This window comes from Mycolicibacterium moriokaense (assembly GCF_010726085.1).
GTDB lineage: Bacteria > Actinomycetota > Actinomycetes > Mycobacteriales > Mycobacteriaceae > Mycobacterium > Mycobacterium moriokaense.
Genome location: NZ_AP022560.1, coordinates 1,252,441 through 1,475,489, shown reverse-complemented (window position 1 = coordinate 1,475,489; position 223,049 = coordinate 1,252,441). Strand labels below are relative to the sequence as shown.

240 protein-coding genes, 5 tRNA genes, 1 pseudogene and 1 riboswitch (2 of these 247 only partly in view) are annotated in these 223,049 nt (G+C 66.4%); of the genes and pseudogenes, 112 read left to right on the top strand and 134 right to left on the bottom strand.

Annotated elements, in window-relative coordinates; genetic code table 11:
- Window positions 1-595: the beginning of an FAD-dependent oxidoreductase gene (locus G6N43_RS07245; protein ID WP_083149160.1), read on the bottom strand. Its footprint begins 1,091 nt before the window's first position; the window shows 595 of its 1,686 coding nt (coding positions 1-595); it begins with the start codon at window positions 593-595; the stop codon falls past the left edge of the window.
- Window positions 596-605: 10 nt separating this feature from the next.
- On the bottom strand, window positions 606-1,631 hold the full coding sequence (locus tag G6N43_RS07240) for an AurF N-oxygenase family protein (protein ID WP_083149161.1): 1,026 nt from the start codon (window positions 1,629-1,631) through the stop codon (window positions 606-608).
- Window positions 1,632-1,764: 133 nt separating this feature from the next.
- On the opposite strand from G6N43_RS07240, the gene map reads away from it, so the two are divergent.
- Complete coding sequence (gene map / locus G6N43_RS07235) at window positions 1,765-2,529, top strand: type I methionyl aminopeptidase (protein WP_083149221.1); 765 nt, start codon at window positions 1,765-1,767, stop codon at window positions 2,527-2,529.
- Here the strand turns inward: map and G6N43_RS07230 are convergent.
- Entirely contained in the window at window positions 2,526-3,011 is a 486-nt protein-coding gene (locus G6N43_RS07230) for a CAP domain-containing protein (protein WP_083149162.1), read from the bottom strand. The genes map and G6N43_RS07230 overlap by 4 nt on opposite strands.
- A 155-nt stretch (window positions 3,012-3,166) precedes the next feature.
- On the opposite strand from G6N43_RS07230, the gene serC reads away from it, so the two are divergent.
- Complete coding sequence (gene serC, locus G6N43_RS07225; protein ID WP_083149163.1) at window positions 3,167-4,279, top strand: phosphoserine transaminase; 1,113 nt, start codon at window positions 3,167-3,169, stop codon at window positions 4,277-4,279.
- A gap of 86 nt (window positions 4,280-4,365) precedes the next feature.
- A complete protein-coding gene (gene sepH, locus G6N43_RS07220; protein ID WP_083149164.1) occupies window positions 4,366-5,145 on the top strand; it encodes a septation protein SepH in 780 nt (259 codons plus the stop codon).
- A 5-nt stretch (window positions 5,146-5,150) separates the two neighbouring features.
- Here sepH and G6N43_RS07215 read toward each other — a convergent pair whose 3' ends face one another.
- Genes G6N43_RS07215 through G6N43_RS07205 form a run of 3 tightly spaced genes read right to left on the bottom strand, consistent with a single transcriptional unit; the run spans window position 5,151 to window position 6,679 of the window.
- Complete coding sequence (locus tag G6N43_RS07215) at window positions 5,151-5,423, bottom strand: DUF2537 domain-containing protein (RefSeq protein ID WP_083149165.1); 273 nt, start codon at window positions 5,421-5,423, stop codon at window positions 5,151-5,153.
- 9 nt (window positions 5,424-5,432) lie between these two features.
- On the bottom strand, window positions 5,433-6,251 hold the full coding sequence (locus tag G6N43_RS07210; RefSeq protein WP_083149166.1) for a TrmH family RNA methyltransferase: 819 nt from the start codon (window positions 6,249-6,251) through the stop codon (window positions 5,433-5,435).
- Window positions 6,248-6,679, bottom strand: a complete 432-nt coding sequence (locus G6N43_RS07205) for an Rv0880 family HTH-type transcriptional regulator (protein WP_083149167.1) — start codon at window positions 6,677-6,679, stop codon at window positions 6,248-6,250. Before G6N43_RS07205 ends, G6N43_RS07210 begins: the two co-directional genes overlap by 4 nt.
- A gap of 60 nt (window positions 6,680-6,739) precedes the next feature.
- Between G6N43_RS07205 and G6N43_RS07200 the strand changes: the two genes are divergently transcribed.
- The gene (locus tag G6N43_RS07200; RefSeq protein WP_083149168.1) at window positions 6,740-6,979 is read left to right on the top strand and encodes a DUF2530 domain-containing protein; all 240 of its coding nucleotides are present in this window, start codon (window positions 6,740-6,742) and stop codon (window positions 6,977-6,979) included.
- A 28-nt stretch (window positions 6,980-7,007) separates the two neighbouring features.
- The gene (locus tag G6N43_RS07195) at window positions 7,008-7,463 is read left to right on the top strand and encodes an SRPBCC family protein (protein ID WP_083149169.1); all 456 of its coding nucleotides are present in this window, start codon (window positions 7,008-7,010) and stop codon (window positions 7,461-7,463) included.
- Here G6N43_RS07195 and G6N43_RS07190 read toward each other — a convergent pair.
- Entirely contained in the window at window positions 7,460-8,257 is a 798-nt protein-coding gene (locus tag G6N43_RS07190) for a DUF3027 domain-containing protein (protein WP_083149170.1), read from the bottom strand. The genes G6N43_RS07195 and G6N43_RS07190 overlap by 4 nt on opposite strands.
- Window positions 8,258-8,346: 89 nt before the next feature.
- Here G6N43_RS07190 and G6N43_RS07185 point away from each other — a divergent pair, with 89 nt between their 5' ends.
- Window positions 8,347-10,044: an MFS transporter gene (locus G6N43_RS07185; RefSeq protein WP_083149171.1), complete on the top strand. Its 1,698-nt coding sequence runs from the start codon at window positions 8,347-8,349 to the stop codon at window positions 10,042-10,044.
- Entirely contained in the window at window positions 10,041-10,535 is a 495-nt protein-coding gene (locus G6N43_RS07180) for a DUF2771 domain-containing protein (RefSeq protein ID WP_083149172.1), read from the top strand. The genes G6N43_RS07185 and G6N43_RS07180 overlap by 4 nt, the downstream gene beginning before the upstream one ends.
- Here G6N43_RS07180 and G6N43_RS07175 read toward each other — a convergent pair.
- Window positions 10,520-11,524: a glutathione S-transferase family protein gene (locus G6N43_RS07175; RefSeq protein ID WP_083149173.1), complete on the bottom strand. Its 1,005-nt coding sequence runs from the start codon at window positions 11,522-11,524 to the stop codon at window positions 10,520-10,522. The genes G6N43_RS07180 and G6N43_RS07175 overlap by 16 nt on opposite strands.
- Window positions 11,525-11,774: 250 nt before the next feature.
- Window positions 11,775-12,185, bottom strand: a complete 411-nt coding sequence (locus G6N43_RS07170) for a cold-shock protein (RefSeq protein ID WP_083149174.1) — start codon at window positions 12,183-12,185, stop codon at window positions 11,775-11,777.
- A gap of 153 nt (window positions 12,186-12,338) precedes the next feature.
- Between G6N43_RS07170 and G6N43_RS07165 the strand changes: the two genes are divergently transcribed.
- The 4 genes from G6N43_RS07165 (at window position 12,339) to G6N43_RS07150 (ending at window position 15,896) form a co-directional block, all read left to right on the top strand.
- Window positions 12,339-12,752, top strand: a complete 414-nt coding sequence (locus G6N43_RS07165) for a YccF domain-containing protein (protein WP_083149175.1) — start codon at window positions 12,339-12,341, stop codon at window positions 12,750-12,752.
- Window positions 12,749-13,798 carry a GTP 3',8-cyclase MoaA gene (moaA, locus tag G6N43_RS07160; protein ID WP_083149176.1) on the top strand — a complete coding sequence of 350 codons (1,050 nt, stop codon included), beginning with the start codon at window positions 12,749-12,751 and terminating at the stop codon, window positions 13,796-13,798. Before G6N43_RS07165 ends, moaA begins: the two co-directional genes overlap by 4 nt.
- An 18-nt stretch (window positions 13,799-13,816) precedes the next feature.
- On the top strand, window positions 13,817-14,083 hold the full coding sequence (locus G6N43_RS07155) for a MoaD/ThiS family protein (RefSeq protein ID WP_083149177.1): 267 nt from the start codon (window positions 13,817-13,819) through the stop codon (window positions 14,081-14,083).
- Window positions 14,084-14,331: 248 nt separating this feature from the next.
- A riboswitch (cyclic di-AMP (ydaO/yuaA leader) is annotated at window positions 14,332-14,515 on the top strand.
- A 10-nt stretch (window positions 14,516-14,525) separates the two neighbouring features.
- Entirely contained in the window at window positions 14,526-15,896 is a 1,371-nt protein-coding gene (locus tag G6N43_RS07150) for a transglycosylase family protein (RefSeq protein WP_163658040.1), read from the top strand.
- Between the two features lie 11 nt (window positions 15,897-15,907).
- Here the strand turns inward: G6N43_RS07150 and G6N43_RS07145 are convergent, their stop codons facing one another.
- The 4 genes from G6N43_RS07145 to G6N43_RS07130 are packed head-to-tail and all read right to left on the bottom strand — an operon-like array spanning window position 15,908 to window position 17,497.
- Entirely contained in the window at window positions 15,908-16,333 is a 426-nt protein-coding gene (locus tag G6N43_RS07145) for a molybdenum cofactor biosynthesis protein MoaE (protein ID WP_083149179.1), read from the bottom strand.
- A complete protein-coding gene (locus tag G6N43_RS07140) occupies window positions 16,330-16,806 on the bottom strand; it encodes a MogA/MoaB family molybdenum cofactor biosynthesis protein (RefSeq protein ID WP_083149222.1) in 477 nt (158 codons plus the stop codon). Before G6N43_RS07140 ends, G6N43_RS07145 begins: the two co-directional genes overlap by 4 nt.
- Window positions 16,803-17,309 carry a cyclic pyranopterin monophosphate synthase MoaC gene (moaC, locus tag G6N43_RS07135; protein WP_083149180.1) on the bottom strand — a complete coding sequence of 169 codons (507 nt, stop codon included), beginning with the start codon at window positions 17,307-17,309 and terminating at the stop codon, window positions 16,803-16,805. The genes G6N43_RS07140 and moaC overlap by 4 nt, the downstream gene beginning before the upstream one ends.
- Window positions 17,309-17,497: a hypothetical protein gene (locus G6N43_RS07130; protein WP_179967981.1), complete on the bottom strand. Its 189-nt coding sequence runs from the start codon at window positions 17,495-17,497 to the stop codon at window positions 17,309-17,311. The genes moaC and G6N43_RS07130 overlap by 1 nt, the downstream gene beginning before the upstream one ends.
- 63 nt (window positions 17,498-17,560) lie before the next feature.
- Here G6N43_RS07130 and G6N43_RS07125 point away from each other — a divergent pair, with 63 nt between their 5' ends.
- The 3 genes from G6N43_RS07125 to G6N43_RS07115 are packed head-to-tail and all read left to right on the top strand — an operon-like array spanning window position 17,561 to window position 22,221.
- Window positions 17,561-19,807 (top strand): helicase-associated domain-containing protein, encoded by a 2,247-nt coding sequence (locus G6N43_RS07125; RefSeq protein ID WP_083149182.1) that lies wholly within the window; start codon window positions 17,561-17,563, stop codon window positions 19,805-19,807.
- 31 nt (window positions 19,808-19,838) lie between these two features.
- Entirely contained in the window at window positions 19,839-20,534 is a 696-nt protein-coding gene (locus tag G6N43_RS07120) for an SDR family oxidoreductase (RefSeq protein ID WP_083149183.1), read from the top strand.
- Between the two features lie 37 nt (window positions 20,535-20,571).
- Window positions 20,572-22,221 carry a DNA repair helicase XPB gene (locus G6N43_RS07115; protein ID WP_163658038.1) on the top strand — a complete coding sequence of 550 codons (1,650 nt, stop codon included), beginning with the start codon at window positions 20,572-20,574 and terminating at the stop codon, window positions 22,219-22,221.
- Here G6N43_RS07115 and G6N43_RS07110 read toward each other — a convergent pair.
- A complete protein-coding gene (locus G6N43_RS07110; protein WP_083157815.1) occupies window positions 22,218-22,562 on the bottom strand; it encodes a cupin domain-containing protein in 345 nt (114 codons plus the stop codon). The genes G6N43_RS07115 and G6N43_RS07110 overlap by 4 nt on opposite strands.
- Window positions 22,563-22,806: 244 nt before the next feature.
- Between G6N43_RS07110 and G6N43_RS07105 the strand changes: the two genes are divergently transcribed.
- The gene (locus G6N43_RS07105) at window positions 22,807-23,412 is read left to right on the top strand and encodes a hypothetical protein (protein WP_083157816.1); all 606 of its coding nucleotides are present in this window, start codon (window positions 22,807-22,809) and stop codon (window positions 23,410-23,412) included.
- Window positions 23,413-23,419: 7 nt separating this feature from the next.
- On the opposite strand, the gene G6N43_RS07100 is transcribed toward G6N43_RS07105, so the two are convergent.
- Window positions 23,420-24,412 (bottom strand): LLM class F420-dependent oxidoreductase, encoded by a 993-nt coding sequence (locus G6N43_RS07100; protein WP_083157817.1) that lies wholly within the window; start codon window positions 24,410-24,412, stop codon window positions 23,420-23,422.
- A gap of 11 nt (window positions 24,413-24,423) precedes the next feature.
- Window positions 24,424-25,827 (bottom strand): amidase, encoded by a 1,404-nt coding sequence (locus G6N43_RS07095; RefSeq protein WP_083157818.1) that lies wholly within the window; start codon window positions 25,825-25,827, stop codon window positions 24,424-24,426.
- A gap of 164 nt (window positions 25,828-25,991) precedes the next feature.
- On the opposite strand from G6N43_RS07095, the gene G6N43_RS07090 reads away from it, so the two are divergent.
- The 3 genes from G6N43_RS07090 to biuH all read left to right on the top strand — a co-directional run bounded on the left by G6N43_RS07090 (window position 25,992) and on the right by biuH (window position 27,543).
- Window positions 25,992-26,222, top strand: a complete 231-nt coding sequence (locus G6N43_RS07090) for a hypothetical protein (RefSeq protein WP_133056613.1) — start codon at window positions 25,992-25,994, stop codon at window positions 26,220-26,222.
- Window positions 26,223-26,266: 44 nt separating this feature from the next.
- Window positions 26,267-26,692, top strand: a complete 426-nt coding sequence (locus G6N43_RS07085; RefSeq protein WP_083157819.1) for a pyridoxamine 5'-phosphate oxidase family protein — start codon at window positions 26,267-26,269, stop codon at window positions 26,690-26,692.
- A gap of 119 nt (window positions 26,693-26,811) precedes the next feature.
- Window positions 26,812-27,543, top strand: a complete 732-nt coding sequence (gene biuH, locus G6N43_RS07080) for a biuret amidohydrolase (protein ID WP_083157820.1) — start codon at window positions 26,812-26,814, stop codon at window positions 27,541-27,543.
- Window positions 27,544-27,606: 63 nt separating this feature from the next.
- On the opposite strand, the gene G6N43_RS07075 is transcribed toward biuH, so the two are convergent.
- Together G6N43_RS07075 and G6N43_RS07070 are read right to left on the bottom strand one after the other, a co-directional pair.
- Complete coding sequence (locus tag G6N43_RS07075) at window positions 27,607-29,751, bottom strand: 3-hydroxyacyl-CoA dehydrogenase NAD-binding domain-containing protein (protein WP_083157821.1); 2,145 nt, start codon at window positions 29,749-29,751, stop codon at window positions 27,607-27,609.
- A gap of 30 nt (window positions 29,752-29,781) precedes the next feature.
- On the bottom strand, window positions 29,782-30,993 hold the full coding sequence (locus G6N43_RS07070) for an acetyl-CoA C-acetyltransferase (RefSeq protein ID WP_163658036.1): 1,212 nt from the start codon (window positions 30,991-30,993) through the stop codon (window positions 29,782-29,784).
- Between the two features lie 188 nt (window positions 30,994-31,181).
- On the opposite strand from G6N43_RS07070, the gene G6N43_RS07065 reads away from it, so the two are divergent.
- The gene (locus G6N43_RS07065; RefSeq protein WP_083153820.1) at window positions 31,182-32,366 is read left to right on the top strand and encodes a pyridoxal phosphate-dependent aminotransferase; all 1,185 of its coding nucleotides are present in this window, start codon (window positions 31,182-31,184) and stop codon (window positions 32,364-32,366) included.
- Window positions 32,367-32,399: 33 nt separating this feature from the next.
- On the opposite strand, the gene G6N43_RS07060 is transcribed toward G6N43_RS07065, so the two are convergent.
- From G6N43_RS07060 to G6N43_RS07045, 4 genes are all read right to left on the bottom strand, one after another.
- The gene (locus tag G6N43_RS07060; protein ID WP_083153783.1) at window positions 32,400-33,323 is read right to left on the bottom strand and encodes a TIGR03564 family F420-dependent LLM class oxidoreductase; all 924 of its coding nucleotides are present in this window, start codon (window positions 33,321-33,323) and stop codon (window positions 32,400-32,402) included.
- Window positions 33,324-33,391: 68 nt separating this feature from the next.
- Window positions 33,392-33,835: an SRPBCC family protein gene (locus G6N43_RS07055; RefSeq protein WP_083153781.1), complete on the bottom strand. Its 444-nt coding sequence runs from the start codon at window positions 33,833-33,835 to the stop codon at window positions 33,392-33,394.
- Between the two features lie 56 nt (window positions 33,836-33,891).
- Window positions 33,892-34,971: a CaiB/BaiF CoA transferase family protein gene (locus G6N43_RS07050; RefSeq protein ID WP_083153779.1), complete on the bottom strand. Its 1,080-nt coding sequence runs from the start codon at window positions 34,969-34,971 to the stop codon at window positions 33,892-33,894.
- A gap of 8 nt (window positions 34,972-34,979) precedes the next feature.
- On the bottom strand, window positions 34,980-35,423 hold the full coding sequence (locus G6N43_RS07045; RefSeq protein WP_083153777.1) for an SRPBCC family protein: 444 nt from the start codon (window positions 35,421-35,423) through the stop codon (window positions 34,980-34,982).
- Window positions 35,424-35,454: 31 nt separating this feature from the next.
- Here G6N43_RS07045 and G6N43_RS07040 point away from each other — a divergent pair, with 31 nt between their 5' ends.
- Window positions 35,455-35,898, top strand: coding sequence for a nuclear transport factor 2 family protein (locus G6N43_RS07040; protein ID WP_083153775.1), 444 nt, complete (start codon window positions 35,455-35,457; stop codon window positions 35,896-35,898).
- Here G6N43_RS07040 and G6N43_RS07035 read toward each other — a convergent pair.
- The 8 genes from G6N43_RS07035 to G6N43_RS07000 are packed head-to-tail and all read right to left on the bottom strand — an operon-like array spanning window position 35,895 to window position 45,177.
- The gene (locus G6N43_RS07035) at window positions 35,895-37,376 is read right to left on the bottom strand and encodes an MCE family protein (RefSeq protein ID WP_083153773.1); all 1,482 of its coding nucleotides are present in this window, start codon (window positions 37,374-37,376) and stop codon (window positions 35,895-35,897) included. The two genes, G6N43_RS07040 and G6N43_RS07035, sit on opposite strands and share 4 nt — an antisense overlap.
- A 1-nt stretch (window position 37,377) precedes the next feature.
- Window positions 37,378-38,499 carry an MCE family protein gene (locus G6N43_RS07030; RefSeq protein WP_083153771.1) on the bottom strand — a complete coding sequence of 374 codons (1,122 nt, stop codon included), beginning with the start codon at window positions 38,497-38,499 and terminating at the stop codon, window positions 37,378-37,380.
- Entirely contained in the window at window positions 38,496-39,809 is a 1,314-nt protein-coding gene (locus G6N43_RS07025; RefSeq protein WP_083153769.1) for an MCE family protein, read from the bottom strand. Before G6N43_RS07025 ends, G6N43_RS07030 begins: the two co-directional genes overlap by 4 nt.
- Entirely contained in the window at window positions 39,806-41,164 is a 1,359-nt protein-coding gene (locus G6N43_RS07020) for an MCE family protein (protein WP_083153818.1), read from the bottom strand. The genes G6N43_RS07025 and G6N43_RS07020 overlap by 4 nt, the downstream gene beginning before the upstream one ends.
- A complete protein-coding gene (locus G6N43_RS07015) occupies window positions 41,161-42,186 on the bottom strand; it encodes an MCE family protein (RefSeq protein ID WP_083153767.1) in 1,026 nt (341 codons plus the stop codon). Before G6N43_RS07015 ends, G6N43_RS07020 begins: the two co-directional genes overlap by 4 nt.
- Window positions 42,183-43,583 (bottom strand): MCE family protein, encoded by a 1,401-nt coding sequence (locus G6N43_RS07010; RefSeq protein ID WP_083153765.1) that lies wholly within the window; start codon window positions 43,581-43,583, stop codon window positions 42,183-42,185. The genes G6N43_RS07015 and G6N43_RS07010 overlap by 4 nt, the downstream gene beginning before the upstream one ends.
- 2 nt (window positions 43,584-43,585) lie before the next feature.
- Window positions 43,586-44,416 carry an ABC transporter permease gene (locus G6N43_RS07005; RefSeq protein WP_083153763.1) on the bottom strand — a complete coding sequence of 277 codons (831 nt, stop codon included), beginning with the start codon at window positions 44,414-44,416 and terminating at the stop codon, window positions 43,586-43,588.
- On the bottom strand, window positions 44,413-45,177 hold the full coding sequence (locus G6N43_RS07000) for an MlaE family ABC transporter permease (protein WP_083153761.1): 765 nt from the start codon (window positions 45,175-45,177) through the stop codon (window positions 44,413-44,415). The genes G6N43_RS07005 and G6N43_RS07000 overlap by 4 nt, the downstream gene beginning before the upstream one ends.
- Before the next feature lie 320 nt (window positions 45,178-45,497).
- Here G6N43_RS07000 and G6N43_RS06995 point away from each other — a divergent pair, with 320 nt between their 5' ends.
- Together G6N43_RS06995 and G6N43_RS30395 are read left to right on the top strand one after the other, a co-directional pair.
- Window positions 45,498-45,851: a UBP-type zinc finger domain-containing protein gene (locus G6N43_RS06995; RefSeq protein WP_083153759.1), complete on the top strand. Its 354-nt coding sequence runs from the start codon at window positions 45,498-45,500 to the stop codon at window positions 45,849-45,851.
- A 20-nt stretch (window positions 45,852-45,871) separates the two neighbouring features.
- Window positions 45,872-46,027: a hypothetical protein gene (locus G6N43_RS30395; protein ID WP_165761885.1), complete on the top strand. Its 156-nt coding sequence runs from the start codon at window positions 45,872-45,874 to the stop codon at window positions 46,025-46,027.
- Between the two features lie 56 nt (window positions 46,028-46,083).
- On the opposite strand, the gene G6N43_RS06990 is transcribed toward G6N43_RS30395, so the two are convergent.
- Genes G6N43_RS06990 through G6N43_RS06980 form a run of 3 tightly spaced genes read right to left on the bottom strand, consistent with a single transcriptional unit; the run spans window position 46,084 to window position 49,318 of the window.
- Entirely contained in the window at window positions 46,084-47,067 is a 984-nt protein-coding gene (locus tag G6N43_RS06990) for an NAD-dependent epimerase/dehydratase family protein (protein ID WP_083153757.1), read from the bottom strand.
- 45 nt (window positions 47,068-47,112) lie between these two features.
- Entirely contained in the window at window positions 47,113-48,675 is a 1,563-nt protein-coding gene (locus tag G6N43_RS06985) for a phytoene desaturase family protein (RefSeq protein ID WP_083153755.1), read from the bottom strand.
- A gap of 49 nt (window positions 48,676-48,724) precedes the next feature.
- On the bottom strand, window positions 48,725-49,318 hold the full coding sequence (locus G6N43_RS06980) for a TetR/AcrR family transcriptional regulator (RefSeq protein ID WP_083153753.1): 594 nt from the start codon (window positions 49,316-49,318) through the stop codon (window positions 48,725-48,727).
- 70 nt (window positions 49,319-49,388) lie between these two features.
- Between G6N43_RS06980 and G6N43_RS06975 the strand changes: the two genes are divergently transcribed.
- From G6N43_RS06975 to G6N43_RS06960, 4 genes are read left to right on the top strand one after another with little or no spacing between them, the layout of a single operon-like run.
- Window positions 49,389-49,880 (top strand): DUF2834 domain-containing protein, encoded by a 492-nt coding sequence (locus G6N43_RS06975; RefSeq protein WP_083153752.1) that lies wholly within the window; start codon window positions 49,389-49,391, stop codon window positions 49,878-49,880.
- Window positions 49,881-49,908: 28 nt separating this feature from the next.
- Entirely contained in the window at window positions 49,909-50,364 is a 456-nt protein-coding gene (locus G6N43_RS06970; protein ID WP_083153750.1) for an ester cyclase, read from the top strand.
- The gene (locus G6N43_RS06965; protein ID WP_083153748.1) at window positions 50,361-51,146 is read left to right on the top strand and encodes an MBL fold metallo-hydrolase; all 786 of its coding nucleotides are present in this window, start codon (window positions 50,361-50,363) and stop codon (window positions 51,144-51,146) included. The genes G6N43_RS06970 and G6N43_RS06965 overlap by 4 nt, the downstream gene beginning before the upstream one ends.
- A 2-nt stretch (window positions 51,147-51,148) precedes the next feature.
- Window positions 51,149-52,153, top strand: coding sequence for a synaptic vesicle VAT-1 family membrane protein (locus G6N43_RS06960; RefSeq protein WP_083153746.1), 1,005 nt, complete (start codon window positions 51,149-51,151; stop codon window positions 52,151-52,153).
- 234 nt (window positions 52,154-52,387) lie between these two features.
- Here G6N43_RS06960 and G6N43_RS06955 read toward each other — a convergent pair whose 3' ends face one another.
- The 8 genes from G6N43_RS06955 to G6N43_RS06920 all read right to left on the bottom strand — a co-directional run bounded on the left by G6N43_RS06955 (window position 52,388) and on the right by G6N43_RS06920 (window position 57,967).
- A complete protein-coding gene (locus G6N43_RS06955) occupies window positions 52,388-52,873 on the bottom strand; it encodes a hypothetical protein (protein ID WP_133056562.1) in 486 nt (161 codons plus the stop codon).
- A gap of 427 nt (window positions 52,874-53,300) precedes the next feature.
- Window positions 53,301-53,453, bottom strand: coding sequence for a hypothetical protein (locus G6N43_RS06950; RefSeq protein WP_163658034.1), 153 nt, complete (start codon window positions 53,451-53,453; stop codon window positions 53,301-53,303).
- Window positions 53,450-54,583 (bottom strand): hypothetical protein, encoded by a 1,134-nt coding sequence (locus G6N43_RS06945; protein ID WP_083153742.1) that lies wholly within the window; start codon window positions 54,581-54,583, stop codon window positions 53,450-53,452. Before G6N43_RS06945 ends, G6N43_RS06950 begins: the two co-directional genes overlap by 4 nt.
- Window positions 54,584-54,771: 188 nt before the next feature.
- Window positions 54,772-54,990, bottom strand: a complete 219-nt coding sequence (locus G6N43_RS06940) for a hypothetical protein (RefSeq protein WP_083153740.1) — start codon at window positions 54,988-54,990, stop codon at window positions 54,772-54,774.
- Complete coding sequence (locus G6N43_RS06935; RefSeq protein WP_083153816.1) at window positions 54,987-56,768, bottom strand: hypothetical protein; 1,782 nt, start codon at window positions 56,766-56,768, stop codon at window positions 54,987-54,989. The genes G6N43_RS06940 and G6N43_RS06935 overlap by 4 nt, the downstream gene beginning before the upstream one ends.
- Before the next feature lie 2 nt (window positions 56,769-56,770).
- Complete coding sequence (locus G6N43_RS06930) at window positions 56,771-57,136, bottom strand: DUF2742 domain-containing protein (RefSeq protein ID WP_083153738.1); 366 nt, start codon at window positions 57,134-57,136, stop codon at window positions 56,771-56,773.
- Between the two features lie 253 nt (window positions 57,137-57,389).
- Window positions 57,390-57,605 carry a hypothetical protein gene (locus tag G6N43_RS06925; protein ID WP_083153736.1) on the bottom strand — a complete coding sequence of 72 codons (216 nt, stop codon included), beginning with the start codon at window positions 57,603-57,605 and terminating at the stop codon, window positions 57,390-57,392.
- Between the two features lie 149 nt (window positions 57,606-57,754).
- Window positions 57,755-57,967 carry a helix-turn-helix domain-containing protein gene (locus G6N43_RS06920; protein WP_083153734.1) on the bottom strand — a complete coding sequence of 71 codons (213 nt, stop codon included), beginning with the start codon at window positions 57,965-57,967 and terminating at the stop codon, window positions 57,755-57,757.
- 110 nt (window positions 57,968-58,077) lie between these two features.
- On the opposite strand from G6N43_RS06920, the gene G6N43_RS06915 reads away from it, so the two are divergent.
- Both G6N43_RS06915 and G6N43_RS06910 read left to right on the top strand, forming a co-directional pair.
- Complete coding sequence (locus G6N43_RS06915; RefSeq protein WP_083153732.1) at window positions 58,078-58,563, top strand: hypothetical protein; 486 nt, start codon at window positions 58,078-58,080, stop codon at window positions 58,561-58,563.
- Between the two features lie 118 nt (window positions 58,564-58,681).
- The gene (locus G6N43_RS06910) at window positions 58,682-59,740 is read left to right on the top strand and encodes a tyrosine-type recombinase/integrase (protein WP_234810154.1); all 1,059 of its coding nucleotides are present in this window, start codon (window positions 58,682-58,684) and stop codon (window positions 59,738-59,740) included.
- 44 nt (window positions 59,741-59,784) lie between these two features.
- On the opposite strand, the gene G6N43_RS06905 is transcribed toward G6N43_RS06910, so the two are convergent.
- The 3 genes from G6N43_RS06905 to G6N43_RS06895 all read right to left on the bottom strand — a co-directional run bounded on the left by G6N43_RS06905 (window position 59,785) and on the right by G6N43_RS06895 (window position 60,086).
- A tRNA-Phe gene (locus G6N43_RS06905) sits at window positions 59,785-59,858 on the bottom strand.
- Window positions 59,859-59,903: 45 nt separating this feature from the next.
- Window positions 59,904-59,980 (bottom strand) — tRNA-Asp (locus G6N43_RS06900).
- A 33-nt stretch (window positions 59,981-60,013) separates the two neighbouring features.
- Window positions 60,014-60,086: transfer RNA gene (locus tag G6N43_RS06895), tRNA-Glu, on the bottom strand.
- A gap of 207 nt (window positions 60,087-60,293) precedes the next feature.
- Here G6N43_RS06895 and G6N43_RS06890 point away from each other — a divergent pair.
- The 3 genes from G6N43_RS06890 (at window position 60,294) to G6N43_RS06880 (ending at window position 61,862) form a co-directional block, all read left to right on the top strand.
- Window positions 60,294-61,061, top strand: a complete 768-nt coding sequence (locus G6N43_RS06890; protein WP_083153728.1) for a hypothetical protein — start codon at window positions 60,294-60,296, stop codon at window positions 61,059-61,061.
- A gap of 14 nt (window positions 61,062-61,075) precedes the next feature.
- Window positions 61,076-61,672, top strand: coding sequence for an RNA-guided endonuclease InsQ/TnpB family protein (locus tag G6N43_RS06885; protein WP_163658032.1), 597 nt, complete (start codon window positions 61,076-61,078; stop codon window positions 61,670-61,672).
- 114 nt (window positions 61,673-61,786) lie between these two features.
- Window positions 61,787-61,862 (top strand) — tRNA-Lys (locus G6N43_RS06880).
- A 20-nt stretch (window positions 61,863-61,882) separates the two neighbouring features.
- On the opposite strand, the gene G6N43_RS06875 is transcribed toward G6N43_RS06880, so the two are convergent.
- Complete coding sequence (locus tag G6N43_RS06875) at window positions 61,883-62,947, bottom strand: amidohydrolase family protein (RefSeq protein WP_083153724.1); 1,065 nt, start codon at window positions 62,945-62,947, stop codon at window positions 61,883-61,885.
- A 110-nt stretch (window positions 62,948-63,057) separates the two neighbouring features.
- Here G6N43_RS06875 and G6N43_RS06870 point away from each other — a divergent pair, with 110 nt between their 5' ends.
- Entirely contained in the window at window positions 63,058-63,414 is a 357-nt protein-coding gene (locus tag G6N43_RS06870) for a DUF2510 domain-containing protein (RefSeq protein WP_083153722.1), read from the top strand.
- 3 nt (window positions 63,415-63,417) lie between these two features.
- Here the strand turns inward: G6N43_RS06870 and G6N43_RS06865 are convergent, their stop codons facing one another.
- A complete protein-coding gene (locus G6N43_RS06865; RefSeq protein ID WP_083153720.1) occupies window positions 63,418-64,425 on the bottom strand; it encodes an oxygenase MpaB family protein in 1,008 nt (335 codons plus the stop codon).
- Between the two features lie 71 nt (window positions 64,426-64,496).
- On the opposite strand from G6N43_RS06865, the gene G6N43_RS06860 reads away from it, so the two are divergent.
- Window positions 64,497-65,081: a TetR/AcrR family transcriptional regulator gene (locus G6N43_RS06860; protein WP_083153718.1), complete on the top strand. Its 585-nt coding sequence runs from the start codon at window positions 64,497-64,499 to the stop codon at window positions 65,079-65,081.
- A gap of 3 nt (window positions 65,082-65,084) precedes the next feature.
- Here G6N43_RS06860 and G6N43_RS06855 read toward each other — a convergent pair whose 3' ends face one another.
- Window positions 65,085-65,507 (bottom strand): PASTA domain-containing protein, encoded by a 423-nt coding sequence (locus tag G6N43_RS06855; protein WP_083153716.1) that lies wholly within the window; start codon window positions 65,505-65,507, stop codon window positions 65,085-65,087.
- A 493-nt stretch (window positions 65,508-66,000) separates the two neighbouring features.
- On the opposite strand from G6N43_RS06855, the gene G6N43_RS06850 reads away from it, so the two are divergent.
- The 4 genes from G6N43_RS06850 (at window position 66,001) to phoU (ending at window position 71,199) form a co-directional block, all read left to right on the top strand.
- Window positions 66,001-67,008 carry an acyl-ACP desaturase gene (locus tag G6N43_RS06850; protein ID WP_083153714.1) on the top strand — a complete coding sequence of 336 codons (1,008 nt, stop codon included), beginning with the start codon at window positions 66,001-66,003 and terminating at the stop codon, window positions 67,006-67,008.
- Window positions 67,009-67,076: 68 nt separating this feature from the next.
- Window positions 67,077-68,162, top strand: a complete 1,086-nt coding sequence (gene dusB / locus G6N43_RS06845) for a tRNA dihydrouridine synthase DusB (RefSeq protein ID WP_234810157.1) — start codon at window positions 67,077-67,079, stop codon at window positions 68,160-68,162.
- 206 nt (window positions 68,163-68,368) lie between these two features.
- Window positions 68,369-70,432, top strand: a complete 2,064-nt coding sequence (locus tag G6N43_RS06840; RefSeq protein ID WP_083153709.1) for an LCP family protein — start codon at window positions 68,369-68,371, stop codon at window positions 70,430-70,432.
- 101 nt (window positions 70,433-70,533) lie between these two features.
- Window positions 70,534-71,199, top strand: coding sequence for a phosphate signaling complex protein PhoU (phoU, locus tag G6N43_RS06835; RefSeq protein ID WP_083153707.1), 666 nt, complete (start codon window positions 70,534-70,536; stop codon window positions 71,197-71,199).
- 89 nt (window positions 71,200-71,288) lie between these two features.
- Here phoU and pstB read toward each other — a convergent pair whose 3' ends face one another.
- The 6 genes from pstB to G6N43_RS06805 all read right to left on the bottom strand — a co-directional run bounded on the left by pstB (window position 71,289) and on the right by G6N43_RS06805 (window position 76,993).
- On the bottom strand, window positions 71,289-72,065 hold the full coding sequence (pstB, locus tag G6N43_RS06830) for a phosphate ABC transporter ATP-binding protein PstB (protein ID WP_083153705.1): 777 nt from the start codon (window positions 72,063-72,065) through the stop codon (window positions 71,289-71,291).
- Between the two features lie 11 nt (window positions 72,066-72,076).
- Window positions 72,077-72,991 (bottom strand): phosphate ABC transporter permease PstA, encoded by a 915-nt coding sequence (gene pstA, locus G6N43_RS06825; protein ID WP_083153703.1) that lies wholly within the window; start codon window positions 72,989-72,991, stop codon window positions 72,077-72,079.
- On the bottom strand, window positions 72,988-74,037 hold the full coding sequence (gene pstC / locus G6N43_RS06820; RefSeq protein ID WP_083153701.1) for a phosphate ABC transporter permease subunit PstC: 1,050 nt from the start codon (window positions 74,035-74,037) through the stop codon (window positions 72,988-72,990). The genes pstA and pstC overlap by 4 nt, the downstream gene beginning before the upstream one ends.
- Window positions 74,038-74,092: 55 nt before the next feature.
- Entirely contained in the window at window positions 74,093-75,178 is a 1,086-nt protein-coding gene (pstS, locus tag G6N43_RS06815) for a phosphate ABC transporter substrate-binding protein PstS (RefSeq protein ID WP_110810454.1), read from the bottom strand.
- 133 nt (window positions 75,179-75,311) lie between these two features.
- Complete coding sequence (mshD, locus tag G6N43_RS06810; RefSeq protein WP_083153697.1) at window positions 75,312-76,217, bottom strand: mycothiol synthase; 906 nt, start codon at window positions 76,215-76,217, stop codon at window positions 75,312-75,314.
- The gene (locus G6N43_RS06805) at window positions 76,214-76,993 is read right to left on the bottom strand and encodes a winged helix-turn-helix transcriptional regulator (protein WP_083153695.1); all 780 of its coding nucleotides are present in this window, start codon (window positions 76,991-76,993) and stop codon (window positions 76,214-76,216) included. Before G6N43_RS06805 ends, mshD begins: the two co-directional genes overlap by 4 nt.
- A gap of 178 nt (window positions 76,994-77,171) precedes the next feature.
- Here G6N43_RS06805 and lmeA point away from each other — a divergent pair, with 178 nt between their 5' ends.
- From lmeA to G6N43_RS06770, 8 genes are all read left to right on the top strand, one after another.
- Window positions 77,172-77,969 carry a mannan chain length control protein LmeA gene (gene lmeA, locus G6N43_RS06800; protein ID WP_083153813.1) on the top strand — a complete coding sequence of 266 codons (798 nt, stop codon included), beginning with the start codon at window positions 77,172-77,174 and terminating at the stop codon, window positions 77,967-77,969.
- Complete coding sequence (locus G6N43_RS06795) at window positions 77,966-78,388, top strand: thioredoxin family protein (protein ID WP_083153693.1); 423 nt, start codon at window positions 77,966-77,968, stop codon at window positions 78,386-78,388. The genes lmeA and G6N43_RS06795 overlap by 4 nt, the downstream gene beginning before the upstream one ends.
- A gap of 50 nt (window positions 78,389-78,438) precedes the next feature.
- Window positions 78,439-78,513 (top strand): putative leader peptide, encoded by a 75-nt coding sequence (locus tag G6N43_RS31030; protein WP_407664905.1) that lies wholly within the window; start codon window positions 78,439-78,441, stop codon window positions 78,511-78,513.
- 95 nt (window positions 78,514-78,608) lie between these two features.
- Window positions 78,609-79,094, top strand: a complete 486-nt coding sequence (locus G6N43_RS06790; RefSeq protein ID WP_083153691.1) for a DUF4395 domain-containing protein — start codon at window positions 78,609-78,611, stop codon at window positions 79,092-79,094.
- 36 nt (window positions 79,095-79,130) lie between these two features.
- Complete coding sequence (locus G6N43_RS06785; RefSeq protein WP_083153689.1) at window positions 79,131-79,964, top strand: sulfurtransferase; 834 nt, start codon at window positions 79,131-79,133, stop codon at window positions 79,962-79,964.
- A 1-nt stretch (window position 79,965) separates the two neighbouring features.
- Complete coding sequence (locus G6N43_RS06780) at window positions 79,966-80,268, top strand: DUF1416 domain-containing protein (RefSeq protein ID WP_083153688.1); 303 nt, start codon at window positions 79,966-79,968, stop codon at window positions 80,266-80,268.
- Between the two features lie 140 nt (window positions 80,269-80,408).
- The gene (locus G6N43_RS06775) at window positions 80,409-81,038 is read left to right on the top strand and encodes a heme-binding beta-barrel domain-containing protein (RefSeq protein WP_083153686.1); all 630 of its coding nucleotides are present in this window, start codon (window positions 80,409-80,411) and stop codon (window positions 81,036-81,038) included.
- On the top strand, window positions 81,038-81,319 hold the full coding sequence (locus G6N43_RS06770; protein WP_083153684.1) for a hypothetical protein: 282 nt from the start codon (window positions 81,038-81,040) through the stop codon (window positions 81,317-81,319). The genes G6N43_RS06775 and G6N43_RS06770 overlap by 1 nt, the downstream gene beginning before the upstream one ends.
- Here G6N43_RS06770 and G6N43_RS06765 read toward each other — a convergent pair.
- Window positions 81,316-82,170, bottom strand: coding sequence for an ABC transporter substrate-binding protein (locus G6N43_RS06765; protein WP_234810153.1), 855 nt, complete (start codon window positions 82,168-82,170; stop codon window positions 81,316-81,318). The genes G6N43_RS06770 and G6N43_RS06765 overlap by 4 nt on opposite strands.
- A gap of 328 nt (window positions 82,171-82,498) precedes the next feature.
- Entirely contained in the window at window positions 82,499-83,389 is an 891-nt protein-coding gene (locus G6N43_RS06760) for an aminodeoxychorismate lyase (protein ID WP_083153678.1), read from the bottom strand.
- A gap of 32 nt (window positions 83,390-83,421) precedes the next feature.
- On the opposite strand from G6N43_RS06760, the gene ygfZ reads away from it, so the two are divergent.
- Both ygfZ and G6N43_RS06750 read left to right on the top strand, forming a co-directional pair.
- Window positions 83,422-84,495 (top strand): CAF17-like 4Fe-4S cluster assembly/insertion protein YgfZ, encoded by a 1,074-nt coding sequence (gene ygfZ / locus G6N43_RS06755; RefSeq protein ID WP_083153676.1) that lies wholly within the window; start codon window positions 83,422-83,424, stop codon window positions 84,493-84,495.
- 151 nt (window positions 84,496-84,646) lie between these two features.
- Window positions 84,647-84,823, top strand: coding sequence for a DUF3073 domain-containing protein (locus G6N43_RS06750; protein ID WP_083153673.1), 177 nt, complete (start codon window positions 84,647-84,649; stop codon window positions 84,821-84,823).
- Window positions 84,824-84,828: 5 nt separating this feature from the next.
- Here G6N43_RS06750 and purM read toward each other — a convergent pair whose 3' ends face one another.
- On the bottom strand, window positions 84,829-85,899 hold the full coding sequence (purM, locus tag G6N43_RS06745; RefSeq protein ID WP_083153671.1) for a phosphoribosylformylglycinamidine cyclo-ligase: 1,071 nt from the start codon (window positions 85,897-85,899) through the stop codon (window positions 84,829-84,831).
- 106 nt (window positions 85,900-86,005) lie between these two features.
- Here purM and G6N43_RS06740 point away from each other — a divergent pair, with 106 nt between their 5' ends.
- Both G6N43_RS06740 and G6N43_RS06735 read left to right on the top strand, forming a co-directional pair.
- Window positions 86,006-86,443, top strand: a complete 438-nt coding sequence (locus tag G6N43_RS06740) for a cupin domain-containing protein (protein WP_083153668.1) — start codon at window positions 86,006-86,008, stop codon at window positions 86,441-86,443.
- Between the two features lie 35 nt (window positions 86,444-86,478).
- Entirely contained in the window at window positions 86,479-87,438 is a 960-nt protein-coding gene (locus G6N43_RS06735; protein WP_083153666.1) for an NAD(P)H-binding protein, read from the top strand.
- A gap of 1 nt (window position 87,439) precedes the next feature.
- Here G6N43_RS06735 and G6N43_RS06730 read toward each other — a convergent pair whose 3' ends face one another.
- The 5 genes from G6N43_RS06730 to G6N43_RS06710 are packed head-to-tail and all read right to left on the bottom strand — an operon-like array spanning window position 87,440 to window position 91,984.
- Window positions 87,440-88,189, bottom strand: coding sequence for an SDR family NAD(P)-dependent oxidoreductase (locus G6N43_RS06730; RefSeq protein WP_083153811.1), 750 nt, complete (start codon window positions 88,187-88,189; stop codon window positions 87,440-87,442).
- A 4-nt stretch (window positions 88,190-88,193) separates the two neighbouring features.
- Window positions 88,194-88,802 carry a TetR/AcrR family transcriptional regulator gene (locus G6N43_RS06725; RefSeq protein WP_163658030.1) on the bottom strand — a complete coding sequence of 203 codons (609 nt, stop codon included), beginning with the start codon at window positions 88,800-88,802 and terminating at the stop codon, window positions 88,194-88,196.
- The gene (locus G6N43_RS06720) at window positions 88,802-89,668 is read right to left on the bottom strand and encodes an SDR family NAD(P)-dependent oxidoreductase (RefSeq protein WP_083153662.1); all 867 of its coding nucleotides are present in this window, start codon (window positions 89,666-89,668) and stop codon (window positions 88,802-88,804) included. The genes G6N43_RS06725 and G6N43_RS06720 overlap by 1 nt, the downstream gene beginning before the upstream one ends.
- A gap of 1 nt (window position 89,669) precedes the next feature.
- Window positions 89,670-90,689, bottom strand: a complete 1,020-nt coding sequence (locus tag G6N43_RS06715) for a phosphotransferase family protein (RefSeq protein ID WP_083153660.1) — start codon at window positions 90,687-90,689, stop codon at window positions 89,670-89,672.
- On the bottom strand, window positions 90,686-91,984 hold the full coding sequence (locus G6N43_RS06710; RefSeq protein WP_083153658.1) for an acyl-CoA dehydrogenase family protein: 1,299 nt from the start codon (window positions 91,982-91,984) through the stop codon (window positions 90,686-90,688). The genes G6N43_RS06715 and G6N43_RS06710 overlap by 4 nt, the downstream gene beginning before the upstream one ends.
- Window positions 91,985-92,079: 95 nt before the next feature.
- Here G6N43_RS06710 and G6N43_RS06705 point away from each other — a divergent pair, with 95 nt between their 5' ends.
- Entirely contained in the window at window positions 92,080-93,060 is a 981-nt protein-coding gene (locus tag G6N43_RS06705) for an NADPH:quinone oxidoreductase family protein (protein WP_163658029.1), read from the top strand.
- Here G6N43_RS06705 and purF read toward each other — a convergent pair.
- Together purF and G6N43_RS06695 are read right to left on the bottom strand one after the other, a co-directional pair.
- Window positions 93,057-94,589 carry an amidophosphoribosyltransferase gene (purF, locus tag G6N43_RS06700; RefSeq protein ID WP_083153654.1) on the bottom strand — a complete coding sequence of 511 codons (1,533 nt, stop codon included), beginning with the start codon at window positions 94,587-94,589 and terminating at the stop codon, window positions 93,057-93,059. The two genes, G6N43_RS06705 and purF, sit on opposite strands and share 4 nt — an antisense overlap.
- Window positions 94,590-94,807: 218 nt before the next feature.
- The gene (locus G6N43_RS06695; protein ID WP_083153652.1) at window positions 94,808-95,200 is read right to left on the bottom strand and encodes a sterol carrier family protein; all 393 of its coding nucleotides are present in this window, start codon (window positions 95,198-95,200) and stop codon (window positions 94,808-94,810) included.
- A 16-nt stretch (window positions 95,201-95,216) separates the two neighbouring features.
- Here G6N43_RS06695 and G6N43_RS06690 point away from each other — a divergent pair, with 16 nt between their 5' ends.
- Window positions 95,217-96,422, top strand: coding sequence for an MCE family protein (locus G6N43_RS06690; RefSeq protein WP_083153650.1), 1,206 nt, complete (start codon window positions 95,217-95,219; stop codon window positions 96,420-96,422).
- A 14-nt stretch (window positions 96,423-96,436) separates the two neighbouring features.
- Here the strand turns inward: G6N43_RS06690 and G6N43_RS06685 are convergent, their stop codons facing one another.
- The 6 genes from G6N43_RS06685 to G6N43_RS06660 form a co-directional block, all read right to left on the bottom strand.
- Window positions 96,437-97,228 (bottom strand): SDR family NAD(P)-dependent oxidoreductase, encoded by a 792-nt coding sequence (locus G6N43_RS06685; protein ID WP_083153648.1) that lies wholly within the window; start codon window positions 97,226-97,228, stop codon window positions 96,437-96,439.
- Window positions 97,215-97,844, bottom strand: a complete 630-nt coding sequence (locus G6N43_RS06680) for an Rv0804 family intramembrane glutamic endopeptidase (RefSeq protein ID WP_083153646.1) — start codon at window positions 97,842-97,844, stop codon at window positions 97,215-97,217. The genes G6N43_RS06685 and G6N43_RS06680 overlap by 14 nt, the downstream gene beginning before the upstream one ends.
- Entirely contained in the window at window positions 97,844-99,565 is a 1,722-nt protein-coding gene (locus G6N43_RS06675) for an alpha/beta hydrolase (RefSeq protein WP_179967980.1), read from the bottom strand. Before G6N43_RS06675 ends, G6N43_RS06680 begins: the two co-directional genes overlap by 1 nt.
- Window positions 99,562-101,880, bottom strand: coding sequence for a phosphoribosylformylglycinamidine synthase subunit PurL (gene purL, locus G6N43_RS06670; protein WP_083153644.1), 2,319 nt, complete (start codon window positions 101,878-101,880; stop codon window positions 99,562-99,564). The genes G6N43_RS06675 and purL overlap by 4 nt, the downstream gene beginning before the upstream one ends.
- A complete protein-coding gene (locus tag G6N43_RS06665; protein ID WP_083153642.1) occupies window positions 101,877-103,085 on the bottom strand; it encodes a cation:proton antiporter in 1,209 nt (402 codons plus the stop codon). The genes purL and G6N43_RS06665 overlap by 4 nt, the downstream gene beginning before the upstream one ends.
- A gap of 63 nt (window positions 103,086-103,148) precedes the next feature.
- The gene (locus G6N43_RS06660; protein ID WP_083153640.1) at window positions 103,149-103,496 is read right to left on the bottom strand and encodes a VOC family protein; all 348 of its coding nucleotides are present in this window, start codon (window positions 103,494-103,496) and stop codon (window positions 103,149-103,151) included.
- An 86-nt stretch (window positions 103,497-103,582) separates the two neighbouring features.
- Between G6N43_RS06660 and G6N43_RS06655 the strand changes: the two genes are divergently transcribed.
- Window positions 103,583-103,972 (top strand): nuclear transport factor 2 family protein, encoded by a 390-nt coding sequence (locus G6N43_RS06655; protein WP_083153638.1) that lies wholly within the window; start codon window positions 103,583-103,585, stop codon window positions 103,970-103,972.
- 1 nt (window position 103,973) lies between these two features.
- Here the strand turns inward: G6N43_RS06655 and G6N43_RS06650 are convergent, their stop codons facing one another.
- Window positions 103,974-105,227: a M18 family aminopeptidase gene (locus G6N43_RS06650; protein WP_083153636.1), complete on the bottom strand. Its 1,254-nt coding sequence runs from the start codon at window positions 105,225-105,227 to the stop codon at window positions 103,974-103,976.
- 52 nt (window positions 105,228-105,279) lie between these two features.
- On the opposite strand from G6N43_RS06650, the gene G6N43_RS06645 reads away from it, so the two are divergent.
- From G6N43_RS06645 to G6N43_RS06635, 3 genes are read left to right on the top strand one after another with little or no spacing between them, the layout of a single operon-like run.
- Complete coding sequence (locus G6N43_RS06645) at window positions 105,280-106,308, top strand: Dyp-type peroxidase (RefSeq protein WP_083153634.1); 1,029 nt, start codon at window positions 105,280-105,282, stop codon at window positions 106,306-106,308.
- The gene (locus G6N43_RS06640; RefSeq protein ID WP_083153632.1) at window positions 106,308-107,105 is read left to right on the top strand and encodes a family 1 encapsulin nanocompartment shell protein; all 798 of its coding nucleotides are present in this window, start codon (window positions 106,308-106,310) and stop codon (window positions 107,103-107,105) included. The genes G6N43_RS06645 and G6N43_RS06640 overlap by 1 nt, the downstream gene beginning before the upstream one ends.
- Before the next feature lie 42 nt (window positions 107,106-107,147).
- Window positions 107,148-107,894, top strand: a complete 747-nt coding sequence (locus tag G6N43_RS06635) for an SDR family NAD(P)-dependent oxidoreductase (protein ID WP_083153630.1) — start codon at window positions 107,148-107,150, stop codon at window positions 107,892-107,894.
- Here G6N43_RS06635 and purQ read toward each other — a convergent pair.
- The 3 genes from purQ to G6N43_RS06620 are packed head-to-tail and all read right to left on the bottom strand — an operon-like array spanning window position 107,891 to window position 109,515.
- A complete protein-coding gene (gene purQ, locus G6N43_RS06630; RefSeq protein WP_083153628.1) occupies window positions 107,891-108,565 on the bottom strand; it encodes a phosphoribosylformylglycinamidine synthase subunit PurQ in 675 nt (224 codons plus the stop codon). The genes G6N43_RS06635 and purQ overlap by 4 nt on opposite strands.
- Window positions 108,562-108,813 (bottom strand): phosphoribosylformylglycinamidine synthase subunit PurS, encoded by a 252-nt coding sequence (gene purS / locus G6N43_RS06625; RefSeq protein WP_083153808.1) that lies wholly within the window; start codon window positions 108,811-108,813, stop codon window positions 108,562-108,564. The genes purQ and purS overlap by 4 nt, the downstream gene beginning before the upstream one ends.
- 36 nt (window positions 108,814-108,849) lie before the next feature.
- Complete coding sequence (locus G6N43_RS06620) at window positions 108,850-109,515, bottom strand: ATPase (RefSeq protein WP_083153626.1); 666 nt, start codon at window positions 109,513-109,515, stop codon at window positions 108,850-108,852.
- Between the two features lie 44 nt (window positions 109,516-109,559).
- Between G6N43_RS06620 and G6N43_RS06615 the strand changes: the two genes are divergently transcribed.
- Window positions 109,560-110,213, top strand: coding sequence for an MBL fold metallo-hydrolase (locus tag G6N43_RS06615; protein WP_083153623.1), 654 nt, complete (start codon window positions 109,560-109,562; stop codon window positions 110,211-110,213).
- A gap of 70 nt (window positions 110,214-110,283) precedes the next feature.
- Here the strand turns inward: G6N43_RS06615 and G6N43_RS06610 are convergent, their stop codons facing one another.
- The 4 genes from G6N43_RS06610 to G6N43_RS06595 form a co-directional block, all read right to left on the bottom strand.
- Window positions 110,284-111,927 carry an FAD-binding dehydrogenase gene (locus G6N43_RS06610; protein WP_083153806.1) on the bottom strand — a complete coding sequence of 548 codons (1,644 nt, stop codon included), beginning with the start codon at window positions 111,925-111,927 and terminating at the stop codon, window positions 110,284-110,286.
- Between the two features lie 24 nt (window positions 111,928-111,951).
- A complete protein-coding gene (locus tag G6N43_RS06605; RefSeq protein ID WP_083153621.1) occupies window positions 111,952-112,656 on the bottom strand; it encodes a DUF2334 domain-containing protein in 705 nt (234 codons plus the stop codon).
- 67 nt (window positions 112,657-112,723) lie between these two features.
- The gene (locus G6N43_RS06600) at window positions 112,724-113,221 is read right to left on the bottom strand and encodes a glutathione peroxidase (RefSeq protein ID WP_083153619.1); all 498 of its coding nucleotides are present in this window, start codon (window positions 113,219-113,221) and stop codon (window positions 112,724-112,726) included.
- Window positions 113,222-113,231: 10 nt separating this feature from the next.
- Window positions 113,232-113,789, bottom strand: a complete 558-nt coding sequence (locus G6N43_RS06595; RefSeq protein WP_083153804.1) for a TetR/AcrR family transcriptional regulator — start codon at window positions 113,787-113,789, stop codon at window positions 113,232-113,234.
- An 83-nt stretch (window positions 113,790-113,872) separates the two neighbouring features.
- On the opposite strand from G6N43_RS06595, the gene G6N43_RS06590 reads away from it, so the two are divergent.
- Entirely contained in the window at window positions 113,873-114,325 is a 453-nt protein-coding gene (locus G6N43_RS06590; protein WP_083153618.1) for a DoxX family protein, read from the top strand.
- Here G6N43_RS06590 and G6N43_RS06585 read toward each other — a convergent pair.
- Both G6N43_RS06585 and G6N43_RS06580 read right to left on the bottom strand, forming a co-directional pair.
- Window positions 114,281-116,398, bottom strand: a complete 2,118-nt coding sequence (locus G6N43_RS06585; RefSeq protein WP_083153616.1) for a S9 family peptidase — start codon at window positions 116,396-116,398, stop codon at window positions 114,281-114,283. The two genes, G6N43_RS06590 and G6N43_RS06585, sit on opposite strands and share 45 nt — an antisense overlap.
- Window positions 116,395-117,288, bottom strand: coding sequence for a phosphoribosylaminoimidazolesuccinocarboxamide synthase (locus tag G6N43_RS06580; RefSeq protein ID WP_083153614.1), 894 nt, complete (start codon window positions 117,286-117,288; stop codon window positions 116,395-116,397). The genes G6N43_RS06585 and G6N43_RS06580 overlap by 4 nt, the downstream gene beginning before the upstream one ends.
- A gap of 30 nt (window positions 117,289-117,318) precedes the next feature.
- Here G6N43_RS06580 and G6N43_RS06575 point away from each other — a divergent pair, with 30 nt between their 5' ends.
- Window positions 117,319-117,951 carry a hypothetical protein gene (locus G6N43_RS06575; protein ID WP_083153612.1) on the top strand — a complete coding sequence of 211 codons (633 nt, stop codon included), beginning with the start codon at window positions 117,319-117,321 and terminating at the stop codon, window positions 117,949-117,951.
- A gap of 66 nt (window positions 117,952-118,017) precedes the next feature.
- Window positions 118,018-118,878, top strand: a complete 861-nt coding sequence (locus tag G6N43_RS06570; RefSeq protein WP_083153610.1) for a PDDEXK-like endonuclease domain-containing protein — start codon at window positions 118,018-118,020, stop codon at window positions 118,876-118,878.
- Window position 118,879: 1 nt separating this feature from the next.
- Here G6N43_RS06570 and G6N43_RS30845 read toward each other — a convergent pair whose 3' ends face one another.
- The 4 genes and pseudogenes from G6N43_RS30845 to purB form a co-directional block, all read right to left on the bottom strand.
- Complete coding sequence (locus G6N43_RS30845) at window positions 118,880-119,131, bottom strand: hypothetical protein (protein WP_263991949.1); 252 nt, start codon at window positions 119,129-119,131, stop codon at window positions 118,880-118,882.
- Window positions 119,125-119,760 (bottom strand): annotated as a pseudogene (locus G6N43_RS06565) (SLAC1 family transporter); the annotation flags it as partial. The pseudogene G6N43_RS06565 and the gene G6N43_RS30845, both read right to left, overlap by 7 nt.
- A gap of 23 nt (window positions 119,761-119,783) precedes the next feature.
- Entirely contained in the window at window positions 119,784-121,034 is a 1,251-nt protein-coding gene (locus G6N43_RS06560; protein WP_083153608.1) for a cytochrome P450, read from the bottom strand.
- The gene (gene purB / locus G6N43_RS06555) at window positions 121,031-122,449 is read right to left on the bottom strand and encodes an adenylosuccinate lyase (RefSeq protein WP_083153606.1); all 1,419 of its coding nucleotides are present in this window, start codon (window positions 122,447-122,449) and stop codon (window positions 121,031-121,033) included. Before purB ends, G6N43_RS06560 begins: the two co-directional genes overlap by 4 nt.
- A gap of 80 nt (window positions 122,450-122,529) precedes the next feature.
- Between purB and relZ the strand changes: the two genes are divergently transcribed.
- On the top strand, window positions 122,530-124,269 hold the full coding sequence (gene relZ / locus G6N43_RS06550) for a bifunctional ribonuclease/(p)ppGpp synthase (RefSeq protein ID WP_083153604.1): 1,740 nt from the start codon (window positions 122,530-122,532) through the stop codon (window positions 124,267-124,269).
- On the opposite strand, the gene G6N43_RS06545 is transcribed toward relZ, so the two are convergent.
- Window positions 124,266-125,693 carry an APC family permease gene (locus tag G6N43_RS06545; RefSeq protein ID WP_083153603.1) on the bottom strand — a complete coding sequence of 476 codons (1,428 nt, stop codon included), beginning with the start codon at window positions 125,691-125,693 and terminating at the stop codon, window positions 124,266-124,268. The two genes, relZ and G6N43_RS06545, sit on opposite strands and share 4 nt — an antisense overlap.
- A gap of 144 nt (window positions 125,694-125,837) precedes the next feature.
- Window positions 125,838-126,467: a TetR/AcrR family transcriptional regulator gene (locus G6N43_RS06540; RefSeq protein WP_083153601.1), complete on the bottom strand. Its 630-nt coding sequence runs from the start codon at window positions 126,465-126,467 to the stop codon at window positions 125,838-125,840.
- A gap of 119 nt (window positions 126,468-126,586) precedes the next feature.
- On the opposite strand from G6N43_RS06540, the gene G6N43_RS06535 reads away from it, so the two are divergent.
- Window positions 126,587-127,399: an alpha/beta hydrolase gene (locus G6N43_RS06535; protein ID WP_083153801.1), complete on the top strand. Its 813-nt coding sequence runs from the start codon at window positions 126,587-126,589 to the stop codon at window positions 127,397-127,399.
- 77 nt (window positions 127,400-127,476) lie between these two features.
- On the opposite strand, the gene purD is transcribed toward G6N43_RS06535, so the two are convergent.
- Window positions 127,477-128,745, bottom strand: a complete 1,269-nt coding sequence (gene purD / locus G6N43_RS06530) for a phosphoribosylamine--glycine ligase (RefSeq protein ID WP_083153599.1) — start codon at window positions 128,743-128,745, stop codon at window positions 127,477-127,479.
- Window positions 128,746-128,838: 93 nt separating this feature from the next.
- Here purD and G6N43_RS06525 point away from each other — a divergent pair, with 93 nt between their 5' ends.
- Entirely contained in the window at window positions 128,839-130,068 is a 1,230-nt protein-coding gene (locus G6N43_RS06525; protein WP_083153597.1) for a cytochrome P450, read from the top strand.
- Window positions 130,069-130,081: 13 nt separating this feature from the next.
- Complete coding sequence (locus G6N43_RS06520; RefSeq protein ID WP_083153595.1) at window positions 130,082-130,804, top strand: TetR/AcrR family transcriptional regulator; 723 nt, start codon at window positions 130,082-130,084, stop codon at window positions 130,802-130,804.
- On the opposite strand, the gene G6N43_RS06515 is transcribed toward G6N43_RS06520, so the two are convergent.
- Genes G6N43_RS06515 through G6N43_RS06495 form a run of 5 tightly spaced genes read right to left on the bottom strand, consistent with a single transcriptional unit; the run spans window position 130,743 to window position 135,509 of the window.
- Complete coding sequence (locus G6N43_RS06515; RefSeq protein ID WP_083153593.1) at window positions 130,743-131,969, bottom strand: hypothetical protein; 1,227 nt, start codon at window positions 131,967-131,969, stop codon at window positions 130,743-130,745. The genes G6N43_RS06520 and G6N43_RS06515 overlap by 62 nt on opposite strands.
- Entirely contained in the window at window positions 131,959-132,411 is a 453-nt protein-coding gene (locus G6N43_RS06510; protein WP_083153591.1) for a carboxymuconolactone decarboxylase family protein, read from the bottom strand. Before G6N43_RS06510 ends, G6N43_RS06515 begins: the two co-directional genes overlap by 11 nt.
- Before the next feature lie 2 nt (window positions 132,412-132,413).
- Complete coding sequence (locus tag G6N43_RS06505) at window positions 132,414-133,268, bottom strand: NAD(P)-dependent oxidoreductase (RefSeq protein ID WP_083153589.1); 855 nt, start codon at window positions 133,266-133,268, stop codon at window positions 132,414-132,416.
- On the bottom strand, window positions 133,265-134,029 hold the full coding sequence (locus tag G6N43_RS06500) for an SDR family oxidoreductase (protein ID WP_083153587.1): 765 nt from the start codon (window positions 134,027-134,029) through the stop codon (window positions 133,265-133,267). The genes G6N43_RS06505 and G6N43_RS06500 overlap by 4 nt, the downstream gene beginning before the upstream one ends.
- A gap of 10 nt (window positions 134,030-134,039) precedes the next feature.
- The gene (locus tag G6N43_RS06495) at window positions 134,040-135,509 is read right to left on the bottom strand and encodes an aldehyde dehydrogenase (protein WP_083153585.1); all 1,470 of its coding nucleotides are present in this window, start codon (window positions 135,507-135,509) and stop codon (window positions 134,040-134,042) included.
- 172 nt (window positions 135,510-135,681) lie between these two features.
- On the opposite strand from G6N43_RS06495, the gene G6N43_RS06490 reads away from it, so the two are divergent.
- The 11 genes from G6N43_RS06490 (at window position 135,682) to G6N43_RS06440 (ending at window position 145,378) form a co-directional block, all read left to right on the top strand.
- A complete protein-coding gene (locus tag G6N43_RS06490; RefSeq protein WP_083153583.1) occupies window positions 135,682-136,278 on the top strand; it encodes a TetR/AcrR family transcriptional regulator in 597 nt (198 codons plus the stop codon).
- The gene (locus G6N43_RS06485; RefSeq protein WP_083153581.1) at window positions 136,275-137,483 is read left to right on the top strand and encodes a cytochrome P450; all 1,209 of its coding nucleotides are present in this window, start codon (window positions 136,275-136,277) and stop codon (window positions 137,481-137,483) included. Before G6N43_RS06490 ends, G6N43_RS06485 begins: the two co-directional genes overlap by 4 nt.
- Before the next feature lie 29 nt (window positions 137,484-137,512).
- Window positions 137,513-138,337, top strand: coding sequence for an SDR family oxidoreductase (locus tag G6N43_RS06480; protein WP_083153579.1), 825 nt, complete (start codon window positions 137,513-137,515; stop codon window positions 138,335-138,337).
- Entirely contained in the window at window positions 138,334-139,689 is a 1,356-nt protein-coding gene (locus G6N43_RS06475; protein ID WP_083153577.1) for a lanosterol 14-alpha demethylase, read from the top strand. The genes G6N43_RS06480 and G6N43_RS06475 overlap by 4 nt, the downstream gene beginning before the upstream one ends.
- Before the next feature lie 3 nt (window positions 139,690-139,692).
- Window positions 139,693-139,902, top strand: coding sequence for a ferredoxin (locus G6N43_RS06470; protein ID WP_083153575.1), 210 nt, complete (start codon window positions 139,693-139,695; stop codon window positions 139,900-139,902).
- A 1-nt stretch (window position 139,903) separates the two neighbouring features.
- Complete coding sequence (locus tag G6N43_RS06465) at window positions 139,904-140,443, top strand: nuclear transport factor 2 family protein (RefSeq protein ID WP_083153574.1); 540 nt, start codon at window positions 139,904-139,906, stop codon at window positions 140,441-140,443.
- Window positions 140,444-140,539: 96 nt separating this feature from the next.
- The gene (locus G6N43_RS06460) at window positions 140,540-141,670 is read left to right on the top strand and encodes an NDMA-dependent alcohol dehydrogenase (protein WP_083153572.1); all 1,131 of its coding nucleotides are present in this window, start codon (window positions 140,540-140,542) and stop codon (window positions 141,668-141,670) included.
- 51 nt (window positions 141,671-141,721) lie between these two features.
- Entirely contained in the window at window positions 141,722-143,626 is a 1,905-nt protein-coding gene (locus G6N43_RS06455; RefSeq protein ID WP_234810152.1) for an FAD-dependent oxidoreductase, read from the top strand.
- Window positions 143,627-143,643: 17 nt separating this feature from the next.
- Entirely contained in the window at window positions 143,644-144,087 is a 444-nt protein-coding gene (locus tag G6N43_RS06450; RefSeq protein WP_083153568.1) for a nuclear transport factor 2 family protein, read from the top strand.
- 25 nt (window positions 144,088-144,112) lie between these two features.
- Window positions 144,113-144,937: an SDR family NAD(P)-dependent oxidoreductase gene (locus G6N43_RS06445; RefSeq protein ID WP_083153566.1), complete on the top strand. Its 825-nt coding sequence runs from the start codon at window positions 144,113-144,115 to the stop codon at window positions 144,935-144,937.
- Between the two features lie 36 nt (window positions 144,938-144,973).
- Window positions 144,974-145,378: an HIT family protein gene (locus G6N43_RS06440; protein WP_083153798.1), complete on the top strand. Its 405-nt coding sequence runs from the start codon at window positions 144,974-144,976 to the stop codon at window positions 145,376-145,378.
- A gap of 3 nt (window positions 145,379-145,381) precedes the next feature.
- On the opposite strand, the gene G6N43_RS06435 is transcribed toward G6N43_RS06440, so the two are convergent.
- Both G6N43_RS06435 and G6N43_RS06430 read right to left on the bottom strand, forming a co-directional pair.
- Window positions 145,382-146,815, bottom strand: coding sequence for a sensor histidine kinase (locus G6N43_RS06435; protein WP_083153564.1), 1,434 nt, complete (start codon window positions 146,813-146,815; stop codon window positions 145,382-145,384).
- Window positions 146,816-146,875: 60 nt separating this feature from the next.
- Window positions 146,876-147,598, bottom strand: coding sequence for a response regulator transcription factor (locus tag G6N43_RS06430; protein WP_083153562.1), 723 nt, complete (start codon window positions 147,596-147,598; stop codon window positions 146,876-146,878).
- Between the two features lie 94 nt (window positions 147,599-147,692).
- Here G6N43_RS06430 and G6N43_RS06425 point away from each other — a divergent pair, with 94 nt between their 5' ends.
- Window positions 147,693-148,523 carry a hypothetical protein gene (locus G6N43_RS06425; protein ID WP_083153560.1) on the top strand — a complete coding sequence of 277 codons (831 nt, stop codon included), beginning with the start codon at window positions 147,693-147,695 and terminating at the stop codon, window positions 148,521-148,523.
- A 2-nt stretch (window positions 148,524-148,525) separates the two neighbouring features.
- Here the strand turns inward: G6N43_RS06425 and G6N43_RS06420 are convergent, their stop codons facing one another.
- A complete protein-coding gene (locus tag G6N43_RS06420; protein WP_083153558.1) occupies window positions 148,526-148,846 on the bottom strand; it encodes a hypothetical protein in 321 nt (106 codons plus the stop codon).
- A gap of 50 nt (window positions 148,847-148,896) precedes the next feature.
- Between G6N43_RS06420 and G6N43_RS06415 the strand changes: the two genes are divergently transcribed.
- Window positions 148,897-148,971, top strand: a tRNA-Thr gene (locus G6N43_RS06415).
- A 14-nt stretch (window positions 148,972-148,985) separates the two neighbouring features.
- Window positions 148,986-149,390 carry an HNH endonuclease family protein gene (locus tag G6N43_RS06410; protein WP_083153556.1) on the top strand — a complete coding sequence of 135 codons (405 nt, stop codon included), beginning with the start codon at window positions 148,986-148,988 and terminating at the stop codon, window positions 149,388-149,390.
- On the opposite strand, the gene G6N43_RS06405 is transcribed toward G6N43_RS06410, so the two are convergent.
- A complete protein-coding gene (locus G6N43_RS06405) occupies window positions 149,387-150,082 on the bottom strand; it encodes a cupin domain-containing protein (RefSeq protein WP_083153554.1) in 696 nt (231 codons plus the stop codon). The genes G6N43_RS06410 and G6N43_RS06405 overlap by 4 nt on opposite strands.
- Window positions 150,083-150,290: 208 nt before the next feature.
- Here G6N43_RS06405 and G6N43_RS06400 point away from each other — a divergent pair, with 208 nt between their 5' ends.
- Complete coding sequence (locus G6N43_RS06400) at window positions 150,291-150,698, top strand: hypothetical protein (protein WP_244960513.1); 408 nt, start codon at window positions 150,291-150,293, stop codon at window positions 150,696-150,698.
- A gap of 72 nt (window positions 150,699-150,770) precedes the next feature.
- Here the strand turns inward: G6N43_RS06400 and G6N43_RS06395 are convergent, their stop codons facing one another.
- Window positions 150,771-151,034 (bottom strand): hypothetical protein, encoded by a 264-nt coding sequence (locus G6N43_RS06395; protein ID WP_234810150.1) that lies wholly within the window; start codon window positions 151,032-151,034, stop codon window positions 150,771-150,773.
- Between the two features lie 84 nt (window positions 151,035-151,118).
- Window positions 151,119-151,718 carry a TetR/AcrR family transcriptional regulator gene (locus G6N43_RS06390; protein WP_083153552.1) on the bottom strand — a complete coding sequence of 200 codons (600 nt, stop codon included), beginning with the start codon at window positions 151,716-151,718 and terminating at the stop codon, window positions 151,119-151,121.
- Between the two features lie 106 nt (window positions 151,719-151,824).
- Here G6N43_RS06390 and G6N43_RS06385 point away from each other — a divergent pair, with 106 nt between their 5' ends.
- The 3 genes from G6N43_RS06385 (at window position 151,825) to G6N43_RS06375 (ending at window position 154,797) form a co-directional block, all read left to right on the top strand.
- Window positions 151,825-153,387, top strand: a complete 1,563-nt coding sequence (locus G6N43_RS06385) for a phytoene desaturase family protein (protein WP_083153550.1) — start codon at window positions 151,825-151,827, stop codon at window positions 153,385-153,387.
- A 69-nt stretch (window positions 153,388-153,456) separates the two neighbouring features.
- On the top strand, window positions 153,457-153,885 hold the full coding sequence (locus tag G6N43_RS06380) for a cupin domain-containing protein (protein ID WP_083153548.1): 429 nt from the start codon (window positions 153,457-153,459) through the stop codon (window positions 153,883-153,885).
- A gap of 18 nt (window positions 153,886-153,903) precedes the next feature.
- Window positions 153,904-154,797 (top strand): hypothetical protein, encoded by an 894-nt coding sequence (locus G6N43_RS06375; protein ID WP_083153546.1) that lies wholly within the window; start codon window positions 153,904-153,906, stop codon window positions 154,795-154,797.
- Here G6N43_RS06375 and G6N43_RS06370 read toward each other — a convergent pair.
- A complete protein-coding gene (locus G6N43_RS06370; RefSeq protein WP_083153544.1) occupies window positions 154,775-155,659 on the bottom strand; it encodes an NAD(P)-dependent oxidoreductase in 885 nt (294 codons plus the stop codon). The two genes, G6N43_RS06375 and G6N43_RS06370, sit on opposite strands and share 23 nt — an antisense overlap.
- An 8-nt stretch (window positions 155,660-155,667) precedes the next feature.
- The gene (locus G6N43_RS06365; RefSeq protein WP_083153542.1) at window positions 155,668-156,048 is read right to left on the bottom strand and encodes a carboxymuconolactone decarboxylase family protein; all 381 of its coding nucleotides are present in this window, start codon (window positions 156,046-156,048) and stop codon (window positions 155,668-155,670) included.
- Window positions 156,049-156,193: 145 nt separating this feature from the next.
- Here G6N43_RS06365 and G6N43_RS06360 point away from each other — a divergent pair, with 145 nt between their 5' ends.
- Window positions 156,194-156,895 carry a cutinase family protein gene (locus tag G6N43_RS06360; RefSeq protein ID WP_083153540.1) on the top strand — a complete coding sequence of 234 codons (702 nt, stop codon included), beginning with the start codon at window positions 156,194-156,196 and terminating at the stop codon, window positions 156,893-156,895.
- Here the strand turns inward: G6N43_RS06360 and G6N43_RS06355 are convergent.
- Entirely contained in the window at window positions 156,892-157,518 is a 627-nt protein-coding gene (locus tag G6N43_RS06355) for a TetR/AcrR family transcriptional regulator (protein ID WP_083153538.1), read from the bottom strand. The two genes, G6N43_RS06360 and G6N43_RS06355, sit on opposite strands and share 4 nt — an antisense overlap.
- Window positions 157,519-157,609: 91 nt before the next feature.
- Here G6N43_RS06355 and G6N43_RS06350 point away from each other — a divergent pair, with 91 nt between their 5' ends.
- Window positions 157,610-158,827: a cytochrome P450 gene (locus G6N43_RS06350; protein WP_083153536.1), complete on the top strand. Its 1,218-nt coding sequence runs from the start codon at window positions 157,610-157,612 to the stop codon at window positions 158,825-158,827.
- 6 nt (window positions 158,828-158,833) lie between these two features.
- Here G6N43_RS06350 and G6N43_RS06345 read toward each other — a convergent pair whose 3' ends face one another.
- From G6N43_RS06345 to G6N43_RS06335, 3 genes are read right to left on the bottom strand one after another with little or no spacing between them, the layout of a single operon-like run.
- A complete protein-coding gene (locus tag G6N43_RS06345) occupies window positions 158,834-159,538 on the bottom strand; it encodes a cutinase family protein (protein WP_163658026.1) in 705 nt (234 codons plus the stop codon).
- Between the two features lie 32 nt (window positions 159,539-159,570).
- A complete protein-coding gene (locus G6N43_RS06340) occupies window positions 159,571-160,587 on the bottom strand; it encodes an NADP-dependent oxidoreductase (RefSeq protein ID WP_083153533.1) in 1,017 nt (338 codons plus the stop codon).
- A gap of 21 nt (window positions 160,588-160,608) precedes the next feature.
- Window positions 160,609-161,877 carry a spinster family MFS transporter gene (locus tag G6N43_RS06335; RefSeq protein WP_083153790.1) on the bottom strand — a complete coding sequence of 423 codons (1,269 nt, stop codon included), beginning with the start codon at window positions 161,875-161,877 and terminating at the stop codon, window positions 160,609-160,611.
- Window positions 161,878-161,950: 73 nt separating this feature from the next.
- Here G6N43_RS06335 and G6N43_RS06330 point away from each other — a divergent pair, with 73 nt between their 5' ends.
- From G6N43_RS06330 to G6N43_RS06320, 3 genes are all read left to right on the top strand, one after another.
- A complete protein-coding gene (locus G6N43_RS06330) occupies window positions 161,951-162,319 on the top strand; it encodes a hypothetical protein (RefSeq protein ID WP_083153531.1) in 369 nt (122 codons plus the stop codon).
- A 166-nt stretch (window positions 162,320-162,485) separates the two neighbouring features.
- Window positions 162,486-164,789, top strand: a complete 2,304-nt coding sequence (locus tag G6N43_RS06325) for a glycoside hydrolase family 183 protein (protein ID WP_083153529.1) — start codon at window positions 162,486-162,488, stop codon at window positions 164,787-164,789.
- A gap of 2 nt (window positions 164,790-164,791) precedes the next feature.
- On the top strand, window positions 164,792-165,256 hold the full coding sequence (locus G6N43_RS06320) for a hypothetical protein (RefSeq protein WP_083153527.1): 465 nt from the start codon (window positions 164,792-164,794) through the stop codon (window positions 165,254-165,256).
- Window positions 165,257-165,531: 275 nt separating this feature from the next.
- Here the strand turns inward: G6N43_RS06320 and G6N43_RS06315 are convergent, their stop codons facing one another.
- Window positions 165,532-166,194: a M15 family metallopeptidase gene (locus G6N43_RS06315; RefSeq protein WP_083153525.1), complete on the bottom strand. Its 663-nt coding sequence runs from the start codon at window positions 166,192-166,194 to the stop codon at window positions 165,532-165,534.
- 99 nt (window positions 166,195-166,293) lie between these two features.
- Between G6N43_RS06315 and G6N43_RS06310 the strand changes: the two genes are divergently transcribed.
- From G6N43_RS06310 to G6N43_RS06280, 7 genes are all read left to right on the top strand, one after another.
- The gene (locus G6N43_RS06310; protein WP_083153523.1) at window positions 166,294-167,508 is read left to right on the top strand and encodes a cytochrome P450; all 1,215 of its coding nucleotides are present in this window, start codon (window positions 166,294-166,296) and stop codon (window positions 167,506-167,508) included.
- A gap of 43 nt (window positions 167,509-167,551) precedes the next feature.
- A complete protein-coding gene (locus G6N43_RS06305) occupies window positions 167,552-168,673 on the top strand; it encodes an XdhC family protein (protein ID WP_083153521.1) in 1,122 nt (373 codons plus the stop codon).
- Between the two features lie 108 nt (window positions 168,674-168,781).
- On the top strand, window positions 168,782-171,082 hold the full coding sequence (locus G6N43_RS06300; protein ID WP_179967977.1) for a xanthine dehydrogenase family protein molybdopterin-binding subunit: 2,301 nt from the start codon (window positions 168,782-168,784) through the stop codon (window positions 171,080-171,082).
- Entirely contained in the window at window positions 171,082-171,795 is a 714-nt protein-coding gene (locus tag G6N43_RS06295) for an SRPBCC family protein (protein ID WP_083153517.1), read from the top strand. Before G6N43_RS06300 ends, G6N43_RS06295 begins: the two co-directional genes overlap by 1 nt.
- Window positions 171,792-172,667, top strand: coding sequence for an FAD binding domain-containing protein (locus G6N43_RS06290; RefSeq protein ID WP_083153514.1), 876 nt, complete (start codon window positions 171,792-171,794; stop codon window positions 172,665-172,667). The genes G6N43_RS06295 and G6N43_RS06290 overlap by 4 nt, the downstream gene beginning before the upstream one ends.
- Entirely contained in the window at window positions 172,660-173,130 is a 471-nt protein-coding gene (locus G6N43_RS06285) for a (2Fe-2S)-binding protein (RefSeq protein ID WP_083153512.1), read from the top strand. Before G6N43_RS06290 ends, G6N43_RS06285 begins: the two co-directional genes overlap by 8 nt.
- 34 nt (window positions 173,131-173,164) lie before the next feature.
- Window positions 173,165-174,091: an NAD(P)-dependent oxidoreductase gene (locus G6N43_RS06280; protein ID WP_083153785.1), complete on the top strand. Its 927-nt coding sequence runs from the start codon at window positions 173,165-173,167 to the stop codon at window positions 174,089-174,091.
- 459 nt (window positions 174,092-174,550) lie between these two features.
- Here the strand turns inward: G6N43_RS06280 and G6N43_RS31025 are convergent, their stop codons facing one another.
- The 4 genes from G6N43_RS31025 to G6N43_RS06265 form a co-directional block, all read right to left on the bottom strand.
- Window positions 174,551-175,168, bottom strand: a complete 618-nt coding sequence (locus G6N43_RS31025) for a DUF222 domain-containing protein (RefSeq protein WP_407664904.1) — start codon at window positions 175,166-175,168, stop codon at window positions 174,551-174,553.
- Window positions 175,081-175,650 (bottom strand): DUF222 domain-containing protein, encoded by a 570-nt coding sequence (locus G6N43_RS31020; protein ID WP_407664892.1) that lies wholly within the window; start codon window positions 175,648-175,650, stop codon window positions 175,081-175,083. The genes G6N43_RS31025 and G6N43_RS31020 overlap by 88 nt, the downstream gene beginning before the upstream one ends.
- Before the next feature lie 114 nt (window positions 175,651-175,764).
- Window positions 175,765-176,601, bottom strand: a complete 837-nt coding sequence (locus tag G6N43_RS06270) for an SDR family oxidoreductase (RefSeq protein WP_083157832.1) — start codon at window positions 176,599-176,601, stop codon at window positions 175,765-175,767.
- 45 nt (window positions 176,602-176,646) lie between these two features.
- Complete coding sequence (locus G6N43_RS06265) at window positions 176,647-177,579, bottom strand: enoyl-CoA hydratase (protein WP_083157831.1); 933 nt, start codon at window positions 177,577-177,579, stop codon at window positions 176,647-176,649.
- Between the two features lie 490 nt (window positions 177,580-178,069).
- Between G6N43_RS06265 and G6N43_RS06260 the strand changes: the two genes are divergently transcribed.
- The 4 genes from G6N43_RS06260 (at window position 178,070) to G6N43_RS06250 (ending at window position 180,588) form a co-directional block, all read left to right on the top strand.
- Window positions 178,070-178,420, top strand: coding sequence for an intersectin-EH binding protein Ibp1 (locus tag G6N43_RS06260; RefSeq protein WP_083157830.1), 351 nt, complete (start codon window positions 178,070-178,072; stop codon window positions 178,418-178,420).
- A 93-nt stretch (window positions 178,421-178,513) separates the two neighbouring features.
- Window positions 178,514-178,903, top strand: coding sequence for an intersectin-EH binding protein Ibp1 (locus G6N43_RS06255; RefSeq protein ID WP_083157829.1), 390 nt, complete (start codon window positions 178,514-178,516; stop codon window positions 178,901-178,903).
- A gap of 53 nt (window positions 178,904-178,956) precedes the next feature.
- On the top strand, window positions 178,957-179,121 hold the full coding sequence (locus tag G6N43_RS30390) for a hypothetical protein (RefSeq protein WP_110810588.1): 165 nt from the start codon (window positions 178,957-178,959) through the stop codon (window positions 179,119-179,121).
- Window positions 179,122-180,588 carry an alpha,alpha-trehalose-phosphate synthase (UDP-forming) gene (locus G6N43_RS06250; protein WP_083157828.1) on the top strand — a complete coding sequence of 489 codons (1,467 nt, stop codon included), beginning with the start codon at window positions 179,122-179,124 and terminating at the stop codon, window positions 180,586-180,588.
- Here G6N43_RS06250 and G6N43_RS06245 read toward each other — a convergent pair.
- The 12 genes from G6N43_RS06245 to G6N43_RS06190 all read right to left on the bottom strand — a co-directional run bounded on the left by G6N43_RS06245 (window position 180,575) and on the right by G6N43_RS06190 (window position 192,426).
- Window positions 180,575-181,063: a mammalian cell entry protein gene (locus tag G6N43_RS06245; protein ID WP_083157827.1), complete on the bottom strand. Its 489-nt coding sequence runs from the start codon at window positions 181,061-181,063 to the stop codon at window positions 180,575-180,577. The two genes, G6N43_RS06250 and G6N43_RS06245, sit on opposite strands and share 14 nt — an antisense overlap.
- Complete coding sequence (locus G6N43_RS06240; RefSeq protein ID WP_083157826.1) at window positions 181,063-181,758, bottom strand: Rv1363c family protein; 696 nt, start codon at window positions 181,756-181,758, stop codon at window positions 181,063-181,065. The genes G6N43_RS06245 and G6N43_RS06240 overlap by 1 nt, the downstream gene beginning before the upstream one ends.
- Window positions 181,759-183,543, bottom strand: coding sequence for an MCE family protein (locus G6N43_RS06235; RefSeq protein WP_083157825.1), 1,785 nt, complete (start codon window positions 183,541-183,543; stop codon window positions 181,759-181,761).
- Window positions 183,543-184,748, bottom strand: coding sequence for an MCE family protein (locus tag G6N43_RS06230; protein ID WP_083157824.1), 1,206 nt, complete (start codon window positions 184,746-184,748; stop codon window positions 183,543-183,545). Before G6N43_RS06230 ends, G6N43_RS06235 begins: the two co-directional genes overlap by 1 nt.
- The gene (locus G6N43_RS06225) at window positions 184,745-186,160 is read right to left on the bottom strand and encodes an MCE family protein (RefSeq protein ID WP_163658024.1); all 1,416 of its coding nucleotides are present in this window, start codon (window positions 186,158-186,160) and stop codon (window positions 184,745-184,747) included. Before G6N43_RS06225 ends, G6N43_RS06230 begins: the two co-directional genes overlap by 4 nt.
- Window positions 186,157-187,203 carry an MCE family protein gene (locus tag G6N43_RS06220; protein ID WP_083156636.1) on the bottom strand — a complete coding sequence of 349 codons (1,047 nt, stop codon included), beginning with the start codon at window positions 187,201-187,203 and terminating at the stop codon, window positions 186,157-186,159. Before G6N43_RS06220 ends, G6N43_RS06225 begins: the two co-directional genes overlap by 4 nt.
- Entirely contained in the window at window positions 187,196-188,230 is a 1,035-nt protein-coding gene (locus G6N43_RS06215) for an MCE family protein (protein ID WP_083156638.1), read from the bottom strand. The genes G6N43_RS06220 and G6N43_RS06215 overlap by 8 nt, the downstream gene beginning before the upstream one ends.
- The gene (locus G6N43_RS06210) at window positions 188,230-189,420 is read right to left on the bottom strand and encodes an MCE family protein (RefSeq protein ID WP_083156639.1); all 1,191 of its coding nucleotides are present in this window, start codon (window positions 189,418-189,420) and stop codon (window positions 188,230-188,232) included. The genes G6N43_RS06215 and G6N43_RS06210 overlap by 1 nt, the downstream gene beginning before the upstream one ends.
- Before the next feature lie 11 nt (window positions 189,421-189,431).
- On the bottom strand, window positions 189,432-190,286 hold the full coding sequence (locus G6N43_RS06205) for an MlaE family ABC transporter permease (RefSeq protein ID WP_083156641.1): 855 nt from the start codon (window positions 190,284-190,286) through the stop codon (window positions 189,432-189,434).
- A complete protein-coding gene (locus G6N43_RS06200; RefSeq protein ID WP_083156642.1) occupies window positions 190,283-191,044 on the bottom strand; it encodes an MlaE family ABC transporter permease in 762 nt (253 codons plus the stop codon). Before G6N43_RS06200 ends, G6N43_RS06205 begins: the two co-directional genes overlap by 4 nt.
- Before the next feature lie 269 nt (window positions 191,045-191,313).
- Window positions 191,314-192,222, bottom strand: a complete 909-nt coding sequence (locus G6N43_RS06195) for a 3-oxoacyl-ACP reductase (RefSeq protein WP_083156644.1) — start codon at window positions 192,220-192,222, stop codon at window positions 191,314-191,316.
- Window positions 192,223-192,234: 12 nt separating this feature from the next.
- Window positions 192,235-192,426, bottom strand: coding sequence for a ferredoxin (locus tag G6N43_RS06190; RefSeq protein ID WP_083156720.1), 192 nt, complete (start codon window positions 192,424-192,426; stop codon window positions 192,235-192,237).
- A 162-nt stretch (window positions 192,427-192,588) separates the two neighbouring features.
- On the opposite strand from G6N43_RS06190, the gene G6N43_RS06185 reads away from it, so the two are divergent.
- From G6N43_RS06185 to G6N43_RS06170, 4 genes are read left to right on the top strand one after another with little or no spacing between them, the layout of a single operon-like run.
- Entirely contained in the window at window positions 192,589-193,770 is a 1,182-nt protein-coding gene (locus tag G6N43_RS06185; RefSeq protein WP_083156646.1) for an acyl-CoA dehydrogenase family protein, read from the top strand.
- 13 nt (window positions 193,771-193,783) lie between these two features.
- The gene (locus G6N43_RS06180) at window positions 193,784-194,881 is read left to right on the top strand and encodes an acyl-CoA dehydrogenase family protein (RefSeq protein ID WP_083156648.1); all 1,098 of its coding nucleotides are present in this window, start codon (window positions 193,784-193,786) and stop codon (window positions 194,879-194,881) included.
- Window positions 194,878-196,416, top strand: coding sequence for a long-chain-fatty-acid--CoA ligase FadD17 (gene fadD17 / locus G6N43_RS06175; RefSeq protein ID WP_083156649.1), 1,539 nt, complete (start codon window positions 194,878-194,880; stop codon window positions 196,414-196,416). Before G6N43_RS06180 ends, fadD17 begins: the two co-directional genes overlap by 4 nt.
- Window positions 196,410-197,405, top strand: coding sequence for an NAD-dependent epimerase/dehydratase family protein (locus G6N43_RS06170; RefSeq protein WP_083156651.1), 996 nt, complete (start codon window positions 196,410-196,412; stop codon window positions 197,403-197,405). The genes fadD17 and G6N43_RS06170 overlap by 7 nt, the downstream gene beginning before the upstream one ends.
- 82 nt (window positions 197,406-197,487) lie before the next feature.
- On the opposite strand, the gene G6N43_RS06165 is transcribed toward G6N43_RS06170, so the two are convergent.
- From G6N43_RS06165 to G6N43_RS06155, 3 genes are all read right to left on the bottom strand, one after another.
- Complete coding sequence (locus tag G6N43_RS06165) at window positions 197,488-197,958, bottom strand: GreA/GreB family elongation factor (protein ID WP_083156653.1); 471 nt, start codon at window positions 197,956-197,958, stop codon at window positions 197,488-197,490.
- A gap of 97 nt (window positions 197,959-198,055) precedes the next feature.
- Window positions 198,056-199,321: an NAD(P)/FAD-dependent oxidoreductase gene (locus G6N43_RS06160; protein WP_083156654.1), complete on the bottom strand. Its 1,266-nt coding sequence runs from the start codon at window positions 199,319-199,321 to the stop codon at window positions 198,056-198,058.
- Window positions 199,322-199,444: 123 nt separating this feature from the next.
- Window positions 199,445-200,971, bottom strand: a complete 1,527-nt coding sequence (locus tag G6N43_RS06155; protein ID WP_083156656.1) for a PucR family transcriptional regulator — start codon at window positions 200,969-200,971, stop codon at window positions 199,445-199,447.
- A 146-nt stretch (window positions 200,972-201,117) separates the two neighbouring features.
- Here G6N43_RS06155 and G6N43_RS06150 point away from each other — a divergent pair, with 146 nt between their 5' ends.
- The gene (locus tag G6N43_RS06150) at window positions 201,118-201,834 is read left to right on the top strand and encodes an envelope biogenesis lipoprotein LpqN (RefSeq protein WP_083156658.1); all 717 of its coding nucleotides are present in this window, start codon (window positions 201,118-201,120) and stop codon (window positions 201,832-201,834) included.
- Here the strand turns inward: G6N43_RS06150 and G6N43_RS06145 are convergent, their stop codons facing one another.
- Both G6N43_RS06145 and G6N43_RS06140 read right to left on the bottom strand, forming a co-directional pair.
- Window positions 201,835-202,956: an NAD(P)H-dependent flavin oxidoreductase gene (locus G6N43_RS06145; RefSeq protein WP_083156660.1), complete on the bottom strand. Its 1,122-nt coding sequence runs from the start codon at window positions 202,954-202,956 to the stop codon at window positions 201,835-201,837.
- Window positions 202,956-204,617: a medium/long-chain-fatty-acid--CoA/3-oxocholest-4-en-26-oate--CoA ligase gene (locus G6N43_RS06140; RefSeq protein WP_083156662.1), complete on the bottom strand. Its 1,662-nt coding sequence runs from the start codon at window positions 204,615-204,617 to the stop codon at window positions 202,956-202,958. Before G6N43_RS06140 ends, G6N43_RS06145 begins: the two co-directional genes overlap by 1 nt.
- A 71-nt stretch (window positions 204,618-204,688) precedes the next feature.
- Between G6N43_RS06140 and G6N43_RS06135 the strand changes: the two genes are divergently transcribed.
- Window positions 204,689-205,498, top strand: a complete 810-nt coding sequence (locus G6N43_RS06135; protein ID WP_083156663.1) for a crotonase/enoyl-CoA hydratase family protein — start codon at window positions 204,689-204,691, stop codon at window positions 205,496-205,498.
- 97 nt (window positions 205,499-205,595) lie between these two features.
- Here the strand turns inward: G6N43_RS06135 and G6N43_RS06130 are convergent, their stop codons facing one another.
- Genes G6N43_RS06130 through G6N43_RS06120 form a run of 3 tightly spaced genes read right to left on the bottom strand, consistent with a single transcriptional unit; the run spans window position 205,596 to window position 208,609 of the window.
- Window positions 205,596-206,801 carry a cytochrome P450 gene (locus G6N43_RS06130; protein WP_083156664.1) on the bottom strand — a complete coding sequence of 402 codons (1,206 nt, stop codon included), beginning with the start codon at window positions 206,799-206,801 and terminating at the stop codon, window positions 205,596-205,598.
- 1 nt (window position 206,802) lies between these two features.
- A complete protein-coding gene (locus G6N43_RS06125) occupies window positions 206,803-207,522 on the bottom strand; it encodes an acetoacetate decarboxylase family protein (RefSeq protein ID WP_083156666.1) in 720 nt (239 codons plus the stop codon).
- Window positions 207,523-207,577: 55 nt separating this feature from the next.
- A complete protein-coding gene (locus G6N43_RS06120; protein WP_083156667.1) occupies window positions 207,578-208,609 on the bottom strand; it encodes an LLM class F420-dependent oxidoreductase in 1,032 nt (343 codons plus the stop codon).
- 58 nt (window positions 208,610-208,667) lie between these two features.
- Between G6N43_RS06120 and G6N43_RS06115 the strand changes: the two genes are divergently transcribed.
- The 5 genes from G6N43_RS06115 to G6N43_RS06095 are packed head-to-tail and all read left to right on the top strand — an operon-like array spanning window position 208,668 to window position 213,221.
- Entirely contained in the window at window positions 208,668-209,660 is a 993-nt protein-coding gene (locus G6N43_RS06115) for a Zn-ribbon domain-containing OB-fold protein (protein ID WP_083156669.1), read from the top strand.
- A 12-nt stretch (window positions 209,661-209,672) separates the two neighbouring features.
- A complete protein-coding gene (locus G6N43_RS06110; RefSeq protein ID WP_083156671.1) occupies window positions 209,673-210,737 on the top strand; it encodes a thiolase family protein in 1,065 nt (354 codons plus the stop codon).
- A complete protein-coding gene (locus G6N43_RS06105; RefSeq protein ID WP_083156672.1) occupies window positions 210,737-211,918 on the top strand; it encodes a thiolase family protein in 1,182 nt (393 codons plus the stop codon). Before G6N43_RS06110 ends, G6N43_RS06105 begins: the two co-directional genes overlap by 1 nt.
- Window positions 211,915-212,802, top strand: coding sequence for a TIGR03619 family F420-dependent LLM class oxidoreductase (locus G6N43_RS06100; protein ID WP_179967976.1), 888 nt, complete (start codon window positions 211,915-211,917; stop codon window positions 212,800-212,802). Before G6N43_RS06105 ends, G6N43_RS06100 begins: the two co-directional genes overlap by 4 nt.
- A 2-nt stretch (window positions 212,803-212,804) precedes the next feature.
- Entirely contained in the window at window positions 212,805-213,221 is a 417-nt protein-coding gene (locus G6N43_RS06095; protein WP_083156721.1) for a nuclear transport factor 2 family protein, read from the top strand.
- Here G6N43_RS06095 and G6N43_RS06090 read toward each other — a convergent pair.
- Entirely contained in the window at window positions 213,218-214,198 is a 981-nt protein-coding gene (locus G6N43_RS06090) for an MOSC domain-containing protein (RefSeq protein ID WP_179967975.1), read from the bottom strand. The two genes, G6N43_RS06095 and G6N43_RS06090, sit on opposite strands and share 4 nt — an antisense overlap.
- A gap of 131 nt (window positions 214,199-214,329) precedes the next feature.
- On the opposite strand from G6N43_RS06090, the gene G6N43_RS06085 reads away from it, so the two are divergent.
- Window positions 214,330-214,950, top strand: coding sequence for a hypothetical protein (locus tag G6N43_RS06085; protein WP_179967974.1), 621 nt, complete (start codon window positions 214,330-214,332; stop codon window positions 214,948-214,950).
- A 2-nt stretch (window positions 214,951-214,952) separates the two neighbouring features.
- Here G6N43_RS06085 and G6N43_RS06080 read toward each other — a convergent pair whose 3' ends face one another.
- A complete protein-coding gene (locus tag G6N43_RS06080) occupies window positions 214,953-215,486 on the bottom strand; it encodes a gamma carbonic anhydrase family protein (RefSeq protein ID WP_083156723.1) in 534 nt (177 codons plus the stop codon).
- Window positions 215,487-215,614: 128 nt separating this feature from the next.
- Here G6N43_RS06080 and G6N43_RS06075 point away from each other — a divergent pair, with 128 nt between their 5' ends.
- Genes G6N43_RS06075 through G6N43_RS06065 form a run of 3 tightly spaced genes read left to right on the top strand, consistent with a single transcriptional unit; the run spans window position 215,615 to window position 217,892 of the window.
- Window positions 215,615-216,772 carry a 3-ketosteroid-9-alpha-monooxygenase, oxygenase component gene (locus G6N43_RS06075; protein ID WP_083156676.1) on the top strand — a complete coding sequence of 386 codons (1,158 nt, stop codon included), beginning with the start codon at window positions 215,615-215,617 and terminating at the stop codon, window positions 216,770-216,772.
- Window positions 216,769-217,233 (top strand): hypothetical protein, encoded by a 465-nt coding sequence (locus G6N43_RS06070; RefSeq protein ID WP_083156677.1) that lies wholly within the window; start codon window positions 216,769-216,771, stop codon window positions 217,231-217,233. Before G6N43_RS06075 ends, G6N43_RS06070 begins: the two co-directional genes overlap by 4 nt.
- 17 nt (window positions 217,234-217,250) lie before the next feature.
- A complete protein-coding gene (locus G6N43_RS06065; protein ID WP_083156678.1) occupies window positions 217,251-217,892 on the top strand; it encodes a sensor domain-containing protein in 642 nt (213 codons plus the stop codon).
- 8 nt (window positions 217,893-217,900) lie between these two features.
- On the opposite strand, the gene G6N43_RS06060 is transcribed toward G6N43_RS06065, so the two are convergent.
- The 4 genes from G6N43_RS06060 to G6N43_RS06045 form a co-directional block, all read right to left on the bottom strand.
- Window positions 217,901-220,135, bottom strand: coding sequence for an acyltransferase family protein (locus G6N43_RS06060; RefSeq protein WP_275989907.1), 2,235 nt, complete (start codon window positions 220,133-220,135; stop codon window positions 217,901-217,903).
- A 123-nt stretch (window positions 220,136-220,258) separates the two neighbouring features.
- Window positions 220,259-221,404, bottom strand: coding sequence for a sulfotransferase family protein (locus tag G6N43_RS06055; RefSeq protein ID WP_083156679.1), 1,146 nt, complete (start codon window positions 221,402-221,404; stop codon window positions 220,259-220,261).
- The gene (locus G6N43_RS06050; RefSeq protein WP_163658022.1) at window positions 221,404-222,177 is read right to left on the bottom strand and encodes an SDR family oxidoreductase; all 774 of its coding nucleotides are present in this window, start codon (window positions 222,175-222,177) and stop codon (window positions 221,404-221,406) included. The genes G6N43_RS06055 and G6N43_RS06050 overlap by 1 nt, the downstream gene beginning before the upstream one ends.
- Window positions 222,178-222,179: 2 nt before the next feature.
- Window positions 222,180-223,049: the 3' portion of a hypothetical protein gene (locus tag G6N43_RS06045; RefSeq protein ID WP_083156680.1), read on the bottom strand. The gene runs 258 nt beyond the window's last position; only the last 870 of its 1,128 coding nucleotides appear in the window; its start codon lies beyond the right edge, outside the window; its stop codon occupies window positions 222,180-222,182.

Below are 223,049 nucleotides of genomic sequence, written 5' to 3'. Positions count from 1 at the left end.
CCAACAGTTCGGCGTGGGTCAGGTCCGAACCCACATCGACATTGAGATAGAACGTGAACCCGGGCAACCGCGTCACCTTGTCGAACAGGTTGGTCACCCGCTTGGTGCTCTGGTGGTCGGGAGCAACCCCGGCGCGCACCAATCCGTAAGGCGTCGGCAGCTTTTCGAAGACGTTGACGCGTACCCCGCGCTGGGTCAGCAGTTCATCCGCCGCGTACATCGCCGCCGGTCCCGACCCGACGATCGCCACCGTCAACGGCCCGCTCGACCGCGGACGCACCAGCGGCGCGTCGAGTACCGGCGCCAGTTTTGATGTGGGAGGCAACTTTTCGCCCGGTGCCCGCTTCGGGTAGAACGCCGCATTCAGTTCGACGAACGGAAGCTGCGAAGGCTCCAGCCGAGTGTCGGGGGCGATCGCACCGACGGGGCACGCCGACACGCAAGCGCCGCAGTCAACGCACGCCGCCGGATCGATGTAGAGCATCTCGGCGGTGGCGAAGCCCGGCTCGTCCGGCGACGGGTGAATGCAGTTCACCGGACAGGCGTAGACACAGGACCCGTCGCTGCAACACGACTGGGTGATCACATGGGGCACGAAAGCAGTCCTAAGCGGCGACCACGTGCTGGCGGGCGGGCTCGCTGCGGTAACGGCTCGGGCGGCCGTCGATCTTGCAGATCCGCCAGATGAGCTTGGCGACCGGATTCATCAAACCGGTGTCACTGCACAGCATCCGGACGTCACCGAACATGTCGCGCAGCATCTGCTTGGACTCCGGCGACCGGAAGAAGACCTCCTTGCGCACCGAGCGCGGAATGTCGAATTCCTTCCAGAACGCGCGCGGGGGAACAATGATCGCCGAGCACAGCACGCGCATCGTCACCGGGACGGTGAGCGACAACCAGAACCTCTTGCGTCGCGGCAGGCGCGGAACGCGCTTGCGCAGATACTCGTGCGCGAACGAGATGTGGCGGGCCTCCTCGGCGACGTGAATCGCCATGACGCGCTCCATGATCGGGTGCAGCGTCTTGCCCTCGCGCAACACGTTCTTCTGCGTGTGGTCGATCGGCTCCTCACCCGCGAGGATGCCGAACCAGAACGGGATGGGCAGCGGGCCTGCGACCAGCGGGATGACCGGCTGGATCCACTTCAGCAGCCGCGGCATGCCGGGCACATCGGCGCCGATACGGTTCACCATCTCCTGGAACATCATGGTGTGGTTGCACTCTTCGACGGCCTCGTGCAGGCAGTACCGGTACTCCGGCGAGCCGTTGGGTGTCCAGAAGGCGTACTCCAGCAGGCCGCGGATCAGAATCGACTCGAAGTGCAGGCCGACCTTCGCGACATTGGCCTGACGCCACATCCCGATCTCGATCTGACGTTCCCGCGGCTGCGCCTGGTACCAGGGGTGCCTGCCGAACGGATCGGTCGCCGGAAGAATCCAGCGCTCGTCGTTCTCGATGACCGCGAACTCCGGGGAATCCCAATCGATGTCGGTGTACGGATTGAAGTTGCGTCGCACCGACCCCTCGGACAGTGTGGTGAGCATGTCCACGTATGCGGTGTCGTCACTGACATCCATGTTCCGGCGCCAGCGCCTGACGATGCGTGTCTTGGCTTCTTTGACAGCCATTCGGCGCTCCCTACGTGAGGTTTACATTGACCTGGCTGGCGTACACAGTACCGCCGGTACCGCATAATGAACAGACCCGATCCCGGGATGTGGCCCAGCCCGGTGTCGGATACCCGATGTGATGGAGCACACAGTGGTTGAGCTGAAGACGTGCGCCGAGATCGACGCGATGGCCGAGGCGGGAGCCGTCGTCGCGGAGGCCTTGCGGGCGGTGGCCGAGGCCGCGAAACCCGGTATGACCACTGCAGATCTCGACCGCATCGCCGCAGACGTGCTCGCGCGTCATGGCGCGTCGTCGCCCTTTCTGAACTACCACCCGCGCTGGGCACCGACCCCGTTTCCGGCGGTGCTGTGCGTCAGCGTCAACGACGCCGTCGTGCACGGCATCCCCAACGACTATGTGCTCGCGGACGGCGACCTGGTCTCGATCGACTTCGGCGCGACCCTGCGCGGCTGGACCGGTGACGCGGCGCGCAGCTTCGTCGTCGGCACGCCGCGTCCGGAGGACATCGCACTGATCGAGGCCGCCGACGCCGCATTGGCCGCGGCCATCGCGGCGGTGCGGCCGGGCAATCGGCTCGGCGACGTCGGCCATGCGATCTCGTCAACGGTGCACGAGGCGGGCTTCGGTCTGCTCGCCGATCACGGCGGCCACGGCATCGGACGCACCATGCACGAGGATCCGGATGTGCCCAACGAGGGCAGGCCCGGCAAGGGTATGAAGCTGCGTCCGGGTCTGGTCATCGCGATTGAGCCGATGGTGATCGGCGACGGCACCGAGGACTACCGACACGATCCCGACGGGTGGACGCTGCGAACGCTGTCGGGTGCGCGCGCCGCGCACAGCGAGCACACCGTCGCCGTCACCCCCGACGGCGCCCGGATTCTGACGAACTAGCGCGTCCCGAAGTCGACCGCCGCGGTCATCTTGCCGCCGTTGCTCACCGCGGCGAAGCCCGCTTCGGTCAATCCGCAGTTGGTGATGATCGCGCGGTGACCGGGACTGTTCATCCACCAGTTGACGGCCGCTGCCGGATTGCTCGCCAACCCGGTGCCCCAGAAGACGACCTCGCCGAGGTCGGCGTAACCGGAGTAGCCGGCGTCCGCGACACGCTGCGCCAGCGTGGAGCCATCCGACCCCGTGTGGGCGGCCACGCCGGTGCGCAGCATGTCGTTGGCTTGTCGCGCTGCGGACGCGGTCAACTGTGGATTCGGCGCGACGGGTCCACAGCCGTTCGCCGCGCGCGTGGCATTGATCTCGTTGAGCAGTTGGCCGCCATCGTCGGCCTGCGCCGGCGCAACGGTGAGCATCGGCATCAATACCGTCACCGCCGCTGCGCACAGCGGCGCGAGCGTGCAGACTTTCCCAAGACTGATCATGTGCACCCCAAGGTCAGTCCCCGACAGATCACATTATGGATACAAATTGGTTCCAGCGTGGGTCGTATACCCACATTTCCTGAAATTTGTGCTCCAAGTCTCGCCCGAGCACTCCCGACAAAAGCCCCACGAGCCCGGTCACTAGGCTTGCCCCCATGGCCGACTTCACCATCCCCGCCGACCTCAAGCCCCGTGACGGCCGGTTTGGCTGCGGACCCTCCAAAGTGCGTCCTGAGCAGCTGCAAGCCCTGGCCGCCGCGGGCGATCTGTTCGGGACTTCGCACCGGCAGGCACCGGTCAAAAACCTGGTCGGCCGGGTCCGCGACGGGCTGCGCCAGCTGTTCTCGCTGCCCGACGGCTACGAGGTCATCCTCGGCAACGGCGGCGCGACCGCGTTCTGGGACGCCGCGGCGTTCGGGCTGATCGACAAGCGCTCGCTGCACCTCACCTACGGGGAGTTCAGCAGCAAGTTCGCCTCGGCCGTGACCAAGAACCCCTTCGTCGGCGACCCGGTCGTCGTCAAGGCCGATCCCGGCAGCGCCCCCGAGCCGCAGTCGGATCCGTCCGTCGATCTCATCGGGTGGGCGCACAACGAGACGTCCACGGGTGTCGCCGTTCCCGTGCAGCGGCCCGAGGGCTCCGACGGCGCGCTGATCGCCATCGACGCCACCTCAGCGGCCGGCGGTCTGCCCGTCGACATCACCAATGCCGACGCCTACTACTTCGCTCCGCAGAAGAACTTCGCCAGTGACGGCGGCCTGTGGATCGCGATCTTCTCCCCCGCCGCGCTCGCCAGGGTCGAGGCCATCGCGGGGTCGGGGCGCTGGGTGCCCGAGTTCCTGTCGCTGCCGATCGCGATCGAGAACAGCCTCAAGAACCAGACCTACAACACGCCCGCGATCGGCACGCTGATCATGTTGGCCGACCAGATCGAATGGATGCTCGGCAACGGCGGTCTGGAGTGGGCGGTCAAGCGCACCGCGGACTCGTCGCAGCGGCTGTACGGCTGGGCGGAGGCAGCGCAGTTCGCCACCCCGTTCGTCGCCGATCCGGAATTGCGGTCGCAGGTGGTCGGCACCATCGATTTCGCCGACGAGATCGACGCGGCGGCGGTGGCCAAGACGCTCCGAGCCAACGGAATCGTCGACACCGAGCCCTACCGCAAACTCGGTCGCAACCAGTTGCGCGTCGGCATGTTCCCCGCCGTCGACCCCGACGACGTCAGCGCGCTGACCGCATGCATCGACTGGGTCGTAGAACGCCTCTGACCTGCCCGCGTGTCTACCTGGTAACAGGCAGATAACGCAGTAGGGTCGCTCTGATCGGGCATCGTGGACGCCCGGAGGAGGTCGACATGCGGAAACTCAAAGTCGTTGGGCTCGACGTCGACGGCAAACAAATCATCTGCGAAGCCGACGACTCCGGCGAGAAGTTCCTCTTGCTGCCCGACGACCGGTTGCGCGCCGCCGCGCGCGGCGACAAGTCCGCTCTTCAGGATCCTTCCAAGACCGAGGAGGCGCCGAGCACGCTGCGCCCCAAGGAGATTCAGGCCAAGATTCGCGCCGGCGCATCCGTCGAACAGGTCGCCGCGGCCTCCGGAGTCGACGTGTCACGGGTCGAGCGCTTCGCTCATCCGGTACTGCTGGAGCGTTCGCGCGCAGCCGAGCTGGCTACTGCGGCGCACCCCGTGCTGGCCGACGGCCCCTCGGTGCTGACGCTGTTGGAGACGGTGACGACGTCACTGATCGCGCGCGGACTCGGCGCCGAGGCCACCAACTGGGACGCCTGGCGCAACGAGGACGGGCGCTGGACCGTACAGATGGCGTGGAAAGCGGGACTCTCCGACAACGTGGCGCACTTCCGGTTCACCCCCGGCGCGCACGGCGGCACGGTGACCGCGCTCGACGATGCGGGGGCCGAGCTCATCGACCCGAACTTCGCGCGTCCGTTGCGACCGGTCGCCGCGGTCCCGCAGCTGGAAGCCGAGCCGCAGCCAGAACCGCTCCCGGAGCCCGAACTGGACCTCGAGCCCGAACCGGAACCGGCCCCGAAGCCGCGAGCGCGCAAGGGGAAGCCGCCGGTGCCTGCGTGGGAGGACGTGCTGCTGGGCGTGCGGTCCGGCGGACAGCGCTGAGCTGGCTACTGCCCGATCGCGATCGCGAACACCGCGATCCACGCGCCCACCACGCCGACGGCGGCACCAAGCACGAACCAACGCCAGACCAGTCGCTTGCGCCACTCCCACACGGTCGGAGCGAGGCCGCCGACGGCGACCAGGTTGAGGCCGATGGCCAGCAGCGGATGCACCTTAAGTAGCCCCAGGCTCAACACGATGATGGCTGCCGCGATGACGGCGGCGACGAAGGCCGCGACCGTCAGGCCCATCGCCCACGGGGTCGAGTCGTCGGTCACCGGTTCAATCTAGCTTGCGAGCCTGGACCGTTCGTAGAACGCGAGGGCAGCGGCGGTCGCGACGTTGAGCGAGTCGGTGCCCCGCGACATGGGGATGCGCACCCGCATGTCACTGGCGCGCATGGCACGTTCGGACAGCCCCGGCCCCTCGGCGCCGACGAGCACCGCCACCCGTTTGTCGACGACGTCGGACATCGCGTCGGCCAGTGTGCGGGCAGCCGGGTCCGGGGTCATCGCCAACAGGCGAAATCCGTTGTCCCGCAGCATCTCCAGGTCCTGCGGCCAATCCGGCGCCCACGCGTAGGGCACCAGCAGGGCGTGACCCATCGACACTCGAACGGCGCGGCGGTACAACGGGTCCGCGCATCCGCTGCCGAACACGATCGCGTCGACATCGAGGCCGGCGGCGTTGCGGAAGATCGAGCCGAGGTTCTCGTGATCGTTGACCCCTTCAAGGACGGCGATCGTGCGTGCGCCGTCAAGTACCTCTGGTACGGAAAGCTCGGGTGGACGCGACGCCGACGCCAGCACACCGCGGTTCAGGTGAAACCCCACGACGTCTGCCATCACGTCGGCGGTCACGCGATAGTACGGCGCCGCAACGCCATCCAGGTCGCCGGCCAACTCGTTGAGCCGCCGGTCGGTGCCCAGCATGGCGCGCGGCGTGAACCGCGACATCAGCATCCGCTGCACCACAAGGACGCCCTCCGCTATGACCAAGCCCTTGCCAGTGGGCAGGTCGGGTCTGCGGTCGACACTGTTGAGGTCGCGGAAGTCGTCCAGCCGCGGGTCTGCGGGGTCTGCGACGTCGATTACGTTGACGCTCACGCGCTTTCGTCGACTATGGCCGTCATCAGGTCGGCGGCGGTCAACAGCGCCTCCCGTTGTTCGTCGTCGAGTTTGGCCAGCCGTTGCGTCAGCCACTCCTGGCTCGCGCGGCGCTCCGCCTCGATCAGCTCAGAACCGGCCTGCGACAGAGACACCAGGATCTGACGTCGGTCGACCGGATGTGCCGTGCGCGCAACAAGACCCAGTTCACACAGCGAGGCGATGACACGCGTCATCGACGGCGGCCGAACCCGCTCGCGCTCGGCTAATGCACCCGGCGTCATCGCGCCCTCTTTGGCAAGCGTGGAGAGCGCCGACAGTTGCGAAAGCGAAACGTGGGAATCCGGACGCTGGAAGCGCAATTGACGAGCCAGCCGGATGACGGCCAGCGAAAGATCGTTCGCCAGGCGGCCGTCGGGCTCATTCACGACGCAAAGAGTACCTAGTGGGCCTCGGGAACGAGCCGTAATGGACTACGTTCGAAGGCGATGACGCCACAACCCCCGCCCCTGCCGCCCGCCCTGCTCAAGCAGTGGCCGGTGATCGTCGTGATCACTGCGGGCTGGTTGATCGCCACGGTGCTGGCGTTCACGGTGCCGGCATTTAACGAGTACCGGCCGTTCACGGTGGCCGGGCTGGGCGTCGGCGTGCTTGGCACATCGATCTTTCTGTGGCAACGTCGGGCCGTGCGGCGCGGATCACGCGGCGCGCAGACAGGACTCGACTGAATTCGCTTGATGCACCGAGGAGGTAGCGATGGCAGAGCCGCTGTTGCAGGCGCAGATCGAAATCAACGCCCCCGTCGAGAAGGTCTGGTCGCTGATCTCCGATCTACGACTGATGCCGCAGTGGAGCCCGCAGTGCCGGTTGATGAAGGCACTGGGCGGTCCGTTGCGGCAGGGCAGCAGGACGCTGAATTTCAATCGCCGTAACCTCCTGTTCTGGCCGACGACGAGTCGTATCACGGAGTTCATCCCCGAAAAGAAGTTGGCGTTTCGCGTCGACCAGAACGGGACGGTCTGGTCCTACGAACTGGAGCCGACGGAGAACGGAACACGGGTCATCGAGAGTCGCCACGCCGAGAACGGGGTGTCGGCCTTCTCCAACCTTTCGGTCAACGCATTGATGGGCGGTGTGCCCAACTTCGAACGCGAACTCGTCGACGGGATGAACGAATCGCTGTCGCGGATCAAGGCCGCGGCCGAAAACTAGTCGACGGGTTCGGTCAGGTCGAGCACGCCGTCGTCGTAGGGGTCGAAGAGCGGCGAACCGCTGCCCTGCGGCGGCGGTGTATCCGAATGCGCGCCGCAACCGTATTCGGAGTCGACCACATGACCGTCGGCGGACATCTCGTTCGCGCACACACCGAACATCAGCCCAAGCGACCCTGACAGCGGGACATAGAAGCCGCAGTCGCGGCACACGCGACGCGTCGACCGCGCCATCGCCGAACCGGGACCGAACTCACCGTCGTGCCAGCGCTGGGCGGCGTCGGCGCGACCCCACGGGCTGAGTACCTGCTTGCGGCCGAAGCCGACCTCCGCGGCGACCTCGTCGATGGCCGGGTCCCCGCTGGCCATGTAACCGGGCACGAGTCGGGGGTCATCGATCGGCGGTGCCAGCAGATCGCCGGGGCTCAGGTCGCCGGGCCTGACCCGGTCCTGCCAGGGCACCCACTTCGGGGCGAGCAATGCCGTCGGACCAGGGACGAGGACGACCTCGCTGATCGTGGCGTGATCCGCGCCGGGACACGCGGCCACGACGACGGCCCACTGCCAGCCGCGGTAGCCGGGCATATCGGCGAGGAACCGGTGGGTGGCAGCGGTCGGATCTTCGAAGCTGGCGCCGAGGTACTCCCCGACGGTGTCCTCACCACTGAATTCGACGATGGCCGCGCGCGCGAGGTCGACGGCGCCGAGCAGCACCGTCTCCAGGTCCGGGCGGGGCGCCGGGTCCTCCGTCGGAGACCCCGCGCCCTGCTCGGCAGATTCCGTCACGCTGTCCATTGCGCCCAATTTTGCCCCACGTGCGGTGCGGCTAGCCACACCGGTCGGCTGCACGCCCACTGTCGCCCCGATAGGGGAGAATCTTCACTGTGACCGGACCGCGCCGAGATGACAGGGACCCGGCTGGTCGGCGTGACGCTCGCTATTACCCTCCGCGGCCGCCGTCCGACGCGCGCGAGCACCCGGGGATGGCCAACTACCCCAGTGACCCCATCGACGGTGGCTACCGCCGGTCGCGCCGGTCCGACCCCACGCCAAGTGCCAACCGGTGGCTACCGCCGCTGGACGAACCGGCGCGGCCACACACGTCCGCGCCGCCGCCGCATACGGTCGGGGCCGGGGCGGGCCACCGGGTGACCGTCACGCGCGCCGCGGCGCAGCGCAGCCGTGAGATGGGGTCCAAGATGTACGGCCTGGTGCATCGCGCGGCCACCGCCGACGGAGCCGACAAGTCCGGGCTGACCGCGCTGACGTGGCCGGTCGTCGCGAACTTCGCCGTCGACGCCGCCATGGCCATCGCCCTGGCCGACACCCTGTTCTTCGCCGCGGCCTCCGGCGAGAGCAAGGGCAGGGTCGCGCTGTATCTGCTCATCACCATCGCGCCGTTCGCCGTCGTCGCCCCGCTGATCGGCCCGGCGCTGGACCGGCTGCAGCACGGCCGCCGCGTCGCACTCGCCACGTCGTTCATGCTGCGCACCGTGCTCGTGCTGGTGCTGATCGGCAACTTCGACGGCGCCACCGGCAGCTTCCCGTCGTGGGTGCTCTACCCGTGTGCCCTGGGAATGATGGTGCTGTCCAAGTCATTCAGCGTCTTGCGCAGCGCGATGACGCCGCGTGTGCTGCCGCCGACGATCGACCTGGTGCGGGTGAACTCCCGGCTGACGACGTTCGGACTCCTCGGCGGGACCATGGTCGGCGGCGCCGTCGCCGCGGCCGCGCAGTACCTGTTCCGCGTGTTCGAGCTGCCGGGGGCGTTGTACGTCGTCGTCGCCGTCTCGGTTGCCGGCGCGGCGCTGTCGATGCGGATACCGAAGTGGGTCGAGGTCACCGCAGGGGAAGTGCCCGCGACGCTGAGCTACCACGGTCGCACCGGTGAGCTGCGCCGCCATCCCGAACCGCACAAGGGTTCGTCGTCGGCACGACAACCGTTGGGCCGCAACATCATCACCGCGCTGTGGGGTAACTGCACCATCAAGGTGATGGTGGGCTTCCTCTTCCTCTACCCGGCCTTCGTGGCCAAGGCGCACGACGCCAGCGGCTGGGAGCAGCTGCGCATCCTCGGCCTCATCGGCGCGGCCGCCGCGATCGGCAACTTCGCGGGCAACTTCACCAGCGCACGCCTGAAGCTCGGCCACCCGGCGCAGGTGGTCGTCCGCTGCACCATCGCAGTCACCGCGAGCGCGCTGGCCACCGCCGTCAGCGGCAACCTCCTGGTGGCCGCCGTGGCCACCCTGATCACCTCCGGGGCAAGCGCCATCGCCAAAGCGTCTCTCGATGCGTCCCTGCAGGACGACCTGCCCGAACGATCACGGGCATCGGCCTTCGGGCGTTCGGAGTCGTTGCTGCAGTTGGCCTGGGTGGCCGGCGGCGCGATCGGCGTGCTGATCTACACCCAGCTGTGGGTCGGGTTCACCGGTGTCAGCGCGGTCCTGATCGTCGGCCTCGCGCAGACGGTGGTGAGCTACCGCGGCGATTCGTTGATACCCGGCCTCGGCGGTAACCGTCCGGTGGTCGCCGAACAGGAGGGCGGGCGGCGCCCCGACGGTGCGGCGGTGACGCAGGAGTGAAGCGCGTCGTAGCCGCGCTGGCGGCCGTGGTGATCGTGGCGTCCTCTGCGAGCGGGGTGCTGATCTGGCGGCTCGCACAGCATCCGCCGCCGCAGCATCCCGAGATCAGCGCCTACACCGATGGCCAACTCGTGCGGGTCGGGCCCTACAGCTATTGCAACGTCGTCGATCTCAACGACTGCGAAAACCCGGAAACCGTAGGCGAACTCGCTGTCGACGCGAAGCATCCCGTGCAGTTGTCCGTGCCGTCAGAGATATCGAGAGCGCCCTGGCTACTCGGGCGCAAGTACGAAGGATCCGACGTGCTCGAGGAGTTCGCGCCGGACACCAAACTGGCGGTGACCATTCCGACCGTGGATCCGCATCGCGGCAAGCTGGAGGGCTTCGTCGTGCAGCTGCCCACCATTGTCGTCGACGAGGAGGGCAACGAACATCCGTCGTGGCACGCGGAGTGGTCGGTACGGACCGTCTGGCCTCAGCCCGCGGAGTGACCGGCGGGCACCCGCTCGCCCTCGCGCGTCGGCCCAGGCGGAGTGCCATCGCCAAACGGCCTGCCGCCCAACGCCTCCCGGCCGTGCGGGGTGAGCCAATTCGACAGATCCGGACCCTTCGGCACGATCTGCGTCGGATTGATGTCGGAGTGCACGATGTAGTAGTGCTGTTTGATCTGCACGAAATCGATGGTGTCGCCGAAACCCGGGGTCTGGAACAGGTCGCGGGCGTAGGCCCACAGCACCGGTAGCTCGGAGAGCTTGTTGCGGTTGCACTTGAAGTGGCCGTGGTAGACGGGGTCGAACCGGGCCAGCGTGGTGAACAACCGCACATCGGCCTCGGTGATGGTGTCGCCCACCAGGTATCGCTGATTCCCCAGCCGATCGGACAGCCAGTCGAGCGCGGTGAACAACCGGTCGTAGGCCTTTTCGTACGCGTCCTGAGAACCGGCGAACCCGCATCGATACACGCCGTTGTTGACCTCGGTGTAGATGCGCTGGGCGACTTCGTTGATATCGTCGCGCAGCGGTTCGGGGTACAGATGGGGCGCGCCGTCGCGGTGGAATTCGGTCCACTCGGTGGAGAAGTCCAGCGTCATCTGGGCGAAGTCGTTGGTCACCACCTCACCGGTCGGCACGTCGACGATCGCCGGCACCGTGATGCCCTTCTCATAGTTCGGGAAACGCTTGAGGTAGGCGTCCTTCAGCCGCGGGATCTTCAGGACCGGGTCCACGCCGCCGGGGTCGAGGTCGAATGTCCAGCTGTCCTGGTCATGCGTGGGTCCGCAAAAGCCAATGGAGAGAGCGTCTTCCAGGCCCAGCAGCCGACGCACGATGATCGCCCGGTTGGCCCACGGGCAGGCGCGCGCGACCACCAGCCGGTATCGGCCGGACTCGACGGGATACCCGTCGCGACCGTCGGCGGTGATTCGCGTGGTGATGTAGTTCGTGTCGCGGTTGAACTCGCCTCCGCTGGCGACATAGCTCATGCCTCCAGCATGCCTGGCTGCGCCGAATCTGAACATACATAGGAGATAAGGGCGAATCTGGCCGCACAACCTCAGTTTCGCGGGCGGGAACGCAGGCCATGACGCCGTCCAATCAACGTGGACTGGCCATTTGCGGGTATCGAAGCCATGACGCGCGAAGCTCTGCACGCGTCTGGCCGAACCTGAACTTGTGCAGCCCGAAGCGACGAGTTTCCGCGCATAGGTTCAGATTCGGCGGAGGGGCCGGGGATCAGGCGTCGAGTTCGCGCGCGACGGCGCGGACCACCTCGGACACCCGTCGCGCGACCTTGCGGTCGGGGTAGCGGCCCTTGCGCAGCTCGGGCTGCACGGCGCTTTCCAACAGCGTGATCATGTCCTCGACCATGCCGTGCAGCTCGTCGGGTGTGTGCTTGTGCTCCGCGGCGGCGGCCTCTCGGCGGGTGCGCGTCAAGCTCGGTGGCGATTCGATGATCTTCACGCTCAACGCCTGCGGCCCACGCCGGCCTGCGGCCATGCCGAACTCGACCTTCTGTCCGGCCTTGAGCCCCTCGACACCGGCAGGCAGCGCGGAGGAGCGGACGTAGACGTCCTCGCCCTCTTCCTGCGACAGAAAGCCGAAACCCTTTTCGGCGTCATACCACTTAACCCGGCCGGTCGGCACTGGTCCTCACCTGCTTGTCTTCTAAAGCCCTGACACCACTGAACATAAGGAAAGCGTCCCGTGCGCCGGGACGCGTCGATCGTGATCTTACTCGGCCCTCCACCCTGCCTCACCCCCTTTACTCGGTACCCTGGAACCACCGCTGGAGGAAAGATGCGTCTGATCCTGAACGTCATATGGTTGCTCTTCGGCGGTCTCTGGCTGGCCCTGGGCTACCTGCTGGCGGCCCTGATCTGCTTCGTCCTGATCATCACGATTCCGTTCGGGTTCGCGTCCCTGCGGATCGCGTCCTATGCATTGTGGCCATTCGGTCGTACCGTCATCGAGAAACCCGGCACCCGTCCGGGCGCGCTGATCGGAAACGTCATCTGGGTCATCCTGTTCGGCATCTGGCTGGCCGTCGGCCACATCGTCTCGGCGGTGGCGATGGCGGTCACGATCGTCGGCATCCCGCTGGCGCTGGCCAACCTGAAAATGGTGCCTATCTCGTTGGTGCCGTTGGGTAAGGAGATCGTTCCGGTGGACGCAATCGGCGCCGCCAACCGCCCGCTCGGGGCCGCCGCATGACGGTCATCGACCTGGGTGTGCCGTCGCTGCGCCCGGCGGTTGAGGCGCCCGCGGACGGCCCGCTCGTCGACACCTTCGGCCGCATCGCCACCGACCTGCGGGTGTCGCTGACCGACCGCTGCAACCTGCGCTGCACCTATTGCATGCCCGCCGACGGTCTGGACTGGCTGCCGGGCGAGCAACTGCTGAAACCGGACGAATTGATCCGGCTGCTGCGCATCGCGGTGACACGACTCGGGATCACCAGCGTGCGCTTCACCGGCGGCGAGCCGTTGGTCGCCAAGAACCTGGAGGGCATCGTCGCGGCCACTGCCGCGCTACGGCCGCGCCCCGAGATCACCCTGACCACGAACGGGATCGGGCTCGCCAAACGCGCCGCGGCGTTGAAGCAGGCGGGGCTGGACCGGATCAACGTCTCGCTGGACACGGTCGACGCCGCGCGGTTCAGCCGCATCACCCGTCGCGACCGCCTGCACGACGTCCTCGCCGGGCTGGAGGCCGCCAAGGCCGCCGGACTGAATCCGGTCAAGGTGAATGCGGTGCTGGATCCCGACACCGGTCTCGATGACGCCGTCGAACTGCTGCGGTTCTGCGTCGACCACGGGTACCAGCTGCGCATCATCGAGCAGATGCCGCTCGACGCGGGCCACCAGTGGCAGCGCGGTAAGGCGATCGCCGCCGACGACGTCCTCGCGGCGCTGCGCAGACACTTCGACCTCACGCCGGATACGGCGCCGCGGGGATCGGCGCCAGCGGAACTGTGGCGGGTCGACGGTGATCGCGGTTCGGTCGGCATCATCGCGTCGGTCTCGCACGCCTTCTGCTCGGCGTGCGACCGGACCCGCTTGACCGCGGACGGCCAGGTCCGCAACTGCCTGTTCGCCCGGGAGGAAACGGACCTGCGCCGACTGATGCGAACCGGCGCCGACGACGACGCCCTGGAGGCGGGGTGGCGCGCCGCGATGTGGACCAAGGCCGCCGGGCACGGCATCAATGACCCCGGCTTCGTGCAACCCGACCGCCCGATGAGCGCCATCGGCGGGTAGGGGCAAGGACACGTAGGTATGACGACAACCACCACCGTCGAGGTGACCGTGCGGTTTTACGCCGCGGCGAGAGCGGCAGCGGGTAACGAAGCGGAGACGATCCGGATTCGGCCGGGAACGACGCTCGCCGGACTCGTCGATCAACTCAGCGATCGCGACGCGAAACTCGCGAAAGTGTTGATGCGCTGCTCGTTTCTGTGCGACGGCGTGGCCGTCCGCGACACGGATGTGGCGCTGAACAACGCGCAGACGATCGACGTTCTTCCGCCTTTCGCTGGCGGTTAATCGTGATATACATCACATAACGGAATGGTCACAAACTGGCTACGGCGCGGAGGCCTGCCGGAGACACCTGCGAGAACGGCGAAAACTCCTGCGGGTTTAGAGCTTCTTTAGGATTTGCCGCAGCCGGAAACGCCGTTATCGGCAAAAGATGACGCTCGCGGGCACAGCCGTTACGGTCACCCCAAGCCCCTCGACCCCAATCGAGTGGCCCGCTGTGCCCCGATCGCGCCGAGCTCCGTCCAGTCGGGACCCAGCCAACGACGAACAACTTTGGACGGAGGCGGGGGACCCACCGGTCCACCGAACGGAAGGACCTGGAGCCGGATTTTCGGCTCCTTGGGGTGAAGCCGGCATCGTTTCGACGCCGCCGGCCGGGCAACCTCTCCAGCCCGAACCCGACAGCTGACCTCGCGGGCGCCGAAGAGAGGACATCAGCGCACCTATGAGTGGACGGCACCGTAAGCCCACTGCATCGGCCGTAAACGTCGCGAAGGTCGCCTTCACCGGGGCGGTCATCGGCACCGGAGGCCTCGCCCTCGCCGGCCAGGCCAACGCAGCCACCGACAGCGAATGGGATCAGGTCGCCCGCTGTGAATCCGGCGGCAACTGGGCCATCAACACCGGCAACGGCTACCACGGTGGACTCCAGTTCTCCCCGAGCACCTGGACCAGCAACGGCGGCGGCGAGTTCGCGCCCGCCGCGTATCTGGCCTCCAAGGAAGAACAGATCGTTGTCGCCGAGCGCGTGCTCGCGAGCCAGGGCAAGGGCGCCTGGCCGTCCTGCGGCCGTCCACTTTCCGGGCCGACCCCGCGCAGCATCGCCAACGATGCGCCCGAGGCTTTGAACAACGTCCCGCCGCCGCCGGTCGACCCCTTCGCTCCGCCGCCACCCGCGCCGTTCGATGCGCTGGCCGCACCGGTTCCACCGCCGCCCGCGCCGGTCGACCCCCTGGCTCCGCCGCCACCCCCGGCACCGATCGAGGCGTTGGCCGCACCGGTTCCGCCGCCGCCCGCGCCCGTCGATCCGGTGGCTCCGCCGCCTGCCGATGCGTTGGCCGCACCGCTGCCGCCGCCACCTCCGGCGCCGGCACCGCCGCCTGTCCAGTCGATGGCCGCAGCAGCGATCAACGAGGCGGTTGCCCCGCCGCTCGCTCCGCCGCCGCCCCCGCCGCCTCCCGCGGTTCCTGAAGTGGACGCGCTGGCCGCACCGCTGCCCGAGGCGCCCGCGGCTCCAGCGCCGGCCCCGGCGCCCGAACCGCCGATCGATGCGCTGGCCGCTCCCGTTCCGCCGCCGCCTCCTGTCGACGTGCAGACCGTCGCGAATTGGGATGTCGCAACGCCGAATGAGCAGGCACCGCTGTGGGCTTTGCACGCCGATGTGCCGCTCGAGCCGGCCCCGGCGCTGCCGCCCGTGCCCCCGGCCGCTCCCCCGGCTCCCGCGCCCGCCCCGCTGGCAGTGCTCAACGACGTCGACGTCCCGCAGGCGGCGTTCGATGCGGCGAATCAGGCCGCTTCCGGTGAGCTTCCCGTGCCCGCCGAGGTCCCGCACCTGGTGAGCCCGGAGAACCTGAATCCGGGGACGACGACCGACCGCGCCGCCGTCACGTCCGATACGCCGAATGTCTCGTACCTCAAGGAGATCTGGCACGCGATCCAGACCCAGGAGATCACCGGCAAGGATGCGCTGCTGGCGCTGACGCAGCGGCCGCTCACGACTCCGGACCGAGCCGGCCAGGCACCGCTGGCGCCGGGGCAGCTCCCCGCGGATCCTGCACTCCCGCCGCCTGCGCCCGCACCTCTGCCCCCGGCCTGAGCCTGCGCGTTCTAGGCGGAGCCGACCCACTCCTCGGTGCCGTCTGAGAAGAACTGGTGCTTCCACACCGGTAGCCGTTCCTTGACGGTGTCCACGAGCCGTTGACAGGTCTCGAACGCCGCGCCTCGATGGTCTGCGGACACGGCCGCCACCAGCGCGGCGTCGCCGATGGTCAATTCGCCGATGCGGTGGCTGACGGCGATAGCCCGCACTCCCTGACAGTCGGCGGCGATCTCGGCCGCCACATCGGCCAGCGTCTGCTGCGCCGTGGGATGTGCCGAGTACTCGAGCCTCGTCACCCCGCGACCGCCGTCGTGGTCACGGACGACGCCCGCGAAACCCACGACCGCTCCCGCGGCCTCGTGCGCGACGAGCGCCTCGTGCTCAACGAGTTCGATCGGCAGTTCGGTGAGCTCGGCGCGCAACACGACGGTCATCGTGGATGGTCCCCTCCGGCAAGCTGATCCAGCGCATGCTCGAGCACCTTCTCCAGCACCGCCAGACCGTCTTTGACGCCCCCTGGGGAGCCGGGCAGGTTGACGATCAGGGTCCGCCCGCTGACGCCGCACACGCCACGTGACAGCACGGAGGTGGGCACCTTGTCCTCACCCGCCCGGCGGATGGCGTCGGCCAGGCCGGGAATCTGGTAGTCGACGATGTTGGCGGTCGCCTCGGCGGTCCCGTCGGTCGGCGATATGCCGGTGCCTCCGGAGGTGATCACGACGTCGACCTTGTCGCCGACGGCGGCGGTCAACGCCTGGCCGACGTCGGCGCCGTCGGCCACGACCGTCGGCGCGGGCGTGGCGATGCCGCGCTGATTGAGCCAGTCGACGATGATCGGACCGCAGCGGTCCTCATATACCCCTGCCGCGGCGCGCGTGGAGGCGATGACGACCCGGCCGGAACTCATCTCACCCATGTGCCGGTCTTACCGCCCTCTTTGCGCAGCACCCGGATGTCGTCGATACGTGCGGCGGGGTCCACCGCCTTGATCATGTCGTAAAGGGTCAGTGCGGCGACGCTCACCGCGGTCAATGCCTCCATCTCCACGCCCGTGCGGTCGGTGGTCCGCACCGTCGCGGCGATGGTCACCTGGGCGCCGTCGACGATGAAGTCGATATCGACGCCGGTCAACGCCAGCTGGTGGCACAGCGGAATCAGGTCGCTGGTGCGTTTGGCCGCCAGGATCCCGGCCACCCGCGCGGTGGCCAACGCGTCGCCCTTGGGCAGCCCACCCGCCGCGATCATCTCCACCACTTCGGTGGTGGTGTGCAGGGCACCTGCCGCGACGGCAATGCGCGTGGTCGGGTCCTTTTCGGTGACGTCGACCATGTGCGCCGCGCCTGCTTCGTCGATGTGCGAAAGCGCGGGCCTGGCGGGGCGCTGCGATGCGGCCCCAGCCGATTCGGTCACTACCTGTTGACGACCGTGACCGGATGTACGTACGGGACGTCGTCCGCCGGAAGCGGGAACGTCAGGTCACCGAACGGCGACAGCGCGCCGGTGCGGTCGGCGGCGAGCTCGCTGACGGCGTGGTCGTCCTCGCCGTCGGTCGCGGGCCACCCCGGGTCGACATAATGATTCTTCTTGTTGTCAGCCACGCAGACATTGTGGCAGGCACCGTGAACAGTGGCGACACCGCTCAGCGCTTACCCTGGTCAGCAATGACCGAAAACGCCCCGGGCATCCCTCTGGGCGCCTGGCTGGCCGAACTCAGCGATGAGCGGCTGATCCGGCTGCTGGAGTTGCGGCCCGACCTGACCCAGCCCCCGCCCGGCAGTATCGCGGCCCTGGCTGCGCGTGCCCAGGCACGCCAATCGGTCAAGGCCGCCACCGATGACCTGGACTTTCGTCACCTCGCCGTGATCGATGCGCTGCTGGTGCTGCACGCCGACACCACCGCGGTCCCGCTGTCGAAGCTCCTCGAGCTCATCGACGATCCCTCTGCGGAGGTGGTGGTCACCGCGGCGCTCGAGGATCTCCGCGAGCGCGCGCTCGTGTGGGGCGACGCGTCGGTCCGGGTGACCGCCGAGGCCGCGGCGGGCCTGCCGTGGTATCCGGGGCAGGCCACCGTCGAAGACGCCGAGCAGGCGGATATCAGCGAACGGCTCGCCGGTCTCGACGAGGCACAGTCCGACCTGCTGCACAAGCTGCTGGAGGGCTCCCCCGTCGGACGCACCCGCGATGCCGCCCCCGGCACCCCGCCGGACCGCCCGGTGCAGCGGCTGCTGGCCGCCGGGCTGCTGCGTCAGGTGGACGACGAGACGGTGATCCTGCCGAGGCTGGTCGGGCAGGCGCTGCGCGGGGAAGTCCCCGGGCCCGTCCGGCTGGTGCCGCCCGACCCCGTGGTGTCGACCACGACCGCTGCCGACGTGGACGCGGTGGCGGCAGGCGCAGCGATCGACCTGCTGCGCGAGGTCGATGTCGTCCTCGAAACTCTGGGCGCCACACCGGTTCCCGAGCTCCGCAGCGGTGGGCTGGGTGTGCGCGACGTCAAGCGGCTGACGAAGGTGACCGGCATCGACGAGGGTCGGCTCGGGCTGATCCTCGAGGTGGCCGCGGGGGCCGGGCTGATCGCGACGGGCATGCCGGAACCGGAACCGCAGGACGGCTCGGGGCCGTATTGGGCGCCGACGGTGGCCGCCGACCGGTTCCTCGAATCCACCACGGCGCATAAATGGCATCTGCTGGCGTCGACGTGGCTTGACCTGCCGGGCCGCCCAAGCCTTGTCGGTAGCCGGGGTCCGGACGGCAAACCCTATGCGGCACTGTCGGATTCGTTGTACTCAACCGCCGCCCCACTGGACCGCCGGCTGCTGCTGGAAATGCTCGCCGACCTCCCGCCGGGCGCGGGCGTGGACGCGACCCAGGCCTCGCGGGCGATGATCTGGCGTCGGCCCCGCTGGGCGGTTCGGCTGCAGCCCGGCCCCGTGGGCGCGCTGCTCACGGAGGCACACGCGATCGGCGTCGTCGGCCGCGGTGCGATCACCACACCGGCCCGGGCCCTGCTCGCGGGGGCCGACGGCGACGACGTCGTCAAGGCGATGGACAGGGTGTTGCCGCAGCCGATCGACCACTTCCTGCTGCAAGCCGACCTGACCGTCGTCGTACCCGGCCCGCTGGAACGCGACCTGGCCGAGCAGCTGGGCGCCGTGGCGAGCGTCGAGTCGGCCGGTGCGGCGATGGTCTACCGCGTCAGCGAGGCGTCGATCCGCCGCGCCCTCGACACCGGGCGCACCGCGGGCGAGCTGCATGCCTTCTTTGCGCGGCACTCCAAAACGCCTGTGCCACAAGGACTCACCTATCTCATCGACGACGTGGCGCGTCGGCACGGACAGTTGCGCGTCGGCATGGCCGCGTCCTTCGTGCGTTGCGAGGACCCCGCACTGCTGGCCCAGGCGATCGCCGCACCAGCGATGGAGCAGTGGGAGATGCGGTTGCTCGCCCCGACCGTCGCGGTGTCGCAGGCGCCGATCGGCGAAGTGCTCGCCGCGCTGCGGGAGGCCGGCTTCGCGCCTGCGGCCGAGGACTCGACGGGCACGATCGTCGATCTGCGGGCCCGCGGCGCCAGGGTGCCCGCACTGCCGCGGCGCCGCGCATATCGGACGCAGAGCCCGACCAGCCAGACGCTCGGCGCGATCGTCGCGGTGCTGCGCAAGGTGGCCGCGGCGCCGTCCAGCGGCATGCGACTGGATCCGACCGTCGCCATCACACAGCTCCAGGAAGCCGCTCACACTCAGGCGTCCGTCGTGATCGGCTATGTCGACCCGGCGGGCGTGGCCACCCAGCGGGTCGTCGCGCCGATCAACGTCCGCGGTGGGCAGTTGACCGCCTTCGATCCCGCGTCCGGCCGGGTGCGCGAGTTCGCGATCCATCGGGTCACGTCGGTGGTGGCCGCGGATTCGGCCTGATAATTCGCGGCCGACGGTGCACACTTCGAGGATGCAGATCCGAGGAGCGGTCGCCTTTGTCACCGGAGCCAACCGAGGCCTCGGACGCCAGTTCGCCGAACTGTTGGTCGCCCGCGGCGCGGCCAAGGTATACGCGGCGGCCCGTCGACCGGAGACCATCGAGGGGCCCGACGTGGTTCCGGTGCGGATCGACATCACCGATCCGGAATCGGTGGCGGCCGCCGCGGACATCGCAGCCGACACCACGCTGCTGATCAACAACGCGGGCATCGCGTCGTTCAACTCCCTGCTCGAGGCGCCGATGGAGGACGTCAGCGCGCAGATGGAGTCCCACTTCTTCGGCACGCTGTCGGTGACGAGGGCGTTCGCCCCGCACCTCATCGCCAACGCCCCCGCCGCGGTGTTGAACGTGCTGTCGGTGCTGTCGTGGCTCCATCCGCCGAGCGCGGGTTCATACAGTGCGGCGAAGGCCGCCCTGTGGGCGCAGACAGACACCGTGCGCGACGAGCTCGCACCACGCGGGGTGGCCGTCACCGCACTGCACGTCGGTTTCATGGACACCGACATGGTCGCCAGCGTCGACGCGCCCAAGAGCGACCCCGCGACGGTTGCCGCGGCGGCGCTCGACGGTGTGGAAGCCGGCCTGGTCGAGGTCCTCGGCGACGAGCTGACGCGCCAGGTCAAGGCCGGTCTGTCGGCGGACCGGGGCACCGTGGCCGCCCGCTGAAGCCGCTTGTGTCCGCGACTTCTGGATAATGGACAAAATGACCGACGGCCCCCTGATCGTGCAGTCCGACAAGACCGTGCTGCTCGAAGTCGACCATCCGCAGGCCGGTGCGGCCCGGGCCGCGATTGCCCCGTTCGCCGAACTCGAGCGTGCCCCCGAGCACGTCCACACCTACCGCATCACCCCGCTGGCGCTGTGGAACGCCCGGGCCGCGGGTCACGACGCCGAGCAGGTGGTCGACGCCCTGGTGACGTTCTCTCGGTACGCGGTGCCGCAGCCGCTGCTGGTCGACATCGTCGACACCATGGCGCGCTACGGGCGCCTGCAGCTCGTCAAGCATCCGGCGCACGGCCTGACGCTGGTGAGCCTCGACCGCGCGGTGCTCGAGGAGGTGCTGCGCAACAAGAAGATCGCCCCCATGCTCGGCGCGCGCATCGATGACGACACGGTCATCGTGCACAACAGCGAGCGCGGCCGCGTCAAGCAGATGCTGCTCAAAATCGGTTGGCCCGCAGAGGATCTCGCAGGTTATGTCGACGGCGAGGCGCATCCCATCAGCCTCGCGCAGGACGGTTGGCACCTGCGCGACTACCAGGAGATGGCCACCGAGTCGTTCTGGGAGGGCGGATCCGGGGTCGTGGTGTTGCCGTGCGGTGCGGGCAAGACGCTCGTCGGCGCCGCGGCGATGGCCAAGGCGTCCGCGACCACGCTGATCCTGGTGACCAACACGGTCGCAGGCAGGCAGTGGAAACGGGAGCTGATCAACCGCACCTCGTTGACCGAGGACGAGATCGGCGAGTACTCGGGCGAGAAGAAGGAGATCCGCCCGGTCACCATCGCCACCTACCAGGTCATCACGCGCCGCACCAAGGGCGAATACAAGCACCTCGAACTGTTCGACAGCCGCGACTGGGGGCTGATCATCTACGACGAGGTGCATCTGCTGCCCGCGCCCGTGTTCCGGATGACCGCCGACCTGCAGTCGCGACGGCGGCTGGGCCTGACCGCCACGCTGATCCGCGAGGACGGCCGCGAAGGCGACGTGTTCAGCCTGATCGGGCCGAAGCGTTACGACGCCCCGTGGAAGGACATCGAGGCCCAGGGCTGGATCGCGCCTGCCGAGTGCGTCGAGGTGCGGGTCACGATGACCGACAACGAACGGATGCTCTACGCCGTCGCCGAACCCGACGAGCGGTACAAGCTGTGCTCGACGGTGCACTCCAAGATCGCGGTGGTGAAGTCGATCCTGGACAAGCACCCCGATGATCAGACCCTGGTGATCGGTGCATACCTCGACCAACTCGACGAGTTGGGACAGGAACTCAACGCGCCGGTGATCCAGGGGTCGACCAAGACCGCCGAGCGTGAGGCGTTGTTCGATCAGTTCCGGCGGGGCGAAATCCCAACCCTGGTGGTGTCCAAGGTCGCGAACTTCTCCATCGACCTACCGGAAGCCAATGTGGCCGTGCAGGTTTCGGGTACCTTCGGGTCCCGTCAGGAAGAGGCGCAGCGGCTGGGCCGGCTGCTGAGACCCAAGGCTGACGGCGGCGGTGCGATCTTCTATTCGGTGGTCTCGCGTGACAGCCTGGATGCCGAGTACGCCGCACACCGTCAGCGGTTCCTGGCCGAACAGGGGTACGGCTACATCATCAAGGACGCCGACGATCTGCTCGGCCCGGCGATCTAGGTGTGCGGCCCAACCGGTTTCGCGACGGTCAGTAGCACCACCGAATCTTCGATCGCGCTCAGTCCGTGGCGTTCGCGGGGCAGGATGATGTGGTCACCGGGTGAACCGTCCCATCCCGACGACGAGTTGGTCACTCGAACCCTGCCCTGCAAGACCTGAAGCGTGGCTTCGCCCGGGCTCTCGTGGTCGTCGAGCTTGCTGCCTGCCGTCAATGCCATCAGGGTCTGGCGCAACGAGTGCTCGTGGCCGCCGTACACCGTGTGCGCGCTGCGGCCGCTGCTGGCCGCTCGAGCGGTTTCCAGATGCTCGCGAGCGAGTGCGGTCAATGAGATCTTCTCCATCGTCGACGCACCTTTCAGGCGATCGGATATGTAGTAGAGCGTGGCCGCCGGGATTCGGGCTGGCGAATACGCGGCTCGACCAATGCATCCTCCACCATTGTCGTCATCGACGGCACCGGCAAGGACCGATGGTGAATCACCCTGAAATCGCCCTGACGACGCGCGAGCCGCGCAAACGCGTTAGCCTCATCCCGGGTCGGCACCAGCCCTCGCGGGCGTTGAGCAGGAAGCGCAAACGGCACACATGAGCGGATACACCTCCTCACTTCGGCGGGTCGCCGGGATCGCGGCAACCGCAGCCGTGATCGGGATGGGCGCCCTCGTCGCGGCCACCCAGGCCGGCGCGCAGCCGGCCGCACCGTCCGTGCCAGGGCAAACACCGGCGCCGGGCCAGCCCGTCATGGAAGTTCCCGGCGCCGAGCCGGTGGCTGCCCCCGCGCCTCCTCCGGTCGGGCCGCCGCCCGTTCCGGAGATCGCCAACCCGCAGTACGGGCAGGGGAACACCGGCGGCCCGCTGGGCTTTCTGCGCGATGCCTGGCACATGGCCCAGGACCCGTACAGCTTCACCGGCCCCATGCAGCCCGGCGACATCAAGCCGAGCGTGCCCCCGCCGGGAGCCGGTCCAGCCCCGCAGCTGCCCCCTGGATACCAGTCGCTGACCGACCCCGCGTCCAACGGACCGGCGCCGACGAAGGTCTACGAAGGCGGTCCGCCGCTGCCGGAGGGGTACTACCCGCTCACCGGACCACCGCCACCCGGGTACTTCGATCCGCCGCCGGACCCGAGCGTGCAACAGCCCGTCGACCCGAACGCTCTGCCGGCCAACGGTCCCATCGCACCGCGTCCCTGACCGCTGGCTAGCTCAGCGCGGGGATGACCTCGCGCTCGAACATCTCGATACCGGAGCGGTCATATGCGGCCTCCGGGAAGTACATGATCGCGTACTCACAGCCCAGGTCGCGCAGGCGTGTCAGCTTCTCGATGGCCTGTTCCGTTGTGCCACTTGCGGAGTCGGGTGACTTCACATTGTCGAGCATCGCGTCGACCGCCTGCTCGTTGGCCACGGTGACCTGTCTGGCGCGCAGCCGGGCGATGCGTTCGTCGACATCGCGTTCCGATGTGCCGATCACGGCGTTGAAGTTGGCCGAGCGGACGATCGCGTCGTAGTCGGTGCCGACGTCTCGGCAATGATCCGCGAGCACCTGAGACTTGTGCGCGAAACCCTCGGGCTCCGAGGTGAAGTTCGTGTACTGCGCATACTTCGCCGCGATCTTCAGCGTGACCTTCTCACCGCCGCCCGCGATCCACATCGGCAAGCCGCCCTCCTGCAACGGCTTCGGGGCGACGATCGCGCCGTCGACCTGATAGTGCTTGCCGTGGAAGGTGACTCGGCCGTCGCGCCAGGCGTCGCGCATGATCTGCACGCCCTCGTCGAGCATCTTCAACCGCGTACCGGCGGAGGGGAATCCGTAGCCGTAGGCCTCCCACTCGTGCTGATACCAGCCGCCGCCGATGCCCATCTGCACCCGGCCGCCGGAGATGATGTCCGCGGTGGCGGCGACCTTGGCCAGATAGACCGGGTTGCGATAGCCCATGGCCGTGCACATCTGGCCGAGCTTGATGCGCGACGTGACCGCGGCGTAGGCCGACATCAACGACCACGCCTCGTGCGTCGCCTCATCGGTCGGCACCGGGACGGTGTGGAAGTGGTCATACACCCATAGCGAGTCCCACGCGTCGCTGCCGTCGGCGTACGTGGCGAGGTCACGCATCACCGACCACTGCTGATCCGGGGGAATGTCAACGAGATCGAGTCGCCAGCCCTGTGGGATGAACAGTCCGAAGCGCATGGTTCCCGACTCTATGCAACCAGCGGCGGCGGACGCCATCCTCCCAGCGCGGTTTCCAGCAGGCCCGCCACCGCGAGCGCCGTCACGTCCTCCCACGGCCTGGCCACGATCTGCACACCGACGGGCAATCCCTCCTTCGACGTGCCGCAGCGGACGACGACTGCCGGCCAGCCGGTGAGGTTGTGCGCCATCAGGTGGGAGAAGTCGGAGATCTCGACGAGGCCGTGGTGGTGCGGCTTGGCGGCGGTCGGCATCGCAGGCCCGATGATCACGTCGTAGTCCGCCATGAACTCGAGCATCTCGATGCGGTAGGCGTCGATCTCGGTGAGCCGCCGCCGCGCCTCCGACAGCGAGAAGTCGACCAGTCGTGCCTGCCTGAGGAACTCGGCGAGTTCGTCGGAGGGGTCGGTCGCCCCGATAGCCGCCAGGTCGGCTTCGAACCCTTCGCCGCGGTCTCCGCCGAGAAACACGGACTCCCACAGCAATTCCAAAGTGCGGCGCAGGCACAGCGGCGCGTTGTGCTCGACGACGCCGACCGCGTCCGACAGCACCCGCACCGCATCGCCGACCACGGCGGCGACATCGTCCGACGGAGGCGAGATCCCGTCGTCGAGGTAGGTGGCGACCCGAAGGCCGGTGAGGTCGACGTCGCCGGGGTCGCCGAGCGGCGCGGGCACCGCGTAGGGATCGCGCAGATCCGGGCCGTTCATGATCGACAGGCCCAGGTGCAGATCCGCGACGGACCTCGCCAGCGGGCCGTAGCAGTTGAACGGTCCGAACATGCCGAGCGCATCGCCGAAGACGCTGCCGGTCCGCGGGATTCGCCCGTGGGTGGGCTTGAGGCCGGCGATTCCGGTGTTGTGCGACGGCTGTCGGATGCTGCCGCCGCCGTCCGACCCGACACTCAACGCGGCACCGCCCGCACTGACCAGCGCCGCCGAACCCCCGCTGCTGCCGCCCGGCGTCCTCGACAGGTCGAACGGGTTGTTGGTGCGGCCGTAGACGTTGTTGTTCGACTCACCGCCGCGGCCCATCTCGGGGACGTTCGTCAGACCGAGCACGATCGCGCCTTCGTTGCGCAGCCGCGTCACCACCGTCGCGTCCTCGGAGGCGACAGCGCGCAGCGCCGGGCTGCCGCCGGAGCATTCGAGGCCGGCGACCTTCATGACGTCCTTGATCACGATGGGCAGGCCGTGGGCGCGGCCGAGCGGGGCGCCGCGCGCGACGCGGTCGTCGGCTTCCGCGGCGGCCGCCAGGCACTGCTGCGGATCCGTGGCCGACACGAGCGCATTGAGCGCCGGGTTGACCGCGTCGATGCGTCCGAGATGGGCCTGGACGACCTCGCGGCACGAGACCGTCCCGCTAGCCATCAACCGGACCAGCTCATGGGCAGGCAGCTGGCACAGATCGGTCATTTGTTAGCTCATCTCTCAAATTGACGCCGGCTCATACTGCCGATTTCACCATAAAAGCGGTGGTAGGGCCGTTATCAGTCTGCAACGGCGACATCTTTCAATCGGCGTATGCGTTCGCCGCAAGGTGTTGTATGGTGTGGCTCACAGGCAAGCATTCATGTGACGTGAGCCACAAGGAGGCGGATGTGGTCCGTGACCCGATGACGGGGTTGGAATCGCACCGTGTGCGCACCGACGCGCACCACCACGTTCGATGGTTCTACGTACTCCTGCTCGCTGTCATCGCGATTGCCGCGATCGCAGGCGTCGCGAGCACCTTGGCCATGGGTCAACCACAGGTCGCCTTCGTCATCGGCCTCGTCGCCGTGGCGTTCTTCTCGCGCGTCGGCTGCTGACGTGAGCCCACCGACCTGACGGACGTCAGGTCTAGCGTTGCCTCATGGCCCTTTCCAAAGAAGAACGCGAACAGTTTCTGGCCGAGCCGCATATCGGGGCGCTCTCGGTGAGCGCAGGCGACAAACGCGGACCCCTGACCGTGCCCATCTGGTACCAGTACAGTCCCGGCGGCGAACTGTGGGTGCACACCGGCAACGGTTCGCGTAAGCACCGGCTGATCGAGTCGCAGGGTGAGTTCACGTTGATGGCCCAGCGCCTCGAACCGACGGTGCGATACGTGTCGGTCGACGGTCCGGTCAGCCGCATCGAACCGGCCACCGACTACCAACTCGTCGAGATGGTCAAGCGCTACCTGCCGCCCGAAAAGGTCGACGGCTACCTGGAGTTCGCGCGCCGCGAGCACGGCGAGGGGGTGGCCATTTTCATGAAGCCCGCGCACTGGCTCTCCGCCGACCTCGGGGCGATCTGACCGAAACGGACTGTCCACGTAACGAAATCTTCACGCGGCGCTAACCACGAGCGACGGCGTCGGCGGCCGACGGACTGTATACAAGTGACAATTCGACGGCCCTCAGTGGAGATACCCGTATGACGATCCCGGTGAGCATCGACGCCAAACCTTATGTGTGGCCTTACGACGGCGACATCGTCCCCGCGCATACCGCGTTGATCAACATCGACTGGCAGGTCGACTTCTGCGGTGAGGGCGGCTACGTCGACCGGATGGGCTATGACCTCTCGCTGGTCCGTATGCCGCTCGGCCCGGCCCAGCGGGTGCTCAACGCGGCACGCGACGCCGGGCTGTTCATCATCCACACCCGCGAGGGTCACCGGCCGGACCTGTCGGATCTGCCGCCGAACAAGAGATGGCGCTCAGCGCAGATCGGTGCCGAGATCGGATCAGTCGGTCCGTGCGGACGCATCCTCACCCGGGGCGAGCCGGGGTGGGAACTGGTGCCCGAAATGGCGCCGCTGCCAGGCGAAGTGGTGATCGACAAGCCCGGCAAAGGCAGCTTCTACGCGACGGATCTTGATCTGATCCTGCGAACGAATCAGATCACCCACATCATCTTCACCGGGATCACCACCGACGTCTGCGTGCACACCACGATGCGCGACGCCAACGACCGCGGCTACGAGTGCCTGGTGGTGTCCGACGCGACCGGGGCAACCGACTACGCCAATCACCTTGCCGCACTGAAGATGATCACGATGCAGGGCGGCGTGTTCGGGGCGCACGCGACGAGTTCGGATGTGCTGGCCGCCCTGGAGACGCTGTGGGCGCGAATGGCCTCCGAACCGATAGCCGCGGTGGGGTGATCACACCGTCTCGAACGCGAAAACCCCGGAACCGCAGTGGTTCCGGGGTCTTCGCGTATCGGTTTAGAGCAGCGACTGCGGCGGGTTGAACCGGTCGCCGTAGCGTGCGGCCAGCTCCTTGGCGCGGGCGACGAACGCTTCCTTGCCCACACCTGCAGGACCCTCATAGCCGACGATGAACTGCGCCGAACCACCCGTGTACGGCGGGTAGCCGATGCCCATGATCGAGCCGATGTTCGCGTCGGCGGTCGACGTGAGAACGCCCTCGTCGAGGCACTTCTGGGTCTCCAGCGCCTCGGCGAACAGCATGCGGTCGATCATGTCCTGCAGCGGGATATCCGTGCTTCCGGAGTTGAACGTCTCCTTCAGACCCGGCCACAGACCGACGCGTTTACCGTCGACGTACTCGTAGAAGCCGGCACCCTTCAGCCTCGACGGGCGACCGATCTCGATCATCTTCTCGACGACCGCCTCCGCGGGATGCGGCTCGTGCGTCTTGCCGTCGGCCTCTGCGGCCTTGCGGGTGGCGACGGCGATCTTGTGCATCAGCTCGAGGTTGAGCTCGTCGGACAGCTGCAGCGGCGGCGCCGGGTAGCCGGCCTGCGAACCCGCCTGCTCGATGCTGGCCGGTGCGACACCCTCGCCGAGCATCGCCAGCGCCTCGTTGACGAAGGTGCCGATGACGCGGCTGGTGAAGAAGCCGCGGCTGTCGTTGACCACGATCGGGGTCTTGCCGATGGCCAGCGTGTAGTCGAACACCCGGGCCAGCGCCTCGTCAGAAGTCTTCTCGCCCTTGATGATCTCCACCAGCGGCATCTTGTCGACGGGTGAGAAGAAGTGGATTCCGATGAAGTCCTCCTGGCGCTTCACGCCGGTCGCCAGACCGGTGATCGGCAGCGTGGAGGTGTTCGACCCGAGCAGCGCGTTGGGCTCGACGATGTCCTCGATCTCCTGGAACACCTTGTGCTTGAGGTCCTGATCCTCGAACACCGCCTCGATCACGAAGTCGACACCCTTGAGGTCGGCGGCGTCGGCCGTCGGCGTGATCCGGGCCAGCAGCGCGTCGCTGCGCTCCTTGGTCGTGCGGCCCCGCTCGAGCGCCTTGGCCTCCAGCTTCTCGGAGTACCCCTTGCCCTTCTGCGCGGCTTCCAGGCTGACGTCCTTGAGGACGACGTCGAAGCCGGCCTTGGCTGACACATAGGCGATACCGGCGCCCATCATGCCTGCACCCAGCACGCCGATCTTCTTGATCTCCTGCTTGGCGATGCCTTCGGGGCGCGAACCGCCACCGTTGATGTACTGCAGGTCGAAGAAGAACGCCTGAATCATGTTCTTGGCGACCTGGCCGGTGGCCAGCGAGGTGAAGTAGCGGCTCTCGATGCGGCACGCGGTCTCGAAGTCGACCTGCGCACCCTCCACCGCGGCGTCCAGGATCGCCCGCGGAGCGGGCATCGGCGCACCCTTGAGCTGCTTCTTCAGCAGCGCGGGGAACGACGGCAGGATGGCCGCCAACGCCGGACTGGACGGGGTGCCGCCCGGCATCTTGTAGCCCTTTTGGTCCCACGGCTGGGTGTGAGCGTCCGGGTTGGCCTTGATCCACGCCTTGGCGGCGGGCACCAGTTCGTCGACCGAGCCGACCACCTCGTCGACCAGACCGACGTCCTTGGCTTTGCCCGGCTTGAACCGAGTGCCCTGCGAGAGCACCTCCATGAACGCCTTCTGGATACCGAACATCCGCACCGAGCGGGCGACACCGCCTGCCCCAGGCAGCAGGCCGAGCGTCACCTCGGGGAAGCCCACGACGGCGCCGGGTACGTCGGCGATGATGCGACGGTGGGTGGACAGGCAGATCTCCAGCCCGCCGCCGAGCGCGGCGCCGTTGATGGCGGCCACCACCGGCTTGCCCAGCGTTTCGAGCGCACGTAGATCGCGCTTGATTCCCTCGACCTCGTCGAAGAACTCGCCTGCGTTCTCGGGCTGCGCCTGGATGATCGAGTTGAGGTCACCGCCGGCGAAGAAGGTCTTCTTCGCACTGGTGATGACCACACCGGTGATCGAATCCTTCTCGGCGACAAGGCGTTCGACCGTCTTGTGCATGGACTCGCGGTAGTGCTCGTTCATCACGTTGGCCGAACCGGTCGGGTCGTCCAGCGTCAGGGTGACGATGCCGTCGGCATCCTTGTCCCACTTGATGGTGTTCTCTGCCATGGTCTTTCGTTTCCTCTGTTCCGACGCGGCTCAGACGCGCTCGATGATGGTGGCCACACCCATGCCGCCGCCGATGCACAGCGTGATCAGCGCACGCTTGGCGCCGCGCCGCTCGAGCTCGTCGACCATGGTTCCGGTGATCATGGCGCCGGTGGCGCCCAGCGGATGACCCATCGCGATGGCGCCACCGTTGACGTTGAGCTTCTCGTCGGGGATGTTCAGATCCTTCTGGAACTTCAGCACCACCGAGGCGAACGCCTCGTTCAGCTCGAACAGGTCGATGTCGTCGACCGTCAGGCCCGCACGGTCGAGCACCTTCTTCGTGGCAGGCGTCGGGCCGGTCAGCATGATGACCGGATCCGCACCGCTGGTGGCGGTCGCCACGACGCGGGCGCGCGGGGTCAGGCCCTGCGACTTGCCTGCCTGTTCACTGCCGATGAGCACCAGCGCGGCGCCGTCGACGATGCCCGAGCTGTTGCCGCCGGTGTGGACGTGGTCGATCTTCTCGACGAAGTGGTACTTCTGCAGCGCCACGTCGTCGAAGCCGCCCATCGCGCCGAGGTCGGCGAACGCCGGCTTCAGCTTGGCCAGGCTCTCCAGTGTGGTGTCCGGGCGCATGTGCTCGTCGTGGTCGAGGATGACCAGACCGTTCTGGTCGCGGACCGGCACGACGGACTTCGCGAAGTAGCCGCCCGACCACGCCGCGGCCGCCTTCTCCTGGCTGCGCAGCGCGTAGCGGTCGACGTCCTCGCGGGAGAAGCCCTCGAAGGTCGCGATCAGGTCGGCGCCGATGCCCTGCGGCACGAAGCCGATGCGGTAGTTGGTCTCGGGGTCACCGGCCCAGGCGCCACCGTCGGAGCCCATCGGAACGCGGCTCATCGACTCGACGCCACCGGCGATCACCAGGTCGTCCCAGCCGGAGCGGACCTTCTGCGCGGCGAGGTTCACGGCCTCCAGGCCCGAGGCGCAGAAGCGGTTGAGCTGGAATCCGCCGGTGGTCTCCGGCAGGTTGGCCACCAGCCCCGCGGTGCGGGCGATGTCGCCGCCCTGGTCGCCGACGGGGGACACGCACCCTAGGATCAGATCGCTGATCAGCGTCTCGTCCAGGTCGGGGAAGCGGCTGCGCAGTTCGTCGATCAGGCCGACAACCAGGTTGACCGGCTTGACCTCGTTGAGGGCGCCGCCCCGGTTCTTGCCGCGAGGTGTACGGATGGCCTCGTAGATGAAGGCTTCTTCAGACATGAAGATTTTTCCTGTTCAGATGGGATTGTTGGGAGCCTGCCCACATGGGCGGTAGTCCTCTTGTCGCAGCCTAACAGCCCCACCCAACCGGCTGGTTGGGCGGCTGGTTCTTCCGCGGAGCAGACGCGAAGTGCCCATTTCTCGCGGCGTGTTGGGGCGGTTTGCGCCTGCTCGGCATGATGGTGGCCGTGACAGTCAGACGTCTGCAGCCATATGCGGTGACGATCTTCGCCGAGATGTCTGCGCTGGCGGCGCGCATCGGCGCCGTGAACCTGGGTCAGGGCTTCCCCGACGAGGACGGTCCGCCGGCGATGCTGAAGATCGCGGAGAACGCGATCGCCGAGGGCGTCAACCAGTACCCGCCGGGTCTCGGCATCGCACCGCTACGCGAGGCGATCGCCGCGCAGCGCAAACGGAACTTCGGAACCGACTACGACCCGGACACCGAGGTGCTGGTGACGGTCGGCGCCACCGAAGCCATCGCCGCGTCGATCCTCGGCCTCGTGGAGCCGGGCTCGGAGGTGCTGCTGATCGAGCCGTTCTACGACTCCTATTCCCCCGTGCTCGCGATGGCGGGCTGCGAGCGGCGCGCGGTACCGATGGTGGCCGACGGGCGCGGCTTCGCGATCGACGTGGACGGCCTGCGCCGCGCCGTGACGCCGAAGACGAAGGCGCTGATCGTCAACACTCCGCACAACCCGACGGGGATGGTCGCCAGCGACGCCGAACTGAAAGCGCTGGCCGAACTCGCCGTCGAGGCAGATCTCCTCGTGATCACCGACGAGGTCTACGAGCACCTGGTGTTCGACGGTCGCAGCCACCTCCCGCTCGCGAACTATCCGGGCATGGCCGAGCGCACGATCACCATCTCCAGCGCGGCGAAGATGTTCAACGTCACCGGCTGGAAGATCGGATGGGCCTGCGGCCCCGCCGAACTCATCGCCGGGGTGCGCGCGGCCAAGCAGTACCTCTCCTACGTCGGCGGGGCGCCGTTCCAGCCCGCCGTCGCCCACGCGCTCAACACCGAGGACATCTGGGTGGCCGCCTTGCGGGACTCGCTGCAGACCAAGCGCGACCGACTCGGGTCCGCGCTGTCCGACATCGGCTTCGAGGTCCACGACAGCCTGGGCACCTATTTCCTGTGTGCCGACCCTCGGCCGCTGGGCTATGACGACAGCACGGCGTTCTGCGCCGAACTGCCCGAGAAGACGGGTGTGGCGGCCATTCCGATGGCGGCGTTCTGCGACCCGGACGGTGCGGACTTCGAGAAGTGGAACCACCTGGTGCGCTTCGCGTTCTGCAAGCGCGACGACACCCTCGACGAGGCCATCCGCCGACTGTCGTCCATACGACGTGGCAGCCGCCAGCTGTGACGATGGACCCTCAACGCCGGCGACCTGGGCCAGCTATGTTGCGTCGATGCTGCGGGCGACGGCCCAAAGCGCTTCGAGGTCAGCCTCTTCCGTCCGCAGCGGGTTCACCACCACGTCGGTGGCGCCCGCCGCCAGATACGCGTGCAACCGTTCGGTGACCTGCTCCGCCGACCCGATAGCCGCGAGGTCGACCACGGACTCGAGACCTTCCCTGGCGATCACCTTCTGATACGACAGGATCGACGCGTAGAAGCTCAACCGCTCCGCCGCCACTTCTCGCGCGGCACCGATGTCGCCGGATACGAGCACCGGCACGGCGGCGATGATCCGTGGCGTGGGCCTGCCGGAGTCCGCGGCGGCCTTGTCGATCGTCGGCTTGATGAACTCGGCGATCGTTCGCGGGCCGGCCAGGTTAGGCAGTGTGCCGTCGGCGAGTTCACCCGCGACCCGCAGCGCCTTCGGTCCCATCGCGGCGACGTAGATCGGAATCGGCGTGCCACCTGGAACGTGCACGGGCAGGTTGGGCGCGGCAGTGATCTCGTCGCCGTGATGCTCCACGGCACCGCTGTCCAGCACCGAGCGCAGCACCACCAGATGCTCTCGTAGCCGCTGCAGCGTATTGGCCGCCGAGATGCCGAACGCCTGGCGTTCCAGCTCATGCCCACCGAGCGCGAGCCCGAGGCTGAAGTTGCCGTGCGCCGCGGCCTGCGCGGTCTGCGCCAACGACGCGATGATCAGCGGATGGCGCGGGTTGATCGGTACCGCATAGGTCCCGACGCCGAGACCCGGCACCGCGGCGCCGATCAGCGCGGACAGCGCCAGCGAGTCGGCGTCGAGCCGTTGCCCCAACCAGATCTGTCTGACACCGGCCGCGAAGGCACGTTTGGCCTCCGCGATGGCGGCGTCGACGAGGTTCTCGGCTTGTGGATCGGGGGCGAGGACGACTCCGGTAGGCATATCGCGCGTAACCAAGCGACGGTGGCGGCCTATTCCGAACCACTTACGCCGATCGAAAGCCTTGCGCGTTATGCGGTACTGCCTGCCATCACGCGTTCACGCAGCGCCTCAGTCGCGATGTCGAGCACCATCTGCTTCCCCCGCCGGACCAGGAACCGGGGCACCGGAGTCGCCAGATCGAGGATGATGTCGAACCGCACCCGCGTCTTCCCCTCGCCCTCGCGGACGAGGTTGTACTCGGCATGCTGACCCCGCTGCTGACCGGTTGCGGTCGCATCCCAGACCATCCAGTCGTCACCCCAGTGGTACTCGAGGAGCTCCTTGTCGGTGATCCCCATGATCCGGAACGTCGCCTTGACGTGGTGTGGCCGACCGTCGGGATGACGGTCGACGACTTCGGTGTGCTTGTGCAACGGCGACCACGAGGGCACGGCTTCGATGTCGGCGAGCGCGTCCATGATCGCCTCAGGCGAGGCGTCGAAGACCACCTCTCTGGATGCTCGGACAGTCATAGTGGCAAATGATAGCTACCTTGTCTTCCACATGTAATGGAATTTGCAGCTAATTTTCACCAGTTGATTTCGGAGATCGGGGTGGTCTCTTTGGGTGGCGTTCCGACCGGTCCCGCCGGGGTGCGGGAGAACCGTGGCGCCGGAGCAGCCTGCTCGACACCGTGGGGTGAGATCACCGTCGAACGCGCCAGCAGATGCTCGTTGTCCGCGGCCTCGGTCCAGGTCAGCACCGGGGTGACGCAGGCATCCGTGCCGGCGAAGACGGCGCTCCACTCGTCGCGCGTCCGACTCTTGAACCGGTCGGTGAAGATCGCACGCATCCGGTCGTACGCGCCGGTGTCCGACTGGCTGGGCACCTCATCGGGTGACAGCCCGAGGCCCTCGAGGAGTTGCGCGAAGAACTGCGGTTCGATGGCGCCCACCGCCATGTACTTACCGTCGGACGTTTCGTACGTCCGGTAGTACGGGGCGCCGCCGTCGAGCAGCCACGACTCGCGTTGGTCTTTCACCGCACCGTTCGCCTTCATCGTCCACATCATCTGCGCCAGGGTGCTGACGCCGTCGACCATGGCGGCGTCGATCACCTGGCCCCTGCCCGACCGCTCGCGTTCGTAGAGCGCGGTGACGATGCCGAGCAGCACGAGCATGGACCCACCGCCGAAGTCGGCCACGAGGTTGAGCGGCGCGACGGGCGGCCGGTCACGAAAACCGATGGCCGACAACGCCCCCGTCTGGGACAGGTAGTTGATGTCGTGGCCTGCGGTCATCGCCAGCGGGCCGTCCTGTCCCCACCCGGTGATCCGCGCGAAGATCAGCCGCGGGTTGACGGCGGCACAGTCGTCCGGCCCGATGCCGAGGCGTTCGCACGTACCCGGACGAAAGCAGTCGAGCAGCACGTCCGCCTTGGCAGCGAGGTCGAGCAGGGTCTGCGGCTCCTTCTTGACATCGAGGTCGACGGTGCGCTTCCCGCGGTGCATCAGATCCAGGTGCTCAGGCGGCATCGCGAGGCCACCGGGCCGCCGCACCCGAACGACGTCTGCGCCCAGGTCGGCGAGCACCATCCCGGCGTGCGGCCCCGGACCGATGCCGCCGAGTTCGATGACCTTCACCCCGGCGAGGGGTCCCGAATTCGTCACGCGCCGACTCAGCTTCCCCTCTTCACCTTCAGCACCTGCTTGCGCAGTCCGTCGGTCGCGGTTTCCATCGCCCCCTTCATCGCCCGCTTGAGGACGAACCCGGGTAGCGGCACCGACAGGTCGATGGAGATGTCGAAGCGCACCTTGGTCTTGTCGCCGTCGGGCGTCAACGTGTAGGACGCATCCTGCGATTTGAGCGCACTCGCGCTGATCAACGTCCAGCTCGCGCTGTCGTCGGTCCAGCTGTACTCGACGACCTGCTCATCGGTGATACCCGCCGACTTCACCTTCATCTTGACGCGGCGCGGCCGTCCGTCGTCATAGGACTCCAGCACCTCGGCGCTCTGATACTGCGACGACCAGGTCGGCGTGGCCTCGACATCGGCGATGACGTCGAGGATCTCCTCCGGGCTCGCCTCGATTACGACCTCGCGGGAATCGCTGGTAGCCATCTCGCGACGATAGCCCGATACGGTTGGCCACATGGAACTTTGGGAGCTTTCGGCGCGCGAGCGGATCAGGGACACGCTGGCCCGCTACAACTGGTCCGGCGACGCGATGCGACTGACCGAGCTCGCCGAATCCTTCTGCGAGGACGGTGCACTCGAGTTGCGCGGCGGCAAGTCCGTGCGGGGCCGTGACGCCATCCTCGAGTTCCTCGGCGGCGCAGTCGCTTCGCCGAATGCGACGGCCCAGCAGTCGGGGGTGCGGCGCATCGTCCGCCACAACGTGACGAACATCCGCTTCACCGCGCTGACGCCGCAGCGCGCCGAGGTGGCGTGCTACTTCACCGTCGTCACCGAGATCGGCCTCGACCACTACGGCCGGTATCGCGATGTGTTCGTGCCCGTCGGCGACGAGTGGCTGATACAGCACCGCTTCGTCTCGACCGACTGGCATGCGCCGAACTCGACGATGGCCGGTTAACCGGGCGGGATCAGCATCGACTGCCAGGTCTGGTTGCCCGCGTGCGCCAGGTTCGCCTGCGTGTGACGCTGGCCGTCCGGTCCGACGTACTCACCGGTCGCGGGGTCGTAGGGCACGGCGACCACCGGCGGCGGGGGCGCCGCCGCAGGCGGGATCGCGGTGCCGGTGCCCGCCGGCGGGGGCAGCCGGGGATCGAGACCCGGTGCGTACTGCGGCACTCCCTGTCCGGACAGTGTGGCGTTGGGGTCTCCCTTCCAGTTGTAGCCGTCGTTGAGCGGCACGTACTGCTCGTCACTTTCGCAGATCTCGACCGACGGGGCTCGCTTACCAGGCACCGTCTCGCACGGAATGTTGCGCACCCCACGGACATTGAGGCCGGAGTCCTGCGGCACCCGGCAGTACAGCTCGCCTGCCGGGCGCTCGGGCGCATCCTGCAGGGACGGCGAACGCTGTTGGCGCACAGGCAAAAACCCGGTGTTGCACGGTGGCGGCAGGTTGAGGTTGAGGTTGAAGTCGAGGTAGACGCCCTTGTAATCCTGCTTGGTGCCCGAGTTGGGCAGGATGATCGCCGACATGACGGCGGTGCCCTGCGGGAACAGCACCAACAACTGCTCGATGTCGCTGCGGTAGGCCACGGCGATGTCGCCGAGACTGACCATGTCGGCCAGCAGTATCGGCAGCGCGGGCGCCATCCGGTCGAACAGTGCCCGGCCCTCCTCCAGGGCTGGACCCCCTTGGGTGAGCAACCCGGCGAAGGCGGTGTCCTGTGCCTTGAGCTGGCCGGTGATCGAAGCCATCCGGTTGGCCCAGGTCTCGATCGAATCCGCCGTCTGCACTTGGGAATTCAGCACAGGTGGTGACTGGTCGATCAGCTTCGTGATCGGGTCGACGGTTCGGCCGGCCTCGATCGCCAGTGCCGTCGATCCGTCGACGATGCGGGACAGTTCCGGACCGAGTCCGGCGACCGCCGTGGCGGCCTCGTCGACGACGGTGCGCAGATTGTCCTGCGGGATCGCCTGTAGCGCCTGGTTGGTAGCGTCGAGCAGGCTGCCGATCTCCGGCGGCACCTGGACCCGGTCCACTCCGATCACGTCGCCTGCACGCAGGAAATTCGCGTCGGAGTCGTCTGTCGAGGGAATCAACTGGACGAACTGCTCACCGACGGCGGAGCGGCTGTGCACCTCCGCGGTGACGTCGGACGGGATCTTGGTCGACGAGTCCAGTTTCAGAACGGCCTGCACACCGTCGCGGGTTACCTCGACGGACGTGACCCTGCCGACCTCGGACCCGCGGTAGGTGACGACCGATGTCGGATACAGCCCGCCGGACGACGGCAACTCGAGAATCACGTTGTACCGGCCGATGCCGATCAGCGCAGGCACGTTCACGAAGCCGAAAGCCATGATGCCGCCTGCGATCACCGTGACCGCGGCGAGGATCGCAAGCTGAATCCACACCGTGCGGGGCAGACGCACCATGTCAGTAGGCCCCCCATCGATATGGCGCGATCAACGGGTTGCCCGCGGTGTACGGACTGGGCTTCTGGCCGATGGTGCGGCCCCACTGCAATTCGAGCTCGGTGAGATCACCCTCCCACCGCGTCCCGGTGAACAGGCCCGCGTCCAACCTGCTCAGCGTGAGATCGATGATGAGCGTGATGTTGGCGAAGTCGCCCCGAAACCAGTTGGGGACGGTGCTTTTCACCCACGGATAGGTCGACAGAAAGTCCAGCCCTCTGGTCAGCGCCGGTCCGGCATTAGCGAGCTCGCGGAAGACGGGTGCGATGTTGCGCAGGTTCGCGATCAGCGACTCCTTGGTCTGATTGACCGTCGAGGTGGCGATGGCGCTGAACTTACCGAGTGCGTCGATGGCGTCGGCCAGCTTCTCCCGCGAGTCGGCGAGCACTGCGATCGCCTGCGGGATGGTCGTGAGCGCCCTGTCGACGGCCGCGTCGTTGTCCGCAACCTGTTGCGCCAGAGAGTCGAGACTCTCGGTGGCAGAGATGATGTCGTCGGTCTGCTCGTTGAGCGCCTTGATGAAGATGTCCAGCTGGGTCAGCAGGCTGCGCATCTGGTCCTCGCGGCCGGCCAGTGCCTTGGCGAACGTCTGGTTGATCTCCTGGAGCTGGCCGAGCCCGCCGCCGTTGAGCAGGATCGAGACCGAGGCCAGCGTCTGTTCGGTGGTCGGATACGTGCCGGTCGACGACAGCGGGATCACCGACCCGTCCTTCAGTTCTCCCTCGGGAGGCACGTCGGTGGGCGGCGCCAGTTCGATGTGCATGGACCCGAGCAGGCTGGTGGTGCCGACCTTGGCGGTGGCGTTCGCGGGCAGATGCACGTCGTCGTTGATCCGCATGGTCACCAGCGCGTGCCAGTCCTGCACCTCGATCTTGGTGACGTTGCCGACGTTGACGTCGGCGACACGGACGCGGGTGTTCTCTTGGATGACAACGACATCCGGTAGCTGGGCCTGGATCGTGTACGACCCGCCCTCGTCGCCCTCGGTGCCCGGCAGGCTCAGCGAGTTGAGGCCCCGCCAGCCGCATCCCGCCGACACCGACGTGCACGCGACGACGAGCGTCGCCGCCACCATCCGCCTCACGGCGTCCCCCCGGGAACCATCAGCCCTGCCAAGCCCTGGTTCGGATCGGTCGGCGTGGCCGCGGGCAGCGGTGCGAGCGGCAGCGTCGCCTCGGCGGGCAGCGGCGGAGGGACATCGATGAGTGGCGGGGGCGGCAGGTTCGGATTCAGCCGGTTCTCGCTGTAGGTGATCTCGTTGGGCCGCGCCGACGCGCCCGCGAACGGGTTGATGCCCAGCGGAGGGAAGTTGTACTGGCGGTTCTTGATGATGGGAGCCAGGTACTGCATGCACAGCTTGGCAGACTTCTCGAAGCCCTGGCGCGACGCCGCTTCGATTGCGCTGCAGATGAACTGGACCGTGTTGGCGAAGTTCACCGGCGCCAGGATGCCGGTAACGGAGCTCTGCGCAGGCTGGTAGATGTTCATGAAGTTCTGGAACACCGTCGGCGTGATGTGGAGGACCTGCTTGATGTCTCCACGGCTGTCGTTCAGCGCCGTCGTGATGGACGCGAGCCGATCGAGCGTGACGCCCAGACCTTCACGGTTCTCGGCGACGAAACCGCGGAGGTCGGTGACGGCACCGTCCAACTGCCGAGTCGCGTCGGCCACCTCGTTGGGCGTGTTCGTCAACACCGTGCTGATGTCGGCCAGATTGGTGTTGAAATCCGCGAGTAGATCACTGCTCGACGACAGGGCCGACACCAGCAACTGCAGATTGCGCACGGTGCTGAAGATGTCGGTGCTGTGGTCGCCAAGCGCCGAAACCGCCTGGGAGAGTTTGATGACGGTGTCGCGCGCGGTTACACCGTTGCCTCGCAGGTTGTCCGCCGCGGTGTTGATGAACTCCCCGACCGGGCTGACACCGCCAGGCGTCGTCGGCTGCAGCGACTCGGTGAGCTTCTCCAACTGCTGGCGGAAGTCGTCCCACTCGACGGGCACAGCCGTCCGCTCCAGCGGAATCGTCGCTCCCGGAGCAAGTTTCGGACCGCCGGAGTAGGCGGGAACGAGCTGAATCGCCCGAGCGGTGACCAGCGAGGGTGACAGGATCGCGGCGCGGGCGTCGGCGGGCACCGGGTACTCGCGGTCCACCGAGAAAGTGACCTTCGTCCGCGTCGGCTGCGGGTCGATCGCGTCGACGGTGCCGACGGCGACACCCAGGATGCGCACTTCGTCCCCGGCGTAAAGGCCGTTGGCGTTGGCGAAGTACGCCACGAACGTGTCCTTGGTAACGCGGTCCCACCACGGCGTCGCCACCGCTGTGACCCCCACGGCCAGGATGACGACGAGGACTGCCGCCAGCGCGATCCGCGCGTTGCGTCGAGACATGTTCACTGCCCTCCGTTCGCGGGCGCAGGTACCGGCGGCCCGATCGTCGGCGGCGGTAACTCACCCGGCGCGGGTCCGAGCGCAGGCGGCCCTGGCGACGGGTCGCCCGGCGGGGGGGCCGGCAGCGGTTGGTGGTAGGGGTAGCAACCCGTCGGACCGGGCAGCGGCAGTCCTGGTGGACCGCATCCTTGATCGCCGGGATTGCCGGTGATGGCGTCGGGCAGATTCAGGTGTGGTTCGCCGCCCTGGCCGGTCCGCGGGAAGGGGACGGGCAGCGCCGGCGTGCCTGGCTGGCCGACACCGGGGTCGACGAGTTGCGACGGCAGCAGCACGTTGGGGTCGAGCCCCAGATCGGAGAACGCCGCGTCGATGAAGGGCTGCGCGAACTGTCCCGGCAAGAGGTTGACCAACGACGCCTTGAAGAACGGGCCGGATCCGAGCACCTCACCGAACGACATGGCGTACCGCCGCAGGAGGTACAGCGTGCGTTGGAGCTCCTGCTTGCGGTTGTCCAGGATCGTCAGCACACCGTTGACCTTGTCGAGTGCCGGCCGCAGCTGGGTCCTGTTGTCCTCGACCAGTCCGGAGATCTGCGCGGCCGCCGCGGTGAGGTTGTTCATCAGGGCGTCGACGGAATCACGTTGCGACAGAATCTCACTCAGCAGGGCATTGGTGTTGACGACCAGGCTGGCGATCTGGTCGCTGCGCTTGCCGAGCACAGCCGTCACCTTGTTGGCGTCCGCGAGCAGGCTGCGCAGCTGCGCGTCCCGTGCGTTCAGGGTGTCGGAGAACCGCGCGACGCCTTCGAGGGCGATCCGCAGATCGGGCGGGGTGTCCTTGAAGGTGTCCGCCAACGTCGTCAGCGCCGACGACAGCTGGGTGGTGTCCAACGCGCTGATGGTGGTGGTCAGATCGCCCAGTGCGGTGGGCAGGTCGTAGGGCGACGTGGTGCGTTCCAGCGGAATGGTGCCTTCGAGTCGACCGTCTCCGCGTGGGGTGATCTCGAGCATCTTGTTGCCGAGCACCGTTTCGGTCTTGATCGCGGCCTCGGTGCGGTCACCGAGCTCGACACCGTTGCGAACGGTGAAGTCCACCAACACCTTTGTGCCTTCGAGCTTAACACTGGACACCCGGCCCACCGACATGCCCGACACCCGCACGTCACTTCCGGGCTTGATACCGCCGGCCTCGGCGAAGTAGGCCGAGTAGTCGGTGGTGCCCTTGATGAACGGAATCCGGTCGTAGGAGAAGGCGGCGATGACCGCGAGCACCACGACGAGAATCCCGACGATGCCGACCGCAAGCCGGTTGCGTTCGGCCAGCGGCTTGAAGGTTGGCCGCTTCAACGTGAATCGGGTCATCTGGCTGCGCACCGTCCCGTGTCCTGGCCGACGACCTTGACGAAGGTCGGCTGGCCACCCTTGCCGTTGAGTTTCAGCACGGCGTCACACAGGTAGAAGCCGAAGTAGTCGCCGTAAAGGCCCTGCCGCGCCAGGACCTGATACGCGTCGGGAAGCGTCTTGAGGAGATCGTCGACGTACTCGTGGTCGGCCATGATCTGACCCGACACCCGATCGGCCTGAGTCACGGTGTCGTTGATGGGTTGGCGCGCATCGGTCAACAGGTCGGCGACGGAGCCGGCCGCGGCGTTGATGTGGGCGGTCGCGGTCGCGATGTCGGTCCGGCGCTCGGCCAGTCCCTGCGCGAGCTGCGACAGTTTGTCCAGCCCTTCGGAGAATTGAGCGTCGCGGGCGGCGAAGGTCGCCAGCACGGTGTGCAGATTCTTGATCACGTCACCGATGAGCTGGTCGCGGCCGGCGAGCGTCGACGTCAGTGCCGAGGTGTGGGACAGCACCGACGCGATCGTGCCGCCCTGCCCCTGGAAGACCCGCAGTAGCTCGCTCGACAGAGCGTTCACCTGGTCGGGGTCCAGTGCGCGGAACAGCGGGCGAAACCCGCCGAGCAGCGCGTCGATGTCGAGTGCGGGTGAGGTCCGTTCGAGCGGAATGGTCTGTCCCGGTTGGAGTTTGTGCACCGAACCCGCGCCCTCTTCGAGGGACAGATACCGATCGCCGATGAGGTTCTCATAGCGCACCGCCGCCTTGGTGCCCTGGGTCAACGTCAGGTTCTTGTCGATGGCGAATTCGACCGTGACCGTCCCGTCCCTGTTCAGGGTCATGTGTCGGACCTTGCCGACCTCGACTCCGGCGATGCGAACGAAGTTGCCGCCCTTCAGCCCCGACACATTCGAGAACACCGCGCTGTAGGTGGTCCTCGGATCGAAACGGAACTGGCCGAACACGGTGACGAGCACGAACATGAAGACGAGGCACATCGCGGTGAACAGCACCACCCGCGTCAGTGCGCGCCCGGTGCCCCTCATGGTTGTCCCCCTGGTATCGGCGTCCCCGGCATGACCTGGGGCGGTACCCCGGGAGGCGGCGGCGGGTAGAGCGGGGTCCCGTCCGGTGCGTACAGCGCTGCGCCGTACGGAGGCGCGCCGGGATAGGTGGGCAGCGGGCCCGGCGCCGGACCACCGGGATAGCGGATCCTCGGCGGTTCGGGATTGGCCTTGGTGACCGGGAAGTAGTTCGCGATGCCGGGGAAGCCGATACCCGGATTCGGTCGCAGATCGAGACCGGTGCCGAAGCCGGTGTCGGTGACGAGGTATTTCACCGGATAGTTCTTGCTGATGTCGGGCAGCGAACCGCAGCTGGGCTTGCCGCCCGGTCCACCTGTCGCGTTCACCTTCGGCAGATGGTCGGGATAGCGGTACGGGTCGTCACCCATCAGCAGGGCGGCATCCATGATGACGGATTTACCATTGCCGCCCAACGCATCCCGACCACCGTTCTCCAGGAACCACTGCGCACCCAGGAACAGACACGTGTAGGTCGGCGAGTACTTGTTTAGCAGGCCCGTCGTGGGCTCCACGGTGTTGATGGCACGCACGAGGTTGGGCTGGTTGCCGCCGATCGTGTTGATGCCCGACTGTGAGAACCCGACAGCCGAGAGCAGCAGCGAGTCCAGTGCCTTCGCGTTGGCGGAGATCGTGGTGCTGGTGGTCGAGAAGGAATCCAGTATCGACAGGATGTCCTGTGCCGCATCGGAATACGCCGCGGCGGTCTGGCCGAACAGCTGCCAGTCCTTGCGAACCGTGTCCATCCGTGGGTTGACCGCGAGCAGTACGTTGTTGCCGCTGGTGATGGCCTCTCCGATGAGATCGCCCTTGCCGCGCAGTGATTCGGCGACGGCCGTCAGCACCGAGTTCAGCTTCGCAGGATCGATGGCCTGCACCACGGCCTGCAGGTTCTCGAAGACGGTGTTGACCTCGACGGTCACATTGCGCGACCGCAGCACCGCACCCGGCTTGAGCGGCTCGGGACTGGCGCCGCCGGGCGGAACGATGAGATCGACGTACTTGGCGCCGAATGCCGTGCTGGACTTGATCTCCGCTTCGACATTGCTCGGCAGATAACGGAAGGGACCCGGGTCGATCTTGAGGGTGAGCTTGGAAACCTCACCGTCGGCGCCGGATTGGGTGCCGATCGATCGGACCTCGCCGATCTGCACGCCGCGCAACTTCACCTTGGCGCCGTCCTCCATCACCAGGCCCGCCCGGTCGGAGACCAGCGTCAGCGGAACAGTCTTGGACAGCGTCCCGGAGAACAGCATCGCGGTGAGCGCGATCAGCGCCGCGGCCACCAGAAACAGCACCGGCGCCCACCAGATGGGGTCGATGCCACCCCGCCGCGGCGAGTTGAGCGGACTCTGACTCATCGTCACCCCGAGAGGTGGAAATTGCCGGACTGACCGTAGACGGACAGCGTGATGGTCAACAGGATGAAGACGCCCGCGGTGATCGACATGCGCACGGCACGGCCGACCGCGTCACCGACACCGGCGGGGCCACCGGTCACGGTGTAGCCGTAGTAGGTGTGGACCGCCATGACAGCGGCGGCCATCGCCAACGCCTCCACGAAGGACCACAGCAGATCCGTCGGATGCAGGAACGACGAGAAGTAGTGGTCATAGACGCCCGCCGACTGCCCGTACACGACCGTCGTACCGAAGCGCGTGGCCAGAAACGACATCAGCACCGCGACGGTGTAGATCGGGATGACCGCCACCACCCCGGCGACGATGCGGGTCGACGCCAGATAGGTGATGACCCGGATGCCCATCACCTCGAGCGCGTCGATCTCCTCGTTGATGCGCATCGCGCCGATCTGCGCGGTGGCGCCCGCGCCGATGGTGGCGGCCAGCGCGACGCCCGCGGTGGCGGGGGCGATGAACCTGACGTTGAGGAAGGCGCCGAGGAAACCGGTGAGCGCTTCGATGCCGACGTTGGACAGCGTGTTGTAGCCCTGCACGGCGATCAGCGCCCCGGTGGAGAGCGTCAGGAACCCGACGATGACCACCGTGCCACCGATCACGGCCAGCGCGCCGGTGCCGATCCCCATGCCCGCGATCTGGCGCAGCACCATCGTCGGATAGCGCCGGATCGCATCCGGCGTGGACGCCAGCGCCTGGCCGTAGAACGCGGTCTGCTCCCCCAGCCTGCGGATAGCGCCGACGAGCCGAGACGAGGACCCGTGCGCAAGCTCGGTCACGGCGCGACCTTCACACCGAACGCGGTGGCCAGAATATTGATGAGGAACAGCGCCATGAAGGCGAAGACGACGGTCTCGTTGACCGCTGTGCCCACCGCGGTCGGACCGCCGCCGACGTGCAGGCCCTTGTAGCAGGCGATCAGGCCGGCCGACAGCCCGAACAGCAGCGCCTTGACCAACGAGACGATCACCTGGGGCAGGCCGGTCAACAACGTCAACCCCGCGACGAAGGCACCCGGTGTGACGTCCTGGACGAAGACGACGAAGAAGTAGCTGCCCGTCAGCCCGACGACCGCGACCACCGAATAGAGCATCAGCGCAACGAAAGTCGCCGCGATCACCCGCGGCACCACCAGCGCCTGTACGGGATTGACGCCGATGACCTTCATGGCGTCGATCTCCTCGCGAATGGTCCTTGCGCCCAGATCGGCACACATCGCGGTCGCCCCCGCGCCGGACACGACGATCGCAGTGACCACGGGACCGACCTGTGTGACCGACGCCAGCGCCGCACCGGCCCCGGACAGGTCACCGGCACCGACCTCGATCAGCACGATGTTCAACGTGAACACGATCAGCACGGTGTAGGGAATCGACAGCACCAGCGTGGGGACGATGGACACCCGCGCGACGAACCAGATCTGCTCGATCAGCTCACGCCAGGCGAACGGCCTGCGGAACATCGCGGCGAAGGTCTCGCCGGACAGCACGACGAAATCGCCCACCGCGAGCGCGGGCTTCGACCAGGCCACCTCCGTCATGGCCGGCAACCCAGAGATTGCGGCACGGGGCTACCTTTTTCGCCGAGCGGCACACACGCACCACGACGACGGCGGCGACATCGCCGCGATGCGCGAGCACTTCCCTGCGGACCCCACCTGCATTCCCATCGTCGTCAGCTTTCGGCGAACGGTAGGAGAGCACTGATTAGCTGTCAACGCATGCCCGTGCACGAACATCGCCGTCAATTCCGGCAATTCGCAGGCTGACTCAACACATTTGGTTTCGCTCACCAAGATCGAATCTTGCTGAATTTAATGCTTGCCCGCGAAAGCCGCCGAAATCGGTAGGCTCAACGGCTATGAGCGACGCCGTCGACCCGACCGTTCCGCCGAGCGGCACCGGGTGCGTGGAGTGCGATGAGGTCGGCGGCTGGTGGGTGCATCTGCGCCGCTGCGCCGCGTGTGGGCATATCGGTTGCTGTGACGACTCGTTGGCGCGCCACGCCACGGCACACTGGCGCAGCACCGGGCATCCCGTCATCCGCTCGTTCGAACCGGGCGAAGACTGGTTCTGGAACTACGACACCAACTCCTATTACGACGGCCCGAAGCTCGCGCCGCCCGACAATCATCCCGAGGACCAGCCCGCCCCAGGCCCGGCGAATCGGGTGCCCAAGGACTGGATGGTTCAGCTTCGGAGTCGACGCGACTGAGTTTGGGTACTCGGGCGGGCATGACGAAAAGCAACGCGGACAAGCCCGAAACCGCCGAAACGGATATCGGCTCCTCGAAGGCAGGCGACGACGTCGAAAGCGACCCGGCTCGGGGCGGCGAAGGCGTCGACTGGTCCGACGAGGGCGGCGCGACGCCGAGCGGTCCCGCGACCTAGCGTCTGTGCTCCGCTGACGGGTTGATCCCACGCACCACGTGCAGGCGATCAACCCGTCAGTGAAGGCTGTTCGCGAGCGCCGACAGCGTCTCGGCCGCAGTGTGTTTCGGTGTCCACCCCAGTTGTGCTTTCGCCTTGGATGTGTCCATGACAACCGACGTGCGACTGGCATGCAGCCATTCCAGCGCCGATGGAACGAACGGAAGCCTGGCCATGACCTCCGACGCGACCGTTGCGGCGGCCTTCGGCACCGGAACCGGTCGGGCCCCGAGTTCGTCCGCGATCTCAGAGATCGACACCACTCCATCCCCGGCCAAGTTGTAGGCGCCAGGAGGAGCTGAGGTCGTCGCGGCCAAGGCGATCGCCAAGGCGACATCGTCGTGATGCACCAATTGCAGCGGGATCCCCGGATCCGGCAGCAGCGGCTTGAACAGTGGCAGTGCATTCGTCACGCGCTTCACAGGTCTAGGCAGCTGAGTCCACGGCATCGCGTCCGCGAGGGCGTGCGCCTTGGGCCCGGCGACGATGCACGGGCGCAGCACGTAGACCTCCAGCGACGAGCCCCCGACGATGTCCTTCAGCGCGGCTTCGCACGCGGCCTTCTGCTCGGAGTAGTAGTGCTCGGGCGAGCCACGCGGTGGCACGTCCTCGGTGATCGGCACGGGATTGTCGGAGTGATAGCCGTAGGCGGCCACCGACGACGTGTAGACCAGCCGGCGGGGCCGTTGGGCAGCCACGGTCGCCTCGAAGACGTTGCGGGTGCCCGCGAGATTGATGCGACTGCTCTCCTCGCGCGATCCCATGATGATGAACGCGAGGTGGACGACGACGTCGGCCTCGGCGACCAGTTCGTCGACCTGATCGCGCACGGTGATGTCACCCTGCCGGTACTCGGTCTTGGTCCAGCCCTGCGCCGCAGGGTCGAACGGCCGGCGCGCCATGCCGATGATGCGGTCGACGCCGGGATCACGTTCCAGTGCGGTGACCGCCGAGATGCCGATCTCGCCCGTTGGACCGGTGACCGCGACGGTGAGCCCCATGTCGCTTGGATGCCCGTCCGCGGCGGATCGAAAACGCGCCTGTCCCTACGACGCGTCGGCCAGCGCCTGCTTCGCCGCGTTGTAACCGGGGACGAACGTGATACCGGGGCCGCCGTGGCATCCGGCGCTGCCGAGGTACAGTCCGTCGATCGGGATCGGTTGATCGACATAGCCTTTCGGACCCGGCCGATTGGGCCCGATCTGATCCGGGTGGATGAGCCCGTGGCAGTAGTCTCCGCCGGGCGCCCCGAACATGGTGCCCATGTGCTTGGGGGTGAACGTGGTGTGCTTGAGGATCAGGCTCTCGAAGTTCGGGGCGAGTCGAGTGATCTTGTCGATCACCCGCTGCCCCATCTCGGCCTTCATCTCGCCGTAGCTCTTGTCCGATTCCTCGATCGGGAACCAGAGTGAGAACGCCGACGCCGCATGCTTGCCCGCCGGCGCCAGACCAGGGTCGTTGACCGACGGAATCTGCAGGGCGATCGACGGGTCGGCGGGCACGACGCCGCGCCTGCAGTCCTCCCACTGCTGCTGCAATTCCTCAGGAGTGGAGAAGATTCCGATGTTCGACTGCATCGCGGGGTCGTTGAGCAGTTCGTAGGGCGCCGCGAATTCCGGGATGCCGTCGAGCGCGAAGTGCATCTGCAGGTAGCTGCCGCGGTGGTCCTGGCGCGAGAAGCGTTCCCGGATATCGGCGGGCACCGCGGCGGGGTCGACCATCCCGTTGATCGTGAGATCCGGTGCGATACCGGAGATCACGATCGGTGCGGTGATGACGGAGCCGTCCTCCAGCCGGACTCCGCCCACGCGGCCGTCAACGACCTGAATCTCCTCGACCTTGGCGCGCAGCCGCAACTCACCGCCGTTGGACGTGAACACGTCGCACAGATGTGAGGTCAGCGCACCGATGCCGCCCTTGAGCTTCTTGACCAGCAGCGCGTTCTCGTCGGGGACGGCGAATCCGTAGGCCAGCGCCGCCGCGGTGCCGGGTGTCGCGGGCCCACGGTAGGTGGTGTTGCACGCCAGCAGCGAGAGCATGCCGCGCAGTGCGCCGTGCTTCTCCTTGTCCGGCAGATACCGGTCGATCACGTCGGTGACCGAGCCGAAGAGCAGATCGGTGATGGTCGAGCGTTCGAATTCGTTTGTCGCACAGGCGTACATCTCGTCAAGTGTCTTCGGCGGCTGGCCCGCGTCGAACCGCCCGAGCGCGCGGGTCGGCGCCTGACACCACGCCATCAGACCCGCCATCCCGTTGACGGCCTCGGCGCCGTGCACCTCGTTGATGTGGGTCATCAGCTTCATCGGGTCGGTGTAGTAGACGAGCGGTTCGTCGCCGACACCACGCAGGGACACCGACATCACGTCGAGGTCGACCGTCGGCAACTCGTCGAGCCCGAGCTCGCGGCTGACGACCGCCGACGTCGGGATCTGCACCGACCCGGCGATCTCGAAGTGAAAGCCGTCGAACAACTCGACGGTGGAGGCCATCCCACCGGCGTAGAGCTTGAAGTCGAGGCAGAGCGTGCGCAGCCCCGCCTTCTGCAGCAGTGCGGCGGCGGTCAGTCCGTTGTGTCCCGCGCCGACGACGATCGCATCGAAGTCCGTCATGGGCTGAGGCTGGCATGCGGCCAACGTTTTGTCAATATTGACAAAACTTTCAGCTGATCCCCTTGGCGAGCGTGTCCAGCGCCTCCCGGGTCAGCCGCGACAACTCGGGCAGCGAGCGCTCCTGACCGAGCATCCACACCTCCATCGCGCCGAACACCGCCGCCGCGATGCACCGTGCGGTGACCGCGATCCGCATGCGTTCGTCGGTGCCCGGCGCGGGCGGGTCGACCTCGGTGAGGTGCTGCTCGATGGCCTGGGCGAAATCGGCCTCGACCTGCCGGATGTGCCGGACGATCCGGTCGGGTTCGATTTCCTGGGCGCGCAGCGCGGCCGTCTGCGCGACGGCCCAGTCGTCGTACGGCCGCGCCATGATCGCCGAATGCACCGCATCGATGATCGACTCGTCGGGATTGCGTTCGGCCAGCGCAGACCGAAACCATTGCAGGCCAGCGTAATCGGCGAACAGCAGGTCGTGTTTGGACGCGAAGTGCCGGTAGAACGTGCGCAGCGAGACTCCGGCGTCGGCGGCGATCTGCTCGGCCGACGTCTCCTCGAAACCCTGGGCCAGAAACCGCACCACGGCGGCCTGGCGCAGCGCCTCGCGGGTGCGCTCACTTCGTGCCGTCTGGGCGGGCCGGACCATGGTGAGAAACTACCGCACACAGTTATGTCATTATTGACAAAACTTCGGATGCCGGTGGGACACTGCTCCCATGGTTTCGCTGATCGTCCACCTTGTCCTCGCATTCGCGACGATGGCCGTCATCGTCAAGACCAACACCGCGATCTTCGGGCGCTACTCCTCCGGACCGCAGGTGACCGGCCTCGAACTCTTCTACTACGTCGCAGGTATCGCGACGGTCGTGCTCGGCTACTACTTCAACCATCAGTACGTGGCCGACTACGCGCCGCACGGCGGCCTGCACAACTTCATCTGGGGCCCCGGCAGCTGGTGGGAGTTCATCACGCTCGGATATGCGAACTCCGCCGCCAGCTCGGCAAGCCAGGACTACACCGTCATGAGCGTCCTGCTGTTCCCGGTGTGGTCGATCATCGACGGGCGCAGGCGCGGCATCAAACACCCCTGGCTCTTCTGCGGGTTCATCCTGTTCGCGAGCTCGGCGTTCGCGTGGGCGGCCTACCTCGCCGCAGCTGAGCGCCAGCACCGGCACCAACAGCTCGGGGCACTTCAATCCGCGGTCTGACACCTACGCGGCGGCATACAGTTCACGGATGATCTCCGACGATCTGCGTGACCGCCGCCTCGCGGTGATCCGAGAACACATGGACACCGAGGTGACCAAGGAGTTCGACCGCACCCTGGCCACTTTTAACGGCCATCCGCACTACGAGATCATGGCCACGGGCCAGGTGTTCGACGGCGACGACGAGGTCATGGGCTACTACCTGACCACCCGAACCGCCTTCCCGGACCAGCGCCACGACAACGTCCGCTGCCATGTCGCCGACGACGCCGTCATCGTCGAATTCGACTTGCTGGGAACGAATCTCGGTGAGTTCTACGGACTGCCGCCGACAGGCAAGGCCTTCCGGGTGCCGATCATCGCGGTGTTCACCTTCGAGGGCGACCGCATCACCAACGAGCGCATCTACTTCGATTCGGCCAGCCTGGTCACGCAGATCGGACGCGGTGAGCTGCTGGCCATGGTGGGAACGGGTGAGCTGTGAAGGTCCACCATCTCAACTGCGGGACGATGAACCCCTACGGCGCCCCGAGGATCGTCTGCCACGTCCTGCTCGTCGAGACCGACAACGGTTTGGTCCTCGTCGACACCGGATTCGGCTCGCAGGACTGCGACCACCACGCCCGGATCGGGCCGACGCGCCACGTCTTCAACCCGACGTTCGACCACGACGAAACTGCCATGCGCCAGGTGGAGCGCCTCGGGTTCACGCGAGACGACGTGCGCCACATCGTCGTCACGCATTTCGACATGGACCACATCGGCGGAATCTCCGACTTTCCCGATGCGCAGATTCACGTGACCGCCGCCGAGGTGCTCGGCGCGGTGCGCGAACCAACCTTCCGGGAGAAGACCCGCTTCCGCGCCGCTCAATGGGCACACGGTCCCAAGCTCGTCGAGCACGATCCCGCCGGGGAGAAGTGGCGGGGCTTTGCCGCCGCCAAGGAACTCGACGAGATCGCACCGGGAATCGTGCTGATATCGCTGCCCGGCCACACGCGGGGCCACGCGTGCATCGCCGTCGACGCCGGACACCGCTGGGTGCTGCACTGCGGCGACTCCTTCTACCACCACGGCACCCTCGACGGGCATGCGAAGGTCCCGCGCCCGATCAAAATCATCGAGCCTCTGCTTGCCTTCGACCGAAAGAAGGTGGCGGACAACCACGCTCGCCTCACCGAGCTGTACCGGCGCCAGGAGCCCGACCTGTTGATGGTCTGCGCCCACGACGCGACGCTGCTCGAGCAGGCGAAGGCGACGGCGTAGCCGTGCGTGCGGTCGTCATCACCAAGCACGGCGATCTCTCGGTGCTCAAGGTGCAGGAACGGCCCGATCCCCCGCCGCCGGCGTCCGGCGAGGTGCGTGTCGCCGTCCGCGCGGCGGGCGTGAACTTCGCCGACCATCTCGCCCGGGTCGGCCTGTACCCCGACGCCCCGAAGACGCCGTGCGTCGTCGGCTACGAGGTGTCGGGCACCATCGAGGCAGTCGGTGCGGGAGTCGATGCCGCGCGCGTCGGCGAACGGGTCTTGGCGGGAACGCGTTTCGGCGGCTACGCCGAGATCGTCAACGTCAAGGCCGCCGATACGGTGCCGCTGCCGCAGACCCTCTCGTTCGAGCAGGGTGCGGCCGTGCCGGTCAATTACGCCACCGCATGGGCGGCGCTCTACGGGTACGGATCGCTGCGTACCGGTGAACGGATCCTCATCCACGCGGCGGCGGGCGGGGTCGGTATCGCGGCGATCCAGCTGGCCAAACCGGCGGGAGTCGAGATCCATGGCACGGCATCGCCGGGGAAGCATCAAAAGCTGGCCGAGATGGGCGTCGACCGGACCATCGACTACCGGCGCGACGGATGGTGGAAGGACCTTCCGCCGTACGACATCGTGCTCGACGCGATCGGCGGCGCGTCACTGCGCCGGTCGTACAACCTGCTCCGGCCCGGCGGCAGGTTGGTGGCGTACGGCATCTCGGCGTTGCAGCAGGGCGAAAAGCGGTCCCTGCGTACCGCGCTACCGCAGCTGTTGCCGATGTTGCGCGGGTTCAACCTGACCAAACAGCTCTCGGAGTCCAAGGCGGTCATCGGGCTGAACATGCTGGCGCTATGGGATGACCGCGGCACCCTCGAACCGTGGATCGGCCCGCTGAAGGAGGCGCTGGCCGACGGTGTGGTGTCTCCGGTGGTGCACGCCGCGGTGCCGTTCGACAACGCGGCCGAGGCCCATCGCATCCTCGCCGCACGCGAGAACGTCGGCAAGGTCGTGCTGGTCCCCTGACTTCTGGTACGTCGCCGTACCAATATGGAGGGGTGAAGAGAAGTGCGGCGGAAACCGCCTTGAGGTGGCCAGGGCCGGGATCGAACCGGCGACCTTCCGCTTTTAGGTCGACGATTCTCGACACGCCGCAAGGATTGTGAATACGTCTGTGTGTCTACATGATTCGCAACTTCAACGTTCCGATTGGTTGTCGACGATTCTCGGCGTGTCGCGGGTATATCAGACGAATAAGCGTCAGATGTGCGCGGCGAGCACCGCCTGGATCAGGTTCTCCAGGTCCAGTCGGACGTGAGCGCTGATGCTGCCCGTCGAATCAAGAACCGTGGGGTCCTCGGGCGTGGCGGACCAATGAATCGTGATCTTCAGCTTCACTTCAATGTGCGAACCCATCACAGGATGGGCAACGACCTCTGTCTCGATGTCGATCTGTTCAATCGACGACAACGGTCGCACCCAGCCCGACACAGGGACGGTCGAACTGCTGTCGGCGGGACGGTCCACCTGAACGCACCCGAACATGCTGTCCCTCACCCAATACACATCGTGAAGACGAAGCCCACCGTCTCGGCGAAGACTCACCGAAGCGTCCGGGCGGCCATTGATCACCGTCGCGATGGCATGTGTGATCTGAGCCTGTTGTGGGCGTGTAACCCCCCCGTGATCGAGTTCTAGAGACCTACTGAGGGCTTCCAAGACGTCATTCAGCGGCTGTGGATTCATGATCAAAACGCTATCGGAGAAGTCGGAGTAAGTGGTGTCGATTCTTTTGAGTGGCACAGGCATCTGTCGCGGTGTATACGGGGTACAAATGTTTGCTGCGGGGTGGTGGTTGTGGAAAAACTTCGGGGATATATGCCTGACTGTGGCACAAGGGTCAGGCGTCCTCCACCCTAAAAACGCTGGTCAGTGGCTTATCGCGCTTCGGACTGAAAGAGGCATCCCTTTGACCTGCGGTTATTGGGCTTCTGGCTCCATGGGTGCGAGTTATGGCGTCGCGGTCATACGATGTTTGCTGGATGAGTTCGGGGGCGGGGGCGCAGGTCGCAGCTCGCGCACGTTGTGTGCGGTCGTGGCTACGCCTTGGCCCGAAGAGGTTGCACCATGCAAGCGGAAGGCTTTGACGCCCCGCGCTCCCGATCTCGGTCTGTTAGTCGCCTCCCAGCCAGCGCTTCATGTGCTGGGCGATCGCGGCCGTCCACGATTGGGATCGGTGGTCGAGGTCTTCGGCGTGGCCGTCGGGTGCGGGCAACCCGTCCTCGACGGGGAGCCCGCGCCCGTAACGGACGTGATCGTGGGTCAAGACTCGTCGACCACTTCGACGGCCTGCGCGGACCCGGTGAGTCCCTGTCCGGCGCCGGTGGAGTGCAGCCAGCTGCCGAAGCTGTTCGACCCGTCTTTGGGGTCGATCGTGCTCGCGCTTTGCAGCTGCGACATGAAGACCAAGAATGCGCTCGGGGCGAAGATGGTCACCTGACCGGCGTTGGCTTCGCCTGTGGCGTACATGCGGGCTCCGTTGAACCGCACGGCGACTGATCCGACGTCGGGTCCGTTGGCCGGTGTGGTGTCGCCCAGTAACGCGATGTCGGCGGGGGTGCCGACGATGACGAGGTGTTCGGGTGTGGCGAGCACGTTCGCCGCGACGGTGAGCAAGCTCTCGCGCACGTTTCCGGCGATGTCGGCGGCATAGGCGACTGGGGCGCCCGCGGCGGTCTGGATATCGCCGATGACCTTCTTGTCGAGGTCTTTGGCGATGCCGACCGAATGCAGGTTGGCGATGCCGTTGAGGTTGTCGAACTGGGATGCAGCCGCTGAGACGGAGGTCCAGCGGCCGTACCGCAGCGCCGTTAGGGGCAGATCCACGACGGTGTCGTACTCGCCGTGCGCGGTGGACTCGTTCACGCCTGCGGTGCTGGCCGGCAGGGTGAAGGTGGGCATCACCGCGGCCACACCGGTCAAAGTCTGCACGGGGATCCCGGCGAATCTGATCAGATGCATGGGTTCACGGGGACCGACCTGCGCCCACGCCTGCGGTCCACCCAATGCGCTGGAGGCGGCCGGGTTGACCTGCACCAGGGCGCGGGCCTCTTCGACAACGCCGAATACGCGGCCTTCGTGCAGCGCTTCGGCGTGCTTGGTGATGTTGTCGCGGGACACCAGCAGCGACGGGCATCCGGCGGCGGTGGGCTGCCCTGGGTATGCCCCGGTGACCGATCGGAACGATTCGTCGAGTTCGTGGGCGGCCTTTTCGCCGTCGGAGATGGCTTTGGCGCGGGCCTCGAGTTCGTTGGCCTGGGCAACGAGGCCGTCGAACGCGGTCTGTTCGCCCTCGGTCAGGTCACGCTTTTCGTCAACGCCGTTCTGGGCGATGCTGCGGGCCTGGATGATGAGCGCGGCGCGGCGCTCGATGAGTTCTGTCGCGAGAGATTTCATTGTGGCTTCCCTTTCGGAGTCCGTAAATGGTGTGAATTACGTTGACGTACACAGCGTTTAACCCTGTGTCGCTGACTCCGGCGGGTGTCGCCCTACCGGCAATATTCGGTTTGCGTTTCGCCCATGCGCGCCGTGGGTGTCGCCCTCCGATCGCGCCGCTACTCCGATTCGGTTGTCACATAATCATATCAGTCGTCAAGCTGCCCGAGATCCTCCGAAACGATCGGGTTGTCGAGTTCCTCAGCGGCGTCGGCCATCGCGCGGGCAATATCGCGCTCGGCGGCGAAGTGCACAGCCTCGGCGTGGACGACGTCGGCGGCCTCGGTGCGGCCCTTCAACCGCAGCATCTCCGCGACGTCCCACAGCATGCGGGTGAAAGCGTGCAGGCGTTCAGATTCACTGGTCATGATGCGTCCTCTTGGTCGGTGGTGTAGTTGACGATGTGCCAGATGGTCGTCGAGCCGGTACCGGGCACGGATTCGATGCGTTCGGATTCGGTAGCGGCGTGGCGGGCCGAGGTCCACGAATACCCCGCAGCGGTGGCTGCAGCGCGGAACTTCTCTTTGTCGACGACACCGATGCCGTCACGGGCGAGCGCCTCGATGTAGTTTGCTGTCCACGCCACCGCGCCTTGGTGCTTGTCCTTGTCCGCCCCGGTGATGTCCCAGATCGCGATCTTGCCTTTACGCCCGACCACGGTCACGTCGGGGCTGTCGCTTGCGGCGACCCGGATCGTCTGGCGTGCGAATCCAGCGGCCTCCCCAGCATCGAGCACAGCAAATGATTGAGCGGTGGTATGGCCAGCGGCTCGCAGCTCGGCAAGATGTTGGGCAAGCCACTCGCGGCCCGTCAGCTTCGGACGCTCCGAATCCTGCGACCTGCGGGTATCCAGCTCGGTGACGGTGGCAGAGTGGTCACGGGTGACCTCCCAGGTCACCCCATCTGAGCTGCTGTTTTGAGGGGTGACCCGATTAGTCACGGGTGACCCGATGCGATACCGCACGCTGTTGTGCTCTCCGGGTCGCACGGACACCAAACCCTCGGTCTCCAGCAAAGCAATGGCTTGATCGAACAAGTCACGCTTCTCCCGCTTGCCGAGACGGCGACGAAGGTCACCCCCGGCCTGTTCGCCGTCGCGTTCCAGCATTCGTATAAGGCTGCGCTTGACGGTTTCCAGACGGCTGGCGTCGTAGTACTCCTCGCCGACAGCGCGGGCGATCGCACGGTCGCGGACCTTTGCCCTGGCGGCCCGGCGTGCGGCTTCAAGGAGCCATTCGCGGGTCTGATCCGACATCGCCATCACGGTGGCGGAAAGCTGCCAGTCCATTGTGGAGACGACGCTGCGATGGTGCAGGATCGCAAGGACAGCGGCCACCTTGACCCGCGTCAGCAGCCGGTGCCCATCGAGGGCATCGGCGTCACCACGCTGGCGTGCCAGGTGAGCGTTGATCACCGTCTGGGCGATCTCGTCGGGGCCGTAGGCGATCTCCACAACACCGTCAGCTCCTGGCTTCCAGTGCGGCAGCGCGGTGTTCAAGGGGTCGGGGTCGGCTGCCCGATCAGCGGGCATATCGGGGTCGGTCGTCGGGAACCACAGAAACCGTTGCGGGGTACCGCCACTGGTGTCGTCGAAAAGGACGCCGGTGTGGCCCGGTTGGGCGCCCACCGACAGGCAGCAACGGTACGAGTGCGCCGGCACGATCCGGGTGGTCGCGTCGCTGGCGTTGGACTGGCCTAGCAGTTCACCCATCGCCATACTCTTGAGCTGAGCGAGCAGGATAGAACCCTGCCTTGACGCCAATCCGGCCAAGGTGTCGATCTCGGGGACGTTGAAGATCGCCGAGATGATCGGCTGCTGGCCTTCCTTTTTCGGCGGCATGAAGGTGGCAGCGATGCCCTCCCCAGAGCCGATCGGGCGTTCCACGATCGGCGTAGGCCACGCCAGGCGGGACACCTTGTCGCTGATACCCTTGCCGCCCCCGGACGGGGACACGAACGCGGCCAACAGATTCAGACTTGCGCGGCCACCGATCAAGCCGGGGAGCTGCACGTCGGGGCCGGTGCTGGCGGCCACCCTCAGCAGGACGGCACCAAACACCGCCCAGGGTGCGGCATACCTTGCCCTGGCCCACGCCCGGATCGTCGCCAATTCCGGGGTTGCGTTGAAGAATTCGTCGTCGGACACCTTCACGAAGCCTTTCTCGGAATATAGGCGCCGCCGCGACCCGATCGGATACGCCCCGCGAGCGCCGACCATTGCCCGGCGCATCGTATTTCGCGGGCAGCATCAGCACGACGCTCTTGTTCGACGTCGTGGTTCAACGCTTCTCGGACCCCGCCGAGGATCAGGGCCAGCAGCTTGCGGGCATCATCGTCGGACAACCCGCACCACTGCGCTGTACCAGCGATCGGTAAGACCGAATCTAGCGATACACCCTGTTGTGCAGCGATATTCGATGCGTAGATGTACGTCTCGTACCAGCTCACCTGTTGGCTCGCGGGATAACCCGCCCCCGACTGGGAGCGGGTTACCGCGTCGATGTTGCCGGTCATAGTTTTCGCGCCGTATATATATCGGCGAAGCTAGGGAAGTCGACACCGCAGTGCGGACAGAGCGTGCAGCCGTAGTTGTCGCGCTGCCAGGTCCGAAAGTGGTGCCCGCACAGGGTTCCTCGCATGCAGCCGTGGATGTCGAGGAACCACCGGGCTGCGCGTCGGCAAGGCCTACCCGAATCGGTTTCCCACACGCATGGAATTTGGTCGTCCCATCCGGCTACGGCTTCGTCGAATTTTGTCGCAAGGTTGCTCATTGCTGCACCTCCTCGGCGGCGGCTTCCAGGGTTTCGGTGGCCTTATTGAGTAGGACGGAGGCGTTGCGCAGATTCCATAACGAGTTGACGACGTCGACGAGGGCGAGCATCGGGACGTTCTCGGGTAGGTCGCGGATCACCGCGTTGATGTCTGCACGGATCAGGTCGATCCGATTCACGGCGTCGTCGAGACGCTGAGTATGTGTCATCATGGAGGCTCCTAGATCTCTTGGTGAGTGACGGGTTACGGAATCCCTCGGGGTGGCAGCCCCGGGGGATTCGCTCTTTCCGACCCGAAGGTCCTCGGTCCGGTCCGCCTTGGGGTCGAGACCGAGATCTTCGTGTTCGGGGTAGGTGCGCATCAGGCGGCGCCGCCGGCCGCCTGCGCGTTCTCCCACAAGATGCAATCGGACAGCTTGTACCTGGTGTGACGACCGAAGCGCCGGTACGGCGGCCCCTTCCGTTGGCTGGCCCACTGAGCCAACGTCTTCTCGGGGATCTGTAGGCGATGGGCTACCTCGGATCGAGTGAGCCACGGGTCGGACTGTTGGCCTGATGAGGGCAGCAGCGTCATCCTGTTCTCCTTTGCGTAGATCTACACATGTCGTAAGGCATGCTGAGTTGTCCCACTCAGACTAGCTGTGTCGCGTGAATTCCCGCAAGTACTCGACTACCCTGCGTGTCATGCCACAAGACTGGGAGCCGAAGGACTGGGCGGAGGCCCACGCCTCACGTGCAGCCCGCGAGATAGCTCGGCTGCGCGAACCGCGCTCCGCACAGTGGCTATCGGATCGCACCGCGGAACTGGGTTACCGGGTCAGCCGGTCGGTTATTGCAGATTTGGAGAACGGCCGTCGCAAGTACCTCGCCGTGCATGAATTGGTCGTGCTTGCCAAGGCACTAGATGTTGCTCCCTTGCAACTGCTTTACGGTCAAGACAATGCGCTGACGATCGAATACCTACCGGGCGACGAGGTAACGAGACTGTCTGCAGTCCAAAACTTTTCCGGGATCAGCGAGGAGATCCTCAAGCGGTACGAAGAAACAGTCGAATCTCTTCTGAAGGCAGCAGAGGCTGCCCGTGATGCGGCCCGATCGGCTTCGCTTGCGTTTTTCGATGCGCAAAACGAAGCGGGGAACGTCAATCGGAGCACCAAAGATGGCGGGTAGGCCGCCGCTGCGTATCGGGCAGCACGGCAAGATTGCGAGAGTCCAAGTGGCCAAGGATGTTTGGGTCGCTCGGTGTCGTTATCGTGACCGCGACGGTGTGACGCGCCGACTGGAGCGTATGACACCCGCTGGTGTTCAAGATGAATATGGCGCCGCTGCGGAGGCCGCGCTGTGGGATGCGATTGCCCAACGCCGGCCGCCAGGGACGGGCAGTATCACCGGCTCGGCACTGATGGGTGATCTGCTCACCCGGTACATCGAACGCTGCCGCGCAGACGACGACTTGGCTCCTAAGAGCATCGACACCTACGAAGCCACAATCAACACTGTGCGGTCGAGGTTTGCGGGGATTCGGGTCAATGAGGCCACCCCCGGGCTCCTGAACGAGGTCTTGAAGGGCATCCGACGCGACCACGGCGCGACACGCGAGCGTCACACAAAGGTTGCGTTGAACTCGGTACTGACCGAGGCCGTCATGGTCGGCGCGATTGGAACGAACCCGGTGCGCGAGATTGCCCCGCGACGAGTGAAGAAGACGGAGAAGAAGAGGGCCAAGGGGGCACCTGGCCTCGCGATGGACCAGGTACGAGGACTGCTCGGCGCGGTCGAGACATCGGAGGTCTGCCAGCAGAAGGATCTGCGCGACCCCGTGATCATGCTGGCCGCTACCGGGCTCCGCCGCGGCGAACTGTTGGCCTTGCGATGGGAGGACATTGACCTCGACAACCGAGTCGCCACCGTGTCCGGGTCCATAGTCAGACTGAAAGGCAAGGGCCTAGTCCGCCAGGACTTCACCAAAGGCGGCGACGAACGATCCGTACCGCTCCCCCAGTTCGCTATCGACGCGCTGCACCGACGCAAGGGCGACCCGCTGCGGTCCGGGACAGCCGGGGTGATCTTCCCATCTTCGACGGGCACCCTGCGCGACCCGGACAACTTCGGCAAGCAGTGGCGCGAGGTCCGTGACGCACTCGATCTGCCCGATGTCAGCTCACACAGCTTCCGCAAGACGGTGGCCACCCTGATCGATGACTCGGGCCTGTCGGCGCGGATCGGGGCCGACCAACTGGGGCACGCACGCCCGTCAATGACCCAAGATGTCTACATGTCACGCGGTCATGTTCATACCGAGGTGGCCGATGTGCTGGACCGGGCAGTCGGCATAAGAGACGAATAAACGACGATTTGCGTCGAATACCAAGGCGAAAATAGCCTCTGAAGTGGCCAGGGCCGGGATCGAACCGGCGACCTTCCGCTTTTCAGGCGGACGCTCGTACCAACTGAGCTACCTGGCCGGAAGGCACCGGCCATGTCGAGAACCAAAGTGCCTCGCCAAAAAATGGCGACCCTGACGGGACTTGAACCCGCGACCTCCGCCGTGACAGGGCGGCGCGCTAACCAACTGCGCCACAGGGCCTTGCTTGCGGCTCCATCGTACGTGCGCCGCGCGTACCCCCTACGGGATTCGAACCCGCGCTACCGCCTTGAAAGGGCGGCGTCCTAGGCCGCTAGACGAAGGGGGCCCAGCCGAATCTCTCCGGGGTACTCGCAACGCTATGACGCTGTGAGCTTCGATAGCTTAGGGCACCGGCACCCCAATCCTCAAACGAGCCCCACGCACTGAGGTCTAGCTCGGCTCCGCGGGAGTGTCGGAGGCTAGTGGAAGCCTCAGCAGTGATGTCACGGCACACGACGTTCAGGTTCTGCCTCGACCGTCAGCGGAACAGCGTATGGCGCTGGCCCGGCACGCGGGAGCGGCCCGGTTCGGTTTCAACCAGTGCCTGGCGCTCGTCAAGTCTGCAATGACCGACCGCAAAGCCGATCCCATCACTGAGGTGCCGTGGACCGGCTTCGATCTGATCAACGCGTTCAACACATGGAAGAGATCCGCCGATGCCGGCAGGGTCTTCGCCGTCGGCCTGGACGGCGTCGCAGAAATAGTGGCGACTGGCCTGCCATGGCGGCGTGAAGTGCGCCAAGAGGTGTTCGAGGAGGCGGCCGCAGACCTGTCCAAGGGGCTGAGCGCGTGGTCTCAGTGTCGTTCCGGTTCTCGGAGGGGTAAGAAAGTCGGCTTTCCGAAGTTCAAGAAGAAAGCCGGTTCCACACCGTCGTTCCGCATGCGGAACAGGCACCGTGCCGGCCGAATGCCACCCATCCGGGTCGGTGACAACAATCGCCCCCGGTCGGTCACCCTGCCGGGCATCGGGCAGATACGTGTGCACGACAACACCCGCCGCCTACGAGGCATGCTCAACAAGGGGCGCGCGAAGATTCTGTTCGCCACCGTTAGCCACCGTGGGGGCCGCTGGTGGGTGTCGTTGAACGTGGAGGCTGCCGCGCTACACCTCGCCGAAAGGCATCAACCCCACGACCCGACCGACACTCGCGCATGGGTCGGCGTTGATCTGGGTTTATCGGCGTACTTGGTGGCGGCCACCGCCGACGGTCGAGAGATCGCGCGGATCACACACGCCCCCAAAGCACTTACGGTGGACTGAGAAAGCAACAGCTCTTGGCTAAATCGTTGGCACGCAAACAGAAAGGATCAAAGAATTACCAAGAGGCCATAGCGAAACTGAGGCGCCACCACGCACGCGTCGCGAACGTACGGCGGCATTTCCTTCATCAGGTTTCCACGCTGCTGGTCAAGACGCACGACCAGCTCGTCATCGAGGACCTTAACGTGCGTGGCATGCTCGCCAACCGTCGCCTCGCCCGCGCCATCTCCGACGCGGGTTGGGCAGAATTTGCCCGGCTCCTGCAGTACAAGCAGGCTTGGCGCGGCGGCGAGCTCGTCATCGCCGACCGTTGGTACCCCTCCAGCCGACTTTGCCCAGCGTGCGGAAGCATCCGCGGCGACCTCAGGTTGGCCGACCGAGTGTTCAAATGCGCATGTGGATACTCTGCTGACCGCGACTGCAACGCTGCGGCCAACCTGGCCCGCTGGGGTGCGGACCATCGTGGCGCCAGCGGATCCCCGGACCCCCGAGCAGCGGGCCGGGCCACCAATGCCCGCGGACGAACGTGTGGCCACCGTTACCTGACGGGTGACGGTGAAAACAGTTCGGATGACGCGGGAACCGAGATTCACACCGAATTCCCGGCTTGAATCGAGGGCGCCCGAGAAGGGCGGTGCCCGACGCGAAGTCGTGTCGGCTGCACGCTGGATAGCTCAGTTGGTCCGATTTGCACAACTCCATAAGCGCTCCGATAGAGTGGCTCCGCCCCCGTAGCTCACTCGGAAGAGCAGCGGACTTTTAATCCGCGGGTACGGAGATCGAAACTCCGCGGGGGCACCAAAACCTCTAAGACGTCCTCGTCACTCCGGGCACACTTCCGGCGCGCGCTCGGGCAGCCCCAACAAGTCGAAATAGCTCTGCCCGAGCGCGATGTCCCGGAAGGCCTTGTCGTTGAGGTACTTGTTGATCTGACTCGTGACGTCGAGCTCCTCGGCGTAGACCGCGAAGTCCTTTGTTCTCGACGCGACGAAGTCCGTGCCCGGAATGATTCTGGCCGAGTACTGATCGAAGAACGGCACGTACTGATTCCTGATCGACTCGTTCGAGAAGTACGAGTCCTGCAGGACCCGCCAACTGATGTCCAAGTAGAGGTTCGGGTGCTCGTCCATGAGGCGTCGGAGCACCTCGATGTGCAGCGCCGGGTCCATCTTCTTCTGCTCGTTGGACAGCCCCATGTGCGGCCAGATGATCTTGTTCTCGGGGTAGAGGGACAGGGCGGCCTCCATCAGATAGAGGTACTTCAGCGGCTCCGCGTCGTTCCCCAGATCGGAGTGGATGGCGATCGGCATGCCACGCCGAAGGAGTTCATCCATGAACGGCCGCCACGCAACGATGTCGCCGAGGTCCGCCGGTTGCGCCAGGTTGCCGAACAGCGCCTGCTTGATGAGGTTGACTTCGCCCATCCACTTGAACTTGCCCGGATATGCCTCGTCGAGCTGACGCATCTGGTCGAGAATGCCTGCGGGATTGGCCAGATCGGGAAACGTCATCGAAAGGGTGAGCTGGGCCCCCTCGACGTTGGTCCGCGCGATCTCCTCCGCATTCTCGACGTCGTTCTTCATGCTGGGCGTGACCGGTGCGCCGACGCAGTGGAGGTAATACGTGCACGCCGAGCCCTCCGGCAGCACCTGCCCGATGCCGTAGATGTTGACGTAGCGAACGCCGGTTTGGCGCCAGTAGTCGGCCACCTCCGCCAGCGGTATGCCCGGCCCGCCAAACGGCCGAAGGTGGAAATGGCTGTCGACCACCGAGGTGTACGGCTGGGTCTTGCGATCGAAGCACGCGTCGGCGAGCGCAGGTGCCGCCCACGCACAGGCGGCGGCGACCGTGGCTGTCGCTGCCGACAGGGCCAGCCACTTACGCATTCCACCTCCGCAGGAAAGGGTTTCAAGATCGTGCCACAGGTGGCCGGTCCACGCGCGCGGTTCATCAAGACGAGCGACCTGGGCGCCCGCCGACCAAGTAATCTCGCTGTGTGCTCTACCAGCAGGCCGGACGGCCGTTCTGGCGACGCCATCGCATCGTCACCGGTACGGCTGCGCTCATCACGTTCTGGTGGCTCGCGAACGGGTGGTATGAGGCCGTCGCCATCTCAGCGATCGTCGGACTGTTCCTGTTCGTCAACCACCGCAGGAAGGCTCTCGCCATCCGCGATGCGGGCCTGCGTGCGCGCGCGGACTACGAATACCGACTGAGCCTGGCCGGTGACCAACGGGGCGTGTTCGGCCGCTACCCGCCGATTCAGGCCGGCTGGTTTCCCGATCCGCAAAACCGTTGGCAACTAAGGTATTTCGACGGCGCCATGTGGACGGGATACGTCGTCCGGCGCTAGTCGTCAGACCTTGGGGCTGTAGTAGTGCGGGTCGTCGCGGTACTCGACGGGCGGCAGGTTGCGTGCAGGCGTTTCCACCAGCGGCGCGTCCGCGGGTAGCCGCCCGGTCGCTCGATCCCACGCCGAGCGCTTGCGCGGATGCATCATCATCCGCTTCGGCAGGAACTTGGTGACCCAGTACACGGTCTTGCCGAACAGCCGGTGCAGCCGCTCCTGACGGGGCGACCACGTGTAGCCCATCAGCTCACGCACCGGCGGGTCGAACAGGCCCACGGTCGCGAAGTTGAAGAACCGCTGCATCACTGCGATCTGAAGCTTCCACAGCCAATCGGGCATCCACTCCAACGACGGATGCTTCGGCATCGACGACAGATCGAGCACCTCGCGCGCCGCCCAATTGTTCTCTAACACGTTGTTGCACATGTGGTCCCAGTACTCCTGGAACTCCTCCCACGACTTCGGTACCGGCCGCATGCTCATGCCGTACATCCGGTACCACGTGATGTGCTCGTCGAAGAGCTGGCGCCGCTGAGCGTCGGTGAGGCCGCCGCCGAGCCACTCCGCGGCCAGCAGTGTCGACTTGAAGAACGTGGCATGCGCCCAGTAGAAGACGTCGGGATTCAGCGCGCTGTACCGTCGCCCCTGATCGTCGACGCCCTTGATCCCGATGTGGTAGTCGCGCACCTGCGCCCCGGTCTTGGGTGCGCGGTCGCCGTCGAAGACCACGCCCCCGATCGGATAGACCGACCGGAAGAGCCGCGGCATCCGCTCGATGAAGAAGATCGAGTGCTGCTGCACGGCGGCGCCCAGCTGCGGATGCATGTTCTGCATCGAGCCGGCCCACGGACCTTGCAGCATTCCGGTCCACCTGCCGAAGTACTTCCAGGTCAACGAGTCGGGGCCGAGCGGCTCGGGCAGGGTGTCATATCCACCCGACGAAACCGGGCACCCAGCTGCCACCGGTGCGGTTTCCCTGGTCACGGGGCATACCGCAGACGTATCTTGAGTCACTGACGAAGCTTCCGATCCAGTCAGAGAGATTTCTGACTACAGTCGTTGTCAAAGTTGAGTCTAGGAGGGATGTGCCCGCGGGTCAACGACGGGGCCGGTGGTCCGGTGTGCCACTGCCCGACCGTCAGGCATTACGCCGCGATGAACTGATCGCCGCGGGCGTCGCACACCTCGGCGGTCCGCAGGGTCCCGCGCTGACGGTTCGCGGCGTGTGCCGCTCGGCGGGCCTGACCGAGCGCTACTTCTACGAGAGCTTCACCGACCGCGACGAGTTCGTCCGCGCGGTCTACGACGACGTCTGCGCGCGCGCCATGTCCGCGCTGACAACGGCCAAGACTCCCCGCGACGCCGTCGAGCAGTTCGTCGAGCTGATGGTCGACGATCCGGCGCGCGGCCGCGTGCTGCTGCTCGCGCCAGGGAAGGAACCCGTGCTGACCCGGTCCGGCGCCGCATGGATGCCCAGCTTCATAGAACTGTTGCAGCGCAAGCTGACTCGCATCGCCGATCCCGTCCAGGCAGCCATGGTCGCCACCGGATTGATTGGTGCGCTGACGGCGCTGTTCACCGCCTACCTGGACGGCAGGCTCGCGGCCACGCGCGCGCAGTTCATCGACTACTGCGTGGAAATGCTGATGAGCCGGGTATCGAGCTACTGAGCCCTACTCGTCGGGCGTCGAAACCTCTTCGAGTGCCTGCTGTTCCTCTTCCGCGGCCTGCTTCTCGGCCTCGGACTTGGCGGCGCTGCCGAGCGGACTCGCCACGGAGGAGCCGGGATTCTTGGCCGTGGCATATGCGCCGCTGCAGTTCAGCACGACGTTCACCTGACCACCGTCGTCGACACCGTCCCGCAGGAACGACGCGTCATATGCGTTGGTGACGATGCAGTCACCCTCGTCGAGCTTGTCACCAAAGCGGGACGCGACCACCGCGGTGCCGCCGCTATCCTCGATCGCCGTCTGGGCGTCGGCATACGTCTGGCCCACGACATCTGGGGCGGCAGCCGCGGTGCCGGCGCCGAAGAACAGAGCCGCTGCCGCGGAGGCGACCACAGGGCCCGCCCCTAGAACGATGAGCTTCTTCACGTGCGCCAGACCTCCAGTGTCCGTGTACCCCAACGAATGATGGCCGTAGCTTATGACCTCGTGGCCTGCGCCGCCACCGCTCGCGCACTACATGTTTCTGGCCACATCCGCCACCAGTTCCCCGTGCTGATATCCCGCCGCATCCCCCGCGGCAATGACCTTTGCTGTGCGGCCCGGCGGGTTTACCCGACGAATCTGCTCCGGCGAATGCACGTTTGTCGCTCCGCGGCATCGGGTATCGCATTTGCACTATCCGTAAGCAGCGACAATCCGACTCTGAATATGGAGCGGAGAAGACCGTGGCCACGTGCGCCCGCCGTCCGTAGTCTGTGTCTGGGTTCCGCGCCGCATGGATTTGCCGAGCGGGAGCGAATCCACAACCAATGGGCCTTATGTTGCAGATGGGACACGATGCCGTGGCGACTTGAATGTCACCGGGGTACACAGATATATTGACTGCAACCAACAGGTACAGATAATTTTTGGGAGAGCTATGTCGAAGGATCTGACCGACCTGCAGCTGCTCCGCGAGCTCGAGCCAGTTGTCGAGAAGAACATCAACCGGCACCTGACGATGCGCAAGGACTGGAACCCGCACGACTACATTCCGTGGTCCGACGGCAAGAACTACTACGCGCTCGGCGGCAAGGACTGGGATCCCGAGGAGTCCAAGCTCTCCGAGGTCGCCCAGGTCGCGATGCTGACCAACCTGTTGACCGAGGACAACCTGCCGTCCTACCACCGCGAAATCGCGATGAACTTCAGCATGGACGGGCCGTGGGGCTTCTGGGTGAACCGGTGGACCGCCGAGGAGAACCGCCACGGCATCGCGCTGCGCGACTACCTCGTCGTCACCCGCGCGGTCGATCCGGTCGAGCTCGAGCAGCTGCGCATGGAGCAGGTCACCCGTGGCTTCTCCCCAGGTCAGAATCAGCAGATCGAGGCCGACTTGTTCGCCGACTCGCTTTTCGACTCCGTCATCTATGTGACGTTCCAGGAGTTGGCCACCCGCGTCTCGCACCGCAACACGGGCAGGGCGTGCGAGGAGACCATCGCCGACCAGCTGCTGCAGCGCATCTCGGCCGACGAGAACCTGCACATGATCTTCTACCGCGACGTGTCGGCCGCCGGGTTCGAGATCGCACCCGACCAGGCGATGCGTTCGTTGCACAAGGTGCTCACCAACTTCCGGATGCCGGGCTACACGATCCCCGACTTCCGTCGTAAGGCGGTCACCATCGCGTCCGGCGGTGTCTACGACCCACGTATTCACCTCGACGATGTGGTGATGCCGGTGCTCAAGAAGTGGCGCATCTTCGAGCGCGATGACTTCACCGGCGAGACCGCCCGGCTGCGCGACGAACTTGCCGCGCACGTCGAGGAGCTCGAGGAGACCTGCGTGAAGTTCGAGGTGGCCAAGCAGCGCAGGCTCGAGCGGATCGCCAAGGTCGCCGAGAAGAAGGCCTCCAAGAACCTTCTGGTGGGGTCATCAGCGTCCTAACCGACGCGCGCCCGGCTGCGTTGCAGATCGGCCCCATCGCACTACGAAGTCCGGTCGTGCTCGCGCCGATGGCGGGTGTCACGAATGTCGCCTTCCGCACCCTGTGCCGGGAGTTGGAGCTGGCCAGGGCCGGAACGGTCAGTGGACTCTACGTCTGCGAGATGGTGACCGCGCGGGCGCTCGTCGAACGCCATCCGTCGACCATGCATATGGTCACGTTCGCCGATGACGAGACTCCGCGGTCGCTTCAGCTCTACTCCGTCGACCCGCAGAACACCTACGCCGCGGCACGGATGATCGCCGACGAGGGCCTGGCCGATCACATCGACATGAACTTCGGCTGCCCGGTCCCCAAGGTCACCCGTCGCGGTGGGGGTGCGGCGCTGCCGTTCAAGCGCAAGCTGTTCGGGCAGATCGTGGCGGCCGCGGTGCGGGCGACCGAGGGCACCGATATCCCGGTGACGGTGAAATTCCGGATCGGAATCGATGATGCTCATCACACTCACCTCGACGCCGGCCGAATCGCTGCCGAGGAGGGTGCCGCCGCCGTTGCTCTGCACGCCCGCACCGCAGCGCAGCGGTACTCCGGCGAAGCGGACTGGGAACAGATCGCTGCGTTGAAACAGCACGTCACAACCGTTCCCGTACTCGGCAATGGCGACATTTTCGAGGCCGCCGATGCGCTGGCCATGATGGAGGCCACCGGTTGCGACGGCGTGGTCGTCGGCCGCGGCTGTTTGGGCCGTCCGTGGCTGTTCGCCGAGCTGTCGGCGGCTATCAGCGGCATGCCCGCGGCCACCCCGCCGACACTTGGCGAGGTCGCCGCGATCATCCTGCGCCACGGCGAACTTCTCGCCGCCCACTTCGGCGAGGACAAGGGCATGCGCGACATCCGCAAGCACGTCGCCTGGTACCTGCACGGCTTCCCCGCCGGCGCCGATCTGCGGCGGGCATTGGCGCTGGTCAAGACCCTCGCAGAGCTGCGGTCCCTGCTCGATGGCCTCGATCCGGATATCCCTTTTCCCGCTGCGGCGACGGGGCCGCGCGGGCGGCAGGGCTCACCCGCCGCGGTGTCGCTGCCCGAGGGCTGGCTAACCGATCCCGACGATTGCACGGTCCCGGCAGGCGCCGAGATCATGAACTCGGGTGGCTAGTTCGTGTCAGCGAAGTACCAGGTCGTCTCTAATCTGAGATGACTCTGACATCACATCTCTCAGAATGTCTCAGTACGATATGAGTCTCGTTCGTAATGGGTTCCAACGTCGGAGCCCGGCAGTGTGCTGTGACCTGTCAGAAGCACCGCGTATGCCGGTGCGCACCGCCGCGCACGGCGGTTGAAGAGTCGGAGGCCCGCAGAAGCATGAGTGACGGCGATAACGCCACTCCTGGCCGCCACGGCCAGGGTGACTCGTCGGCACCGGACGGCTCACACGACGCCTATCAATGGGATACCCCAGGCAGCTCACCGACGCCAGGCGCCGCGCCGTGGGAGCGCGCAGGCGTGACTGGAACGGGTCACGACGCTGAGGACGACGACGCACCCCCGACGGGCAACCACACCGACGGCATCACGGTCGCCGACCTGATCGCCAAGCTCAACGGCGCTGCGGCGGTCCCGTCGGAACTGAAGCGGCACCGTGCCGAGGACAACACGCCACCCCCCACCGAGGTCATCGACGCCGTATCGGCGTCCGCACGGGATCAACGGCCCGTCGAAACGGTAGACGCCGACGACCCGGACACCGAGATCATCCCCGCGATCGCGGCGGGCGCCGCCGAACTGCCGGATCTGGCGGTGCTCCACCGGCAGGGCCGGGTGCCGCCGTCGCACGTCGGCAGGAGCCGCCGCCGTCCCGACGGACATCCCCCACACCGAGGCCGCCGCCGGACAGTGATCGTCGGCCGGGTGGCCACCGCGTTGCTCGCGGTGCTGGCGCTTGCCCTGACCGGCGGGGCGTGGCAATGGCAGTCGGCGAAGAACAACATGCTCAACCGGGTCTCCGCACTCGATCCGGACTCCCGCGACATCCTCGACCCCAACGCACAGTTCGGCGACGAGAACTTCTTGATCGTCGGCGTGGACAGCCGCATGGGCGACAACGTCGAAATGGGCGCGGGCACAACCGAAGAGGCAGCCGGCGCCAGATCCGACACGGTGATGCTGGTCAACATTCCCGCCAACCGCGAACGCGTTGTGGCGGTGTCCTTTCCGCGTGACCTCGCCATCGAGCCGATGAAGTGCGAGCCGTGGGATCCAGAGACCGGCCAGTACGGCCCGATCACCGATCCGGAATCGCCGATGTACGGCGCCGACGAGGTCTACACCGAGTACAAGCTGAACTCGGCCTACGCCGTCGGCGGACCGAAGTGCCTGGTGAAGGTCATCCAGAAGATGTCCGGTCTCTACATAAACCGTTTCATGGCAGTCGATTTCGCTGGCTTCTCGAAGATGGTCGATGCGCTCGGCGGCGTCGAGGTGTGTAGCACCGAGCCACTGGAGGATTACGAGCTGGGCACCGTGCTGCCTCAGGCGGGCCGCCAGATCGTCGACGGCCACACCGCACTTCAGTACGTGCGCGCCCGCCAGGTGACGACGGAGACCAACGGCGATTACGGCCGCATCAAGCGCCAGCAGCTGTTCCTGTCCTCGCTGCTGCGCTCGATGATCTCCAAGGAAGTTTTCTTCTCGCTGAACAAGCTCAACAATGTCGTCAACATGTTCATCAACGACAGCTATGTCGACAACATGGACACCAAGGACCTCGTGACCCTGGGCCAGTCGGTGCAGGGCATCGCCGCTGGCCGCATCACCTTCCTGACGGTGCCGACCACGGGATACATGGACGAGTACGGCAACGAACATCTCCGCGAGGACGACACCCGGGCCATCTTCGACGCGATCATCAACGACGACCCGTTGCCCGAGGAGAAGAACGCCGACAACACTCCGGTGCCCGGCACCCCGGAGAGCCAGGTGCCCAGCCAGGATGCCGCTCCCGCAACCGAACTCGTTGACACGATTACGACCAACCCGCATGACATCACCGTGCAGGTGTCGAATTCGACCGGCGAGGACGGACTGGGTGCCACCGCCGCCGACGAACTCCAGACACACGGTTTCAACGTCATCACGCCTGACGACTACCCCGGTCCGCTGGACACCACCACGGTGTTCTTCTCGCCGGGTAACGAGCAGGCCGCCGCGACCGTCGCATCGGCGTTCCCCAACGCCAACATCGAGCGGGCCACCAACCTCGGCGACGTCGTACAGGTGGTGCTGGGCAACGACTTCTACTCGGTGACCTCGCCGCCCTCGACCGGATCCCCCGTTCAGGTCCACGTGGCGCACAGCTCGAACAGCACACCCACCAAGCTGCCCGAGGATCTGACGGTCACCAACGCCGCGGACACCACCTGCGAATAGGACCGACCGCAAGGCGATGTCGCCTTATGGGCATGCGCCATTCACTCGGCGTTAACGCTGACGTCGTGACCTCGCTGCTGTTCAGACCGTAGGGTGGGGTCATGCGGACGGCGTACCACGAGCAGCTGGATCAGCTGAGTGCGCAGCTCGGCGACATGTGCGGACTGGCAGGCAAGGCGATGGAGCGTGCCACGCAGGCCCTGCTGCAGGCCGATCTGGTCCTGGCCGAGCAGGTGATCAGCGACCACGAGCAGATCGTCGCGATGAGTGCGCGCGCCGAGGAGGCCGCCTTCGTGCTGCTCGCCCTGCAGGCGCCCGTCGCGGGAGACCTCCGCTCGATCGTCACGGCGATTCAGATCGTGGCCGATGTCGACCGCATGGGCGCCCTGGCCCTGCACGTCGCCAAGATCGCCCGACGACGCCATCCCCAGCACGCACTGCCCGAAGAGGTCAACGGCTATTTCGCCGAAATGGGTCGAGTCGCAGTCGAATTGGGCAACAGTGCGCAGGAGGTGCTGGTCACCCGCGATCCGGAGAAGGCAGCACGGATCAGCGAGGAAGACGATGCGATGGACGATCTGCATCGCCATCTGTTCAGTGTGCTGATGGATCGTGAGTGGAAGCACGGCGTCACCGCAGCCGTCGATGTGACGCTGCTGAGCCGCTTCTACGAGCGCTTCGCCGACCACGCCGTCGAGATCGCGCGGCGGGTCATCTTCCAGGCCACCGGCAGTTTCCCGCAGGACGACAAGCTAGCGTCACCCTGAGCTGGCCCTCCATCCTTTCGCGAGCAGACGTGAAAACCCCCTAAAAGGGGCGATTTTGGGGGGTTTCGCGACTGCTCGCCCAGGAAGACTCAGCCGAAGCGACCGGAAATGTAGTCCTCAGTGGCCTTCTGGTTCGGGTTGGAGAAGATCTTCTCCGTATCGTCGATCTCGACGAGCCGCCCGGGCTTACCCGTCGCCTCGAGATTGAAGAACGCCGTCTGATCGCTGACGCGGGCGGCCTGCTGCATGTTGTGCGTGACGATCACAATCGTGAAGTCCTGCTTCAGCTCTGCGATGAGGTCCTCGATGGCCAGCGTCGAGATCGGGTCCAGCGCCGAGCACGGCTCATCCATCAGGAGCACATCGGGTTGGACCGCGATGGCGCGGGCGATGCAGAGCCGCTGCTGCTGGCCGCCGGACAGCCCGCCGCCCGGCTTGTCCAGCCGATCCTTGACCTCGTTCCAGAGGTTGGCCCCCTTGAGCGACCGCTCGGCGACCTCGTCGAGCACCTTCTTGTTCCGCACCCCCTGCAGCTTCAGTCCGGCCACCACATTGTCGCGAATCGACATGGTGGGGAACGGGTTCGGGCGCTGGAACACCATGCCGATGGTCTTGCGCACACCCACCGGGTCGACGCCGGGACCGTAGATGTCCTCGCCGTCGAGCAGCACCGAACCCTCGACGCGGGCACCGGGGATGACCTCGTGCATGCGGTTCAGCGTGCGGAGTACGGTCGACTTACCGCAGCCCGACGGGCCGATGAACGCGGTCACGCTGCGCGGCTGAACCGACAGTGCGACGTCCGCGACCGCCTGGAACGAGCCGTAATAGATGTTGACGTCCTTGAGATCCAGCCGTTTGGCCATGTCAGTGGCTCCTAAAACTTTTTGGGGGCAAAGAATTTGGCGAGAAATCGGGCACCGACGTTCAGCAGCGCGATCAAGACGATCAGCGTGAACGCCGCGCCCCACAGGCGGTCGGTGGGCACCGGGTTGGCGCCGGCACCCGCCGACGTCTGGTCGTACATCATGCCGGGAAGTGAGCCCATGAAGCCGCTGAACATGTCGAAGTTCATGGCCTGGGCGTAGCCGACGAGGATCAGCAGCGGTGCCGTCTCACCCATCACACGGGCCAGGGCAAGCAGGATGCCGGTGACGATGCCCGACAGCGCGGTCGGAATCACGATGGCGGAGATGGTTTTCCACTTCGGCACACCCAGCGCGTAGCTTGCTTCGCGCAGATCCATCGGGACGATGCGCAGCATCTCCTCGGTGGACCGGACGATGACGGGGATCATCAGCAGCACCAGCGCCAACGACACCGCGAACCCCGACCGCTGGAAGCCCAGCGTGGCGACCCATAGCGCGTAGATGAACAGTGCGGCGACGATCGACGGCACGCCCGTGAGGATGTCGACCATGAAGGTGGTCAGCTTGCCCAACCTCGTACCGCCGCCGTACTCCACCAGATAGATGCCGACGAACACGCCGATCGGGATGGAGATGACTGCGCACACCAGACCTTGCAGCACTGTGCCGACGATCGCGTGGTAGGCGCCGCCCCCAGGCTGAAACGCCGTCATGCCCGCCTGCGAGTGGTACCACCAGGTCGTGGATGTGACCACGCCGAAGCCCTTGACGACCACGGTCACCAGGACCCACACCAGCGGAATGAGAGCGATGACCACCGACGAGGTGACCAGCACGGTGGCGATGTTGTTGGTGATCTTGCGCCGCAGGCTCACACCCTGGAAGGTCGCCGCCTTGACCGGCTTGTCCAGTGTCGAGGTCATGATGCGGACCGGCCCTTTCCAGACACCGCGGCGCGGGCCAACGAGTTCACGACGAACGTGAGGATGAACAGCACGAGGCCGGCCGCGATGTAGGCGCCCGCCTTGTACTGGTCGTTGAATTCCGATGCCGCCGAGGCGATTTTGCTCGCGAAGGTGTAACCCGCGTCGAACAGTGACCAGCCGAACGCCTGCTGCGTGCCGCGCAGGATGATCAGCAGCGCAATGGTTTCGCCGAGCGCACGACCCAGGCCGAGCATCGCGCCGCTGATGTAGCCGGACAGTCCGAACGGCAACACCGTCGTGCGCACCACCTCCCACCGCGTGGCACCCAACGCCAGCGCGGCCTCGATGTGCCCACGTGGCGTCTGGATGAACACCTCGCGCGCCACCGCGGTGATGATCGGCAGGATCATCACCGCCAGCACGATGCCCGCCGTGAAGATGGTGCCCCCTCCCGCGACCGAGGCGTTGCCGGTCTTGAACAAGAACAGCCAGGACATGTTCTCGTTCAACCACACGGCAAACGGTTTGATCACGGGCGCAAGGACATACAGCCCCCAGACGCCATAGATGATCGACGGCACCGCCGCGAGCAGGTCGACCATGTAGGCCAGCGGACCTGCGACCCGACGCGGTGCGTACTGCGTCAGATAAATGGCGATGCCCAGCGCCACCGGCATGGCGAGGACCAACGCGAACAACGACACGAACACCGTCACCTGAAGCAGATCAAGAACGCCGAACCGCATCGCGGAGGTGTTCGTGGTGACCCAGTTGCCGCCGTAGAGGAAGAAATTCGCCTCGTTGCGAGCCAGCGCTGGTATGGCGCGCCAGACCAGGAAGATCCCGATCGCCGCGATGATGATGACGATCAGGGCACCCGAACCCTCCGCGAGCGTTCGGAAGATCCGGTCGCCCACCCGCTCCTTGGCATTCCGCGAGGGATTGGTGGAGATGGGTTCGGGCTCGCCGAAAGGCATCGCCAATGCTTCGCCTGAACCTGAGTCCAACGGATTCGGTGTTGTCACTTCGACCCTATCGGTCATCTGTCAGGCACCCATCTTCGCCGGTTTGGTGCTGTCGCGCCACAACCTGGGCGCCTCAACTGATGGCGTCGATGGACGTCACCAACCGCTCCTTGAAAGCGGCAGGCAGCGGCACGTAACCGGCGGGCGACAGATTGGCCTGGCCGGCGTTGGCCGCCACCGTCAGGAACGACTTCACCGCCGCGGCGGTGTCGGCGTCATAGCCCTTCGAGCACACGATCTCGTAGGTGGCCAGCACCAGCGGATAGGCACCGGGCTCCTTCGTGCCGTACAGCGAGGCCAGGTCCAGCGTCAGGTCGTTGCCCTCGGCCGCGAACTTGGCCGCGTCGATGGCCTTTCCTGCCGATTCGTCGGTCAATTCGACTGCGCCGCTGCCGTTGTCGATCTGGGCGTAGGGGATGCCGGCCTGGTCCGCGAAGCCCTTCTCCACGTAACCGATGGCACCGGGGGTCGCCTGTACGGCCTGCGCCACACCGGCGGACTTCTGCGCGCCTTCACCGGCGCCGCCCTGGAACTCGCTGCCGGCGCCCTTGGTCCACGCCCCACCGGAGGCGGCCTCGAGGTACTTCTGGAAATTGTCGGTGGTGCCCGACGAGTCCGACCGGAAGATCGGGGTGATGGTGGTGTCGGGCAGCGTGATGCCCTCGTTCAGCGCGACGACGGCCGGATCGTTCCACTTGGTGATCTGACCCTGGAAGATCTTGGCGAGCGTGTCCCCGTTGAGTACCAGCTTGTCGACGCCCGGGATGTTGTAGGCCATCGCGATCGGACCGAACACCAGTGGCAGGTTCCAGGCCGGGTTGCCATCGCAGCGCTGTGCGGCCGCGGCGACCTGCTCGTCCTTGAGCGCCGAGTCAGATCCGGCGAAGTCCACGTTTCCGGCGATGAACTGTTCACGGCCCGCTCCGGATCCGGTCGGGTTGTAGGACAGGTTCTTGCCCGGGCAGGTCTGGCCCCAGACCTTGTTGAACTCCGCGATCGCGTTCTGCTGAGCCGTCGAGCCCTCCGCGGTGATGGAGTTCTTGCCGCCGCACTCGCCAGACGCGGATCCGGTTGCGCCGGTGGTGCTTCCGGAGGTGTTGTCGTCGCTGCCACACGCGGACAGCATCAGCGCAGCGATGGCCGTGACGGACAGGGCCATTCCGACGTTCTTGAGCTTCACTTGTCCCACTTTCGGTTGACGGCTTCAAGAAAGGCTTGAACTCTCCGGCAACGTATGCGGCCCCGGTGGACAGCACGGGGATGTGACGTGAACGGGCGGTGAACTCGTCCAGCTAGTTCACAGCTTGACGGGCGTACGCCGCATCGACTGAGGCGACGTCGAACCCCAGCCGCTGATACGTCTTCACCGCGGCGGAGTTATCTGCCTCGACGTAGAGCATGACCACAGGCTGCGAACTTGCGGTCAACGCCTCGGCGAGGTGGTGCAGCCCGACGAGCGTGAGGGTGGCACCGAGGCCCCGGCCCTGCGCGGCTGGGTCGACGCCGACTATGTACACCTCGCCGAGATCGCTGCTGTGGATCTTGGTCCAGTGGAAGCCCAGGAGTTGCCCGGTCTCGTCGTCGAAGGCCAGGAAGATCCCGTTCGGATCGAACCACGGTTCGCCGCGGCGCTCCTCGATATCGGCGGCGGTCCAGCCGCCCTGCTCGGGATGCCAGGCGAAGGCGGCGTTGTTGACGCGCAGCAGTTCGGCGTCGTCGGCGGGCCCGGAGTACGTGGTGATGCGCGCGCCGTCGGGCACAGTGACCGCAGGCAGGTCGTGGAGCGGGCGCCGCATCTGCAGCAGCTCCCGCACGACGACCAGGTCCAGCGCCGCGGCGGTGGCGCGGGCGGCGTCGAGATTGCCGTGCGCCCAGATGCGGGCGTCGTCGCCGCCTTCCGCGAGCCCCTGGCGCGCCATCGCCGAACCGGTGCCCCGGCGTCGCGCCGACGGATGCACGACGAGCTCGGCCATCGCCGGGCCCTGCTCGTCCGCGGGAGCTAGGTTCAGATAGCCGACGACGTCCTCGCCGTCACGGGCGAGGAGGTGCCGGGTGCGGTCACGGTTCAGCTCACGCAGCACCTGGTCGCCGACGGGCGCGACGCCGTCGTGCGCCTTGGCCGCCGCGACGAGGTCGCGGATGCGGCCCTGATCTTCGTCGGACAGACCTGATCGCCAGGCGAGGACCGGCTGCGTCACTGACTGCGCAGCGGATCGGCAAGTGGTTCGGGCACCGCGTCGTAACTGTCGGTGTCCCCAAGCCCTGGATCGTCGGACACGTCGGAGTCCGGGGCCGGTGCGCGTCCTCGGGCGGGCCGAACCGCCTTGTAGCCGACGTTTCGCACGGTGCCGATCAGCGACTCGTACTCCGTGCCGAGCTTGGCCCGCAGGCGCCGCACGTGCACGTCGACCGTGCGGGTGCCGCCGAAGAAGTCGTAGCCCCACACCTCCTGCAGCAGCTGCGCGCGAGTGAACACCCGGCCCGCGTGCTGCGCGAGGTACTTCAGCAGTTCGAACTCCTTGTAGGTGAGATCCAGCGGACGGCCCCGAAGGCGCGCGGTGTACGTGCCCTCGTCGATCACCAGCTCACCCAGGCTGATCTTGCCGACGTTCTCCTGGTTGGCCACTCCGCCGCGGCGTCCGACAAGCAGCCGCAACCGCGCATCGATCTCGGCCGGCCCGGTGCTCGGGAGCAGAATCTCGTCGAGCCCCCATTCGACGTTGACGGCCACCAGGCCACCCTCGTTGACGACGGCCACCACCGGCACCGACGTACCGGTCGTGCCGAGCAGACGACACAGGCCGCGGGCGGCGGCCAGATCCGAGCGCGCATCGACGATCGCCACATCCGCGTTGCCGGCTTCCAAAAGTGACGAAACCTCGGTTGGCGCAGTCCGCACGTGGTGGGCGAGCAGCGACAAAGACGGCAGGACGGATTCAGGGTGGGGATCGACGGTCAGTAGCAGTAGATCCAACTGGCCCTCCAGCAGCCATGGGGACCTCGCCTGGACATCAATGTCGGTCGGTGACTTCCCAGATTCATGCCTGTCATATGGCCGTTACCCGGCCGATGGTGATCTAACGATAGCGCGACACCTCTTGGTCAGCTGGACCAACGGGGTCGAATGGCCGCCGGTGGGCAACAATGTGGCGATGCGCAAGCTCCTGATCGGTGTCCTGGCGACCGCGACCGCCGTGGTCGTCGGCGCCGTCGGGATCGACTTCGGTGCGGCGATCTATGCCGAATACCGCCTGGCCAGAAGCGTGCGAACGGCAGCCGACCTGGCCTGGGACCCGTCGGTGGCGATCCTCGGCTTCCCCTTCATCCCACAGGCGATCAACCGGCATTACGACGAAGTGGAGATACGGGCGGCCGGCGTCGACCATCCCGTGGTCGGAAAGGCGTCGCTGGAGGCAACCCTGCATTCGATCGATCTCGGCGACTCGTCGTGGCTGGTCGGCCCGGAGGCCAAGCTGGCGGTGGGCAAGGCCGAGAGCCGCATCATCATCGACTCCACGCACGTGGGACGGTTTATGGGCATCCCCGACCTGCTGGTCGAGGCGCCGACGCGGGAGAGCAACGACTCGACGGGCGGCACCACCGAATCGGGGATCTCGAGCAATCGCGGGCTCGTTTTCACGGGGACGCCCGAGAAAGCCGGGTACGACAAGAAGGTGAGCATCGCGGTGGACCTGTCGATCGTCGGGCCGGACCAAACCACGCTGGTCCTCACCGCCACCGACGTGCTCACCGGCCCGGGCACCGCTGACCAGCCGGTTCCCGACGACAAGAAGGCCGCTGTGCTGGCCGCCTTCTCCACCAGCATGCCCGGCCAGAAGCTGCCCTTCGGACTCGCGCCGACGGCCGAGGGGGCGCGCGGTTCGGACGTGATCATCGAAGGCATCGCCGAGGGAGTAACGGTGGCCCTGAACGAGTTCAATCTGAAGTGAGTACTTCATGGGTGTTGGCGATCACCGTGCTCGTCGGAGCTCTGGGGCTGGCCTACGTGATCGGCAGGCTGGTCACGTTGCGCGCCGGCATGCTCAAGGCCAGCGAAAAAGCCGCTGACGTCGACACCAGTGACCTGGGACTGTCGCACACGGGGCCGACGGTGCTGCATTTCAGCGCAGATTGGTGCGGACCATGTGCAGCGGTGCGCAGGGTGGTCGATCAGGTGTGCGCCGACCTGCCCGGCGTCGCGCACGTCGAGATCGACATGGACGCCAATCCGGAAGCGGCCCGGCGGCTTTCAGTGCTGTCGCTGCCCACCACGATCATCTTCGATGCCCAAGGTCGCCCCCAGTTCCGCACCCACGGTGTCCCGACAGCTGCTGACCTGCGGTCGGCGCTGGAACCGCTGTTGGCTTGATCACCGTGTCATTGGGTAAGCTGTCCCCCGTGTTCGCCCGCCTCGAGCCGATGCTCACCAAGCGCCGCGCAGTTGATCTGTGCCGCGTCGCGGGTTGTTGCTGTTGTTGTTGCTGTAGCTGCTGAGTAGCCGCGCCTTTCTTCGCGCCGCACTCGGGAGCGGCCCCATGTGGTCCGCCCTCCCATCCCAGCCAGTCCATCCATGCAACAGGAGCACATGTATGTCGACCACCACGAGCACCAGCAAGACCACCAGCACCCCGCCGGACCAGGTGGACGTGCGCGGTCCACGCTTCGCAGCCTGGGTGACCACCGCCGTGATCATCGCAGTCCTGCTCGTCTACCCCGTCAGCCCCGTCGCCGCGGCGGTGATCCTCGGCGTGCAGGCGGTGGTGTTCGCGATCGGCGCCTGGCGTGGACCCCGGCAACATCCGTACGGCCTGATCTTCAAGGCCCTGGTGGCGCCCCGCCTCGGACCCGTCACCGAGAAGGAGCCGGTGCCTCCGCTGAAGTTCGCCCAGTTGGTCGGATTCCTGTTCGCCGTCGTCGGCGTCGCCGGCTTCGCGACGGGCGTCTCGCTGCTCGGCCTGATCGCCACCGGCTTCGCCCTCGTGGCAGCCTTTCTCAACGCGGCCTTCGGCATCTGCCTCGGCTGCCAGATCTATCCGCTCGTCGCCCGGTTCCGCCGGGTGCTTTCCACCACCTGACACTTCAAATAGCAAGCAACCGAAAGGATTTCCTACATGGCACGCTCCGACGTCCTGGTCAGCACCGACTGGGCCGAGAGCAATCTCGACGCGCCTAACACCGTTTTCGTCGAGGTCGATGAGGACACCTCCGCCTACGAGGGCGGCCATATCGCAGGCGCCGTGCGCCTGGACTGGAAGACCGAGCTGCAGGACCAGGTCAAGCGCGACTTCGTCGACCAGCAGCAGTTCTCGAAGCTGTTGTCCGAGAAGGGCATCAGCAACGACGACACGGTGATCCTGTACGGCGGCAACAACAACTGGTTCGCCGCCTACGCGTACTGGTACTTCAAGCTGTACGGCCACGAGAACGTCAAGCTCCTCGACGGCGGCCGCAAGAAGTGGGAGCTCGACGGCCGCCCGCTGGTCAAGGATGTGCCCAACCGGCCCGCCACCAGCTACACGGCCAAGGCGCCGAACAACAACATCCGCGCCTTCCGCGACGAGGTCATCGCCGCCATCGGCAGCAAGAACCTCGTCGACGTGCGCTCCCCTGACGAGTTCTCGGGCAAGATCCTCGCCCCCGCTCATCTGCCTCAGGAGCAGAGCCAGCGGCCGGGCCACATCCCCGGCGCGATCAACGTGCCGTGGAGCAAGGCGGCCAACGAGGACGGCACGTTCAAGTCCGACGAGGAGCTGGCCAAGCTGTACGCCGAAGCCGGTCTCGACGGCCAGAAGGAGACCATCGCCTACTGCCGGATCGGTGAGCGTTCGTCGCACACCTGGTTCGTGCTCCAGGAGTTGTTGGGACACCAGAACGTCAAGAACTACGACGGAAGTTGGACGGAATACGGCTCTCTCGTGGGGGCCCCGATCGAGTTGGGAAGTTGATATGTGCTCTGCACCGAAGCAAGGGCTGACGTTGCCTGCAGGCGTCGATCTCGAGCGTGAGACGGTGATCACCGGTCGCGTGGTGGATAACTCGGGCCAGGCCGTCGGCGGTGCGTTCGTCCGACTGCTGGACAGCTCTAACGAATTCACCGCGGAGGTCGTCGCATCGGCCACCGGCGATTTCCGGTTCTTCGCCGCCCCGGGCACGTGGACCCTACGTGCGCTGTCTCCCGCGGGTAACGGAGACGCCAGCATCGCACCGTCGGGCGCGGGCATCCACGAGGTCGACGTCAAGGTCGCCTGACGGCTGCCGAGAGTCGTTGGCAGCGGTACGGCTAGACTTCCTATCGTGGTGCTGCTCTTCGAGATTCTGCTGATCGCCGCCGTGGCGGTCATTACCTGGTTCGCGCTGTACACGCTCTACCGCCTCATCACCGACGAGTCGTGACGTCGGGCGACGATGCGGTCGCGGCTGCGGCCGAACGCGCGAAAACGACCGCCGCCCGCAACATCCCGGCGTTCGGCGATCTCCCAGGGCCGCCCGATACCGCGAACCTCCGAGAGGGCGCGAATCTTCACGACGCGCTCCTTGCACTGCTGCCGCTCGTCGGAGTGTGGCGCGGCGAAGGTGAGGGCCGCGGATCTCACGGCGACTATCGCTTCGGCCAGCAGATCGTCGTGTCCCACGACGGTGGCGACTATTTGATCTGGGAGGCTCGATCCTGGCGACTCACCGACGACGGTGAGTACGCGGGCGCGTCACTGCGCGAGTCGGGATTCTGGCGGTTCGTCAACGACCCCGCCGACCCGTCCGAATCCCAGGCCATCGAGCTGCTGCTGGCCCATTCGGCCGGCTACATCGAGCTCTTCTACGGCCGGCCCTTGAACCAGTCGTCATGGGAGTTGGTCACCGATGCGTTGGCGCGCACCAAGTCCGGGACGCTCGTCGGCGGAGCCAAACGGCTCTACGGGATCATCGAGGGCGGTGACCTGGCCTACGTCGAGGAGCGCGTCGACGCCGACGGTGGCCTGGTGCCGCATTTGTCCGCGCGGCTGTCGAGGTACGTCGGCTAGTGCGTCTGTCATTGGCCGCGGCGGGAATTCTGGCTGCGGCGGGAATCCTGGCCGGGTGTTCGTCACCTCCTCCCGCCGAGGTGCCCACGAGCACCACCGCTGAGTCAGGGGACGCGCCGACCGGCCACGGCTCGCTGGCGCAATGCCTGAACGACCATGGCGTGCCCGCAGCACCCGGCCCCGGCGGAACCCCACCGCCAGGCGTCGACGCCGACATCTGGCAGCAGGCCATGCAGGCCTGCTCGTCGCTGGCGCCAGGCCCCGCAGGACCCGCCAGCTAGTTCAGCACCCGCGCCTCACCGGCTTGGGCCAGCCATTCGCGTTCCAACCGCGCGAGCGTCCCGTCTTCGCGCAACTCGTCGACGACCGCCGACACACAACGCGTCAGCGGGCTGTTCTTGTCGAGCACGATGCCGAACTGCTCGACTTTCTGCGAACGGGTGGGCAGCTGCCCGACGATCATCCCGCCGCGCAACTCGCCGGCCACCGCGAACGCCGTCGGCAGGTCGGCGACCAACGCGTCGACCTCGCCTGTGGTCAACGCCACCTTCGCATCGGCGGTGGTCTTGTAGACCTCGATGGGATCCTCGCCGACAATCTCGATCGCGGCGGTGTGACTGGTCGTACCGACCTGCACGCCGAGCTGCGCCTTCTTGAGATCGACCATGCTCCGCACCCGCGCCGCCGGCGATGTTTTCATCGTCACGACGACCTGGGTCACATCGAAGTACGGGGATGAGAAGTCGACGGCGGCCTTGCGCTGATCGGTTATCGAGAACTGAGAAAGGTTGGCGTCGAACGTCTTCGGGCCGGGCTCCAGCGCGCCGTTGAACGGGACGCGAACCCAGTGCACCTCGTCGCGGCTGTAGCCGAGGTGGGCGGCCACGGTGTAGGCGAGCGCACTCTCGAAACCCTCGCCGTTGGCCGGGTCGTCACCCATGTACCAGGGCGGGTAGGCGGGTTGGTCGGTGCCGATGGTGAAGATGCCCGGGTACAACGTCGCCAACGATTCCTTATGGCAGTTCTGGAGTCCGGCCGCATCGTTGGCGACGATCGGCGCGCATGCGGCGGTGACGGTGGCGACGACGGCGATCGCGGTGCTCGCCGCTGCACGCCGCCATGCATTCCCCATAGCCGGATCATCGCGCATTCCTTCGGGTATGCGCCACAGCTAGCGCCTCGAGACACCCCAGACATGGAGCGGCCCCCGAGCCGTGTGTAACTGGTTGGACAAAACCGAGAGGCTCGGGGGCCGGGTGACTGCGGGGAATTCGCCAGCGCGCGCGGGTGCGATGAGCGCTCGCGCGAAGAGCGTCGGCTCAGCCCCTGGCGCTGCTAGCTCGCAGCCACCTCACATGTCCATAAGTCAATCAATTTGTCGGACCACCTCCTTCCCTGTGTACGAGCGACGCTACCCGCGTACCGGAAGGGCGACAACCAATTTTCGCGCGGTTCAGCGTTCAGCGATCACTGACGATCGCGGCATCGACGAGTTCGGCGATCTCCGCCGCCGACGGCGAGTTTCGCAGCGACTTACCGTCCAACGTATGCACCCGTGCGGCGAGTGTGATACTGGAGACAAGCCAAACACCTTGTGCGGCAAACAGATCGACGGGTCGCAGCGCTTGGTAGTCGCACTTGTAGCCGTTGTTACGCGCCACTTCGAACAGCGCCTGCTGGGTGGTTCCGCGCAGGATCGGATACCACGGCGGCGGCGTCAACAAGGCTGGGGCACCGTCGACCTCGGTGGCGATCACCACCGTCGAACGCGGCCCTTCCAGGATCAGGCCGTCGGAGCCGACGAAGATCACGTCGCCGGCCCCCTGACGGTCCGCATGGCGCAGCGCGGCCATGTTCACCGCGTAGGACAGCGTTTTCGCGCCCGCGAGCAGCCACGGCATCTCGGTGGTGCCCTCGGCCGACAGACCGCGGGCCAGCGTCACGGCGGCGACCCCGGCGCTGCGCGCATCGGCCACCCTGGCGGGCACCGCGCCGATGGTCGCGAACGCCGTCGGTGGTGAACCACTCTCGCGGCCCCGGCTGTACACCAGGCGCAACACACCTTCGCCACCGCCGTTGGCGCACCAGCGTTCGACCGCCACTGCGATGGCCGCACGCCATTGGGGCAGGTCCGGTGCGGGGAGGTCCATCATCGACGCGGACTGCGTCAGCCGGGCCAGATGGGCTTCGAGCAGACAGGGTGCGCCGTCGCGAATCAACAGCGTTTCGAAGATGCCGTCGCCGCGGACGGCGGCAAGGTCGTCCGCGTACAACAGGGGGGCCGTCGGATCGTGGAGTTCACCGTCCAGCGTGACCACCACCGCGTTTTGCCCCCCGCCCCGACTCACCATGGGCAAGAAGCGTAGCGCCGTAGAGTTGAGGCATGTCAGCAGTGCCCGCCCCCGAGACCGGGCCCGACGCCGGCGCGATCTGGCATCACGGCGATCCGCTGGGCGAACAGCGGGCCGCAGCCGATGGCGCCGTCATGGTGGACCGTTCCCATCGGGCCGTGATCTCTCTTACCGGCGGTGAGCGCAACACGTGGCTGCACAGCATCTCCACCCAGCACGTGAGCGACCTTCCCGACGGCGCCGTGACCGAGAATCTGAGCCTCGACAGCCAGGGCCGTGTGGAAGATCACTGGATTCAGACGAACCTCGGCAACGTCACCTATCTCGACACCGAACCCGCACGCGGCGAACCGCTGCTGGCCTATCTGCGCAAGATGGTGTTCTGGGCCGACGTGGTCGTCGCACCCGCCGATCTGGGGGTCATATCGCTGCTCGGCCCTCGCCTGCTCGACCCGCCCGTGCTCGAGGCACTCGGCGTGGCTTCGCTACCGGCTGAACTCACCGCGGTCGCGCTTCCCGACGGCGGCTTCGTGCGCAGGATGAGCGGTCCCGACGTCGAGTTCGACCTGGTCGTTCCGCGCGATCAGCTCGCCTCGTGGCGCGATCGACTCACCGCGGCCGGGGTGCGGCCTGCCGGCATCTGGGCTTATGAGGCGCACCGGGTGGCCGCGCTGCGGCCCCGGCTCGGGGTCGACACCGATGAGCGCACGATTCCGCACGAGGTCGGCTGGATCGGCTCCGCGGTTCATCTGGACAAGGGCTGCTACCGCGGCCAGGAGACCGTCGCCCGCGTCCATAACCTGGGCAAACCACCGCGGATGCTGGTTCTTGTGCATCTCGACGGGTCCGCGGATCGGCCCACGACGGGTGATCCCGTGCTGGCGGGCGGACGCGCCGTCGGCCGCCTCGGCACCGTTGTCGACCACGTCGATGAGGGACCGATCGCCCTGGCGCTGCTCAAGCGTGGCCTGCCCGCGGACACGGAACTGACCACCGGCGGGGAGTCGGCGGTGGCCGCCGTGATCGACAGCGACTCGATGCCGCCACCCGACTCCACCGGCGCCGGACGGCTCGCGGTTGAGCGGCTGCGCGGCGGCGCGCGCTAGAGCTCGACGTCCCGCCGGGACCGCCTCCGGACGGGGCTGCCAGCACGTCGCCCCGAGGCACGGTAAAGTGTTGGCAGGACGATAAATGACACTCAGATCGGAGCCGCCTGAAATTTGGGCCGCTCCGTTATTGCGCGAGGGGGTACCCCCAATGGGCCGCGGCCGGGCAAAGGCAAAGCAGACCAAGGTTGCGCGTGAGCTCAAATACAGCTCACCGCAGACCGATTTCGAGCGGCTTCAGCGCGAACTTGCGGGCGCTGACGGTCTCAACGGCAGCGACGGGTTCGCCGACGACGACCTCGCCGACGACGACGACTGGCGTCGCTAAACCCCTTAGAAGCGCGGGTGTTGGCCCACCAGCTTGGCTCGTGGGCTGTCCTTACCGCCCTTAGTGACGGTTCCCAGGGTCCAGCAGTCCAGATGGCGTGCCGTGAGGACGGCCAGCGCGCGATCGGTGTCCTCCGGCGCGACGACGGCGACCATTCCGACCCCTAGGTTGAAGGTCTTCTCCATCTCGGCGCGCTCGACGCGGCCACGCTGCGCGATCATCGCGAACACCGGCGCAGGGGTCCATGTCCCGCGGTCGATCTCGGCGGTGAGCCCGGGCGGGACGACCCGTTCGAGATTGCCAGCCAACCCGCCGCCCGTGACATGGCAGAAGGTGCGGACCTGGGTTTCGGCGATCAACGCCAGGCAGTCCTTGGCATAGATCCGCGTGGGCTCGAGCAGCTCTTCGCCGAGGGTGCGGCCGAACTCCTCGACGTGGCCGGCCAGGTTCATCCGGTCGATCTCCAGCAGCACCTTGCGGGCCAGCGAGTATCCGTTGGAGTGCAGACCCGTCGAGGCCATCCCGATCAGCACGTCACCGGGCTTCACCCGCTCGGGGCCCAGCACGTCGTCGGCTTCCACCACACCGACACCGGTGGCCGAGATGTCGTAGTGGTCGGGCGCCATCAGGCCGGGGTGCTCGGCGGTCTCCCCGCCCAACAGCGCGCAGCCTGCCATCACGCACCCGTTGGCGATGCCGGCCACCAGTTCGGAGATCCGCTCGGGCACCGTACGCCCGACCGCGATGTAGTCCTGCAGGAACAGCGGTTCTGCGCCGCACACCACGAGGTCGTCGACGACCATGGCGACCAGGTCGATGCCGACGGTGTCGTGCTTGTCCATCGCCTGGGCGACGGCGAGTTTCGTGCCGACCCCGTCGGTCGAGGAGGCCAGCACCGGCTCCCGGTAGTTGCGCAGCGCGAACAGCCCGGCGAATCCGCCGAGGCCTCCCCGCACTTCGGGTCTGGTGGCCTTCTTGGCCAGCGGCTTCAGGAGTTCGACGGCACGGTCTCCGGCTTCGATGTCGACCCCGGCCGAGGCGTAGGAGATGCCGGATGGTTCGGCGCGTTCGGTCATCGGGCACAAGGCTACCGGTGATGGGGGCGCGAGGTAATCGCTCCTCCCGGATCGTATTGAGTCGATCAGTCGCAAACGGCTGCCGGGTGTGACAACGTGACCGACCATGAAACTTCTTCGCTGGTTCGCACCCGCCCTGCCCGTCGCCCTGACCGCCGCCTCGGCCGTGCTGGCACCCACCAGCGCCGTCGCCACCGCGCCGGTCAACGTCGACGCGGTGGTCATCAATCAGTCCACGGTCGACGGCGTCGACTACATCACCAAGAGGATCACGATCCAGCCCGGCGGCAGCACCGGTTGGCACTACCACGAAGGGCGGACCTTCGGCGTCGTCCGTGAGGGCACCCTGACCTGCACCCTGGACGACTGCACCGAAGTCGTCGACCCGACGGGCGCCGCGGTCACCGAGGGCAGTGGGCCCGAACATGCGCACAACGGCCGCAACCTGGGCACCGTCCCCGTTGTGCTGTGGGTGGATTACATCCTCCCTGCGGGAACTCCCACCACGTTCGACGTCCCGCCGCCGCCCGGGTGCCCCGTTTAGGTTTGCCCGACGCCCAGAACGGCGATCAGGGGTGAGTGTCTGCTGACCGACTTCGCTGCCTGGCGACCGGCGCGACCGGCTACATCGGTGGCCGGTTGGTGCCCCGACTGGTCGATCGCGGCCATGCGGTGCGGGCGTTGGCGCGCAACCCCGACAAACTCGCCGACGTGACGTGGCGTGACCGGGTCGAGGTCGCCCGCGGCGACCTCGCCGATCCCGATTCGCTCACCGCGGCGTTCGACGGCACCGACGTCGTCTACTACCTCGTGCACTCGATGGGCAGCTCGGCGGATTTCGTCGCTGCGGAGGCGGAGTCGGCCCGCAACGTCGTCGCCGCGGCCAAACGCGCAGGCGTGAAACGGCTGGTATATCTCGGCGGGCTGCATCCGTCGGGAGTCGAGTTGTCGCCGCATCTGCGATCGCGGGTCGCGGTCGGCGACATCCTGCTGGACTCCGGCATCGAGACGGTCGTTCTGCAGGCGGGGATCGTGATCGGTTCCGGCTCAGCGTCATTCGAGATGATGCGTCACCTCACCAACCGGCTCCCGGCGATGACGACGCCGAAGTGGGTGCACAACAAGATCCAGCCGATCGCGATCCACGACGTGCTGCACTATCTCGCCGAGGCCGCCACGGCCGACGTGCCCGCATCGCGCACGTGGGATGTCGGCGGCCAGGATGTGCTCGAGTACGGCGACGCGATGCAGGTCTACGCGCAGGTGGCCGGCCTGCGCCGACGCGTCATCGTCGCGATCCCGTTCCTGACACCGACGATCGCCAGCCTGTGGGTCGGCCTCGTCACGCCCATGCCGTCGGGCCTGGCCCGGCCGTTGATCGAATCGTTGGAGGTCGACGCGGTGTGCGACGAGCACGACATCGACACCGTCATCGGACCACCGCCGGGCGGGGCCACCAATTACCGCGACGCGATCGGCGACGCCCTGAAAAACGGTCCGCTGCCCAGCGATCCGCGGTGGGCCAAGGTCGGCCGGTGATCTAGCCGCCGTCGAGCTCGATGAGCGCGCCGTTGAGGTACGAGCTCGCGTCACTGGCCAAATACAGCGCAGTGCCGACGATCTCGCCGGCCGATGCGATGCGGCCCAGGCTCACATTCGACGCCATGAATTCTCGTGCCTCCTCCGTCGGCATCGACTTGTGCAGGCTGTCGGTGTGGAACGTGCCGCACACGATGGCGTTGACCCGGATGCCGCGCGGCCCGAACTCCTGCCCCGCCGCCTTGGTCAGCACATTCAGTCCGGCCTTGGCCGCCGCGTACACGACCGTGACCGGGCTCGGATAGAGCGACGCCTTCGAGCTGATGTTGATCACCGCGCCCCCGGCCGGCATGTGCTCGGCCGCAAGGGCGGTCAGCCGCAGCGGGCCCTTCAGGTTGACGTCGAGTGTCTTGTCGAAGAGCTCCGCGGTGACGTCCTTGAGCGTGGGCGGCACCGGGGCGATGCCCGCGTTGTTGATCAGGACGTCGATGCGGCCGAACTCGGCCACGGTGTCGTCGATCAGGCGCCGGCACTGTTCCCAGTCGCCGACGTGGCAGCTGACGGGTAGCGCCCTGCGGCCGGTCGCGCGCACCTCGTCGGCCACCCGTTGACAGCTTTCCAGCTTGCGGCTTGCCACCACGATGTCGGCGCCCGCCTCGGCGAACCCGAGAGCCATCGCACGGCCGAGCCCCTTGCTGGCCCCGGTGATGACGACGACCTTGTCGTCGGCGCGCAGATTCGGAATCGTCATCGATTCAATCCCCTTGTTTCCCTTGTGCATCGCGTGCAATGCCGTCGATCACATACCGAATCTGCAGGGCGAACAGTTCGTCGGCGTCCTCGGATGTCACGCCGTGCGGATTGCTGCCGGACCGGCCGCGTCTGGTCGCGCGGGTGGGCGGCGCTTTGGCGGCGGTCTCGATCGCGACGAATCCGACCGTCGCCCACATCACCAAACGGCAGGCCTGCACCGCCGCGTCGGCGGCGAAGCCACTGGCGCGCATGACCGCCACCAGTGGGCGCGACGCCTCGACGTAGGCGTCACGGTCCGTGACGAGAATCAAGCGGCTGTCATGGGCCCGTCGCAGGCGCTCGCGCAGCTCGGTCGCCCAGCGCGTCGCATAGTCGGTCCACGGTTCGTCATCGGTGTGCGGCGGGGCCAGCTCCGACAGCAGATGGTCTGCGATCGCATCGACCAGCGCGTCCTTGTTGCCGACGCGGCTGTACAGCGGCGCAGGCGACACCCCGAGACGCGCCGCCACGCTGCGCATGCTCACCGCATCGAGTCCCTGTTCGAGGAAGATCTCCACCGCGGCCGCGATGATCTCGTCGGCCTCCAGCTCGAAGTCGTTGGCCTTCGGCATCAGCTCACCTCGCCGAAATCGCGTGCCATGTCGTCGGGGAACAGCATCCTCGCGACGTAGGAGAAGTCGCCCGAGGGCGGCGGCAGCGACGATCCGCCGCACACGCCGAGCAGCTGGCCGGTGATCCATCCGGAGTAGTCGGACGCGAAGTACACGACCGCGCGGGCGACGTCCTCCGGCCGCCCGAGCCCGTCGTGATCGCTCAGCCCCGCCAGCGGCGTTCCCTCACGGACGATCGCCATGTTCTCCGAAGTGGTTGTCGTGGCGACGGTTTCGGTGGCCACCCAGCCCGGGCGTACCCCGTTGACGCGGATCCCGAACCGGCCGAGTTCGGCCGCGCAAGTGCGCACCAACTCGTCGACGGCGGCCTTGGTGACGTTGTAGGTCGCCATGAACGACGCGGGCCGCAGACTGGCGATCGACGAGATCGCGACGATGGAGCCGCCCCTATCCACCATCCTTCGCGCGGCGTGCTTGATGGTGTGCGCGGTACCGAGAACGTTCACACCGACGGGACCCATCCAGTGCTCGTCGGTGATGTGCAAGACCGAACCCGGCATCGGGACACCGGCGTTGGCGACCGCGATGTCCAGCGCACCGTCGACGCACGCCGCCTCGACCGCCGCCTGCACCTGCGCCTCGTCGGTGACGTCGGCGACGACGCTGCGCACGTCGCCTGGCATCTGCTCCGCCGCCGCGTCGAGGACGGCAAGGTCGGGTCCGCAGATCACCACAGCCGCACCGGCCTCGGCCAACGCCGTCGCGCACGCCTTGCCGATTCCGGTGCCGCCTCCTGTCACCAGCGCGCTGCGCCCCGCCAACGACAGCACGGGCGCTGCATTACCTCGTGTCCTGCCACGTGTCATGTCACGTGTCCTCTCGGTCGATCAGGGCAGCAGCACCCTCCAGCAGCAGGTCAGCCTGGGCGCCGAACATCTTGTGCACCGACTTGTCCGACTCGCCCCGCATGAACTTGGCGTAGCTGCCCTCGAGGACGATCGCCAGCTTCCAACGCGAAAACACCTCGTACCAACCGTATTCGGACACATCGCGGCCCGATCGCTCGGCATACCGCGCGACAAGCGTGCGCTCGTCGGGCAGATGCTCTTGCGCGAAGTGCGGCTCGCCTGCCATGCCGAGCGGCATGGTCCCGCCCGGACCGGGGTGAAAGATCATCGCCCACGCAAGGTCCACCAGCGGATCACCGATCGAGGCCATCTCCCAATCGACGACGGCAAGCACCCGCGGCGGTGCATCGGGTGCGAACAGCACGTTGTCCAGCTTGTAATCCCCGTGTGCAAGCACCGCCGGTTGGTCCGGCGGACGCCGGGAATCCAGCCATTCGCCTATACGCCGTGCCGCAGGAAGTTCCCGACCCCCGTAGGAGTCCAACTGGGCAAGCCACCGTGCAACCTGCCGCGCCAAGTACGCGCCCGGATGCGCAAAATCGCGTAGACCACAACGCTTCCAGTCGACCGAATGGATTTCCACCAATGCGTCGATCAGCTGCTCGAGGGCCTGGCCGTGAGCGTCCGGTGCGCCTGCCCACGCCGACGGGATGACCTTGCGCACCGGGACGCCGTCGACGCGAGCCATCACGTAGAACGGCGAGCCGAACACCGTCGGATCGTCACAGCTCAGCACGGGCCGCGCGATTCGCACCGAGTCGTCCTTGATGGCGTCGAGGATGCGGAACTCGCGCAACACGTCGTGTGCGGTCGAGGAACTGGCATGGCGCGGCGCCCTACGTAGCACCCAGCGGTCGGCACCGCGGTCGACGGCGAAGATCTCGCACGATCCGCCGCCGGGCATCGGCGTGACGGTCAGCGGCGCACGATCACCGAGTGCCTCGTCGAGGTAATTTGCAAGGGCCGCACGCTCGCTCATGCGAGCCCGGCCGCCGTGCACAACGACGCCCACTTCTTTTCTGCCGCGGGGCGGCGGCTGGGGATGTGTTCAGTCGGCCAGCCCTGCACCGGTTCGTAGTTCCGCAGGATTGTGCGCGCCAGCACCGACTTGTGCAGTTCGTCCGGGCCGTCGCCGATCGGGCCGAACCTGGTGGTGCGATACCAGGATTCGACCGGCAGGTCGGCGGAGTAGCCGAGTGCTCCGCATACCTGAATGGTCCGGTCGAGTACACCGAGCACGACCTTGGACACGTGCGCCTTGATCATCCCGAGCTCGGCACGGACGGCCGCCGCGCCGTACTTGTCCATCTTCCACGCGGTCTGGAACGTGAGCAGACGCGCTGCCTGGATCTCCATGTGCGACAACGCAATGTAGTCCTGGATCATCTGGTGATCACCCAGGCGTCTGCCGTGCGACGACCGGGAGACGGCTCGCTCGCACATGATGTCGAGCGAGCGCTGGGCCTGTCCGAGCCAGCGCATCGAGTGGTGGATGCGTCCTCCGCCGAGCCGCTGCTGCGCGAGCTGGAATCCCTCGCCCGGCGCGCCGATGAGGTGGTCCGCGGGGACGCGGCAGTCGGTGAATACGACCTCCGCGTGGTTGCCGACCCTCCCGTATTCGGTGTCGGGATGGGCCATCGTCGGAATGTCGCGCACGATCGTCATACCCGGCGTGCCTGCGGGTACCACGAAGATCGACGCGTGCCGGTGCGGTCGGCCTTCCGGGTTGGTCTCGGCGACCACGAGGATGATGTCGGCGGTGGATGCGTTCGTGGTAAACCACTTGTGGCCGTTGATGATCCAGTGGTCATCGTCAAGGGTGGCGGTGGTTCCGATCACCGTCGGGTCGGCGCCTGCGAGGAACGGCTCGGTGAGCGCGAACGCACTGGTGATGTCGCCGCGTAGGTTGGGCCACAGCCAGCGTTGCTTCTGCTCCTCGGTGGCGCCGTGCGCCAGCAGCTCCATGTTCCCGCTGTCGGGCGCCTGCACCCCGAAGACCACCATCGAGACCATGCTGCGGCCGATGATCTCCGACATCAGGGCAAGCTTGAGCTGACCGAAGCCGGTCCCGCCGAGTTCCGGGTCGAGGAACGCCGCCCACAGACCGCGCGCCTTCACCTGATCCTGCAGGTGCCGTTTGATCGCGACCCATTCGTCGCCTCCCATCTTCTCGTCGAGGATGGGCTCGAGCGGCACGATCTGCGTGTCGATGAACTCGCGCATCCACGCCAACTGCTGCTCGAACTCAGGATCTGTTTCGAAATCCCATGCCACGCGGTCACCGTCCCGGGGTATCGTGTGAATTACACTGTAATCACAACGTTCGCCGACTGTCGAGGGGCACCCGGCGCACAGTCTGGAGGTATCCGATGCGCGCCTGGCAGGTGCACGGCAAGGGCGAGCCCATCGACGTCCTCAAGCTCGCGGACGTACCGATCCCGCCGCCCGGGCCCGGGCAGTTGCAGGTGCGGGTCGCCGCCGCGGGTATCGGACTGCCCGACGTCCTGATGGCACGCGCCACGTATCCGCTGACTCCCCCGCTGCCGTTCACGCCCGGACAGGAGCTCGCCGGTGTCGTGACGGCCGTCGGCGACGGAGTCGACACCCCGATCGGCACCCGAGTGATGTCGACAAGCGGGTTCATCGAGGGCCACGGATCATTCGCCGAATACACGGTCGTGGCCGCCGAACAGGCCTTCCCGGTGCCCAACGCACTCGACGACGCCGCCGCCGCGGGCTTCTGGATTCCGCATATGACCGGCTGGCTGACTCTCGTGGATCGGGGCGGGATCGCCGCCGGCGACTGGTTGGCCGTGCTCGGCGCGGCAGGCGGTAGCGGCATCGCGGCCGTTCAGCTCGGCAACGCGCTGGGGGCCAAGGTGCTCGCCGTCGTCGGCGACGAACAGAAGGCGCAGTTCTGCCGCGACCTGGGAGCCGAGGCGGTCATCGTGAACCGCGGCGGCGGGCTGGCGGAAGAATTGCGTGCCGCCACCGGCGGGCGCGGCGTCGACCTGATCTACGACCCCGTCGGCGGCGAGACCGCCGAGCAGGCACACGGTGCGCTGACACGGGGTGGGCGACTGCTCGCCGTCGGATTCGCCAGCGGCCGCTGGCCGGCCATCGACACCCAACTGCTTGTCATGACCGGCACCTCGGTGGTCGGCGTGTTCGCAGGCGGCTACATCCGCGACGAACTCGAGGCGGTACACGCCAAGCTGTCCGAACTCGTGACCGCGGGACGGCTGCGCTGCGCGGTCACCGAGCGGGTGGCGTTCGAGGAGTTACCGAAGGCGCTGCAACGGTTGGCCAACCGCGAGGTGATCGGAAAGCTGGTGCTGAACGTGCCCTAGGGCCTGCGCAGGGCCGAGACGTTGTCGTTCTCGGCCTGAATCGGCACCCCGGTGCGAGCCGCGGTCGCCAGCATGTGCTCGATCACGTTCTTGCCCAACGCCGTTTCGCCCGGCAGCTCGATCGGATACTTGCCGTCGAAGCACGCCGAGCACAGCCGCGACGCGGGCTGCTCCGTGGCCGCGATCATGCCCCGCTGCGAGATGTAGCCCAACGTGTCGGCACCGATGGCGTGCCGCACGCCCTCGAGCATCTCGCTCGGATCGTCCTCGGTGCTGGCGGCGTTGGCGATCAACTCGGCGGGCGTGGCGAAGTCGATGCCGTAGAAGCACGGCCACTTCACCGGTGGCGACGCGATGCGCACGTGCACCTCGACGGCGCCGGCCTCCCGCAGCATCCGCACCAGTGCCCGCTGCGTGTTGCCGCGCACGATGGAGTCGTCCACGACGATCAATCGCTTACCGCGGATCACTTCCTTGAGCGGGTTGAGCTTCAGCCGGATACCGAGCTGGCGGATGGTCTGCGACGGCTGGATGAACGTGCGCCCCACATAGGCGTTCTTCATCAGACCCTGCCCGTACGGGATACCCGACTCCTGCGCGTATCCGACGGCGGCAGGTGTGCCCGACTCCGGCACGCCGATCACCAGGTCGGCCTCGACGGGCTTCTCTCGGGCCAGCCGGCGGCCGATGTCCACGCGGGCGGCGTGCACGGAACGGCCCGCGAGGGTGCTGTCCGGCCGGGCCAGATACACGTACTCGAAGACGCAGCCCTTGGGCTCGGGGTTCGCGAAGCGGGTCGAGCGCACACCGTCGGCGTCGATGGCCAGGAGCTCACCGGGTTCGATGTCGCGCACGAACGAGGCGCCGACGATGTCGAGCGCGGCGGTCTCCGACGCGACAACCCAGCCGCGGTCCAGCCGCCCCAACGAAAGCGGCCGCACGCCATAGGGGTCGCGGGCCGCATAGAGGGTCGTCTCGTCCATGAAGGTCAGACAGAACGCGCCTCGCACGGTCGGCAGCAGTTCGAGTGCGGCCTGCTCCAGCGTCGAGTCGGCGGCACCGTGGGCGAGCAGCGCGCCCAGGATGTCGGAGTCGGTGGTGGCCGTGGGTCCGCCACGGGTTTCCAGCAGCCCCGCCTCACGCGCACGCGTGGCTAGATCGGCGGCGTTGACCAGGTTGCCGTTGTGGCCCAGCGCAACCCCGGTGCCTGCCGCCGTGTTGCGGAACACCGGCTGGGCGTTCTCCCAGGTGGTGGATCCGCTGGTCGAGTAGCGGCAATGCCCGATGGCGACGTGGCCTTCCATGGCCGCCAGGGTCTGCTCGTCGAAGACCTGGCTCACCAGGCCGAGATCTTTGAAGACCAGCACCTGCGAACCATCGGCGACGGCCATGCCGGCCGCCTCCTGGCCGCGGTGCTGTAGCGCGTAGAGACCGTAGTACGTGAGCTTGGCGACTTCTTCGCCCGGCGCCCAGACGCCGAATACGCCACACTCTTCGCGGGGTTCTGGATCGGGCTGCGGGCCGGTCACGATATGGCTGCTCCCAGGGCGGGGTGGGTAGACCTGCTCAGTCTACGGTCATCACTGGTCAAACACGGAATAGATCGCGGGTGTCTTGCGACGAAATCAACACCCGCGACAGGGCCTTCAATTCCCTGCTCACAAGCGCATCGTCGGCGATTCTCCAGGTCACGGGCGCGGTGCGGACCAGTGCCCTCCTTCACTGTGTCGACGCAGGTGTGGCGAAGTTAACGGTCGAGGCGGACCAGCGGCAGCCACGCGGCCACCTCGTCGGCGCGCGAACCAGACAGCTGCAGCGCACCGCCCGCCGCGGCACCGGCCACATCGAGCAGGCCGGTCGCGAGCAGCAACCAGGTGCGTGGGTCGGTCTCCACCACGTTCGGCGGATTGCCACGCCGGTGCGCGGGTCCCGAAATACATTGCACTGCAACAAACGGTGGGACGCGGACCTCGACGGATGAACCCGGCGCGACGGCGGCGAGCGTGCGTGCGGTCAAGCGCACCGCGTCGGCCAACTCGGCACGCGCGGGCGCGGGTGCGCTCTCGTCGCGCAACCATTCGGCGATCGCCGAAACCGCCGCACGCGTCCTTGCCGGATCTGCCCTACGAGAGGTGGCCATACCTTAGATTCTGAAAGTGTCTGTCGACCGCCACAATCCGCCCTACCGGACGGCGGGTGTGCTACTGCTGGTGATCGCCACGGTGGCGGCAGGGTTGCTCTATCTACAGTTCCGCGGCGACTTCATCCGCTCCACCGAACTCACCCTCCTTTCGCCGCGTGCGGGTCTGGTCGTGGAGCCGGGCGCCAAGGTGACCTACAACGGGGTGGAGATCGGCCGGGTGGGTCGGATCGGCATCGTCGATGTGGACGGCGCCGCCAAGGCGCGCCTGTCGCTCGACGTCGACCCGGACTACCTCAAGATCATTCCGGTCAATGTGATCGCCGATATCCAGGCCACCACCGTGTTCGGCAACAAGTACATCTCGCTGAGTTCACCGGATGATCCGTCACCGCAACATGTTTCGTCCGACCAGGTGATCGATGTGTCGTCGGTGAGCACGGAGTTCAACACCCTGTTCGAGACCGTGCTGTCCCTGGCCGAACAGGTCGACCCGATCAAGCTGAACCAGACGCTGACCGCCACGGCCGAGGCGTTGACGGGTCTCGGCGATCGGTTCGGTGAATCGCTCACCAACGGCAACGCCATCATCGACGACCTCAACGCGCGGATGCCGCAGATCCGCCAGGACACCCGACTGCTTGCAGACCTCGTCGACGTGTACGCCGATGCGTCACCGGATCTGTGGGGCGGTCTCACCGACGCGGTGACCACGGCGCGCACGTTCAACGCGCATCGATCCGACATCGACGCCGCGCTGATGAGCGCGCTGGGCTTCGCCGACGCGGCGGCCGACACGTTCGACCGCGGCGGACCGTACTTCGTCCGCGCCGCCGCCGATCTGGTGGCGACGTCGGCGCTGTTCGACTACTACAGCCCGCAGCTGTTCTGCACGCTGCGCAACTACGCCGAGATCGAGGAGAAGGTTGCCAAGACGCTGGGTGGCAACGGCTTCTCGCTGGCCACGTCGACGGGCACGTTCGCGGGCGCGGGCAACCCGTACATCTACCCCGACAACCTGCCGCGCGTGAACGCCAGAGGTGGCCCCGAGGGCCGTCCAGGCTGTTGGCAGAAGATCTCGCGCGAGTTGTGGCCCGCGCCGTATCTGGTGATGGACACCGGCGCCAGCATCGCGCCGTACAACCACGCCGAACTCGGCCAGCCGATCCTCATCGAATACGTATGGGGCCGCCAGGTCGGCGAGTTGACCATCAACCCCTAGGCCCGGTCGACGTCTCAGTCGGGGAAACCGAACATCTTGACGACCCCGTGGTCGCGGCCCGCGGTGTAGCCGCCGTCGACCGCGATCGCCTGCCCGGTGACGAACGACGCATCCGTCGACACCAAAAACGCTGCCATTGCGGCGATCTCATCGGGCCGGCCCCTGCGCTGCAACGCATGTTCTTCGGTGATGGACTGCAGCGGCTCTGCCATACCCTCGAACCCCATCACGCTCTCGAGCATCGGCGTGTCGATGAAACCGGGGCAGATGGCGTTGGCGCGGATACCGCTCGGGCCGTAGTCCAGCGCGATGTTCTTGGTGAGCAGCACGACGCCGCCCTTGGACGCGTTGTATGCGCTACCGCCCGCCGTGCCTTCCAGGCCCTCGACGCTGGCAAGGGCCACGATCGACCCGCGCTCGCCGTCGACCCGCGGCTGTTCGATCATCTTGGCCAGCGCGGCCTTCGCGACGACGAACGTGCCGGTGAGGTTGATCGAGATGACCCGTTCCCACTCCTCTTTGGGGAGCAGGTGGACCGGCCCGCCACCGGCCACGCCCGCCGAGTGGACCACGCCATCGACACGGCCCTCAGCCGCGGCGAACACGGCGGCGACCGCGTCTTCGTCGACGACATCCGCGGCGACGAACCGGAACCGCTCGCCGAGATCCTCGGTGGGCGCGGTCAGGTCGGTACCGATCACCTCACCGCCCTCGGCCAGCAGCCGCCGGGCGGTGGCCAGGCCGATGCCTGACGCCGCACCGGTGACGACGAATGTTCTTGCCGCGACTCTGTCAGCGCTGACCATGGGCAGACCTTATGCGTTGCACGGTAAGTGCCGCGACTGCTCCCGACTCATTGAGTGCCAGATGCGCCAGCATCGGCGCGATCAGTCCGCCCGAACGGTCGTAGAGCCAGCCGAAGGCCCACCCGGCCAGCCCGGTGACACGCACCGTCGGCACCACGGGCTCGCCGGTGCTGCGCGCGTCGTGGATGTGCGACAACCCGAATGCCGCCGCCTGCACCAGCGGGCCGCCCGTGGGCCCGAACGCGTCGGCGGCGACGGTGCCCAGCGCACCGCGGAAGGCCGCCTCCTCCGACCAGACGGTCCCCAGTGGGATGCCGAGCAACAGCCATTGCAGAACGCCGGCGGGCAGGTCGCGGCCGGCCATCTCCGCCCGCACCCGCGGTAACGCCGCGCTCAGCGCGACGGACAGGACGATCGGGACGGCGGCGCCGAGGCCGAGGCGAGCGCCCGCCGCGGGCTGGCGAATACCCAGCGGGGCACGGGTCAGCGCGGCCAGCGCCGTGCTGACGACGGCGTGTGGAACGGGGTGCCAGCGCGATGGCAGCCGGGGTACCACCAGGCTCCACGCGACGAGCGCCGCCGCCAGGCCCAGAGCCCGAATCCTCTTGGCTTTCACTAGTATTCGGGACCGTCTTCGGATTCCGTCTTCTGCATTGCAATGCGGATGCGCTCGGTGTCCTCGGGGGTCCAGCCGTCGGGCGGGGCGACGGCGACCCAGCCGTCGAGGATGAAGTCACCGTAGTTGTGGCCGTGCCCGGCAGGTACCGAACTGGCGTTGGTCATGTCGACGGCGACCTGCCAGAACGTGATGATCGGGTACCACCTCATCGACGCCGTGCGGTCGCGGCCGGGCGGTTCCTTCAGCCAGTCCGGTCTGGTGAACAGCAGGTCCGGCGACCACCACACCACCGGATCGGACGGGTGCTGCATGAACAGCACGCGGGTGCCCTCCCACGGTGCCGCCGCCACCGCGGCGATCTCCTGCGCGTCGATGGCCTCGGTGAAGCGTACGGTGCGGCCGTTGTCGTAGCGTGGCCTGATCTCCGGGGTGCCGGGGTCGCGGCGCGCGGTGATGGCACGCCACAACGGGCTCGCGTTGGGCGGGCCCACCCACAGCACCGACGAGAAGCCCATCTCGGCGATGTCGGGCAGCCACGCGAACGCACCCTGGCCCGCCATCGACCCGAGGCTCTCGCCGTAGAGCACCAGCTTCGGCCGCCGGTCCGGGGGCAGTTTCGCCCACCTTTCGTGGATCGCGTTGATCATCATGCGGCCGGAGTGCATCGACTTCTGCTGATCACCCAGGAACGAGATCCAGCTCGGCAGATACGAATACTGCGAGCCGACGAGTGCGGTGTCGCCGTTGTACATCAACTCGATCGACCGCGCGGCGATGGGGTTGATCCACCCTGTGCCGGTGGTCGGGATGATCACCAGCAGCTTGCGCTCGAACGCGCCGGTGCGCTCGAGTTCACTGAGCAGCACCGCCATTCGCTGTTCGTCGGTGTCCGCGGTCTGCAGTCCCACGTACGCGCGGATGGGCTCCTTGGCGGGTCGGCCGTTGATGCGCGTCAGCTCCTCGGCGTCCGGGCCGGTCGCGACGAAATTGCGGCCCTGGTACCCCAGTGTGTCCCATGGCGCGAAAGACATTGGGCTGCCGGATCTTTCGGGATCCAGCGGCTGGACGATCCCGGGCCGCGTGGTGAAATTCTGCGGCTGGAACACCCGGTTCGCTCCGGCGAGGAAGCCACGAACGAGGACGCCGTTGATCAGCGTGATGGCCAGCACCACGACGATCGCGGTGCCGATGAACAGGGCCACCTCGTCGTTCAGCCGCCAGCGCCGGATCAAGTACCGCGCCATCAGCTTGATCAGGTCGATCAGTACCCGGGTGGTACTCACGCACGCGGCGGCGACGAGCACCGCGATGATCAGCGTCCGCAGGTATCCGAGAGTGTTCGGACCTTCCATGCCCACCACCGCCGACACCTGGCGCTGCCACGCGGCGGCGGGAATCAGCATCAGCACACATGCCCCGACGGCCAGCACCACCGTCGCGGTCTTCATCGCGTACTGCACCGCCTTCGACGGCCGCCACCGGCGTCGGCCGATCACGAAGCGGCTGACCATCCGCCAGGCGAACACGCCGATGCCGTAGCCGATGGCGGCGTTCAGCCCGCCGATCAGCCCCTGGAACAGCCAGTCCCTCGGCAGAAGGGACGGCGTAAGCGACAGGCAGAAGAACAGCGCACCGAACGCGATGCCGACGAAATCGAGTCGGACCAGGCTCCATGCCCAGACGAGTAGTGGGTGTCGTTCGCGGGTCTGCGCACTCACCCGAACAACCCGGGAAGCACGCCCTCCGACGTGCTTCGCAGGTCCTCCAGACTTGCGGTAAACAGACCCTGCACCTCGACGGCGGCCTGTCCCGGCTCCGGCCCGGGATCGACGACACCGATGCGGGTCGCGGGCAGTCCGCGCGCCTCACACATCGCCACGAACCGGCTCTCCTCGGTCCGCGGCACCGCGACGAGAACACGGCCCGTCGACTCCGAGAACAGCGTGACGAAGGGATCGGCATTCTCGGGAATGATGATGCGGCAACCGGTTTCACCGGCCAGCGCGGCCTCGACGACCGCCTGGATCAGCCCGCCCTCGGACAGATCGTGCGCGGCGGACACCAGCCCGTCCCGCGATGCGGCCGTCAACACCTCGGCGAGCAGCTTCTCGCGCTCCAGATCGACCTTCGGCGGCAGGCCACCCAGGTGGTCGGCGGTGACCTGCGCCCAGATCGAACCGTCGAACTCGTCGTAGGTGTCCCCGAGCAGGATCAGCGTCTCTCCCGGTTCGGTGCCCAACCCGGTCGGGATGCGGCGCCGCACGTCGTCGATGACGCCGAGCACACCGACGACCGGGGTCGGCAGAATCGGCGTGGTCCCGGTCTGGTTGTAGAAACTGACGTTGCCGCCGGTGACCGGAATGCCAAGTGCGGCACAGCCATCGGCGAGGCCACGCACCGCCTGGCTGAACTGCCACATGACACCGGGATCTTCGGGTGAGCCGAAGTTGAGGCAGTTGGTGACCGCGACCGGGGTGGCGCCGGTGACGGCGACGTTGCGGTACGCCTCGGCCAGTGCCAGCTGCGCACCCGCATAGGGGTCGAGTGCGGTGTAACGGCCGGACGCGTCGGTCGAGATAGCGATGCCCCGCCCGGTCTCCTCGTCCACCCGCAACACGCCGCCGTCGGCGTGCTCGGCCAGCACCGTGTTGCCGCGGACGTAGCGGTCGTACTGCTCGGTGATGAACGCGCGGCTGCACAGATGTGGACTGCCGAGCATCGCAAAGAGAGTCGCGCGCAGCTCTTCGCCTGTCGAGGGCCGCGGCAGCTTCGCGGACGTGTCGGCGTTAAGCGCGTCCTGGGCGTCGGGCCGCTGCACGGGGCGCTCGTAGACGGGACCCTCGTGTGCGACGGTGCGCGGCGGTACGTCGACGACTGTTTCGCCGTGCCAGGTGATTTCGAGGCGGTCGCCGTCGGTGACCTCGCCGATGACGGTGGCCAGCACATCCCACTTGCGGCACACCGCCATGAACGCCTCGACGTTCTCCGGTGCGACGACAGCGCACATGCGTTCCTGCGACTCGCTCGACAGTATCTCCGCAGGTGTCATGTTCTCGGCACGCAGCGGCACGGCGTCCAGCTCGATCCGCATACCTCCGTCACCCGCCGACGCGAGTTCGGATGTCGCGCAGGACAATCCGGCGCCGCCGAGATCCTGGATGCCGACGACCAGTTTCTTGGCGTACAGCTCGAGGCAGCACTCGATGAGCACCTTCTCCATGAACGGGTCGCCGACCTGTACCGAGGGCAGTTTCTTGCGTCCCGGCGCCCCGCTCTCGTCGCCCCCGAAGGTGTCCGACGCCAGCACCGAGACGCCACCGATGCCGTCGAGTCCGGTGCGCGCCCCGAACAGGATTATCTTGTTGCCGGTGCCGGACGCGAACGCCAGGTGCAGGTCCTCTTTGCGCAGGACGCCCACGCAGAGCGCATTGACCAACGGGTTGCCGGCATAGGAGGCGTCGAACACCGTCTCACCGCCGATGTTCGGCAGGCCGAGCGAGTTGCCGTAGCCACCGATGCCGCGGACGACGCCGTCGACGACGCGGCGGGTGTCGGGTGCGTCCGCCGCGCCGAAGCGCAACTGGTCCATCACCGCCACGGGGCGAGCGCCCATCGCCATGATGTCGCGCACGATGCCGCCGACGCCGGTGGCCGCACCCTGGTAGGGCTCGATGTAGGACGGGTGGTTGTGGGACTCGACCTTGAAGGTGGCCGCCCACCCGTCGCCGATGTCCACCACGCCGGCGTTCTCACCGATACCCGCAAGCATCCCTGCCCGCATCGCTTCGGTGGTGGTCTCACCGAAGTACCGCAGGTGCACCTTCGAAGACTTGTAGGAGCAGTGCTCACTCCACATCACCGAGTACATCGCCAGTTCGGCGTCGGTGGGCCGACGGCCGAGGATTTCGCGGATCCGCTGATACTCGTCGTCCTTGAGGCCCAGTTCGCGGTGCGGCTGAGGTTGGTCCGGAGTGGCGGCGGCACGGTCGACGGTGTCAGGAACATTCAAGCCGTGGGTTAGCTCCGACGTCACGCGGTCAGTCTAGTTTGCGAGTGGCCCCGGGCGTGCGCGGCCGCGGGCGCGCCGATTCCGTGCAGCACCACGCTGCCGAGGACCACCACGACGGTGGCCAGCAGCGCCTGGTCGGCGGCGTCGCCCGCCAGCACGTTGAACGCCAGCAGACCGAACACGATCGAGGTCGTGCCGCGCGGCCCCAACCAGCCGATCAGCACCCGCTCGCGCCACGAGAACCCCGTACCGATCAGCGCCACCAGGATCGGCACCATGCGAACCAGTGTCAGGGCCATCAGGCAGAAGACCAGCATGGCGACCGGGACGCCGGCGGACAGCGCCAGGACCGTCACGGCACCGAAGACGAACCACATCGCCGCGGTGAGCAGCGCACCGACGTCGTCGACGAGCTCGAGGTCTCGGCGGAAGCTCGGCGAGCGTCGCAGATAGTTCAGCGCGATACCGCAGACGAACGCGGCGACGAACCCGCTGCCGGAGATCGCCACGCTCATCCCGTACGACAACAGCGGTGCGGTGACCAGGATGAGCCGCTTCGACTGGTCGGTCATCAGGTCGCGCCGCTCGGCGGCGTTGGCCGCGACGGCCAGCAGCGCACCGACAACGAGACCGACGATGATGGCCTTGATCGCTTGCGGCAGAGCCGAACTCAGCGCTTGCAGCGGAGTCGCGCCGCGCGACTCGTCGCCGGCGAGCACGAGCGCGAAGATGAACACCGGCGACACGATTCCGTCGTTGTAGCCTCCCTCGACTTTCAGTGCGTTGCGGATGCGCTCGGGTACCCGCCCATCGCGCAGGATCGACGCCGCAGGCGCGAAATCGATGGGGACCACGACGCAGGCGATGACGAGCAGCACCGCCCAGTCCAGGCCCGGGAGCAGCCACTCGCCCAGCAGCACGGACGCCACCAGGCTCAGCGGCATCGCCACGAACAACAGCCGTACCGCGGCACGCCGTTCGGTGCCGAAGAGGCCGCCCCGAACGTCGGTGGCGTCCAGGAACAGCAGCACCGCGAGAATGATCTCGGCGATGCTCTGGGCGAATTCGGCGTCGAGTGAGGATTCGAGCCCTCCCCGGAGGGGGAAGCCGACAGCCACACCCGCGAGCACCAGGATCATCGGCGCCGTCACCCGCCACCGTTCCAGGCGCTTGGCGCCGAGCGCCCAGCCGGCCACCACGACCGACAGGACGATCAGCGACGCCAGCACGCGAGCGATCTTTCCAGCGAAACGCCCCTCACCGGCGCCGAAGTGCGGTTCTGGTCGTCGGGGTCAGCCGCCCGCGACGCAGAACGCGTTGCCCTCGGGGTCGGCCATCACGACCCAACTGAAGTCCTCCCCGAAGCTGTTACGTCCGGTCTCCCGAGCGCCGAGACCGACCAGCCGCGCCACCTCGGCCTCCTTGTCGGCGGCGTAGAAGTCCAGATGGACCTTGTTCTTTCCGGGCGTCGGATCAGGTACCCGCTGGAAGCCCAGCGTGGGTCCCCCTTCACTGGCGACCATGACGAATTCGCCTGGCGCGACGGCATTGACGTCGCCCCCGGCGGCGCGCGCCCACCAGTCGGCGAGCGCGTCAGGGTCGACGCAGTCGAACGTGATCATCTCCACCTTGAGTGCCATGGTCTTGACGCTAGAGCAGCCGGGTGACAAGAGCGCTTACGTCGCACGTAATTGAGCGGGCCCGCAATCGCCCGCACGCTTGGGCCATGACCGAAACCCAAACCCAACCCAAGTTCAGCGCCGAGATGTGGGCGGCCTTCTGGGCCGCTCCCGCCGAGTCACGTATCGGAGACATCCTGGCCGACGACATCGTCGGCTACTGGCAGGGCGAGCCGACGCCGGTGCGCGGCCGCGATGCGTACACCGCGAAGATCGTCGAACTCGTCAACGAGGTGCCCGACCTGCGGCTGCAGCTCGTCGACAGCGCCACCGTGGACGGCAGCGCCCCCGGCGAACAACTGGTGTACCTGCACTACGTCGGACGCGGCACCGGACCCGACGGTCCGATTGCGATCCGCGGCCTCGACCGGGTCCGCAGCCGCGACGGCATCGTCGTGGAGAACGTCATCCGCTACGACTCGGTCGATCCCGAGTGAATCAGGCCGGGGCGAGGAACGCGCCAAGGGCCGCCGCGTAGGCCGCGACGTCGTCGGCACCCATGACCTCACGCGCCGAATGCATGGCCAGTTGGGCCGCACCCACATCGACCGTCGGAATGCCGGTGCGTGCCGAGGTCATGGGTCCGATGGTGGACCCGCACGGCAGATCGGCCCGGTGCTCGTAGCGCTGTAGCGCGACGCCGGCCTGCTCACACGCCAGCGCGAACGCGGCCGAGGTCCGGCCGTCGGTGGCATAGCGCAGGTTCGGCTGAACCTTGAGCACCGGGCCCGCATTGACCTCGATGGGGTGGCCCGGCTCATGGCGCTCGGGATAGTTCGGATGCGTGGCGTGGGCCATGTCGCCCGACGCCACCATCGATCCGGGCAGCCTGCGCAGGAACTGCTCCCGACCGCCTCCTTCGGCCAGGGTGATGCGCTCCAGCACGGTGAGCAGCAGTTCGGACTGTGCGCCGTGATCGGACTGCGAACCGACCTCCTCATGGTCGAACAGCGCCAGCACCGGGGTGTACCGGCCGGGCTCGGCCGCCAGGAAACCTTCCAGGCCCGCGTAGCAGGTCGCCTGGTTGTCCAGCCGCGGCGCACTGAGCAGCTCCTGTCCGGCACCGACGAGCCGCGACGGGGCGAGGTCGTGGGTCATCAGGTCCGCGCCCAGGACATCGGCGACGTCGACGCCTGCGCGCTCGGCCACGTAGCCGAGGAAGGACCGGGTGCCGCTGCCGACGCCCCAGACGGCGTTGACATGGCGCTGCGGGTCCAGTGATACCGACTTGCGGTCCTCGGCGAGATGGATCGCCAGCTGTGGCACACGCAGAATCGGGTCGTCGATACGGATCAGCCGGTGGTCGATCGCGTTTCCCGTCCGGACCGACAGCCGTCCGCTGATGCCCAGATCGCGGTCCAGCCACGAGTTGAGCCACGCCCCGCCGTACGGCTGCAGCGCCACCACCTGCCAGCCCGACACGAACCGGTCCGGGTGCTGTTTGACGCGCAGGTTCGGGCTGTCGGTGTGGGCGCCGACGATCCGGAACGCGCTGTCGGGGTCGGCGGACTGCCAGGCCACCAGTGAGCCCGCACGCACGGTGAAGAAGCGTCCCTGGCCGGGCCACGCATCGCCCTCCGAGAGCTCGGTGAAACCGGCCGCGCGCAACCGGTCTGACGCCGTCGCGCAGACATGGAACGGAGAGGGCGACGCATCGATGAACTCACACAGGCCCTGTGGACTTGCCGACATGGTTCTTCATCTTCTCCGATCATCGCCCGGGATCTTGAATTAGGGTCGAACGGTGCCCGCCCCACTGCCACAGCCGGTGACAGCGCCGCTCACACCTGCCGCCATCTTCCTGGTGGTGACCATCGACGAGGGCGGCGAGGCGGCCGTACACGACGGGCTGCCCGACATCTCCGGACTGGTGCGTGCGGTCGGCTTCCGCGACCCCGACAAGAAGCTGTCGGTGGTGACGTCGATCGGATCCGACGCGTGGGACCGGCTGTTCTCGGGCCCGAAGCCCAAGGAGCTGACGCCGTTCATCGAGTTGAACGGCGGACGCCATCACGCGCCGTCGACCCCCGGCGACCTGTTGTTCCACATCAAGGCGGTCTCGCTGGACATGTGCTTCGAGCTGGCGGGCCGTATCGTCAAGGCGCTCGGCGCCGTCACCGTCGTCGACGAAACCCACGGTTTCCGCTTCTTCGACAACCGCGACCTGCTCGGCTTCGTCGACGGAACGGAGAACCCGGACGGCCCACTTGCGGTGTCCGCCACCGAGATCGGCGACGAGGACCCCGATTTCGCCGGCGGCTGTTACGTCCACGTGCAGAAGTACGTGCACAACATGGCGGCGTGGGACGCGCTGTCGGTGACCGAGCAGGAGCTGGTGATCGGCAGAACCAAGCTCGAGGACATCGAGATGGCCGACGACGTGAAACCGGCCAACTCCCACATCGCGCTCAACGTCATCGAGGACGAGGACGGCACCGAACTCAAGATCGTGCGGCACAACATGCCGTTCGGCGAGGTCGGAAAGGGCGTGTACGGAACGTATTTCATCGGCTACTCCCGCACGGCGGCGGTCACCGAGAAGATGCTGACCAACATGTTCATCGGCGACCCGCCGGGCAACACCGACCACATCCTCGAGTTCTCCACCGCGGTGACCGGAGGCAAGTTCTTCACGCCGATCACCGATTTCCTCGACAACCCGCCCCCGCTGCCGGCTTCGGATCCGGCAGCAGAACACGACGATGACCAGCCCGCCGACGTGCCCATCCGGGACGGTTCGTTGCGCATCGGCAGCCTGAAAGGAACCCGTTGATGAACAACCTGTATCGCGAGCTCGCTCCGATCACCGAATCGGCTTGGGAAGAAATCGAATTGGAGGCCACGCGCACGTTCAAACGCAACATCGCCGGACGTCGCGTCGTCGATGTCAGCGAGCCGGGCGGCCCGGTGACCGCGGCCGTCAGCACCGGCCATCTGCGCGATACCACCCCACCCGCTGACGGCGTCGTGGCCCACCTGCGCGAAAGCAAGCCGCTGGTGCGGCTGCGGGTTCCGTTCACGCTGAGCCGCACCGACATCGACGACGTCGAGCGGGGCGCGCAGGACTCCGACTGGGATCCCGTCAAGGACGCCGCCAAGAAGCTGGCGTTCGTCGAGGACCGCGCGATCTTCGAGGGCTACGACGCCGCATCCATCGAGGGCATCCGGGCCTGCAGCAGCAATCCTTCGCTGGCGCTGCCCGACGACGCCCGCGACATCCCCGACGTCATCTCCCAGGCGCTGTCGGAGCTGCGGCTCGCCGGTGTCGCAGGCCCGTATTCGGTACTGCTTTCGGCCGACGTGTACACGAAGGTCAGCGAGACCACCCAGCACGGCTATCCGATCCGCGAACACCTCAACCGGCTGGTGGACGGCGACATCATCTGGGCGCCCGCCATCGACGGCGCATTCGTGTTGTCCACCCGCGGCGGCGATTTCGACCTGCAGCTGGGCACCGATGTGTCGATCGGCTACCTCTCCCACGACGCCGGCACCGTCCAGCTGTACCTGGAGGAGACGTTGACGTTCCTCTGCTACACCGCGGAGGCATCGGTCGCCCTGACCCCATAAGTGTTCTGGAATAAACGGTCCTGAATACGACTTGCCCAGTGCATGACCAACACTTTCAACGGCAGCACAGCACTTGTGACCGGGGCTACCGCAGGTATCGGGCGCGCGATCGCACTCGAACTCGCACGTGAGGGAGCCGAGGTGATCGTGCACGGCCGCAACGCCGAGCGCGGCGCCAAGGTCGTCACAGAGATCGAGAACAGCGGCGGAAAGGCCCGGTTCATCGGCGCCGATCTGTCCGATCCCGACGACGTCCGGCGGCTTGCGGCCGAGGCCGGACAGGTGGACGTCCTGGTCAACAATGCCGGCGTGTACGCGATGGCGCCGACGTTCGAAACCGTCGACGCCGACTTCGACTTCCACTTCGACACCAACGTCCGCGCCCCGTACATCCTGGTCCAGCAGCTGGTGCCAGGCATGATCGAACGCGGCCACGGTTCGGTCGTCAACATCAGCACCATCGGCGCGACCACCCCCGCCGCGGGCGCAGGCCTCTACGGCGCCAGCAAGGCTTCGATCGACCTGCTGACCAAGCTGTGGGCCGACGAGTTCGGCGAAACCGGGGTCCGCGTCAACACCGTCTCTCCGGGACCGGTGCGGACGGAGGGGACGGCGGAGCTCGGCGACTTCATCGACGGCGTCGCCCGCACCACGGCGATGAAGCGGCTAGGCGAACCGGAGGAGATCGCGCGGGCCGTGGCCTTTCTCGCCTCCCCCGGCGCCGGTTACGTCAACGGCGCCGTGCTGCAGGTCGGCGGCGGAGCGCCGGCGATCCGGCCCGCGGCCTAAGCGGCCAGCACCGAGTCCAGGGCGGAGTAGAACAGGCCGAGCCCGTCGTCCGACGGGCCGGTCAGCGCCTCGGTGGCGTGCTCGGGGTGCGGCATGAGGCCGACCACCCGGCCGTTGGCCGACGCGATGCCCGCGATGTCACGCATCGACCCGTTCGGGTTGTCGCGGTACCGGAAGACGACCCTGCCCTCACCCTCGAGCTTGTCGAGCACGGCCTCGCTGGCGACGTATCGGCCCTCACCCGACTTCAGCGGGACCAGCAGGTCGGCGCCCACCTCGTAGCGCGAGGTCCACGCCGTCGAGTTCGACACCACCTCGAGCCACAGGTCCCGGCAGACGAAGTGCAGACCGGCGTTGCGTGTCAGCGCTCCCGGCAGGAGGCCCGCCTCGCACAGGATCTGAAACCCGTTGCAAATCCCAAGAACCGGAAGGCCCTGCGCGGTGGCGCGGATGACCTCGCCCATCACCGGAGCGAACTTCGCGATGGCCCCGGTCCGGAGGTAGTCGCCGTAGGAGAAGCCGCCGGGCACCACCACCGCGTCGACCCGCTTGAGGTCGGCGTCGGCGTGCCAGAGGCTGACGGCTTCGCCGCCCGCCAGCCGGACCGCCCTGGCGGCGTCGACGTCGTCGAGTGTGCCCGGAAATGTGATGACGCCCACCCGGGCGCTCATGAGTCGTTCTCCGCCGGTTCCCGGCTCACACTCCAGTCCTCGATGACGGTGTTCGCCAGCAGCGATTCGGCGATCTCGGCGAGTGTGTCGTCGTCGATGCTGTCGTCGACCTCGAGCTCAAATCGCTTGCCCTGCCGTACATCTGAGACGCCTCCGAACCCGAGACGTCCCAGCGCGCCGACGATCGCCTGCCCCTGAGGGTCGAGGATCTCGGCCTTGGGCATTACATTCACCACCACCCTTGCCACGGCGATCACTCTACCTGCGGGTTCGGCCGGCACGCCTCACCGGCACGATCCGAGATACACATCGCACAGCGGGGCGGCCATCGCGTCGAGCACCTGCTGGTCGGGCACCGCAGGCCAGGGCACCAGCGGCGGCAGAGTCGACCACATCGCCAGTTCGACGACGGTGCTGCTGGCCGGGTCGGCGAGCAGGTACTGATGGATCACCCGCTGACCGGCGACGCTGATCACCGCCGCCAGGCGCAACGGCTCGCTGGTGGTGATCGACGGGGACGCCAGCGGCGCGGTGACCTGGCAGTCCCTCAGCCGGGTCCTGGCCTGATCGAGGGTCGCGGCCGCCGTCGGACCGAAATGCGCGGTGTCGCCGCGCCAGTGCACGACCTGCGCCCGCAGCTGCCACTGCCCGGGCGGATTGGGCACCGTCGCCTGCGCGGCCACGGCATAGTTGCGGGCGTCGCCGATGATCGGCGGGGACAAGCAGACCTCCTCGAAGGTGAACCGCGGGGCGGGCGCTGTGACGGCGACATTGGCGAGGCCCGGCCAGTGATAGACGTCGTAGAGCGGCACCGCGGTGGGCTCGATCCACGCTCCGTCGGGGATCGCGTCGCAGATCGGCGGGCAGACACCGGGCACGGCAGTGGCCGACGTGCCTGGGGCGATGACCAACCCGTATGTGGCGACGGCCAACGCCAGCAACAATCGCACGTCCGAAGTACCCCCTGGGGAATCCCTGCGCGCACAATATAGGCATGCAATTGACGCATTTCGGCCATTCCTGCCTACTCGCGAACTTTCGTGACGATTCCGCGAACGAGACCACGATTCTGTTCGATCCTGGTGTGTTCTCTCACGGATTCGAGGGCATCACGGGTCTGTCCGCCATCCTGATCACCCATCAGCACCCCGACCACGCCGATACGTCGCGCCTGCCAGCTCTTCTGGACGCCAACCCGCAGGCGGCGCTCTACGCCGATCCGCAGACCGCCGCACAGCTCGGCGGCTCATGGCAGGCGGTGCACGCCGGCGACGAATTCAGCGTCGGCCACCTCACCGTGCGGGGCACGGGCGGGCGCCACGCGGTGATCCACCCGGAAATCCCTGTGATAGACAACATTTCGTATCTCATCGGCGACGGCAGCCACGCTGCACGGCTCATGCATCCCGGCGATGCGCTGTTTGTTCCCGGCGAGCCGGTCGACGTGCTCGCGACGCCTGCCGCCGCACCGTGGATGAAGGTCTCGGAGGCGGTGGAGTATCTGCGCGCGGTGGCACCGGCACATGCGGTGCCGATCCATCAGGGCTTCGTCAATCCCGATGCGCGCGGCATCTTCTACGGCCGGCTGGAAGAGATGACGGATACTGACTTCCAGGTGCTCGAGGAAGAAAACGGCACGGACTTCTAATTCGCGAGCAGTCGCAAAGTGCACAATTTCTTCGGCGTGTCGGGGCCCTTGCGTCTGTTCGCGACTTGGTTTACGCGGTATCGCGTGCCGCCGCCCGGCCCGCCGCGCGTCCGGAGAACACGCACCCACCCAGGAACGTGCCCTCGAGCGAGCGGTACCCGTGCACGCCGCCGCCACCGAACCCGGCGGCCTCCCCCGCGGCATACAGACCGCTGAACACCGATCCGTCGTGTCGCAGTGCCCGGGAGTCGAGGTCGGTTTCCAAGCCGCCCAACGACTTACGGGTGAGGATGTGCAGCTTGACCGCGATCAACGGACCCGCCTTGGGGTCGGTGATCGGGTGCGGTGCCACGACGCGGCTGATCCTGTCGGACAGGAAGGCCCGCGCTCCGCGGATGGCGGTGATCTGACTGTCCTTGGTGTACTTGTTGACGACCTCGCGGTCGCGGGCGGTGACCTCCGCCTCGACCTGGTCGTAGTCGAGCGGTTCGACGTCGGGCACCGCGTTCATCTTGGATACCAACTCGCGCAAGGAGTTCGCCGTCACGAAGTCGACGCCCTTGTCGATGAACGCCTGCACGGGCGGCGGCGGGCCCGGCCGGATGCGGGCCAGCACCTGGCGCACGCTGCGCTCCGTCAGATCCGGGTTCTGCTCCTGACCCGACAGCCCGAACTCCTTCTCGATGATGCGAGCGTTGAGCACGTACCACGTGTAGTCGTGACCGGTCTGGGCGATGTACTCCAACGTCCCGAGCGTGTCGAAGCCGGGATAAAGCGGTGGCGGCAACCGCTTTCCGGTGGCATCCAGCCACATCGACGACGGACCGGGAATGATCCGGATGCCGTGCAGCGGCCAGATCGGGTCGTAGTTGGTGATGCCCTCGGTGTAGTGCCACATCCGGTCGCTGTTGATCACGCGTGCGCCCGCCGACTCGGTGATACCGATCATCCGCCCGTCGACGTGCGCGGGCACTCCGCTCAGCAACTGTTCGGGCACCCGGCCCATCCGCTTCGGCCAGTTCTGCCGGACGAGGTCGTGGTTGCCGCCGATCCCCCCGCTGGCGACGATAACCGCTTGCGCCCGGAACTCGAACTCGCCGACGGTGTTTCGCGATGACGCCACACCGCGCGGGTCGTTCGACGGTTCCAGCACCGCGCCACGGACACCGACGGCGGCGCCGTCCTCGACGATCAGTTCGTCGACGCGACGCCGGTGTTCGAATCGGACGTCGGCGTTGTCGCGCAGGCGACGGGCGAAGACCTCGACGATCGCGGGTCCAGTGCCCCAACTGATGTGAAACCGCGGCACCGAGTTGCCGTGTCCGCGAGCGTCGTAGCCGCCGCGTTCGGCCCACCCGACCACCGGGAACGTCTTGAGTCCGCGCTCGTGCAGCCAGCCGCGTTTCTCCCCCGCGGCGAAGTCGACGTACGCGTGGGCCCACTGCCGCGGCCAGTGGTCCTCGGGCCGGTCGAATCCCGCCGAGCCGAGCCAGTCCTGTAGCGCCAGCTCGTGGCTGTCGCGGATACCCAACCGGCGCTGCTCGGGGCTGTCGACGAAGAACAGCCCGCCGAACGACCAGTACGCCTGGCCCCCGACGTTGTTGGCGTTCTCCTGGTCGACGATCAGGACCTTCCGTCCGCGTTCAGCCAGTTCACATGCGGCGACCAGTCCGGCCAGACCCGCCCCCACCACGATGACATCAGCGTCTGCCATGGCCGCCACGTTAGCGGGCGGTGGCTATGCGGCGTCTGTCAATGCGCTGTACGGCGTCCATCGGTACACCGCGGGTGTGCACCGGTGCATCAGCGCGAGGTCGACGGCGTCGAGCATCGCCTGCCGGGGCGCGGGCCGGCGTAGGTGACGGGCGGCGACGGCGACGCGCACGATACCGTCGCGCCGGGCCGTGCGTTCGGCCGACAGTACGAGCGTGCGACACCACCAGGGTTCGCTCAGAAATCCCTCGCCGATGCCGAGTACCCGTGCCCGGATTGCCGTGTGGCGCACCAGGTCCATGATCTCGGTCAATGCCGCCGCTGCCCGAAAACCGTTGCGGGGCAGGGCCGTAACCGTTCCCGGCGACAACGTCCAGCCCGGTGCGGCGAACAGGCGCGTGCGCAGCCCCACTTGCTCCATCACCCGGTCGGCGGCCATCAGCCGCAGATTGGCTTCGTGCGCAGGCAGAGTCGCGAACTCGCCTCGCCGCTTTTTGGTGGCGGCCTCGTCGAAACCGTGCAGCACGATGGCGTCGCCGGCGTCGCGGCGGGCGGTGAGCCATCCGACCGTCGCTGCGTCGTCATCGAGCCGGTATCCACCCTTGATTCGGGGCGCCACCAGAAACGACACCGGCACGCCGCGGGCGTCGAGCGAACCGCAGAAGTCGTCGACTTCGGCCATGGTGCGGTCGCTGATGCCGGAGATCGAGACGATCAGTTGTCCAGCCACGCCCTCAGTGTGGCAACGTCAGGTGTCGCGACGGTGTCCAACACCCGTACTGCAGTTGTCTTTTCGGCTATCGCGGCAGGACTTCTTCGATGGCCGCGATCACCTCGGGGGCGTCGGGTTCGGTCCGCGGCCGGATGCGCTTGACGACCTTTCCGCCGGGCGCCAACAGAAACTTCTCGAAGTTCCACTGGATGTCGCCCGCATCGCCCGCATCGTCGGGCGTCTTGGTCAGCTCGGCGTAGAGGGGATGGCGGTTCTCTCCGTTGACGTCGGTCTTCTCCAGCAGCGGGAACGTCACCCCGTATGTGGTCGAGCAGAACTCGGCGATCTCCTCGGCCGTACCCGGCTCCTGTCCCATGAACTGGTTGCACGGCACACCGATGACGGTCAGGCCGCGGTCCCGGTAGTCCTTGGCCAACTTCTCCAACGCGGTGTACTGCGGTGTGAGGCCACATTTGGAGGCGACGTTGACCACCAGTGCGGCACCGTCGGCGAGTTGGCCGAGTGTGGTCGGTTGACCGTCGAGCGTGGTCAGTGGGATGTCGGTGAGCGAAGTATCGGTCATGACTGGCACGCTACCGTGTCTTGAACAGCATGCCTGCGACACGGTGCACGGTCTCCATCGGATCGCCGTCGGTGTCGATCGCCTTGTTGAGCCACAACAGCGAAAAGCCATGCACCAGAGACCAGGCCGCCAACGCCGCGGCTTGGGGGTCCTTCGCGGCGCGCGCATCGTCGAGGGTGCCGACGCCCCGCCGCAACTCCGCACCCGCCGCCTCCTGCGCCGCGAGCAACTCGGGGTTGTCGGGATCGACGAGCGAGCGGTCGAACATCACGGCGTAGTGCCCGGGATGGTCGAGCGCGAACCGCACGTAGGCCAGCGCCGCCTCGACGAAATCGGGTCTGGCCCCGGTGAGCGCCTCGGCCAGCAGTCGCCAGCCCTGGGCGGACAGCGCGGTGAAGAGGCCCCGACGATCGGTGAAGTGATGCGCAGGCGCCGCATGCGACACCCCGGCTTCCCTGGCCAGTTCGCGTAGCGAGATCCCGTCAGCGCCACGCTGGGCCACGAGTTCGGCGGCCTGCGCCAGGATGACGGCCTTCAGGTCGCCGTGGTGATAGGAAGCCCTGCTCATGTCGGCCATCATAACCGGGAATCTTGACAATGCCTAGATTGTTGCCTATGTTGCATCTTGCCACTGTCTAGATTGGAGTCGTCATGGCCGCCATCGTCACACTCGTGCTCGGCACTCTCGCCGCGCGCCTGGCCGGTTGGCTGGGGGTGGACTACGTCGACAGCTGGCCGTCCGCGATCGCCGTCGGTCTCGCCGCGATGTTCGTGCTTACCGGCGTCGCGCACTTCGTCAATCCGCTGCGACGCGACATGATCGCGATCGTCCCGCCGCGGCTGCCGGCTCCCGGGCTGCTGGTCAGCATCACCGGCGTCCTCGAACTCGCGGGCGCCGCGGGACTGCTCTATCCGCCGACACGGGTCGCCGCGGCCGCATGCCTGTTCCTGCTGATGCTGGCGATGTTCCCGGCGAACGTGTACGCGGCGCGGATGCCCAACCCGCCGAAGTCCATGACCACGCGGCTCGACCTCCGCACCCTCGAGGAGGTCGTCTACCTAGGCGCCGCCACCGTCGTGGTCGGCTTTGGCGGCATCCAATAGCCACGCGTATTGGAACGCCGTCTCTTTCCACCGTTCGTAGCGTCCGCTGATACCACCGTGGCCCGCGTTCATCTCGGTCTTGAGCAGCACCGACGGTGCACCGCCCGCGGTGTGCCTCAGCGCGGCAACCCATTTCGCCGGCTCGACGTACAGCACCCGGGTGTCGTTCAGCGACGTCATGGCCAGGATCGGCGGGTAGTTCTTCGCCTCGACGTTCTCGTACGGCGAGTAGGACTTCATGTAGTCGTAGACTTCTTTGTCCTGCAAGGGGTTTCCCCACTCGTCCCACTCGGTGACCGTCAGCGGTAGCGACGGGTCGAGGATGGTGGTCAGCGGGTCGACGAAGGGCACCAGGGCGAGCACACCCGCGAAGAGCTCCGGAGCCATATTGGTGACGGCCCCGACCAGCAGGCCACCCGCGCTGCCGCCGTAGGCGACCATGTTCTCCGGCCGGGTGATGTCGGTGTCGACGAGATGCTGTGCGACGGCGATGAAATCGGTGAAGGTGTTCTTCTTCTCGAGCAGCTTTCCGTGTTCGTACCACGGCCGGCCGAGCTCCCCTCCGCCGCGCACATGCGCGACCGCGAACACCATGCCGCGGTCGAGCAGCGACAGCCGGGCGATGGAGAACCGCGGGTCCTCGCACGACTCGTAGGCCCCGTAGCCGTAAAGCATCAACGGGGCGGGGTACTGCAGGCCGATGCGGTGGACGATCGAGATCGGCACGCGCGCACCGTCGGAGGCGACGGCCCAGTCCCGGCGCTCCACGTAGTCCTGCGGCCGGTAGTCACCCAGCACCGGTTGCTCGCGCAGCAGTGTGCGCTCACCCGACGCCAGGTCGACGTCGTAGATCCGCAGCGGGATGACGAACGACGTGGCGCCGATCCGCAGCTTCGGCGAGCTCCAGTTCGGGTTTCCGGCAAGGCCCGCCGACATCAGTTCGGATTCGAAGGTGAGGTCCTCGGGATGGCCGTAGGTGACGTTGGCCCCCGTATTCACGATGGGCCAGAGCTGGATCTTGGGCAGCGCCTCACTGCGATAGCCGACGACCAGGTGCCCCTCGAATGCGTCGACGGAGTCGAGTCGCACGTCGTCGCGGTGCTCGATCAGGGTGCGCAGGGCGGTGGGGTCGGCCACCGGCGCCTCGACAAGCGTGAAGTTCTCGGCGCCGTCGTTGTGCAGGATCAGGAACCGGTCCTCACCGCCGACGATGGCGTGTTCCACCGAGTACTCGACGAGTTCGCGGCGTGGCCACACCGGGGTGAACTCCGTCTGTGGGTCGGCGGCGTCGCCGTAGCGGACCTCGGAGGTGACGGCGGAGCCCGCAGCGATGAGGATGAACTTGTCGCTGCGGGTGCGCCCGACCGCCAGCCAGAACTTCTCGTCGGGTTCGTGGTACACCTGCTCGGCGGGCAGCCCGGATCCGATGCGGTGCCGCCAGACGGTGTCGGGGCGCCACGCGTCGTCCACCGTCGTGTAATAGACGGTGCGGTTGTCGGCGGCCCACGTCACGCCTGCGGCGATGCCGACGATCTCGTCGTCGTACAACTGCTGTGTACGTAAATCCTTGAATCGCAGGGTGTATCGCTCGTCACCCTTGGTGTCGACCGAGTACGCGATGATGTTTCCGTCCAGACTCACCGACGCGGCGCCCAGCGCGAAGAAGTCGTGCCCCTCGGCCTCGGCGTTCTCGTCGATGAGGATCTGCTCGCCAGGGATCTCGGTCTGTTCGTCGAACTGCGGTGGTACCCAGTCGCCGACATCGGTTACTGGGCAACGGCAGTGCACGTTGTACTGCTTGCCCTCGAAGCTGCGACCGTAGTACCACCAGTCGCCGCGGCGTGTCGGCACCGAGAGGTCGGTCTCCTTGGTGCGGGCCTTGATCTCGTCGAAGATCTTCTGCCGCAACGGCGCAAGCGTCGCGGTGGCATGCTCGGTGTATGCGTTCTCGGCCTCGAGATAGGCAATCACGTCGGGGTCGGACTTGTCGCGCAGCCATTCGTAGGGATCGATGAAGACGTCACCGTGGTACTCCCTGCGATGGTCGACCCGTTTGGCGATGGGCGGCTTCACGCACTCGCTCCGATCCAGTCGTCGAACTTCAGGCCCGAGATGCGTTCGTAGGCTTCGATATAACGCGCCCGGGTGGCATCAATGATGTCGGCGGGCAGCGGCGGTGGCGGGGTGTCGCCGTTGCGGTCCCAGCCGGACTCCGGGCCGATCAACCAGTTGCGGACGAACTGCTTGTCGAAGCTGTTCTGCACGACGCCTTCCTGATAGTCGTCGGCGCGCCAGTATCTGCTGGAGTCCGGTGTGAAGATCTCGTCGGCCAGTCGCAGGTTGCCGTCCTTGTCGACGCCGAACTCGAACTTGGTGTCGGCGACGATGATGCCCTTGGTCAGCGCGTGGTCGGCGCCCTGGATGTAGGTCTTCAGGGTGAGCTCCCGCAGTTGGTTGGCCCGCACCGCGCCCACCATCTCGATCACGTCGTCGAACGAGATGTTCTCGTCGTGGGCGCCCAGCTCGGCTTTGGTCGCCGGTGTGAACAACGGCTCGGCGAACTTACTGGCCTCGACCAGACCGGGCGGCAGCGCGATGCCGCACACCGAGCCCGTCTTCTGGTAGTCGATCAGCCCGGAGCCGGTCAGGTAGCCGCGCGCCACGGCCTCGACGGGCATCATCTCGAGCTCCTCGACCACGAGCGCGCGGCCAAGCGCTTCCTCGGGGATGCGCGGGTCGTCGGGTGGGCCTGCCAGGTGGTTTGGCGCCTCAACGTAGTCGAAGAAGAAGACGCTCATGGCGGTCAGGATGCGACCCTTGTCGGGGATCTGGCTGTCGAGGATGTAGTCGAAGGCCGAGATGCGATCGGTGGCGACGAACAGCAGGTGCCCGTCGTCGATCCGGTACAGCTCGCGGACCTTGCCACTGGCCAGATGTTGGTAGTCGGACAGAGCTGGGCGCATCGGGCCAGCTTATCGGGCAGCATCTGGTCCATGAGTTCGCGGTTTCTCCCTTATGCCACCACGCCCTCGCGCCTGCTGGCCCAGTTGATCAGCGATGCCGTCGTGATCACCTGGACGGTGATCTGGGTGTTGGTCGGAATGGCGGTGCATGCCGCGGTGTCGACGATCGCCGAAGTGGGCCGTCGGGTCCAGACCGGCGCCAACGGCGTCGCCGACAACCTCAACTCGGCAGGCGACAGCACCGACGACTTCCCGCTCGTCGGCGACTCGCTGGCCAGGCCCCTGCGCGCGGCCGCGCAAGCGGCGCTGGATATCGCAGGCGCCGGGCAGAGCCTGGATTCGACGGCGTCGTGGCTGGCGTGGGTGCTGGCGTTGGCGGTGGCCGCCCCGCCGATTCTGTTCATCGCGATGCCGTGGCTCTTCCTGCGCATCCGGTTCTTCCGCCGCAAGTGGATCGCGATCACGCTGGCCCGGACACCCGCCGGCGAGCAGCTGCTCGCGATGCGGGCGCTGGCCAACCGGCCGCTGGGCAAGCTGCTCGCGATACATCCCGATCCCGTAGGCGCCTGGCGCGGACACGACGCGGCGGCGATACAGGGACTCGCGGCGTTGGAGCTGCGCGCCGCCGGAGTACAGCGATTTCGGCGTGCTCAGTCTCGCTGAGGGTGACCCAGCACGCCGAATCCGCAATTGAGGGAACCGACGACGGGCGGTCGACGTCCATTACGCATGCTCGAGGAATTCCTGCGCCGACACGACGGCGTCATCACCCTGGCACAAGCGAGGTCTGCGGGCCTCTCCAAACAGGCGGTGAGCCGTCGAGTGACGGCAGGAAAATGGCTGCGGTGTTCGCGACGGGTGTACTTCGCCGACGACAGGGAGTTCACCCATGCAGCGCGAATACGCGCAGCGGTCTGGGGCTACGGCGACCGTGCCGTCGGCAGCGGCTTGGCCGCCGCGTGGTGGCACGGCCTCACCCGATTCGCACCCGACATCGTCGAGGTGACGGTGCCCCGCGACAGCAACGGCCGCTGCCACGACGGTTCGGTCGTGCGTCGTCGCGACCTGAACCCCGCGGACGTCGTCGAACACAACGGACTGCGGGTGACCGCACCGGCGCTGACGATCGTCGAGGCGGCCGTGCGCAGGGGCGGTGGCGCCAAGCTGATGGACGCCGCGCTGCAACGAGACGCCGAACTCCGCGACCTCTGGCGCACGCATCTACGCAACAAGGGCCGCTACGGTTCACCGGCGGCGCGACGACTCCTTGCGGCCGCGTCCGACGGCGCCCGGTCGGAAGCCGAACGCATTCTGGTGAAGCTGCTGCGCACCGCGCACATCGACGGCTGGCAGGCCAACTACCGCGTCGGCGGTTACACGATCGACGTGGCCTTCGCCGCGCAGCGGGTCGCGATCGAAGTCGACGGATGGGCCTATCACAGCCAGGCCGCCGACTTCCAGATCGACCGCGAGCGGCAGAACGACATCGCGCTGCAGGGCTGGCAGGTGCTGCGGTTCACCTGGCTGGACCTCACCGAGCATCCACAACGAGTGCTCAGCATCATTCGTACTGCGATTTCGGCGTGCTAAGTCAACGTGAGCGAGACCTAGCACGCCGAAACCGCAAAAAAGCGTCGCCGGCGACGACGAGCCACGCCGCCAACGCCACCCAGAAGAACACCAGCGACAGCGCGACCAACCACCGCCAACCGGTTTCCACCGCCGTCGCATATGTCGCCGACGAGTACATGCCGATCGGAAAGACCGCGGGCCAGCCCAGCCCACCGATCGTCGTATGACCACGACAAGAAGCACGGGGATCCACGCCGTCGCCACGATCCACGTCGCTATCGTCACCGCGCGCACACCGTCGGCGATCGGCCCCGGTATCAGGATGCGATGCAGATGATCGCCGGCCAGCGTCGCAATCGCTATGCCGCCCATCAGAATCCAGACATTCGGTTGCGCTAGTTCGGGCGACGACGCGTCGTGCCGCACCCGCCACAACACCAGCGTCGTCATCGCCACGTACACAACCAGACCAAGCAGCCAGAACACGACGGCCCAGAACAAGACGTCGAGCTGTGCTGAGACGATCGCCAACCCAGACGTCGCAACCGCCGCCAGTTCCCAGCCGCCGTGCGCCCGGTCGCGCAGGCCGGTCCAGCGGTGCCGCCACATCGACCGCATCGCCAACGGCACCAACGACACCCAGCCCTGTAACGCCAGGCCCGCCAACATCCAGAGCACGAACCTATGCTCGGCCAGCCTCGCACCCACCACCGCGCACGCGGCGATATAGCTGAACAGCGGCAACGTCACATTGGGATCGCGCATGTCGAATTCGCGCCACGCCCTGGCCGTCATCACCATCAACACCGGAAGTCCCACCGCCGCAACAACGATGAGAATCACGCTGACGACGTCAATCCCGTGGTCCGCGGCCGCGATCGACACGATGCCGGTCGCCATGACCGCCGCGAATATGTCGGGTCTCACGGCCGTAGTTCGACCACCAAGTGACGCATCCCGGTATGCCGGTTACTGCGCGTCCACTCCACGGGCTTGACCAGCCGCGCCGACCCGAACCGCGTCAGCAACTCCTCATAGAGCACGCGCAACTCGAGGCGCGCCAAGTTCGCTCCCAGGCAATAGTGCACACCGTGGCCGAAACCCAAGTGCGGATTCGGTTTACGCGTGATGTTGAAGGTGTCCGGATCGTCGAACGCCGCCGGATCCCGATTGGCCGAGCCCTCCCAGATCTGCACCTTGTCGCCGGCTTTGATCTGACAGCCCGCCAGCTCGACGTCACGTGTCGCAGTGCGCCGCTTCGACGGTGACGGCGACGTCCATCGCACCATCTCCTCGATCGCGGTCGGCAGCTGCTCCAGATCGTCACGCAGCGCGTGCATTTGGTCCGGATTCTCGATCAACGCCAACAGCCCACCCGCGACGGAGTTGCGCGTCGTTTCCGCGCCGGCGCTGAACAGTAGGCTGAAGAACAGGTACAGCTCGACTTCCGAAAGGGAAGACCCAGTGAGAGATTCGTCCTCCACCGTCGCGTTGGCCACCACGGACAGCATGTCGTCGGTCGGCTCGGCACGCTTCGACGCGATCAGCTCCTGGCCGTAGGTGTACATCCGCGAGCCCGCCTCCTCGGGCGTCAACTGCCCAACGGATGCCTTGCGCGAGCCGCCGAAATCGAACTGCGGCTCGATCGCCTCGAACAGCCAATGCCGTTCGGACTCAGGAACTCCCAATAGAATGCAGATCATCTGCATCGGCAGCTCGGCGGCCACGTCGACCAGAAAGTCGAACGGCTCCCCCGGGGTCACAGAATCAAGCAGCCGGCGGGCGCGGGTGCGCAGATCGTCCTCGACCCGCGCGATCATCCGCGGCGTCAGCCCCGAGCTGACGAGCCTGCGGATGTGCGAATGCCGCGGATCATCCATCATGTTCAGCACCTGCCCAGCGACGGCCAGATCCTGCAGCAGCGTGCCGCCGAACGGACGCGAACCACCGGTCACCGACGAATACGTCTCCGGATCTCGAAACACCGCAAGGGTTTCGGCGTGCGTTGCGACCGACCAGAAACCCTCACCATCGGGGGTGTTGGCGGTCGGTTCGTGCCAGTAGACGGGTGCCTCGCGACGGTGGATCGCGAACAGTGCGTGCGGGAAGCCGTTGGCGAAGTTGTCGAGATCGGTGAAGTCGATCTCGGCGAGTGCTCCCGCCACCGAGGTCACAGGATCGCGCCCGAGGTGTACTTCGCGGCCTCCGGATAGCGTCCGACCAATTCATCGACGGCCTCGACGACCCGATCGACCTGGTCTCCCGCCGCACCCGTGAACGCCTGTTTGTCCGCCAGCGCCGCGTCCAGTGCGACGCGGTCCAGTGGCAGCCGCGAATCCGCGGCCAACCGGTCGAGCAGATCGGGCTCGGCGCCCTTCTCCCGCATCGCCAGCGCCACCGCGACGGCGTGCTCCTTGATCACCTCATGCGCGGTCTCCCGGCCGACGCCCGCCCGCACCGCGGCGATGAGGATCCTGGTCGTCGCCAAGAACGGCAGGTAGCGGTCCAATTCTCGCTGGATCACGGCCGGATAGGCACCGAACTCGTCGAGCACCGTCAGAAACGTCTCGGTCTGCCCGTCGATCGCGAAGAACGCATCGGGCAGCGCGACGCGTCGCACCACCGAGCAGAACACGTCGCCCTCGTTCCACTGCGCACCCGCCAGTTCGGCGGCCATCGACGCGTAGCCGCGGAGCACCACCTGCAGGCCGTTGACCCGCTCGCACGATCGGGTGTTCATCTTGTGCGGCATCGCCGATGAGCCGACCTGACCGGGGGCGAACCCCTCGGTCACCAGTTCATGGCCCGCCATCAGCCGGATGGTGTGCGCCATCGACGACGGCCCCGCACCGACCTGCACCAGCGCGGAGACGACGTCGTGGTCAAGCGACCGCGGGTACACCTGCCCGACGCTGGTGAAAATCTCTGTGAAGCCGAGGAATTCGGCGATCCGCGCCTCCAGCTGGGCGAGCTTCGCGGTGTCGCCGTCGAACAGATCGAGCATGTCCTGCGCGGTGCCCATCGGACCCTTGATGCCGCGCAGCGGATAGCGGTCGATCAACGACCGCAACCGATTCAGTGCGACCAGAAGCTCTTCGGCGGCCGAGGCGAACCGCTTACCCAACGTGGTGGCCTGCGCGGCGACGTTGTGGCTGCGGCCTGCCATCACCAGGTCGCGGTACACGACAGCCCGCTCGGCGAGCCGCGCCACCACCGCGACCCCGTGCGAGAACACCAGCTCCAGCGACCGGCGGATCTGTAACTGCTCGACGTTCTCCGTCAGATCGCGAGAGGTCATGCCCTTGTGCACGTGCTCGTGACCCGCCAGCGCGTTGAACTCCTCGATACGCGCTTTTACGTCGTGGCGCAGCACCCGCTCGCGCGCGGCGATCGAGGACAGGTCGACGTCCTCGAGCACGCGCTCGTAGTCTTCGACGACGCCGGCGGGCACGTCGACCCCCAGCTCGGCTTGTGCCCGTAACACCGCGAGCCAGAGCCGACGCTCCGCGACGACCTTGGCCTCCGGCGACCAGATGGCCACCATTTCATCGCTGGCGTACCGGTTGGCCAGCACATTCGGGATCGTCACAAGGACAGAGCTTACGTCGGCGGGCACGAACGCAAATAGAGCAGCACGAGTAGGGCCCCAAATAGGGAAAGCTAGCCGGTATGCACTTCGTTGGGCTCGATCTTGCATGGGGTGAGAGAAACCAGACGGGTGTCGCGGTCATCGACTCCGACGGCCGCCTGCTGCATCTCGGCACGGCCGGGGACGACGAGAGCATCGCCGCCGCGATCGCCCCGTACACCCGCGACGAATGCGTCGTCGCCATCGACGCACCCCTGATCGTGAAGACCGAGAAGAGCGCGCGTCCCTGCGAGCTGGCACTGAATCGAGACTTCGCCAGGTTCGAGGCGGGCGCACGGCCGGCGTTTCGTGAGCGACCGGAGTTCAACCCGCCCCGCGGTGAGGTCCTCGCCGCGCGCCTCGGCCTGGACCTCGATCCCGCCTCGCACGCCGAACGTCAGGCGATCGAAGTCTTCCCGCACCCGGCCAGCGTCGTGCTGTTCAACCTGCCCAAGACGCTGAAGTACAAGCGCGGCAAGTTCGACGTGCGCAAGCGTGCGCTGCTGGAGCTGATGACGCACATCGAATCGCTCGACGACGCGACACCACGGCTGCGGGTGAACCGCAGTGTCACCTGGGTCGAGCTTCGAAAACGGGTGGAGGCGGCGACAAGGCCGGGACAACTCGACAGGGACGAGGATCCCGTCGACGCGGTGTTGTGCGCCTATGTCGCGCTCTACCGCTACCACCGGCCCGATGACGTGACCACGTACGGGGACGTCGAGTCGGGGTACATCGTCACGCCGACGCTGCCCGACGCCCGTCGCACCGCCGCGCCCGCCGACACCAGACCGCAACCCCCGGAAGCGATTCCGGCAGCGGTCCGGACCGCCGTCGCCGACTACGAGGCCCGACGGCCCGCGCTGGTGGCCGCCACCGACAACTACCTCAAGCTGGTGACGGGACTGCTGGACGACGCGGGCATCAACTACCTCAGCATCGCGGCGCGTACCAAGAGCGTGGAGTCGTTCGCGGCCAAGGCCGAACGCATCGTCGACGGTAAGCGGCTCTACAGCGACCCGTTGGTCGAGATCACCGACCAGATCGGGTTGCGGGTCATCACCTACCTGCACGAGGACGTCGACGCGGTCGTCACGCTTCTGGCCGACGAGATGCGCCTTCTCGACGACCGCGACATGGGCCTCGAGACGGCGCGCGAGGGTCGGTGGGGCTACGCCAGCAGGCACGTGCTCGTCGGCGTCGAGGGTGAACAACAACCAGCGTCGATCCAGGTGCGCACGGTGTTGCAGCACGCGTGGGCCGAGTTCGAACACGACGTCCGCTACAAGGGTTCGATTCCCGCCGAACATGTTCCGGACCTCGATCGCCGGTTCACGCTGGCGGCGGGGCTGCTCGAACTCGCCGATCGTGAGTTCACCGCCATCCGCGAACGGCTGCGGGAAACGGTGTCTGAAGAACCGATGACCGACGAGAAGAGTGTCTCCGACGATCCGCGGATCGCAACCCCGGTGCTCGCAACGTATTTGGGCAACCGCTACGCCGACGCGGGGTGGTCGCGTACGGACCACTACGCCTGGATCTCCGGGCTGCTGCTGGAACTCGGCATCACCTCACTCGACGAGCTGAGCTCCGTGCTCGACGGCGTCGACGCGGACGCCGTCAACCAGACGATGGGGTATCGCTATCCGCCGGGTGCGGTGCGCCGCCTCGATGACGCGCTGCTGGCGGTGTTCGGCGATCGCTATCTGGAGCTGCACGGCAACGCCCACCGGGTGGGTCTGCTGACGGAGCGCCTCAAGAAACTCAACGGTCGCGACTAGTCCGGGGTCTCGGCCAGGTGCGTGGGGTCGATGATGCCCTTGGTCTTGATGCCCAGCTGCTTGTTGATCAGCACGGTGACGCCGAACAGCACGACCCCGATCAGCAGCAGGATCCCCGCGAGCAGGTACTGCGTTCCCGGGCGTCCCGACAGCGGCGTCACCAGGTACAGCGAGGCGATGAACCCGATGACCGGCAGTGCCGTCGGTGTCTTGAAATGGCCTCCGGTCTGTCGCACGTCGCGGCGCAGTACCAGCACCGCGACATTGACCATCGCGAACACCGCGAGCAGCAGCAGTGACGTGGTGCCACCGAGCACCGAGATCGCCTTGTCGCTGGCGAACGCGGATACGTAGAAGATCAACCCGAACGCGATCCCCGTCGTGAACAGGATGGCGACCCATGGCGTGCGCCGCGTCTTGTGCACCGAGCCCAGCACAGGGGGCAGCACGTGCTGACGGGCCATGCCGTAGATGAGCCGGCTCGCCATCAGCATGTTGATCAGCGCGGTGTTCGACACCGCGAACATCGTGATGAACGGGAACAGCGTGCCGATCGGCAACCCGGGGGCGGCGGCCTCGACCACGTCGACCAACGGCGTCTTGCTCGCGGTCAGCTCACCGATGGGCACCAGCGCCACCGCGATGATGGACACCAGCACGTAGACGATGCCCGCGATCGTCAAGCCGCTCAACAGAACCTTCGGAAAGATCCGCACCGGGTCCTTGGTCTCTTCGGCCATGTTGACCGAGTCCTCGAAGCCCACCATCGCGAAGAAGGCCAGCGAGGTCGCCGCCGTCACCGCGACGAAAGTGCTTCGTTCGCTTTCGCTTTCGAAGAGGACGACGCGGGAGAAGTCGATGTGGTCGCCACCCTGGGTGAACGCCCACAGCCCGACGGCGATGACCAGCAGCAGGCCGGTGATCTCGACGGCGGTCAAACCGACGTTGAGCTTCACACTTTCGCTGACGCCGCGGAGGTTGATGGCAGCCAGCGTCCCCATGAAGACCAGTGCGATGATCGCGATGCCGACCTTGCCCCAGTCCAGCGCGAACCCCTTGACGAGGTTGGACGCGAACGCCTGCGACGCCGTCGACGCCGAGGTGATGCCCGAGCACATGACCACGAACGCGACGAGGAACGTGAAGAAGTGGATGCCGAATGCCTTGTGCGCGTACAGCGCTGCGCCGGCGGCCTGCGGATACTTGGTGACCAGTTCGAGGTACGAGAACGCGGTGATGGTCGCGATGATGAACGCCAAAAGGAATGGCAGCCAGGCCGCACCACCCACCTCGCCGGCCACCTGCCCCGTCAGGGCATAGACGCCGGTGCCGAGAATGTCGCCAACGACGAATAACAGCAACAGCCCCGGACCCATCACCCGCTTGAGTTCGGGCTGCTGGTCCGAGGTCTCCGCATCAGTCATCGTGCGCCTCCTGCCGATCGGCCATGAACCGCATTGTTCCCGTCATCGATGACACCGCGTCGAGGAAACGCCCGAGCGCGTTGTCGAGAAACCCCAGTGAAAGTCACCCAGAGCTAGTTATCCACGGTGCGAAACGCGCAAACGTCACACCTGGGCGACGTGCTCGTCGATGGGCGCAAGCACGTCGATCACGTCGATCAACGTCGCGCGGGCTGTCGCACGCGGGCCGTCACCGTCGCTCACCAGCGCAGCGACGACGGCGCCGTCGACCGCGCACACCAATGCGGTGAGCAGTTCCACCCGCACCGACCGCCCGGACCGCTCGACGACTTCGACGACGGCATCGGTGCGCTGCTGCAGGATGCGTCGCTCGATGTCGCGGAGCCCGGGCTGGCGCGCACAGGCGATGTAGCGCTCGTAGCGCGAGATCAACTGCTCGGTGACCCGCAACCCATTGGCCTCGCCGACCAGAAGGTCGACCAGGATGTCGGCCGTCGCCTCCGCGCCCCGGCGCCGCCGTGACAGCGCCGCCACCCGCATCCGCAACTGTTCGGCCTCGCGCGCGCCCGCGTACTCGACGGCCTTGGCGATCAGGTCCTCGAGCGAGGAGAAGTAGTACGTCGTGGAGGCCAGGGGCAGGCCGGCGCGACGGGCCACCGCACGGTGCCGCACCGCGTCGAACCCGCCTTCGCAGAGCAGGTCGGCAGCGGCGCTGACCAGTGCATAGCGCCTGCGTTCCCCCTTCGGAGTGACTGCGGCCGTCACGTTTAGCATGCTGCCAGTCGTGACGGCGCGGCATCGGGCTTTCGGCCAATCATCAGCCTTTACTCAGGGAAGTTGTCCCTAACGGTCCACTGCGACCGAAACCGTCACGCTGCGGCGGCGGTGGCATGATGGCCGCCATGCCTGAACTGAGTCGACGCGCACTGCTGCGCCTCGGTGTCGGCGCGGCGGCCGGGGCGGCGGCCCTGCGGCTGTCGGCGCCCGTGGCCGCGGCCCCCACCTACGTCGACGGGTCGTTCATCTCGGCGGCCCGTGGCGGAGTGGCGACGAATTGGGCGATCGCGCGCCCGCCGGGGCAGACGGCGCCGCTGCGGCCGATCATCGCGTTGCACGGCAAGGGCCAGGACGCCGCGGGTGTGATGGCCGGCGGTGTGGAGCAGGGTTTGGCTCAGGCGGTCGCCGCAGGAATTCCGCCCGTCGCGGTCGTGGCGGTCGACGGCGGCGGCGGGTACTGGCACAAGCGGGCTTCCGGTGAGGACTCCGGCGCGATGGTGCTCGACGAGCTCATCCCGATGCTCGGCGAGCAGGGCCTCGACACGTCACGGGTCGCGTTCATGGGGTGGTCGATGGGCGGCTACGGCGCACTGCTGCTCGGTGCGCGGCTGGGTCCGGCGCGCACCGCGGCGATCACCGCGGTCAGTCCTGCGCTGTGGACGTCGCCCGGTGCGGCCGCACCGGGTGCGTTCGACAGCGCCGAGGATTACGAGGCGAACAGCGTCTGGGGCCTGCCCGCGCTGAATTCGATTCCGATCCGGATCGACTGCGGCACCAGCGATCCGTTCTACTCGGCGACGAAGCAGTTTGTCGCGCAGCTGGCCAACCCGCCCGCGGGCGGCTTCTCCCCCGGTGGGCACGACGGCGCGTACTGGAGCTCGCAGCTGCCCGCAGAAGTGGCATGGATGGCTCCGCTGCTCACCGCCTAGCCGCGAGCAGACGCCAAACCCCCCTGATTTCGCGATTTTAGGGGGTGTACGCGTCTGTTCGCGGGGCTAAAGCGACGCTAGAGCGAGATCCGACCCTCGGCTGCGGCCAGCCCGATGTCCTTGCGAAAGTGGCTGCCCGGCAGGCGAATCGAGTCGATCAGCGAGTAGGCCGCATCGCGCGCCTCGCTCAGGTCGGCACCCGTGCCCACCACCGAAAGCACCCTGCCGCCGGACGACACGATCGCACCGTCGTCGCGCCGCGTCGTACCGGCGTGTAGCACTCCGTCGGCCTCCGCACCGGTGATAACGTCGCCGACGCGCGGCCGCCCGGGATAGTTCTCGGCGGCCACCACGACCGTCACCGCGGCCCCGTCCCGCCACCGCAGCGGCGGTTGGTCGGCGAGGCTGCCAGTGGCCGCCGCGTACAGCAGTTGCCCCAGCGGGCTGTCCAGCAGCGCCAGCACCGCCTGGGTCTCCGGATCGCCGAAGCGGCAATTGAACTCGACCACCGCAGGTCCCCTGGACGTGATCGCCAGCCCCGCATAAAGCAGACCCGAGAACGCGCTGCCACGCTTGACCAGCTCGGCCGCAACGGGTTTCACGACGTCATCGACAATCGAGCGGACCACCTCGTCGGGTAGCCACGGCAGCGGCGCATATGCGCCCATGCCGCCGGTGTTGGATCCGGTGTCGCCGTCGCCGACGCGCTTGAAGTCCTGGGCGGCCAGCAGGGGTACGACGGTCTCGCCGTCGACGACGCAGAACAGCGACACCTCGGGGCCGTCGAGGAACGACTCCAGCAGCACCGGGTGTCCCGAATCGAGCAGGCTGGCGGCATGCGCGCGCGCCGTGTCGCGATCGGCGGTGACCACCACGCCCTTGCCCGCGGCGAGTCCGTCGTCCTTGACCACCCACGAGGGGTCACCACTCGGCGGGCCGAAGCGGTCGAGCGCGGCGTCGAGGTTGGCGGGGTTGTCGACGATCTCGCTGGTCGCGGTGCGCACACCCGCCGCAGCCATCACATCCTTGGCGAATGACTTAGAACCCTCGATGCGCGCGGCGTCCTTCGTCGGACCGAAGCAGGCGATGCCGGCGGCGCGCACGGCATCGGCGACACCCAAGACGAGCGGCACCTCGGGCCCGACCACCACCAGGTCGGCACCGATCTGTTGGGCCAGCTTGACGACGGCCTCGCCGCTGGTGATGTCGACGTCGTACTGGTCGGCGATGATCGCGGTCCCGGCGTTGCCCGGCGCGACGGCCAGCGCCTCGACCTCGGGGTCTCGGCGCAGCGCAAGCAACAACGCATGTTCACGGGCACCGGATCCGATCACCAGGACGCGCACAACCGCACACCTTAATCGCTAATCGCTCGCTCCCCTGCGCAGGCTGCACGCACACCCGGCCATACACTTGACTCAGCAGTGTATGGTCTGGGTATGACGCAGAGCACATGCCCCTTCGGAGCCGGTTTCGACTTCACCGACCCCGACGTCCTGCTGCAGGGCATCCCCGTCAAGGAATTCGCCGAACTGCGCAAGACCGCGCCGGTGTGGTGGAACGAGCAGCCGGAGTCGATCTTCGATGACGGCGGGTACTGGGTGATCAGCCGCCACGAGGACATCAAGGCGATCTCCCGCGACGGCGACCTGTGGTCGACCAACCGCAAGGGCGCGGTCATGCGGATGCCCGACGGCACCACCCCGGAACAGCTCGACCTGACCAAGGCACTGCTGATCAACCACGACGCCCCCGCGCACACCCGGCTGCGTAAGCTCGTCTCCCGACTCTTCACGCCGCGCGCGGTCGCCACGCTGGAGGAGAAGCTGGCCGTCGCCGCCCGCGAAATCGTCAGCGCCGCAGCGGAAAAGGAGTCCGGCAACTTCGTCGACGACATCGCGATGGCGCTGCCGCTGCTGGCGATCGCCGACCTGCTCGGCGTGCCGGAGGCCGATCGCGAGAAGTTGTTCCACTGGACCAACTCGATCATGAACACCGACGATCCGGATTTCGAGACGGACTACGCGGCGGCCAATGCGGAACTCATGGGCTACGCCTACAGCATGGCCGAAGAGCGGCGGCGGTGCCCGGCCGACGACATCGTCACGCGGCTGATCGAGGCCGACATCGACGGCGAGTCGCTCGACGATGTCGAATTCGCGTTCTTCGTCATCCTGCTCGCGGTGGCGGGCAACGAGACGACGCGCAACGCGATGACGCACGGGATGAACGCCTTCTTCGACAATCCGGATCAGTGGGAGCTGTTCAGACGCGAGCGGCCCGAAACCACCGCGGACGAGATCGTGCGTTGGGCCACGCCGGTGCACTGCTTCCAGCGGACCGCGCTCACCCACACCGAGATCGGCGGTGTGTCCATCCGCGAAGGACAGCGTGTCGGCCTCTTTTACAGCTCCGCCAATTACGACGAGGCCGTGTTCGACCGGCCGTTCGAATTCAACATTCTGCGTAATCCGAATCCGCATCTCGGATTCGGCGGTAACGGCGCGCACTACTGCATCGGCGCGAACCTCGCCCGGATGGAGATCAAGCTGATCTTCAACGAGATCGCCGATCAGATTCCGAAGATCACCAAACTGTCCGAACCGCAACGACTTCGCTCGGGCTGGCTCAACGGAGTCAAGTCTCTGCCCGTTTCGTACCGGGGCTGAGTACTATCCGGGGATGCGCACCCACGGCTGGGCCGGATCGGCGCCCGCATCCGATGAGGAGGCCGTCAGCCGCATTCTCGAGGCCGCGAGCAGGGTGATCGACGCGCGCGGCGCCGATTTCTCCATCAGCGACGTGGCCCGCACGCTTGGCGTCACCCGTCAGACGGTGTACCGCTACTTTCCCAGTACAGATGCGCTGTTGATCGCCGCCGCCGTGCACGCGGCCAGCGACTTCCTCGACCGGCTTGCCGAGCATCTGAGTGGAATCACCGATCCCGCCGAAGCCATCACGGAGGGCGTCGCGACGGCCCTCGAATGGTTGCCCGAGGACAAGCACATCAGCTTGCTCATCAGCCCCGACCAGCCGAACCCGCACACCGAGGGGGTGACGTCGGACGTGGCGCTGGATTTCGGTCACTCATTGGTGCACCGGTTCGACGTCGACTGGGCGGGTCTCGGCTACACCGACGCCGACCTCACCGAGCTCGTCGAGCATCTGCTGCGGATCATCCAGTCGTTCGTCCTCGACCCGGGCAGGCCGCCTCGGAAGGGCGCCGAGTTGAGGGCGTATCTACGTAGGTGGGTGGGCGGGGCTATACAGCCGTCGGCCGAGCCGACAATCAAACAACCGTCGGCCGAGCCGACAATCAAACAACCGTCGGCCGAGCCGACAATCAAACAACCGTCAGGGGCAGCGAGCGCCGAGGTTCGAACACCCACGACGACCCACCGCTGACCTTTACGACCGCAACCTCGCCGAACTCCTTGGCCGCCGTGCCCGTTTCGATGACCCGCGCCGTCCAGTCCTCGTCGGTGCCTGCCACTTCCACGTCGAGTTGCGGGTCGATGGCCCGCACGATCGCCTGCAGCGGGCGGATCTCGTCCGGTGTCACGAGCGAGACCCAGGCCCCGTCCTCGTGCGCCGACGACCGGCCGACGTGCACCACGTCCGGGCCGAATTCGGCGTTGACGTAGGCGGCCGGGTTCAGCAGCGGATGCAGGCGGAGCGTCTCGATGGCTCCGTCGACCCCGCCGGGTAACCCGAGCGCGCGGTGGATGCGCTCGGCGGCCACACCGGCCAGCCCGATCAGCTGCTTTGTGCAGATCGACTTGGCCAGTTCGACATTGGTGCCACAGCGCTTTCCGACGGCGAGCACGTACGACAGGTTCAGCAGGTGCATCTGCAGACACACCTCGTCGGCCATCCGCACCAGCGCCGAATGAGAGAAGGCGCTGAAGTCGAAGTCGGACATCAGCTCACCCGAATATTCAGACTGCCCTTCGTCATTCGGGTCGATCGGGTTCAGTTCGGTCTGCGCGGCCCGCGTGCGGCGAATGACCTCCAACGCGGGGTGATCCTCGACCTCGGGGTAGGACTCGTCGATGATGACCGTCCACGCACAGTGCGGGTGACGATCGGCGGGGGTCCGCGGCGGCCGATGGATCGGGCGGATCTGTGCCCTGCGGTTGGTGGCGACGGCGGTGGCGTCGAACGTCGGGTCCTCGATGTCGTGGCACATCCCGCGCACGTAGTCCTCGCCCATCGGCTCGACGTCGAGAAGGGCCCCGCAGTGATCGAGGTGGAACTCGCCGTGCCAGCGGTCGTGCACGGTGTAGCGGAAGTCCATGAACTGTGGCGGCGCACCGATGTCGAGCTGCAGGCCCTTGAAGATCGTGATGACGTCGACGCCCTCGTAGTTCAGCGCCTTCTGCATCCGCTTGGTATAGATCGGGCTCGCACCCATCCACTCCTCGATGGCGACCTGCAGCATCTCTTCGCGGCCGAATTCCGAGATCACCCACGCCATTCCGGACCGGTCGATCAACTGACCGATGAGCAGCAGCTCCGGCACCAGCGTCGCGAGTTGGTCGCGCGATAGTGCGTCGTACCTACTTGCCATGGTTGTCATGGACCTTGCCCCCGGAGTGCATGTGGACGGCGGCGTTGACGTTCGCCTTCTTGTCCTCACCCTCGCCCCGCTCGGCGGCTTTCTTGCGCTTCTTGATCACCGACGAGACGACGCCGTCAAGCTTGGACCCCAAGGGGAAGCCGAGGTAGTGCGTCAGGAAGATCGCCATCTCCTTGAGCTCGGTCTCCGTCAACTCGCCGTTGGCCAGGGCCGCGTTGGCCTGGATCTCGGCGAGGTCGGCGTTTCCGACCGCGGTGACCACGGTGAGGGTCATGATCCGCTTGTCCCGCATCGACAGTCCCGGCCGCGTCCAGATGCTGCCGAACAGATGGTCGACGGTGAGGTCGAAGTACGGGTCCCCTTCGATGTTGGGCATCTCCCAGCCGTAGACCTCGTTCATCTTCTCGAGGCCCTTGCGGCGCTTCTCGTCCATCATCACTCCTTCGGATGGGGTACGCCGAGCCCGTCGGCGAGAGTGTTCAGCGCGACCTCGGCCAGGGGCAGATCGACTCCGGTTTCCGTCCCCAACGCCAGCGCCAGCTTCAGATCCTTCTCGCCGAGGCCGCGGGTGTGGACGAACATATCGTGCAAGAAGTGGTCGGGTGTAAGCGGTTTCGTGTCATCTCGGAACATGATCGCGCCCGGCCCGCCGCTCTGCGCATCGCTGTGCCGCACCACCCGGCCGAGCTTCTGCAGGTCGATCCCGGCGGCCTCCGCCAGCTTCTGCGATTCACATGCCGCGGCGAAACCGATGAATGTCAACATGTTGCGGGCCAACTTCATTCGCGTTCCCGCACCAGGAGCACCTGCGCGCACCACCAACGACGCCCATTGCTTGAACACGGGCTTGACCTTGTCGTAAGCCTCGTCGTCCGCACCCACCATGACGGCCAGCTCACCCTTGTCGGCCGCCCCAGCACCCCCGCTGACGGGTGCATCAACGATGTGAATGCCCTTGGGGCTCAACTGGTCTGCGAGCTGGGGTGCCGTGTCGGGCTCGATGGTCGAGTGAATCGCGATGACCGTCCCCGCCTTGGCATGTTCGGCGAGCTCAGTGACGACCTCGCGCACCTGCGCGTCGTTGAGCACCGTCACGCTGATCACGTCAGCAGCTGCCACGTCGGCCACCTTGTCAGCCAGCGTGGCGCCGAGCTCCGCCAGCGGTGTCATCGCGTCAGCGCGGACGTCGTAGACGATCACGCCGCCCGGCCAGTCGACCAGTCGCTTGGCCATCGGCGCGCCCTGGTTGCCGAGACCGATGTAGCCGAGCTTGATGTCGTCGGAGCTCATGACCGGATTATCTGTCCGCCGTCAACGTTGAAGATCTGCCCGGTGATCCACTTCGCCTGATCCGACAGCAGGAACAGGCACATGCCGACGAGGTCCTCGGGCTGCCCCATCCGCGACAGCGGGATGTTCTTGACGATGTCTGCGACCATCTCCTGCGGGGTGGTGGTGCGGTTGGCCTCGGTGTCGATCGGCCCCGGCGCGATGGCGTTGACGCGGATGTTCTGCCCACCGAGTTCGGTCGCGAGCTGTTGGGTCAGCCCGTTGATGCCGACCTTGGCCAGTCCGTAGAAGTTCGAGTACAGCCAGGCCGCGGTGGACGACTGGTTGACGATCGCGCCGCCGCCGCGCTTGGCCATCTTCTTGTAGACCGCGCGCGTGCACAGCAGCGCGCCGTCCATGTTCACGCTCATGAACTTCTTGTAGTAGTCCCAGTCGACGGTGATGAGGAAGTCGAGCTTCATACCGCCGAAGATCGCGGCGTTGTTGACCAGGTAGTCGATGCCGCCGAACTCCGAAAGCGTCTGCGCCGCCATCTCTTTGGCCGAATCGGAATCGGACACGTCGACGCGCACGGCCAGCGCGTTGCCGCCCTCCCCCTTGATCCCGTCAGCTACCTTCTGCGCACCTTCGACGTTGATGTCGGCGACCACGACGGCCGCGCCCTCCCGGGCCAGCGCCTCGGCGTACGCCTGCCCGATGCCGCCGCCGGCGCCGGTGACGATCGCCACCTTGTCGGTGAACTGATCTCCGTAGAGTCCCATGCATGTCTCCTTAGTTGACGGCCGTGGCAATGGCTTTGATCTCGAGGTACTCCTCGAAACCCGCAAGCCCCATCTCCCGGCCGATGCCGGACTGCTTGTAGCCGCCGAACGGCATGTCGGCGGAGTACCAGACACCGCCGTTGACGTTGACGGTGCCGACCCGCAGTCGCGCCGCCACGGCGTTGGCCCTGTCCAGGTCCGGCGAGAACACCGTGCCAGACAGGCCGTACGGCGAATCGTTGGCGATACGCACCGCGTCGTCGTCGCCGTCGTGGGCGATGACCGTCAGGACGGGTCCGAAGATCTCCTCGCGGGCCACTTTGGCGTTGTTGTCCAGACCCGCGATCACGGTCGGCTCGATGAAGAAGCCGGTGTCCCGGTCGGCGGGGCGCCCTCCGCCGCAGGCGAATCTGCCTCCTTCGTCGCTGGCCGAGTCCAGATAGCCCTGCACCCGCTCACGCTGTCGCTCGGAGATAAGCGGTCCGCAGATGGTGCCCGCATCGTTGGGGTCGCCGGGTCGCAGCCCTGCCATCGTGGCCGCCGCCGCCTCGACGGCTTCGTCGTAGCGAGCCCTGGGGACCAGCAGCCGAGTGGTGATCGCACACCCCTGTCCCGCGTGCATTGACGCCGTGAACGCCGACATCGAGCAGGCACCCGCCAGGTCGGCGTCGTCGAGCACCACGAACGCCGACTTGCCGCCGAGTTCCAAGAACACCTTCTTCAGGGTGGGCGCACCGTCGGCCATCACCGCGCGCCCGGTGTTCGTCGACCCGGTGAACGAAACCATGTCCACCCGTTGATCTTTCGACAGCAGCGCACCGACGGCGTGATCGCTGGAGGTGACGATGTTGACCACACCGGCCGGGATGTCGGTGTGTTCGAGAATCAACTCGCCCAGAACCGCTGCAGCCCACGGTGTGTCGGGTGCGGGCTTGAGCACCACCGTGTTGCCTGCCGCCAGCGCGGGACCGAGCTTGGCGAGGTTGATCTGATGGGGGAAGTTCCAGGGCGTGATCGCGCCGACGACGCCGATGGCCTCGCGTGCGACGGTGCGCTGGGTCTTGATACCCATCGGCGACGCGACACCGAGATCGGTTGTCCAGGAGTATGACTCGGCGGTGTCGGCGCAGAAGCTGAGATCCTCGACCGGACCTTCGAGCTGCGCCGCGGCCGTCAGCATCCGCGGTGCGCCCACTTCGGCGATCGTCAGCTCACGCAGTTCTTCGACATGGTCGCGCATCGCCTGCTGCAGCTGACGAATGCAGCGCACCCGCAGTTCGGTGTTCGTCGACCAGTCGGTCTCGTCGAATGCCCGCCGCGCCGCCTCGATCGCGCGACCCATGTCGTCGGCGCCGGCGTCGGCGGCGACGCCGAGGACTTCCTCGGTCGCCGGGTTGACCGTCGAAAACGTGCCCGCACTGCCGTCGACGAGCTTGCCGTCGATGAACAGCTTGCTCTCGCGATCGGTCAGGATTGCCATCCGACCTCCTATTTCATTCTGGACAAGTGTCCGACAGAGTTCCATGGAACCATAACCACAGATCGCGGCGCCAAGCAAGGACGCCGCGGGGTGCCACCGATCGACCGGTTATCTAGCTGCGAATATGCATGCTCGCTTGCTTACGGCGCGTGCTGTCCGATAACTTGGACAAGTGTCCAGCGATGCTGTTGCCGCGCTCACACCCGAGTCGGGGCACCCACCACGAAACCGGCGCCAGGAGGAGACCTTCCGCAAGGTCCTCGCCGCCGGGCTGGAGATGCTCCGCGAGTCGTCGTACGCCGACCTGACCGTGCGCGCGGTCGCCGCACGCGCCAAGGTCGCCCCCGCGACGGCCTACACGTACTTCTCGTCGAAGAACCATCTGATCGCCGAGATCTATCTGGACCTGATCAGGAAGGTCGACTACTTCACCGACGTCAACGACAGCACCGTCACTCGCGTCGAGAAGACGCTGCGCAGCATGGCGTTGATGATCGCCGACGAGCCCGAGGTCGCCGCGGCGTGCACGACGGCGCTGTTGTCGGGCAACGATGCCGCCGTGCGCGCGGTCCGCGAGCGCATCGGCGGCGAAATCCACCGGCGCATCCGCGCGGCCGTCGGCCCCGATCCCGATCCGCGCACGCTGGCCGCGTTGGAGATGACGTTCTTCGGTGCGCTGGTCAATGCCGGCAGCGGCGCCTTCACCTATCACCAGATCGCCGACCGGCTCAGCTATGTGGTCGGCCTGATCGTGGGAGACGACAAATGACTATCAGCGAAGTCACGCTGGACCCCTACAACTACGACTTCCACGAAGACCCGTACCCGTATTACAAGCGGCTGCGGGACGAGGCGCCGCTGTACCGCAACGACGAACTCGGGTTCTGGGCGGTGTCGCGTCATGCCGACGTACACAAGGGGTTTCGCAACAGCGTCACGCTGTCCAACAAGTTCGGCGTCTCCCTCGATCCGGCCTCCCGCGGCCCGCACGCGTCGAAGACCATGTCGTTCCTGGCGATGGACGACCCCGACCATCTGCGGCTGCGCACCCTGGTCTCGAAAGGCTTCACCCCGCGCCGCATCCGCGAGTTGGAGCCGCGGGTCACCGAGATCGCCGTCGAGCATCTCGACTCCATGTTGGAGATCGCGCGTGACACCGGAACCGTGGACTACGTCGACGAATTCGCCGGCAAGCTGCCGATGGACGTCATCTCGGAACTGATGGGCGTGCCGAAATCCGACCGGGCGCAGGTGCGTGCGTGGGCCGACGCGGTGATGCACCGCGAGGACGGCGTCACCGATGTCCCGGGCTCAGCGATCGAGGCGTCGCTGAACCTCATCGTCTACTACCAGGAGATGGTCGCGCAGCGCCGCAAGCAGCCGACCGATGATCTGACGACGGCACTACTGGAAGCCGAGATCGACGGGGACCGGCTCACCGACGACGAGATCATCGGCTTCATGTTCCTGATGGTCATCGCCGGCAACGAGACAACCACCAAACTGCTTGCCAATGCCGCGTTCTGGGGTCACCGCAACCCGGATCAACTCGAGCCGGTCTTCGCTGACCTGGAGCGGATCCCGCTGTGGGTGGAGGAGACGTTGCGCTTCGACACCTCGAGCCAGATCCTGGCCCGCACGGTGGCCGGCGAGCTGGAGCTCTACGACACCGTCATCCCCGACGGCGACGTGCTGTTGCTACTTCCCGGCTCGGCACACCGCGACGAACGGGTTTTCGACAATCCCGACGACTTCATCATCGGTCGCGAGATCGGTTCGAAGCTACTGAGTTTCGGCAGTGGCGCCCACTTCTGCCTCGGCGCGCATCTGGCGCGCATGGAGGCCCGGGTTGCACTGGCCGAGTTGTTCAAGCGAATCCGCGGATATCAGGTCGACGAGGCCAACGCCGTCCGCGTCCACTCCAGCAATGTCCGCGGATTCGCTCACCTTCCGATTTCCGTTCAGGTCCGCTGAGAACATTCGCTGAGAACAAAGGTCCACACATGCCCCGCTTTGACCCGCTACCCGACCGCCGCCCCGCCCTGGTGGCCGGGGCGTCCTCCGGTATCGGAGCGGCAACTGCGATCCGCCTTGCCGCCAACGGATTCCCCGTCGCGCTCGGTGCCCGCCGGGTGGAGAAGTGCCAGGAGATCGTCGACAAAATCCGCGCCGACGGCGGCGAGGCCATCGCCGTGCATCTCGACGTTACCGATCCGGACTCCGTGAAATCCGCTGTCGAGCAGACTGTCTCGGAGCTCGGCGAGATCGAGGTGCTCGTCGCCGGTGCAGGCGACACCTACTTCGGCAAGCTCGCCGAGATCGACAGCAACGATTTCGACTCACAGCTGCAGATCCACCTGGTCGGCGCGTTCCGGCTGGCCAACGCTGTCCTGCCCGGCATGCTTGAGCGTCGCCGCGGCGACCTGATCTTCGTCGGCTCCGACGTTTCGCTGCGCCAGCGCCCCCACATGGGTGCCTACGGAGCGGCGAAGGCGGGGCTGGTCGCCATGGTGACCAACTTCCAGATGGAACTCGAGGGCACCGGCGTTCGCGCGTCGATCGTGCACCCCGGCCCCACCAAGACCTCGATGGGGTGGAGCCTGCCCGCGGAGAAAATCGGACCCGCGCTGGAGGACTGGGCGAAGTGGGGCCAGGCGCGACACGACTACTTCCTGCGCGCCGACGACCTCGCCCGCGCCATCACGTTCGTCGCCGAGACGCCCCGCGGCGGATTCATCGCGAACATGGAGCTTCAGCCCGAAGCCCCGCTGGCAGAAATCAAAGACCGACAGAAGCTCGCTCTCGGTGAGGAGGGAATGCCGTCATGACCACAGCAGTGGTGCCCCGGGTATCCGGCGGCGACGAGGAGCACGGACACCTCGAAGAATTCCGCACCGACCCCATCGGACTGATGCAACGGGTCCGCGACGAGTGCGGTGACATCGGCTGGTTCCAGTTGGCGGGCAAACAGGTGGTGATGCTGTCGGGCGCCGAGGCCAACGAGTTCTTCTTCCGCTCCACCGACAATGAACTCAACCAGGCCGAGGCCTACCCGTTCATGACCCCCGTGTTCGGCGAGGGTGTGGTGTTCGACGCCGACCCCGAGCGCCGGGCCGAGATGCTGCACAACACCGCGCTGCGCGGTGAGCAGATGAAGGGCCACGCCGCGACCATCGAGGACCAGGTCAAGGGCATGATCGCCGAATGGGGTGATGCGGGCGAGATCGAACTGCTCGACTTCTTCGCCGAGCTGACCATCTACACGTCGACGGCGTGCCTGATCGGTGTGAAGTTCCGCAACCAGCTGGATTCCCGATTCGCCCACTACTTTCATCTGCTGGAGCGCGGCACCGACCCGCTCTGCTACGTCGACCCGTATCTGCCCATCGAGAGTTTCCGGGTCCGCGACGAGGCCCGCGTCAAGCTCGTCGAACTGGTGCAGGAGGTCATGAACGACCGAATCGCCAACCCGCCCAAGGACAAGAGCGATCGCGACCTGCTGGATGTACTGGTGTCGATCAAGGACGAGGAGGGCAATCCGCGCTTCTCGGCCAACGAGATCACCGGCATGTTCATCTCGCTGATGTTCGCCGGTCACCACACCAGTTCAGGCACGTCGTCGTGGACGTTGATCGAACTACTGCGCAACCCCGAGTACTACGCCAAGGTGCAACAGGAGCTCGACGACCTCTACGCCGACGGCCAGGAAGTGAGTTTCCATGCGCTGCGCCAGATTCCGCTGCTGGACAACGCGGTCAAGGAGACGCTGCGCCTGCACCCGCCGCTCATCATCCTGATGCGGGTGGCCAAGGAGGACTTCGAGGTCGTGGGACATCCGATTCGCGAGGGCCAGCTGGTCGCCGCCTCACCTGCGATCTCCAACCGGATTCCCGAGGACTTCCCCAACCCGGATGCCTTCGATCCCGACCGCTACAACAAACCGCGGCAGGAGGACCTGATCAACCGCTGGACATGGATTCCGTTCGGGGCCGGCAAGCACCGCTGCGTCGGCGCCGCGTTCGCGCAGATGCAGATCAAGGCGATCTTCTCGGTGTTGTTGCGCGAGTATGAGTTTGAGGTGGCCCAGCCGCCCGAGACCTACCGCAACGACCACTCCAAGATGGTGGTCCAGCTGGCCCGGCCGTCGAAGGTCCGCTACCGCAAGCGCGTAAAGGACTGAACCATGGGCTGTTATCGGATCGAACTCGACGAGGACCTGTGTCAGGGCCACGCGATGTGCGAGCTGGAGGCCCCCGACGTCTTCAAGGTGCCCAAACGCGGCGTCGTCGAGATCGTCGACCCCGAACCACCCGACGAACTTCGTGAGGCCGTCGAGATGGCCGTCGAAATGTGCCCCACCCGAGCACTATCCATCACAGAGAAGGAAGACTGACATGGCGTCAAGAGAGCAGCTCGAAGACTGGGTCGAGCGCTGGCTGCAGGCCAACAAGGACTCCGAGGCAGCCGGCGACTGGACGAATCTGGCCGAGTTCTACACCGACGACGCCACCTACGGCTGGAACATCGGCCCCAAGGAAGACGTCATGTGCGTGGGCAAGCAAGAGATCCGCGAGATCGCCCTCGGGCTGGAGATGCAGGGCTTGGAGAACTGGTACTACGAATATCAGCGCACCCTGATCGACGAGAAGCAGAACGAGATCGTCGGCTTCTGGAAACAGATCGCCAACAAGAGCGACGGCACCCGCGCCGAGATCTACGGCATCGGCGGCAGCTGGTTCCGCCTCAACGACGATCTGCTGATCGAATGGCAGCGCGACTTCTTCGACTTCGGCCACGTGGCGAAGGGCTACGCGAAGCTCATCGAGTCCGGTGACCTGACCCCCACCATGCAGAAGCGCATCGAGCGGTCCCTGTCGGGTGAGAAGCTGCCCGGCTACTACCCGCTGGGACAGGCACCCGTCCCCATCTGGTGATTTGCGGCCACCAAGCAGTTGATTGGGGGTGGCCGTGACCTATCTAACTAATGGCTCTAGTCTGGCCTCACTAGCTCTAACGGAAGGCACATGCGGATGAAGACAAAAGGCGCTCTGATCTACGACTTCAACCAGCCGTGGTCGATCGAGGAAATCGAGATCGGCGACCCCGTCAAAGACGAGGTCAAGATCCAGATGGAAGCGTCTGGCATGTGCCACTCCGACCATCACCTGGTCACCGGGGACATCCCGATGGCCGGCTTCCCGGTGCTGGGCGGACACGAGGGCGCGGGCATCGTGCTCGAGGTGGGCCCCGGCGTCGAGAACGTCGCACCCGGCGACCACGTGGTGCTCTCGTTCATCCCGTCCTGCGGTGAGTGTCCGACCTGTCAGAGCGGACAGCGCAACCTCTGCGACCTGGGCGCGCTGCTGCTCACCGGCACCTCGGTGTCCGACGGCACCCACCGGGTGCACACCGCCGACGGCAAGCCGGTCATCCCGATGACGCTGCTCGGCACGTTCAGCCCGTACATGGTCGTGCACAAGAGCTCGGTCGTGAAGATCGACCCGTCCATCCCGTTCGAGGTGGCCTGCCTCGTCGGCTGCGGTGTCACCACCGGCTACGGCTCGGCCGTGCGCAGTGCGGACATCCGCCCGGGTGAGGACGTCGCGATCTTCGGCATCGGCGGCGTTGGGATGGGTGCGCTGCAGGGTGCGGTGAACGCCGGCGCCCGTCACATCTTCGCCGTCGACCCGGTCGAGTGGAAGCGCGATCAGGCGCTCAAGTTCGGCGCCACCCACGTCTATCCCGACGTCTTCGCCGCGATGGCCGGCATCGCCGAGGTCACCGCAGGCCTGATGGCGAAGAAGACGATCATCACCACCGGTGAGCTCAAGGGCGAGGACATCGACAACTACCTCAACTGCACGTCCAAGGGCGGCACCTGCGTGGTGACCGCCGTCGCCAACATGGCGGAGACGGATGTGAAGCTGAACCTGTCGCTGCTGACCCTGATGCAGAAGAACCTGCAGGGCACCATCTTCGGCGGCGGTAACCCGCACTTCGACATCCCGCAGCTGCTGTCGATGTACAAGGCGGGCAAGCTCAACCTCGACGACATGGTGACCCGGCAGTACAAGCTGGAACAGATCAACGACGGCTACCAGGACATGCTGCAGGGCCGCAACATCCGCGGCGTGATCCGCTATACCGACGAGGATCGGTAGCCCGCAATAAGCGGGTATCCAAACCTGTTGGCGCCGGGCAGGATCGGCGCGATGTCGCTGCGCAATCGCATGGTGATGTCGCCGATGGAGACCCTGTACGGCACACCCGAAGGGCTGCCGTCCCCGCGCACCCGCGACTACTTCGCCGCGCGCGCGGCGGGCGGCGTCGGATTGATCACCGTCGGCGCGACCGGCATCGACCATCGGCACCCCGAGACACCGGGCGGGCTGCACCTGGCCACCGACGAGGCGGTCGACGCGCATCGCGCGCTGGTCGACGTGGTGCACGAACACGGCGCCAAGATCCAGCCGCAGATCGTGCATGCCGGGCCCGACGGGCTCGGGCCGGAGATGTACGGCGTGACGTCGATCGGCCCGTCGGTGATTCCGTCGTACCTGACCGGCAGGCCGTCGGCGGAGGTCACGCGCGAACAGTTGGTCGAGGTCTTCGATCTGTTCAAGCGGGCGGTGCGGCGCGCGGCCGAAGCGGGGTACGACGGTATCGAACTGCATGCCGCGCACGGCTACATGTTCCTCGGCTCGTTTCTCGCCCCGCAGCGCAACCGCCGCACCGACGACTACCGCGGCGACTCGGTGTCGGGCCGTATCCGTGTGGTGCTCGACGCGCTCGCCGCGATCCGGTCCGAGATCGGCGACGCACTGCCCATCACGCTCCGCATCTCCGGCTATGAGCGTGTGGCCGGCGGCCGGCCGATGTTCGAAACCGCGCTGGTGGCACCGGAGCTGGTAGCAGCGGGTGTCGACGCGTTCCACGTCAGCGGCGGAGTGATCGATCGACTGGTGACCGGCATGGTCAACGCGGCCGACGACGGCGACGCGCTCAACGTCGGCGCTGCCGCGGCGGTCAAGGAGGTCGTCGATGTACCCGTGATCGCCGTCGGCCGTATCCACGACCCCGCCCGCGCCGAGCAGATTCTCGCCGACGGCAGGGCGGATTTCATCGCGATGGCCCGGCCCATGCTGGCCGATCCGGAGCTGCCCGCAAAGGTGGCGGCCGGGCAGACGCACCGCATCCGGCGCTGCATCTCGTGCGAGAACTGCATCGACGCGATGGAACAACGCTTTTCGGTCGACTGCGCGGTCAACCCGCGTACCGGCAAGGAACGCGAACTGGCCGTGGTACCGGCTTCCAGCGCGAAGCGGGTGGTGGTGATCGGCGGCGGCCCCGCCGGGATGGAGGCCGCACGCGTCGCCGCCGAGCGCGGTCACCGGGTGACGCTGTTCGACCGCGACGACCAGACCGGCGGTGCGCTGCGGTGGGCGTCGCTGTTGCATCCCGAGAACGAGCCGTTCCTCGACTACCTCAGGCAGGAGATCACGCAGAGCTCGGTCAACGTCGAACTGGGACAGAATCTTTCGGCTGACGATATCGTCGACCTGCGACCCGACGCCGTGGTGGTGGCCAACGGCGGGCGCGTCGTGCCACCCGCGATCGAAGGATCCGAGTTGCCCAACGTGCGTAGTGCGCGCGACATCGTCCGCGCGATATCGCAGGGGTCGATCCCCGAAGAGCGTCGCGTCACCATCGTGGGCGCCGACCTCGGCGCACTCGAGCTCGCCGAATTCCTCGCGGCGCGTGACCGTTTGGTGTCCGTCCTGGAGCCGGGCAAGGCCATCGCACCGCTGGTGGGCAACAAGCGCAAGACCGAACACATGGACCGCCTTGACCGGTTGGGGGTGACGGTGCACGTACGGGTGTCCGTCGAGCGGATCGCACCGGACGGCGTCGTCTTCACCCCGCGCGGCGGGTCCCGTCGGCGGCTGCCGTCGGACACCGTCATCGTCGCCGGCGCCGTCGAACCGAACACCGAGCTGTACGAGAAGCTCGTCGCCGCGCTGCCCGACACCCATATCGTCGCGGCGGGCGACTGCACCGGCGCCGGACTCATCCGCAAGGCCACCGAAGACGGCGCCCGTGCCGCCTGCACCATCTAACAAAGGAGTGAAACACCGTGTCCGACAGCAACACTGAAACCATCGAGAAGACACCGGTAGTCATCGCGTCCGAGGCGTCGTGGCGATGCGTGCAGGCGGGTGACAAGGAAGGGTGGCTGGCCCTGATGGCCGACGACGTCCTCGTCGAGGATCCGATCGGCGAGGCGGTCACCAACCCGGACGGCAACGGGATCCGCGGCAAGGAGGCCGTCGCCGCGTTCTACGACACCAACATCGGCCCGAACCAGTTGACCGTCACCCGCGAGGCGACGTTCCCGTCCAGCTCGCCTAAGGAGATCGCGTACATCCTGGTGCTGCGCACCCGATTCCCGAACGGCTTCACTGCCACCGTCCGCGGGGTGTTCACATACAAGGTGAACGACGCCGGTCTGATCACCAACCTGCGCGGGTACTGGAACATGGACGCCATGACGTTCGCTCAGGAGGGCGAGGGCGATTAGCGCACCACTCCGCGGCAGGGGCGCCGTGGTCGTCGGCGGCACCCGCGGCATCGGACTCGCGGTCGCCGAGCTGCTGGCCACACAGGGCGCCGGCGTCGTGCTGAACGGACGCGACCCCGCCACCGCGAACGAGGCCGCCGAACGGATAGCCGGTGCGATCGCCCATCCCGGCTCGCCGTCCGACCCCGACGTCGCCGACGCGCTTATCGAGCGGTGCGTGGAGGAGTTCGGCAGCATCGACATCCTCGTCAACTGCGCGGGCACGCCCGGGCTCGCGGGTGAGTCGATTCTGCGAGTCACCAGCACGCTGTTCCGCGATCTGATCGACGCACACCTGATGACCACGTTCGAGACCTGCCGGGCCGCCGCGCCGAAGATGGTGGAACAGGGCGGTGGTTCGATCATCAACACCAGCTCGTTCGCATATCTCGGCGACTACGGCGGCACCGGGTATCCCGCGGGTAAGGGCGGCGTCAACGGACTGACGATGGCCATCGCGGCGGAGCTCAAGGAGCACGGGGTGCGGGCGAACGTGGTGTGCCCCGGCGCCAAGACGCGGCTTTCCACGGGCTCGGAGTACGAAAGCCACATTGCTGAGTTGAACAGCCGGGGCCTGCTCGACAACGCCAGTACCCAGGCCGCGCTCGACGCGCCGCCGCCCCAGTACGCCGCACCGATCTACGCCTACCTCGCCAGCGATCTCGCCAAGGGCGTGACGGGCCAGATCTTCATCGCCGCAGGCGGTTTCGTCGGTCGCTTCGACCGTCAGACGCCGGCGATCATCGGCTATCGTGACCACGCCGATTCACCGCCGTGGAGCATCGAGGAACTGGACGGCCTCATCCGCTGAGAATCGCGCCTGAGCACCCTCACTATGCTGACGGGCATGGCGAGCGTGTTCACCAAGATCATCAACGGAGAGCTGCCCGGTCGATTCGTCTATGAGGACGACGACGTCGTCGCCTTCCTGACCATCGAGCCGATGACCCAGGGCCACACGTTGGTGGTCCCCCGCGCGGAGATCGACAACTGGCAGGACGTCGAGCCGGCCGAATTCAACAAGGTGATGGCCGTCGCGCAGCGCATCGGTAAGGCCGTTTGCAAGGCCTTCGACACGGAGCGTTCGGGGGTGATCATCGCCGGTCTCGAGGTACCGCACCTGCACGTGCACGTGTTCCCCGCGCGCAACCTGTCCGACTTCGGATTCGCCAACGTCGACCGCAACCCGTCTCCGGAGTCACTGGACGAGGCGCAGGCGAGGATCAAGGCCGCACTGGCCGAATTGCCCTGACGCTCAACCCAGCTGGGCGGGCACGTCGGCGATCCGCGGCAGCTTGACCGTGAACCGGCAACCTTGGCCCGGCGCGGTCGTGACGCTGACTGTGCCGCCGTGCGCGTGCACCAACGAGTCGACGATCGAGAGCCCCAGTCCGGTGCCGCCGCTCGCCCGCGCCCGCGACGAATCCGCGCGGTAGAAACGCTCGAACACGCGGTGAGCGTCTTCCACGCTCATACCCGGGCCCTTGTCACAGACCTCGAGCACCGCGGTGTCGTCCTGTGTTCCCACCCGCACAGCGACATCCGCCGTCTCGGGTGTGTGCTGCAGCGCATTGGACATCAGGTTCGAGAGCACCTGCCGCAGCCGCGGCTCGTCGCCGAGTACTTCGGGGGTGCCGGGTCCGTCGAAGACCTCCATCGTGATCCTGCGCTTCGGCGCGATCGACCGCGCATCGTGGACGGCGTCGCTTGCCAACACCAGCAGATCAACCCTCCGCTGATCGAGCGGACGCTGCGCATCGAGCCGCGCCAGCAGCAAGAGGTCTTCGACCAGCAGACCCATCCGGCTCGACTCACTTTCGATGCGGCTCATCAGCATCTCGATGTTGTCCGCGGCACCTTGGCGGTACAGCTCAGCGAAACCGCGGATGGTGGTCAGCGGTGTGCGTAGCTCGTGGCTTGCGTCGGTGATGAATCGGCGCATCCGTTCCTCGGAACCGCGCGCCTGCTCAGCGGACGCCTCCGACGCCGCGATCGCGGTCTGGATCTGGGCGAGCATGCCGTTCAGCGCCAGCGACAATCGGCCGACCTCGGTCCGCGGATCCCGCTCCGGCACCCTTCGGTCCAGCTGGCCCGCCGCGATCGCCGCAGCGGTCCGTTCCACTTCCACCAGCGGCCGGAGGCTGCGGTGCACGACCCAATACCCCGCCACGCCAACCACGAGCAGCACGGCCAGCCCGATGCCGAGTTGGGCGTATGTCAGGGCGCGCAGCGTCGTCTCGACGTCGGACAGATCGATGGCCACGGTGGTGAGTTCGCCCTGCGGACCGCGCACCGTCATCGCGCGCCACCGGACGCCCGAGTCGCCGACCGAACCGATGGTGACCGGCTCGGGACCGACGTCATTGGAGTCAGGCAGTGCCGGTTCGGCGTCACGGTCGTTGACCGCCATCCAGATGTGGCCGTCGGGACCGATGCCCCGGACGTAGAAGTCCGACGGCGGGCGGGCGGGGTTGGGCCCCGCCATCGGCTCCGCGGGCACCTGACGCGGGGCTTGGGCCCAGCTGCGGGAGGCGTCGAGCAGTTCCTCGTCCACCCGGTTGCTCAGGCTGTGGCGCAGGATCGATGTGACCGCCACATCCGCGGCGAGCAGGCCGCACGCCACCAACACCAGGGTGGCGGCCACGAGTCCAACGCGCAGCGGGATTCCCCGCCTGCTCAATGCGCCCACAGGCCCATTGTTCAGGTCAGCGCTCTGCCCGTCTCGCAAGCGCTTATCTGTGCCGTCCACTCATCGGGGTTCGCGAAGGACGTACCCCACGCCACGCAACGTGTGCAGCAGACGCTGTTCGCCGGTGTCGATCTTGCGACGGAGATACGACACGTAGGACTCGACGACGTTGACGTCACCGCCGAAGTCGTAGCGCCAGACGTGGTCGAGGATCTTCGGCTTCGACAGCACGGTGCCCGCGTTGATGATGAAGTAGCGCAGCAGCGTGAATTCGGTAGGTGAAAGGGAGACCGGCTCGCCGGCTTTCCACACCTCGTGGGTGTCCTCGTCGAGTTCGATGTCGGCGAACGTCAACCGGGAACTGCGCGCCTCCTCGACGGCACCACGACCCGACCGCCGCAGGATCACCCGCAGCCGGGCGACCACCTCTTCGAGGCTGAACGGTTTTGTCACGTAGTCATCACCGCCGAGGGTGAGCCCGGCGATCTTGTCCTGCAGCGAATCGCGGGCCGTGAGGAACAGCGCCGGAGCGTCGATGCCGTCGGCACGCAGCCGACGCAGCACGCCGAAGCCGTCCATGCCGGGCATCATCACGTCGAGGATCACCGCGTCCGGTTTGACCTCACGTGCCTTGTCCAGGGCGGCCGAACCGTTGGACGCCGTGTAGACGTCGAAACCCTGGAACTTGAGGCTCACCGACAGCAGCTCGACGATGTTGGTCTCGTCGTCTACCACGAGGACCGTGGCCTCCGGGGTGTGTTCGTGTGCAGGAGCCATCGCCATTCATCCACTTTCCGCCCGATTGCTTGCGATGTTCCTTGCGAAAGACTGTGTACTTCCTGTGAGTTTGGCCTTGCGTCGTCCATAGACTGGGGAAATGAACCTGGGGAAAGCCGTGACGGACCTGGCCACCGCACCGGTACGAGTCGGTCTGGCCATGGCTGACGCAGGGCTTTCGATGGCCAGCGGCGCCCTCGGCATCGCCCAGCGCACCCTAGGTGAATCGGATTCGGCGACCGCCGACGGGTCGGCGTCGTTCGCGAAACTGCTGGGTCTCGACGAAGCCGTCGACCGAGCAAATCGCCTGGCCAGGCTGATGGATGACGACGCGCCACTCGGCAGGGCACTGGCGCCCAACGGTCCGCTCGACCGACTTCTGCGCCCGGGCGGAATCGTCGATCAGCTGACCGAGGAAGGCGGGCTGCTGGACCGGCTCACCGCAGAGAACGGTGCGATCTCTCGGGCGCTCGCACCGGGCGGGATCGTCGACCAGGTGACCGCGGAAGGCGGGCTGCTGGACCGGATGACGACCGACGACGGCGCGATATCTCGGGTCATCGCCCCCGGCGGGCTGGCGGATCAACTCCTGGCCCACGACGGCCTGATCGAACGGGTGCTTCGCGAAGACGGGGTGGCCGACCGGTTGCTTGCCGAGGGCGGGCTGCTCGACACGCTGACCGACCAGAACGGGCCGCTGCTCAAACTGGCGGATGTCGCCGACACCTTGAACCGCCTGACGCCGGGTTTGGAGGCGTTGGGGCCGACGATCGATGCACTGCACGACGCAGTCATCACGTTGAGCCAGGTGGTCAACCCGCTGAGCAACATCGCCGACCGAATACCACTACCGGGCAGGCGTCCCAGGGCGCGCACCCGGGCGACCTCACGACCGGTGGTGTCGCAGCGGGTCATCGACGCCGACGAGTGACGTCAGCCGTCCAGGGTGGCGACGCGATCGGCGACCTCATCGGCCGCCGGGGCTTCGCTTTCGGGTTGCCACTGCTGTAGCAGCGGGACGACCGCACCGCGCAGGATCCGCACGTACTCGTCGACGTCCTGCGGACCGTACGACTCGATGCGGTCGGCGACCTCTGGGACCAACGGCCGCAGCGCCGTCGCGATGGACAGCCCCATGGCGGCCTCGGTGCTGGCGCTCTGGTCGAGCAGGTTCAGCAGCCGCTCGATGTCGGGCCGCTCCAATCCCGGATAGACGTGCGGCAGGTCCTCGAGCAGATCGTCCTTGACAGTCACACCGCAGCGAGTTCCCCGAATGGGCGACCCGATAAACTCTGACCCCGCAGGCCCCCTTAGCTCAGTGGTAGAGCGTTCGCCTTGTAAGCGGAATGTCATCGGTTCAATCCCGATAGGGGGCTCCACGTTTGGCCACGGGTTGAGAAAGTGTCGCTGCTGCGGTGCAGCACTCACGAAGCGCAGTCAGAAGGTCTACTGCGACAACACATGCCAGGCGGTGGCCCGGCGCCAAGCCAGTACGGAGCTTTGGCTCAAATCCGGTGATGCGCGGGTGGGCACCGGCCGCGGCCACTACATCCGCGAGTACCTTGCCGAAGCGCAGGGACGCTGTTGTGCGATCTGCGGCGGCGCCAGCGTGTGGTTGGACCTGCCACTCGCGTTGGTGTTGGACCACATCGACGGGGACCCGACCAAGAACCGGCGGGAGAACCTGCGACTGGTCTGCCCGAACTGCGACTCGCAGTTGACGACGTATAAGAGTCGCAATCGCGGCAAGGGTCGGCACTACCGACGGCAGCGCTACGCCGACGGCCAGTCTTACTAGGGCGAGCGCAGGATGACGATCGAGTTGTCGATCTTCTTGAAGGACTTGAACGTCTCTTCCGGCGCACCGAAGATCGCGGACAACACCCGCGGTGGGAGCCTGCTGAGCGACTCCCCGATCCCGATGTTGTCCTTGTCTTCGGGCGCACTGGTGTTCTGAATGATGATGACCGACAGGTCATCCTGGCCGCGGTTCTCGAAATAGTGAAACGACCCTTGGGGCGCGAATACGACGTCGTTGACCTCCTGGTCGAAGCTCTCGTAGTTGCCGTTCCCGTCGATGACGATCCACGTCGCCACTCCTCCGGTGACGATGTTCAGTTCCCACGCACTCGGATGCCAATGCGGCTCGCGGATGCCTCCAGGCTTCAGCGTGAGCAACAGCATGCTCGCTTCTTGTCCCTTGAGGATCGGGAAGTTGTCCTCGTTCGCTTGCTGAAACCAACCTCCGTCATGCTCGCTGCGCGGCTGCTCGCCGAGTCGGAACAGGTGGGTCTGCGAGGTGATGGTCTCGGCGGGTATGCGGGGATCGCCGAAGCGCGCAGCATCGTCAGCCATAGAAATCGGAGCTTCCTTCTCGGAGCTGTTGCCAGAGCCGCTGGAGATGATGAGGCGGTCGACGCCCACTCCGGTCGCGGCGGCAGCGCCCGCCAGACCCGTTGCACCCAGGACTTTGCGGCGATTCACCGTCACGGACGGGAGCCTAGCGGCGGCCACGGGCGCACAAGAGAAATCCAACGAGTTTACGCAGAACGGCCTCGGCCATGTGTTTGCTGGGGCATCATACTTGGGATCGGTAGCTAACTCCGCGGCCTGTACTGGACCGCATTGGCGACGCCACCCGAGCGGCGCCCGACGAAGGAGAACGATCATCAACCGAATCTCGAAGCTTGCGACCGCGGTGGCGGTGTCCACCGGTCTGGGCCTGGCTGGGTTGGGGTTGGCTACCGCGTCCGCGCAGGGTCCCAGCTACCAAGGCGGCAACTGTCCGGCCGGCGTCACGTGCACCCACTGGTTCCCTGGTGAGCCGGCGCCTCCTGGCGGTCAGGTGCTGAGCTGGGACTGGAATGTCCCGCACGACTGGTACTGGACCTCCGAGGGCATCGTGGACGTCGCGTCCAACACCATGTTTCCGTGGTCCGGTTCGCCGCATGCTGCGGCGCCGCCACCCGCCCCGGTCGGTACGCCACCCCCGCCGGTGACACCGCCGCCGGGAATGCCGTTCTGCTCCCCGCGCGGATCCCTGATCATCATTCCGCCCATCTGCGACGAGATCGGTTACGACTGGCCGCCAGGCTCGCTGCGCTAGCAGCATGCGTCGGCCCGCCATCAGAGCTTCTCGGGTGGCGGGCCGATCCCTGTTCCGACTAGTTGTGAACGGCTAGTTGTGGACGGTCGGGCTGCCGCCCACCGTTGCGCGTGGCGTCTGCCGTCCCGGCTGGTTCTGCGCGAAGGAGAAGCACGTGCCGTAGTGCCCGGCCGTGCAGGGAATGCCGTTGATCGTCGTGACCGGCCCACCGGATCGATTCGTGGGGACGCCGTTTGCGTCGGTGGCGGGATACGTGGACGGCTCCGCTACCGCCGCCGGCGCAGCGGCGATCGCCACCGCGCACAAGCCGCCGAGAAGCAATCCGCGTAACCACATACCTGCAGGGTACGCCCGTATGGAGCGCATCTGTGCACAGGCGCGAACTCCAGCAATATTTGCATTTATTCGCTGGCGCGGACGTCAGGACAGCGGCGCCAGACCGGACCTGACGAGATTCACACAGGTAGCACTGATCTCGTTGAGGTCGCCCGTGCAGCCGTTGCGGCCCCAGTTCTCCACGGCAGTCACCAGCGCTGCCGCCAACGTCGCACCGGCAACCTCGGCGAGCAAATCGACCTCTGGCGTGTCGGCGTACCGGTGCGCAACGAACTTCGTGATCACCCCGGCGAACGACGCCTGCACCACCCTCAGGTGAGCGGCGATCCGCTCGGCACTGATCAGTTCCGCCCGAGCACTCGCCGCCTGGCGCACCACTTCCAGGTCATACGGGAAGCTCGCAATGGCGGCCAGCACGGCATCGAACACCGACTCCGAATCGGGCCGCCGCTCCAAGGCGTCGGCCAACCACTCGACCTGCGTCTCGTAGTCCTGGAACAGGACGGCTTCCTTGGTGGGGAAATGTCGGAAGAACGTGCGCTCGGTGACCCCGGCCTCGCGAGCCAGCTCGGTCACCGTGACATTCGTGAAGCCCTTGGCGGCGAAGCTCGCCAGCGCCGCCTTTCGCAACGCTTCGCGCGTCGACAATCGCCGGAGCTCATGCAGGTTGGGCGAGGCGGTCATAGCGCGGCGATCGTATCCCACCGTCGATCGAGTTTGTCAGTACTGACATATTTTGTGTCAGTACTGACATATTCTATCCGGATCTATCCAGTGCAAAGGAGAGCCCATGAGCGACTACGACGCGATCGTCGTCGGTGCCGGCCACAACGGACTGACGGCCGCCGCGCTGCTGCAACAGGCGGGTATGCGGACCGTGTGCCTGGAGGCCAACACATACGCCGGAGGGATGGCGGCCACCGTCGAGCTCATCGACGGGTTCCGCTACGAGATCGCCGGCTCGGTCCAGTTCCCCATGCCGCCGCAGATCGCCAAGGAGCTCGGACTCGACACATTGCCGACCGTCGACTCCGAAGTAATGTCGGTCAATCTCGGCGACGACGGTGACGAGGCGATGATCTTCTATCGCGATCCGATGAAGCTCATGGCCCACCTCACCGAGAAGCACGGCGTGGACGCCGTCACCGGCATGGCGGGATTGATCGGCTGGAGCCAGGGCCCGTCGAAGGCGCTGGGCCGCTTCGACGTTCGCACACCACCAAAGACCATCGACGAGATGTATGCCTGCGCTGCCAACGAAGCCGAGCGCCAGGCCATCCACGACGTCCTGTTCGGCACCGCGATGGACGCCATCGACCGATTCCTGCCCGATCGGCAGAAGCACGCGGTGATGCGCGGAATGCTCGCCTTCCTGGCCATCAACTCGACGTACCGCGGTCCCTACACCCCGGGCAGCGCAACATGTTTGGCGTTCGCACTCGCCGTACCCGACGAATCCACCGCGATGATGACCAAGCTGGAGGGTGGGATCGGAGCACTCTGCGACCACCTGCTCGAGCTGTTCCTTTCCGGCGGCGGGGAGATCAGATACCGCACCAGGGTCGAGAAGATCCTCGTCGCCAACGACCGCGTGACCGGTGTGCGATTGCGCGACGGTTCCGAAGTCAGTGCGCCGGTGGTCATTTCGAACCTTTCGCCGGATCACACGCTCGTGGACCTGGTCGGCGCCGAACATCTCCCCGACGACCTCGTGACGCGGCTGGGTGGTCGCGACCACCGCGCCTCGTTCGTCCAGCTCCACTTCGCACTCGACGGCCTCCCCGAATTCGCACCGCCCTACGAGTTCCTCAACGAGCCCGGCATGCAGGGGTCCGTCGGGATCTTCAACTCCCCCGAGGAACAACAACGCCAATGGGACGAGTGCAGACGCGGCGTCGTGCCGGACAACCCGTCGATGGGCATGCAGATCCCGTCGGTGCACGACCCCGCCATGGCGCCGCCAGGAAAACACGCGGCCAGCGCGTTCGCGTACGCATTCCCCGTGGAGACCAGCCGCGACCGGCACGGCCACCTGAAGAACGAGATGGCCGAAAAGGTGATCGACAAGATCACCCGCTACGCCCCCAACTTCCGCGACATCGTCATCCGCCACATCACGTTCGCGCCGTACCACATGCAGACGATGTTCGCGGCACCCGCAGGTGACTTCTGTCATGGTCTGCTGCATCCGGACCTGATGGGACCGAATCGGCCGGGGCCGAAGGGCTTTCTCGACATGCCGATCCCGATCGACGGTCTCTACCTCGGCGGGGCGGGGTGCCACGGCGGTCCGGGCATTACGTTCATACCGGGATACAACGCCGGCCACCAGGTGATCGACGACCGCAGCTAGGCGCGCCTGTCACAAATCCAGCTCCTACCCGGTCTCAGAGGTATACCCGCGACCAGAAGGAGCCCGGACATGACCAGCGAGTCGGTAGCACCGAACCCCCACAGCACCGCGTGGCAGACGGCAGTGACCGTGCTGCAGGAGGCCATGCCACCCGATATCGCCCCGGGATCGCACGCGATGACCATCGCCATCGAGTTCCCGCCGGGCGATCCGGGCACCGCGCCGCATCGCCACAGCGGACCTGCGTTCGGTTATGTGCTGGAAGGCGCGATGCTGTTCGAACTCGAGGGTGAGCCACCCCGCGTCGTGGAGGCCGGTGAGACCTTCTGGGAGCCCGGTGGCGACACCATTCACTACTCGGATGGAAACGCGCGTGACGACGTGAAACTCCGCTTCCTCGTGACGATGTTCTGCGCTCCCGGCCAGCAGATGCTCACTTTCGTCGACGAGGACGAACTACTCGCCCGTCGGGACCGCCGCGTCCCCGCGAAGGTCTGAGCAGGCAAAGGGATTCCGATGTCCAAGATCTTGTTGCAGACCACCATCGCCGCACACGCCGACGACTGGGATATCAGCCGTTTCTCGCTGCTGGCCGCCGAACTGCGCGCGGCGGGCCACGAGGTGACCGCACGGAACCGGGTCAGCACGACCGACGACCCTGTACTGAGCCGGCTGGACGAGTTGGACCACGACCAGCTGTGGCTGATGGCCGTCGACGTCGGCGATGGTCTCACCGATGCCGAATCGCAAGCCATCGTGCGGTTTCGCGAGAACGGCGGCGGGGTGCTCACCGCGCGCGACCACCAGGATCTGGGCAGCTGCCTGACCGGGCTCGGATCGTTGGGCGACGTCAACCATTTTCATGAGAAGAACCCCGACCCGGCGCGCATACGCGACGACCAGGACACCCCGACGATCTCGTGGCCCAACTACCACTCCGGGGCCAACGGCGACTATCAGCCCGTGTTCGCCGATGAGCCCGTGCACGCGTTGCTGCGCACCAACCACACCGCCAGCGGCCGGATCGAATGGTTCCCGGCCCACCCACACGAGGGTGCGGTGTCCGCGTGTGTGCCCAATGCGAAGGTGCTCGCGCGCGGCCGAAGCACCGCATCGGGCCGACGCTTCGGGCTCGCCGTGGTGCTGGACGGTGAGATGTCCCCGGATGGCAGGCCGATGGGCCGGGCACTGGCGGCTTCGACCTTCCACCACTTCGCCGACTACAACTGGGACCTCGGCTGCGGCGCACCCACCTTCGTCACCGAACCCGAGGGCTCCGCGATCAAGGCGGACCCGTCACGGCTGGTGGCGTTCAAGGACTACGTGCGCAACATCGCCGCGTGGTTGCACCCGGCGGCCTCCGCTACCGACGGCCGAGAGATTCCAGTCATGGCGTCCGAGCCGCGATGACCACACCCGCGGCGGCCTCGATCGGTTTGACGATCGACGTGAAATCCGAGTCCGGTCCCTCCGCGGCCAGTGTGCCCTCCCACATCCGGGCGACGGTATCGGCCAGCTCCGTCGGCAGCCCCAGCGCCTTGGCCTCGTCCAGGTACAGCCGGATGTCCTTGACCATGAGGCCGGTCGCAAAACCGTAGTCGAAGGTGCGCGGCAGCACCGCCCGCGGGAACTTATCGCGGCTCGCGTGGGTTCCGCCGGATCCGGAGTTGAGCACGTCGATCATCACCTCGGCGTCCAGCCCGGCCTTGACCCCCATCGCGACGGCTTCCGCGGTGACCGCAAGCGATGACGCCGCGATCAGGTTGTTGACGAGCTTCATCGTCTGTGCGGCACCGGGTTTCGGGCTGACGTAGGTGACGCGGCCGATCGCCTGAAAGGCCGGCAGGCACACGTCGAACTCGTCTCGCGGACCCGACACCATCACCGCGAGGGTGCCCGCCTGCGCGCCGTGCACACCTCCGCTGACCGGGCTGTCGAGCGCGGCCACACCATGGTCGGCCAGCAGCGCGGAATTGCGTTGCGCCGTCGAACTTCCCACCGTGGAGAAGTCGACGAAGCGGCGGATCGCCGAGCCACCCGCGACCGCCTCGGCGACGTCGAGGGACGCCTGCGGCGTCGGCAGGCTCGCCATGACGGTTGCCACGCGGTCGGCGACGTCGGCCGCAGACGTCGCGGCCTCGGCACCCTGTCGGACGGCCTCGTCGACGACCGGGGGGCGGGTGTCGAAAACCACGACACGATGCCCTGCGGCCAACAGTCGACAGGCGATCGGAAAGCCCATGTTGCCCAGGCCGATGAAGCCGATGTCCATACGCGGCCCTAGCCCTGCTCGAGCTCGTCGAACGCGGCCCGTGCGACCCGGAAGCTGTCCACAGCGGCGGGCACCCCGCCGTAAACGGCTACCTGCATGAAGATTTCGCGAATCTCGTCGCGGGTGACGCCGTTGGTGAGCGCGCCCTTGATGTGGGTCCGCAGCTCGTTCGGCCGGTTCAGCACCGCGAGCATCGCCAGGTTGAGCATGCTGCGGGTCTTGCGGGGAAGCCCGTCGCGGCCCCACACCGCGCCCCAGCAGTACTCCGTCACCAGATCCTGGAAGGGGCCCGTGAATTCGTCGACGTTTCCCGCCGCCTGCGCGACGTAGGCCTCGCCGAGCACCGCGGTCCTGATCTCCCGGCCCTTGTCGTATGTCTCTTGGTCCACGTGCCCTCTTTTCTCCGACCGAGCCCTGAGTATCCCTGAGCACAACTTCGTGAGTTTTGCGCCCATCCGAGTCGGGAACTCCGCGTACGCGGAGCCCAGCGTTGAGCCCACGCAAATTCCAGAGCGATCACAGGCGGTGCGAGGTATGCGGGTCATCAATCGGTTGGTCATTGTTTCGGGGGTAGCGGTCGCAGCGTTGCTGACGCCATCGGCGCCACTGCCGTCGGCATCGGCGGTGGCGTGTGCAGATGTGGAGGTTGTCTTCGCGCGCGGCACATTCGAAGCGCCCGGAGTCGGCGGAGTCGGACAGTCGTTCGTCGATTCGCTGCGCTCGAAGATCGGTGACAAGTCGATGGACGTATACCCGGTCAACTACCCTGCGTCGCTCGATTTCGCGACGGCCGCGGATGGCGTCATCGATGCGCGGAACAAGGTCCAGGACGTGGCCAACACCTGCCCGAACACGGAGATCGTGCTCGGCGGCTTCTCGCAGGGTGCCGCCGTGGCCGGGTACATCACCGCCGACGCGGTGCCACCTGGCTTCACCCTTCCGCAGGGAATCACCGGTCCGATGCCCGCGGAGGTGGCCGACCATGTGGCCGCGGTGGCGCTGTTCGGAAAGCCGTCGAACGGCTTCCTGCAGACGATCAACACCGCCGCCCCACCCATCACGGTGGGCAGCCGCTATGCGGGTAAGACCCTCGACCTGTGCGTCCCCACCGATCCGATCTGCTCGGCCGGTGGAGGCGATGGCGCCGCGCACAACCTCTATCCGGTCAACGGGATGACCGACGAGGCGGCGACGTTCGCCGCAGCGCGTATCTCGGACGCCGCGAGCTCACACTAGAGCCAGGTATTCGACGACGGCTCGAACCGCAACGGCACGGCCCGCGGCAGCTTCCTTCGCGGACCGGTGGATATCGAATCGACGAGCAGGGCGACGTAGCGCCGCCAGCCGTCGCTGTCGGAATCCATCGTGAGCAGCACGCTGTAGAGCATTGCGATGAAACGGGGCAGGTCGTCGGGGACCACGTCGGAGCGGATCACCCCCGCTTCGCGACCGCGTGCGGTGAGTTCGGCCAGGGCGTCGTTCAGCTCGGCGGAGATGTCGGACCGCAGCGAGCCGGCCCGCCGTGCCGCGGTCAGCAGATGGTGTTCGCGAGCACCGAGTGAGATGGCCGCCTCGATCAATGTGACGAGTCCGCGCATGGGGTCCTTGTCGGCGCGGGCCTTCTCGATCATCGGCGTGAGGTCTTCGGCGATGCTCTGGTCCAAGGCGGCGCTGATCAGGTCGCCCTTCGTCGGAAACCGTCGATACAGCGTCCGCTCGCCGACACCTGCCCGGCGGGCGATGGCCTCCATCGGCGCATCCGCCCCCAGTTCGCCGTAGACGTCACGCGCAGCGCGCAGAATGCGCTCGGCGTTGCGCGCCGCATCGGCGCGCAACGGGCGGTCGGCTACCGCGGGCATCGGCCCAGTCTAACTGACAGTTGACTGGCACTCTGGCGCGCTTTACGCTCTGGCTAATTGGCAGGGTTCTGACACTTAACGGGAAACGCCGGTGACAACAACGACTTCCGAGGCGACGGAGTCCGACCTCCCCGCCATTCCCGCCGCCCGCTCGGCGTCGTGCCCGTTGCATCCGCCCGCGGAGTTCGCGCAGTGGCGCGAGGAGCCGGGTCTGCGCCTGGCGATGTATCAGGGCCGGCCGACCTGGGTGGTCAGCCGGTACGAGGACATCAGGGCGGCACTGGTCGATCCGCGACTGTCGGCCGAGACCATCCCCGCGGGGATGTTGCCGAAAGACAGCGACAACAACACACCCGTGATGTTCGCGCGGGTGGACGACCCCGAGCACCATCGCATCCGGCGAATGCTGACCAGAGACTTCACCTTTCGGCGGGTCGACGGTATGCGGCCCCAGATCCAGGAGATCGTCGACTCCTATCTCGACAGGATGCTCGACGCCGGACCGCCCGCAGATCTGGTGCGCGCCTTCGCGTTACCGGTGCCGTCCCTGGTCATCGCACATCTGCTCGGGGTGCCCGACGACGACCTCGAACTGTTCCACCACCACACGACGGTCGGACTGGACGTCCACGCCTCAGACGAGGAGAAGGCGCAAGCGTTCGGGGCGATGTTCGCCTACATCGGAGAGCTGGTCGAGCGCAAGAAGCAGGAACCCGGCGACGACCTGCTGGGTCGCCTCGTCACCGACCACGTGCTCAACGGCGACATCAGCGCCGAGACCGCGACCGTCACCGGAGCGATCATGATGCAGGCCGGGCATGAGACCACGGCGAACATGCTCGCGCTGGGAACCGTTGCGCTGATGGAACATCGGGAGCTGTTCGACCGCCTCGGCAACAGCAACGACCCAGCCGTCATCGCCAACATCGTCGAAGAACTGATGCGCTATCTCGCCATCGTTCACAGCCAGGTCGACCGGATCGCCACCGAGGACCTTGTCCTGGGCGGTCAGCAGATCCGCGCAGGGGACTTCCTCGTGATGAACATTCCGGCCGCGAACTGGGACCCTGCCTTCGTCGCGCACCCCGAGGTGCTGGACGGCAATCGAAACGCACGCGGGCACTTGGGTTTCGGTTACGGCGTGCACCAGTGCATCGGCGCGAACCTCGCCCGCGTGGAGATGCAGATCGCGTTCGCGACGCTGGCCCGCCGGGTGCACGGGCTGCGCTTGGCCGTCGGCCTCGACGAACTGAGGTTCAAGGGCGAGTCCGGTATCTACGGCATGCGGGAGCTACCCGTTACCTGGTGACCCAATCTAGAGCCGCTGCACCGCGTACGCCGCCGCCTCGTTGGTGCTGCCGTTGAGCCCGTACATCGCGTGGGCCCAGCTCGGCGGGCCGGGGGCGGCGCCGTTGCAGATGGTGTCGTCCGGGGCACACAGCTTTAACGTCTTGCCGGCGTAGGACGGTCCGATCGTGATAGGCGGCGCGCCGACGCTGCCCATGAACTCGGGCGACGGAAGGCCGATCAGCACCACGGCCGCGACGTGCTCGGCGACCTCGGGCGGCATCGGATTGGGGATGAACTGGCGATACTCGGCGGGCACCTCGTCGGGTATCTCGGCCGACGTCACGTAGCCGGCGAGGGCCGCCCCTTGGGAGAACCCGCCGAGCACGATCCTGGTGTCGGGACAGTTCGCCGCCGTCGACTCGACGTGTTCACCGGCATCGCGGATACCGTCGACGACCGTCCTGGCGAAGGCGATGCGGTCGCCGAAGTCACTACTGGCGGCGTAGTTGACCGGATAGACGTTGACGGACCGCGGCTCGGCCTGCGCGCGTACCGCGTCGACGAACGCCTGGCCCACTCCACCCACGCCGGGTGGTTCGGCTGTGCCGCGGGCGAAGACCACTTCGACGTCGGGGCAGCCCTGTGCGGCGGCGAATGGAACAGGCGCGATGAGCACAGCCGCAGCGGAGGTAGCGGCCGCGCCGAGCAAACGTAGGACGCTGGAGATCATGACCCTCTGTACCCCCTTTTGTCCGCGTGTACTCAGGTTGATGTCGGATCGCTGATCTTCACCAGCATCTTGCCGATGTTCGCGCCGGTGAACAACCCGTTCATCGCGTCGACGCACGATTCGATGCCCTCGTAGATCGTTTGCCGATGCACAAGCTTGCCTTCGGCCTCCCACTGGCGGAGTGGGCCGAACGCCTCCTCGAACCTGCCCCATTCGTCGAGCGCGTTGAAACCCTGCATCGTCGCGGTCTTCGCCAGCAAATTTACGTAGTTCGCGGGACCGGGGTGTTCACCCGTCAGATAACTGGAGATGACACCGCACAACACCACCCGCGCCTTCGGTGCGAGACGGCCCAGCACGGCGTCCAGGATCGGCCCGCCGACATTGTCGAAATACACGTCGACCCCGCGCGGGCAGTGCTCCTTCAGCGCGACCTTGATGTCGTCCTCGCGGTAGTCGATGCACGCGTCGAAACCGAAGTCCTCGACCACCGCCTTGCACTTCTCGGGACCGCCGGCGATTCCCACCACGCGTGCGCCCGCGATCTTGGCGATCTGTCCGGCCACCGATCCGGTCGCACCGGCCGCGGCGGAGACGACCACCGTCTCGCCCTCCTTCGGCTTGCCGATGCCGACCATCCCGAAGTACGCGGTGGCACCCGTCGGCCCGTAGACCGACATCACCGCGAGCTGGTCGACTTTGTCCTGAGGTCCCGGCACCGGTGTGGTGAAGATGTCGTCACGGCAGATGACGTATTCCTGAAACCCGGTCAGCGTCGTGACGACGTCGCCGACGGCGTACGCGGCGCACCGCGATTCCACGACCTCCCCGATGCCCGCCGCGCGGATGACCTCACCGATCTGCACCGGCGGCAGATAACCCGGCTGGTCGTTCAGCCAGGTGCGCGCAGCGGCGTCGATACCCACATACGTGGTGCGGACAAGCGCCTCCCCCTCTGCGGGCTCGGGCGCGGGGGTGGTGACCAACTCGGTGTCCTCGGGTGCGACCAATCCGGTCGGCCGGCGTCGCAACAGGATCTGACGGTTCATCAGCGCAGCCACGTTCGGAACCTACCTGTCGACGATCTCGCGCAGGAAGCGTTGGCTCGCCACGAGATAGCAGACGATCGCGACGACCTGCGCCACCGGAACGATCAGCAGCGCACGCCCCAGCGACGTGGCGCCGAGGTCGGCCTTGAGTGCATCGCTAATGGCGCCGGTGAGATAAGGCCCCGCCGATCCGACCATGGAACCGAAGAACAAGAGGATGGCCGACGCCGTCGCGCGCTCCTCCACACGTGCCAACCGTTGAATCGCCGCGATCGACGGCGCCATGTGCGCGGTACCGATGACGTAGCTCAACGCGATGAACCAGACGCACAGGGTTCGGCTTTCGACCAGGAACGCCAACACCGAAAACGGAATCAACGCCGCGGTCATCGCGGCCACCAGCCACAGGGACCACCGAGGATCTCTGGCGGACAGGCGATCCGCGAGCCGTCCCACGATCAGCAAGCTGGCTATCCCGGTCAGGCCGCTGGCGACACCATATTGCACACCCATGTCGCCGAGCGACATCCCGCGTGTTCGCATCAGGTAGGCGGGGGCGAAGGTGGTCAGCGAGTACCCCGCGAACGCGATGAATGCGGCGCCGAGGACGACGGCCAGAAAGCTCGGCTTCTTCAGCAGATCCAGCGCTTTCCGTGTCTGCACCACGCTGTCGGCGGGCTCGACGGCCGGCATCGACTGGCGGCGCCCGAGGGCGACGAGCACCAGCGGTGCGAACACGACGCTGATCGCACCCATCAGCACGAAGGCCGTCCGCCACCCCAGGGTGTGCGCAAGCAGCCCGCCGCCGAGCAGGCTGGCGGCGCTGGCCAACGGGACCGCGAGGGTGATGACGGCCAGCGGCGCGGCGCGGCGCTCCGGTGGGAAGTTTCGCGCCACGTAGGCGTGCGCCGCCGGTGTGCTGCCCGCTTCGCCCACCGCGACGCCGATCCGGGTGAGCGCGAGCTGGAAGGTCGACTGGACCGCCGCGCCGAGCATCGTCATGGTGCCCCAGAGGGTCAGACAGCTCGAGATGACCAGGCCGAAGGCGCCGCGGTCCGCGAGCCGGGCGATCACCAGGCCGAGCACCGCGTAGACGGCGAGGAACCAGAAGCCGTTGATGACGCCGATTGCGGTGTCCGACAACGCCAGATCGTTCTTGATCGGCTCGGCCAGTACCGCGGGCAGAAAGCGGTCGGCGTAGTTGAGCGTGCCGACGACGGCGAGCAGCACGACGGCCGTCCAGGCCCGCCGCGTGCTGTGGGGCGTCAATGTCTCGTCGACAAGCGTCATCCGCGGAAGCTTCACAGATTGTGTCCCGCATGTCACGCGACTGAACACAACATCTGGGTGTAGAAGGAGAGCCATGGCAGAAGCGGGCGTCTGGGTGGTATGGGGGATCCCCACACGGGGCCGCGAGGTGCAAGCCCTCGAATTCCTGAAGGACAAGCTGACCGGCTACCTGCAGGAGCTTGTGCGCGAGGGCAGGATCGAGCGATTCGATGCCGCGATCCTCAAACCGCAGAGCGACCAGTTGGGGGGGTTCGTTCTCATCCAGGGCACCCGGCAGCAGATAGACAGCCTGCATCAGGACAAGCAGTTCGAGACGTATGCGTTCGAGGTACAGGCCATCGCCGACCACGTCAACATCATCGAGGCGTGGGTCGGAGATGGTCTGCAGTACGCGTTCGGCCTGTACGAGGACGCCCTGCGTGAAGCCGGCCTGATGTCTTAGCCGGGAGAGCGCACCCCGCCCGAGCTTCTCGACAAAACGCCACCAAGATCAACCCCACAGGGACAAGTGTGAATTTTGGGACGTTTGACCTATTTTGCTGCGCGGACGGCCGCTGTGCTATCTAATTTCTCTACGGGTCGGGGGACCATGTTTTGAAAGGGATGGCATGGGACCTGCCAGCTATATCGGGCGCGTCGGGGGGCTGGCCTTCGCGTTGGGCGTCGGCACGGCGATCGCCATGAGCCCCGGGGTTGCCACGGCGCAGACGAACGATTCATCGTCGGCATCGTCCACGGATTCCTCCACCAACACCGGATCGACCACCGGCACGTCCACGACTGGCACATCGACGACGGGGTCTACAACCACCGGCGAGTCGAAAGACGATGACCCGAAAGACGATGACCCGAAGGACGACGACGCAACGGTCAGTCCGTCCGGGACGACCGCTGCGAGCGGGTCGGCGACGGGCAGCTCTGGCACCACCGGATCCACGCAGAACGAGAAGCGCGGGGCGGTAGAACCCGGGCAGGTGAGCGCCCAAACGAATACCGGCACCTTGAGTAGCTCAGGGTCGGCGGCATCGGGCGAAAAAGACGAGAAAAAAGACGACGAGAAATCGGAGCCCGAGCCGGCGGAGACCGAGAAGCCCACCGAACAACCGGAGCTTCCCGGCGATGAACAAGAAACCACCGTCCAGGACGAGACCGAGAAGGAGACGGTCCCACCGGTCGTCACCAAGGACGACGGCAAGGACGACACCAAGGGTTCGGACTATGAGCCCGCCACATCATCGAAGACACAGCAGGCCGGCACGACAACCGCGCTGACCACCCAATCATCAACGGACCCCGGCTCGGTCAATCAAGTCAATCAAGAGGTCAAGGACGTCGCTACGTTCGTCGATGCGCGTGTTCTCGCCGCATCGGGCCCGCTGAACATCTCGCCGATGATGGCCGCGCAGACAACGGAAGACCTCATCGGGACCACCGAAACCGAAGACACCACCGAAGACCCCGACCTGCTCACGGCCGCAGTGGAAATCGTGTCCGACGTGGTCGACGCATTGCTCAACCCCCTTGCGGGTAGCACGCCGATCGATCCCTCCGCCCCGCTCGCGTGGACCCTCCTCGCCGCGGCCCGCCGCGAGGTGGACGATCTCGTCGACGCACTCACCGGCCAGTCCACTGAGGACATGACGCTCGCCTCCGCACAAACGACGAGCCAGGCGCTCGCAACACCGCCACCGACCGCTCGGCCGGTCTTCCCCCAACCCGGCCAATGGCTCAGCGTCTCAACCCAATTCGTGGACTGGATCACCGGAAACAATCCGGCGAACAATACGCAGTTCTACTACGGCGTCACGGGTACCGACCTCGGCATCATGTGGGACAACGGCATGGAGGACGACCCGAGTACCCCGTACAACGAACACCAGATTCTGATCGCCTTCGGCGACACCTTCGGCGTCGGCGGCATGGCAGCGGGCACCCATTGGCGGTCGAACATTCTGTTCCGCAGCGTCGACGCAAATCTGTTGGACGGTCTGGATTTCACGGATCCAGAATGGTTCACCGGCAACGACTTCGGCGGATCGCCGTTGACGTACGTCCCCTCGGGTGCGCCGTACCAGTACATGGCTCGGCAGATCATCTTCCCCAGCGGCCTGCCCGCCGGGATCACTCTGATTCCGACCGCCGGGATCTCGGTGCCGACACCTGGAACCGAATACGGGGTGACGCAGTACATCAGCTTCATGTCCGTGACCAAGTGGGGCGCTCCGGGCCAGTGGACGACGAACTACTCGGCGATCGCGTACTCCGAAGACAACGGCGAGACATGGACGGTTGCGCCGCAGACCGTCCGCTACAACACCCCGGGGAGCGGTAATCAGAATTTCCAGCAGATGGCGTTTGTCAGGCCGGGCGACGGTTACGTCTACGCCTACGGGACGCCCAACGGTCGACTGGGTTCGGCCTACGTCGCGCGAGTGCCCGAACGCGACATCCTCGACCTGTCGAAGTACGAGTACTGGAATGGGGGCACGGCCGGCGGGTGGTACGGCATCGGCGCCACCGCACCCGGGTGGGTGAAGGGCAGTCCGGCGGCCGCGACGCCGATCTTCGGCCAGACGACGACGACACCCGGCGCGTGCGGAAGCGTCACCATCAACCCGGGCAGCGGAGTCAGCGAGATGTCCGTTCAGTACAACAAGCATCTCGAGAAGTTCGTCGTTCTCCACGCCGACCGGAACAACAGCATCATCATGCGGACCTCCGACCGACCGGAGGGCGGCTGGTCGGGGCCCAAGGTGTTGATGAAACAGCAAAACGGCGGGATTTACGCGCCGATGATGCATCCGTGGTCGCCCTCGACGCAGGGCACCGGTTCCGAGCTGTACTGGAACCTGTCGCTGTGGTCGGAGTACAACGTGATGTTGATGAAGACAGACCTCAACAAGGTGAAATAACCGTGCACCGCACCGTCGCGGTGGCTGCCGCAGCCCTCGCCGTGGTGTTCTCGGCCGCTACTGCAGCGGCCGACCCCGTCGCCGGTACGCCGTGCCCACCGGACGCCGCCGGGGCCGCGACTCGGCCCGCGGACGTGAAGCTGCCGCTGGTGTGCACCGGCGGCACGTGGCAGGCCGAAACCGCGCCGCAGGCGCCGAGCGACCGCTGGCTGAGCGTCGGCCCGCCGATCCTGCTGCACGGCGAGGGCCTGCGTAACGCGGACGTCGAGTCCGGCGAGTGGGTCGCAACGCCGCGAACTGCGGACACTCGGTGCCGGGCCGAACAACTGACGGTCCTCGGACCAGGTATTCTCTCTGAGCCGGAGGTCGCCGAGGGGGCGGCGGGCGAACCACTCGAGGTCACCTTTGCGCCGAGGTTGTTCAACCTGCAGCTGAGCGGCGATTGTCTGTGGGCTCGAAAGGGTTGAGCTGGTAGTGAAGGGGGTAATAGAGCGTCATGCCTGAAGCGAACGAAACCGCTGTCATCAATGTTTGCGGAGGATGCGGTTATCCGACGCTCGGGACACAGGTTTGCGCCTACTGCCTGGCGGAGACCCAACAGCCCGCGACCGAACAGCCGGCCGCCTAGCCGCCGGCGTTGAACAGCGAGCTCGGCGGCGCGTCGCTGTTGCACGCAGCCGGCAGGCCCACCGCGAACAGCGAAACGGCCGCGATCAATCTGCGCACCGGGGAATCAAATCACCTAATTCACAGGCACATCGAGAATCGGGTGGTTGGCGTAGGCACCCGGTGCGTCGAAGTGCCACCACTCCCCCTTGTAGACGGTGAACCCGCCCGCTGCCATCGCGTCGCGCAGCCTCGTCCGGTTCTCCTGCGCGGCCGGACTGACTCCCTCGGTGGCGTACGCGTTCGCGCGCGGGGTGAACTCGTCGAAACCCGTTCCCATGTCCACCAACTCGCCGTCGCGGGCCAACGTGACATCGACCGACAATCCCGCTTCATGGCTGCGCGCATACGGCCCCGGACGGGACACCCAGCCCGGTTCGGAGACCGCCTCATACATCCGGACCTGGACGTCGTGCGGCCGGTAGCAGTCCCAGAAGACGAGTACGTCGCCACCGGACCGCAGCGAATCGGCCGCTGTCGCCAGTCCCGCCGCCATCGCCTCATCGACGAGGCAGCGCGCGTCGGCGGGATACATCTGCTCCCCGACGAAGTTGTTCGGCGTCGCGTACCGCAGGTCGATGACCGCGTCGGGGACGACGGTCCGGACGTCGACCAGACCGGCCGCACGCGCCGCATCCGAGACGGGCGGAATGGTCTGATCCGGGGATGCCGCGGCGACACCGTGCGCGGCGCAGGCCGTGCCGCAAGCGACGAGCAGAGGGGCGATGACGTGGCGCACTCGTGACCTCGTTCCTCCGTTGGGGTAGTCGCCTACGCTAGTCCGCTTCCTCGCCTCGGATCGACGATCAGAGAGTCCGTCAGCCGCGAGGAGGGCCCGATGACCACCGCACTTGACCTACCCACCGTCGACTACGAGAACGCTCCCGATCCGCACGAAGCGCACCGACGCCTTGGCGAGGCCGTCCGGCGCTCACCGATCGCGATGGGGGCGCACGGCCCCGAGATCCTCAGCTACGAACTGGCGCGGACCGTGCTTCGCGACAACCGGTTGTGCGTGCCGGAAGGCCTCGGCCTCGAGACGCAAGGCATCACGTCTGGCCCGCTCTGGGACCGGGCGAGCTCGACGCTGCTCAGCATCAACGGAGAAGACCACTCCCGCCTGCGCCGGCTCGTGTCGAAGGCGTTCACGCCGCGCGCGGTCGGTCGGCTGGACACGGTGATCACCGACATCATCACGCGGTTGGTCGAACCGCTGCTGCCCATGGGCCGCTGCGAGGTGGTCGAGGACATCGCGCGGCCCTACCCCGTCCCCGTGATCGCGGAGCTGCTTGGCGCTCCGAGCCAGGACTGGAAGCTGTTCTCCGAGTGGGCCGATGACTTCTTCAAGCTGTTCAGCTGGAACGTGGCCGAACACGAGAACGCGATCCTCTCGGCCTGGAGCGAGCTGGACGACTATGTCGACGGCATGGTCGCCGAGCGCAGGCAGTCGCTGACCGACGACCTGATCTCCGAGCTGATCCGCGCCGAGGACGACGGTGACCGGCTGACGACCCCCGAGTTGCGCATGCTGGCGGCCGGAATCCTGATGGCGGGCACCGACACCACCCGCAACCAGCTCGCCGCGGCGATCGACATCCTGTGCGACCACCCCGACCAATGGGAGCTGCTCGCCGAGCACCCGGAACTCGCGATGAACGCGGTGGAGGAGCTGATGCGCTTCTACCCCGTCATCTTCGGCGCGATGCGGATGACCATCGAGGACGCCGAGTACGCGGGTGTGACGATCCCGGCGGGCACCTTCGTGCTGGTCAACACGGCCGCAGGCAACAGGGATCCCGAGGTGTTCGACGACCCCGATCGCCTGGACATCACCAGGGCGGGCGTCCCGCCCATGCAGACGTTCGGCGCAGGCGCGCACTACTGCCTCGGCGCGAACCTGGCCCGCCGTGAACTGGCCGAGGCACTGGTGGTCATGACCCGCCGGATGACGAATCTGCGCCGGACGGCCCCCTCGCAGTGGAAGCCGCTCGTCGGCATCACCGGACCGGCAGTGCTCCCCGTCGAGTTCGACGAACGTCCCGGCGGCTGCTGAGCATCTGCACAGCCGCGGCGCGGCTCGGGCTTACACTTCGAGCGTGCGCGACGTCCTCGACGAGTTGCTGTCGGTATGGCGGACCGGCGGCACGGCCGGGGTCGCCACCGTCGTGCGCACGATCCGATCCGCGCCGCGGCAACCCGGGGCCACCATGTTCGTCGCCCCCGACGGTTCGGTGACCGGCTCCGTGTCGGGTGGCTGCGTCGAAGCGGCGGTGTACGAATTGGCCAACGAGGTCGTCGCGTCCGGGCAGCCGGAGCTACAGCGGTACGGGGTCACCGACGAAGACGCCTTCGCCGTCGGCCTCACCTGTGGCGGCATCATCGACATCTTCGCCGAGCCGATGTCGCGCGAGACGTTCCCGCAATTGGAGGCGATTGCCGACGACATCGCGGCGCATCGCCCGACCGCCGTCGCCACCGTGATCGCGCACCCCGATCCGGAACGTATCGGGCGCAGGCTGGTGATCGGGGCAGACACCGTCGACGGCTCGCTCGGCTCGGCCCGCGCCGACGCCGCGGTCACCGACGATGCGCGGGGGCTGCTGGCCGCCGGGCGCTCGACCGTACTGTCCTACGGTCCCGACGGTCAGCGCCAGGACACCGGCATGGAGGTGTTCGTCGCCAGCCACGCCCCGCGTCCGCGGATGCTGATATTCGGTGCGATCGACTTCGCGTCGGCACTGGCCCGGCAAGGGGCGTTTCTCGGCTACCGCGTGACGGTGTGCGACGCGCGTCCGGTGTTCGCCACGCCGGCGCGGTTCCCCGGCGCCGAGGAGGTGGTCGTCGACTGGCCGGACCGCTACCTCGCCGAACAGGCGGCGGCTGGAGCCATCGATTCCCGCACCGCGATCTGCGTGCTCACCCACGACGCCAAATTCGACGTGCCGGTGCTGCAGGTCGCGCTGCGCCTGCCGCAGGTCGGCTACGTGGGGGTGATGGGCTCGCGGCGCACCCACGACGACCGGATGGCGCGCTTGCGCGAGGCCGGTCTCACCGACGCGGAACTGGGCAGGCTGGCCAGCCCCATCGGCCTCGATCTCGGTGCCCGCACCCCGGAGGAAACGGCGGTGTCGATCGCCGCCGAGATCATCGCCCGACGCTGGGGAGGACGAGGCGCACCGCTGACCGATACCGACGGACGGATCCACCACGATGCATGAGACAAATCGTGCGGTAATGTCGCTCTCTACTTCCGGAACTGTGTTTATCGCAGTACGATAATTCGACTCTCTGACCGCCATCCAGCCCCTCGGATTGGAGCGATAGACGTGGCTTATGCAGGCACCCGAGTCGCTCGCGTCGAGGACACCCGGCTGCTCACAGGCCACGGGACGTTCGTCGACGACATCACCCGCCCCGGCATGCTGCACGCCTGCTTCGTGCGCAGCCCGTTCGCCCGCGCACGAATCAACGGCATCGACGCGTCGGCGGCGCTGAAGCTGCCGGGTGTGCGCGCCGTGTTCACCGCCACCGACCTCAATCCCGAGGTGAAGGAGGCCTGGCACGCGGTGGCAGGCAAGGACGTGCCCGACACGCCCCGTCCCCCGCTGGCCGAGGGCGAGGCGAAGTTCGTCGGCGACCCGGTCGCGCTCGTCGTCGCCGAGAGCCGCTACATCGCCGAGGACGCCGTCGAGTTGGTGGACGTCGACTACGAACCGCTGCCCGCGATCGCCGACTTCACCAAGGCCGTCGGCAGCGATGTGGTGGTCCACGAGGCGTACCCCGACAACGTGGCAGGCGGCATGGGCGGCGCCCCGCCGGACGAGGAAACCTTCTCGTCGGCAGCACACGTCGCGTCGGCGAATGTCTACCAGCAGATCTACGCGCCGGTGCCGATCGAAACGCGTGGGCTCGTCGTCGAGTGGACGGCGGCCACCTCCGAGATGACGGTGTGGGCGTCGACGCAGACACCCCACGAACTGCGCGCGTTCTGCGCACGCCTGCTCGGCATTCCCGCGCAGGGCGTGCGGGTCATCATGCGCGACACCGGCGGCGGGTTCGGCCAGAAGGTCGTGCCGATGCGCGAGGACATGTGCATCATGCTGGCCGCGCGCAAGGTGCCCGCGGCACTCAAGTGGATCGAGGACCGCCGCGAGAATCTTATGTCGGCTGGGCAGGCCCGCCACGTCGACGGCAAGGCGCGCATGGCACTCGACGAGGACGGCAACATTCTGGCCGTCGACGTCGACTTCACATATGACATCGGCGCGTATCCGACGCCGTACCCGGTGCTGACCACGGCGGCCGTCGGCATGTTCTTCCCTGGCCCGTACCGGGTGCCGAAGTCCAGCTTCAACTACAAGACGGTGTTCTCGAACACCCCGGGCCTCGCGGCGTATCGCGGTCCGTGGCAGTACGAGACGTTGGCGCGCGAGATCCTGCTCGATGTGGCGGCGCGTCAGATGAACGTCGATCCCGTCGACTTGCGCCGCAAGAATCTGCTGCGCCGCGACGAGATGCCGTACTTCAACCCCAACGGCATGCCGTACGACCATGTGGCGCCGGTGGAGACGTTCGAGCAGGCCGTGAAAATCCTTGACCACGAAGGTTTTCGGAAAGAGCAGGCCGACGCGTTGGCCGAGGGCCGCTATATCGGCCTCGGCTTCGCGGCCTACATCGAGCCGACCGGCGCCGCGACGGGCCACCTCGGCACCGAAGGCTGCACCATCCGCATGGAGCCCACAGGCAAGATCAACGTGTACGTGAACGGCGGGTCGACGGGCAACAGCATCGAGACCACCGTCGTCCAGCTGACGGCCGACGTGTTGGGCGCGAACATCGACGATGTGTCGACGATTCAGGGCGATACCGCCGTGACACCATACGGCGCGGGCACGCAGGGCAGCCGGTCCGGCCCGATGACGGCGGGTGCCGTCAACGAAGCGGGGACCATCCTGCGCAACCAGATCCTCGCGATCGCCGCGCAGATGCTCGGGGTCGACGCCGACGACATCGAGCTGGGTGGCTCCAAAGCGACTGCGCGGGATGATTCTTCGAAGAGCGTTAGCTTCGCCGACATCGCCAATCGTTCGTATTACGAGCCCGCCCAGCTCGGTGGTGTGTCGCCCACGCTGGAGGCCACCGCACGCTTCGTGTCACCGCCGGAGGCGATGATCCACTGGGCCAACGCCACGCACGCGTGTACGTGTGAGGTCGACGTCGACACCGGTCATGTGAAGCTGACGCGCTACATCGTCAGTGAGGACGTGGGCCCGATGATCAACCCCAACGTCGTCGAGGGCCAGATCGCGGGCGGCACTGTGCAGGGCATCGGCGGCGCACTCCTAGAGGACATGGTCTACGACGACGACGGAAACCCTTTGGCGTCAACGTTTGTCGACTATCTGTTGCCGACGGCCACCGAGGTGCCGCCGATCGAGTACGGCCACGTCGAGATCCCCGGGCCTGGCGTCGGCGGCTACAAGGGTTGCGGCGAAGGGGGAGCCATCGGGTCGACGGCCGCGGTCATCAATGCCATCAATGATGCGCTGGCGCCGCTCGGTGTCACGCTGACCCGCTTGCCCGCCAGTCCATCAGCCATCGTTGCCCTCATCGAGGAGGCCCAATAGTGGAACTCAACAATGAATTTCGCGTCGCGGTGCCTGCAGCCAAGGCGTGGGAGGTTCTCACCGACGTCGAGCGCGTCGCCCCCTGCATTCCCGGTGCGCAGCTGCTGTCCGTCGACGGCGACGAGTTCACCGGTGCGGTTAAGGTCAAGGTCGGCCCGATCACGGTGTCCTACAAGGGCGAAGCGGCCTTCTTGGAGAAGGACGCGGCGGCGCAGCGCGTGGTGATCAAGGCCAATGGCAAGGAGACGCGCGGAAGCGGTAACGCAGCCGCCGTCGTCACCGCCGCGCTCAAGGATGAGGGCGACTCCACCACAGTCCTCATCACCACGGACCTGACGATCTCAGGTAAGGCGGCGCAGTTCGGTCGGGGCGTGCTCGCCGATGTGTCCAGCAGCCTGATCGGGCAGTTCGCCAAGAACCTCGAGGCCGATCTGCTCGGCGGATCCGCACCTGAGACTTCCATCGGCGAAACACCCACCGCCGCAGCGCAGCCCGCGGCACCGCAGGACAACGCGATCAACTCCCTGGCTCTCGCGAAGGCGGTGGCGCCGTCGCTCGCCAAGCGCTACGGGCCGGTGGTGGCCGCCATCGGCGCGGGTGTGGTGGTCGGATTCCTGCTCGGGCGGCGCAAGCGCAAGTCTCCCGCGGCGGTGGCCGACGACGTGCAGGCCGCATTGTTGCGGTTGCTCGAGAACGTGTCGCCGGCCCGATGAAGGCAGCCCCCTTCGCCTATCACCGGCCCGAGTCCGTCAAGGAGGCCGCCGATCTGCTCGATGAGTTCGGCGACGACGCGAAGATCCTGGCCGGCGGGCAGAGCCTCGTCCCCATGCTGGCGATGCGGCTGACGCATTTCGAGAACCTGATCGACATCTCGCGTATCGCCGAACTGCAGAGCATCGATCTGTGCGGTGACGAGGTGCGCATCGGTGCGGGCACGCCGCATGCCTTCGTCGGAATGGACGACGAGGTCGCCGATTCGGTGCCGTTGCTGACCTTGGCGACGCCTTATATCGGGCACTTTCAGATCCGTACGAGGGGGACAATCGGCGGCGCGATCGCACATGCGGATCCCGCTGCGGAGTACGCCGCAGTGGCGCTGGCGTTGGACGCAAAGATGGAGGTGGTGTCGTCGCAGGGCACCCGAAACATCGCGGCAGCAGACTTTTTCACCGGACTGTGGGAGACGTCGTTGCAGCCGGGCGAGATTCTCACGGCGGTGAGCTTCCCAGTGTGGGGCGGCCGGTCCGGTTTCGCGGTCGAGGAGTTCGCCCGCAGGCACGGTGACTTCGCGATCGCGGGGGCCGCGGTGGCGGTCGAGTTGGATTCCGATGATCGGATTGCACGCTGCGGCATAGGTCTGCTCGGGTTGGGCTCGACGCCGTTGCGCGGCAGTGGCGCAGAGGAAGCCGTGGTCGGCAAGGCGGTCGGCGATATCGCCGCCGATGAGATCGGCCAACTCGCGATCAGCGGTCTGGATGACATTCCGGCCGACCTGCAGGGGTCGGCCGCCTACCGAGCCAAGGTCGGCGCCACGATGGTGGCCAGGGCCTGGGAATCTGCGATCACAGGGGCAAGCAATGCATGAGTGGCCGGTTCGGGTTTCCGTCAACGGGGTGCCTACGGAGGCGACCGTCGAGCCCCGGTTGACGTTGGCGGATTATCTGCGCGAGAACTGTGGGCTGACCGGAACGCATCTGGGATGCGAGCACGGCGCATGCGGGGCTTGCACGGTGCTGGTCGACGGGCAGGCGGTTCGCGCGTGCCTGATGTTCGCGGTTCAGGCCGACGGCTGCGAGGTCACCACGGTCGAAGGCATCGCCGGTGAGGACGGCCAGCTGTCGCCGGTTCAGGCGGCGATGCGTGAGTGCCATGGCCTGCAGTGCGGGTTCTGCACGCCGGGGTTCGTCGTATCGATCACCGCGCTGTTGCGGGACAACCCCAATCCGACGGACGAAGAGGTTCGTGAGGGCCTGTCCGGGAACTTCTGCCGATGCACCGGCTACCAGGGCATCGTGAACGCGGTGCATCGCGCGGCGGAATTGAGCTAGGCGCTGCCCTGTTGGACCCGGCATGGTGGATGCAGTGAAGGTCGGGTTCGTAGGGTTGGGAAACATGGGCGCCGGTATGGCGGCCAATCTCGTCGAGGCTGGGCACGATGTCGCGGCCTACAACCGCTCGCAGCACAAGGTTGCGGTGCTTGTGCAGAAGGGCGCCAGGGCAGCTCGCACGGTCGCGGAGGCGAGCGGCGGTGACGTCGTCATCACGATGTTGGCCGACGACGCGGCGGTGGAAGCGGTGACGTTCGGTGTGGATGGCATCATCGCGTCGCTGCCGTCGGGTGCGACCCATGTCTCGTCGAGCACGATCAGCGTGGCGCTGGCGGAGCGACTGACGGACGCGCATGCCGCGGCGGGTCAACGTTTCGTGGCGGCGCCGGTGTTCGGGCGGCCAGAGGCGGCCGCGGCGGCGAAGCTGTTCGTGGTCGCGGCGGGTGAACCCGCTGCGGTGCAGGCGCTTTCGCCGGTGTTCGACGCAATCGGTCAGCGGACGTTCGTGGTGGGCGACGACCCGAAGGCGGCGAGCCTCGTGAAGCTGAGCGGGAATTTCCTCATCGCCTCGGTCATCGAGTCGCTCGGTGAGGCGATGGCGTTGGTGGAGAAGGCCGGTGTCGACAAGCAGGAGTATGTCGAGCTGTTGACGTCGACGCTCTTCAACGCGCCGGTCTACAAGACGTACGGCGGACTGATGGCTCGCGAGGAGTTCGAGCCCGCCGGTTTCGCCGCCACGCTCGGTTTGAAGGATGTTCGCCTCGCGCTCGCCGCGGGCGAATCGCTACAGGTGCCACTCCCGGTGGCCAGCCTCATCCGCGACCGCTTCCTCACGCTGCTAGCCAACGGCGGAGCACATCTCGATTGGTCTGCGCTCGGCAAGGTCGCCACGTGGGAGGCCGGCGGTCAGAAGGGTGGGGGGTCGTGGGGGTCTGGTGGTGGTGGTGTGGGTGGGAAGTAGTCGTTGACGCCCCAACCGGTTCGGGTCTTGTCGGCTTGTTGGGTGTCGTGGGCTTGGGCTTGGATTGCGGCGTGGTTGTGGGCGCGTTGGGTGTCGATGGTTTTGGCGCGGTTCTGAGCGCGGGTGGCGCTGCGCCGCGGCATGGCCAACCTGCGGGCAGCCTCGCTCTTGGTGGGTGCGTTCGGGTTGGTGGTGGTGAGGGGGGCGGTGGGGCGACACAGGCTGGGAAACCATAATCGACTGCCCGGATGGGTGGTGTAGGTCTGTCCCTGCGGGCTGGTCCATGTCACGGTGCCGTCGGGGAGTTGTTCATCGTGCCAGCCCCAAAATGTTTTGAGTAAGTGATGTTTTCGGCATAAACATTTGAGGTTCGAGGCTTGAGTCGGCCCGCCCGGGTAGGCGAGGTGTGGTCGATGTCGCAGTGGTGGGCGGGTTCATCACAGCCCGGGAAGCGACACGTCATGTCGCGACAGCGCACGAAGGTGGCCAACACCGCCGAGGGGATGTAGCGCGGCTCAGCCGCAGCGTTGCCGGGGTGGCGCACCCACACGAGTTTGGCGGTGCCCGCGACTTTGGCGGCCAGCAGCGGGCGGGCAGCATCGCCCCCAACAACATCGCCGGCGCGCTGGCCGCCGGCGCCGGCGGCGGCGCGGGCATCCGGTCCAGGGCTTCGGCGATCGTCATCTCGCGTAGCGGCTTATCGGCCGGCGGCAGTTCCACCGTCCCGTCCAACTGGGCGGGGGTGTCATCGGTCAACGAGTCCTCAGAAGCGATGACGTGGACCACCACCGCGCTGGGCTGGCGCTCGGCGGCCGCACAGCCGGGATCGCCGCAGCCGCAGGCCAGCCGGTCGGCGCCGTGCCCCAACGCGCCCAGCGCCGCGGAGCGGCGCTGATCCAGGGTGCGCGGATCGTTGTCACACACCGCACGGGCCATCGCGTCCAGGCGTTGATCCAGCGCGTCGCCGTCGGTGACGATCAACCGGCCGATCACGACCACCGCCCCGGAGCCGTCATCAGGTTTGTCGATGTCGACTTTGAGGCCCTGGGCGGCGTATTCGGTGCGCCGCACCGCCATCGGGTCATAGCGCTCGACCCAGTAGTCGACCTCGGCGGCGGTGCGGATCGCCGACAGCGGCCCCACGCCTGCAGGCGCGCGGCGATCTCGGTGTCGAGCTTGGCCATCACGTCGGGGTCTTTGACCAGCCGGGTACGCGCCACCACCGTCGAGACCAACCGGTAGTTCACCGCCCCGGCGGCGAACACCTCCGCCACCCGCGGCAGACGCTCGCGAAGCCCCACCGCGATCGACAACTGATGCGACGCCACCCCCAATGACACGTGTTGGGCGGCGGCGATCGAGGCCGCGACTGCCCCCCAGTTGTCCAAACACCACTGCTCACGCTCGACCGAGCCGCTGGCGGCATACAGGCGCTCGAGCTCATCGGCGCTGGCGAACAACCGCTGGGCACACGCGGCATTTTCCAGCCGCGCCCACGCCCCCACCGCCGCCGGCCCCGCACTCGCCAAGGCCGCCACCACCACCCGCTGATCGAACATACATTCGACACTAACCACCCGGCCGACGGGAAACCACCAGCCCAAACCCCACCTGTGGACAAACCCGCAATTGGGGATAACCCCGGCGGAGGTCGGGCAGGGCGTCCTAGGGAACTACGGCGCCACGACTCCGCGCAGGCCGTCAGCCCCGAAGAGCGGCTCCAGCATCGACGAGTAATCCGGCCCGCGGCGCACCAGCACTCCGCCGTCGACATTGATCACCTGGCCGGTGATGTAGCTCGCGGCGTCGCTCAGCAGGAACAGCGCGCAGTTCGCAATGTCCTCGACCTCACCCGGCCGCGGCAGTGGGGTACAGGCCGCGTAGTCGGCGCTCAGCTCGGGCGAATCAAGCACCGGCGCAACGAGTTCGGTGCGGATCAGCCCCGGCCGGATGCAATTCACCCGCACCCATGATGCGCCGAGTTCGTCTGCCGCCAGCTGCATCAGATGGTCGATGCCCGCCTTGGAGACCCCGTAGGCGCCGAACCATCGGTGCGTATTGCTCGCCGCGATCGAGGAGATGCCGATGAATGACCCGCCGCCACCGCGAACCATCTCCCGAGCAGAGTGCTTGAGCACATACATGGTGCCGTTGATGTTGAGGTCGACAGTGCGCCGCCACGCCTCGGAATCGATCTGTGTGACGGGTCCGATCGTCTCGCTGCCACCGGCGCAATGCACGACGCCGTACAACGTGCCCGTCCACGCCGTGGCCGCATCCACGGCACGCGCCACCTCATCTTCATTGGTGACGTCGGCGGGCTCGTAGAGCACCGAACCCGGACCGCCCTTGGCGCCGATCTCGTCAGCCGCCGCGGAGAGCCTGTCGGCGTTCCGGCCCACGAGCATCGCATTGCCCCCGGCGGCCACCACGGCGGCAGCCACACCCTTACCGATGCCACTCCCACCACCGGTGACCAGTATCGTTCGCCCCGTCAATGACAGCTGCACCACAGACCCCTTCGTCCGCCGACTAGAACAGGTTCTAGTTATACGTCACGGCTCGTCGTGGCGCGCGAGCTTGGGCGCTCCCAAGGTGCGCCAGTCCGGCACATCGGGTGGCAGGCCGACCGGGTACCGGTTTTCGTTCGCGGCCGCCCAGTGCGCGTGCCCGAGCTCGTGGATGTGGAACGCATGCCGAAGCGCTTCGGTGAAGCCCATGGCGTCGGCGGCGGCATTGACCGAATCCTTGACCAACAGCGCAGCCATGGTCGGCCGCTCGGCGATGCGCCGGGCGAACTCGACGGTCTTGTCCTCGAGCTCATCGCGCTTGAAGATCTTCGACACCATCCCCAGCCGGTAGGCCTCGTCGGCATCGATCGAATCACCGGTCAGCAGAAGTTCTTTCGCCTTACGCGCGCCGAATTCCCATGGGTGAGCGTAATACTCCACACCCGGCATACCCATACGTACGGCGACGACGTCGCTGAACTTCGCATCGTCGGCAGCAACGATCAAGTCACACGCCCAGATCAGCATCAGCGCGGCCGAGATCGCATTGCCCTGCACCTGCGCAATGGTGATCTTGCGCAGATCACGCCAACGCCGGGTGTTCTCGAAGAAGTAGTGCCACTCCTGCAGATACGTCCTCTCGGCAACGGCCTGCCGTGTCGCACCGTTGATGGAGAACGTCGGATGCTGGGCGGGGCCGGGCGTGCGCTCCAGCAGCGCGGCCTCGGACCCGAGGTCATGTCCGGCCGAGAAGTTCTTGCCGCGGGCCGCCAGGATCACCACCCGGACCTCGTCATCAGCCTCAGCTCGGCCGAAGGCCTCGTCCAACTGCACCAACAACGTTCGCGACTGAGCGTTCTGGGCATCGGGACGGTTCAGCCAGATCCGCGCGATCCGTCCGTCGTCCAGCGTCTCGTAAGTGACCTGGGGCGCTTCGCCTCCGGCAGGTCCGGCACTTGTCAGATCAGGGTTAGCCACAGCCGACCACCTCGCTCGCGTAGTAATACAGCTTGCACATTACGGTGCTCCGCCGAGCGACCGCTCAGCGGTACCACAGCAACCACAAAGCCAACTCACAGATACAATCGGGGTCGCCGCGCGGCCATCTCTATCATGTTGTCCACAAGAAGACTTCACTCACGCAATCCGAATCGCTCGGACGCATGCGGCGAGACACAGCAAACCACAAAGCAGTTGAGGCGTGGCCGGACCACGGATCCTCTTGGCACGGCTTATCCGCCCGCACTCTCGACGCTCCATACCCGCGCGACTGGCCTGCCCCGCACGCGAATCGGCGAATCTGTGCACGTCTAGATACCGCCCCTGGGAACTCAGGCCGTCCCTCGATTCAAGCGATCCCCTGCGGTGGCAACAATTCGGGAGAGTGCATAAGGCTCGCGGAGCAACACCAGCGTCACTTTGGAATTGCGTACACGCACAAACTCGGGCGAGTCAGTAGAATTGCGGAATGGCAACTCCCACATTCGCGATCCGACGGCACCTGCTGATGGGGGCAATGGTTGTCGCGGCCGCCGCGGCACCCGCGATAGCCGCGTACTCGGTGCCCGAACCCGGTATCGCACAGGCCCAATGCACGGGCGGTGAGGAGGCGGACGTCTTCACGACGACCTGCGTCCCCTTCATGGTGCCGAACAGCGGCCCGTCAGGCTTCACGACAACCGCTGCCAACCCGGATATCCCCGAGATCGACGGCATTCCGTGCACCGGAGGTAATGCCGGCGAATGCATCGGGCTTTCAGAGGATCAATCACTTCTACCGAACGTCACGCCTCGTTCCACCATCAGCTCCAGCCCATAGCCAAAACGGGGGAACTCCCCGAAGCTGTGCAGAAACCTTTCAGCTTCCATACAATCCATGCCGACGACCGGCCTAACTACAGAAAGCGTGACCATGGCGACCTTACAGCTCTCAGCTCGACGACTGATCCTTGCCGGCGGGTTTGCGGTCGCGGTTGCTGCGGCTCCCGCGATCGCCGTATTCACGGTGCCGACCATCGACGCCGCACCGGTTGCGCAGGGATGCCCCGGCGGTGAGGAACCCGATCAGTTCACCGGTAACTGCGTCCCGCACACCGTTCCGAACTCCGGTCCTTCGCCGTTCTCGACGTCCGCGGGCAATCCCGATCTGCCCACTGTGAATCTGCCCGGCGGCGGTGGCGCCATCCCGTGCACCGGGCACAACTCGGGCGAGTGCATCGGCCTCGCTGAGCAGGGGCAGGCCGCTGGACCGCAGCCGGTACCGCAGTCCACGGTCGGCCACAGCCCGACGGTGACCAACTAGCTGTCCGGAAGCCTCCGAACAGGGGCGATGATCTCGTCACCTAGAGTTGACGTATGCCTGCGAAATCTGATCCCGCCGATATCGGCGACGTCGAACCGCTCGCCGACAGCACCGCGCGCCAGGCCAGGCGCGTAGTCGCCGCCTACGCGAACGACGCCGAGGAATGCCGGGTGTTCCTTTCGATGCTCGGCATTGGACCGTCGAAGCTCGAGGCGTAAGTGAGTCCGGGGCGCGGCCGCAAGGTCAGCTCCGGGGATTCCGACTTTGTCGTGGTGGCCAACCGGCTGCCGATTGACATGGAACGGCTGCCCGACGGCACCACGACGTGGAAGCGGAGCCCTGGCGGCCTCGTGACTGCGTTGGAGCCACTGCTGCGTAAGCGACGCGGTGCGTGGATCGGTTGGCCGGGTATTCCCGATGCTGGCGATGAGCCGATCGAGCAGGACGACATGCTGCTGTGCCCGGTCAGCTTGTCCACGCAGGACGTCGCCGAGTACTACGAGGGCTTCTCGAACGCAGCGCTGTGGCCGCTGTATCACGACGTGATCGTCAAACCGATCTACCACCGTGAGTGGTGGGAGCGATACGTGGAAGTGAACCGGCGCTTCGCCGAGACGACGGCCACGACCGCGGCCGAGGGAGCCACGGTATGGGTTCAGGACTACCAGCTGCAGTTGGTTCCGAAGATGTTGCGCCAGCTGCGGCCCGATCTCACCATCGGCTTCTTCCTGCACATCCCGTTCCCACCGGTCGAACTGTTCCTGCAAATGCCATGGCGCACCGAGATTGTCGAGGGTCTGCTCGGTGCCGATCTGGTCGGTTTCCACCTGCCCGGCGGCGCACAGAATTTCCTGATCCTGGCGCGACGCCTGGTGGGTGCCAACGCCTCTCGCGCGACGGTCGGTGTGCGTTCCCGATTCGGCGAGATCGAGGTCGGCTTCCGCACCGTCAAAGTCGGCGCGTTCCCGATCTCCATCGATTCCACGACACTTGACCAACAGTCGCGCTCACGCGCAATCCGTCAGCGGGCGCGCGAGATTCGCCGCGAGCTGGGCAATCCGCGCAAGATTTTGCTCGGTGTCGACCGGCTGGACTACACGAAGGGCATCGACGTCCGGCTGAAGGCGTTCTCGGAGCTGCTCGACGAACATCGCGCGAAACGTGATGACACGGTGCTGGTTCAGCTCGCGACGCCCAGCCGCGAACGAGTCGAGAGCTACATCGCGATGCGCGAAAGCATCGAACGCCAGGTCGGCCACATCAACGGCGAGCATGGCGACATCGGTCATCCGATCGTGCACTACCTGCACCGGCCGATTCCGCGCGACGAGTTGATCGCGTTCTTCGTGGCGGCAGACGTCATGCTGGTGACCCCGCTGCGGGACGGGATGAACCTGGTCGCCAAGGAGTACGTCGCCTGCCGCAGCGACCTCGGCGGCGCCCTGGTGCTCAGCGAATTCACCGGCGCCGCAGCCGAACTCCGCCAGGCCTACCTGGCCAACCCGCATCACCTCGAAGGCGTCAAGGACGCGATCGAGGCGGCGCTGAATCAAACCCCGGAAGAGGGCAGGCGGCGGATGCGGGCACTACGCCGTCAGGTGCTGGTGCACGACGTCGACCTGTGGGCGCGGTCGTTCCTCGACGCGTTGGCCGCGACCCGAGAAGACCCCGCTAAATCGGTTTGATGTAGTTGATCAACCACTTGCCGTCGATGCGCTGATAGTCGACGCGCAGTCGCGCACCGTCATATATCGGCTGATCGCGGTTCGTCTTCTCCGAGACCGTCCGATTGATGTAGACCATCACCGCTGCCGAATTGCGCTGCGCTTCCATGACTCCGACGCCGACCACGTTGGTCTGACTGACCAACTCGCGGGCCCGCGCCTGCGGAATGATGTCGGAGTTCGCCCGGTCCTCGAACTCCTTGCGGTAGGTGGGCGTCAGCATGCTGTACGCCTCGGTGAGATTGCTCTCGACCGTCTTGTAGTCATAGGTGAAGACGGCCGGAATCTGCTTCTTCGCCAACGGCCCGAGCTCGTCGCGCGCGGCTTGCTCACCACGCGTCTCCACCCGCTGCCAGTAAAGCGCGCCGCCCACCGCGGCCAGGCCGACGAACGCGACGGCCAGTAGGCAGGCAATGCCAGTGATGATCCGACGCATCAGTTGCCACCGTTGGGGTAGTTGAGGTCGTAGGCCGTCATTCGACCCTCGTCGTCCTCCTGGACGACGATCCTCAGCCGGTAGGGTTGCGACGGCCGGTTGTTCCCGTTCATGTCGCTGGCGGTGACGCGCGCCGACACCAACACCGATGCCTTCTTGCTGACCTCGTCGATGCTCTCCAGTGCGGCGCCGTTGATCACGGTTTCCGAGCTACCGCCCGTTTCGCGGAATATGGCCTTGAGGTTCTCGACGTTGTTGTTCTGGCTGAACATGTCGCGCAACGGTCCGCTGGTGCTGTTGTAGAACTGGTCGACGCTGTCATCGATGGTGTCCTGCTTGAAGCTGAACATGTTCACGACAGTCTGCGTCGCGGTGTCGACGAAACGCTGGTTGCGCGCCTGCATGGCGTCTGCGTCCTGTCGCTGAATGTTCAGCGCCAAGACGCCGGCCCCGAGGACAACCGTCGCGATGACCCCGCCTACCAGGGCGACGACCGCGACCAAGCGTCGATGCGGCAGCCGGCGGGGCGGGGGCGCAGTCTTGCGGAGGTTGACTATCGGACCCTTCGCGTCCGTCGTCGCACCGCGCACCGCGGTGGTCCCGGTGACCACCGCGGGGGTGTCACTGGTCGGACCCGCGGGACGGGTCGCACGGCGACGCACTGGCTTCTTCTGACTGGTCGGAGTGGATGTCATTTACACCTGGTCCGGATACAGCATGAGGTCTACCCAATTCTCTTGTGGCCGCAGATCAGCGGCACCCGGGGCGAATACACCGGTCCCGCCCGCCGGGTCTACGAAAACTCCCGTGTTCTGATCGTACGTGCCGTAGACAGCGCCACTGGCCTGCGGCGGGTTCACCGGCGCAGGTGGAGGCGGTGCAGGTGGAGGCGGTGGGGCGGGTGCCGGCGGAGCCGGCGGCGCCTGGGGACCTTCGTAGTACGGTCCGGCGAACAGCGGCGGATTGGTCAACCACCCCGGCGGGAACGCCGGCGGAGGCCACGCATTCGGATACGGCGCAGGCGGTATCCACGCTGTGTAGGGCGGGGGCGGAGGCCCCTGGTTCGGCGGCGGGATGTACGGCCACGGCTGATGGGGCGCCGGCCCCGGACCGGTCTGCACGCCCGGCGGCACCGAACCCGGCGGAACGGGATATCCCGGATCCGGGTCGTTCTCCGGCGGGATATAGGGGAACTTGTTGGGCGGCAGAACGTTTCGACCGTCCTCAGGCGTGTCGTCCTCCATGACGTCCACCGGCGTGCCGATCGGCACCGGCGGACCACGCCACGGGCTGTTGCCGATCGGGACGTATCCCTTCGGGTCGCGGCACAACTGAATGGTCGGCGCGCGCTTACCCGGGAACTCCTGGCAGGGGTAGTTCCTCGCGCCGCGGACCACCATCGGATCGTTCTGCGCGACCTTGCAATACATGTCCGTCGGCAGCTCGCGCAATGTCGTGTCGCCTGGCGTGCGAATCTCCGAGGGCGGCAAGAAGCCCGTGTTGCACGGCGGCGGATCGTTGATGGAGATCTTGAAGTCCTGCTTGCCACCCTCGTCGGCGGGAAGCTGGCCGCCGATCGTCAAGAGCGAAGCCTGCAGGGCAGGGAAGATGACCAGCGCCTGTTCGATCGACTTGTGATAAATCACGCCGACGCGGCCGAAGTTGGCCAGATTCGCCGCGAGCACGGGGAACGAGGGACGAATGCCCGCGAACGTCTCACTGGCTTCGGCGGCTGCGCTCGGCGCGTTCGCGAGCAGCGAGCGCAGTTGCGGATCGGCCCCGGCCACTTCGCTGGTGAAGCGCGCGAGCCCGTCGGACAACGACCGGATGTCATCGCCGCTGCGTATCTGCGCCTCCAACAGCGGTCCGGCCTGGTCGATCAGCGCGGAGGTCTCAGGCCAGCTCGCATTCGCCTGATCGATCAGCGCCCGTGCCGAATCGAGGAGCCGCGCGAGTTCCGGCCCCGAGCCGTTGAACGCCTCGAACGTGTCACGCAGCAGGTCCTGCAGCCGGGTGTTGTCGAGGCTGCTCACCAACTGGTCGGCCTCGCGCAACAACTCCGCGACATCCTGCGGTATCTCCGTGCGGTCCTTCGGGATGGTTGCACCGTTGCGCAGCACCTCCGGCGAAGGATCAGCCGGCGGAACGAAATCCACGTACTGTTCGCCGACCGCGGACACGCTCTTCACGGTGGCGGTGGAGTTCGCCGGGATCTTGACGTCGCTGTTGATCCGCATGCGTGCCACGACGCCGCCGTCGGTCAACTGAACCGACTCGACTCGGCCGGCCTGCACACCGCGGTAGGTGACATTCGAGTTCTCGTAGAGGCCGCCACCGGCCACGAAGTTCGCGGTGACTTCATACGTACCGAGACCGAGCTGGGCAGGAATGCGTATGTACAACAGCGAGATCGCGCCGACGGAGAGGACCGTAATGACGACGAAGACCCACAGCTGGATTCGCGCAGTTCGGTTGAACATCAGTTGGGTGGCACCTCCTGACCGGATGCGGTGCCGGGCGGGATCTTGAACGGATCCGCAGCCTGCCCAGACAGGTTCGCCATCTGGCCGGTGAGAAACTCCGGCGGGTTCACGACTTCGGCAAGGCGCTTCATGTTCGGGTCGAAGAACGACGTCGTGAAGATAGTCTCGCCGAGTCGGCGAATGGTCAGATCGAACACGGAGAAGATGTTGAAGTAGTCGCCCCTGGCCACCCGCTTTAGGTTCTTACCCGGGAACGGGAACGTCGCGAAGCTGTCCAGACTGGTCACCAGATCCGCACGAACGTCGTTGAGCGGCTTGATCACCGAGTACGCATCGATGATGTCCTGGGCGAAGTCGTCTTTCGTTTCGGACAGGATGCGCGACGCGACCGTGCCCAGCCGCTGCAGCGCGGCGAAGGCATCGATGATGCTGGCCCTGTTCTCGTTCAGCACTCGCAACGCGCCGGGAAGGGTGTCGAGCGCGCGCCCCAAACTGTCCCTGCTCCGCGCGAGAACCCCCGCAAACCGGTTCAGCCCCTCGGCCGTCGCGATGATGTCTTCGGTCTGCCGATTCAACGACGCGGCCAGCTCGGCCAGACGCGGGATCAGACCGGCGAACTGGCCTTCACGGCCGGCCACCGCGTTGTAGACCTCCTGCGTGATGTCCTGCAGCGCACCGAGATTGCCCTTGTTGACCACCACACCCAGCGCCGAGAGCACTTCCTCTGTCGTCGGATAGCGGCTGCCCTGGTTCAGCGGGAGATGAATCCCCTCACGCAGTTCGCCTTCCGGCGGCTGGCCGACCGGAGGGGCCAGCTCGATGTGCTGCGACCCCAACAGCGAGGTCTGCGCAACCCGCACCGTGGCGTTGGCGGGCAACTTGACGTTCTCATCCAGCGAGAGCTGCACCGCGGCGTAGAAGGTGCCGTCCGGCCGCTGAACGGCCTCGATCCCCGACACGCTACCCACCGTGACGTTGTCGACCATCACGGGCGAGTTCTGCGGCAGCGTAGCCACATCGGGCACTTCCACCGTGATGTTGAAGGAACCCTTGCCGTGGCCCGCGGTGCCGGGCATGTTCAGCGAGTTCAGGCCGCCGAACGAGCAGCCGGCGAGCAGCACCGCGCCGGAACCGATGGCAACCGCCCGCCGGGCCACCCGAGCAGCGTTGATTCCCAAAGAATTTCGGGACTTTCGGGTCATCCCCCACCTCCAGGGGCAGCGGCCTCGGCCGGAAGCGGACCAGGGGGCGGACCCGGAGCCGGGCCGGGCGGCGGGCCGGCGGGGGCGGGGCCCGGCGGGAGTATCACCGGACCGAGCGTGTACGGCTGCGCAGGCGGCGGCGGGCCGGGAACCGGGTTCTGGGGCAGCAACAACGCGCTTGGGTCGCCTTCGTCGCCCGCGCGCGGCGGGAACCGCCCGTCGGCCGGAATCCACTCCAGATACGGGATATAGGTCTTCGCCTTGGCTTCGGTCGCCGGGGTGTCGTAGATGACCTGCCCCTTATAAGCGGTGATCGTGTTGATCCCGTGCTCCATGAAGGGCGGGAAATTCATCGCCAAGCGCTTCAGCACCGGCGCCATCCGCTGCCGGCAGATCTCGGCTCGCTTGTCGTAATCGGGCGTTCCCGCGGCATCAAAGTTTCCGCAGATGAACTGCACCGGGTTGGCGAACTCCGGCAGACCGAGAACGCCGTTGGCCGTGCCCTGAGCGGGGTTGTAGATGTTGTAGAAGTTCGCCATCGCGTTCGGCAGCACGTGCAGAATCTGCTCTACGTCGTCGGTCTGGTTGGTCAGGATGCTGGTGAAGTCGGTCAACCGGTCGATGTTGGCGACCAGCACCTCATTGTTCTCGTCGAGGAAGCCGCGCACGTCCGACAGTGCCTGATTGAGGCTGCCGAGAGTGTCGCTCAGCCCCACGGAGCTATCGGCCAACACCTGGGACACCGAGGCCAAATGTCCACTGAATTGGACGATTTGCTCGTTGCTCTTCGACAGCGCGTCGACGAGGATCTGCAGATTCTTCACCGTGTCGAACAGATCGGTGCTCGAGTCACCCAGCCGTCCCGCGGTCTGTGACAACTCGCGCAAGGCTTGCCGGAACGAGTCGCCGTTACCGTCGAAGGTATCGGCGGCCTGATTGACAAACTCGCTCAACGGTCCCTGAACCTGACCCGACGAAGGTCCGAGCTGCTGGCTGAGCCTGGTCAGTTCGGTCTTGACCTCATCCCACTCCACCGGCACCGCCGTGCGGTTCAAATCGATTCTGCCGCCGTCCTGCATCTCGGGGCCCTGCTTGTAGACGGGGGTGAGTTGGATGAACCTGGCCGACACCAGGTTCGGCGCCATGATCACCGCGCGTGCGTCGGCGGGCACCTTGACGCCGTCCTGCACCCTCATGGTCACCTTGACGGCGTCGGCCTGCGGTGAGATCGATTCGATGGTGCCGATCGGAACGCCGACCACGCGGACTTCGTCGCCCGGGTACAGTCCCGCCGCCGAAGTGAAGTATCCGTCCACCCGGTAGGTAGACACCCGCGGCCAGATCACGAACGCGCCACCGATCAGCGCCACCACGAGTGCGCCGATGATCCCGAAACGCAGCAGACGGCTCATGGTGACTTCGGCCTTATGATGATGCGCTCGGACAGGAACCCGCGCAGCAGGTCAGCGAGGCTGTCGGGAACCTTGCCCGGCTGGAAGTAGAGATCCAACAGCAGGGCCATCTGCGTGTTGTTCGGGACCGCGTTGGGCAGGTTGACCATGAAGCCGGGAGCCGAGCCGACCGACTCGCCGAGAGCCGTAGCATACGGCGGCAGCCGCTTCAGCGCTTCGCTGATGTGCTCACGTCGTTCGAGCAGGTTGTCCAACACCAGATTGAGTTTCTTCAGCGCCGGGCCGAACTCGCGACGGTTGTCGGCCACGAATCCCGAAATCTGCTGTGACACATCGTCGATGCCAGCGATCAGATTGCTCAGCGCGGTCCGCCGTTCATCGAGTGCGGCGAAGAGCAGGTTGCCGTCGTTGACGAGCTGATTCACCTGAGTGGCCCGGTCGGCGACCACCGCGGTCACCGACTTCGCACGGGCCAGCAACTGCCCCAGCGCCTCGTCGTTGGCGTTGATGCTGCGCGACAACTCCGCTACCCCGTCGAGCGTGCGCCGAAGCTCAGGCGTCGCGTCGCGGAATGAATCCGTCAGCACGCGCAACGCCTGGGTCAGTTGGTCCTTGTTGAGCGAAGCAGAGTTCTGGCCCAGATCCTGCAGTGCCATGTTCAAGGTATACGGAACTGTGGTGCGGGCCAACGGAATCGACTTCACCGACCCGCTGCCTTGCGGTACGACCCCCAGCGATCGCTCACCCAACACGGTGTCGGTCCGGATTGAAACGAGAGTCTGGTCCCCCAGCCTGATCTTGCGGTCGACGGTGAACGTCACCTTTGCGGCCTCACCGGCCAGGGCGACGTCGGTCACCTTGCCCACCGTGATGCCGGAGACGTTGACGTCGTTGCCCGGCGAGATTCCACCCGCGTCGGCGAAGAAGGCCTCGTAGGGCTTGCCCTGCGGATAGAACGGAAGGGTGTTGTAGCCGAACGCAACGAGCAGAACGCACACCACGACCGCGATGCCGAAGATGCCTGCCCGGATCGTCTTATCCATTTTCAGAGCACCTGCCCTTCGACGGATCGGGAACGCCACCGATCGGTAGGAAGATGTCACTGCCTGCAGGCCCGTTGAACTTCAGTTTCGCTTCGCAGATGTAGTAGTTGAAGTACGACCCGTACGCGCCAAGCGAATTGAGCCGCAGGTAGTTCTCGGCCAACGGTTCGATGACCTGATTCACCTCTGCCTTACGGTTGTCGAGCTCGGTCGAAAGCGGACGAAGGTTCTCGAGCACACCCTGCAGTGGCCGCCTCGAGTTGACCAGCATGTCGGTCAGGTCGTTCTCCGCCGACGCCAGAGGCGGAATCGCGCCTGCGATCGGATCGCGGCCCTCCGCCAGCCCGGTGACAAGCTTTTGAAGCTCATCGATGCTGGCGTCGAACTCCACGCTCTTCTCGTCGATGGTCCCCAACACCTGGTTGAGATTCTGGATCACCTCTGAGATCACTTGGTAGCGGTCGCCAAGGGTCTGGCTGAAACTCCCTGTCTCCGAGAGCAGTCGGGACAGCGCACCCCCCTCCCCCTGAAGCAACTCGAGGATCGCATTGCTGATCTGGTCGACCTGTTCACCGTTGAGACCCTTGACCACCGGACGCAGGCCGCCGAGCAACGCGTCGAGGTCGAGTGCCGGCTGGGTGTTCTCCTTCGGAATGGTGCTGCCCTTGGGGAGCTTTCGAAGCTCGCCCGGCCCAGAGGTGATCTCCATGAAACGGTCACCGACGAGGTTCTCGTAGCGAATCACCGCCCGCGTCGACGTATACAGCTGGTACTTCTTGTTGAGGGTGAACGCGACGTCGACGGTGTTGTCGGGGTTCAGCTTCACATCCTCGACGGTGCCCACCGGGACTCCGGCGATCCGCACGTCGTTGCCGCCTTCGAGGTGGGAGGCGTCGGTGAACGTGGCGTGATAGCGATTCGTGGATGCGAAGCGGAACTCGCCGAAGATCACCACCAAACCGACGGCGACCACCAGCATCACCACCACGAAGATGCTCACCTTGATGAGGACTCCACGGTGACTCATCAGAAGTCATCCCGTTCTGCGAATGCACCGTTGAACAGGAACTGGAATGTCGACGGGGCGTCGACCTGCACCTCGGTGAACGGCTCGTAGGGGATGTACGCGTTGTCGGTGACCAGGAACGGTGACCTGTAATACGAACCGCCGTACTGCAGGCTGGGGATGTTCGGCAGGCCGCGGCAGTTCGGACCACCCGTCGCATTCACGATCGGCAGGCTTTCGGGATACGTGTACGACGGAACACCCAGCACGAAGCTGGAACTCACCATCGCGCCGGGCTTCATGCCACCGAGGATCGACGCACCCCGCTGGTTACCGATGGCGACGCCTTGGATTATGCAGCCGATTTCGGGTGAATAGTCGCCGAGCACCTTCAAGGGCGCCCGCAGCCGCTGGATCGCGGCGATGTAGTCATCCGCCCCCGGCTCCAGCGTCGCGGTTCCCTCTTCCGCCAACCCGATTGTCGCAAGCAGGGTGGCGTTCAGGTTCTTCTGCTCGTCGACGATCGTCTTGCTGATGGTGGGCGCATTGTTGATCACGGTCACCAGGTCGGGACCGGCATCACCGTAGATGTTGGCCACCGTCGCCGTCTGCGAGAGCAGCGTCTCAACCGTCGGCAGCTTCGGATTCAGTTCTGCGAGATATTGGTTCAACCCCGCCATGGTTGAGCCGAAGTCGTCGCCGTGCCCGCGTAGGCCCTCCGCGAGCGCCGACATGGTCGCGTTGAGGTGGATCGGATTGATCTTGTTCAGGACATCGATCAGCGTCTGGAACAACGTGTTGGCTTCCAGCTGCACCGACTCGGCCTGGACGACGGCGCCAGGGCGCAGCGACGTGCCAGACGGCTGCGGCGGCGCGAGGAACTCCACCGACTTCGCGCCGAATACCGTTGTGCTGCCGATACGTACGGGTGCGTTCGACGGGACGTAGCGCATCTGGTCGCGGTTGATGGCGAGCGTCAGCGTCGCGTGATCGCCGGAGTACGTGATGTTCTCGACCTTGCCGATCTGGATGCCGCGGTACTTGACCTTGGCATCCTTGTCCATCACCAGACCGGCCCGCGAGGAGTTCACGGTCACGGTTTCGGTCGGCGTGAACGCGGCGCTGTAGGCGAGATAGGTGAAAACGGTGAACGCCACGATGATCGCCGCCAGCACCAGGGCGGCGATCCTTATCGCGACTGTCCTCGACACGCTTTCCCCCGCTAGCCCGAAAGGTTGAAGTTGCCGGTGGCGCCGTAGACGCCGAGGGAAATGAACAGGGTGATGATGACGACCACGATCAGCGACGTCCGCACTGCCTTACCTACGGCGATGCCCACGCCGACAGGTCCGCCAGATGCGTTGAAGCCGTAGTAGGTATGGACCAGCATCACCGCGACCGCCATCACGATGGCCTGCGCGAAGGACCACAGTAGATCGTTCGGGATCAGGAACGTGTTGAAGTAGTGGTCGTACAGTCCCGCCGACTGTCCGTTGACGTACACGGTGATGGTGCGCGCGGAAAAGAACGCGGCCAACGTCGCCAACGAGTACAGCGGAATGATCGCGACCAGGCCGGCGACGATGCGGGTGGACACCATGTAGGACACCGAGTGCACGGCCATCGATTCGACGGCGTCGATCTCCTCGGCGATGCGCATCGCGCCCAGCTGGGCGGTGGTGCCTGCGCCGATGGTGGCGGCAAGCGCAATGCCCGCGATGATGGGGGCGACGATGCGCACGTTGAGATACGCGGACAGGAACCCGGTCAGCGCTTCGATACCGATGTTGCCCAGCGACTCGTAGCCCTGCACCGCGATGACGCCGCCGGACGCCAGCGTGAGGAAGGCCGCGACGCCGACCGTGCCGCCGATGAGGATCAGCGCGCCGGTGCCCAGCGTCATCTCCGCGATCAGCCGCAACGTCTCCTTGTGATAGCGGCGCAACGCGTTCGGGATGTATCGCAGCGATTCGGCGTAGAACAGCGCCTGCTCGCCGAACGAGTCGACGGCGCGCGGCAACCATCGCAAGGCCCGCCGCATCCGCAGCGTCAGATCGTAGTTCCCCAGCTCGCTCATCCGAGGACCCGAACGCCGATCGCCGTCATCAGGACGTTGATCACGAACAGACATATGAAGGCATAGATTACGGTCTCGTTGACGGCCTCCCCCACACCCTTGGGTCCGCCCTTGACCGTCAGGCCGCGATAGCAGCCGACGAGGCCCGCCATCACACCGAACAACAGCGCCTTCACTTCTGAGATCACCAACTCGCCCAACCCGGTCAGGATCGTCAGACCGTTGATGAATGCGCCGGGATTCACGCCTTGCAGCAGCACGGAGAACACGTAACCGCCGACCAGGCCGATCGCGATCACTAGACCGTTGAGCAGAAGCGCCACCGTGGTCGATGCCAGTACGCGCGGCACTACGAGCCGTTGAATGGGATCGATGCCGAGCACCCGCATCGCATCGATCTCCTCACGGATGGTGCGTGCACCGAGGTCGGCGCAGATCGCCGTGGCGCCGGCGCCGGCGATGACGAGCACGGTGGAGATCGGACCGAGCTGAGTCACCGTGCCGAACGCGGTACCGGAACCGGACAGATCCGCGGCACCGATTTCACGCAGCAGGATGTTGAGCGTGAACGCGACCAGCACCGTGAACGGAATCGAGATCAGCAGCGTCGGAATGAGCGAGACCTTCGCGATCATCCATGTCTGCTCGAGGTACTCGCGGAATTGAAAGGGCCGCCGGAAGATCTTGACGAAAGTGTCCATCGACATTTCGAAGAATCCGCCCACGGCCCGGGTCGGCGCCGCGAGCTGTTCGATCAACCTCGGGCTCCGTTCTCGCGACGGGGGCCGTCCGGCATGCGCGCGTTGGGCGAAGGCGTCGTAAATCGCCGCGGCGGCAGGCTTTTCGGCCCTGGTTTAAGCGCTGCTCTTAGTGAGCCGGATCATATTAACTAGAACAAGTTCGCAGTGTCAAAGAACGACAAAACTAGTCAAAATTGTAATATCTGTGCTGGTCAGAGCGGGTGTGACCCAGGTCATTCTAGAACGTGTTCTAGTGCAGTTCTCACCCACCCCCGAGACTGTGAATCCTACGAACTCATCAGTCCCGTCGCAGCGAAATTCGCGTCCGATTCTCGGGTGGCAAAGTAGTTCCGCAAAGTTTCCGACAGGTCCGCCGGTTCCCAGGCGTCCCCTGACGCATTGAACTGCGCCGCCACGGTCGGCGCCGCCACCAACGTCACGGTCGGACCGTACACGATGAAGAGCTGTCCGTTGACGTCATGAGCGGCGGGCGAGGCCAGGAACCGCACCAATGTCACCACATGCTCGGGCGACAAGCTGTCGATCTCACCCGGGCCCAGCTCGGGCGCCTCGCCGAACACGTCGGCGGTCATCGCGGTGCGGGCCCGCGGCGCGATTGCGTTGGCGCGGACGCCGTAGCGCTCGAGTGCGCGCGCCATCGTCAAGGTCAGTGCGGTGATGCCGGCTTTGGCCGCACCGTAATTGGCCTGACCGACCGGCCCCACCAGGCCCGCCTCCGATGACGTGTTGATGACGCGGCCATAGACCTGGCCGTCGCCTTCCTTGGCCTTGGCGCGCCAGTACGTCGCGGCGTTGCGCGTCAGCAGGAAGTGCCCGCGCAGGTGGACCGCGATCACAGCGTCCCAGTCCTCGTCCGACATGTTGAACAACATGCGGTCGCGGGTGATGCCCGCGTTGTTCACCACGATGCTCAGTCCGCCGAGGCCGTCGGCGGTAGCCACCAGCTCATCAGCCGTCGAGCGTTCACTGATGTCGCCGGCGACCGCGACCGCCTTCGAGCCCGCAGCGATGATCTCGTCGATCACGTCGGAGCGGTCCAGGGCAGCTCCGATGTCATTGACCACCACCGTGGCGCCCGCCCGCGCAAGGCCGATGGCCTCGGCACGGCCGAGACCCGCGGCCGCACCGGTCACCACGGCGACCCGGCCGGAAAGATCAGTCGCATCTGCGGTCATTTATGAATACCTCTAGTCTCTTCGGATCAACGCTGCTCGCGGACATTCGGCGATGGCTTGCTCCGCCAAATCCTCCTGGTCGGCCGGTACGGGATCCGCCTTCACGACGGCGTAATCGTCGTCGTCGAGATCGAACAGGTCGGGGGCAATTCCCACGCACACGGCATTACCCTCGCACCGGTCCCGGTCCACTTCCACTCTCATCACGCACTCCTCGCGCTCAGGGCTGCTTTGCGCAACCAGTGTGGCACCGGCCTGGACCCCAAGACTAGAACGTGTTACAACCGGGGGTGAAGTCGGGCTGGACTTCGGTTCTAGCCCGGGTGCACTTGCACCGGTGCCTCATAGAGAAGTTAGGACACGGCGATGCGGATCGGCTACACCCCAGAGCAGGAGGAGTTGCGCCGCGAGCTGCGTGCGTACTTCACCAAGCTGATGACCCCTGAGCGCGCGGAGGCGTTGGCCGCCAGCGACGGAGAGATGGGGCGGGGCAACGTCTACCGCGAAACCGTCGCCCAGATGGGTAAGGACGGCTGGCTGACGCTCTCGTGGCCCAAGGAGTACGGCGGTCAGGAACGCAGTCCGATGGACGGCTTGATCTTCAACGACGAGGCCGCCATCGCGAACGTCCCCGTGCCGTTCCTGACCATCAACAGCGTTGCGCCGACGATCATGCACTTCGGCAGCGATGAGCAGAAGAAATTCTTCCTGCCCAAGATCGCCGCGGGCGAACTGCACTTCTCGATCGGCTACTCCGAGCCCGGCGCTGGCACCGACCTCGCCGCGCTGCGAACCACGGCGGTGCGCGACGGCGACGAGTATGTGATCAACGGCCAGAAGATGTGGACCAGCCTGATCGCCTATGCCGACTACGTGTGGCTGGCGGTACGCACGAATCCAGAAGCCAAGAAGCACCGCGGCATCTCGATGCTCATCGTGCCGACCACCGCGGAGGGCTTCTCGTGGACACCGGTGCACACCATGGCCGGAGTCGACACCAGCGCCACGTACTACCAGGACGTGCGGGTGCCCGCGACCAACCTCGTCGGCGAGGAGAACGGCGGCTGGAAACTCGTCACCAACCAGCTCAACCACGAACGCGTCGCGCTCGTGTCCGCACAACCGATCTTCGTGGCGCTCAACGGCGTTCGGGAGTGGGCGCAGAACACCAAGGACGTGCACGGCAACCGGGTGATCGACTCGGAGTGGGTCCAGCTCAACCTCGCCCGCGTACACGCCAAGGCAGAGGTGCTCAAGCTCATCAACTGGGAGCTGGCCTCTTCGGATGAAGTGGCGCCGTCCCCCGCCGATGCGTCGGCGGCCAAGGTGTACGGCACCGAGCTGGCGACGGAGGCCTACCGATTGCTGATGGAGGTGCTGGGCACCGCCGCCACACTGCGCACCAATACGCAAGGCGCGCTGCTGCGCGGACGCATCGAACGCATGCACCGCTCGTGCCTCATCCTCACCTTCGGCGGCGGCACGAACGAGATCCAGCGCGACATCATCGGCATGGTCGCGCTCGGCCTGCCACGGGTTAACCGGTAAGGACTGAACGACAATGGATTTCAAGACGACGGAAGCGGCGGAGGACCTCGGCGGGTTGGCCCGCACCATCGCCGAATCGGTGAGCACCCCCGAACGTCAGCGTGAGCTCGACGGGCTCGAAGAACGTTTCGATGGCGCGTTGTGGGGCAAACTGATCGAAGCCGACATCCTGTCCACCGCAGCGCCGGAGGCCCTGGGCGGCGGCGGATTCGGGGTGCTGGAACAGGTCGCAGTGCTGGTGGCGCTCGGCAGGCAGCTGGCCGCCGTGCCGTATCTGGAGTCGGCCGTGCTCGCCGCTGGTGCACTGGCCAAGTTCGGCTCGCAGGCGCTGCAGCAGGAGTGGGCGGTGCCCGCGATCAACGGCTCGAAGATCCTCACCGCCGCGCTGGACGGCGAGATGGGCGAGGGCCCGGTGCAGGCCAGTGCGAACGGCGATGGATTCCGGCTGACCGGGACACGCACCCAGGTCAGCTACGGCCCGATCGCCGATGCGTTCCTGGTCCCCGCCGAAACCGATTCGGGTACGAAGGTTTTCGTGGTCGCCACATCGGATTCCGGTGTGACCGTCGAATCGCTGGACACCACCGGGCATGGCAGCGTCGGCCGCCTCGCACTGCAGGGCGTCGAACTGGGCTCCGACCGCATCGTCGGCGGTGCCGAGGTGGTGGACTGGTTGACCACGCACGGCACGCTGGGACGCAGCGCATTTCAGCTCGGCGTACTGGAGCGGGCGCTCGAGCTGACCGCCGAATACGCCCGTGAGCGTGAGCAGTTCGACCGGCCGATCGGCAGCTTCCAGGCGGTCTCGTCCCGGCTCGCCGACGGCTATATCGACGTCAAGGCGCTGCGGTTGACGGTGACGCAGGCGGCGTGGCGTCTGTCCGAGGATCTGCCTGCCGATATCGACGTCAACACCGCGGCGTTCTGGGCGGCCGAGGCCGGCCATCGGGTCGCTCACACCACGGTGCACGTGCACGGCGGCGTCGGGATCGATACCGATCACCCGGTGCATCGGTACTTCCTGGCGGCCAAGCAGACCGAGTTCGCGGTCGGCGGTGCCACCGGGCAACTGCTGCATATAGGCCGCGAGCTGGCCGAAACCCCGGCTTGAATCCCGCGACCGGAAGCGAGCTGCCCACCGTCACCTCGCTGATCGCACCTCTGGTCGACGTCGACGACCGCGGGGTCTACTTCGAGGACACCTTCATCCCGTGGCGTGAGCACATCCGGCACGGCGCGGCGGTGGCGGCTGCGCTGCTGGCCCGCATGGACCCCGGCCGGCCGCAGCATGTCGGTGTGCTGCTGCAGAACACCCCGTTCTTCTCGTCGGTCTTGGTGGCTGCGGGGTTGACGGGCATCGTGCCCGTCGGGCTGAACCCCGTCCGCCGGGGAGCCGCACTGCAGCGCGACATCGAACACGCCGATTGCCAACTGGTGCTGGCGGATTCGGCCTCGGCGGCCGTCGTCGGGGATATCGACCACATCGACGTCGACTCCCCCGAGTGGGCGGCCGAGGTTGCGGCGTTCGCCGACGAACCCGTCGTCGCCTACGATGCCGACCCCGGCGATCTGTTCATGTTGATCTACACGTCGGGCACCAGCGGCGACCCCAAGGCCGTCAAGTGTAGCCAGGGCAAGGTGGCCATCGCGGGAGTGATGATGACGGAGCGCTTCAACCTTGGACCCAGCGACGTCTGCTATGTGTCCATGCCGCTGTTCCATTCCAACGCGGTGCTCGTGGGCTGGTCGGTGGCCTTCGCGTCGCGAAGCTCACTTGCGTTGCGGCGCAAGTTCTCCGCCTCCGAGTTCCTCCCGGATGTCCGTAAGTTCGGCGCGACCTACGCCAACTATGTCGGTAAGCCGTTGTCGTACGTGCTGGCCACCCCGGAACAACCCGACGACGCCGACAACCCGCTGCGTGCGGTCTACGGCAATGAGGGTGCACCGGCCGATGTCGAGCGATTCGCCAAGCGGTTCGGCACCGTGGTGACGGACGGCTTCGGGTCGACCGAGGGCGGAATCGCGATCGCGCGCACACCGGATACGCCTCCGGGATCGCTCGGACCGCTGCCTCCCGGCACCGAGATCCTCGATGTCGAAACCGGCGAACCCTGCCCTCCCGGTGTGACCGGCGAGCTCGTGAACACCTCTGACGCAGGACGTTTCGAGGGTTACTACAACGACCCCGACGCCGACGCCGAGCGTATGCGCGGCGGGGTCTACCACAGCGGCGATCTGGCCTACCGCGATGAGAACGGTTACGCGTATTTCGCAGGCCGACTCGGCGACTGGATGCGCGTCGACGGCGAGAACCTCGGCTCCGCCCCGATCGAGCGCGTGCTGCTGCGCCATCCCGACGTCGTCGAGGTGGCGGTGTACGGGATACCGGCGCCCGACGTCGGCGATCAGGTGATGGCGGCCGTCGTGCTCAGCGAGGGGGCGTCGTTCGACCCCGAGCAGTTTCGCTCCTTCCTCGCCGAACAGCCCGACCTCGGTCCCAAGCAGTGGCCGTCGTTCGTGCGGGTCGGTACCTCGTTGCCACGCACCGAGACCTTCAAGGTGATCAAACGTCGGCTACAGGCCGAACGGACCGACTGCGACGATCCGGTGTATCCGATCGAGCGGCGCGAGGCGCGATCATGTTGATCGGAGTCACCGGGGGCACCGGTTACCTCGGCGCACACTCCGTGCGCGCCCTGCTCGCTCGCGGCGACAGGGTGCGCCTACTGGTGGCGCCCGATGCGGCGAACGCGCCCGTGCTGCGACAGTTCTCCGAGATCGGCGACATCGAGACGGTGGTGGGCGACATCCGCGACGGCGTTGTCGTCGGCTCCCTGCTCGACGGATGTGATGCGTTGCTGCACGCAGCCGGGGTGGTGGGGACCGACAAGCGTCGCGCCGCGCTGATGTGGGAGATCAATGCGCACGCAACCGAGTCGATCCTGACGCGAGCGGTGGCAGCCGGACTCGATCCGGTGGTGTCGGTCAGCAGTTACAGCGCGCTGTTCCCGCCGCCGGACGGCGTGATCGGGCCAGACACTCCCACCGCCCCCGGACGAAGCCCGTACGCCAAGACGAAGGGTTACGCCGACCGGGTGGCACGACGCCTGCAGGGCGAGGGCGCACCGGTCGTCGTCACCTATCCCTCCAGCGTCGTCGGCCCGGCCTTTCACACCGAACCCGGTGTGACCGAACGCGGCTGGGCACCCATCGTGCGCTGGGGCGTGGCACCGCGGATGCGCGGCGGTATGCAGATGATCGATGTGCGCGACGTCGCCGACGTCCACGCAGCCGTCTTCACGCCGGGACAGGGACCGCGACGCTATGTGTGCGGCGGAGTCCTGATCGCCTTCGACGACATGATCACCGCCCTCGAACGCGGCTCGGGACGGAGGATCACCCGAATCCCACTGAACCAACGCGTATTTCGTGGGATGAGCAGAGTCGGCGACGTGCTGTCCGGCGTCATCGCGATGGGAGATGGCTTGAGCTACGAGGCGGCGCTACTGCTGACCGCAGCGACACCGACCGACGATTCGGCCACGCTGCGGGATCTGGGTCTCACATGGCGTTCACCGACCGACGCCATCGTCGCGTCGTTTCCCACCAGGGATGACGGCAATCCCGGGGTGTAACGCATCCCCAGAACCGCGCCCCCGTCGGATTCCCACCGTTCCAACGCGATAGGCAGCAACACGCGTTCGTCGTTGCCCCTGGTCATGCCGTCACCTCGGTGTTGTGCAGGCCGTAGGGGACCGCTGCCAGCATCGTGACGGAAAGCTCAGCGCCACTTGGCAGTTTGAAAGTGCGCCGTTCGCCAGGCCGCGCGCCGAGAATGGCCTCACCGAGCGGCGACTGGACGGAGTAGACCTCGATATCGCCCTGTTCAGCACCGCGCACACCGAGGAGGAATGATTCGGTGTCCCCGGTGTCGTCGTAGCGAACGGTCACGACCATGCCCGGTTCGGCGATCCCGTCGTTGGGCGGGTCCTCGCCGACAACGGCGTACACGAGTAGGTCATGAATCTGTTGCATACGCGCCTGGCGGGCGCGTTGAATCGCGGTCGCGTTCTCGCTGGTATCCCCATCTGCGGCGGCGGTCACGCACAGTCGGCGCAGCGTCGCCAACTCCTGCTGCAGATTTTCATAGGCTTCTGCGGAAATCCAAACGCGTTGTGCAGTAGTCATATTCGTTCCTTTCGGATAGGGGTCGTCGTCAGGGGCGGGCTGCGGTTGTGCGCCGCCCCTGACGACTCGCGTTGCCCGTGACGGGCGAGACTCTGGGTCAGGTGACAGCGCGCCGCAGCGGATCGAATGGTTGCAGCGCTTCGGGTTGCTTGCCGGTCGTGATCTGTTCGGTGAGCAGTCGGCCGGTGATAGGCCCCTGCGCAAGACCCCACATGCCGTGCCCCCCTGCGACGTACACGTTGCGGGACATCTCACCGATCAACGGCAGGCCGTCGGGAGTGATCGGACGCGGACCGACCCAGATGTCGCTGCGCTCGGCCCACCGCACCGCTTCCAGCAGCGGACTCGCAGAGGCGACGATCGCACCCACACGTTCGGCCATCACCGGTTCATGGGGATGGCGGAACTCCATCGTGCCCGCGACCCTCAGGGCACCGTGGTGGGGAGTGCACGCCACCCGCACATCCGGCAGGTAAATCGGCCCGGGTAGGGGCCGGTCCACGGGCACGGTGAACGAGTAGCCGCGCCCCGCCGCCACCGGTACGCGCAGTCGGGAGCCCGCCAGGCGTGACAACCAGGCGCCCGTCGCGATCACCGCCGCGTCCGCGACCAGCGGCTCACCGCTGTGCAGCACCACCCTTGCCCCGTTGCCGGAACTGAAGACTCCGCGCACCTCCTGCTTGAGGATGGCCGCCCCGCGCTGTCGAACTGCGCTTCCGAGAGCTGTGACGAAACGTCCTGGGTCGACGTAGCGCTGACCGTTGATGTTGATCGCCGCGGTGATCTGTGGCGATGCCAGAGGCACCTGCTCGCGCAACGCCTCACCGGACAGTCCCGTGACGAACAAGGACTGACCGGCGCGTTGGATCGCGCGAAGTTCGGCCATCATCTTTTCCGCGTGGTGCGTCGAACGAAACAGCGCGGTGATCGGAGCATCGGTCACGGGTGCGTCCACCCCGTTCGCGATCAGCACGTCGAACGCTTCGATGCATTCCTCGTTGAGCGGTACGTTGGCGCGTACCGCCCGCTGCCACGTCGACGGGCGGCAGTTGGCGGCGAACTGCAGCAGGAACTGCCATCGCGAACTGTCCGCGGCCAACGGGATGTGCAGCGGGGCGGTCCGGTCGAGCAGCGAGCGCAGACCGTACCGAAGCAGCTTCGGTGAGTTCAGCGGCATCGTCAGTGCGGGTGCGATCCAGCCGGCGTTGCCCCAGGAAGCTCCCGCGGCCACGCCGGTGCGGTCGACGACTGTGACGTCGACCCCCCTCTCCTGCAGGAACCATGCCGTCGACAATCCGACGATGCCCGCGCCGACCACGACCGCCGACCGCGGACCGCCGTCGAAACGCTCCCCGCCGACCATTGCCTACCTCCACCCTGTCGAATGACTCAACGACTCCACGGTGGCCCAGCCCGTCACCGAAGTGGTTGCCGCAACGGGACAACCACCAGAGCTGCCGTTGTCGCGGATCGACAAAGGGGCTGGTCAGGCGCTTTCGGTGGCGGCGAGTTCGATCATCATTGCCAAACGCTTACCGGCGTCACTCAGCTGTAGGTCGGTGATCTCACCCATCTTGCGCAGTCGGTACCTCACGGTGTTCTCGTGCACCCCAAGACGGTTGCCCGCATCGGCAGGATCCCCCAGCGCCTCCAGCCAGGCCCTCAATGTCGCCACATAGTCGGTGCCGTGTTCGGCGTCGTGGCGTCGCAGCTCCGCCACCGGCCCCCGATCCGGGGTCCGGCCAGAGCTTGCCGCGGTCCGAAGGCGCTGCAAAAGAATCTCGTCCCACGACTCGTCGTACGCAGGTGGAAGAGCATTGGAAGGCTTGGCCTCGTGTAGCGCGAGACACTCGTCGGCCTCTTGTCGCGCCGCGGGCAGATCGGTCGCTGTAGCCGCCTTGCTGATGCCGGCCAATACGGTGAACCGATCGGGCAGCGACGCCTGCAAACCCCCGACCCAGCTCCGAGCCGCGGCCACCTCCTCGCCGGGCAACAGCGTGTAAACCGTGTTGCCGGAGAGCGCACTTCGGCCGGGACGCGACCACCCGAATCCGGTGGTTGCCCGCTCGAACGCCAGTAGCAGACCCGCGTCGCGATCCGCGTCGATGAATGCCTGCACCGCGATGACTCGCATCAAATCCTGCGGCAGGCCGAGCCTGCTGGCAGACGCCGCCGCATCAGGGCTTCCGTTCAACAACCGGAGCACCAAGTCGGACTCGACCTGACGCTCCAAGTCCGCACTGGCACGGGACCGCAACAGATGCAGGGCGACCGTGCGCGCACCGTCCGCCAACGCAGTCCGTTCCGGTTCCTTCAGCGGCTTTTCACACGCCACCCACACCGACCCCATGAGTTCTCGCCCCGACCGCACCGCGACAACCATGCGGCCCGACATTCCGTGCTGGGCGTCCGGATCGACGAAGAGTGGCTCGTCAGAAGTCGCGAGGTACGCGAAAACCCCTCGGTTCTCGAAGAATTCGCGCAGGCTCTCCGGTGATTGCCTGTTCATGATGGTCGCGACTCGCGCCGGGTCGGCGTTCTGCTGCATGCTGGAATAAGCAAGGACCCGTGACAACGGGTCCTCGATGGTCACCGCGCCTCGTGTCGCCTCGGCCAGGCTGTCGGCGAGTGCGAACAGATCGGTTGGGCCGCGGCCGGATTCGGTTTCACGACCTTCGAGCACCAATCCAAAGACGACAGCGCTGAGCTCACTCCAGGACACCGTGTCATCGACGACCATCACCGCAATACCCTCGGCGATCCCGGCGAAGGTGGTGTCGGCATCGGAGTCACGCAGGAGTACGACGACCGCGTGCGCCGATGCCGCCCACCGCAGGGCTTCGTCGACAGAACGCGCGCCGACGGCCAGGAGTACGTCGCCGATCACCGTGCGGCCCCCCGCCACCTCGTGCATCACGACACTGCCGAGTTCTTTGGAGCGCGGTATCGGGCAGAAGCGCAGTTGGACACCATAGCCCCCGAGCACGTTCACCAATCGGTCTAACGTGACCACACGCGTCTCCTCAGGCGAATCGTGGTGCCGTCGACGCCATGTCGGCGGTGTGCAGAAATCAGATTGAGTAAATCTACTCGCCCTTGACAGGGCGCTTTTTGGACTACGCTTCGCAGCACTACGTGCCCGACGACAGGAGTTGACTGATGAGGCGCACCGCGATCACGGGAGTGGCCACCCTGGCCGCCGCTTTAGCACTCGTGCTGTCGGGCTGCGGCTCGGACACCAAAACCGAACCGAGCAAGTCCGAATCGGAGACGACGACCACCACGACGACGAGCGTGAAGGCCGCGCCCAAGACGACGGCCAAGGTGGCGCCGCGCGATGAGGATGCCGCAGGCCCGAATCCCACGATCGCCAGCTACATCGTCGACAACAAAATCCAGGAGACTCAGGTCAAACAGGGCGATCCCGGCGCACCGATCATCGACCTGCCGATCCCCGAAGGCTGGGAGCCGGCCGGTGAGGACACTCCGGACTGGGCGTACGGGGCCATCGTCTACACCGGACCCGAGGCCGCCGAGTACTCGCCGAGCATCGTTGCCCTGCTGTCGAAGCTGACCGGAAACGTCGACCCCCAGGCCATCATCGATCTGGCTCCCGGCGAACTGCAGAACCTGCCGGGCTGGGAGGCATCGAACGAAGGTGAGACGAGCACCCTGGGCGACTACCCGGCCTACCAACTCGGTGGCACCTGGAAGTCGGAGGGCCTGACCAAGATCGTCGCCCAGAAGACCGTCGTGATCCCCGGCGCCGACGGCCTCTATGTGCTGCAGCTCAACGCCGACGGCCTGGAGGACCAGGGCGAGATCGTCGGCGCGGCGACGAACGTCATCGACGAACAGACGAAGATCGGATTCTGACTAGCTGTCGCGGATGTCGTCGAGCCGCCTAGTAGCTTCTTCGAAACCGGCGACGAGTTCGGCGATGATGTCGGCGGCGGGTCGGATCTCGTTCATCCGGCCGACGATCTGGCCGACCGGCATCGCGACGGTATCGGGATTGTCGGACTCGTTCATCCGCTGATGGGCTTCGCTGACGAGGATGTTCTGCAGCGGCATCGGCAGCGGCTCAGGCGCATCCGGCGCATCCCACGCATCGGTCCACCGCGACTTCAGTAGCCGCGCGGGCTTACCCGTATAGATCCGGCGACGCACCGTATCGCTTGAGTTGGCGCGCAGCAGCGCCTCCTGGATCGTCGAGATACCGGACGGCTTACGGTGGCCGAGGTCGTATTCGGCCGACGTCAGAAACGCGGAACCCATCCACACGCCCTGTGCCCCGAGTGCGAGCGCGGCGGCCATCTGACGCCCGGTGCCGATACCGCCGGCAGCCAGTACCGGTGCCTTACCATCAAGTGCATCAACGATTTCCGGCCACAGCACCATGGAGCCGATCTCTCCGGTGTGGCCACCCGCCTCGTGGCCCTGCGCTACGACGATGTCCACGCCGTTGTCGACGTGGCGTTGCGCATGCTTCGCGCTGCCCGCCAGGGCCGCCACCGGAACACCCGCAGCGTGCACCTGGTCGATGACGTCCTTCGGCGGTGAGCCGAGCGCGTTGGCGATCAACTTGATCGGATGCTTCAGCGCCACCTCGACGTGCGAGCGGGCCACCGAGTGCAGCCAGCCGAGGACGCCGGTGTTGCGCTCCTCATCCTCGGGCAGCGGCGGAACACCCAGATCGGCAAGGGTTTTGGCGACGAAGTCGCGGTGCCCCTGCGGGATCAGCTTGTCGATGTCGCTGACGGTGCCCTCCTGCGGCACCTTCGCGGGCATCACGACGTCGACGCCGTACGGTTTGCCGTCGGTGTTCTCGTCCATCCAGCACAGCACGCGCTCGAGGTCATCGGCGTCGTTGAACCGCACGCAGCCGAGCACACCGAGTCCGCCGGCCTTGCTGACCGCGGCGGCGACCTTCTCCGACGGCGTGAAGACGAATATCGGATAGTCGATGCCGAAGCGGTCACACAGATCCGTGCGCATTATCTGGACGACCCCACATGGTTGACGTGCACTTCGTCGGCGGGTCGCTCCTCGGTGATGTCCTTGGCCCACCGGTAGTCGGGCTTGCCCGCCGGAGTCCGGTGAATCTCGTCGACCCACCAGATCTTGCGCGGCACTTTGTATCCCGCGATCTCCTGGCGCACGAACGCGTCGAGTTCGGCGAACGTCGGGTTGGTGCCCGGCCTACGGTGTACGACGGCGGCGACGCAGTTGCCGAAGCGCTCGTCGGGGACACCGACGACCAACGCGTCGAACACGTCCGGATGGCCCTTGAGAGCGGCCTCCACCTCTTCTGGGTAGATCTTCTCGCCGCCGCTGTTGATCGACTGCGAACCGCGGCCGAGCATCGTCACGCTGCCGTCGGCCTCGACCTCCGCATAGTCGCCGGGAATCGCGTAGCGGATGCCGTTGAAGGTCTTGAACGTCTCGGCGGTCTTCTTCTCGTCCTTGTAATAGCCGATCGGGATGTTGCCCTTCTTAGCGATCATCCCGCGCACTCCGGAGCCCGGCTTCACCTCGTTGCCGTCCTCGTCGAGCACGACCGTGCGGTGGTCGATCGTCACCCGCGGTCCGCCCGTGTGCGACTGCCCCTTCGCCACGATGCTCGTGCCGCCGAAGCCCGTCTCCGACGAGCCGATCGAGTCGGTGATCACTCGGTTGGGCAGCAGTTCGAGGAACTTCTCCTTGATGCTCGTGGAGAACAGTGCGGCGGTGCTTGCCAATAGGAACAGGCTCGAGAGATCGGGCTCCCTACCGGCGTCGTGCAGCCTGGTCAGCGCATCGAGCAGCGGGCGCGCCATCGCATCGCCGGTGAAGAACAGCAGGTTCACCTTGTGCTTCTCGATCGTCTGCCACACCTCGTCGGCGTCGAATTCCGGTGCCAGCACGGTTGTTTGGCCCGAGAAGATCGACATCCAGGTCGCCGACTGCGTGGCGCCGTGGATCATCGGCGGGATCGGGTAGCGGACCATCGGCGGATTCTCCGCGGCGGTCTTGGCCAGGTCGTACTCGTCCTTGACGAACTCGCCCGTCGCAAAGTCGGTGCCGCCGAACAACACCCGGTAGATGTCCTCGTGACGCCACATGACGCCCTTGGGGAATCCGGTGGTACCGCCGGTGTAGAGCAGGTAGATGTCGTCTGGGCTGCGCTCGCCGAAATCGCGCTGGGGTGAACCCTGTTCGAGTGCGGCGTAGAACTCGACGCCGCCGTAGCGCTGATAGTCCCCATCTTCTGGGTCGCTGCCGTCTTCCACCGACAGGATGGTCTTGACGTTCGGCGTCTCGGGCAGCACGTTGGCGACCCGGTCGGCGTAGCGGCGCTCATGCACCAACGCGACCATGTCGGAGTTGTCGAAGAGGTACTTCAGCTCGCCCTCGACGTAGCGGAAGTTGACGTTTACCAGGATGGCGCCCGCCTTCACGATGCCCAGCATCGCGATCACGATCTCGATGCGGTTTCGGCAGTACAGCCCGACCTTGTCGTCCTTCTTGACGCCCTGGTCGAGGAGGTAGTGCGCCAGGCGGTTCGCCTTCTCCTCGAGCTGTGCGTAGGTGAGCTGCTCGTCGCCGCAGATGAGGGCGACACGGTCTGGCACGGCGTCGATGGCGTGCTCGGCAAGATCAGCGATGTTCAAGGCCACGAGACCTAAACTAGAACGTGTTACATTTCGAGACAAGTCTGTGGCATCGACGCTGGAAGGCGGACTAGTTCGTGAGCGACGAAGAAAAACCGGCAAAAGGGCCTGACGCCCTCATTGAGCAGCGCGGACACACCCTGATCCTGACGCTGAACCGGCCGGAAGCGCGCAACGCGCTGTCCACCGAGATGCTCTCGCTCATGGTCGAGGCATGGGACCGCGTCGACAACGATCCCGAGATCCGCTCCTGCATCCTGACCGGCGCGGGCGGCTACTTCTGCGCAGGGATGGACCTCAAGGCGGCGACAGCCAAGCCGCCGGGCGACTCCTTCAAGGACGGCAGCTACGACCCGTCCCGTATCGACGCGTTGCTCAAGGGTCGCAGGCTCACCAAGCCGTTGATCGCCGCCGTCGAGGGCCCGGCCATCGCCGGTGGCACCGAGATCCTGCAGGGCACCGACATCCGCATCGCGGGCGAGAGCGCCAAGTTCGGGGTCTCGGAGGCGAAGTGGAGCCTGTACCCGATGGGCGGCTCGGCGGTTCGCCTCGTGCGCCAGATCCCCTACACCCTCGCATGCGACATCCTGCTGACCGGACGTCACTTGACCGCCGCCGAGGCCAAGGAGATGGGACTCATCGGCTATGTCGTGCCGGACGGCACGGCGCTGGAGAAAGCGTTGGAGATCGCCGAGGTGATCAACAACAACGGACCACTTGCGGTGCAGGCCATCCTGAAGACGATCCGCGAAACCGAGGGCCTGCACGAGAACGAAGCCTTCAAGATCGACACGAAGATCGGTATCGAGGTGTTCCTGTCCGACGACGCCAAGGAAGGTCCGCTGGCGTTCAAGGAGAAGCGCGCGCCGAACTTCAAGATGAAGTAGCCGCATTCCCCCATTCCCCCCGCGAGCAGACGCGAAAACCCGCTATTTGGGCTGATTTTGGGGGGTTTGGCGTCTGCTCGCGCTAGCTCAGCACGGGCTAGCGCAGGACGGGCTTGGTCGGCGTGAACTTCACCGGCATCCGCTCCAACCCCGAGACGAAGTTCGCAGGCCGAAGTGGAAGCTCCTCGGCGGAGGCCAGCCGCAGGTCCGGTAGCCGCTGCAGCAGCTTCGTCTGCATGATCGACAGCTCGAGTCGAGCGAGTTGGTTGCCCAGACAGAAGTGGGTGCCGAAGCCGAACGCGAGATGGTTGTTCGGATACCGGTCGATGTTGAACTCATCGGGGTTCTCGAACACCTTCTCGTCGAAGTTGGCCGACTCGAAGAGCAGGATGATCTTCTCGCCCTCTTTGAGGGAGGCGCCGTGAAACTCGATGTCGCGGGTGAGGGTTCGCGCCATGTTCTTCACCGGCGCCGTCCACCGCAGCATCTCTTCGATCGCATTCGGCAACAGGTCGAGGTCGTTGATCAGCCGCTGGTGCGCCTCCGGGTGGAGCAGCAGCTGCCGGGTTCCGCCCGACAGCGTGTGACGCGTCGTCTCGTCGCCGCCGATCAACAGCAGCAGCACCTCGGTGACGATCTGGTGGTCCTCGAGCTTGGACCCCTCGACCTCGGCGTGCACCAGGACGCTGACCAGATCGTCGGTCGGCTCCTTCTTGCGGGCCTCGATCATGCCCATCATGTAATTGCTGTAGGTCGCGAACGCATCCATCGTGACCTGGATGTCCGCTTCGTCCGCGGTGCTGCTCAACGAGCTGACGAGGTCGTCGGACCACTTGAGGAACATCTCGCGCTCTTCCGGACGCACACCGAGCATGTCGCCGATGACCGCCATCGGCAACGGCGCAGCGAGGTCCCAGACGAAATCGCACTCGCCGCGCTCGCACACCGCGTCGATCAGCGTGTCGCACAGCGTATTGATGGACGGCTCAAGGTCTTTGACCCGTCTGCGGGTGAAACCTGAGTTGACGAGCTTGCGCCGCAACAGATGCTGCGGGTCGTCCATCTCGATCATCATCTCCACGCCCGGCTGGTCGGGCCGGATACCGCCTGCGTTGGAGAAGATCTCGGGCTGACGCTCGGCCTCGATCACCGCCTGATACGTCGCGGCGGCGGCCAAATCGTTTCGGTCCCGGAAGACCGGCTCGTGCTCACGCATCCACTTGTAGACCGACCGAGAGTCGCCGGCGTAGAACGCGCCATCGGTCAGATCGACATCCGGCTTCGTCGATGTTGGGGCTGCCATGTCACACCTCCTGCGCGTCTGCGAACGACATCTCCACGTTGCCAGCCGAACTGGAGACCAGCGCACGTTTCGGAAAACCCAGCGACGCGAGTTCTTTCGCGTACGGATGCCCGCCCAGTCGGACGGTTGCACCACCCGGGCGGTAGCGCACGTCGGTCATCGACATCTCGCCGAGGGTCTGACGGCGGACACCATCGCGGTACGAGTAGGTGGGGTGCGCTTGTGGCCGGGACGTGAAGGCCGATGGCACCCGCAGGCCGGGCTTGAAGTCCATGCCGACGGCGAACTGTCCGTCGATGGTGACGTCGAACGAATAGGTGTTACCGTCGCGAATCGTGAAATCCGCCATCACCTTCGGGTAACCCCAGATCGTGCACCCCGCCTCGAGGGTGAACGGCTGGTCCACGGGTAGGTGGTGGACGAACGCCCCGGCGGACTGCAGCGCGCGCAACCCCTTCGCGTCCGACCCCGGCGGGTTGACCATCACATTGGTCCCGTACTCGTAGTACTCGCCGAGATCGGTGTCGATGTAGCGCATCAGCATCAGCACGACGATCGCGCGGTTCGGCCGGTACCGGCACACGTTCAGACCGCTGTAGTCGATCATCGCCTGAGCCGCGTCGGCATCGACGGAGAACATCGCCATGTGCTGGGTCGCCTTGCGGACCCGTACCGGCATGGTGAGCACCGTGCCGGCGATCGTGTACTGCGAAGCAGTCATCGGGTCAATCTAGAACGCGGACTAGACAACTAGCAAGGAAGTGTCTACCCGAATTTCACACCAGCGCAGCGAGATCCCGGATCTGTTCGACGGAGCGCGCGCCGACGACCATCATGGTCACGCCCGCGGCCTCCCACGCCTTGATCTGTTCCTGCACGTAGCCGAGGTCCCCCACGATCGCGGAGTCGTCGACCAGCTCGTCGGGAATGATCTTGGCCGCCTCGTCCTTGCGGTCGCTGCGGAACAGCTTGGTGACGTCGTCGACGACCTCGGCGTAGCCCATTCGGCGGTAGACGTCGGCGTGGAAGTTGGTGTCCTCGGCGCCCATCCCGCCCATGTACAGCGCCAGGTGCGGCTTCATCAGCTCCATGACCGCAGGACGGTCGTCGGTGACGACCACCTGGGCCGTCGCGCAGATCTCGAAGGTCTCCCGGGTGTTCCGCGCGCCGGGGCGCGCGAAACCCTCGTCCAGCCATTCGTTGTACATGCCCGCGATCCGCGGCGAGTAGAAGATGGGCAGCCAGCCGTCGCAGATCTCAGCGGCCAGCGCGACGTTCTTCGGACCTTCTGCGCCCAGCATCACCGGGATATCGGCCCGCAACGGGTGGGTGATCGGCTTGAGGTTCTTGCCCAGCCCCGTCGTGCCCTTACCGGTCAACGGCAGCGGGTAGTGCGGGCCGTCGCTGTGCACGGGAGCCTCGCGGGCCCACACCTGACGCAGGATGTCGATGTACTCGCGGGTGCGGGCCAGCGGCTTCGGGAACTTCTGCCCGTACCAACCCTCGACCACCTGCGGTCCGGACACCCCCAGCCCGAGGATGTGCCTGCCGCCGGAGAGGTGATCGAGCGTCAGCGCGGCCATCGCGCATGCGGTCGGCGTCCTGGCCGACAGCTGGACGACCGAGGTGCCCAGCCGCATCCTCGTGGTTTCCCGCCCCCACCAGGCCAGCGGCGTGAAGGCGTCGGAGCCCCACGCCTCGGCCGTGAACACGGTGTCGAACCCGGCCTCCTCGGCCGCGGCGACCAATTCTGCGTCGTTGGTGGGCGGCTTGGCGCCCCAATATCCCAGCTGAAGTCCCAGCTTCATTAGATCGCCTTCCGACCCGTGGTTGAAACCATTCTTAGAACCTGTTCTACTCGATGCCGTGACCACCAGCCAAAGCAGCCCGGTGCAGATCGATCAGCATGAGCCGCCACTTTCGGCACCGTTGAAACTTTCATTCGACTACACCCGTTCAGTCGGTCCACTCCTGTCCCAGTTCTTCACTGCGCTGCGCGACCGACGCATCGTCGGCGTGCGTGGTTCGGACGGTCGGGTGCTGGTGCCCCCTGCCGAGTACGACCCGGTCACCTATGCGGAATTGACCGAGATCGTACCGGTGAGCAGCGTCGGAACGGTCGTGTCCTGGACGTGGCAGCCGGAGCCACTCGAAGGCCAGCCGCTGGACCGTCCGTTCGCGTGGGCATTGGTGAAGCTCGACGGGGCCGACACGCCCATGCTTCATGCCGTCGACGCCGGCTCCGCCGACCAGATCAGCACCGGCGCCCGCGTGCATGCGCACTGGGTCGACGAACCCGTCGGCGCAATCACCGATATCGCCTACTTCGCGCTCGGTGACCAGGCCGAGAACGCTCCGGACGTGACCGATGACCGGGACCCGGTGACGATGGTCGTCGTTCCCACGGCGATCGAAATCCAGCACAGCGCATCGCTTCCCGAGAGCGCGTTCCTGCGTGCCCTCGAGGAGGGCAAGCTGCTCGGTGCCCGCACCGGCGACGACGGCAAGGTCTATTTCCCTGCGCGCGAGGCTGATCCAGCGACGGGTAAGCAGCTGGACCAGTTCGTCGAACTTCCCGACAAGGGCACGGTGACGACGTTCGCGATCATCAACATCCCCTTTGCCGGGCAGCGCATCAAGCCGCCCTACGTCGCGGCCTACGTGCTGCTCGACGGCGCGGACATCCCGTTCTTGCATCTGGTCACCGAGATCGATCCTGCCGACGTCCGGATGGGCATGCGGGTCCAAGCGGTGTGGAAGCCGCGCGAAGAGTGGGGCCTCGGCATCGACAACATCGACTACTTCCGGCCGACGGGTGAACCCGATGCGGACTACGACTCCTACAAGCACCACCTGTAAAGGGCTCTATTGATGACTAGCTCAAGAGATGTAGCAGTGGTGGGCTTCGCGCACGCACCCCACGTCCGCCGCACCGAAGGCACCACCAACGGCGTCGAAATGCTGATGCCGTGCTTCCACCAGCTCTACGAAGAACTCGGCCTCAAGCAGACCGACATCGGATTCTGGTGCTCGGGCTCGTCGGATTACCTTGCCGGCAGGGCCTTCTCGTTCATCTCAGCGATCGATTCGATCGGCGCAGTGCCGCCGATCAACGAGTCGCACGTCGAGATGGACGCGGCGTGGGCGCTCTACGAGGCTTACATCAAACTGCTCACCGGCCAGGTCGAGACCGCGCTGGTCTACGGCTTCGGCAAGTCTTCGGCGGGCAACCTTCGCCGGGTGCTCGCGCTGCAGACCGACCCCTACACCGTCGCGCCGCTGTGGCCGGATTCGGTGTCGATGGCGGGCCTGCAGGCGCGGCTCGGTCTGGACGCCGGCAAGTGGACCGCCGAGCAGATGGCTCAGGTCGCACTCGACGCGTTCGCCGCGGCAGGGCGCACCGATTCGGAGAAACCGGCCAAGAGCATCGACGAACTACTCGAGCGACCGTTCTTCGCCGACCCGCTTCGGCGCCATGACATCGCGCCGATCACCGACGGCGCGTCGGCGATCGTGCTCGCCGCGGGCGACAGGGCTCGCGAGTTGCGGGAGAACCCCGCCTGGATCACCGGCATCGAGCACCGCATCGAAACCCCCGTACTCGGTGCGCGTGACCTGACGACCTCACCCTCGACGGCGGCGTCTGCGCAGGCGGCGACGGGCGGCGACGCCGCCTCGATCGAAGTGGCCGAGATCCATGCCCCGTTCAGCCACCAGCAGTTGATCCTCGCCGAGGCGATCGGGCTGCCGTCGACGACGACGGTCAATCCGTCCGGCGGCGCGCTGTCAGCCAACCCGATGTTCTCGGCCGGCCTCGAACGGATCGGCTTCGCCGCCCGGCACATCTTCGACGGGTCGGCGCAGCGCGTGCTCGCCCACGCGACCAGCGGCCCTGTGCTGCAACAGAATCTCGTCGCAGTCCTGGAGGGGAAGTAGTGGCCAAGCAACTCGCAGCGGTGCTGGGCACCGGGCAGACGAAGTACGTCGCCAAGCGCAAGGACGTGTCGATGAACGGCTTGGTGCGCGAAGCCATCGACAGGGCGCTTCAGGACTCCGGTTCGACGTTCGCCGACATCGACGCCGTGGTGGTGGGCAAGGCACCCGACTTCTTCGAAGGCGTGATGATGCCGGAGTTGTTCATGGCCGACGCCACGGGCGCGACGAACAAGCCGCTTATCCGCGTGCACACCGCCGGCTCGGTGGGCGGGTCCACCGCGATCGTCGCGGCCAGCCTGGTGCAATCGGGCAAGTACAAGCGCGTGCTGACGATGGCCTGGGAGAAGCAGTCGGAGTCGAACGCCATGTGGGCGTTGAGCATTCCGGTGCCGTTCACCAAACCGGTCGGAGCCGGGGCGGGTGGCTACTTCGCCCCGCACGTGCGCGCATACATCCGCCGCTCGGGCGCCCCGAGCCACATCGGCGCGATGGTGGCGGTGAAGGACCGGCGCAACGGCGCCAAGAACCCGCTGGCGCATCTACACCAGCCCGACATCACCGTCGAGAAGGTGTTGGAATCACCGATGCTGTGGGATCCGATCCGCTACGACGAGACCTGCCCGTCGTCGGATGGCGCAGCGGCGATGGTGATCGGCGACGAGGCGGCCGCCGATGCCCGGGTTGCCGACGGTCACCCCGTGGCATGGATCCACGCCACCTCGCTGCGCACCGAACCCCTGGCGTATGCGGGCCGTGACCAGGTCAACCCGCAGGCCAGCCGCGACGCCGCCGCCGCGCTGTGGAAGGACGCCGGGATCAAGAGCCCGATCGACGAGATCGACGCGGCCGAGGTGTACGTGCCGTTCTCCTGGTACGAGCCGATGTGGTTGGAAAGCCTCGGCTTCGCGCCCGAGGGTGAGGGCTGGAAGCTCACCGAGGCAGGCGAAACCGAGATCACCGGCCGGATTCCGTTCAACGCATCCGGCGGCGTGCTCTCGTCGAATCCGATCGGCGCTTCGGGCATGATCCGGTTCGCAGAGTCAGCGATCCAGGTGATGGGCAAGGCGGGCGACCACCAGGTGAAGGGTGCCCGCAAGGCGCTCGGTCACGCGTACGGCGGTGGTGCACAGTACTTCTCGATGTGGGTGGTCAGTTCCGATAAGCCGGCGGCCGAGCAATGACTCGCATGAAGTACACCGTCAGCGTGGCGATGAGCCCGCTCGACCAGCTCATCGAGATCGCCAAGACCGCAGAGGAGCTCGGTTTCGACAACATCGCGCTGCCCGACTCGATCTTCTACATGGAGAAGCAGTCGGAGGCCTACCCATACACCGCCGACGGTTCACGGATGTGGGATGAGAACACCCCGTGGGTCGACCCACTGATCCTCGCGGGTGCGATGGGCGCGGTGACGTCGAAGCTTCGGTTCTACACCAACGTGATGAAGCTCGGTTCACGCAATCCGCTGCTGCTGGCCCGTCAGGTCGGCTCGGTGGCGAACCTGACCAATAACCGGTTCGGCTTCGGTGTCGGAATCGGCTGGGCGCCGGAGGAATTCGAGTGGTGCGGGGTGCCCTTCGCGAAGCGCGGTAAGCGCGTGGACGAGATGATCGACGTGATCAAGCTGGTGCTCGGCGGCGGCATGGTCGAGTTCCACGGCGAGTTCTACGACTTCGACAGGTTGCAGATGAGTCCCGCGCCGTCGGAGCCGGTGCCGTTCTACGTCGGCGGCCACACCGACGTCGCGCTGAAGCGGGCCGTGCGGATCGGCGACGGCTGGACGAGCGCGATGATGACCTGCGACCAACTGGCCGAGACCATCGGAAAGCTCAAGAAGATGCTGGCGGAGGCCGGCCGCGGCGACGACCCGTTCGAGTACCAGGCCGTCTGCATCGACAAGTTCGGCGTCGACGGGCACCGCGACCTCGTGGCGGCCGGTGTCACCGACTGGATCGGGATGCCGTGGGTGTTCGAAGGACTCGGATTCGACGCGCCGGTGGAGCAGAAGAAGGACGCGCTCAAGCGTTTCGCCGAGACGTACATCCACTCGGGATGGCAGGACTGACCATGTCGGTCACCAACCCGCAGGCACCGGTTCACCTGGCGGGCAAGCGCTCGCGGGAGGCGGCGATCGCCCACGACAAGGAAGCGTGGCTGGCCAACTTCGCCGACGACGCCATCGTCGAGGATCCGATCGGACCGTCGCACTTCGACCCCGAAGGCAAGGGCCACCGCGGTAAGGAGGCGATCGCCAAGTTCTACGACATGGCGATCGCACCGAGCGAGTTGACCTTCAACTTCGAGAAGACCTATCAGTGCGGCAACGAGGAGGCCAACGTCGGCCACATCGTGATCAGGGCGGCCGGCTACGAGGTCAAGGCCGAGGGTGTGTTCACCTATCGCGTGAACGACGAGGGCAAGATCGTTGCGCTGCGGGCATTCTGGGAGCTCGACAAGGCCACCGCGAGCGCACGCAAGATCTAGCGTCCGAGCCGTTCCATCGCAGACGTCGCGACACCGAAGGCGAATCGCTTGGCGCGACGGGCCGCGTCGGTGAGCCCGCGATGCCCACTCTCCTGCAGCATCGCCTGGTCGCCGACACGTACCGCCCCGTCGGACTTCACCCAGCAGTAGCTGCCCAGGCAGCGGCCCGCCCGGCCGGCGACGGCCTTGGTGATGCGACGGTCGACGTCCAAACCGGGCTGGGCGCGACTCGGCACCACACAGCGGATCGTCGGCATCGTCACCTCGAGCACGACCCCGCCGATGCAGAGCTGCCCGCCGGTCCACTGCGACTCGGGCAGGCCGTCGTTCGAATCGTCGAGCGCCAGCAGGATATTGGGACGAAAGCGGCGGACATCGACGTCGTCGCCGCCCAGTTCGGCGCCGATGGTGTCCAGGCTCGTCTGGGTCATGACGTGGACCGGAGCCAGGTCGACGAACATGCCCGGTGGGGTCGAGTACCGGGACAGTGTCGCGAGATCGGTGACCCGGAACATCGACATGTCCGGGAACTTCTCGTCGTCGGTGACGCCGAAGTCCTTGCGCAGGGCCGCGATCGACATGTTCTCGCGCTCGTCGCGACTCAGCTTGTGCAGGCTGGTGTCCTCGGCGGGCGGCAGTGACGTGAGCCGCATCTCGCGGCCCGCGAGCTCGGACAGCTTGGCGTGCACTCCGGGGTCACTGCTGGACAGGACGGTGCCGTCGGGAAAGGTGATCGCGACCTCGGGCGCGTTACCCGGCCCGGCATCTGCGGGCACGCCATCGACGTAGCGTGCGGTCGCACCCAGCAGGGCAGGCACTCGCCGCGCCGTCGAGGTGACGTCGCGCTCCACGTCGCGCACTGCCCAGAGGCGGTCGCCGCGCACACCGCGCCCGCCGATGTCGGCGATCTCGATGCGCTCGCCGCCCAGCGACTTGACCGGATATCGCCACAGCTGCGCGACCTGCCCGATCGTCATCCCGCCACCGTACCGCGGCCCGCGCCGGCCAGGTCGGTACCGTCGGTGTTGACCTGAACCTCATCCAGCACAGCCACGAAACGAAAACGATCGCAATGTCTGACCATCGCCAACACACACGTTTGAAGTCGATGTCGGCCGCCGCGGTCGCGGCGTTGATGTGCGTCGCCGTCGCCGGCTGTCAGCAGACCGGCAACCAGCCGCAGCCGGCCACGGGATTTCCGAGTCTGCCCGCGTCGACGACCTCAGCACAGGCCGCTCCGACCACCACCAAGGACGCTGACGACGACGGCAAGGACGTCGACTACAGCCGTCTGCTGCTTCAGCCCGGCGACCTCAGCGACGCCGAGGACACCTTCGCGGTGCGCTCGACGTCCGCCAACCCGGGCGGGCTGCCCGGAGCGAGTGCCCTGTTCGTCAACGAGGAGGACACCCGCGCCATCATCGACACCGTGGTGATCTATCCCGATGCCGCGACGGCGTCCACCACACTGCGCCAGGCCTTGCCCAATATCGACAAGGCGGTCGTCGGCGCAACGCCGACCCCGGCTCCGGTCGGTACGGACGGCACCATGGCAGTCGGCACGTCCCCGGACGGCTCGAAGTCCGCGACGCTGCTGCTGTTCACGCTGGGACCCGCCTTGGTGCGGCTGGAGTTCCAGAGTGCGCTCGGCGACGCGACGACCGACGATTTCGTCGTCAAGATCGGCAAGATGCAGGAGATCGCGTTACGGACCGGCCTGCCCCAGTAGCGTCAGCTTTCCTCGACGGGCTGCAGGCCGGCGAGGTAGCGCCGCGCCAGGTCCTGATAGGCCCCGGGGTTGCTGTCCACCCACATCTGAGCGCCCGTGCCTGCGACGGGTCCTCGAACCTTGGCGGGTGCACCGGTCACCACCACCTCATCGGGGATCTTGGTGCCGCCGATGACCAGTGAATGGGCGGCGATGAGGCTGCGCGCGCCGATGACTGCGCCGTCGAGGACGGTGCAGTGGTTGGCCAGCACCGCCTGGGCGCCGATGTGTACGCCGTGTACGACGCACCCGTGGGCGATGGTGGCGCCGGGACCGACGTCGACGGGGATGCCTGGCGGGGCGTGCAGGACGCAGCAGTCCTGCACGTTGGCGCCCTCTCGGACCACGATCGGCGCGTAGTCACCTCGCAGCACAGCGTTGAACCAGACCGACGCACCCGCCTCGACGTGCACGTCACCGACCAGGGTCGCGGTCGGGGCGATGAAAGCACTGGGGTCGACGACCGGTGATCGACCCTCGAAGGAGTACAGCGGCATCATCTAGATATACCGCAGTTCGTGATCGGCGCTTACGCGAAGAGGCAGGTAGATGCGTTTAGATTGCGCCCTGCCCGGGAAAAACTGTAACGTGTTCTAGTTAGCGACACAGAAACGGGAGGCCCACCGTGACTACCGAAACAGCAGGCGTTCGCGAAATCGACACCGGAACACTTCCGGACCGATTCGCGCGCGGCTGGCACTGCCTGGGCCCGGTGAACAACTACCTGGACGGCAAGCCGCACGGCGTGGAGATCTTCGGCACCATGCTGGTGGTCTTCGCGGACTCCAAGGGCGAGATCAAGATCCTTGACGGCTACTGCCGTCACATGGGCGGCAACCTGGCGCAGGGCACGATCAAGGGCGACGAGGTCGCCTGCCCGTTCCACGACTGGCGCTGGGGCGGTGACGGCAAGTGCAAGCTGGTCCCCTACGCCAAGCGCACCCCACGCTTGGCCCGGACCAGGGCGTGGCACACCGACGTCCGCGGCGGCCTGCTGTTCGTCTGGCATGACCACGAGGGCAACCCGCCCCAACCCGAGGTGCGCATCCCCGATATCCCCGAGGCCGCCAGTGACGAGTGGACCGACTGGCGGTGGAACACGATGCTCATCGAGGGCAGCAACTGCCGCGAGATCATCGACAACGTCACCGACATGGCGCACTTCTTCTACATCCACTATGGCCTGCCGACGTACTTCAAGAACGTCTTCGAGGGCCACATCGCCTCGCAGTACCTGCACAACGTCGGACGGCCGGACGTCAGCGATATGGGCACGACCTACGGTGAGGCGCACCTCGACTCCGAGGCGTCCTACTTCGGGCCGTCGTTCATGATCAACTGGCTGCACAACACCTACGCCGGCTACAAGGCCGAGTCGATCCTGATCAACTGTCACTACCCCGTCACGCAGAACTCCTTCGTATTGCAGTGGGGGGTCATCGTCGAAAAGCCCAAGGGCCTCGACGAGAAGACCACCAACCGGCTCGCCGAGGTGTTCACCGAAGGCGTCAGCAAGGGCTTCCTACAGGACGTTGAGATCTGGAAGCACAAGACGCGCATCGAGAATCCGCTGTTGGTCGAGGAGGACGGCGCCGTCTACCAGATGCGCCGGTGGTATCAGCAGTTCTACGTCGACGTCGCAGACATCACTCCGGACATGACCGACCGCTTCGAGATCGAGGTGGACACCACGGCGGCCGTCGAGAAGTGGCACGTCGAGGTGGAGGAGAACCTGAAGGCACAGGCTGAAGAGAAAGAAAGAGCCGAGCAAGCAAGCTCATGACGCCTCGCAAGGACGTCCCGGATGTCGACCAGCTCGCACGGTCGATGCTGCTACTGCACGGCGTCCATGATGACGACGACCACCACCACGGCGGTGAGCAACCCACCGGCGGGCCCCGATCCTGGTCCAAGGCACCGACTTTCGATGAGGATCGTGCCGCGGCGCTTCGCGAGGCCACCGCACGCGACCGTGAGCGCTACCTGAAATCGGGCCTGGTATCCATCGATTGCAGGTTCTGTCATGTGGCGGTCGACGTGAAGAAACTCGGTCCCGCGCACACCTCGGTCCAGTGGAACACCGAAGCGACACGGCGCTGTGCCTACTTCAGCGAGATCCGGGCAGCAGGCGGTGATCCGGCGCGGGTGCCGTCGTGCCCGCGGCTGGCGGACAGCATCAAACACGCTGTCGCCGAAGGCTGCCTGGAGGAGATGTCGTCGGCGCCCGCACCCGGTGACGGCTAGCTTTTACACTTGCAGCCATGGTGGCGGCACGCGGGTGTGGGCTCTTGCTCGCTGTCGTCCTGAGCGGCTGCACCCAGGTGATCGACGATCCGCAACCGAAGGCGCCCCCGGTGGCACCGATCACCGCGGGTCAGGTCGTTGACCTGTTGAGCCCCAGTGTCGAGAAGTACGACGGCAACCTGTTCACCACCGTCACGCCAGAGGAGTGCAGCGGCGTCGCCAAGGAAGTGGACCCGCCCTTCATCTTCGATTCGGACCCGGCGGCGACGGACGGCGGCCATTGGATGGTCGACAAGCTCGGCCGTGAGACCTACATCGAGGAGATGGTCGCCGTCTATCGCGCGAACTACGACGCGAAAAAGGCTCTGTCGCAGGCGAAGCAGACACTACAGTCGTGCCAGGGCACGCGGTTCGAAGTCACCGACATGAAGGGTCGCTCGTATGACTTCGCGTTGCTGCCGCCGGTGCCGTCGAGCTCACCCAACATCCTGCTGTGGTCCTTCAAGGCCAGCGACTGGGCCTGCGACAGCACGTTTGTGGCGGCGCACAACGCGGCGATCGAGATCTCGACGTGTGGGCCAGTGGGTGGCTACCCGGTTCACATCCTGGCCACCGAGGCGTTGGATCGCATTGAGAGCCTTGCCAATACGACGGCCTGAGACTGCGCTCAGCCGTCGACCAATGTAAGCTCTGCCACCGCCCCGATCACCGGTGCCAACAGCAGCGTGTATTGGCCCGTCGCATGGTTGAAGTCGTGGTAGACGAGGGTGTTACCCACAACGGCGGGGCATCGCACGGCGGTACAGAACAAATCGGTGACATCCGCATAATGTCCGCCCCCGGCCCGAGTGGCGCCCGCTTCAGCGTCGATGCCTTTCCGGTTGACCGCCGCAGACGTCGGCGGTGAACACGGCGTCGAGTCGTAGAGGTGTAGAGAGAGGCAGTTCGGCACCCACATACGCGTGTCCGGGATCGGGCCTAGTACCAAAACTTTCGCGCCGGTGTCGCGGAACCCTCGCACCAGGTCGGTCAGCTTCTCGGTCCACACGGCGTCGTACGCGGTGTAGTTTGACGTCTGGTCATAGCTCGCGCCATATTGCCGAGATATCGCGAGCACGATCAGTTCCGGACGCTCTTTCCTCAACCGGCTGACAATATGCTCACGCCATTCGTCGCACTCGGTGTAGTCGCGGCGAAGAGTGCCATTGAAGATTGTCATGTCCAGCATCGGGCAACCGGCCTTGGCCAGTAGTTCCAACCGCCATTTACGCTGCTCGGCGACTTCCCTGAGCGGTGGAGCCCACATCCCGGCATTGGAGTCACCAACCAGGGCAACGGTTGTCGCCGAAGAAGTGTCGCCTACCGCGCATTCAGGATGGTCGGTTTCGAAGAAGCCGCGTACACAGCCCGACAAAGGGCCGGGCGCCGTTCGCACTACTTCTGTTGTGCTGGCGAGCGTCGGCTCCAGGTTCGACGGCACCTCCTTCACATCGGCGGATGCCGCAACGGCTGCCTGCACCTGAGCGTAGGTATCTCGCACAGCTGCTTCGTACGGCTCCACGTTCGGTCCAGTGGGGGCAGGGCCGCTAGTCACAGTCAGTGTGGGGGCTGGAGGCCCAGGGCCTATAGGCGAAGGCAGCCACACCAGCAAGGCGATGCACACACAAACCGCAACGGCGGTGAACCCTCCGCCGACGAGCAGGCTGCGGGCGGGAGACCGCCGCAAGCGCGGGGAAAACCGGAAGGGGTTCTCGATCACGCGCAGTGTGACCCAGGCCAACCCGCCGGACACCACGATGAGCACCAGCGCGAGTAAGAGCGGGCGGCCCAGGAAGGGCGGAAAGAACAGTAATACCAGCAACACTGGCCAATGCCAGAGATACCATGAATACGACAGCCGGCCGCCGGCCCGCATCGGAGCCAATTCGAGAATGCGACCACACCCACGAGACGGCGCAGCACATCCGGCGCCGATCACCAGCGCCGTGCCGACCACAGGTAAGAGTGCAGCAGTACCCGGATAGGGTGTTGCCCTTGTCAATTCGAGGAAGGCCAACACGATCACTACCAGCCCTCCCCAGCCCAGGATCGTGCACAACAACGGCGGGATTTTGCGCCACCATGCGACGGTGAGAGCCACCAGACCGCCAACCGACAACTCCCAAGCTCGAGTTGGCAGTGAAAAGAACGCCACCGAAGGCAGCGCCTCAGTGGCCACCAACGAGACCGCAAACGATATGGCTGCGACAAGCCCAAGCACCCACAAGTAGGGGCCGATCGATGTCTTGTCGCGAGGCTCGGCCCGCCGCGATGCACGGTGGATCAGCCAGGCGGTCGCGATGATTATTGCGGGCCACAGGAGGTAGAACTGCTCCTCTACGCCGAGCGACCAGTAATGCTGGTATGGCGACGGCGGCGCGTTGGCGCCCAGATAGTCGATACCTTCCAACGCAAACCGGTAGTTTCCGACATAGAGTGCACTGGCGATCCCGTCCAAAAGGATGTTCTTGGACTGCAGCGGGCCTACCACAAGAATCGCGCCGATCGCGATTATCACGCCTACCGTGGCCGACGCTGGAAGCAACCGTCGGGCCCTGGCTGCGTAGAACCGGCGTAACCGGATCGTGCCGGTACCGCTTGCCTCACGCCAGAGGATCCCGGTGATGAGGAAGCCCGAGATGACGAAGAACACGTCCACACCGGCGTATCCACCGCCCACACCCGGCACACCAGCGTGAAAAAGAATGACACCGATGACCGCGACAGCACGCAAACCCTCGATATCCGCGCGAAACCCTGTACTCGACGCGCCGGGGTCTGGGGTTTCCGACGTCGAAGGCGCGCGCCGGAAGCGAATACGTTCCCTGGCTCGCTTGGTGAGCGTGTCCGACGTTTCGGTCAACGGGAGCTCACTTCTTGCGGCCCGATCGAAGGCACATTTGCGGAGTTTCTCATGAGAGCGTTCTCGGTGCCGCCCGAATGACGCACCAAGATCAAATGTGGCCCAAACTCATCACAGAGCAGGTCAGAGACCTTTGAAGCGCTCCTTGACCTGATCGTCGGTCAGACCGTAGTCGGCCAGGGAGTAGGTGTGCTTCGGGGCGCGTGGGCCCTTCTGACTCTCGGCGTGGCTCTCCACGATCGCGGCGCGGGCCTCTTCGGTGAAGTCGATACCGAAATACTCGTAGATCCGCTGGACGGCGGCGACCGGATCCTTGACGAACTCGAAGTAGTCGACATCGCAGAACTGCGCCGGGTCATGGTCGGCCCGGACGGCGTTGAACCGCCGCAGTCCTCGCGACCACGTCTCCATGGCGTCCTCGCCGATCTGTGCACCGACGAACGTGGTCGACCAGCCTGCCGTCGTGTGCTGCGCCAACGAGCACATCGAGGCCATGATGGTCTCCGCCGGCCGGTGGCACTGCACGATCAGCGCATCGGGATAGGTATCTAGCAGCGCGTCGAGCGCGAACAGATGGCTCGGATTCTTGAGCACCCAACGCTTCTCGGCGTCGTTGAGACCGATCAGCTGCAGGTTCTTGCGATGCCGCCGATACGGTTTGGTCCAGTCCTGTTTGGCGAGCCACTGTGAGTAGGTCGGCAGATGCGCGAGCGTCTCGTAGGACACCGAATGCAGCGACTGACGCAGCAGCTGCCAGCACTCCTCCACCTCGTCGGCGGTCATGTAGTGCAGGCCGGTGTAATCCGGGTCCTCTGCGTGTGCCTTGGCGAATTGTGCATCCAGCTGAGCGAAGACCGGGTTGTCCGACCATGTCTCGCGCGGCGGACGCGGTTGCGGAAATTCGGCGAGCCACAGTTCCAGACCCTGATGCCGCGGATCGGCGGTCAGGAGCCGGTGGATGAGGGTGGTGCCCGTGCGGGGCAGCCCGGTGACGAAGATCGGCCGCTCGATGGCGACGTCGGCGTGTTCGGGGTACTGCTTCCAGGCCGCCTCGGATACCAGCCGGGCCACGAGCGCATTGCGCACGAAGAACCGGTTCATCTTGCTGCCGAGTTCGGTCAGGTTGGCGTCGCGCCGGAACGATTCCAGCAGCACGCTCAGAGCCTCGCGATAGTTGTCGTCGTCGACGCCGAAATCGTCGAGGCCGCACGCCTTCGTCGCCGACGCGTGCAGATCCTCGACGGTACCCACATCGGTCCGTACGGTCATCAGGCCTTGTACTCCCCGCAGTTGACATCGAGCGCCTGGCCGGTGATGCCGCTGGACAGGTCGCTGGCCATGAAGAGTATGGCCGAGGCGACCTCGTCCTCGGTGGGCAGGCGCTTCAGATCAGATCCTGCGGCGGCGGCGTTGTAGATCTCTTCGACGCTGGTGCCGTACTTGCCGGCCTGGTGCTCGAAGTAACCCTTCAGCGTTCCGCCCCAGATATAGCCGGGCAGCACGGAGTTCACCCGGATGCCCTGCTCACCCAGTTCGGTGGCCAGCGTCTGCGACATCGCCAGGAGCGCCGACTTGGCCATCTTGTAGGCGCCGTACTTGGCCTGTGAGTGGCGCACCACCATCGAGTTCACGTTGACGACGGAGCCCTTCGACTCCGCCAGCGCAGGCGTGAAGCCCTGGATCATCCGCAGCGCGCCGAACACCGTCAGCTCGATCGCGTCCCTCATGTGCTCGAACGTGGTGTTGGCGAACGGTTTCATCGACGGGACGCGGAACGCGTTGTTGATCAAGACGTCGACCCGGCCGTACGCCTCGAGCGTCTGCTCGACGAGGTTGGCCACCTGGGCTTCGTCGGTGATGTCGGTGCCGACTGTCACCGCACGCCTGCCGATGTCGGTGATCTGCTTGGCGACGTCCTCGAGTCGTTCCACCGTGCGGGCGGCCAGCACCAGATCGGCGCCCGCCTCCGCACATCGCTTGGCGAGCGTGGTCCCCAGCGCCGGGCCGACACCACTGATCACCACAACCTTGTTATCGAGCACCGCTAACCCACCATCCTGTCGCCGATCTGCTTCTGGCGCAGTGCGATCCGCGCGCGCCAGTCCTCGTCCGAGATCTTGTTCGATTCGTAGAACGGTAGCGCCGCGGCCACCTTGTCGATGTCGACGATCTCGACCGTGGGGCCGTCGGCCTCGGTGAGCTCGCGGGACAACCGCTGCCAACGGAACTGCAGATACCCTCTGCGGTGGCCCAGGGTCTCGACCCAGTTGGTCACCCCGGGGTTCGCATCCGACACCACGTAGCGGATCTTGTCGTCCGGATCCGCCTGTGCCTGAGTGCCGTTCAGTGACGTCTGGTGATTGATATAGTCCAGCGAGATGTACCACAGACTGCCCAGCTGGAAACCCAGGTACGGAGCGTCCGGAACGGGCAGCGTGATGATCATCGCCTGATCCGGCGCCAGATCGAAGTGGCCGACCGACGAGTACTGCGTCGCGAGACCTCCCGGCGTCAGCCGAGGAGCGACCATCGTGTTGACCGGCAGGGTGTCGTAGAACCACTGCGGAAACTGCAGCCAGGTCTTCACGCGCTGGACGAGTTGCTTACCCGCGATGGCATAACGCTTTTCGATCAGCTGGCGAGTCAGCGGTGGGGGCGCCGTGCCCGCCGTGTCGGTCCTGGCGATGCTGATGTAGCCGCGTTGTGCGGACCAGTCGTTGTAGACCTCGCGAACCACCAGTTGCGACGGGCTGGTCGGCGTGACCCGCCACTCGAAGTAGCCGTCGTCGTCGATGTCGAGCTCACGGTCGTCGAACGCGATCTGGCTCGGCGGCACGTTGTCGTCGGTGTACTCACCGCCGAGCATCTGGAAACAGAGGTCGGTCGTGGTGCCGCGCTTACCCGTGACGACGTA

Coding starts and splice junctions, on each gene's coding strand:
- G6N43_RS07095 (WP_083157818.1), bottom strand. CDS start 25,827: ATGACCGATCTGTGCCAGCTGCCTGCCCATGAGCTGGTCCGGTTGATG.
- G6N43_RS30390 (WP_110810588.1), top strand. CDS start 178,957: ATGCCTGCGAAATCTGATCCCGCCGATATCGGCGACGTCGAACCGCTC.
- G6N43_RS06125 (WP_083156666.1), bottom strand. CDS start 207,522: ATGACTGCTTCGCAGTACACGATCGCCGGCACGGTGCTCACCATGCCG.
- biuH (WP_083157820.1), top strand. CDS start 26,812: ATGACGATCCCGGTGAGCATCGACGCCAAACCTTATGTGTGGCCTTAC.
- G6N43_RS06390 (WP_083153552.1), bottom strand. CDS start 151,718: ATGACCGCCTCGCCCAACCTGCATGAGCTCCGGCGATTGTCGACGCGC.
- G6N43_RS06085 (WP_179967974.1), top strand. CDS start 214,330: ATGTCGGCCGCCGCGGTCGCGGCGTTGATGTGCGTCGCCGTCGCCGGC.
- G6N43_RS06260 (WP_083157830.1), top strand. CDS start 178,070: ATGGCAACTCCCACATTCGCGATCCGACGGCACCTGCTGATGGGGGCA.
- G6N43_RS06715 (WP_083153660.1), bottom strand. CDS start 90,689: ATGAGCGAGCGTGCGGCCCTTGCAAATTACCTCGACGAGGCACTCGGT.
- pstC (WP_083153701.1), bottom strand. CDS start 74,037: ATGACCGATAGGGTCGAAGTGACAACACCGAATCCGTTGGACTCAGGT.
- G6N43_RS07105 (WP_083157816.1), top strand. CDS start 22,807: ATGAGCGGATACACCTCCTCACTTCGGCGGGTCGCCGGGATCGCGGCA.
- G6N43_RS06535 (WP_083153801.1), top strand. CDS start 126,587: ATGGCCGCCATGCCTGAACTGAGTCGACGCGCACTGCTGCGCCTCGGT.
- G6N43_RS06310 (WP_083153523.1), top strand. CDS start 166,294: ATGACCACCGCACTTGACCTACCCACCGTCGACTACGAGAACGCTCCC.
- G6N43_RS06920 (WP_083153734.1), bottom strand. CDS start 57,967: ATGACGCTGCTGCCCTCATCAGGCCAACAGTCCGACCCGTGGCTCACT.
- phoU (WP_083153707.1), top strand. CDS start 70,534: ATGCGGACGGCGTACCACGAGCAGCTGGATCAGCTGAGTGCGCAGCTC.
- G6N43_RS06055 (WP_083156679.1), bottom strand. CDS start 221,404: ATGACCGTACGGACCGATGTGGGTACCGTCGAGGATCTGCACGCGTCG.
- G6N43_RS07055 (WP_083153781.1), bottom strand. CDS start 33,835: ATGACTGTCCGAGCATCCAGAGAGGTGGTCTTCGACGCCTCGCCTGAG.
- G6N43_RS06970 (WP_083153750.1), top strand. CDS start 49,909: ATGATCTCCGACGATCTGCGTGACCGCCGCCTCGCGGTGATCCGAGAA.
- G6N43_RS06980 (WP_083153753.1), bottom strand. CDS start 49,318: ATGGTCCGGCCCGCCCAGACGGCACGAAGTGAGCGCACCCGCGAGGCG.
- sepH (WP_083149164.1), top strand. CDS start 4,366: ATGCGGAAACTCAAAGTCGTTGGGCTCGACGTCGACGGCAAACAAATC.
- G6N43_RS06185 (WP_083156646.1), top strand. CDS start 192,589: ATGCGGATCGGCTACACCCCAGAGCAGGAGGAGTTGCGCCGCGAGCTG.
- dusB (WP_234810157.1), top strand. CDS start 67,077: ATGGCGGGTGTCACGAATGTCGCCTTCCGCACCCTGTGCCGGGAGTTG.
- G6N43_RS06985 (WP_083153755.1), bottom strand. CDS start 48,675: ATGACGGACTTCGATGCGATCGTCGTCGGCGCGGGACACAACGGACTG.
- G6N43_RS06480 (WP_083153579.1), top strand. CDS start 137,513: ATGCCCCGCTTTGACCCGCTACCCGACCGCCGCCCCGCCCTGGTGGCC.
- G6N43_RS06110 (WP_083156671.1), top strand. CDS start 209,673: ATGACTAGCTCAAGAGATGTAGCAGTGGTGGGCTTCGCGCACGCACCC.
- G6N43_RS06120 (WP_083156667.1), bottom strand. CDS start 208,609: ATGAAGCTGGGACTTCAGCTGGGATATTGGGGCGCCAAGCCGCCCACC.
- G6N43_RS06240 (WP_083157826.1), bottom strand. CDS start 181,758: ATGACATCCACTCCGACCAGTCAGAAGAAGCCAGTGCGTCGCCGTGCG.
- G6N43_RS06925 (WP_083153736.1), bottom strand. CDS start 57,605: ATGATGACACATACTCAGCGTCTCGACGACGCCGTGAATCGGATCGAC.
- G6N43_RS06525 (WP_083153597.1), top strand. CDS start 128,839: ATGACGCAGAGCACATGCCCCTTCGGAGCCGGTTTCGACTTCACCGAC.
- G6N43_RS06290 (WP_083153514.1), top strand. CDS start 171,792: ATGAAGGCAGCCCCCTTCGCCTATCACCGGCCCGAGTCCGTCAAGGAG.
- G6N43_RS06335 (WP_083153790.1), bottom strand. CDS start 161,877: ATGACGCTTGTCGACGAGACATTGACGCCCCACAGCACGCGGCGGGCC.
- G6N43_RS06170 (WP_083156651.1), top strand. CDS start 196,410: ATGTTGATCGGAGTCACCGGGGGCACCGGTTACCTCGGCGCACACTCC.
- G6N43_RS06095 (WP_083156721.1), top strand. CDS start 212,805: ATGTCGGTCACCAACCCGCAGGCACCGGTTCACCTGGCGGGCAAGCGC.
- G6N43_RS06840 (WP_083153709.1), top strand. CDS start 68,369: ATGAGTGACGGCGATAACGCCACTCCTGGCCGCCACGGCCAGGGTGAC.
- G6N43_RS06705 (WP_163658029.1), top strand. CDS start 92,080: ATGCGCGCCTGGCAGGTGCACGGCAAGGGCGAGCCCATCGACGTCCTC.
- G6N43_RS06975 (WP_083153752.1), top strand. CDS start 49,389: ATGGTTTCGCTGATCGTCCACCTTGTCCTCGCATTCGCGACGATGGCC.
- pstB (WP_083153705.1), bottom strand. CDS start 72,065: ATGGCCAAACGGCTGGATCTCAAGGACGTCAACATCTATTACGGCTCG.
- G6N43_RS06635 (WP_083153630.1), top strand. CDS start 107,148: ATGACCAACACTTTCAACGGCAGCACAGCACTTGTGACCGGGGCTACC.
- G6N43_RS06495 (WP_083153585.1), bottom strand. CDS start 135,509: ATGGCAATCCTGACCGATCGCGAGAGCAAGCTGTTCATCGACGGCAAG.
- G6N43_RS06730 (WP_083153811.1), bottom strand. CDS start 88,189: ATGACGATTCCGAATCTGCGCGCCGACGACAAGGTCGTCGTCATCACC.
- G6N43_RS06285 (WP_083153512.1), top strand. CDS start 172,660: ATGCATGAGTGGCCGGTTCGGGTTTCCGTCAACGGGGTGCCTACGGAG.
- purQ (WP_083153628.1), bottom strand. CDS start 108,565: ATGAGCGCCCGGGTGGGCGTCATCACATTTCCGGGCACACTCGACGAC.
- G6N43_RS31025 (WP_407664904.1), bottom strand. CDS start 175,168: ATGGCGGTGCGGCGCACCGAATACGCCGCCCAGGGCCTCAAAGTCGAC.
- G6N43_RS06765 (WP_234810153.1), bottom strand. CDS start 82,170: ATGGGGAATGCATGGCGGCGTGCAGCGGCGAGCACCGCGATCGCCGTC.
- G6N43_RS06595 (WP_083153804.1), bottom strand. CDS start 113,789: ATGAGCAGGGCTTCCTATCACCACGGCGACCTGAAGGCCGTCATCCTG.
- G6N43_RS06165 (WP_083156653.1), bottom strand. CDS start 197,958: ATGACTACTGCACAACGCGTTTGGATTTCCGCAGAAGCCTATGAAAAT.
- G6N43_RS07070 (WP_163658036.1), bottom strand. CDS start 30,993: ATGTCTGAAGAAGCCTTCATCTACGAGGCCATCCGTACACCTCGCGGC.
- G6N43_RS06385 (WP_083153550.1), top strand. CDS start 151,825: ATGAGCGACTACGACGCGATCGTCGTCGGTGCCGGCCACAACGGACTG.
- G6N43_RS07145 (WP_083149179.1), bottom strand. CDS start 16,333: ATGACCGTCGTGTTGCGCGCCGAGCTCACCGAACTGCCGATCGAACTC.
- G6N43_RS06570 (WP_083153610.1), top strand. CDS start 118,018: ATGCTCGAGGAATTCCTGCGCCGACACGACGGCGTCATCACCCTGGCA.
- G6N43_RS06915 (WP_083153732.1), top strand. CDS start 58,078: ATGCCACAAGACTGGGAGCCGAAGGACTGGGCGGAGGCCCACGCCTCA.
- G6N43_RS06160 (WP_083156654.1), bottom strand. CDS start 199,321: ATGGTCGGCGGGGAGCGTTTCGACGGCGGTCCGCGGTCGGCGGTCGTG.
- G6N43_RS07000 (WP_083153761.1), bottom strand. CDS start 45,177: ATGACGGAGGTGGCCTGGTCGAAGCCCGCGCTCGCGGTGGGCGATTTC.
- G6N43_RS07200 (WP_083149168.1), top strand. CDS start 6,740: ATGACGCCACAACCCCCGCCCCTGCCGCCCGCCCTGCTCAAGCAGTGG.
- G6N43_RS07045 (WP_083153777.1), bottom strand. CDS start 35,423: ATGGCTACCAGCGATTCCCGCGAGGTCGTAATCGAGGCGAGCCCGGAG.
- G6N43_RS06070 (WP_083156677.1), top strand. CDS start 216,769: ATGACGCCTCGCAAGGACGTCCCGGATGTCGACCAGCTCGCACGGTCG.
- G6N43_RS06615 (WP_083153623.1), top strand. CDS start 109,560: ATGCAATTGACGCATTTCGGCCATTCCTGCCTACTCGCGAACTTTCGT.
- pstA (WP_083153703.1), bottom strand. CDS start 72,991: ATGACCTCGACACTGGACAAGCCGGTCAAGGCGGCGACCTTCCAGGGT.
- ygfZ (WP_083153676.1), top strand. CDS start 83,422: ATGTCAGCAGTGCCCGCCCCCGAGACCGGGCCCGACGCCGGCGCGATC.
- G6N43_RS06235 (WP_083157825.1), bottom strand. CDS start 183,543: ATGTTCAACCGAACTGCGCGAATCCAGCTGTGGGTCTTCGTCGTCATT.
- G6N43_RS06230 (WP_083157824.1), bottom strand. CDS start 184,748: ATGACCCGAAAGTCCCGAAATTCTTTGGGAATCAACGCTGCTCGGGTG.
- G6N43_RS06510 (WP_083153591.1), bottom strand. CDS start 132,411: ATGGACGAGAAGCGCCGCAAGGGCCTCGAGAAGATGAACGAGGTCTAC.
- G6N43_RS06375 (WP_083153546.1), top strand. CDS start 153,904: ATGTCCAAGATCTTGTTGCAGACCACCATCGCCGCACACGCCGACGAC.
- G6N43_RS06475 (WP_083153577.1), top strand. CDS start 138,334: ATGACCACAGCAGTGGTGCCCCGGGTATCCGGCGGCGACGAGGAGCAC.
- G6N43_RS06470 (WP_083153575.1), top strand. CDS start 139,693: ATGGGCTGTTATCGGATCGAACTCGACGAGGACCTGTGTCAGGGCCAC.
- G6N43_RS06370 (WP_083153544.1), bottom strand. CDS start 155,659: ATGGACATCGGCTTCATCGGCCTGGGCAACATGGGCTTTCCGATCGCC.
- G6N43_RS06065 (WP_083156678.1), top strand. CDS start 217,251: ATGGTGGCGGCACGCGGGTGTGGGCTCTTGCTCGCTGTCGTCCTGAGC.
- relZ (WP_083153604.1), top strand. CDS start 122,530: ATGCACTTCGTTGGGCTCGATCTTGCATGGGGTGAGAGAAACCAGACG.
- G6N43_RS06145 (WP_083156660.1), bottom strand. CDS start 202,956: ATGCGCACGGATCTGTGTGACCGCTTCGGCATCGACTATCCGATATTC.
- G6N43_RS07230 (WP_083149162.1), bottom strand. CDS start 3,011: ATGATCAGTCTTGGGAAAGTCTGCACGCTCGCGCCGCTGTGCGCAGCG.
- G6N43_RS06355 (WP_083153538.1), bottom strand. CDS start 157,518: ATGCCCGCGGTAGCCGACCGCCCGTTGCGCGCCGATGCGGCGCGCAAC.
- G6N43_RS07150 (WP_163658040.1), top strand. CDS start 14,526: ATGAGTGGACGGCACCGTAAGCCCACTGCATCGGCCGTAAACGTCGCG.
- G6N43_RS06205 (WP_083156641.1), bottom strand. CDS start 190,286: ATGAGCGAGCTGGGGAACTACGATCTGACGCTGCGGATGCGGCGGGCC.
- G6N43_RS07015 (WP_083153767.1), bottom strand. CDS start 42,186: ATGAGGGGCACCGGGCGCGCACTGACGCGGGTGGTGCTGTTCACCGCG.
- G6N43_RS06610 (WP_083153806.1), bottom strand. CDS start 111,927: ATGGCAGACGCTGATGTCATCGTGGTGGGGGCGGGTCTGGCCGGACTG.
- G6N43_RS06520 (WP_083153595.1), top strand. CDS start 130,082: ATGCGCACCCACGGCTGGGCCGGATCGGCGCCCGCATCCGATGAGGAG.
- G6N43_RS06505 (WP_083153589.1), bottom strand. CDS start 133,268: ATGAGCTCCGACGACATCAAGCTCGGCTACATCGGTCTCGGCAACCAG.
- G6N43_RS06395 (WP_234810150.1), bottom strand. CDS start 151,034: ATGTGGTTACGCGGATTGCTTCTCGGCGGCTTGTGCGCGGTGGCGATC.
- G6N43_RS06750 (WP_083153673.1), top strand. CDS start 84,647: ATGGGCCGCGGCCGGGCAAAGGCAAAGCAGACCAAGGTTGCGCGTGAG.
- G6N43_RS31020 (WP_407664892.1), bottom strand. CDS start 175,650: ATGTTCGATCAGCGGGTGGTGGTGGCGGCCTTGGCGAGTGCGGGGCCG.
- G6N43_RS06945 (WP_083153742.1), bottom strand. CDS start 54,583: ATGAAATCTCTCGCGACAGAACTCATCGAGCGCCGCGCCGCGCTCATC.
- G6N43_RS06245 (WP_083157827.1), bottom strand. CDS start 181,063: ATGCGTCGGATCATCACTGGCATTGCCTGCCTACTGGCCGTCGCGTTC.
- G6N43_RS07140 (WP_083149222.1), bottom strand. CDS start 16,806: ATGAGTTCCGGCCGGGTCGTCATCGCCTCCACGCGCGCCGCGGCAGGG.
- G6N43_RS06640 (WP_083153632.1), top strand. CDS start 106,308: ATGAACAACCTGTATCGCGAGCTCGCTCCGATCACCGAATCGGCTTGG.
- G6N43_RS07120 (WP_083149183.1), top strand. CDS start 19,839: ATGCAGATCCGAGGAGCGGTCGCCTTTGTCACCGGAGCCAACCGAGGC.
- G6N43_RS06330 (WP_083153531.1), top strand. CDS start 161,951: ATGGCAGAAGCGGGCGTCTGGGTGGTATGGGGGATCCCCACACGGGGC.
- G6N43_RS06080 (WP_083156723.1), bottom strand. CDS start 215,486: ATGCCGCTGTACTCCTTCGAGGGTCGATCACCGGTCGTCGACCCCAGT.
- G6N43_RS06255 (WP_083157829.1), top strand. CDS start 178,514: ATGGCGACCTTACAGCTCTCAGCTCGACGACTGATCCTTGCCGGCGGG.
- G6N43_RS06545 (WP_083153603.1), bottom strand. CDS start 125,693: ATGACTGATGCGGAGACCTCGGACCAGCAGCCCGAACTCAAGCGGGTG.
- G6N43_RS06360 (WP_083153540.1), top strand. CDS start 156,194: ATGCGGGTCATCAATCGGTTGGTCATTGTTTCGGGGGTAGCGGTCGCA.
- G6N43_RS06340 (WP_083153533.1), bottom strand. CDS start 160,587: ATGAACCGTCAGATCCTGTTGCGACGCCGGCCGACCGGATTGGTCGCA.
- G6N43_RS06130 (WP_083156664.1), bottom strand. CDS start 206,801: ATGGCAGCCCCAACATCGACGAAGCCGGATGTCGATCTGACCGATGGC.
- G6N43_RS06100 (WP_179967976.1), top strand. CDS start 211,915: ATGACTCGCATGAAGTACACCGTCAGCGTGGCGATGAGCCCGCTCGAC.
- G6N43_RS07110 (WP_083157815.1), bottom strand. CDS start 22,562: ATGGAGAAGATCTCATTGACCGCACTCGCTCGCGAGCATCTGGAAACC.
- G6N43_RS07020 (WP_083153818.1), bottom strand. CDS start 41,164: ATGACCCGATTCACGTTGAAGCGGCCAACCTTCAAGCCGCTGGCCGAA.
- pstS (WP_110810454.1), bottom strand. CDS start 75,178: ATGGCCCTGTCCGTCACGGCCATCGCTGCGCTGATGCTGTCCGCGTGT.
- G6N43_RS07100 (WP_083157817.1), bottom strand. CDS start 24,412: ATGCGCTTCGGACTGTTCATCCCACAGGGCTGGCGACTCGATCTCGTT.
- G6N43_RS07240 (WP_083149161.1), bottom strand. CDS start 1,631: ATGGCTGTCAAAGAAGCCAAGACACGCATCGTCAGGCGCTGGCGCCGG.
- G6N43_RS06660 (WP_083153640.1), bottom strand. CDS start 103,496: ATGGCACTCAAGGTGGAGATGATCACGTTCGACTGCGTCGACCCTGAC.
- G6N43_RS07040 (WP_083153775.1), top strand. CDS start 35,455: ATGGAACTTTGGGAGCTTTCGGCGCGCGAGCGGATCAGGGACACGCTG.
- G6N43_RS06500 (WP_083153587.1), bottom strand. CDS start 134,029: ATGGGACTCTACGGAGATCAGTTCACCGACAAGGTGGCGATCGTCACC.
- G6N43_RS07085 (WP_083157819.1), top strand. CDS start 26,267: ATGGCCCTTTCCAAAGAAGAACGCGAACAGTTTCTGGCCGAGCCGCAT.
- G6N43_RS06725 (WP_163658030.1), bottom strand. CDS start 88,802: ATGCCGAAGGCCAACGACTTCGAGCTGGAGGCCGACGAGATCATCGCG.
- G6N43_RS06740 (WP_083153668.1), top strand. CDS start 86,006: ATGAAACTTCTTCGCTGGTTCGCACCCGCCCTGCCCGTCGCCCTGACC.
- G6N43_RS06955 (WP_133056562.1), bottom strand. CDS start 52,873: ATGAATCCACAGCCGCTGAATGACGTCTTGGAAGCCCTCAGTAGGTCT.
- G6N43_RS06430 (WP_083153562.1), bottom strand. CDS start 147,598: ATGGCGATGGCTCCTGCACACGAACACACCCCGGAGGCCACGGTCCTC.
- G6N43_RS06695 (WP_083153652.1), bottom strand. CDS start 95,200: ATGGCCACCTCTCGTAGGGCAGATCCGGCAAGGACGCGTGCGGCGGTT.
- G6N43_RS07035 (WP_083153773.1), bottom strand. CDS start 37,376: ATGGTGCGTCTGCCCCGCACGGTGTGGATTCAGCTTGCGATCCTCGCC.
- G6N43_RS06425 (WP_083153560.1), top strand. CDS start 147,693: ATGAACCTGGGGAAAGCCGTGACGGACCTGGCCACCGCACCGGTACGA.
- G6N43_RS06440 (WP_083153798.1), top strand. CDS start 144,974: ATGGCGAGCGTGTTCACCAAGATCATCAACGGAGAGCTGCCCGGTCGA.
- G6N43_RS06465 (WP_083153574.1), top strand. CDS start 139,904: ATGGCGTCAAGAGAGCAGCTCGAAGACTGGGTCGAGCGCTGGCTGCAG.
- G6N43_RS06455 (WP_234810152.1), top strand. CDS start 141,722: ATGTCGCTGCGCAATCGCATGGTGATGTCGCCGATGGAGACCCTGTAC.
- G6N43_RS06220 (WP_083156636.1), bottom strand. CDS start 187,203: ATGGATAAGACGATCCGGGCAGGCATCTTCGGCATCGCGGTCGTGGTG.
- G6N43_RS07060 (WP_083153783.1), bottom strand. CDS start 33,323: ATGCCTACCGGAGTCGTCCTCGCCCCCGATCCACAAGCCGAGAACCTC.
- G6N43_RS06650 (WP_083153636.1), bottom strand. CDS start 105,227: ATGTCGGCAAGTCCACAGGGCCTGTGTGAGTTCATCGATGCGTCGCCC.
- G6N43_RS06575 (WP_083153612.1), top strand. CDS start 117,319: ATGAGTTCGCGGTTTCTCCCTTATGCCACCACGCCCTCGCGCCTGCTG.
- G6N43_RS06760 (WP_083153678.1), bottom strand. CDS start 83,389: ATGGTGAGTCGGGGCGGGGGGCAAAACGCGGTGGTGGTCACGCTGGAC.
- G6N43_RS06600 (WP_083153619.1), bottom strand. CDS start 113,221: ATGACCGATACTTCGCTCACCGACATCCCACTGACCACGCTCGACGGT.
- G6N43_RS06460 (WP_083153572.1), top strand. CDS start 140,540: ATGAAGACAAAAGGCGCTCTGATCTACGACTTCAACCAGCCGTGGTCG.
- G6N43_RS06790 (WP_083153691.1), top strand. CDS start 78,609: ATGTCGACCACCACGAGCACCAGCAAGACCACCAGCACCCCGCCGGAC.
- serC (WP_083149163.1), top strand. CDS start 3,167: ATGGCCGACTTCACCATCCCCGCCGACCTCAAGCCCCGTGACGGCCGG.
- G6N43_RS06990 (WP_083153757.1), bottom strand. CDS start 47,067: ATGGGGCTCACCGTCGCGGTCACCGGTCCAACGGGCGAGATCGGCATC.
- G6N43_RS06540 (WP_083153601.1), bottom strand. CDS start 126,467: ATGCTAAACGTGACGGCCGCAGTCACTCCGAAGGGGGAACGCAGGCGC.
- G6N43_RS06150 (WP_083156658.1), top strand. CDS start 201,118: ATGAGGCGCACCGCGATCACGGGAGTGGCCACCCTGGCCGCCGCTTTA.
- G6N43_RS06515 (WP_083153593.1), bottom strand. CDS start 131,969: ATGGCAAGTAGGTACGACGCACTATCGCGCGACCAACTCGCGACGCTG.
- G6N43_RS07115 (WP_163658038.1), top strand. CDS start 20,572: ATGACCGACGGCCCCCTGATCGTGCAGTCCGACAAGACCGTGCTGCTC.
- G6N43_RS06090 (WP_179967975.1), bottom strand. CDS start 214,198: ATGACGATCGGGCAGGTCGCGCAGCTGTGGCGATATCCGGTCAAGTCG.
- G6N43_RS06930 (WP_083153738.1), bottom strand. CDS start 57,136: ATGACCGGCAACATCGACGCGGTAACCCGCTCCCAGTCGGGGGCGGGT.
- G6N43_RS06345 (WP_163658026.1), bottom strand. CDS start 159,538: ATGATCTCCAGCGTCCTACGTTTGCTCGGCGCGGCCGCTACCTCCGCT.
- G6N43_RS07190 (WP_083149170.1), bottom strand. CDS start 8,257: ATGGACAGCGTGACGGAATCTGCCGAGCAGGGCGCGGGGTCTCCGACG.
- G6N43_RS06190 (WP_083156720.1), bottom strand. CDS start 192,426: ATGAGAGTGGAAGTGGACCGGGACCGGTGCGAGGGTAATGCCGTGTGC.
- G6N43_RS06890 (WP_083153728.1), top strand. CDS start 60,294: ATGGCGCTGGCCCGGCACGCGGGAGCGGCCCGGTTCGGTTTCAACCAG.
- G6N43_RS07155 (WP_083149177.1), top strand. CDS start 13,817: ATGACGACAACCACCACCGTCGAGGTGACCGTGCGGTTTTACGCCGCG.
- G6N43_RS06580 (WP_083153614.1), bottom strand. CDS start 117,288: ATGCGCCCAGCTCTGTCCGACTACCAACATCTGGCCAGTGGCAAGGTC.
- G6N43_RS07010 (WP_083153765.1), bottom strand. CDS start 43,583: ATGAGTCAGAGTCCGCTCAACTCGCCGCGGCGGGGTGGCATCGACCCC.
- G6N43_RS07125 (WP_083149182.1), top strand. CDS start 17,561: ATGACCGAAAACGCCCCGGGCATCCCTCTGGGCGCCTGGCTGGCCGAA.
- G6N43_RS30395 (WP_165761885.1), top strand. CDS start 45,872: ATGACGAAAAGCAACGCGGACAAGCCCGAAACCGCCGAAACGGATATC.
- G6N43_RS06195 (WP_083156644.1), bottom strand. CDS start 192,222: ATGACCGCAGATGCGACTGATCTTTCCGGCCGGGTCGCCGTGGTGACC.
- G6N43_RS07165 (WP_083149175.1), top strand. CDS start 12,339: ATGCGTCTGATCCTGAACGTCATATGGTTGCTCTTCGGCGGTCTCTGG.
- lmeA (WP_083153813.1), top strand. CDS start 77,172: ATGCGCAAGCTCCTGATCGGTGTCCTGGCGACCGCGACCGCCGTGGTC.
- G6N43_RS07195 (WP_083149169.1), top strand. CDS start 7,008: ATGGCAGAGCCGCTGTTGCAGGCGCAGATCGAAATCAACGCCCCCGTC.
- G6N43_RS06785 (WP_083153689.1), top strand. CDS start 79,131: ATGGCACGCTCCGACGTCCTGGTCAGCACCGACTGGGCCGAGAGCAAT.
- purM (WP_083153671.1), bottom strand. CDS start 85,899: ATGACCGAACGCGCCGAACCATCCGGCATCTCCTACGCCTCGGCCGGG.
- G6N43_RS06685 (WP_083153648.1), bottom strand. CDS start 97,228: ATGGTCAGCGCTGACAGAGTCGCGGCAAGAACATTCGTCGTCACCGGT.
- G6N43_RS06910 (WP_234810154.1), top strand. CDS start 58,682: ATGACACCCGCTGGTGTTCAAGATGAATATGGCGCCGCTGCGGAGGCC.
- G6N43_RS06780 (WP_083153688.1), top strand. CDS start 79,966: ATGTGCTCTGCACCGAAGCAAGGGCTGACGTTGCCTGCAGGCGTCGAT.
- G6N43_RS06940 (WP_083153740.1), bottom strand. CDS start 54,990: ATGACCAGTGAATCTGAACGCCTGCACGCTTTCACCCGCATGCTGTGG.
- G6N43_RS06850 (WP_083153714.1), top strand. CDS start 66,001: ATGTCGAAGGATCTGACCGACCTGCAGCTGCTCCGCGAGCTCGAGCCA.
- G6N43_RS06720 (WP_083153662.1), bottom strand. CDS start 89,668: ATGACACGTGGCAGGACACGAGGTAATGCAGCGCCCGTGCTGTCGTTG.
- G6N43_RS06180 (WP_083156648.1), top strand. CDS start 193,784: ATGGATTTCAAGACGACGGAAGCGGCGGAGGACCTCGGCGGGTTGGCC.
- G6N43_RS06655 (WP_083153638.1), top strand. CDS start 103,583: ATGACCGAAACCCAAACCCAACCCAAGTTCAGCGCCGAGATGTGGGCG.
- G6N43_RS06380 (WP_083153548.1), top strand. CDS start 153,457: ATGACCAGCGAGTCGGTAGCACCGAACCCCCACAGCACCGCGTGGCAG.
- G6N43_RS07075 (WP_083157821.1), bottom strand. CDS start 29,751: ATGGCAGAGAACACCATCAAGTGGGACAAGGATGCCGACGGCATCGTC.
- G6N43_RS06325 (WP_083153529.1), top strand. CDS start 162,486: ATGGGACCTGCCAGCTATATCGGGCGCGTCGGGGGGCTGGCCTTCGCG.
- moaA (WP_083149176.1), top strand. CDS start 12,749: ATGACGGTCATCGACCTGGGTGTGCCGTCGCTGCGCCCGGCGGTTGAG.
- G6N43_RS07175 (WP_083149173.1), bottom strand. CDS start 11,524: ATGAGCTATGTCGCCAGCGGAGGCGAGTTCAACCGCGACACGAACTAC.
- G6N43_RS06995 (WP_083153759.1), top strand. CDS start 45,498: ATGAGCGACGCCGTCGACCCGACCGTTCCGCCGAGCGGCACCGGGTGC.
- G6N43_RS06875 (WP_083153724.1), bottom strand. CDS start 62,947: ATGCGTAAGTGGCTGGCCCTGTCGGCAGCGACAGCCACGGTCGCCGCC.
- G6N43_RS06590 (WP_083153618.1), top strand. CDS start 113,873: ATGGCCGCCATCGTCACACTCGTGCTCGGCACTCTCGCCGCGCGCCTG.
- G6N43_RS06225 (WP_163658024.1), bottom strand. CDS start 186,160: ATGAGCCGTCTGCTGCGTTTCGGGATCATCGGCGCACTCGTGGTGGCG.
- G6N43_RS06485 (WP_083153581.1), top strand. CDS start 136,275: ATGACTATCAGCGAAGTCACGCTGGACCCCTACAACTACGACTTCCAC.
- G6N43_RS06215 (WP_083156638.1), bottom strand. CDS start 188,230: ATGAGTCACCGTGGAGTCCTCATCAAGGTGAGCATCTTCGTGGTGGTG.